Source organism: Pseudopedobacter beijingensis, from assembly GCF_042678145.1.
Lineage (GTDB): Bacteria > Bacteroidota > Bacteroidia > Sphingobacteriales > Sphingobacteriaceae > Pseudopedobacter > Pseudopedobacter beijingensis.
This window is the reverse complement of sequence record NZ_JBHUDG010000020.1, coordinates 1-230686: the sequence shown is the minus strand read 5'-3', so window position 1 is coordinate 230686 and position 230686 is coordinate 1. Positions and strand designations below refer to the sequence as shown.

The 230686-nt window shown below is 35.4% G+C and carries 203 protein-coding genes, 4 tRNA genes and 1 pseudogene; 140 read left to right on the top strand and 68 right to left on the bottom strand.

The window, feature by feature from the left end; genetic code table 11:
• Positions 1–42: 42 nt before the first annotated feature.
• The 4 genes from rpoB to ACFSAH_RS13935 all read left to right on the top strand — a co-directional run bounded on the left by rpoB (position 43) and on the right by ACFSAH_RS13935 (position 8836).
• Entirely contained in the window at positions 43–3843 is a 3801-nt protein-coding gene (gene rpoB / locus ACFSAH_RS13950) for a DNA-directed RNA polymerase subunit beta (protein WP_379663355.1), read from the top strand.
• A gap of 86 nt (positions 3844–3929) precedes the next feature.
• Positions 3930–8213: a DNA-directed RNA polymerase subunit beta' gene (gene rpoC, locus ACFSAH_RS13945; RefSeq protein WP_379663354.1), complete on the top strand. Its 4284-nt coding sequence runs from the start codon at positions 3930–3932 to the stop codon at positions 8211–8213.
• Between the two features lie 142 nt (positions 8214–8355).
• Positions 8356–8428, top strand: a tRNA-Thr gene (locus ACFSAH_RS13940).
• A 93-nt stretch (positions 8429–8521) separates the two neighbouring features.
• Positions 8522–8836, top strand: a complete 315-nt coding sequence (locus ACFSAH_RS13935) for a DUF3467 domain-containing protein (RefSeq protein ID WP_379663353.1) — start codon at positions 8522–8524, stop codon at positions 8834–8836.
• A 64-nt stretch (positions 8837–8900) separates the two neighbouring features.
• On the opposite strand, the gene miaA is transcribed toward ACFSAH_RS13935, so the two are convergent.
• From miaA to ACFSAH_RS13905, 6 genes are all read right to left on the bottom strand, one after another.
• Positions 8901–9809, bottom strand: a complete 909-nt coding sequence (gene miaA / locus ACFSAH_RS13930; RefSeq protein WP_379663352.1) for a tRNA (adenosine(37)-N6)-dimethylallyltransferase MiaA — start codon at positions 9807–9809, stop codon at positions 8901–8903.
• Between the two features lie 211 nt (positions 9810–10020).
• Positions 10021–10635 carry an IS1096 element passenger TnpR family protein gene (locus ACFSAH_RS13925; RefSeq protein WP_379663351.1) on the bottom strand — a complete coding sequence of 205 codons (615 nt, stop codon included), beginning with the start codon at positions 10633–10635 and terminating at the stop codon, positions 10021–10023.
• Positions 10636–10665: 30 nt separating this feature from the next.
• Positions 10666–12078, bottom strand: a complete 1413-nt coding sequence (locus ACFSAH_RS13920; RefSeq protein WP_379663350.1) for a CCA tRNA nucleotidyltransferase — start codon at positions 12076–12078, stop codon at positions 10666–10668.
• A gap of 234 nt (positions 12079–12312) precedes the next feature.
• Complete coding sequence (locus tag ACFSAH_RS13915) at positions 12313–12879, bottom strand: L-threonylcarbamoyladenylate synthase (protein ID WP_379663349.1); 567 nt, start codon at positions 12877–12879, stop codon at positions 12313–12315.
• Positions 12857–13996 carry a glycosyltransferase family 4 protein gene (locus ACFSAH_RS13910; protein ID WP_379663348.1) on the bottom strand — a complete coding sequence of 380 codons (1140 nt, stop codon included), beginning with the start codon at positions 13994–13996 and terminating at the stop codon, positions 12857–12859. The genes ACFSAH_RS13915 and ACFSAH_RS13910 overlap by 23 nt, the downstream gene beginning before the upstream one ends.
• A gap of 244 nt (positions 13997–14240) precedes the next feature.
• Positions 14241–15059 carry a 2,3,4,5-tetrahydropyridine-2,6-dicarboxylate N-succinyltransferase gene (locus tag ACFSAH_RS13905; protein ID WP_379663347.1) on the bottom strand — a complete coding sequence of 273 codons (819 nt, stop codon included), beginning with the start codon at positions 15057–15059 and terminating at the stop codon, positions 14241–14243.
• A gap of 62 nt (positions 15060–15121) precedes the next feature.
• Between ACFSAH_RS13905 and ACFSAH_RS13900 the strand changes: the two genes are divergently transcribed.
• On the top strand, positions 15122–15523 hold the full coding sequence (locus tag ACFSAH_RS13900) for an RNA-binding S4 domain-containing protein (RefSeq protein WP_379663346.1): 402 nt from the start codon (positions 15122–15124) through the stop codon (positions 15521–15523).
• A 49-nt stretch (positions 15524–15572) separates the two neighbouring features.
• Here ACFSAH_RS13900 and ACFSAH_RS13895 read toward each other — a convergent pair whose 3' ends face one another.
• From ACFSAH_RS13895 to trxA, 6 genes are all read right to left on the bottom strand, one after another.
• A complete protein-coding gene (locus tag ACFSAH_RS13895) occupies positions 15573–16043 on the bottom strand; it encodes a nucleoside deaminase (protein WP_379663345.1) in 471 nt (156 codons plus the stop codon).
• A 75-nt stretch (positions 16044–16118) separates the two neighbouring features.
• Positions 16119–16715 (bottom strand): OmpH/Skp family outer membrane protein, encoded by a 597-nt coding sequence (locus ACFSAH_RS13890; protein WP_379663344.1) that lies wholly within the window; start codon positions 16713–16715, stop codon positions 16119–16121.
• 104 nt (positions 16716–16819) lie between these two features.
• Positions 16820–18088 (bottom strand): MFS transporter, encoded by a 1269-nt coding sequence (locus ACFSAH_RS13885; protein ID WP_379663343.1) that lies wholly within the window; start codon positions 18086–18088, stop codon positions 16820–16822.
• Positions 18089–18092: 4 nt separating this feature from the next.
• Positions 18093–18317, bottom strand: coding sequence for a hypothetical protein (locus tag ACFSAH_RS13880; RefSeq protein WP_379663342.1), 225 nt, complete (start codon positions 18315–18317; stop codon positions 18093–18095).
• Positions 18318–18319: 2 nt separating this feature from the next.
• Entirely contained in the window at positions 18320–18913 is a 594-nt protein-coding gene (locus tag ACFSAH_RS13875) for a TetR/AcrR family transcriptional regulator (protein ID WP_379663341.1), read from the bottom strand.
• Between the two features lie 128 nt (positions 18914–19041).
• On the bottom strand, positions 19042–19362 hold the full coding sequence (gene trxA, locus ACFSAH_RS13870; RefSeq protein ID WP_379663340.1) for a thioredoxin: 321 nt from the start codon (positions 19360–19362) through the stop codon (positions 19042–19044).
• A 228-nt stretch (positions 19363–19590) separates the two neighbouring features.
• Here trxA and ACFSAH_RS13865 point away from each other — a divergent pair, with 228 nt between their 5' ends.
• The gene (locus tag ACFSAH_RS13865) at positions 19591–24606 is read left to right on the top strand and encodes a translocation/assembly module TamB domain-containing protein (RefSeq protein WP_379663339.1); all 5016 of its coding nucleotides are present in this window, start codon (positions 19591–19593) and stop codon (positions 24604–24606) included.
• 30 nt (positions 24607–24636) lie between these two features.
• A complete protein-coding gene (gene tamL / locus ACFSAH_RS13860) occupies positions 24637–27075 on the top strand; it encodes a translocation and assembly module lipoprotein TamL (RefSeq protein ID WP_379663338.1) in 2439 nt (812 codons plus the stop codon).
• A gap of 69 nt (positions 27076–27144) precedes the next feature.
• On the opposite strand, the gene ACFSAH_RS13855 is transcribed toward tamL, so the two are convergent.
• From ACFSAH_RS13855 to ACFSAH_RS13835, 5 genes are all read right to left on the bottom strand, one after another.
• Positions 27145–27831 carry an SMUG2 DNA glycosylase family protein gene (locus tag ACFSAH_RS13855; protein ID WP_379663337.1) on the bottom strand — a complete coding sequence of 229 codons (687 nt, stop codon included), beginning with the start codon at positions 27829–27831 and terminating at the stop codon, positions 27145–27147.
• 155 nt (positions 27832–27986) lie between these two features.
• Entirely contained in the window at positions 27987–29063 is a 1077-nt protein-coding gene (locus tag ACFSAH_RS13850) for a hypothetical protein (protein WP_379663336.1), read from the bottom strand.
• 67 nt (positions 29064–29130) lie between these two features.
• A complete protein-coding gene (locus ACFSAH_RS13845; RefSeq protein WP_379663335.1) occupies positions 29131–30024 on the bottom strand; it encodes a class I SAM-dependent methyltransferase in 894 nt (297 codons plus the stop codon).
• Positions 30025–30206: 182 nt separating this feature from the next.
• The gene (locus tag ACFSAH_RS13840) at positions 30207–30953 is read right to left on the bottom strand and encodes an ABC transporter ATP-binding protein (protein WP_379663334.1); all 747 of its coding nucleotides are present in this window, start codon (positions 30951–30953) and stop codon (positions 30207–30209) included.
• Positions 30950–31684 carry an MlaE family ABC transporter permease gene (locus ACFSAH_RS13835; protein ID WP_379663333.1) on the bottom strand — a complete coding sequence of 245 codons (735 nt, stop codon included), beginning with the start codon at positions 31682–31684 and terminating at the stop codon, positions 30950–30952. Before ACFSAH_RS13835 ends, ACFSAH_RS13840 begins: the two co-directional genes overlap by 4 nt.
• Positions 31685–31765: 81 nt before the next feature.
• Here ACFSAH_RS13835 and ACFSAH_RS13830 point away from each other — a divergent pair, with 81 nt between their 5' ends.
• From ACFSAH_RS13830 to ACFSAH_RS13820, 3 genes are all read left to right on the top strand, one after another.
• A complete protein-coding gene (locus ACFSAH_RS13830; protein ID WP_379663332.1) occupies positions 31766–32467 on the top strand; it encodes an SDR family oxidoreductase in 702 nt (233 codons plus the stop codon).
• Between the two features lie 87 nt (positions 32468–32554).
• Entirely contained in the window at positions 32555–33097 is a 543-nt protein-coding gene (locus tag ACFSAH_RS13825) for a PspC domain-containing protein (RefSeq protein ID WP_379663331.1), read from the top strand.
• An 11-nt stretch (positions 33098–33108) separates the two neighbouring features.
• The gene (locus tag ACFSAH_RS13820) at positions 33109–34056 is read left to right on the top strand and encodes a LiaF transmembrane domain-containing protein (RefSeq protein ID WP_379663330.1); all 948 of its coding nucleotides are present in this window, start codon (positions 33109–33111) and stop codon (positions 34054–34056) included.
• A 22-nt stretch (positions 34057–34078) separates the two neighbouring features.
• Here the strand turns inward: ACFSAH_RS13820 and ACFSAH_RS13815 are convergent, their stop codons facing one another.
• Entirely contained in the window at positions 34079–34861 is a 783-nt protein-coding gene (locus ACFSAH_RS13815; protein ID WP_379663329.1) for a LuxR C-terminal-related transcriptional regulator, read from the bottom strand.
• A 309-nt stretch (positions 34862–35170) separates the two neighbouring features.
• Between ACFSAH_RS13815 and ACFSAH_RS13810 the strand changes: the two genes are divergently transcribed.
• From ACFSAH_RS13810 to ACFSAH_RS13780, 7 genes are all read left to right on the top strand, one after another.
• Positions 35171–35818 (top strand): hypothetical protein, encoded by a 648-nt coding sequence (locus ACFSAH_RS13810; RefSeq protein WP_379663328.1) that lies wholly within the window; start codon positions 35171–35173, stop codon positions 35816–35818.
• A gap of 16 nt (positions 35819–35834) precedes the next feature.
• Positions 35835–36431 (top strand): hypothetical protein, encoded by a 597-nt coding sequence (locus tag ACFSAH_RS13805; RefSeq protein WP_379663327.1) that lies wholly within the window; start codon positions 35835–35837, stop codon positions 36429–36431.
• A gap of 13 nt (positions 36432–36444) precedes the next feature.
• On the top strand, positions 36445–37947 hold the full coding sequence (locus tag ACFSAH_RS13800) for a hypothetical protein (protein WP_379663326.1): 1503 nt from the start codon (positions 36445–36447) through the stop codon (positions 37945–37947).
• 34 nt (positions 37948–37981) lie between these two features.
• The gene (locus ACFSAH_RS13795; RefSeq protein WP_379663325.1) at positions 37982–38551 is read left to right on the top strand and encodes a hypothetical protein; all 570 of its coding nucleotides are present in this window, start codon (positions 37982–37984) and stop codon (positions 38549–38551) included.
• 682 nt (positions 38552–39233) lie between these two features.
• Complete coding sequence (locus ACFSAH_RS13790; RefSeq protein WP_379663324.1) at positions 39234–39989, top strand: hypothetical protein; 756 nt, start codon at positions 39234–39236, stop codon at positions 39987–39989.
• A gap of 79 nt (positions 39990–40068) precedes the next feature.
• Entirely contained in the window at positions 40069–42048 is a 1980-nt protein-coding gene (gene ispG / locus ACFSAH_RS13785) for a (E)-4-hydroxy-3-methylbut-2-enyl-diphosphate synthase (RefSeq protein WP_379663374.1), read from the top strand.
• Positions 42049–42350: 302 nt separating this feature from the next.
• On the top strand, positions 42351–42890 hold the full coding sequence (locus ACFSAH_RS13780; RefSeq protein WP_379663323.1) for a lipocalin family protein: 540 nt from the start codon (positions 42351–42353) through the stop codon (positions 42888–42890).
• An 18-nt stretch (positions 42891–42908) separates the two neighbouring features.
• Here the strand turns inward: ACFSAH_RS13780 and ACFSAH_RS13775 are convergent, their stop codons facing one another.
• From ACFSAH_RS13775 to ACFSAH_RS13750, 6 genes are all read right to left on the bottom strand, one after another.
• A complete protein-coding gene (locus tag ACFSAH_RS13775; protein WP_379663322.1) occupies positions 42909–43538 on the bottom strand; it encodes a hypothetical protein in 630 nt (209 codons plus the stop codon).
• Between the two features lie 39 nt (positions 43539–43577).
• Positions 43578–44591: a Holliday junction branch migration DNA helicase RuvB gene (gene ruvB / locus ACFSAH_RS13770; protein ID WP_379663321.1), complete on the bottom strand. Its 1014-nt coding sequence runs from the start codon at positions 44589–44591 to the stop codon at positions 43578–43580.
• 146 nt (positions 44592–44737) lie between these two features.
• Positions 44738–45460 (bottom strand): polyprenol monophosphomannose synthase, encoded by a 723-nt coding sequence (locus ACFSAH_RS13765; protein WP_379663320.1) that lies wholly within the window; start codon positions 45458–45460, stop codon positions 44738–44740.
• 91 nt (positions 45461–45551) lie between these two features.
• On the bottom strand, positions 45552–47039 hold the full coding sequence (locus ACFSAH_RS13760) for a peptide MFS transporter (protein WP_379663319.1): 1488 nt from the start codon (positions 47037–47039) through the stop codon (positions 45552–45554).
• 41 nt (positions 47040–47080) lie between these two features.
• On the bottom strand, positions 47081–48853 hold the full coding sequence (locus ACFSAH_RS13755) for a peptide MFS transporter (RefSeq protein ID WP_379663318.1): 1773 nt from the start codon (positions 48851–48853) through the stop codon (positions 47081–47083).
• A gap of 145 nt (positions 48854–48998) precedes the next feature.
• Positions 48999–49901 (bottom strand): hypothetical protein, encoded by a 903-nt coding sequence (locus ACFSAH_RS13750; RefSeq protein WP_379663317.1) that lies wholly within the window; start codon positions 49899–49901, stop codon positions 48999–49001.
• Between the two features lie 314 nt (positions 49902–50215).
• Between ACFSAH_RS13750 and ACFSAH_RS13745 the strand changes: the two genes are divergently transcribed.
• The 3 genes from ACFSAH_RS13745 to ACFSAH_RS13735 all read left to right on the top strand — a co-directional run bounded on the left by ACFSAH_RS13745 (position 50216) and on the right by ACFSAH_RS13735 (position 52480).
• Positions 50216–52225, top strand: coding sequence for an HD family phosphohydrolase (locus ACFSAH_RS13745; RefSeq protein WP_379663373.1), 2010 nt, complete (start codon positions 50216–50218; stop codon positions 52223–52225).
• A 58-nt stretch (positions 52226–52283) separates the two neighbouring features.
• A tRNA-Ser gene (locus ACFSAH_RS13740) sits at positions 52284–52370 on the top strand.
• A 36-nt stretch (positions 52371–52406) separates the two neighbouring features.
• Positions 52407–52480, top strand: a tRNA-Pro gene (locus ACFSAH_RS13735).
• 67 nt (positions 52481–52547) lie between these two features.
• Here ACFSAH_RS13735 and ACFSAH_RS13730 read toward each other — a convergent pair.
• Positions 52548–53549: an OmpA family protein gene (locus ACFSAH_RS13730; RefSeq protein WP_379663316.1), complete on the bottom strand. Its 1002-nt coding sequence runs from the start codon at positions 53547–53549 to the stop codon at positions 52548–52550.
• Between the two features lie 260 nt (positions 53550–53809).
• Here ACFSAH_RS13730 and ACFSAH_RS13725 point away from each other — a divergent pair, with 260 nt between their 5' ends.
• Together ACFSAH_RS13725 and ACFSAH_RS13720 are read left to right on the top strand one after the other, a co-directional pair.
• Positions 53810–54382, top strand: coding sequence for a TMEM175 family protein (locus ACFSAH_RS13725; RefSeq protein WP_379663315.1), 573 nt, complete (start codon positions 53810–53812; stop codon positions 54380–54382).
• 16 nt (positions 54383–54398) lie between these two features.
• A complete protein-coding gene (locus ACFSAH_RS13720) occupies positions 54399–55256 on the top strand; it encodes a tetratricopeptide repeat protein (RefSeq protein ID WP_379663314.1) in 858 nt (285 codons plus the stop codon).
• A gap of 16 nt (positions 55257–55272) precedes the next feature.
• Here the strand turns inward: ACFSAH_RS13720 and ACFSAH_RS13715 are convergent, their stop codons facing one another.
• Positions 55273–56571, bottom strand: a complete 1299-nt coding sequence (locus tag ACFSAH_RS13715; RefSeq protein WP_379663313.1) for a sensor histidine kinase — start codon at positions 56569–56571, stop codon at positions 55273–55275.
• Positions 56572–56890: 319 nt separating this feature from the next.
• Here ACFSAH_RS13715 and ACFSAH_RS13710 point away from each other — a divergent pair, with 319 nt between their 5' ends.
• On the top strand, positions 56891–57652 hold the full coding sequence (locus ACFSAH_RS13710) for a TonB-dependent receptor plug domain-containing protein (protein ID WP_379663312.1): 762 nt from the start codon (positions 56891–56893) through the stop codon (positions 57650–57652).
• Here ACFSAH_RS13710 and ACFSAH_RS13705 read toward each other — a convergent pair.
• Entirely contained in the window at positions 57602–58582 is a 981-nt protein-coding gene (locus ACFSAH_RS13705) for a glycoside hydrolase family 3 protein (protein ID WP_379663311.1), read from the bottom strand. The two genes, ACFSAH_RS13710 and ACFSAH_RS13705, sit on opposite strands and share 51 nt — an antisense overlap.
• A 422-nt stretch (positions 58583–59004) precedes the next feature.
• Between ACFSAH_RS13705 and kduD the strand changes: the two genes are divergently transcribed.
• The 18 genes from kduD to ACFSAH_RS13615 all read left to right on the top strand — a co-directional run bounded on the left by kduD (position 59005) and on the right by ACFSAH_RS13615 (position 84178).
• Complete coding sequence (gene kduD, locus ACFSAH_RS13700) at positions 59005–59775, top strand: 2-dehydro-3-deoxy-D-gluconate 5-dehydrogenase KduD (RefSeq protein ID WP_379663310.1); 771 nt, start codon at positions 59005–59007, stop codon at positions 59773–59775.
• Between the two features lie 182 nt (positions 59776–59957).
• Positions 59958–60152 carry a DUF5670 family protein gene (locus ACFSAH_RS13695; protein WP_379663309.1) on the top strand — a complete coding sequence of 65 codons (195 nt, stop codon included), beginning with the start codon at positions 59958–59960 and terminating at the stop codon, positions 60150–60152.
• Positions 60121–60462, top strand: coding sequence for a phosphoribosylpyrophosphate synthetase (locus ACFSAH_RS13690; RefSeq protein WP_379663308.1), 342 nt, complete (start codon positions 60121–60123; stop codon positions 60460–60462). Before ACFSAH_RS13695 ends, ACFSAH_RS13690 begins: the two co-directional genes overlap by 32 nt.
• Positions 60463–60606: 144 nt before the next feature.
• A complete protein-coding gene (locus ACFSAH_RS13685; protein WP_379663307.1) occupies positions 60607–62007 on the top strand; it encodes a DUF4403 family protein in 1401 nt (466 codons plus the stop codon).
• Position 62008: 1 nt separating this feature from the next.
• Positions 62009–62680, top strand: coding sequence for a TatD family hydrolase (locus ACFSAH_RS13680; RefSeq protein ID WP_379663306.1), 672 nt, complete (start codon positions 62009–62011; stop codon positions 62678–62680).
• A 227-nt stretch (positions 62681–62907) separates the two neighbouring features.
• Positions 62908–64818, top strand: coding sequence for a DNA topoisomerase IV subunit B (locus ACFSAH_RS13675; protein ID WP_379663305.1), 1911 nt, complete (start codon positions 62908–62910; stop codon positions 64816–64818).
• A gap of 27 nt (positions 64819–64845) precedes the next feature.
• Positions 64846–65208 (top strand): four helix bundle protein, encoded by a 363-nt coding sequence (locus ACFSAH_RS13670; protein WP_379663304.1) that lies wholly within the window; start codon positions 64846–64848, stop codon positions 65206–65208.
• Between the two features lie 44 nt (positions 65209–65252).
• Positions 65253–67952: a DNA gyrase/topoisomerase IV subunit A gene (locus ACFSAH_RS13665; RefSeq protein ID WP_379663303.1), complete on the top strand. Its 2700-nt coding sequence runs from the start codon at positions 65253–65255 to the stop codon at positions 67950–67952.
• A 699-nt stretch (positions 67953–68651) separates the two neighbouring features.
• A complete protein-coding gene (locus ACFSAH_RS13660; RefSeq protein WP_379663302.1) occupies positions 68652–71555 on the top strand; it encodes a ligand-binding sensor domain-containing protein in 2904 nt (967 codons plus the stop codon).
• 291 nt (positions 71556–71846) lie between these two features.
• Positions 71847–74855 carry a SusC/RagA family TonB-linked outer membrane protein gene (locus ACFSAH_RS13655; RefSeq protein ID WP_379663301.1) on the top strand — a complete coding sequence of 1003 codons (3009 nt, stop codon included), beginning with the start codon at positions 71847–71849 and terminating at the stop codon, positions 74853–74855.
• A gap of 11 nt (positions 74856–74866) precedes the next feature.
• Positions 74867–76420 (top strand): RagB/SusD family nutrient uptake outer membrane protein, encoded by a 1554-nt coding sequence (locus ACFSAH_RS13650; protein WP_379663300.1) that lies wholly within the window; start codon positions 74867–74869, stop codon positions 76418–76420.
• Between the two features lie 15 nt (positions 76421–76435).
• Positions 76436–77365, top strand: a complete 930-nt coding sequence (locus ACFSAH_RS13645; RefSeq protein ID WP_379663299.1) for a LamG-like jellyroll fold domain-containing protein — start codon at positions 76436–76438, stop codon at positions 77363–77365.
• Positions 77366–77431: 66 nt separating this feature from the next.
• Complete coding sequence (locus tag ACFSAH_RS13640; RefSeq protein WP_379663298.1) at positions 77432–79072, top strand: glucoamylase family protein; 1641 nt, start codon at positions 77432–77434, stop codon at positions 79070–79072.
• Between the two features lie 61 nt (positions 79073–79133).
• A complete protein-coding gene (locus tag ACFSAH_RS13635; RefSeq protein ID WP_379663372.1) occupies positions 79134–80483 on the top strand; it encodes a glucoamylase family protein in 1350 nt (449 codons plus the stop codon).
• Positions 80484–80487: 4 nt separating this feature from the next.
• Positions 80488–82800, top strand: coding sequence for a beta-glucosidase BglX (gene bglX / locus ACFSAH_RS13630; RefSeq protein WP_379663297.1), 2313 nt, complete (start codon positions 80488–80490; stop codon positions 82798–82800).
• Positions 82801–82803: 3 nt separating this feature from the next.
• A complete protein-coding gene (locus ACFSAH_RS13625) occupies positions 82804–83592 on the top strand; it encodes a carboxylesterase family protein (protein ID WP_379663296.1) in 789 nt (262 codons plus the stop codon).
• Between the two features lie 89 nt (positions 83593–83681).
• Positions 83682–83915, top strand: coding sequence for a hypothetical protein (locus ACFSAH_RS13620; protein WP_379663295.1), 234 nt, complete (start codon positions 83682–83684; stop codon positions 83913–83915).
• The gene (locus ACFSAH_RS13615) at positions 83897–84178 is read left to right on the top strand and encodes a Txe/YoeB family addiction module toxin (protein ID WP_379663294.1); all 282 of its coding nucleotides are present in this window, start codon (positions 83897–83899) and stop codon (positions 84176–84178) included. The genes ACFSAH_RS13620 and ACFSAH_RS13615 overlap by 19 nt, the downstream gene beginning before the upstream one ends.
• A gap of 476 nt (positions 84179–84654) precedes the next feature.
• Here the strand turns inward: ACFSAH_RS13615 and msrA are convergent, their stop codons facing one another.
• A complete protein-coding gene (gene msrA, locus ACFSAH_RS13610; protein ID WP_379663293.1) occupies positions 84655–85203 on the bottom strand; it encodes a peptide-methionine (S)-S-oxide reductase MsrA in 549 nt (182 codons plus the stop codon).
• A 279-nt stretch (positions 85204–85482) separates the two neighbouring features.
• On the opposite strand from msrA, the gene ACFSAH_RS13605 reads away from it, so the two are divergent.
• The 15 genes from ACFSAH_RS13605 (at position 85483) to hxlB (ending at position 103590) form a co-directional block, all read left to right on the top strand.
• The gene (locus ACFSAH_RS13605; protein WP_379663292.1) at positions 85483–86061 is read left to right on the top strand and encodes an RNA polymerase sigma factor; all 579 of its coding nucleotides are present in this window, start codon (positions 85483–85485) and stop codon (positions 86059–86061) included.
• Between the two features lie 77 nt (positions 86062–86138).
• Complete coding sequence (locus tag ACFSAH_RS13600; protein WP_379663291.1) at positions 86139–87275, top strand: FecR family protein; 1137 nt, start codon at positions 86139–86141, stop codon at positions 87273–87275.
• Between the two features lie 137 nt (positions 87276–87412).
• Positions 87413–90760 carry a TonB-dependent receptor gene (locus ACFSAH_RS13595; protein ID WP_379663290.1) on the top strand — a complete coding sequence of 1116 codons (3348 nt, stop codon included), beginning with the start codon at positions 87413–87415 and terminating at the stop codon, positions 90758–90760.
• A 4-nt stretch (positions 90761–90764) separates the two neighbouring features.
• Positions 90765–92048: a RagB/SusD family nutrient uptake outer membrane protein gene (locus tag ACFSAH_RS13590; protein WP_379663289.1), complete on the top strand. Its 1284-nt coding sequence runs from the start codon at positions 90765–90767 to the stop codon at positions 92046–92048.
• A 16-nt stretch (positions 92049–92064) separates the two neighbouring features.
• Positions 92065–93003 carry a phosphodiester glycosidase family protein gene (locus ACFSAH_RS13585; protein WP_379663288.1) on the top strand — a complete coding sequence of 313 codons (939 nt, stop codon included), beginning with the start codon at positions 92065–92067 and terminating at the stop codon, positions 93001–93003.
• Between the two features lie 16 nt (positions 93004–93019).
• The gene (locus tag ACFSAH_RS13580; RefSeq protein ID WP_379663287.1) at positions 93020–94339 is read left to right on the top strand and encodes an IPT/TIG domain-containing protein; all 1320 of its coding nucleotides are present in this window, start codon (positions 93020–93022) and stop codon (positions 94337–94339) included.
• 196 nt (positions 94340–94535) lie between these two features.
• Positions 94536–95369, top strand: coding sequence for an endonuclease/exonuclease/phosphatase family protein (locus tag ACFSAH_RS13575; RefSeq protein WP_379663286.1), 834 nt, complete (start codon positions 94536–94538; stop codon positions 95367–95369).
• Between the two features lie 6 nt (positions 95370–95375).
• Positions 95376–97184, top strand: coding sequence for a beta-N-acetylhexosaminidase (locus ACFSAH_RS13570; RefSeq protein ID WP_379663285.1), 1809 nt, complete (start codon positions 95376–95378; stop codon positions 97182–97184).
• Positions 97185–97205: 21 nt separating this feature from the next.
• Positions 97206–98774, top strand: a complete 1569-nt coding sequence (locus ACFSAH_RS13565; protein ID WP_379663284.1) for a T9SS type A sorting domain-containing protein — start codon at positions 97206–97208, stop codon at positions 98772–98774.
• A gap of 46 nt (positions 98775–98820) precedes the next feature.
• Positions 98821–99729, top strand: a complete 909-nt coding sequence (locus tag ACFSAH_RS13560; RefSeq protein WP_379663283.1) for a glycerophosphodiester phosphodiesterase family protein — start codon at positions 98821–98823, stop codon at positions 99727–99729.
• Between the two features lie 194 nt (positions 99730–99923).
• Positions 99924–101204 carry an MFS transporter gene (locus tag ACFSAH_RS13555; protein WP_379663282.1) on the top strand — a complete coding sequence of 427 codons (1281 nt, stop codon included), beginning with the start codon at positions 99924–99926 and terminating at the stop codon, positions 101202–101204.
• Positions 101205–101378: 174 nt separating this feature from the next.
• A complete protein-coding gene (locus ACFSAH_RS13550) occupies positions 101379–101588 on the top strand; it encodes a hypothetical protein (protein WP_379663281.1) in 210 nt (69 codons plus the stop codon).
• 60 nt (positions 101589–101648) lie between these two features.
• Complete coding sequence (locus ACFSAH_RS13545; protein WP_379663280.1) at positions 101649–102080, top strand: tail fiber domain-containing protein; 432 nt, start codon at positions 101649–101651, stop codon at positions 102078–102080.
• A gap of 97 nt (positions 102081–102177) precedes the next feature.
• Positions 102178–103005 carry a formyltetrahydrofolate deformylase gene (gene purU / locus ACFSAH_RS13540; protein ID WP_379663279.1) on the top strand — a complete coding sequence of 276 codons (828 nt, stop codon included), beginning with the start codon at positions 102178–102180 and terminating at the stop codon, positions 103003–103005.
• A 3-nt stretch (positions 103006–103008) separates the two neighbouring features.
• Positions 103009–103590, top strand: coding sequence for a 6-phospho-3-hexuloisomerase (gene hxlB, locus ACFSAH_RS13535; RefSeq protein WP_379663278.1), 582 nt, complete (start codon positions 103009–103011; stop codon positions 103588–103590).
• A gap of 58 nt (positions 103591–103648) precedes the next feature.
• On the opposite strand, the gene ACFSAH_RS13530 is transcribed toward hxlB, so the two are convergent.
• Together ACFSAH_RS13530 and purN are read right to left on the bottom strand one after the other, a co-directional pair.
• A complete protein-coding gene (locus ACFSAH_RS13530; protein WP_379663277.1) occupies positions 103649–104074 on the bottom strand; it encodes a hypothetical protein in 426 nt (141 codons plus the stop codon).
• Positions 104075–104119: 45 nt separating this feature from the next.
• Positions 104120–104695 (bottom strand): phosphoribosylglycinamide formyltransferase, encoded by a 576-nt coding sequence (gene purN, locus ACFSAH_RS13525; protein WP_379663276.1) that lies wholly within the window; start codon positions 104693–104695, stop codon positions 104120–104122.
• Positions 104696–105091: 396 nt separating this feature from the next.
• Here purN and gdhA point away from each other — a divergent pair, with 396 nt between their 5' ends.
• Positions 105092–106432, top strand: a complete 1341-nt coding sequence (gdhA, locus tag ACFSAH_RS13520) for an NADP-specific glutamate dehydrogenase (protein WP_379663275.1) — start codon at positions 105092–105094, stop codon at positions 106430–106432.
• Positions 106433–106492: 60 nt separating this feature from the next.
• On the opposite strand, the gene ACFSAH_RS13515 is transcribed toward gdhA, so the two are convergent.
• Positions 106493–107200 carry a class I SAM-dependent methyltransferase gene (locus tag ACFSAH_RS13515; RefSeq protein ID WP_379663274.1) on the bottom strand — a complete coding sequence of 236 codons (708 nt, stop codon included), beginning with the start codon at positions 107198–107200 and terminating at the stop codon, positions 106493–106495.
• An 88-nt stretch (positions 107201–107288) separates the two neighbouring features.
• Between ACFSAH_RS13515 and ACFSAH_RS13510 the strand changes: the two genes are divergently transcribed.
• The 5 genes from ACFSAH_RS13510 to rpsJ all read left to right on the top strand — a co-directional run bounded on the left by ACFSAH_RS13510 (position 107289) and on the right by rpsJ (position 112230).
• Complete coding sequence (locus ACFSAH_RS13510; protein ID WP_379663273.1) at positions 107289–108170, top strand: LysR family transcriptional regulator; 882 nt, start codon at positions 107289–107291, stop codon at positions 108168–108170.
• Positions 108171–108672: 502 nt separating this feature from the next.
• Positions 108673–109086 (top strand): 30S ribosomal protein S12, encoded by a 414-nt coding sequence (rpsL, locus tag ACFSAH_RS13505; RefSeq protein ID WP_013633193.1) that lies wholly within the window; start codon positions 108673–108675, stop codon positions 109084–109086.
• Positions 109087–109105: 19 nt separating this feature from the next.
• Positions 109106–109573 carry a 30S ribosomal protein S7 gene (gene rpsG / locus ACFSAH_RS13500; RefSeq protein WP_013633192.1) on the top strand — a complete coding sequence of 156 codons (468 nt, stop codon included), beginning with the start codon at positions 109106–109108 and terminating at the stop codon, positions 109571–109573.
• Between the two features lie 110 nt (positions 109574–109683).
• Positions 109684–111795: an elongation factor G gene (fusA, locus tag ACFSAH_RS13495; RefSeq protein WP_379663371.1), complete on the top strand. Its 2112-nt coding sequence runs from the start codon at positions 109684–109686 to the stop codon at positions 111793–111795.
• 129 nt (positions 111796–111924) lie between these two features.
• A complete protein-coding gene (gene rpsJ, locus ACFSAH_RS13490; RefSeq protein ID WP_013633190.1) occupies positions 111925–112230 on the top strand; it encodes a 30S ribosomal protein S10 in 306 nt (101 codons plus the stop codon).
• Positions 112231–112263: 33 nt separating this feature from the next.
• Here rpsJ and ACFSAH_RS13485 read toward each other — a convergent pair whose 3' ends face one another.
• The gene (locus tag ACFSAH_RS13485) at positions 112264–112731 is read right to left on the bottom strand and encodes a hypothetical protein (RefSeq protein WP_379663272.1); all 468 of its coding nucleotides are present in this window, start codon (positions 112729–112731) and stop codon (positions 112264–112266) included.
• Positions 112732–112897: 166 nt separating this feature from the next.
• On the opposite strand from ACFSAH_RS13485, the gene ACFSAH_RS13480 reads away from it, so the two are divergent.
• Positions 112898–114169, top strand: coding sequence for a prephenate dehydrogenase/arogenate dehydrogenase family protein (locus tag ACFSAH_RS13480; protein ID WP_379663271.1), 1272 nt, complete (start codon positions 112898–112900; stop codon positions 114167–114169).
• Positions 114170–114672: 503 nt separating this feature from the next.
• Here the strand turns inward: ACFSAH_RS13480 and ACFSAH_RS13475 are convergent.
• Positions 114673–115269 carry a hypothetical protein gene (locus ACFSAH_RS13475; RefSeq protein ID WP_379663270.1) on the bottom strand — a complete coding sequence of 199 codons (597 nt, stop codon included), beginning with the start codon at positions 115267–115269 and terminating at the stop codon, positions 114673–114675.
• Between the two features lie 298 nt (positions 115270–115567).
• On the opposite strand from ACFSAH_RS13475, the gene rplC reads away from it, so the two are divergent.
• From rplC to rplQ, 29 genes are all read left to right on the top strand, one after another.
• Positions 115568–116185 (top strand): 50S ribosomal protein L3, encoded by a 618-nt coding sequence (gene rplC / locus ACFSAH_RS13470; RefSeq protein ID WP_379663269.1) that lies wholly within the window; start codon positions 115568–115570, stop codon positions 116183–116185.
• Position 116186: 1 nt separating this feature from the next.
• A complete protein-coding gene (gene rplD, locus ACFSAH_RS13465) occupies positions 116187–116816 on the top strand; it encodes a 50S ribosomal protein L4 (protein ID WP_379663268.1) in 630 nt (209 codons plus the stop codon).
• Position 116817: 1 nt separating this feature from the next.
• Complete coding sequence (rplW, locus tag ACFSAH_RS13460; protein WP_379663267.1) at positions 116818–117108, top strand: 50S ribosomal protein L23; 291 nt, start codon at positions 116818–116820, stop codon at positions 117106–117108.
• A gap of 8 nt (positions 117109–117116) precedes the next feature.
• Positions 117117–117941: a 50S ribosomal protein L2 gene (gene rplB, locus ACFSAH_RS13455; RefSeq protein ID WP_379663266.1), complete on the top strand. Its 825-nt coding sequence runs from the start codon at positions 117117–117119 to the stop codon at positions 117939–117941.
• Positions 117941–118207 (top strand): 30S ribosomal protein S19, encoded by a 267-nt coding sequence (gene rpsS, locus ACFSAH_RS13450; protein ID WP_379663265.1) that lies wholly within the window; start codon positions 117941–117943, stop codon positions 118205–118207. The genes rplB and rpsS overlap by 1 nt, the downstream gene beginning before the upstream one ends.
• Before the next feature lie 7 nt (positions 118208–118214).
• The gene (gene rplV / locus ACFSAH_RS13445; RefSeq protein WP_379663264.1) at positions 118215–118577 is read left to right on the top strand and encodes a 50S ribosomal protein L22; all 363 of its coding nucleotides are present in this window, start codon (positions 118215–118217) and stop codon (positions 118575–118577) included.
• Between the two features lie 5 nt (positions 118578–118582).
• Complete coding sequence (gene rpsC / locus ACFSAH_RS13440) at positions 118583–119353, top strand: 30S ribosomal protein S3 (RefSeq protein WP_379663263.1); 771 nt, start codon at positions 118583–118585, stop codon at positions 119351–119353.
• 40 nt (positions 119354–119393) lie between these two features.
• Positions 119394–119816 (top strand): 50S ribosomal protein L16, encoded by a 423-nt coding sequence (gene rplP, locus ACFSAH_RS13435; RefSeq protein ID WP_379663262.1) that lies wholly within the window; start codon positions 119394–119396, stop codon positions 119814–119816.
• Positions 119817–119887: 71 nt separating this feature from the next.
• The gene (gene rpmC, locus ACFSAH_RS13430; protein ID WP_379663261.1) at positions 119888–120100 is read left to right on the top strand and encodes a 50S ribosomal protein L29; all 213 of its coding nucleotides are present in this window, start codon (positions 119888–119890) and stop codon (positions 120098–120100) included.
• 13 nt (positions 120101–120113) lie between these two features.
• Positions 120114–120368, top strand: coding sequence for a 30S ribosomal protein S17 (gene rpsQ, locus ACFSAH_RS13425; protein WP_379663260.1), 255 nt, complete (start codon positions 120114–120116; stop codon positions 120366–120368).
• On the top strand, positions 120368–120736 hold the full coding sequence (gene rplN, locus ACFSAH_RS13420; protein ID WP_379663259.1) for a 50S ribosomal protein L14: 369 nt from the start codon (positions 120368–120370) through the stop codon (positions 120734–120736). Before rpsQ ends, rplN begins: the two co-directional genes overlap by 1 nt.
• Before the next feature lies 1 nt (position 120737).
• The gene (gene rplX / locus ACFSAH_RS13415; protein WP_379663258.1) at positions 120738–121076 is read left to right on the top strand and encodes a 50S ribosomal protein L24; all 339 of its coding nucleotides are present in this window, start codon (positions 120738–120740) and stop codon (positions 121074–121076) included.
• Positions 121076–121633, top strand: a complete 558-nt coding sequence (gene rplE / locus ACFSAH_RS13410) for a 50S ribosomal protein L5 (RefSeq protein WP_379663257.1) — start codon at positions 121076–121078, stop codon at positions 121631–121633. The genes rplX and rplE overlap by 1 nt, the downstream gene beginning before the upstream one ends.
• Positions 121634–121635: 2 nt before the next feature.
• A complete protein-coding gene (gene rpsN / locus ACFSAH_RS13405) occupies positions 121636–121905 on the top strand; it encodes a 30S ribosomal protein S14 (RefSeq protein WP_379663256.1) in 270 nt (89 codons plus the stop codon).
• Between the two features lie 73 nt (positions 121906–121978).
• The gene (gene rpsH, locus ACFSAH_RS13400; protein WP_379663255.1) at positions 121979–122380 is read left to right on the top strand and encodes a 30S ribosomal protein S8; all 402 of its coding nucleotides are present in this window, start codon (positions 121979–121981) and stop codon (positions 122378–122380) included.
• Positions 122381–122395: 15 nt separating this feature from the next.
• On the top strand, positions 122396–122953 hold the full coding sequence (rplF, locus tag ACFSAH_RS13395) for a 50S ribosomal protein L6 (RefSeq protein ID WP_379663254.1): 558 nt from the start codon (positions 122396–122398) through the stop codon (positions 122951–122953).
• A 5-nt stretch (positions 122954–122958) separates the two neighbouring features.
• Positions 122959–123315 (top strand): 50S ribosomal protein L18, encoded by a 357-nt coding sequence (gene rplR / locus ACFSAH_RS13390; protein ID WP_379663253.1) that lies wholly within the window; start codon positions 122959–122961, stop codon positions 123313–123315.
• Between the two features lie 12 nt (positions 123316–123327).
• Positions 123328–123846 carry a 30S ribosomal protein S5 gene (gene rpsE / locus ACFSAH_RS13385; RefSeq protein ID WP_379663252.1) on the top strand — a complete coding sequence of 173 codons (519 nt, stop codon included), beginning with the start codon at positions 123328–123330 and terminating at the stop codon, positions 123844–123846.
• 4 nt (positions 123847–123850) lie between these two features.
• A complete protein-coding gene (rpmD, locus tag ACFSAH_RS13380) occupies positions 123851–124030 on the top strand; it encodes a 50S ribosomal protein L30 (protein WP_379663251.1) in 180 nt (59 codons plus the stop codon).
• 5 nt (positions 124031–124035) lie between these two features.
• Positions 124036–124482 carry a 50S ribosomal protein L15 gene (rplO, locus tag ACFSAH_RS13375; protein WP_379663250.1) on the top strand — a complete coding sequence of 149 codons (447 nt, stop codon included), beginning with the start codon at positions 124036–124038 and terminating at the stop codon, positions 124480–124482.
• 3 nt (positions 124483–124485) lie between these two features.
• A complete protein-coding gene (gene secY, locus ACFSAH_RS13370; protein ID WP_379663249.1) occupies positions 124486–125817 on the top strand; it encodes a preprotein translocase subunit SecY in 1332 nt (443 codons plus the stop codon).
• Positions 125818–125824: 7 nt separating this feature from the next.
• Positions 125825–126607 carry a type I methionyl aminopeptidase gene (gene map, locus ACFSAH_RS13365; RefSeq protein WP_379663248.1) on the top strand — a complete coding sequence of 261 codons (783 nt, stop codon included), beginning with the start codon at positions 125825–125827 and terminating at the stop codon, positions 126605–126607.
• 72 nt (positions 126608–126679) lie between these two features.
• Entirely contained in the window at positions 126680–126898 is a 219-nt protein-coding gene (gene infA / locus ACFSAH_RS13360; protein WP_013633164.1) for a translation initiation factor IF-1, read from the top strand.
• Positions 126899–126902: 4 nt separating this feature from the next.
• On the top strand, positions 126903–127019 hold the full coding sequence (rpmJ, locus tag ACFSAH_RS13355; protein WP_008506259.1) for a 50S ribosomal protein L36: 117 nt from the start codon (positions 126903–126905) through the stop codon (positions 127017–127019).
• Between the two features lie 30 nt (positions 127020–127049).
• On the top strand, positions 127050–127427 hold the full coding sequence (gene rpsM, locus ACFSAH_RS13350; RefSeq protein ID WP_379663247.1) for a 30S ribosomal protein S13: 378 nt from the start codon (positions 127050–127052) through the stop codon (positions 127425–127427).
• Positions 127428–127443: 16 nt separating this feature from the next.
• Positions 127444–127833 carry a 30S ribosomal protein S11 gene (gene rpsK, locus ACFSAH_RS13345; RefSeq protein ID WP_379663246.1) on the top strand — a complete coding sequence of 130 codons (390 nt, stop codon included), beginning with the start codon at positions 127444–127446 and terminating at the stop codon, positions 127831–127833.
• 63 nt (positions 127834–127896) lie between these two features.
• On the top strand, positions 127897–128505 hold the full coding sequence (gene rpsD, locus ACFSAH_RS13340; protein WP_379663245.1) for a 30S ribosomal protein S4: 609 nt from the start codon (positions 127897–127899) through the stop codon (positions 128503–128505).
• A 78-nt stretch (positions 128506–128583) separates the two neighbouring features.
• Complete coding sequence (locus ACFSAH_RS13335; protein WP_379663244.1) at positions 128584–129576, top strand: DNA-directed RNA polymerase subunit alpha; 993 nt, start codon at positions 128584–128586, stop codon at positions 129574–129576.
• 72 nt (positions 129577–129648) lie between these two features.
• Complete coding sequence (gene rplQ / locus ACFSAH_RS13330; protein WP_379663243.1) at positions 129649–130188, top strand: 50S ribosomal protein L17; 540 nt, start codon at positions 129649–129651, stop codon at positions 130186–130188.
• A gap of 94 nt (positions 130189–130282) precedes the next feature.
• Here the strand turns inward: rplQ and ACFSAH_RS13325 are convergent, their stop codons facing one another.
• Positions 130283–131167, bottom strand: a complete 885-nt coding sequence (locus ACFSAH_RS13325) for a 1-aminocyclopropane-1-carboxylate deaminase/D-cysteine desulfhydrase (RefSeq protein WP_379663242.1) — start codon at positions 131165–131167, stop codon at positions 130283–130285.
• 47 nt (positions 131168–131214) lie between these two features.
• Entirely contained in the window at positions 131215–132246 is a 1032-nt protein-coding gene (locus tag ACFSAH_RS13320; protein ID WP_379663241.1) for a DUF6588 family protein, read from the bottom strand.
• A 201-nt stretch (positions 132247–132447) separates the two neighbouring features.
• Between ACFSAH_RS13320 and ACFSAH_RS13315 the strand changes: the two genes are divergently transcribed.
• Positions 132448–133476, top strand: coding sequence for an RluA family pseudouridine synthase (locus ACFSAH_RS13315; RefSeq protein ID WP_379663240.1), 1029 nt, complete (start codon positions 132448–132450; stop codon positions 133474–133476).
• A gap of 24 nt (positions 133477–133500) precedes the next feature.
• Positions 133501–134346: an aminotransferase class IV gene (locus ACFSAH_RS13310; protein ID WP_379663239.1), complete on the top strand. Its 846-nt coding sequence runs from the start codon at positions 133501–133503 to the stop codon at positions 134344–134346.
• Between the two features lie 122 nt (positions 134347–134468).
• On the opposite strand, the gene fmt is transcribed toward ACFSAH_RS13310, so the two are convergent.
• The gene (gene fmt, locus ACFSAH_RS13305; RefSeq protein ID WP_379663238.1) at positions 134469–135383 is read right to left on the bottom strand and encodes a methionyl-tRNA formyltransferase; all 915 of its coding nucleotides are present in this window, start codon (positions 135381–135383) and stop codon (positions 134469–134471) included.
• 142 nt (positions 135384–135525) lie between these two features.
• Here fmt and ACFSAH_RS13300 point away from each other — a divergent pair, with 142 nt between their 5' ends.
• Positions 135526–136743, top strand: coding sequence for an ABC transporter permease (locus ACFSAH_RS13300; RefSeq protein ID WP_379663237.1), 1218 nt, complete (start codon positions 135526–135528; stop codon positions 136741–136743).
• Positions 136744–136795: 52 nt separating this feature from the next.
• Here the strand turns inward: ACFSAH_RS13300 and ACFSAH_RS13295 are convergent, their stop codons facing one another.
• The 11 genes from ACFSAH_RS13295 to sppA form a co-directional block, all read right to left on the bottom strand.
• Positions 136796–138100 (bottom strand): porin family protein, encoded by a 1305-nt coding sequence (locus tag ACFSAH_RS13295; protein WP_379663236.1) that lies wholly within the window; start codon positions 138098–138100, stop codon positions 136796–136798.
• The gene (locus ACFSAH_RS13290) at positions 138084–138650 is read right to left on the bottom strand and encodes an RNA polymerase sigma factor (RefSeq protein WP_379663235.1); all 567 of its coding nucleotides are present in this window, start codon (positions 138648–138650) and stop codon (positions 138084–138086) included. Before ACFSAH_RS13290 ends, ACFSAH_RS13295 begins: the two co-directional genes overlap by 17 nt.
• Before the next feature lie 19 nt (positions 138651–138669).
• Entirely contained in the window at positions 138670–139083 is a 414-nt protein-coding gene (locus ACFSAH_RS13285; RefSeq protein ID WP_379663234.1) for a hypothetical protein, read from the bottom strand.
• An 86-nt stretch (positions 139084–139169) separates the two neighbouring features.
• Positions 139170–139958: a nucleoside triphosphate pyrophosphohydrolase gene (gene mazG, locus ACFSAH_RS13280; RefSeq protein WP_379663233.1), complete on the bottom strand. Its 789-nt coding sequence runs from the start codon at positions 139956–139958 to the stop codon at positions 139170–139172.
• Positions 139959–139976: 18 nt separating this feature from the next.
• On the bottom strand, positions 139977–140468 hold the full coding sequence (locus tag ACFSAH_RS13275; protein WP_379663232.1) for a SixA phosphatase family protein: 492 nt from the start codon (positions 140466–140468) through the stop codon (positions 139977–139979).
• A complete protein-coding gene (locus tag ACFSAH_RS13270; RefSeq protein ID WP_379663231.1) occupies positions 140461–141456 on the bottom strand; it encodes a glycosyltransferase family 9 protein in 996 nt (331 codons plus the stop codon). Before ACFSAH_RS13270 ends, ACFSAH_RS13275 begins: the two co-directional genes overlap by 8 nt.
• Positions 141457–141471: 15 nt before the next feature.
• Complete coding sequence (gene rfaE2 / locus ACFSAH_RS13265) at positions 141472–141951, bottom strand: D-glycero-beta-D-manno-heptose 1-phosphate adenylyltransferase (RefSeq protein WP_379663230.1); 480 nt, start codon at positions 141949–141951, stop codon at positions 141472–141474.
• Entirely contained in the window at positions 141948–142505 is a 558-nt protein-coding gene (locus ACFSAH_RS13260) for a D-sedoheptulose 7-phosphate isomerase (RefSeq protein ID WP_379663229.1), read from the bottom strand. The genes rfaE2 and ACFSAH_RS13260 overlap by 4 nt, the downstream gene beginning before the upstream one ends.
• A gap of 1 nt (position 142506) precedes the next feature.
• Positions 142507–143484, bottom strand: coding sequence for a D-glycero-beta-D-manno-heptose-7-phosphate kinase (gene rfaE1 / locus ACFSAH_RS13255; protein WP_379663228.1), 978 nt, complete (start codon positions 143482–143484; stop codon positions 142507–142509).
• Positions 143481–145166: a helix-hairpin-helix domain-containing protein gene (locus tag ACFSAH_RS13250; RefSeq protein WP_379663227.1), complete on the bottom strand. Its 1686-nt coding sequence runs from the start codon at positions 145164–145166 to the stop codon at positions 143481–143483. Before ACFSAH_RS13250 ends, rfaE1 begins: the two co-directional genes overlap by 4 nt.
• Before the next feature lie 135 nt (positions 145167–145301).
• Positions 145302–147065 (bottom strand): signal peptide peptidase SppA, encoded by a 1764-nt coding sequence (gene sppA / locus ACFSAH_RS13245; RefSeq protein WP_379663226.1) that lies wholly within the window; start codon positions 147063–147065, stop codon positions 145302–145304.
• 83 nt (positions 147066–147148) lie between these two features.
• Here sppA and folK point away from each other — a divergent pair, with 83 nt between their 5' ends.
• Together folK and ACFSAH_RS13235 are read left to right on the top strand one after the other, a co-directional pair.
• Positions 147149–147634, top strand: coding sequence for a 2-amino-4-hydroxy-6-hydroxymethyldihydropteridine diphosphokinase (gene folK / locus ACFSAH_RS13240; protein ID WP_379663225.1), 486 nt, complete (start codon positions 147149–147151; stop codon positions 147632–147634).
• Positions 147635–147637: 3 nt separating this feature from the next.
• The gene (locus ACFSAH_RS13235; RefSeq protein WP_379663224.1) at positions 147638–148000 is read left to right on the top strand and encodes an Hpt domain-containing protein; all 363 of its coding nucleotides are present in this window, start codon (positions 147638–147640) and stop codon (positions 147998–148000) included.
• Between the two features lie 82 nt (positions 148001–148082).
• On the opposite strand, the gene pssA is transcribed toward ACFSAH_RS13235, so the two are convergent.
• Complete coding sequence (gene pssA / locus ACFSAH_RS13230) at positions 148083–148766, bottom strand: CDP-diacylglycerol--serine O-phosphatidyltransferase (protein ID WP_379663223.1); 684 nt, start codon at positions 148764–148766, stop codon at positions 148083–148085.
• Positions 148767–148987: 221 nt separating this feature from the next.
• A complete protein-coding gene (rho, locus tag ACFSAH_RS13225; RefSeq protein ID WP_379663222.1) occupies positions 148988–150595 on the bottom strand; it encodes a transcription termination factor Rho in 1608 nt (535 codons plus the stop codon).
• A 239-nt stretch (positions 150596–150834) separates the two neighbouring features.
• Here rho and pyrF point away from each other — a divergent pair, with 239 nt between their 5' ends.
• From pyrF to ACFSAH_RS13210, 3 genes are all read left to right on the top strand, one after another.
• Complete coding sequence (gene pyrF / locus ACFSAH_RS13220) at positions 150835–151662, top strand: orotidine-5'-phosphate decarboxylase (RefSeq protein WP_379663221.1); 828 nt, start codon at positions 150835–150837, stop codon at positions 151660–151662.
• Between the two features lie 572 nt (positions 151663–152234).
• Complete coding sequence (locus ACFSAH_RS13215) at positions 152235–153518, top strand: DUF2851 family protein (RefSeq protein ID WP_379663220.1); 1284 nt, start codon at positions 152235–152237, stop codon at positions 153516–153518.
• A gap of 3 nt (positions 153519–153521) precedes the next feature.
• The gene (locus ACFSAH_RS13210; RefSeq protein ID WP_379663219.1) at positions 153522–153743 is read left to right on the top strand and encodes a PspC domain-containing protein; all 222 of its coding nucleotides are present in this window, start codon (positions 153522–153524) and stop codon (positions 153741–153743) included.
• An 86-nt stretch (positions 153744–153829) separates the two neighbouring features.
• On the opposite strand, the gene ACFSAH_RS13205 is transcribed toward ACFSAH_RS13210, so the two are convergent.
• The 4 genes from ACFSAH_RS13205 to ychF all read right to left on the bottom strand — a co-directional run bounded on the left by ACFSAH_RS13205 (position 153830) and on the right by ychF (position 156580).
• Complete coding sequence (locus ACFSAH_RS13205; RefSeq protein ID WP_379663218.1) at positions 153830–154345, bottom strand: glutathione peroxidase; 516 nt, start codon at positions 154343–154345, stop codon at positions 153830–153832.
• Positions 154346–154357: 12 nt separating this feature from the next.
• Complete coding sequence (locus ACFSAH_RS13200) at positions 154358–155257, bottom strand: DUF72 domain-containing protein (protein WP_379663217.1); 900 nt, start codon at positions 155255–155257, stop codon at positions 154358–154360.
• Positions 155258–155379: 122 nt separating this feature from the next.
• A tRNA-Arg gene (locus ACFSAH_RS13195) sits at positions 155380–155451 on the bottom strand.
• Between the two features lie 28 nt (positions 155452–155479).
• The gene (gene ychF, locus ACFSAH_RS13190; protein WP_379663216.1) at positions 155480–156580 is read right to left on the bottom strand and encodes a redox-regulated ATPase YchF; all 1101 of its coding nucleotides are present in this window, start codon (positions 156578–156580) and stop codon (positions 155480–155482) included.
• 134 nt (positions 156581–156714) lie between these two features.
• Between ychF and ACFSAH_RS13185 the strand changes: the two genes are divergently transcribed.
• Positions 156715–157221, top strand: coding sequence for a hypothetical protein (locus ACFSAH_RS13185; protein WP_379663215.1), 507 nt, complete (start codon positions 156715–156717; stop codon positions 157219–157221).
• Between the two features lie 104 nt (positions 157222–157325).
• On the opposite strand, the gene ACFSAH_RS13180 is transcribed toward ACFSAH_RS13185, so the two are convergent.
• The 3 genes from ACFSAH_RS13180 to ACFSAH_RS13170 all read right to left on the bottom strand — a co-directional run bounded on the left by ACFSAH_RS13180 (position 157326) and on the right by ACFSAH_RS13170 (position 160006).
• Complete coding sequence (locus tag ACFSAH_RS13180; protein WP_379663214.1) at positions 157326–159158, bottom strand: UbiD family decarboxylase; 1833 nt, start codon at positions 159156–159158, stop codon at positions 157326–157328.
• A gap of 202 nt (positions 159159–159360) precedes the next feature.
• Positions 159361–159552, bottom strand: coding sequence for a cold-shock protein (locus tag ACFSAH_RS13175; RefSeq protein ID WP_379663213.1), 192 nt, complete (start codon positions 159550–159552; stop codon positions 159361–159363).
• Between the two features lie 127 nt (positions 159553–159679).
• On the bottom strand, positions 159680–160006 hold the full coding sequence (locus ACFSAH_RS13170; protein ID WP_379663212.1) for a DUF3276 family protein: 327 nt from the start codon (positions 160004–160006) through the stop codon (positions 159680–159682).
• 490 nt (positions 160007–160496) lie between these two features.
• Between ACFSAH_RS13170 and ACFSAH_RS13165 the strand changes: the two genes are divergently transcribed.
• The 13 genes and pseudogenes from ACFSAH_RS13165 to ACFSAH_RS13105 all read left to right on the top strand — a co-directional run bounded on the left by ACFSAH_RS13165 (position 160497) and on the right by ACFSAH_RS13105 (position 182682).
• On the top strand, positions 160497–161513 hold the full coding sequence (locus ACFSAH_RS13165) for a LacI family DNA-binding transcriptional regulator (protein ID WP_379663211.1): 1017 nt from the start codon (positions 160497–160499) through the stop codon (positions 161511–161513).
• Between the two features lie 86 nt (positions 161514–161599).
• Positions 161600–162490: an ROK family protein gene (locus tag ACFSAH_RS13160; protein ID WP_379663210.1), complete on the top strand. Its 891-nt coding sequence runs from the start codon at positions 161600–161602 to the stop codon at positions 162488–162490.
• A 167-nt stretch (positions 162491–162657) separates the two neighbouring features.
• Positions 162658–164502, top strand: coding sequence for an SGNH/GDSL hydrolase family protein (locus ACFSAH_RS13155; protein WP_379663209.1), 1845 nt, complete (start codon positions 162658–162660; stop codon positions 164500–164502).
• Positions 164503–164547: 45 nt separating this feature from the next.
• Positions 164548–165966 carry a glycoside hydrolase family 125 protein gene (locus ACFSAH_RS13150; RefSeq protein ID WP_379663208.1) on the top strand — a complete coding sequence of 473 codons (1419 nt, stop codon included), beginning with the start codon at positions 164548–164550 and terminating at the stop codon, positions 165964–165966.
• A 47-nt stretch (positions 165967–166013) separates the two neighbouring features.
• Positions 166014–167090: a glycoside hydrolase family 76 protein gene (locus tag ACFSAH_RS13145; protein ID WP_379663207.1), complete on the top strand. Its 1077-nt coding sequence runs from the start codon at positions 166014–166016 to the stop codon at positions 167088–167090.
• A 41-nt stretch (positions 167091–167131) separates the two neighbouring features.
• Entirely contained in the window at positions 167132–168367 is a 1236-nt protein-coding gene (locus ACFSAH_RS13140) for a sugar MFS transporter (protein WP_379663206.1), read from the top strand.
• 268 nt (positions 168368–168635) lie between these two features.
• Positions 168636–171734: a SusC/RagA family TonB-linked outer membrane protein gene (locus ACFSAH_RS13135; RefSeq protein ID WP_379663205.1), complete on the top strand. Its 3099-nt coding sequence runs from the start codon at positions 168636–168638 to the stop codon at positions 171732–171734.
• Between the two features lie 19 nt (positions 171735–171753).
• Entirely contained in the window at positions 171754–173379 is a 1626-nt protein-coding gene (locus ACFSAH_RS13130; protein ID WP_379663204.1) for a RagB/SusD family nutrient uptake outer membrane protein, read from the top strand.
• Positions 173380–173407: 28 nt separating this feature from the next.
• The gene (locus ACFSAH_RS13125) at positions 173408–174607 is read left to right on the top strand and encodes a SusE domain-containing protein (RefSeq protein WP_379663203.1); all 1200 of its coding nucleotides are present in this window, start codon (positions 173408–173410) and stop codon (positions 174605–174607) included.
• 73 nt (positions 174608–174680) lie between these two features.
• Positions 174681–175931 carry a glycoside hydrolase family 76 protein gene (locus ACFSAH_RS13120; protein ID WP_379663202.1) on the top strand — a complete coding sequence of 417 codons (1251 nt, stop codon included), beginning with the start codon at positions 174681–174683 and terminating at the stop codon, positions 175929–175931.
• A gap of 127 nt (positions 175932–176058) precedes the next feature.
• Positions 176059–178005, top strand: coding sequence for a glycoside hydrolase family 97 protein (locus tag ACFSAH_RS13115; RefSeq protein WP_379663201.1), 1947 nt, complete (start codon positions 176059–176061; stop codon positions 178003–178005).
• Between the two features lie 328 nt (positions 178006–178333).
• On the top strand, positions 178334–180211 hold the full coding sequence (locus ACFSAH_RS13110; RefSeq protein WP_379663200.1) for a T9SS type A sorting domain-containing protein: 1878 nt from the start codon (positions 178334–178336) through the stop codon (positions 180209–180211).
• 158 nt (positions 180212–180369) lie between these two features.
• Positions 180370–182682: pseudogene (locus ACFSAH_RS13105) on the top strand (GH92 family glycosyl hydrolase).
• A gap of 294 nt (positions 182683–182976) precedes the next feature.
• On the opposite strand, the gene ACFSAH_RS13100 reads toward ACFSAH_RS13105, so the two are convergent.
• Complete coding sequence (locus ACFSAH_RS13100) at positions 182977–184767, bottom strand: ABC transporter ATP-binding protein (protein WP_379663199.1); 1791 nt, start codon at positions 184765–184767, stop codon at positions 182977–182979.
• A 213-nt stretch (positions 184768–184980) separates the two neighbouring features.
• Here ACFSAH_RS13100 and ACFSAH_RS13095 point away from each other — a divergent pair, with 213 nt between their 5' ends.
• The 8 genes from ACFSAH_RS13095 to ACFSAH_RS13060 all read left to right on the top strand — a co-directional run bounded on the left by ACFSAH_RS13095 (position 184981) and on the right by ACFSAH_RS13060 (position 190902).
• Positions 184981–186069 (top strand): Glu/Leu/Phe/Val family dehydrogenase, encoded by a 1089-nt coding sequence (locus ACFSAH_RS13095; protein ID WP_379663370.1) that lies wholly within the window; start codon positions 184981–184983, stop codon positions 186067–186069.
• Between the two features lie 74 nt (positions 186070–186143).
• Positions 186144–187085: a transcription antitermination factor NusB gene (gene nusB, locus ACFSAH_RS13090; protein WP_379663198.1), complete on the top strand. Its 942-nt coding sequence runs from the start codon at positions 186144–186146 to the stop codon at positions 187083–187085.
• A 36-nt stretch (positions 187086–187121) separates the two neighbouring features.
• On the top strand, positions 187122–187553 hold the full coding sequence (locus ACFSAH_RS13085) for a DUF1573 domain-containing protein (RefSeq protein WP_379663197.1): 432 nt from the start codon (positions 187122–187124) through the stop codon (positions 187551–187553).
• A 13-nt stretch (positions 187554–187566) separates the two neighbouring features.
• The gene (gene yajC / locus ACFSAH_RS13080; RefSeq protein ID WP_379663196.1) at positions 187567–187872 is read left to right on the top strand and encodes a preprotein translocase subunit YajC; all 306 of its coding nucleotides are present in this window, start codon (positions 187567–187569) and stop codon (positions 187870–187872) included.
• Between the two features lie 93 nt (positions 187873–187965).
• Positions 187966–188913, top strand: a complete 948-nt coding sequence (locus ACFSAH_RS13075) for a YbbR-like domain-containing protein (protein ID WP_379663195.1) — start codon at positions 187966–187968, stop codon at positions 188911–188913.
• A gap of 1 nt (position 188914) precedes the next feature.
• The gene (gene coaE, locus ACFSAH_RS13070; protein WP_379663194.1) at positions 188915–189514 is read left to right on the top strand and encodes a dephospho-CoA kinase; all 600 of its coding nucleotides are present in this window, start codon (positions 188915–188917) and stop codon (positions 189512–189514) included.
• Entirely contained in the window at positions 189501–190439 is a 939-nt protein-coding gene (locus ACFSAH_RS13065) for an exonuclease (RefSeq protein WP_379663193.1), read from the top strand. Before coaE ends, ACFSAH_RS13065 begins: the two co-directional genes overlap by 14 nt.
• 13 nt (positions 190440–190452) lie before the next feature.
• A complete protein-coding gene (locus tag ACFSAH_RS13060) occupies positions 190453–190902 on the top strand; it encodes a MarR family winged helix-turn-helix transcriptional regulator (RefSeq protein WP_379663192.1) in 450 nt (149 codons plus the stop codon).
• An 89-nt stretch (positions 190903–190991) separates the two neighbouring features.
• On the opposite strand, the gene ACFSAH_RS13055 is transcribed toward ACFSAH_RS13060, so the two are convergent.
• From ACFSAH_RS13055 to ACFSAH_RS13045, 3 genes are read right to left on the bottom strand one after another with little or no spacing between them, the layout of a single operon-like run.
• Positions 190992–191705: a ZIP family metal transporter gene (locus ACFSAH_RS13055; RefSeq protein ID WP_379663191.1), complete on the bottom strand. Its 714-nt coding sequence runs from the start codon at positions 191703–191705 to the stop codon at positions 190992–190994.
• Positions 191706–191719: 14 nt separating this feature from the next.
• A complete protein-coding gene (locus tag ACFSAH_RS13050) occupies positions 191720–192304 on the bottom strand; it encodes a phosphatase PAP2 family protein (protein WP_379663190.1) in 585 nt (194 codons plus the stop codon).
• Entirely contained in the window at positions 192301–193032 is a 732-nt protein-coding gene (locus tag ACFSAH_RS13045) for an SAM-dependent methyltransferase (RefSeq protein ID WP_379663189.1), read from the bottom strand. The genes ACFSAH_RS13050 and ACFSAH_RS13045 overlap by 4 nt, the downstream gene beginning before the upstream one ends.
• Positions 193033–193157: 125 nt before the next feature.
• Between ACFSAH_RS13045 and ACFSAH_RS13040 the strand changes: the two genes are divergently transcribed.
• A complete protein-coding gene (locus ACFSAH_RS13040) occupies positions 193158–194291 on the top strand; it encodes a cysteine desulfurase family protein (protein WP_379663188.1) in 1134 nt (377 codons plus the stop codon).
• A 137-nt stretch (positions 194292–194428) separates the two neighbouring features.
• Complete coding sequence (locus ACFSAH_RS13035; RefSeq protein ID WP_379663187.1) at positions 194429–194779, top strand: L-rhamnose mutarotase; 351 nt, start codon at positions 194429–194431, stop codon at positions 194777–194779.
• Here ACFSAH_RS13035 and ACFSAH_RS13030 read toward each other — a convergent pair.
• A complete protein-coding gene (locus ACFSAH_RS13030) occupies positions 194776–195678 on the bottom strand; it encodes a helix-turn-helix domain-containing protein (RefSeq protein ID WP_379663186.1) in 903 nt (300 codons plus the stop codon). The two genes, ACFSAH_RS13035 and ACFSAH_RS13030, sit on opposite strands and share 4 nt — an antisense overlap.
• Positions 195679–195899: 221 nt before the next feature.
• Between ACFSAH_RS13030 and ACFSAH_RS13025 the strand changes: the two genes are divergently transcribed.
• The 13 genes from ACFSAH_RS13025 to ACFSAH_RS12965 all read left to right on the top strand — a co-directional run bounded on the left by ACFSAH_RS13025 (position 195900) and on the right by ACFSAH_RS12965 (position 218198).
• The gene (locus ACFSAH_RS13025; RefSeq protein WP_379663185.1) at positions 195900–196766 is read left to right on the top strand and encodes an AraC family transcriptional regulator; all 867 of its coding nucleotides are present in this window, start codon (positions 195900–195902) and stop codon (positions 196764–196766) included.
• Between the two features lie 17 nt (positions 196767–196783).
• On the top strand, positions 196784–199186 hold the full coding sequence (locus ACFSAH_RS13020) for a glycoside hydrolase family 3 N-terminal domain-containing protein (RefSeq protein WP_379663184.1): 2403 nt from the start codon (positions 196784–196786) through the stop codon (positions 199184–199186).
• 104 nt (positions 199187–199290) lie between these two features.
• Complete coding sequence (locus tag ACFSAH_RS13015) at positions 199291–200940, top strand: hypothetical protein (RefSeq protein WP_379663183.1); 1650 nt, start codon at positions 199291–199293, stop codon at positions 200938–200940.
• A gap of 12 nt (positions 200941–200952) precedes the next feature.
• Entirely contained in the window at positions 200953–202836 is a 1884-nt protein-coding gene (locus ACFSAH_RS13010) for an alpha-L-fucosidase (protein WP_379663182.1), read from the top strand.
• Positions 202837–202889: 53 nt separating this feature from the next.
• Complete coding sequence (locus ACFSAH_RS13005) at positions 202890–204095, top strand: glycoside hydrolase family 88 protein (RefSeq protein ID WP_379663181.1); 1206 nt, start codon at positions 202890–202892, stop codon at positions 204093–204095.
• 195 nt (positions 204096–204290) lie between these two features.
• Positions 204291–207443, top strand: a complete 3153-nt coding sequence (locus tag ACFSAH_RS13000; RefSeq protein WP_379663180.1) for a SusC/RagA family TonB-linked outer membrane protein — start codon at positions 204291–204293, stop codon at positions 207441–207443.
• An 11-nt stretch (positions 207444–207454) separates the two neighbouring features.
• On the top strand, positions 207455–209017 hold the full coding sequence (locus ACFSAH_RS12995) for a RagB/SusD family nutrient uptake outer membrane protein (RefSeq protein ID WP_379663179.1): 1563 nt from the start codon (positions 207455–207457) through the stop codon (positions 209015–209017).
• Between the two features lie 4 nt (positions 209018–209021).
• Positions 209022–209759, top strand: a complete 738-nt coding sequence (locus ACFSAH_RS12990) for a hypothetical protein (RefSeq protein WP_379663178.1) — start codon at positions 209022–209024, stop codon at positions 209757–209759.
• Positions 209760–209988: 229 nt separating this feature from the next.
• Positions 209989–210765, top strand: a complete 777-nt coding sequence (locus ACFSAH_RS12985; RefSeq protein WP_379663177.1) for a heparin lyase I family protein — start codon at positions 209989–209991, stop codon at positions 210763–210765.
• A 78-nt stretch (positions 210766–210843) separates the two neighbouring features.
• Positions 210844–212187, top strand: a complete 1344-nt coding sequence (locus tag ACFSAH_RS12980) for a fibronectin type III domain-containing protein (protein WP_379663176.1) — start codon at positions 210844–210846, stop codon at positions 212185–212187.
• A gap of 187 nt (positions 212188–212374) precedes the next feature.
• Entirely contained in the window at positions 212375–213904 is a 1530-nt protein-coding gene (locus ACFSAH_RS12975; RefSeq protein ID WP_379663175.1) for a polysaccharide lyase 6 family protein, read from the top strand.
• Positions 213905–214067: 163 nt separating this feature from the next.
• Positions 214068–216575: a T9SS type A sorting domain-containing protein gene (locus tag ACFSAH_RS12970; protein ID WP_379663174.1), complete on the top strand. Its 2508-nt coding sequence runs from the start codon at positions 214068–214070 to the stop codon at positions 216573–216575.
• Between the two features lie 195 nt (positions 216576–216770).
• The gene (locus ACFSAH_RS12965) at positions 216771–218198 is read left to right on the top strand and encodes an alpha-L-fucosidase (protein ID WP_379663173.1); all 1428 of its coding nucleotides are present in this window, start codon (positions 216771–216773) and stop codon (positions 218196–218198) included.
• 661 nt (positions 218199–218859) lie between these two features.
• On the opposite strand, the gene ACFSAH_RS12960 is transcribed toward ACFSAH_RS12965, so the two are convergent.
• The 5 genes from ACFSAH_RS12960 to ACFSAH_RS12940 form a co-directional block, all read right to left on the bottom strand.
• Positions 218860–219654: a hypothetical protein gene (locus ACFSAH_RS12960; protein ID WP_379663172.1), complete on the bottom strand. Its 795-nt coding sequence runs from the start codon at positions 219652–219654 to the stop codon at positions 218860–218862.
• Between the two features lie 25 nt (positions 219655–219679).
• A complete protein-coding gene (locus ACFSAH_RS12955; protein WP_379663171.1) occupies positions 219680–220252 on the bottom strand; it encodes a hypothetical protein in 573 nt (190 codons plus the stop codon).
• A gap of 36 nt (positions 220253–220288) precedes the next feature.
• Positions 220289–221080: an alpha/beta hydrolase family protein gene (locus tag ACFSAH_RS12950; RefSeq protein ID WP_379663170.1), complete on the bottom strand. Its 792-nt coding sequence runs from the start codon at positions 221078–221080 to the stop codon at positions 220289–220291.
• A gap of 168 nt (positions 221081–221248) precedes the next feature.
• The gene (locus tag ACFSAH_RS12945; RefSeq protein WP_379663169.1) at positions 221249–222157 is read right to left on the bottom strand and encodes a helix-turn-helix domain-containing protein; all 909 of its coding nucleotides are present in this window, start codon (positions 222155–222157) and stop codon (positions 221249–221251) included.
• A gap of 261 nt (positions 222158–222418) precedes the next feature.
• Positions 222419–223933, bottom strand: coding sequence for a hypothetical protein (locus tag ACFSAH_RS12940; RefSeq protein ID WP_379663168.1), 1515 nt, complete (start codon positions 223931–223933; stop codon positions 222419–222421).
• 170 nt (positions 223934–224103) lie between these two features.
• On the opposite strand from ACFSAH_RS12940, the gene ACFSAH_RS12935 reads away from it, so the two are divergent.
• Positions 224104–225891, top strand: coding sequence for an alpha-L-fucosidase (locus ACFSAH_RS12935; protein WP_379663167.1), 1788 nt, complete (start codon positions 224104–224106; stop codon positions 225889–225891).
• A gap of 316 nt (positions 225892–226207) precedes the next feature.
• Here ACFSAH_RS12935 and ACFSAH_RS12930 read toward each other — a convergent pair whose 3' ends face one another.
• Complete coding sequence (locus tag ACFSAH_RS12930) at positions 226208–226861, bottom strand: VTT domain-containing protein (protein WP_379663166.1); 654 nt, start codon at positions 226859–226861, stop codon at positions 226208–226210.
• Between the two features lie 200 nt (positions 226862–227061).
• A complete protein-coding gene (gene accD, locus ACFSAH_RS12925; protein ID WP_379663165.1) occupies positions 227062–227907 on the bottom strand; it encodes an acetyl-CoA carboxylase, carboxyltransferase subunit beta in 846 nt (281 codons plus the stop codon).
• Positions 227908–228060: 153 nt separating this feature from the next.
• Between accD and fbaA the strand changes: the two genes are divergently transcribed.
• Both fbaA and ACFSAH_RS12915 read left to right on the top strand, forming a co-directional pair.
• Complete coding sequence (gene fbaA, locus ACFSAH_RS12920) at positions 228061–229140, top strand: class II fructose-bisphosphate aldolase (protein WP_379663164.1); 1080 nt, start codon at positions 228061–228063, stop codon at positions 229138–229140.
• Positions 229141–229318: 178 nt separating this feature from the next.
• Positions 229319–230071, top strand: coding sequence for an SGNH/GDSL hydrolase family protein (locus tag ACFSAH_RS12915; protein WP_379663163.1), 753 nt, complete (start codon positions 229319–229321; stop codon positions 230069–230071).
• Positions 230072–230686: the final 615 nt, after the last annotated feature.

Below are 230686 nucleotides of genomic sequence, written 5' to 3'. Positions count from 1 at the left end.
CGATAATCGAATTTTCAGTTTTTAAACTAAAATTTTAGACCCTTGGCAAACAAAAGCAATCAAAGGATAAATTTTGCCCAAAGCAAACATGTAATTGATTATCCTGATTTTCTGGATGTGCAAATCCAATCGTTCAAGGAATTCTTTCAGTTAGAGACTACTTCTGATAACCGTCATACAGAAGGTCTATTCAAAGTATTCGCTGAAAACTTTCCGATCTCTGATTCAAGAAACATCTTTGTTTTAGAATTTTTAGATTACTTTATAGATCCACCTCGTTATGATATACAAGAGTGTATAGAGCGTGGATTAACTTATAGTGTTCCGTTAAAAGCTAAATTACGTTTATCTTGTAATGATGAAGAACATGAAGACTTTGAAACAATAGTTCAGGATGTTTACTTAGGTACTATACCTTATATGACTCCAAAAGGAACTTTTGTTATCAACGGTGCTGAGCGTGTGATTGTTTCTCAATTACATCGTTCTCCGGGAGTATTCTTTGGCGTAAGCAGGCATACCAACGGAAGTAAATTATACTCGGCCCGTGTAATTCCTTTCAAGGGTTCCTGGATTGAGTTTGCAACTGACGTGAACAACGTGATGTATGCATACATCGATCGTAAGAAAAAGTTCCCTGTTACAACTTTGTTAAGAGCTATCGGATACGATTCTGATAAAGACATCTTAGAATTGTTTGATCTGGCTGATGAAGTTAAGGTTAGCAAATCTGGTCTTAAGAAATATGTAGGCCGTAAGTTGGCTGCAAGGGTACTTAAGAAATGGGTAGAAGATTTTGTGGATGAAGATACAGGTGAAGTTGTGTCTATTGACAGAAATGAAATCATACTTGAAAGGGAAACCATTCTAGAAGATGACCATATTGATATGATAGTTGATGCTGGTGTTAAAACCTTGATCCTTTCTAAGGAAGACAGCAATAGCGGAGACTATACTATCATCTATAATACATTGCAGAAAGATACGTCTAACTCTGCAAAAGAAGCGGTAGAGCATATCTATCGTCAATTACGTAACGCAGAACCACCTGATGAAGAAACGGCAAGAGGAATTATCGACAGATTGTTCTTCTCAGACAAACGTTATGATTTAGGTGATGTTGGTCGTTACAGAATCAATAGAAAATTACAATTAGATACTCCGGACGAAACTAAAGTTTTGACTAAGGAGGATATTATTGCGATTGTTAAATATTTGATCAAATTAATCAACTCTAAAGAAGAGGTGGATGATATCGATCACTTGTCTAATCGTCGTGTTCGTACAGTGGGCGAGCAATTATACGCACAGTTTGGTGTTGGTTTATCTCGTATGGCCAGAACTATTCGTGAGCGTATGAATATCCGTGATAACGAGGTGTTTACTCCTACGGATCTGATCAATGCCCGTACATTATCTTCAGTAATTAATTCTTTCTTTGGAACTAACCAGTTATCTCAGTTTATGGATCAAACCAATCCATTAGCAGAGATTACTAACAAGCGTCGTTTATCAGCTTTAGGTCCTGGTGGTTTATCAAGAGAGAGAGCGGGTTTCGAGGTGCGTGACGTTCACTATACTCACTATGGTCGTTTATGTACTATTGAAACTCCTGAGGGACCAAATATTGGCTTGATATCTTCTCTGTGTGTACACGCTAAGATTAATAATCTTGGTTTCATTGAAACTCCTTATCGTAGAGTAGTAGACGGTAAAGTAGTTGTAAATGAGCCTGTAATATATTTAAGTGCAGAAGATGAGGATGCAAAAACTATCGCTCAGGCAAATGCACAGTATGACGATAAAGGAAACTTTATTGATGAAAAAGTTAAGGCAAGATACGAAGGTGACTTCCCGGTTATTGAGCCAGAGAAATTAGACTATATAGACGTATCTCCTAATCAGATTACTTCTATTGCAGCTTCTTTGATTCCATTCCTTGAGCATGATGATGCTAACAGGGCTTTGATGGGATCTAACATGCAACGTCAGGCGGTTCCTTTATTGAGACCGGAAGCTCCGATTGTAGGTACAGGATTAGAAGGACGCGTAGCTTCAGACTCACGTACTTTGATTAATGCAGAGGGAAGTGGTGTAGTGGAATATGTTGATGCGAATCAAATAACTATCAAATACGATAGAACTGAAGACGATGAACTAGTTTCTTTTGACGGCCGTTCAAAAACTTATGATCTTATCAAGTTTAAGAAAACCAATCAGAGCACATGCATTAACCTGAAACCTATTGTAAGAAAAGGTGAAAGGGTATCTAAAGGACAGGTTCTTTGTGAAGGATATGCTACAGAAGCGGGTGAGCTTGCATTGGGAAGAAACTTAAAAGTTGCATTCATGCCTTGGCAGGGATATAACTTTGAGGATGCTATCGTAATTTCTGAGCGTGTTGTATCTCAGGATATCTTTACTTCTATTCATATTGAAGAATTTGAATTGGAAGTGAGGGATACTAAGCGTGGAGAAGAAGAATTGACACCAGATATTCCTAACGTTTCTGAAGAGGCTACTAAAGACTTAGATGAAAACGGAATTATCAGAATTGGAGCTGAGGTAAAAGAAGGTGACATTTTGATTGGTAAGATTACGCCTAAAGGAGAGTCAGACCCTTCACCGGAAGAGAAATTATTGAGAGCTATCTTTGGTGATAAAGCCGGAGATGTTAAAGATGCTTCTTTGAAAACTCCTCCGTCTATTAATGGTGTTGTAATTGATACCAAGTTATTCTCCAGAGCGAAGAAAACTTCTAAAGCAGAGGAAAAATCTTTACTGGATAAACTTGACGCAAGACATGAGAAAGCTGTTAGAGAGCTTAGAGAAGGTTTAGTTGACAAATTGTTTAATATTGTTAACGGAAAAACTTCTCAAGGTGTTTATAATATCTATAAAGAGTTGTTGATAGCAAAAGGTGTTAAATTCACCCAAAAACTATTGATGGAGCTTGATTATAATCACATCAATCCTACAAAATGGACTACTGATGAAGATAAAAATGAGCTAATCAAAGCATTACTTCACAACTACGGAATTAAAGTAAACGAAGAACTGGGAGCTTATAGAAGAGATAAGTTTGCTATCAGTGTTGGAGATGAGCTTCCGTCAGGAATTGTTCAAATGGCAAAAGTTTACGTGGCTAAGAAACGTAAATTGAGAGTGGGAGATAAGATGGCTGGTCGTCACGGTAATAAAGGTATTGTTGCACGTATTGTACGTGACGAAGATATGCCTTTCTTAGCAGACGGAACACCGGTAGATATCGTTTTGAATCCGCTAGGGGTACCTTCTCGTATGAATCTTGGACAGATTTATGAAACTGTTTTAGGTTGGGCAGGTAAAGAACTAGGTTTGAAGTTTGCTACACCGATATTTGATGGAGCTTCTCATGAAGACGTTGAAAAATATATCAGTCAGGCAGGACTTCCGGAATCAGGAAGAACTTATTTACATGATGGTTTAACCGGAGAGCGTTTTGACCAACCTACCACAGTAGGTATCATTTACATGTTGAAATTAGGACACATGGTAGATGATAAAATGCATGCCCGTTCAATAGGACCTTACTCGTTGATTACTCAACAACCTCTGGGTGGTAAGGCTCAGTTTGGTGGTCAGCGTTTTGGTGAGATGGAGGTTTGGGCATTAGAAGCATTTGGTGCAGCAAACATCCTTCAAGAGATCTTAACGGTGAAATCCGATGACGTGGTGGGTAGAGCTAAAACTTACGAAGCCATTGTAAAAGGTGAAAACCTTCCAACTCCAGGGGTTCCAGAATCATTCAATGTATTGGTTCACGAGCTAAGAGGATTGGGATTAGATATAACATTAGACTAATAAGTTCAAGGTTTAAAGTTGAAAGTTAAAAGTGTTTTACTTTTCTTTCAACTTTGAACTTATAACTTTCAACTTAAGGAAAGAATATGTCTTACAAAAAGGATAATAAAATAAAAAGTAATTTTACCTCGATTACTATCAGTTTATCTTCTCCGGAAGCTATTCTGGAAAGATCAAGTGGTGAGGTACTGAAACCAGAAACAATCAATTACAGAACATATAAACCAGAGAGAGATGGTTTGTTCTGTGAACGTATTTTTGGTCCGGTAAAAGATTACGAATGTCACTGTGGTAAATACAAAAGAATCCGTTATAAAGGAATCGTTTGTGACCGTTGTGGTGTAGAGGTAACAGAAAAGAAAGTACGTCGTGAACGTATGGGACATATCAATTTGGTTGTTCCTGTGGCACACATTTGGTACTTCAGATCATTACCTAATAAAATAGGATATCTTTTAGGTCTTCCTACTAAGAAATTGGATTTGATTATCTACTATGAACGTTATGTAGTTATTCAGTCTGGTATTATGGAAGAGCAAGGAATTCAATATATGGATTTCCTAACTGAAGAAGAATATCTGGATGTTTTAGATAAATTACCTAAAGAAAACCAATATTTAGACGACAAAGATCCTCAGAAATTTGTGGCTAAAATGGGGGCAGAAGCTTTAGAAGATTTATTGAGACGTTTAGATTTAGATCAGTTATCTTATGACTTACGTCACCAGGCAGCTAATGAAACTTCTCAGCAACGTAAAAATGAAGCTTTAAAGCGTTTACAAGTCGTAGAAGCTTTCCGTGGATCTAGATCAAGAATAGAGAATAATCCAGAGTGGATGATTGTTAAAATCGTTCCGGTTATTCCACCAGAATTGCGTCCGTTAGTACCTTTAGAAGGTGGGCGTTTCGCGACTTCGGATTTGAACGATCTTTATCGTCGTGTGATCATACGTAATAACCGTTTGAAGAGATTGATGGAGATTAAAGCTCCAGAAGTTATCTTACGTAACGAGAAACGTATGTTACAAGAAGCAGTAGATTCTTTATTTGATAACTCGAGAAAAGTTAATGCTGTTAAAACAGAAGGTAACAGAGCTTTAAAATCATTATCAGATATTTTAAAAGGTAAACAAGGTCGTTTCCGTCAAAACTTATTAGGTAAGCGTGTTGACTATTCTGGTCGTTCGGTTATCGTGGTAGGTCCTACATTGAAACTTCATGAGTGTGGTTTACCTAAAGATATGGCAGCAGAATTGTTTAAACCATTCATCATTCGTAAGATGATCGAAAGAGGTGTGGTTAAAACTGTGAAATCTGCTAAAAAAATTGTAGATAGAAAAGACCCACTAGTATGGGATATTCTGGAGAATGTGTTAAAAGGACATCCAGTTCTTCTGAACAGGGCTCCTACGCTTCACCGTCTGGGTATTCAGGCTTTCCAACCAAAATTGGTAGAAGGTAAAGCTATCCAATTACACCCATTAGTGTGTACTGCGTTCAACGCCGACTTTGACGGTGACCAGATGGCTGTTCACGTACCGCTTGGTAATGCAGCTATTTTGGAAGCCCAAATCCTGATGTTGGCAGCGCATAATATTTTGAACCCTGCAAATGGTACTCCGGTAACAGTTCCATCCCAAGACATGGTTTTAGGTCTTTATTATATGACCAAAGGCCGTAAAACAGATGAATCTAGAGTAGTTAAAGGGGAAGGATCAGCATTTTATTCTGCAGAAGAAGTAATTATTGCTTACAATGAGAAGCAAGTAGATCTTCACGCTTTTATTAAAGTAAAAGCAAATGCAAAGGAAAAAGATGGATCTATTGTTAGCAAAATGATTGAAACTACTGTAGGACGTGTACTTTTTAATGAGGTTGTTCCTGAAGAAGTAGGATTCATCAATGAGTTATTAACGAAGAAATCTTTAAGAGATATCATTGGTTTTGTGGTTAAAGAAACTGGTATGGCAAGAGCTGCTCAGTTCCTGGACGATATCAAAACTATGGGATTCCAGTCTGCTTTCAAAGGAGGTTTGTCTTTCAACCTGAAAGATTTGAATATTCCTACAGAGAAACATACTTTACTGGAACAGGCGAGAGATGAAGTTGATGAAGTAATGACTAACTATAATATGGGTTTCATTACTAATAATGAGCGTTATAATCAGATTATCGATATCTGGACACGTATCAACAACAGATTGACATCGCATGTAATGCACCAATTAACTAATGACAACCAAGGATTTAACTCAGTTTATATGATGTTGGATTCTGGAGCGAGGGGTTCTAAAGAGCAGATTCGTCAGTTGTGTGGTATGAGGGGCTTGATGGCAAAACCTCAAAAGTCAGGATCTGGCGGTGAAATTATAGAAAACCCGATTCTTTCAAACTTTAAAGAAGGACTTTCGGTTTTAGAGTACTTTATCTCTACCCACGGTGCGCGTAAAGGTCTTGCGGATACGGCGTTGAAAACGGCGGATGCGGGTTACTTGACTCGTCGTTTGCATGACGTGGCTCAGGATATGGTTGTTAAAAATGAAGACTGTGGTACTTTAAGAGGTATCTTTACAACAGCATTAAAAGACAATGAGGACATTGTTGAGCCATTGTATGAGAGAATCTTAGGTCGTACTTCTCTACATGATGTTTACGATCCATTAAGTGGCGAATTGCTGGTAGCTGCAAATCAGGATATTACTGAAGAAGTTGCTAAAGCTATTGATGAATCTCCACTAGAAGGTATCGAGCTTCGTTCGGTATTAACTTGTGAAGCATCGAAAGGTGTTTGTGCACTTTGTTACGGACGTAACCTTGCTTCTGGTAAACGTGTTCAAATGGGAGAGGCAGTAGGCGTTATTGCTGCACAATCTATTGGTGAGCCGGGTACACAGTTAACACTTCGTACATTCCACGTCGGTGGTACTGCATCTAACATTGCTGCAGAATCTCAAATTACAGCAAAATTCGATGGTGTTATCGAATTTGAAAACATGAGATCTGTGGAGTATCAAACTGAGGATGAAAAAGTAGACGTAGTATTAGGACGTTCTGGTGAATTCAAAATTGTAGATCCGAATACGAACAGAGTGATCATGACAAATAATATCCCTTACGGATCTTACTTGTTTGTGAAAGAAGGAGACAAAGTAACTAAAGGAGATAAGATCTGTTCTTGGGATCCATATAACGCTGTAATTATCTCTGAATTCTCTGGTAAAGTAGTTTATGAATCTATCATTGAAGGTGTAACTTTCCGTGAAGAATCTGACGAACAAACAGGACACAGAGAGAAAGTGATTATTGATACCAGGGATAAAACTAAAAACCCTGTTGTTAAAATTGTTGACAATAAAGGTGGTTCTATCAGAGAGTATAATATTCCGGTAGGTGCACACGTAATTGTATCAGAAGGTGAAGAGGTATTGATGGGGGAAATTCTGGTTAAGATTCCGCGTACTACAGGTAAAACCCGAGATATTACGGGGGGTCTACCTCGTGTAACTGAATTGTTTGAGGCTAGAAATCCATCTAACCCTGCGGTTGTTACTGAAATTGATGGTGTGGTAACTTTAGGAGGTGTTAAACGTGGTAATCGTGAGGTAACTATCGAATCCAGAGATGGACAGGTTAAAAAATACCTTGTACCTTTAGCTAAACACATTCTGGTACAGGATAACGACTTTATTAAAGCGGGTATGCCATTGTCTGATGGAGCTATTTCTCCAAGTGACATTTTAGGAATTAAAGGACCGGCAGCAGTTCAGGAATACTTAGTAAATGGTATTCAGGAAGTTTACCGTCTGCAAGGGGTGAAGATTAACGATAAACACTTTGAAGTTATCGTTCACCAAATGATGCAGAAGGTAATGATTGATGATGCAGGTGATACTAAGTTCTTAGAAAAAGAGGCTGTAGACAGGTTTGATTTCTCTATTGAGAATGATAATATCTTTGATAAGATGGTTGTTGAGGATGCAGGAGATTCAAGCACATTGAGAGCTGGTCAAATTATCTCTGTAAGAAGATTACGTGATGAGAATTCTCAATTGAAACGTAAAGACCTTAAATTGGTTTCTGCGAGAGAAGCGCGTCCTGCAACTGCAAGTCCAATGCTACAAGGTATAACCAGAGCTTCATTGGGTACTAAATCATTTATCTCTGCGGCTTCCTTCCAGGAAACTACAAAAGTGTTAAATGAGGCAGCTATCGCTGGTAAACGTGATGATTTATTAGGATTGAAAGAAAACGTAATTGTTGGACACTTAATCCCTTCGGGTACTGGTTTAAGAGACTACGAAAGAATTATCGTAGGTTCTCAGGAAGAGTACGATAAATTAATGGCTTCTAAAGAAGAAGTTGACGCTTAGTCAATCTTTTGAAATATAGAAACTTATAACCCGCTTAGTAATAAGCGGGTTTTTTTGTACAGTAAATCTTTAAAAATAATTTGGCAAACACTGGAATATTCTTTAATATTGCACACCCAAAATCAGGGTAGTACATTGAAAAGCCTCCTTAGCTCAGCTGGTAGAGCAACTGACTTGTAATCAGTAGGTCATTGGTTCGATTCCGATAGGAGGCTCTTTTTTCCTTTATAAAATCCTGTTATTTCTTGTTGTCTTTAAAATAAATAGCCTTATATTAGTTTTGTTTAATAAGAATACTATTACTTTTTATGCAAGAAAAAAACGAAAATCAGCTAAATATTGAGTTGTCTGAAGAAATTGCTGAAGGGGTTTACTCCAATCTGGCAATTATTACGCATTCAAATTCGGAGTTTGTACTAGACTTTATACGAGTGATGCCAGGTATCCCTAAGGCTAAGGTTAAAAGCCGGATTATCCTTACTCCAGAACATGCTAAAAGACTTTTAAACGCCTTGCAAGACAATATCAATAAATTCGAAATAGCAAACGGTGTAATCAGGGATGGAAATGATCCCGGAACGGATTTACCATTCAATTTTGGTGGGCCTACTGCACAAGCATAGCAATTTAAATTATCGATTTTTAATGCTAAATGAAGTATTGAAAATTGAAATCTTAATTTAAATATCAGGAAGATATTGTTTTATCTATATATGAAATAATATCTTCTTTTTGGTTTGGATCAAACCAATTTATTCCTTCCACTTTTTTAAACCATGTTATTTGCCTTTTTGCATATCTTCTTGAATTCTGTTTGATCAGTTCTATGGCTCTTTCAAGACTGATCTGTCCCTCTAAATAATCAAATATTTCGCTATAACCTACCGTGTTTAAACTGTTGAGGTGTTTATAAGGGAGAAGGTTTTTAACTTCATCAACTAAACCTTCTTGTATCATCAAATCAACACGTGTATTAATACGATGATATAGTTTCTCTCTGTCTGTATTTAAACCAATAATAACCGGCTTAAAGCTTCTCTTTTTTTGTTCCCCTTTTCTGTAAGATGAGAAAGGTGTACCTGTACTGTGGTATATTTCTAAAGCCCGTATAATGCGTTGGGGGTTATTAATATCTACCTGCTGATAATATACAGGATCTATTTGCAATAGTTCCTTTTGTAGAGGTTCAATTCCCTCTTCTCTGAAGCGTTCGTTCAATGTGTTTCTTACACCTTCATTTATTTGTGGAAGTTCATCAAAACCGTTTAAAATAGCATTGATGTATAATCCCGAACCGCCAACGACAACTATGATGTTTTTATGGGTATAAATGGAGTCCAGTAGATTAGAAACTTCTTTTTCGTAACTACCTACACTAACTTCTTGATTAATGGAATGAGAGTTGATAAAATGATGTTTTACAGCGCTCAACTCGTTGACAGATGGTTTTGCAGTCCCAATAGACATTTCTTTAAAGAACTGTCGGCTATCTGCCGAAATAATTTCAGTACTATAATGTTTTGCTATATCTATTGCTAATGCTGTTTTTCCAACGGCGGTAGGACCTGCTATAATAACCAGATATTTGTCAGACATAAGATAATGATGATAATTAGGGGTAAAAATAGAAAATCAAAAATGGATATGGAGTTATATCGTATTTAAAACTAAAATATTTAAAGTGTGTTTGCGTCTTTTCCTATGAAAATAGGTGTTTTTAATACTTGTTGTTTGTATAATGTTCTTGGTTTAAAAATAGTCAGAAGGGATTATAAACAAAAAATCCGGCTGTTAACCGGATATTATTTTAGTCTTCATCGTAATCGCCCGAGTCGTAATTGTCATCATCAGAGAATTCGTTTGAAAATTCATCTTCTTCCTCTTCCTGCTCATCATCTTCTTCACGACCATTAAGTGAGCCCAATTCCTCTTCGTCTGCAATTAAAACATCTTCTTCATCAATAAAGTCTTCATCATCTTCTCCCGGATCGTCCATAGGAGATATTAATGAGTTAGTGAAGATTTTAGGAGCTTCTCCTACTGATTTAAAAACTAAAGGATATTCTTTAGTATCGTTTTCAAGGATTCTGATTAACTGTACATGAAAATCAAAGGGTTTGTCGAAATTATAGACATAATAAAACTTTTGGTGTGGATCATCTATAAAGGAGCTTAATTTAGAGTTCTCCATTAAGATTACACCTCTGTCTATTTTTCTTGGGTTGGGCATATACGCAATTTCCTCGTTTTTGATCCATTGATCATTACTTACATAAAAGGAAGATGACTTTTCAGGATCATACCCAATTGACTTGTGTAATGCCAGATGTAAGTCTTTAAATGTCTGATTAGATTTGATGTCAATTTCTCTGATTACATCATCGTAATCTTCGAAGCTTATTCTGAATCTATAAATTGCCATTTTGCAAAAGTAAATTTTATGTTCAATATTTTAACTTATTTCCTGTTCAAATTTAAGACCAATTTCTTTTCCTATTTGGAGCATAAGCTGCAATGCTTCTTCCCGGTCATTTCTAATATCACCCTCTAAAATAGCTTCTCTTATTCTATTTTTGATAATACCAACTTCTTTTCCTGCTTTAATGTTAAAGGCTGCAATAATATCGTCTCCAGTTACCGGAGGTTGCCAGTTTCGTATTTTATCTTTTTCTTCGACATCTTTAAGCTTTTGCTTAACCAGCTCAAAGTTATTTCTATATTTTTTTATTTTATACTCGTTTTTAGTAGTGATATCTGCCTGGCATAATAGCATCAGATCTTCTATATCGTCTCCTGCTTCGAATAATAATCTCCTTACTGCAGAATCTGTAACTATATCCTGCGCAAGTACAATAGGACGCAAATGTAATAAAACCAGTTTTTGGACATACTTCATTTTATCATTTAGAGGTAGTTTAAGCTCTGCAAAAATTTTAGGAACCATTTGGGCTCCTTTATCTTCGTGTCCATGGAAAGTCCAACCCTGTTTTTTATCGAATCTTTTGGTCGCCGGTTTGGCTATATCATGTAGTATGGCGGCCCATCTTAACCACAGGTCATCTGTGTTTTCAGAAAGGTTGTCCAGCACTTCTAGGGTATGGTAGAAATTGTCTTTGTGTCCTTTCCCTCCAATAACCTGAACGCCGAAGAGGTTAGCCATTTGTGGAAATATGATATGTAATAATTCTGTGTCAAACAGATATTTAAATCCTATAGATGGTTTCTTTGAGAGGATAATCTTATTGAGCTCATCCGTAATACGCTCTTTAGAAACTATCTTTATTCTCTCCTTGTTTAATGTTATGGCGTTAAGTGCAGTTTCGTGAATGTTGAAATTAAGCTGTGTTGCAAACCTTATAGCGCGCATCATGCGTAGCGGATCATCCGAAAAAGTTTCAGAAGCTTCTAAAGGTGTAATAATCAGTTTTTCTTTCAAGTCTCGCAAACCACCAAATGGATCTACCAATTGTCCATAACTTTCTTTAGATAAAGAAATGGCCATGGCATTTATGGTGAAATCTCTGCGTTTCTGATCGTCTTCTAAAGTTCCGTCTTCAACAATAGGTTTTCTTGAATCATTTCGGTATGATTCTTTTCTGGCTCCTACAAATTCTACTTCTAAATCCTGATACTTTAACATAGCCGTTCCAAAGTTTTTGAAAACGGATACGTTGGTACCAGTTTTTTTTCCAACTGCAAGTGCAAAATCGGGACCATTTCCAATAACCAATATATCTACGTCTTTTGATGGTCTTTCTAAAAAGATATCCCTTACGAAACCGCCGATAACATAAGTTTCGATGTTAAGTTTGGTGCTTAACTCTGAAATAATCCTGAATATAGGGTGTGTAAGGTGTTCTTTCATTTACGATTTATGAATTTTGCCAGAAATATTTTCTGGCAATAATGTTAGATTTTTCTAAATACTTTCCGCAGAGGAAGCGTAAAGTAAACAAATCTGTTATTCTGTTTACAAAACTAAGTTTTTTTAGGTTATAGAAGTAATTTCTTTTACCTAAACAGGTAAAGAAATCGAGTCTTATAGTACTTTTATCGTTTATTTCTGAAAATAATAATCAATCAGTAGATGTTTTTACAATTATTTCCTAATAAACATAAACTTACCCCCAGGTTCAATTTTCATTATGGTAGATGGTTTTTTCTCTGATTTGTCATCCTGTTCCAGATTCACGATATAATCTACGCCGTCTTTTATTTCCTGAGCTACTGCATCGAAGTTTTTTGGGGAAGGTACCCCACTAATATTGGCTGATGTAGAAACTATTGGTTTTCTAAATCTTTGGATCAATTGTTTGCAAAATTCATGAGTGGTAACCCGTATTCCTATGCTTCCGTCTTCGTTGATTACATTCTGTGCCAGATTTTTGGCATTGGAGTAAATGATGGTTAAAGGATTTTCTGCATATTCAATTAAATCGTATGCTACTTCCGGAATATCGTTCACATAACCCGCTAGTTTATTGTCTGTATCTAAAAGTACAATCATACTTTTAGTCTCTTCTCTTTTTTTAAGGGCATATACTTTGGCTACAGCATCTTTATTGGTGGCATCGCAACCAATGCCCCAAATAGTATCGGTGGGGTATAAAATAATACCACCGTTTTTTAATACCTCTAAAGCTTTATTGACTTCTTCTTTTAACATTTTCTAAAGTTCGTTTATATACTTCCATCAGGTTGTTTGCAATTTGGTCTTCGCTAAACTGACTAGCGTACTCAAAGCTTTTGCTAATCATTGTATTTCTGATTTCTTCAGAAAGCATGATGGTATCAATGCTTTTTGCCAGTTGTTGCTCGTCATCGGGAGATACATATATACAGTTTGGACCTCCTGCTTCTTCTAAACAAGATCCGGTAGCACCAATAGTTGGTATGCCACAGGAGATTGCTTCAAGAACGGGGATTCCGAATCCTTCAAAACGAGATGGATATACAAAAATACGAGCTAAATTGTAAATAAGTGGTAAATCGGTAAAAGGAATGTTTTCCAGAAACCTTACTTTATGCTGCAAGTTGTTTTGGTCTATATAGGAAAGCAGTTCCTCTTTGTAATTTGTGGGTTTTCCTACAAGTATTAAGGCAACATCCGCTTTAAGCATTTTTAACGCTTTTAATATTAGTAGTTGGTTTTTACGGAACTCTATGGTGCCTACGCAGAGGATAAAACACTCGGGAAGTTGATATTTATCCTGAACTTCTTTTAATTGCTTTTGCGGATAATTGGAATGAAAAACTTTGTCGCAGCCCTGATAAACGACATCTACTTTATTGTTGTCGATTCCAAAAAACTGGATAATATCCCTTTTAGTTTGCTCGCTGATAGCGATGATTCTGTCAGCGTTAATACATGCCTGTTTAAATTTATAATGATAAATAGCTCTGTCTATGGGTTTAAAATAATGCGGATATCTCAGATAAATAAGATCGTGGATAGTTACTACAGCGGGGATATTATATTGATGGATGTTTAGGGGGATTTCTCCACTAAGCCCATGAAAAATATCAATCCTATCTTTTACAAGCGTTTTGCTCACTCCCCAAATTCTCCAGATAGCACTAAATAATTTTGAAGACGGTGTTTTTATCTGAATATTTTTAGCCTTAAGGTTCAGACTCGTATTGATAGGGTTAACCTTAGGGGTGTACAGTATATATTGATGTTCAGCGAAGTTTTTGCTGAGATTTTTAACAACTGCTCGGCTATAATTTCCCAATCCCGTAAAATTTCTGAAAATGCGTTTAGCCTCAAATCCTATTTTCAACAGACATATAGTTTTACACCGAAAGTAATGTATTCGGTACGGTTTAATGTTACAGGTTAATTACAAAGAGTATGGTAATTTGCTCGGAAAGAAAGAAGAGGCTAAAAAAGGACTTGTCATCCTAAACGGAGTCGAAGGATGTCTCTCCTAAAGTCTTCGAAATAAGAAAACTCTTTGTCTTTTTAGACAGCTTCCTGTTTTACCGAAACATATCAACAAACTCTTTGTTTGTGTATAATGATTCTTAGATAGCTACGTTATGGTCTCTTAAAGCATCATTAAGTGAAGTTTTTTTATCTGTAGATTCTTTGCGTTGACCAATAATCAAAGCACAAGGAACCTGATACTCACCTGCAGGGAACTTCTTGGTATAACTGCCGGGTATAACTACCGAACGTTCTGGAACATACATTTTATGTTCCACAGGTTCTGCACCACTTACATCTATAATCTTTGTCGAAGCAGTAAGCACCACATTAGCACCTAATACAGCTTCTTTACCTACTCTTACACCTTCAACAACAATTGCTCTGGAACCAATGAAACAATCATCCTCTATAATTACGGGAGCTGCCTGTACAGGTTCTAAGACACCGCCAATACCTACACCACCACTTAAATGTACACGCTTTCCTATTTGTGCGCATGAACCAACAGTAGCCCAGGTGTCTACCATGGTGTCTTCGTCTACATAAGCCCCAATGTTTACAAAAGAAGGCATCATAATAACTCCTTTGGCAAGGTAAGCGCCATATCTGGCTAATCCATTAGGAACTACTCTTACGCCTTTTTCTTTATAGTCGGTCTTTAACTTGAGTTTATCGTTATAAACAAATGGCCCTACTTCAATTTTTTCCATTTCACGGGTAGGAAAGTATAGTATAACTGCTTTTTTTATCCATTCGTTTACAGCCCATCCGCCAAGTACGGGTTCTGCGGTACGAAGTTCTCCACGGTCTAAAAGTTGAATAACAGTTTCAATAGAATCACGGTATTCTTTGAAATTTAATAAATTCCTATCTTCCCATGATTCTTCTACAGCTTTTTTTAATTTGGCAATCATATTTAACGATTTTTGTTGCAAATTAAAGTTTTTTTGATAAAAAATATGAACTTTGAGCAATTATGGCAGAGAAATTAAGGATTGATAAATATTTATGGTCTATTCGTGTTTTCAAAACCAGATCTCTGGCTACTGAAGCTTGTAAAGCCGGTCGGGTAAAAAAAGACGGGTCTAATTTAAAACCTAGTTATGAGGTTAAGATAGGAGATGAGTATCAGGTGAGTAAGGGGATAGAAAAGAAAGTTTTGAAGGTGATAGATTTACTGCATAATCGGGTTGATGCCAAAACTGCTGTTTTGTATTATCAAGATTTAACTCCTGAAGAGGAAACTTATAAGTTTAAATCTATGTTTCATGCCCCGGTTTTGGTGAGGGATAGAGGAGCTGGTCGACCTACGAAAAAAGATAGAAGAGATATAGACAGTTTAAAACAGTCTGATTCTTTTTGGGATGATGAAGATTAATCTGTTTAGCTATTTTAAAACGTGAGATTTATACGCTCTTGTATGTCTGTTATTCTTTTATGCACTTCTCTTGCCACATTCTGAAAGCAGATAGAGCTTCCCGGTGCATGATATGTTCTGTCTTTACAGCTCTTTGTTCTGGAGTAGTACTTATTGCATGGTATAAAAAAGAATCGTCAAAACCGGATTGGGCAGCATCTTCCTTTGTAGCCGCATAATATATTTTGTCAATTTTGGCCCAGTAAATAGCTCCAAGGCACATAGGGCAGGGTTCGCAACTTGCATATATTTCGCATCCTTCTAAATTGCTTGTTTTTAGTTTTTCGCAAGCTATTCTTATAGCAGCTATTTCGGCGTGTGCGGTTGGGTCGTTAGTTGCTGTAACTGTATTAGCAGTTGCTGCAATTATTTGATTATTTCTGACTATAACAGAACCAAAAGGACTGCCTTTGCCACTATTTACATTTTCTTCAGCCAATTTAATGGCAAGCATCATAAACTCTCTTTGTTTGCTTGTCATGAGAATGATTTTTTAATGGGTAACAAAAAGGCTGTCTCTGTGGACAGCCTTAGGTTTATGTTTAGTAAATATGTTCTATTTTTTCTCCTTTTTATATTCCTCGTTTAAACCTTTGATAACATCTTTGGTGACATCAAGTTTTTCATCAGCAAAAAGGATAGCGCTATTTCCTTTAGAGTAGGTTAATACCATTTGATAACCTTTCTCTTTTGCATGTTTTTTTAGATAATCAGCTACTTTATCGTATAGTTTTTCGTTTTCTCCAGCTTCTTCATTAGCTAACGCGGCACCTGCATTTTGTTGGTATGCCTGCAACTCTTGTTGTTTTCTGGCTAATCTTTCTTCTGTTTTAGCTCTTTCGTCTGCACTCATAGATTGAGCGTTTTGCTGGTAAGCAGCAACCTCTCTTTGAAAAGCAGTTCCTTTGTTTTTTAAATCAGCTTCAGCTTTTTTAGATTTCCCTTCGAATTTTTCTTTTAATTCTTTGAAATATTCATAATTGTTCAGCAAGGAGTCAGAATTTACATAAACAATTTTATCTGTCTCTTTTTTCTCTACTTTATCAGCAACTTTTTCGGTGTTTTTCTCGGCAGCGTTATTGCAACTCACAACTGTCAACGCTAAAGCAAATGCACTTGCCGCTTTAGCAATCTTTAAAAGACTTTTATTCATTCTGTTCTCTAAATATTTAACACAAAGATATACTTTCAATAAAAGTATCCTAATAAAAAGAGGAAAACGTTTAAAATATAAATACCTTTTTTACAAAATCTATTTTATACTACCGGTGTTTCTTCTAAAGTTGGTACCTGTTGTTCGTGAGTTTTTAGGCCAACCAGTTTATCTACTCTGAACATGAGAAGAATAGATATAAAAGAAACAGCTACTACGGTATAGCCAACAATATTGTAATGTTCTAAAGGACTAAACTTAGTTTGCTGATGAACAATTAACCCCGCTATTGCAGCGGCTAAACCTCCGGCTATTTGCTGTAATGAAGCATTGATGCTCATAAAAGCTCCACGATCCTGCATGTCGGGTACTGCCGAAATTAAAGTAGACGAAGGTACCATACGGCTCATAATTCCTATCATCATACAAATATTAATTACCAAAACCAAGGCAAAAGGTGTGGCAGATAGGTTAGTATAAATGATACATATGAGCATTAGCCATATAGTAGCAATAGCGAATAATTTGAATTTGTTGAATTTATCGCTCATTTTACCAATTAAAGGCATAATAATTAAAGAGCTTAGGCCCGATGCCATAAAAAGAAAAGGAAGCTGATCGGCATTGATTTTTAAATTGTTTACCGCATATACTGTTCCGTAAGGCATCATCATAAAACCACCAATAGAAAGTATAGCTGTTGTAATAAAACCAATACGGTAGTCTTTTTTCTTTATTGTCTGAAAAAGATGGGCAATTGCATTCTTTTGGATATGCATTCCCAAGTGCGCATCAACAGGTTTTAAGCGGAGAGCAATTAAAATACCTATAATAGCGGCAAATCCGGCAATAAATAAAAATGGAGCTTCCCAACCCAGATGATTGGCAATATACAAACCAATGGGGATTCCTAATACCTGACTTGCGCCAAAACCCATTTGAACAAAGCCCATTACACGTCCTCTTTTTTCTAAAGAGAATAAGTCTGTAATAATAGCCATAGAAATAGAACCAATAACACCTCCAAATAGCCCTGTGAAAATTCTGGCAGCTACCAGGGTGTAAAAACTATTGGCTATACCACAAAAGACAGTTCCTATTATAAAGCCTGTATAGAAAAATAAAAGTAGTTTTTTTCTATCGTACTTATCAGCAAAACCAGCAGTAAGCAGACCCGAAAGACCCGCACTGAATGCATATGCAGATACAACTATTCCAAAAGAAGAAGCATCTATGTCCATAGATTTGATGAGCAGGTCGCCTAGTGGAGACATCACCATAAAATCCAGTATTACGGTAAATTGGCTAATAGCCAATATAAATATTACCAGTTTCTCATAACCGGTAAAAGGTGTATTTTTTGTTGATTGCATAAAATTAATTCAAGATTTGACAGTGAAAACCACAATCTTCTACCATAGAGATAATAAATTGATGATTACTTTCTGTAGCTACTACCCGTAGTACAAAATCTTCATCAGAAAGGTCTACTGTCCACGAGATAATGTGAGGATGTTTATCCAGTGAAGCTTGTATCCTTTCTCTTTCAGTAAGGTTAGTTACTGAGGTTTTAAATAGAAGGATATGGGTTTCGTTTAACATGTTTATTGTTTTTTGAGTGCTTTCAGCACTAATTTTAGTGTGTCGTCAAAAATTCTATCAGTAAAGGAAAAGTTTCTGCCACCAATGCTCTGGCCATCTAAATGGAACTTTATCAGGGAATAAAGCGGGCCAAAAGCAATTGCCCAATAAACTTCCAGACTTAAGTCTTCCATTTCTTCACGCTCTTTCATGTTTCTAAGAAACTTTCCGAAAATGGGGGATATCTTTTCAGTAAGATCTTTGTAGAAAGATTCGTAATAAACAGAACTACGTAATTGTTCATAAAACAATGAATTTTCAGGAAAATTTTTAATATACTCAAACCTGTTAACCCACTGTTGTCTGATTCCCTGTTCTAAGGAGCCATCAGGGTCAAATTTTTTAAGCATAGCCTCTGCCATTTTAATGGCTTGCTCGCTGGATATACTGTTTATTAAATCATCTTTATCCTTATAATAGATGTAAACCGTAGCAACAGATATTTTGCAAGCCTTAGCCAGTTTAGCAATGCTAAAACCCTCAAAACCATGTTTGCCAATCAATTCTATGGTTTTCTGTTTAACTAATGCTTGCTTTTCTGCGTCTCTGATTCTCATTTCTTTTTTTGACGGCACAAATATAAATGAATATTTATTTAGTTATAAAAAAATGTAAAAAAAAACTGCTTAAGGTTGTCAGTGATTACCTGATCCTTAAGCAGTTTTAAAGTGAATTCTGTATGAGACTAACCCAGTTGAGCGTCTAATTTAGATGCCAAAACAGATTTTGGAACAGCGCCAACTTGTTTGTCCACAATTTCTCCATTTTTGAAAACCAATAGGGTAGGGATGTTTCTGATACCAAATTTAGCAGAGATTTCTGAGTTATGGTCTACGTTAACTTTTCCTACAATAGCTTTTCCTTCATAATCCTTAGCCAATTCTTCTACAACCGGACCTACCATTCTACAAGGACCACACCATTCTGCCCAAAAATCAACTAAAACGGGTTTATCTGATTTTAATACCAATTCTTCAAAATTAGCATCGGTAATTTCTAAAGCCATAATATATAAAATTTTAAAAGTTTCTTTTTTTATCAAATATACGTTTGCAAATTGTTTGCCACAAATAGTTTATAGCAATTTTAAAATAGATGAAAATTATAGTACTTTGAAGACATAAATGGAATACATTTTGCTCCCCTACATCAAACAAGTACGGACATTCTGTGTTTTTACTATCGGGAGAAAGAAGTGCTGGTTTCATTTGAATCTTTCAACAATCTATAACATTTGAAAAAATACTTAAAAAAGACACTGAAAATATTTGCTTGGATCTTAGGTTCCATAGTAGGTTTATTGCTGCTTATTGCTATACTGATTCAAATACCTTCTATACAAAATTTACTGAAAGATAAGGTTATTAGTTACCTGGAGGCAAAAATAAAAACACCTGTACATTTAGATCGGATTTATATTGGTTTTCCCAAAAAACTTGTTCTAAAAGGGGTGTATTTCGAAAGCCTGGAAAGAGACACATTGCTCGCCGGAGAAAAATTGGCTGTTGATATTAGTATGGTAAAGCTTCTGCGAAGTGAAGTCCAAATTAACAGTATAGATCTGGAAGGTATCACCGCTAATGTCAAAAGAAATCAGGACTCTGTGTTCAATTTTGATTATATCATTAAAGCATTTGCTTCTGAACAGGAAAAAGAACCTAAACCTGAGGATACCACCTCGACGATGAAGTTCTCATTAGGTAAGATTAATCTGGATAGAATTAAGATTGGTTTTGACGATGCCATTACCAAAAACTACCTGCACTTTTATATCGGGCATTTTGATACCAGTATTAAAAAGTTTGACTTAGATGAGATGGATTTTGATATTCCGCAGGTAAAACTCGAAGAGCTGAAGCTTAACCTAAAACAGGGAATTGTGGAAGAGGCCATTCAAAAAGCAACGGTTGCTGCCAATGAGACAAGCGCAACTTCTCCTTCTCTGAAATTGAAACTTGGTGAGGTGGATCTGTCTAAAATTGCAGTATATTATGATAGTGAAGAAACTAAGCTCAATGCAGATTTATTTGTGGGGTCTTTATTTGTAAAACTGAAAGATATTGACTTAGATAAGCAGTTGGTAAACATCGATAAAATTGATTTTAAAGATACCCGGGGGAAATTACTTTTTGGAAAATTGGATAAGAAACCGGAGGTTAAGAAAGATGTTTCTGTTGAAGATTCTGTATCAACCAATAATTGGAAAGTACATGTAAATAAAGCAGATTTTGCCAATATAGATTTTAAGTTTGATGATCAAAATATAAAGCCAATTTCGAGAGGAATGGATTATATGCACCTGGATTTTAAAGAGCTCACACTTAAAGCAGAAGATTTTTATTATAGTCCGGATACCATTTCGGGAAACATTCTTGATTTAATAGCCAAAGAAAAAAGCGGACTTTTTATAGAAACCTTCAAAACAGATTTTTTCTATGGGCCTCAATCGGCTTATCTTAAGAAACTGTACCTTAAAACACCTAAAACAATTATCAAGGACGAGATTAAGCTGGCTTATCCCTCTATAGCATCACTTACCGAAAACCTCGGAGATTTAGCCCTCGACGCTTCTATTAATGGTAGCCGTTTAGGCTTTAAAGACATATTGCTGTTTGTTCCTGATCTTTACAATACCAATCCGTTCAAAGATAATCCGAATGCAGTATTGGCTATTAATAGCCGGATAAACGGTAAAATAAAAGACCTGCGTATTCCCAATTTAGAAATTAGTGGAATAGGTACAACCAGGATTGTTGCCAGTGGACATATTACTGGTATGCCTGATGTTGACAAAGCAAATTTTGATCTTAATATTAAAAATTTCCAGACATCGGGAAAAGATTTATATGGTTTTGTTCCTCCTAAAACCATTCCGGATAATATCAGTTTACCTGGGTATATTAATCTAAAAGGTATTTTTAAAGGTGGAATAAATAATTTTTTCACGAATCTGAACCTGATCAGTAGTTACGGAAATGCGAGCATAAGAGCCCGTTTTGATCAACGGGTAAAAAATAAAGAAAAATATGACGCTTTTGCCCTAACCAATGGTATTGATATAGGTAAATTCCTGAAAAATGATTCGATAGGCAAGATAGCACTACAGGCAAAAGTAGAAGGAGTTGGCCTGGATCCAAAAACAGCCAATGCCAAATTCGACGGTATTATAAATAGTGCCGTTTATAACAAGTATGTGTACAAAGATTTAAAAGCGGTAGGCGAAATTAAAAACGGGTTGTTTGATATTAAAACAGGTATGGAAGACCCTAATCTTAATTTTACCATTAAGGCAAATGGAAGCTTCAAAGAAAAATATCCTTCTGTAAAGGTAGATGCGGTACTTGATAGTGCAGATTTTAATAAACTTAACCTGTATGCCGGTAGTTTAAGGTTGCGTTTAAATATGAAAGCAAATATTGAAACAGCAGATCCCGACTACCTGAACGGTAGAATCTTCTTCGATAAAATAGTAGTTGCGCAGGAAGCAAGTAAATTTGTGTTAGATTCTATATACATAAGAGCAAAATCTACAGAGAGCAAAAATGACATCTATTTATGGACTCCTTTCATGAGTGCAAAAGTAGACGGTAAATATCAGTTTACTCAAATAGGAGAAGCGTTGTCCAATACTGTGGCCAGATATTATAATACCGACCAGAAAGCACAACGTAAGGAAACTACTCCTCAATATTTTGATTTTTCTGCAAAATTAGTTAATCACCCTTTTATAATGCAATTTCTGCCCGATCTAAAAAAACTGGACCCGGTTGTGCTTAAAGGTCATTATAATAGTAATGGAGATACTTTAACTGTCAATGGAGATATCCCTCATATCGTATACGGAGGCAACACCATTAATAACGGAACTTTAAAAGTAGCTACAAAAGATACGTCACTCCATTACAATCTCATGTTTGATGAGATAAAAACAGGTTCAATGACTTTATTAAGGACTATTTTGTCTGGTAAGGTAAAAAATAATGTGTTGGACTATTTGTTGCAAGTTCATGACCGGACAAACAAAGAGCGTTACAGACTTGGTGGTAATGTAGAAGCCACACAAAATGCCACTCTTATTAAGTTGGATCCATTAAACCTGAAATTAGATTATGATAAATGGACGATTCCGGAAGATAATGTTATAGAACTGGGTGAGAATATTTACGCCAGAAATTTCTTTCTTCATTATGGAAATCAGGGTATAAAGATAGCTTCCCATAGCGAAGAAAAAAATGCCCCTCTAGCCATCGATTTTGAGCAGTTTAAGATAGAAACCATCACTAGTATTGTTAATCAGGACTCGTTAAAAGTTGGAGGCGTAATAGATGGCGATATTCTACTCAGAAACCTGACAACCAATATGGTATTTACCTCAGATATAACCGTTCATGATTTTAACTTCAGAGGTGATACGTTAGGGAACATAGCTGTTAAAGTTGATAATGAGATAGAAGACACATTTAAAGCCAATATGTCTATAACAGGGCAGGGTAATCAGGTAAACCTGACAGGAAGTTATCTTACCGCATCTGAAACATTAGATATGGTATTGGATGTAGAAAAATTAAACCTTAAAAGTTTAGAAGGTTTATCATTTGGGAATATCTCCAATACAAAAGGGTTTCTTTCCGGAAACTTTAAAATAGGAGGTCAAACAAGTGCGCCAAGAGTTATAGGTGAATTGAAGTTTAATGATGCCGCTTTTGCAGTAACACAAACAAACTCATACTTTAAGTCATTAAATGATAAGATTATTTTTGATACAGAAGGAATAAGGTTTAATAGGTTTAAACTAACTGATAGTTTAGATAATAAACTGACTGTAAACGGGCAGGTGCTGACAAAAACTTATCAGGACTTTAAATTTAAGTTGGATATTAATGCTGCTAATTTTAAAGTGGTAAGCTCTACAGCCAAAGATAACGACCTCTTTTACGGAGATTTATTTGTAGATACCCGTTTAGCCATAAGAGGCGATCTGGATAATCCTAAGGTGGATGGCAGCCTTAAAATAGACCCACAAACCAAATTTACTATGGTATTACCTTCGTCAGATCCAAGTATTGCAGACAGAGAAGGTATAGTAGAGTTTATAGATCAGGATAATATGGATGTCCAAAATTTATTTGCTGTACCAGATACCCTGGAAAATTCAAAAATTGTAGGTATGGATATATCTGTCAATATTCAGATAGATAAAAATGCCGAATTGGTAATGATTATAGATAAGAATAATGGCGACTTTGTAAAGGTAAAAGGAGATGCGGAACTGAATGGAGGGATAGATCCATCCGGTAAAATTACTCTAACCGGGCGTTACGAACTTACTGAAGGTACCTATGAAATGAGTTTCAATTTCATAAATCGGAAGTTTGATATTCAGAAAGGAAGTTCTATTGTGTGGACGGGCGAGCCGATGTCTGCAATAGTAGATATAACCGCGGCTTATATAGCTAATACAGCCCCTTTAGACTTGCTTGAAGATCAGTTGGTAGATCTTTCTCCGGCCGTTAAAAATACTTATAAGCAAAAAGTGCCATTTCAGGTATTGCTGAATATGGATGGAGAGTTAATGCAGCCCGAAATAACTTTTGATATTAAGCTTCCCGATGGAAATTATAATGTCTCATCAGAGATTGTTTCAAACTCCCAAAGTAAACTCGAACAATTGAGACAAGAACCATCAGAATTAAATAAACAGGTTTTTGCCCTATTATTGCTCAATAGGTTTGTTGGAGAAAATCCATTTGCAAGCAGTAGCAGTGCGGTAGGAGTAAACTCTATGGTAAGGCAGAGCGTGAGTAAGTTGCTATCAGACCAGTTGAATAATTTAGCAGGTAATCTTATTCAGGGGGTAGAAGTAAATTTCGACCTGGCTTCAACAGAAGATTATAGTTCTGGAAGTATGGAAAACAGGACAGACCTTAATATTGGGGTTTCTAAACGTTTTCTGGACGACAGATTGAAAGTTACAGTGGGAAGCAACTTTGGTTTAGAAGGGACGGATCAACCCAATAGAGAAACAAATAATATAGCAGGAGATATTGCTGTAGACTATCAGCTTTCTAAAGACGGGAGGTATATGTTGCGCGCTTATCGTAAAAACCAGTACGAAGTAGCCTTGCAAGGTCAAGTGATAGAAACTGGGGTGGGATTTGTACTCACTATGGATTACAATAAATTCTGGCAGATTTTTCATCACCGAAAAGAAAGAAAAGCAATCAGAAGACAAGAAGCAAAAAAAGAGTAACAAATTATGCTCAGTACACTAAAAAAAACAATGAAGCTAAACAAATATATATACCGCATTGGCTCTGAAAGGAAGAATTCAAAAGCCTTTTATCTCTTATCTAAATGTAGATTGGAGCAAGGTTTTAGTGTAGCTTGTTTAGTGGTTTTTTTGAAAAACTTAATTCGTAGCTGTGGGGCAGGTACTATGGGAAAGATAAAAATAAGTAGCTTTTTGTGGTTAATCATCATGTTGTCCTCATGTAGTAATATTAAATACCTTCCGGAAGGAGAAAAACTTTATATAGGGGGAGAGGTAAAAGTAAAGGGAGATAGTCTGCGTAAAAAAGAAAAAAAAGCTTTACAGGAAAACTTACAGACATTAATCAGACCTAAACCCAACTCTTCTTTTTTTGGGTTGAGACCCAAACTATTCTTCTATAATATTGCAGGCGAAACTAAAAAAGAAAAAGGTATCCGTTATTGGATAAAAAATAAATTAGGAGAACCTCCGGTTTATGCCAGTAAACTTGATGTGCAATATAATGTAGATGTTTTACAAAACAGAGTAGAAAATCTGGGCTATTTTAGAGCGCATAGCGAAGGCGATACCACCAGTAAAAATAAAAAAGTAACTGCCCATTATTTAGTACAACCCGGGGTACAGTATAAAATAAGAAAAGTAGTGTTCCCTGAGGATACTACCGAATTGGCTAAAGCTATTAGGGCAGACCAGGCCCAAACATTATTGAAAGCCGGGAGACCTTATGATTTGGATGTGATAAAATCGGAAAGAGAAAGAATAGACTCAAAACTCAAAGAACGAGGGTTTTATTACTTTGCGCCAGATTATGTAATAGCCAAAGTAGATAGTACCATAGGGAAACAAGAAGTAGATATACTTTTAGAAGTTAAAAAACAAACACCAGCGAAGTCAAAAGGCGAATATTTTATCAATGATATTTATATCTATCCGGATTATTCTATTAACGGATCTTCTGTCATCAGGAATAATAATAAATATGTTACGCAATACAAAGGCTTTAAGGTAATTGATAGAAAGAATACTATAAAACCGCAGGTATTTGATCGTACTATGTTTTTTGAACCTGGTGATAAGTATAACCGAACCGATCATAATCTGTCTTTAAACCGGTTGGTGAGCTTAGGTACCTTTAAGTTTGTGAAAAACCAATTTAAAGAAACAGACTCTTTATCTAATAAGCTGGATGTTTATTATTTCCTAACCCCCAATAGAAAAAAATCTGTCCGTTTAGAACTTTTAGGAAAAACCAATTCTGCAAACTACAGGGGAACAGAGCTTAGCCTAAATTGGTTAAACAGAAATACGCTACGTGGAGCAGAACAATTAACTATAAGTGCTTTCGGAGGTTTTGAAGTTCAAATTGGCGGACAAAATAAGGGTTATAATATATATAGATATGGAGCAGATGCAACGTTGGTCTTTCCACGGTTTATTGCACCATTTAATGTAAATACATCGGGAGCTTTTATTCCCAAAACGCAAATCAATTTAGGATACGAGCACCAGAGGAGATTAAAATTGTATACTTTAAGAACTTTCAAAGGATCGTTTGGATACGTTTGGAAAGAAAATGTGTTTAAAGAACATGAGTTTAAAGTATTAGATGTAACCTATGTGAATTCCAATAATGTTACTCAAGAATATTTAAATAAAGTAGATTCCATGCCGTCTTTAGGGCGTATTATAGAAAAACAGTTGATTTTTGGTCCTACCTATTTCTTCACCTATACCAATACAACTTTAGCCAATAAACCCAATACTTTTTATTATCGGGGAGGGATAGATTTATCAGCAACTATAACCGGACTATTTATGTCCAAAAAAGATACTGCAAAAATATTTGGAGTTCCTTATAGTCAGTATGCCAAAATGGAACACGATTTCAGGTATTATATTAAGGTAGGGGCAAAAAATAAATGGGCAAATCGTGTTTTTGTAGGCGTGGGATTACCTTATGGAAACTCTAGAGAAATACCCTATATAAAACAGTTTTTCTCTGGTGGAACAAATAGTATCAGGGCATTTAGAGCAAGATCTATAGGCCCAGGGAGTTATATGGATCCCAATACTGCCCATTCATTTGTGCCGGATTATTCAGGAGATATCAAACTGGAATTAAATACAGAATATAGAGCCAAACTATTTTCTATTGTAGAAGGAGCCTTATTTGCTGATGCTGGTAACGTTTGGTTAATGAACCGCAATAGTGACAGACCAGGAGCAGAATTTACAAAAGATTTTATGGATCAGCTGGCTGTAGGTGTAGGTGCAGGTATTCGTTTTGATTTGTCTTTCCTTATTTTAAGAGGAGATTTAGCCATGCCAATAAGAAAACCATATTTACCCAAAGGAGAACGCTGGACTTTTGATCAAATTGACTTGGGAAATAAACAATGGAGAAGAGATAATTTAATATTTAACCTGGCTATAGGTTATCCGTTTTAAAAGTTTAGTAAATCTTGCCTGATTACTGGTAAGGGGAATGAAATGAGTAGAAATGGTTGAAGGGTAGCCTTATTCTGCGTAGAAAGCCTGTAAATATTTATCAATATAAAATTGTTTATCCCTCGATTTGTATTGCTGGATATAGCGTGGATGCTCTAATATCACCATCCGCTCAAAAAGCTTCTCAGATTTATTGAGTTTGTCAATAAAATCAGCATTTTTCTTGCCCAATACATAAACTTCAGAAGTATCTAACCCCAGTTTAATGTGGTTTTTTAAAGATTGGATCATGAAATCTTTAACCATAGCAAACAAATGTCTGTCATCATAGTAATTCGCATTCAGCCAATTGCCATCCTTTACTTTACGTATAATGGCTAAAGGAAAGGGAGAGTTGATATAGAATTGTTTGTAGAAACTTTCTGCACTTCCGTAAGCATTTATCATATCATACATGAAAACCGAAGAAATTTCATGCGTATGAGCTGATGTCATGGTAATACTACAAACATCTCTTAATCGTTTAGTATCAGTAAACGGAACGCCTGTTACCCCTGCTCCATTTCTGCTGGGATTAATACCAATAATAAACTTCCGTTGCCGGGAATCGTTATAATATTTGTGATAGAATTGCTGCATAACCTGCATGGTTTCCGGGTTGTCCGTATAAGGGTTAAGCACACGGAAATTGTCTGGTAGTTTTCCTGTATAATCTAAGCTGCGGTTAAATTCAATAATCTTATCGGCAAAACTCATGATAGCAAAGGTATAAAATCTGTAGGTTAAGTTTAACGGTTAAAGCAATATAATCTGATTGGTTTATATAGACTAAGCGAATTATTGAAAATAAAACAGGCGATGATTTTTAATCACCGCCTGTTTTTTAGCCTCAATTATTTATTTTTTATGCATTACTGATATTGAATATAAATCGGTTTTGGCGACAACTTCATCAGCTCTGTAGGGGTCATCAATCTGTTAGGAGCTTTCTTTAAATCGTTTTTGTAGAAAAGCTTGAATCCGGTAAACTGAACAGGCTGTTCTCTTATCCAGTGACGGTAGGTACCCTTTTTCAATTCAGGCTCACCCCATCCGTCCATATGCATTACTATTTGTACTTCCGGTACCAGTTTTATGTTTTTATAATTGGTAACCATGCCTTTTGTAAATCGGTGTATGACAAATATTTTAGCCGGAAGATTGTTCTCTTTAACCAATTTTTGTAAAAATTTGGTACAGTAATTAATATCTTCCGCATCGTAAGTTCCAATTTTTGTTCCCGGTTTATGTCCTGTTTTCATAGAGAACTCAGGATCAATCCCTAAATGAACATTTGGCATTTTTAAGTATTTTTCCAATAAAGGCAGTTCTTGTTGGATAGTACTTAAAGCTACCTGTATATCTAAAAACACAATACCATTGTGCATTTTAGCAATATTTAACGCCGAATCGATTTGTTTGTCAGGCATTCTAAAACGATATTTTCCGTCTTTTCCACCATCACCTTGGGCAACAACCGCAATATAGTGAACACCAGCTTGTACAGGAGTAGAAGGGTCTGCCTTTTCCCATGCTTTAACCTCCTGATTTAATCTTCTCCACATTTCTTTAGGTTCATATTCACCTAAAGCACCCATTTTTTTAGAATATAGGTTACCATAATAAACTACCACTCGTTTAAAAGGTAAGATTGCTCCGGGTGCAGGCACAGGTTGTTTAATAACCGGCCAAAGACCAGTAGTGTCGCCATTTGCCAGGTTTTTAACTGCCTCCCAATATTTAATTGAATCTACTGGAGCATAAGTGTTCGCAGTTGCAGCAGGTATGGTGCCTTCGTCTTCAGTTTTGTTAGCTCCTGTAGCTACCGAATCTTTAGAAGATACGCTGCCTGCCTGTTTTGTTTTGCTTTCAACACCATTGCAGGATAGTAGTATAGCACTTATTGCAAGAGAGCAAAAAGAAGTTAATAATTGATTTTTAGCAATCATATTTTAAATATTAAAAGATAGTTGTGTTAATTTAGATAGAAAAAATAAGAATACATATTTATATATACTATACCGATCTGAATTTTCCGAAAACCCCTAATGGAAGGTTTATTCCAGATGTAGCATTCAGATAAAGCTCGCCTATTTCCAGGTTTTTTACATCGGGCTTGGCTCCTTTAATCAGGTTTTCTACAATCACAGAAGAGAAACCTAAAGAATAAGTATTCAGAATAAGAAAATGTTCTTCAGGATCCAGTAGTTTAACTACATCAGTCATCATTTCTTTAATGTGGTCTTCCAGCTTCCATTTTTCACCTTTAGGGCCATGTCCGTATGCCGGAGGATCTAATATAATTCCATTATATTTTTTTCCTCTTTTGAGCTCGCGTTGTACAAACTTTAGCGCATCTTCAACAACCCATCTGATATTTTCCAGACCCGATATTTCCTGGTTTTCGTTAGCCCAGGTAACCACTTGTTTAATAGAGTCAACGTGAGTAGTATCGGCTCCTGCCGCTTTGGCAATTAAAGAAGCACCACCCGTATAAGCAAATAAATTGAGCACTTTGGGTTCAGGAGTTTTAAATTTTTTAATAGTAGAAGATATATAATCCCAATTAACAGCCTGTTCAGGGAAAATACCTACATGTTTAAATGAGGTTAAGCCCAGTCTGAATTTAATTTCGGATTCTTTGTTTTTATAAACAATATGCCATCTATCGGGTATATTAGATGACTTTTTTATCCAATCTCCGGAAGTTGCCGAACGACCTTTGAAACGGATATGGTGAAGTTTTTGCCATTCGTTTTCCGATAGCTTTTTTGACCATACTGCCTGAGGCTCCGGTCTGATCAGGATAAGATTACCAAACCTTTCCAATTTTTCAAAATCGCCACAATCTATAAGTTCGTAGTCTTTCCAGTTTTCAGGCGTTAAAGCTTGGATATTCGGCTGATGCATGTATGTTTTACTTATTTAATATAAAAGTGCGCAAAGATAATACAAAAAAATAGAGTTTTTGTTAGAGTCATTAACCCTATATTTATTGTTTTTAATGGATGTATAACGAGTTAAGATGTTGATATTTAGTAGTCAAAGTGTAACCGTAAAGGTGCACAAAGGCTGCTGTAAATATAAAAAACTTATCTTAATAGCTTTTCCATTAACGGAGATGCAAATACAAAATCGTTTAACTCCTGATTGTCTGTTTTCGTAATTTCCTGATTAGAGCCTTCCCACCATTTTTCCCCTTTGTGCAGAAACAGAATCTTTTCACCAATACCCATTACAGAATTCATATCATGGGTAACAATAATTGTAGTGATTTTGTATTCCTCAGTAATTTCCTGAATAAGTTCATCAATAAGCAGCGAAGTTCGGGGATCTAAGCCTGAGTTAGGTTCGTCACAAAACAAATATTTAGGATTCATTACAATAGCTCTGGCTATTCCTACCCTTTTTTTCATACCTCCGGAAAGCTCCGAAGGATAAAGTTTATTTTTTCCAGCCAGATCAACACGTTCTAATACTTCTGATGCTCTGTCTTTTTTTTCCCCTCTTTTTTTGTTCGTAAACATATCTAAAGGGAACATCAGGTTTTGTTCAACCGTCATAGAGTCAAAAAGAGCAGAGTTTTGAAACAGCATCCCTATTTCCTGTCTGATAGGAATACGTTCCTCCATATTCATTTCCGTAAAATTCCGATCATCATATAAAACTCGTCCCTCATTAGGTTGATGCAGGCCTACCATACATTTTAGGAGCGTGGTTTTTCCAGAGCCCGATCCACCTATAATCAGATTGGTTACTCCAGGTTCAAATTCAGCAGTAATTCCTTTAAGGACATGGTTATCCCCAAAAGATTTCTGTATATCAATTACTTCAATCATAGCATCAACTCGGTTATAACATAATCTGCGGCAAGAATAGCAATACAACTTACTACTACGGTTTTTGTTCCTGCTTTGCCCACTTCTAAAGCCCCTCCATTAACATAAAAGCCTTGGTAAGACGCTACAGAAGTAATAATAAAGCCAAAAACAAAGGCTTTTACAAAGGCAACAGCCATGGTGTAAGGAATAAAACCTTCGGTAATACCTTCAATATATTCTGAGGCACTAACCACCCCCGAAGCTACACCACCAACATATCCTCCTCCAAGAGCAAGAAAAATAGAAATAAAGACCAATAAAGGAATCATGGTAATACCTGCCAGAATTTTTGGGAGTATAAGGTATCCAGGCGCATTAATACCCATAATTTCCAGGGCATCTATCTGTTCGGTGACCCGCATGGTGCCAATTTCAGAGGAAATAGAAGAACCAATTCTACCAGCCAGAACTAAAGCACAGATAGTAGGGCTTAATTCTAAAATAGCCGAATCCCGGTTTACAGCACCTACAATAGATTTAGGTATTAGTTCGCTTACCAATTGGAAAGCAATTTGTAGGGTCATTACCGCACCCACAAATACAGATATTATAGAAATCAGAGCCAGCGAGCCCACACCAATATAAACCATCTCTTTGACGATTTCTTTCCAGTATATTGAAAGTTTTTCTGGTTTTCTGAAAACCGATTTTAAGAGTAAGATGTACTTTCCGAAGTAGCTAAAAAACATGCTAAATATTTTTGTAAAAATAAGCTTTTTTATTCATGCAATAATTAAACCTAAATTAACATATTCGAATAAAATTTTGTGATGAATATACTAATAACGGGAGCAAGTAGGGGTATGGGTAGGGCGATTGCCCGAAAAATGGCTGAAAACAGCGCTAATTTAGCTTTGTGCGCAAGAAATTATGATGAGCTTTCAGCACTTAAACAGGAATTGGAAGCGAATAATCCGGCAATAAAAGTTTTTATAGCAGTGGTAGATTGTTCAAAAAAAGAAGAATTGATGCTTTTTGCAGATAATGCTGAGCAAAATCTGGGATTTATAGATACCTTAATCAATAATGTTGGCCTCTTTAAACCGATTAACATTTTAGATGAAGAGGAGGATTACCTGAAAATGCAGATGGATGTGAACTTATTTGCACCCTACTATTTGTATAAGCGATTGGGGCAAAAAATGCGTACAATGAAACAGGGAAGCATTATAAATATATGTTCTGTGGCCAGTAAGGAGGCTATTGTAAATGCCGGATCTTATTGTGTAACAAAGGCAGCATTGCTGAGTCTAAATAATATCATGAGAGAAGAGCTTAAAACTTATGATGTAAAAGTTACGGCAATTTTACCAGGGTCTACGTTAACAAGTTCCTGGGATGGTGTACAAATACCTGCCGATGAATTTGTTAGAGAAGAAGATGTTGCAGAGGTAGTACATACTGTTTTAAGTCTTAGCAAAGGAGCTAATGTAGATGAAATAACCATAAAACCTTTGCATGGACAGATTTAGATGGGCGAGAGAAAGTATACAGAAATATCAAAGACAATGCATGTTAATAAATTTTTAAAAGTCTCTTGATATCGTAAAAAAGAAGATATGACAAAGAAATTAATAAGAAACACAAGAAATAAGGTTGTTGCGGGTGTTTCATCAGGGCTTGCCGATTATTTTCAGTTAGATGTTATTTGGGTAAGGATAGCGTTTGTGTTGGCTACTTTAGCCGGAGGAACGGGTTTGTGGATATATATTATTTTATGGATTGCCATTCCCGAAAAAAGAACACCTGTTTTTTCTTTTAAAGATGATGAACCCTTTGCATTTGATGAAAAAACAAACTTTGATGATTGGGGTACCCGTAAAAATACCGAGGCCGGTTTTAAAGGATCGTTTATAGGCGGTACTATTTTAATAGCCTTAGGGAGCTACTTTTTGCTGTATGAGTTTGATTTGATACCCTACTGGTTTTCTTTATCTAAATTGTGGCCTTTGTTTATTATTGGTATAGGTTTATTTGTGATTTATAATAGTGTGAAGAAAGAAAATAACGGAAAAGACGATAAGGAGGAAGAAGCCAACCAAAACGAGAAGCCTGAAGAGGAGTTGAAGAATGATGATAAAGAAGATACTACAAATCAATAAAAATTAAGGATATGAGAACTGGAAGAATATTTTGGGGGTTAATATTGGTTTATATAGGCAGTATTGTTTTATTAGAAAACTTTGGAGTGATCAGTTTTAGCTGGCATGTGGTATGGAAATTATGGCCAATTCTTCTGATTATTTGGGGAGCGAATATATTAGTTGCCAGAAATGATAATAGAAATGCAGGTTTGCTAACCGGAATAGTGACTTTGATAGGACTGGTTTTTATGACTGTCTTTGGGATTAAAGAGATTAAAAAGGAAGGCAGATGGGCTTATGAGGAGTCTGCTCCCGCATTATCAGATTCTGATGATTGGGAAAGCGGTACAAACAAGGTTTATAAAGAAGAATATACGCCCGAGAATAAAAAGGCTATATTATCCGTCAAAGGTGGCGCAGGTGACTTTAAACTGGAAGATACTACTGCTATTCTGATGGAAGCTTTAGTAAAAGGCCAAAGTGTCAGCAATTTATTAAAGCGGGTAGATACAGACTCTATTGTAAACCTAACTATGATCAGTCAGGAGGGCAAAAAAATGCTGATGCCAGGTGATAGGTTTCATAAAACAGATATTAAGCTTAATCCTAATCCTGTGTGGGATATTCATCTGAAGCTAGGAGCAGCAGATGTAGATTTTGATTTGAAAGCCTTTAAAATAGAAAACCTAACCTTGTCAGGTGGAGCGGCGGATATAAAGGTTAAGGTTGGTGAGCGTTCTCGTATGGTGAATATAAAGGCCGAAACAGGAGTTTCTTCTGTAGAGATTAAGGTGCCCGAAAATTCGGGATGCAGAATTGTCAATAAATCTGGATTATCATCAAAAAGTTTCGACGATTTTATCGAGATAGAAAAAGGGGTTTACCAATCAAAAAACTATAAAACAGCTCAGAAATTTGTAAATATTGTTTTAAAATCAGGGATAAGTGACCTGACTGTAAAAACTTATAAAGATTGAGAGCCTCTATAAAATAAAATTATTAAAGTATTTCCACCGCCTGGGTATTAACAAGACTTATCAGTTCCAGAAAAGACTTGCAGCTCGATTTTTTAAGGATATTTTTACGGTGTACACTTACTGTATGATGAGATATAGATAGTAAGGATGAAATTTCTTCTGTGTTTTTGCCTGCCAATACCAACTTAAATATATCTTTTTCGCGGTTAGTAAATAACAACGGAGGTAACGGCTGGTTTCCGTCAGGAAGCAGAGCGTTATGGTAAGAAGGGTTATTGTCTAAACCAATAAAAGACAGCCCTGCAGGCTTGTTGTCCGTTTTGAAATGAGTTATATCTGTATGTACTCCTAATACACGGATAACAGCCCCATTCTCATTACTTTGTATAGTAGATACCTGCTGAAGTATCCATTTATAAGATCCGTCTGCACAGCGTAATCGGTAATCGTAACTGACTTTATATTTTAAAACATCTTGGGGAGATAGTTTTGAAAAAAAATCCGTAACCTTCTGCTCATAGGCAAGAAACCGGGCTTTATCATCCGGATGTATATTACCTATAACGGTTTCTACAGAGAAATTTTCTGGCGTATATCCCATAACCGATACTATTTCCTTACTTACAAACTCTATGTCAATAGCTGCTACATTAAAAATGTAATAATAATAAGCACCTACATGGAATCTGGATAGAAGTTTTTTATATACTTCCAACTCCAAAGAAGATGCAGGGAGCATCTCTTTCTCGTGTTGAGCTATCTGGAGCCATGTTTGTTTTACTTCATCAAATTTTAATAAATCCATGGAGTTTGTAATATAAATAAGGATAAGCATAAATATAATAATAAAATGAATGCAATATAATATTGTCTTCATCCTCCATTATTTTATGCTAAATACCTAGTGGTAGGTATTTTTTGAGGAATAGCCTAGTTGTAATTTAGTATCATGGTAGAGGTTCTTTTAAAAGAACTGGATATATATTTATGTTATTAGTTTTTAAGAATTTTTACTGTTTTATGGAAAGAGATTCTGTGTTAGATCTTTTACAACAGTATGTGAAAGTGGTGATATAGAAAAAAATAGGGTTGCCATTTCTAAAATTTAAAAATAATGAAACAATTAACTACAATTTTATTGGTGCTTTTTAGCATTAATATGTGTTACTCGCAGGGTGCAAGTTTAACAAAAGAAGAAACGGTAAATTATATTAATAATAAAATTACAGAGAGTATAAATAAAATCCACCCATATAGAGTTCAGAATAATAATCTAATTATATATGAAAATCGATTTCGATTAGGATCGAATGGAAAGGTGCAATATAGTTGTGATTTTGCAAGCGATAATTCAGGGTGTTATCAGAATCAATATAAACGAGACGGGAATGTTGAGTATTATAAACGTATACTATCAGAAATAGAATTTTCACCTATACATATACAATCAATAGAGATTATGCCAACTTTAAATAATGTTGGGTTGATAAAATTGCAGTTTATATCTAATGCATTGAAGCAAATTCATTATAGTTATAGCGAGAAAAAAAATATTAGATATCCTGGAAATGGTGATGCATATAGTGACTGTTATTCTAGGGATTATGCATTTGGAAAAAGATATACTGATAAATACTTTCATTATGAAGATAGTATTTATATTCCTTATGTGAAGATAGATAAAGAAGATCAGAAAATAATAAAAGCATTTAATTATTTAATAGACTTAAGCAAAGCCGAAGATGACCCTTTTGGAAATTAATTGTAAAAATAGATTTATGAAAACGATTGTGTCCATTTTGTTGTTATTTGCCTGCATCAATCCATGTTATTCGCAAGATGCAAGTCTAACAAAAGCCGAAACAGCAAATTATATTAATAAAAAACTTAAAGAAACCATCGGTCAAAAAACAGAAGAAGGTTATGTTTTAGATTGTGAAATGAAAAGTTTAGATGACGATTTTTACCAAATTTACTATTATTTTGGTTCACATCCAGAAAAATGCAGTACCAACAACAACGATAAGTTTACGGGGGAGAAATATACATCAACCTTTAAAATTGAACACATCAAAAATATTGGATTTTCTCATGACGAACTCAATAGAATGAGTCTTTATTTTTTAGGAAGTGTGGTCAGAAAAACAAGAGTACATCTTTGGAAAATGATAGACACTAGGAATGGACAATCTATCTTAACCTGCGAAGAGTCAGGATACAATATAACAAATAAAAATAGTACAATAAGCAATCCACTTACGCAAGTAAGTAATGTTAGACTTTATTTACTGAAATCTGAGACAAATAAAGTACTTAAAGCCTTTAATCATTTAATTGCTTTGTACAAAGCAGAAGATGATCCTTTTGGGAATTAATAAAAAGTGGATAATGAAAAATATAATATCAATTTTTTTTCTCCTTGTTTATACTACTTTGTCTGCTCAAACTGTAGGTGTTTCAGAAGTAACATCGGTAGAAAATAAAGTTGATTCCTATCAAAACAACGAAGAGAAAATAAAGCAACTACGTAGTAAAATTCCTGATTTAGAAAATCAGTGGAAAGAAAATATGGCCAAATTAAGAGCCGAGATAGCTGCGTTAAATAAAGAACGGGATAACCTTATAGCCGATATGAAAGTTGGGGCAAGATGTAGTCAGTGTGGTGGATGGAAGTCAGATTTTGAAAAAAGAGGAGAAAGCTTTGAAAAGCATTTAGGGGAAGTAAAGGGATATGCAATTCCGGCGACTACTAACGAAATAGAGACCACAAGAAAATCATTTTCTGAAAAAATAGCCATAAAAAAAGTACAGCTTCAAAACCTGGAAAAAGGCGATAGAGCACTTTTAAAGCAATATGATGAAATAGAGAAAATCAAAAAAGCTAACGAAAAGTTATGTGAAGAAATTACTCAGCATAGTAAAAACTACGAGAGAAAAATAATAAATGATGCTACTGGTAAACATAATCTTTGGTTAGAAGATATTTTGGTGTCAGGTTCTAAAGCACTTGTTGCCAGTAGTCAAAAAAAGGTATTAAAGGCCAAAAAAACTTGGACCGAAAAAGAATTTGCTGAAAAAAATAAAACAGAACTCGGATTGATAAAAGAAAAAAATGAGCTACAGCAAGCTGAAAAAAAACAACAAATAGCCGAAAATAAATTACAAATCTCAAACCTTGAGGCTCAACAAAAACAACATACTGAAACCCTGCAAAATGAATTGAACGAACTTTATAAAGCAATAAAAGAAACAGAAGACAAGTTGACAAAGGCAGAAGGTAATGAGGTATTGAAAAATCAATTAGTCGAAATAAAGGAGGCATTAATTAAGCAAGTGGGCGTGCTAAAAGAAAAAATGAATAGGGACATTGAAAAATATAAACAAACTATAGGAGAGATAGAAGAAAAAAGCAAGAAACTAACCCTGGAAATTACACAGTTAATCGGAACTCTCGGTAAAGAACAAGAACAAAAGGCAAGAGAATTAGAAAAAGAACTTAATCTGAAGTTGGCTAATTTTAAAAATCTTGAGACAGACTCAGATATTGCTTACAAGCAATATACAAGCGAGTACGATGATAAATTAAAGAAATACAAGCAGAAACAAGATCTTTTTACTAAAGAAATAACATCGGAAAGCAATCGTATGTTATTAGCATCAAAAAAAATAAATTGTTCGGTGTGGAATGAGACATCAGGGAAAGTAACATTAAATTGGAATAAAAAGCTACCTTGTGTTAATATGTTTGCTTTTCCAGACGCATTGATGATAGAAGAAATTGTAGGAAAATCTACTTGCTCTAATGAATCTTTCTTCCAAAATGGAACATCTTTGTATAAATCTTTTTTTGGAAATTTAACTGCAGAAGAAAAATCGGTTCTTATAAAATAAGCAGCGACTTCTTTCAAAAATTAATTTCTAAACAATGGATTCAGAATATCGTAACCAAATCGTACAGAAAAGGGCCCAATTGCAATTACGTATCCGGTTTGATGACTTTTTTAAAACCTACGTTGAACCCTTTACAGAAATCTTAGATGAACTACTGCATGCTCAAATAAAGTATCATATTGTTTCATTACGTTTTGTACCCTCAGAATTTCAGTCTTTGTTTATGGAGAAATTCCAAAACGAACCTTTTGCAAAATACAGTTTGTCAAGAGTTGAGACCGTAATGGGAGAAAAAGTAATGGAGTCGTTGATAGATGTTTTCCCCAATAAACACTCATCTCGTTATTTTCCTGATTTATCCGTTGTAGGTTCATTTGCAGATCTAATTAGTGTATTGACAGAACTTATCCACGAACATGATGTTTATATATGCTGGATACAATATCCGTTCTTATTAGAAATAGATTTTCAGGATTTAGTACAAAAGATAAAGGAGGAAAGTTTAGATTGTTGGTTTGAAGATGCTGTTGTTTTTCCAAAAGATTATAGCTGGGTCATTGTTTATCATGCTGTTGAAGACGAATGGTTGTTTGGCAAAAGGTAAAATAGTACCAGGCAATTATTTATAATTCATAGTTTATGGATCATGGCTTATATATGATTCATAGTTTCTCATTCATTAATTTATCCCTCACAGTTCACCGTCATATTGATTCAGATAGTGGAAGTGAGAAATAATCCGTTTTTATTAATCTGCTGTTCAAGTTTACAGAGCCTTGGACTGCGCTCACGATGATGGAAAAGGAAGAGGCGGGGGTGGTACAATTAGATACAGTTCCTCCCTTACTTGGTGTCAATGCTAAATTTGGTTGTGTCACAAACTATTAGATTACATTTTGTTTGATTAACAGATGAGGCTTTTAGAAGCTTTGATGTAAGCTCTGGCACTATATTCGAATACAGTCGGATGATAGGTTTTTTTCATTATTCCACACCTTTTTTTTATCCATATATTTTATAGCTTTTTCATCCGATATGGATGAATTATACAGTTACTACTGTAAGCATTTTTAAAGAGATATTTTAGTGGGTAAATAGAGGGTTGCTAGAGGGTTCATAGAGGTAGAACTCTATAAAACCACTGTTTTATCTCTCTTTTATTTATAGTTAAATACTGTTAATATTATCCTTATAATAAACATGATCTTAAAGATGAGGGTGAGTAATCTGGAAAACTTGTTGTTTTAAAAATTTAAGTATATTTATTAATGGTATGAATATAATTTATGAGATATAGTTATTTGTTGTTAATAGCCTGTTTGTTTGCATGTAGTCAAAAAAATGAAACCAGTATCTCGTCCTGGCGATTAATCGATTATAAGGTTTCCTATTATGACACCATTACGGGGCAAAAAGTATATGAAGAAAGACCTGATATGTTAAAAGAGTATGACGGTATTATGATTGTTGACAATGAAATACAGTTTGTTAATAAGGTTTTGTCTAAAAAAGCTAACCATATAAAAATATTAGAAGACGATACTACAAAGCCTTTCCTGAGGTTGCTTTCTTATTCCGGTTACGTTCAGCAATCAGAAATATTGATTAAGTGGGAAACAGCTGTTGAACATCGCATTTCGCATTTCGAACTCTATGTCAGCCATGACGGAAAGGAGTTTGTTTTTTTAGATAAGATTCTTGCTGAGGGCGGGACTTCCCGAATGAATTATGTTTGTATTGATAAAAATCCGAAACCCGGTATAAACTATTATCAACTGTACTGCGTGGACGTTTCGGGAGAAAAAGTAGTATCTAATATAATAGCGATAAATTATTCTATAGGTAATGTGAACAAGCTTATTAATGATGGAGAAAGAATATACCTTCCTTTTGCCATAGGTGATTTTTATCCTGTAAGCGTCATTTATAAAAATGATCATGAGATGTTATGGGAAGGAATGAAAAGAGATGTCAGGTTTTATGACAGTAAGCAAGAAGTAAAAACCGGTAACAAAAAATTAGAAATGAAATTTACCAGATAACTAATTATAATTTATCTAAATACATCATTTTCTATAGAAGTCTTTCTTTAATCTTATTTTTGTGCAAACGCCAGAAGAAATGCAGAATAAAGAGTCTTTGAATCAGGTATATTGTAATTCCATAGTTCAGTACAGCAGATTTAAAACCGTAGAAGTTAAAATAGGGAATGTGTTGTTGGGAGCCGATCACCCCATCAGGTTACAATCTATGACTACGGTGGATACGATGGACACAGAGGGGTCTGTGACACAAAGTATCCGTATGATTGATGCTGGCTGTGAGCTGGTAAGAATTACGGCGCCATCTATCAAAGAAGCTAAAAATCTGGCCAATATCCGTAAAGTATTAGATGCTAAAGGTTATACCACACCTTTGGTTGCCGATATACATTTTACACCTAATGCTGCGGAAGAAGCAGCTAAACATATAGAAAAAGTACGGGTAAACCCAGGTAATTATGCCGATAAGAAAAAATTTGAGGAGATAAATTATACTCCGGAAGCTTATAAAAAAGAACTGGAGCGTATTAAATCTAAGTTTGCGCCATTAGTTCAGCTTTGTAAGGAAAACGGCAGAGCAATGCGTATAGGTACTAATCACGGTTCTTTATCGGATAGGATTATGTCTTGGTATGGCGATACACCTAAAGGGATGGTAGAGTCGGCTATGGAATTTATACGTATTTGCCGGGAGTTGGATTACCATCAATTGGTGGTTTCTATGAAATCCAGTAACCCACAAGTAATGGTACAGGCCTATCGTTTGCTGGTACATACGATGATGCAGGAGGGGATGAATTATCCCTTGCATTTGGGAGTAACGGAGGCAGGTGACGGCGAAGATGGAAGAATTAAGTCTGCCGTGGGGATTGGAACTTTGCTGGAAGATGGTTTGGGAGATACTATTCGTGTTTCTTTAACGGAGGAGCCTGAATTTGAAATTCCGGTTGCCCGGGTATTGGCACAACGTTACGAGGAGAGGGGAAAGCAACAAAGTTTAATCCGTGAAGCGAATGATGTTGAGATTCCTTCTATATTTTCACCGTTCGAATATCAAAAAAGAGAAAGTGCAGAATTAAATACTTTTATTGGTGGTCATCAGGTACCCCGGGTAATTCTGGATATTTCCAGGCAAAACCTTAAAGATCCATTTGTTTTAGCAGACGCTGGTTACGTTTATTCAGCGGTGTTGGATAAATACAATATGGGCGACCAATCTATAGATTTTGCTTACATGGGCAATCAGCTGCCCTCTTTTAGTTTTCCCGGAAATCTGAAACAACTGTACGATTATTCTACCTGGTTAAGTTTGACAGAAACTTACAATTGTCATCCTTTATTTACGTTACAGGAATATGCCGATGCGGAGGGAAGGGACCCTTCGTTGAATTTAGTACAACTTAAAAGAACCGATCTTTATACAGACGCTTTTGCGAATATCCCTTTTGATGATACGTTGGTTTTTGTACTGGAAACAGACGAGGTGCATGGTATGGCAGATCAAAGGGCGTTTTTCTTTAAATTGACGGAGATGGGGGTAAATACTCCGGTTATACTTAAAAGATCTTATCATTTTGAAGATGCCCATCAGGAAATTATTGATTTAAAAACTCAATTATATGCTGCAACAGATTTGGGCGCATTGTTGTTGGATGGTTTTGGGGATGGTGTCTGGATTGATGCCCCGCAGATTTCTTTGAAATTTAACGTTTCTACAGCATTTGGTATTTTGCAGGCAACACGCTCAAGAATATCAAAAACTGAATATATTTCTTGTCCTTCTTGTGGCAGAACACTTTTTGATTTACAGGAGACTACCCAAATGATCCGAAGCAAGACAGATCATCTTAAAGGGATTAAAATCGGGATTATGGGCTGTATAGTAAATGGACCGGGGGAAATGGCTGACGCTGATTATGGGTATGTAGGTGCCGGGCCAGATAAGATTACCTTATACAGGGGCAAAGAGGTGGTGAAAAAGAATGTGCCTTCTGCTGATGCATTAAATGAGCTGATAGAGATTATCAGGACGGATGGGGTTTGGATAGAGAAGGAGTAGAGGCGGGGGTATTTTGAGTCGTAGATTGTAAATTTTAAGCCATAAGATTCTTTATTAGGAGATAATGATGTGCATTATATTAAATGTCTGGCTTAATGTGGTGTCAAGAGTTTTTTTAGATAAATTAATAGAGATAAAAGAGATCTGAGTGAGAGCCTAATCTTATCAAAGTGATCTCATTCTTTTAATACGAAAAAATATAGGAATTTAATTTCTGCTTTATGATTTTCTGCTACTAACAAGCAATTTATCTTTTTGGTACAAAAATAGATAGAGGTTTCCCGGAAATATATATTGTATCTATGAAAACGTCAAAAATTCTATGGGTTGCTGCTTCTGTGGCATTGGTTTCTTTATACCTGACTTCATGTAGTGTTACAATTCCTGAAGGTGCACAAGCGGTTGAACCTTTTGATCAGGATAGGTATCTGGGAAAATGGTACGAAATAGCTCGTCTGGATTTTAAATTCGAAAAAAACCTTAATCAAGTCACAGCAGAATATACATTGAATCAAGATGGATCTATTAAGGTGAAAAATAGGGGGTATGATTATGTTAAGGGCAAATGGAAAGAAAGTATTGGAAAAGCAAAGCCTGTAAATTTACATGATGGTAATGGCAGGTTAAAAGTCTCCTTTTTTGGACCTTTTTACTCGGGTTATAATGTTGTAGCTGTAGCTGCTGATTATAAGTATGCTTTGGTATTTGGGAATAATTTAGATTATATGTGGATTCTTTCAAGGACTGTGACTATCCCAGAAGATATAAAAGCTGATTATTTAGACAGAGCTAAAAAGATGGGGTATAAAACAGGAAATTTAATATGGACAGAGCATAAATAATGCCCTGTCCGTAAGTATTTATATTTTTTCGCCTTTTGCCAATTTCTGCTTACGATTGTCTTGCCATAGATAATGCATTAAAGTATTTAATACTACAGCGTTCCAATCGTTATGAAGACTAAGCTGAGCTTTTTTCTTGCCATTACTCAAGCTCTGGATATTTAAGTTTCCTTTGTCCAGATAATATTTTAGGTCAGACCAGGGTGTAACTTCTGTTTTTATTTTTCCAAACCACCACGTTTTATAAGACAGCGTAACGCCATCATGATTAATGTTTGTATGACCAATATTAAAACTTTCATGGTTGTTTAAGGTGTCAATAAAACTACTGATGAGACCTTTTTTTACGTATTGCCATAAACCTGACATTACATAATAGTAAGTATGGTCTTCTTCCAGCATTTCCTGTACTTTGGAGCTGGAAAAACTGATAGATAGTGTTTTGTCATTTTTGTCCAGTATGTCTATTTTATACTCTTTACGTACTGGTTTTTTTACAGGGCCAATAAGCGATACACCATATTTTATAGCTTTTACCTCAGAACAATTGATCTTGGATTGATTGACTTCTATGGTGTCTTTGTTGATTTTGATTTTCTGATTGGATGAAGGTAGTTGAATGTCTACGTCAAAATTATGTTGTTGCATATACAGGTATATTGATGCTTTGGATTATCGTTATGAAAATTAAAATAGTGTTCCCGATTTAATTCTTCCTAAATGTTGATAAGCTGCCGGTGTAGCTTCACGCCCTCTTGAAGTTCGCATTAAATAACCTTCCTGTATTAAAAAAGGTTCGTACACTTCTTCTATTGTTCCTTCATCTTCTCCAACGGCAGTAGCAATGGTTTTTAAGCCAACGGGCCCCCCTCTAAATTTATCTATTATGGTTGTTAAGATTCTGTTGTCCATTTCATCTAAGCCATGTTCGTCTACATTTAGTGCGTTTAATGCATATCTGGCAATCTCAGTTTCAATTTCGCCATTTCCTTTGATTTGTGCAAAATCTCTTGTCCTCCTTAACAGCGCATTGGCTATCCTTGGTGTTCCCCTGCTTCTTCTTGCAATTTCGTATGCGCCTGTTTCTGTAATCGGAGTTTTTAATATATACGCAGAACGCATAACAATGGTTGTTAATAATTTTGCATCGTAGTATTGCAAACGGGAATTAATCCCGAAACGGGCTCTCAATGGGGCCGTTAAGAGACCTGAACGTGTGGTAGCACCAACTAAAGTAAAGGGATTGAGTGAGATTTGTACTGAACGGGCGTTAGGTCCGGTTTCAAGCATGATATCAATCTTGAAGTCTTCCATGGCTGAATATAAATATTCCTCAACCAAAGGACTCAAACGGTGTATTTCATCAATGAAAAGAATATCTCCGGCTTCCAGATTAGTTAGTAAACCTGCCAAGTCACCTGGTTTATCGAGTACGGGGCCACTGGTTACCTTGATGCCCACACCCATTTCATTAGCTATAATATGAGAAAGCGTAGTTTTTCCTAAACCGGGAGGGCCATGTAAAAGTACATGGTCTAAGGCTTCGCCTCTTAACTTTGCTGCTTCAACAAAAATCTTAAGGTTTTCCAGGATTTTTTCCTGTCCGGTAAAATCCTCGAATTCTTGCGGACGGAGCACTTTCTCAATCTCTTTATCTGTAAAAGACATTTTTTCACTACTCGGGTCAAGATGCTCGTTCATGGGGATGAATTTACAAATATTTATACAAAGTTGGCTGATTGAGCCAGAAAGTTCACTCAACCTTCACTACATTTTTATAACACTTATAATCTTCGGGTGTTTTTGTTTAGTAGAGCGAAGGTGACAGGTTCAGCTAATATTTTAAATTAATATTTTCTGAACCAGCTTCTTACTTTCATGTCTATGACACCTAAAAAAGCTTCTTTGAAAATCTTGGTTGACATTTTGGAGGTTCCTTCTGTGCGGTCTGTAAATATAATAGGAACTTCAACTACTTTAAAGCCATGTTTGATGGCTGTGAATTTCATTTCTATCTGAAAGGCATACCCTACAAATTTGATTTTATCAAGATTTATAGTTTGTAATACTTTTCTTCTGTAACATTTAAATCCTGCGGTAGCATCTTGTATCTCTATTCTGGTAATGAAACGTACATATACGGATGCGAAATAGGACATCAATACCCGGTTCATAGGCCAATTTACCACATTTACACCGTTGATATATCTGGATCCTATAGCTACATCGGCTCCGTTTACACAGGCTGCTTTCAGTTTAATCAAGTCTTCAGGATTGTGGGAGAAATCGGCATCCATTTCAAATATGTATTCGTAACTTTTGTTGAGTGCCCATCTAAAACCATGGATATAGGCGGTTCCTAAGCCTAACTTCCCTTTTCTTTCTTCTATAAATAGTTTACCGGGATAAACCCCCATCAGATTTTTTACGATATCAGCTGTTCCGTCCGGAGAACCATCGTCAATAATCAGCACATGAAAATCCTGCGAAAGAGAAAATACCTTATGAATGATTTTAGAAATATTTTCTTTCTCGTTATATGTGGGTATGATTACGATGCTGTCTGACACTTGGAATTTTCTTGTTTTAACAACGAAATTACGCTTAATTATTGAGGTTAAAAGTTAAAAAAATATAAAAATGACAACAACCCTGGAATCTTTATTTTACATCACCCATTAATTTTCTAACCAGAGGAGAGATTAAAATAAGTAGCAAGCCGCAAATTAAAGCATATACTGCCAATTGTTGATAACCTTGAGTGTAGCCCATCATTTTCTCTAGAAGTGATGCGTTTTCGTCAGGAGAGGACATGCCGGCACCTAATAAGCCTGCCAGATATTGCCCGTACGCGCTGGCTAAAAACCATAAACCCATCATCATTCCTCCTAAATGTTTTGGAGATAATTTTGTAATCATGGATAAACCAATGGGAGATAAACACAGTTCTCCGATAGTTACAGCAAGATAAGCGAGGGTGAAAATTTCTAAAGAGGTTTTTCCGTTGGCATCGGCAAAAAATCTTGTGGCAAAAAATACATAATAACCTACAGCCAGAAATAAAAATCCCAATCCAAATTTAATTACCGTGTTAGGTTCTTTTCCTTTTTTTGCAAAGGCTAACCACAAAAGACCTAGTAAAGGACTCAGTGTAATAACAAAGAAAGAATTGGCTCCATTGTTAATAATATTAGGGTCTATATTGAAAAACAATAGGTTTTGGTGCAGATTATTGTTGGCAAACAGGGCTAGTGAACCTCCGGCTTGTTCAAATATTGCAAAAAAGATAATGGAGAATAGGATCAAAATCATAGCAGCAAGAAGTTTCTTGCGGGCTTTATTGTCAGATTCTTTAAGAAGGTGGAATACGAAATAAAATAAGGCTATTGGGCCTATGGTGTACATGAACAGGTCTGTATACCTGGTGTTGTGCACCATAATAAATATTAAAGGTATACAGGCTAATGCACATATATAAACCAATATTTCGTAGGTGTTTTTTTTAAGCTTAGAAAAGTGTTGTAAAGGGCTGTTCCCGATAGGTTTGAGATGCTTTTTGGTAAGTAGGAATACTAAAAGCCCAACTATCATAACAATAGCTGCAGCCAGAAATGCCAGACTCCAGGAATGTTGTTTTCCTAACCATACACAAAGTGCTCCTCCAAGTAAGGCTCCTGCATTTATTCCTGAATAAAATATTCCAAAACCGGCGTCTCTCCTGGGGTCTCCGTCTTTGTATAGTTCGCCTACCATAGACGATACGTTGGGTTTAAAAAAGCCCGTTCCTATAACAGTTAAAGCAATACCGAGATAAAAAAAGTCATGTGGAGACACAGAAATTAATCCGTTTCCGGCAATCATAAGTATGGCACCGAAGATAAGTGAGCGTTTAAAACCAAGAATTTTGTCGGCGAAAATTCCACCAATAAAAGTAAAAGCATAAACAAATGCTTGTATGGCTCCGTATTTTAAATTGGCTTCTTTGTCAGATAATAACAACTGATCTACCATAAATATGGCTAAGACGCCTCGCATGCCGTAGAAGCAAAAACGTTCCCACATTTCTACCATGGCCAGATACCAGAGTTGTTTAGGATATTTACCGTCGAAATTCTGAATTTCCTGAAGGTTTTCGTTTGGTGCCGCCATTTTCTAAATAGTAGTTTTTCCTGGTATTATTGTTAGCTTAATTAATGGACGCCATGCATCAATTTTTTTAATAAAGGCGTTAGCATCATGATAAATATACCTAATGCAATTGGAATAAAGGTAAATAGCATAAAAAATGTAGACATAGAATATTGTGCTGTAATCTCGTCTATCATACCCCCCATAGTTCCGGCTAGTTTGTTGCCTATAGCGATAGCTAAATACCAGATACCAAACATAATAGCAATCATGCGTCCCGGAACAAGTTTACTGACATAAGAAAGTCCAACCGGAGAAATAAAAAGTTCGCCCATGGTATGAAAAAAGTAGGCAAAAACTAACCACATCATACTCACTGATGCTGTCTTAGCTCCCTGCGGAATAGAGCTGGCTCCGTAGGCTAATACGGCAAAGCCTATTCCTAATAAAATCATACCAATTCCGTATTTAAATGTTGCAGGTGGATTGTATTTGCTTTCCCAGATTTTAGAAACCAAGGGTGCACAGCTTATAATAAACAAGGCATTTAAAATTCCGAACCAGGTTGCGGGTACTTCTGCCTGTACATCTGCATATTGAGCTTTAAGCATAAAAATAACCAGTCCCCATACAATAATGAACGAACTTAAAAGAATAGTGTTGCCAATAGCATATTTCTTAAAAGTTTGCTGGAATAATTTAAAAAGAACAAAGGTGATAATTATTAAAGGTACAACTGTGATAAGGGTATTTGCTATGTTAAAACCTATTTTAGCATTTCCTTCCAGTATTCTTGCTGTGTAATCTTTTGCAAAAATGGTCATAGATCCTCCTGCCTGTTCAAAAGAAGCCCAAAAGAAGATAGTGATGAAAGCAAGTACAATTACGGCAATCATTTTGTCTCTAAGGACGGTTGTGTATTGCAAAATTCTCTTGATTAAAATAAAAATGAAAAGAACTAGAGCTATACATATTGAGAGGGTGTTTCCGGAAATACCTGATATAGAGAAATTAAATAGGTTGATGTCGGTAATCTTGGACATGGGATCGTTAATAATCCACGTGAGGCCAATAATAGCGATAATGGATATAACAGTAAGGTCAAAGGTAGAGAATGGATTTTTTTTGGCTTCTTCGGGTGTTTCGTTAATGGGCTTTACCTGGTCTCCATCATAAGTGGGTTTTAAACCTACATTTCCAAAAATATTTTGGGTGAAGTAGAATTGTAACATGCCTAATAACATAAAAATACCAGCTAAACCAAAGCCATAACTCCAGCCCCAATCAGGGCTTTCGCCTATATAACCGCATAAAAGCATCCCTAAAAAGGCCCCTGCGTTTACGCCCATATAGAAAATGGTGTAGGCACCATCTTTCTTTTCGGGGTGTTTTTCATAAATCTGAGCTACAATAGATGTCATATTGGGTTTAAAGAAACCATTGCCCAGTACAAGCAGGCATAAGCCCAGATACATAAATATAGGATTAAACTCGAAAGCCATAGATAAATGGCCTAAGGTCATTAATAGGGCTCCCACTATAACAGCCCAACGGTAACCTATAATTCTATCGGCTACATAGCCACCTAAAATAGGGGTCAGGTAAGCTAACGAAGTGTATGAACCATAAATAGCCAGGGCATTTTCACGTGGCCAGCCCCAACCTGCATTGTCACCCAATATAGAAGAGGTTAAGAAAAGTACCAGTAAGGCCCTCATTCCATAATAGGAAAAACGTTCCCACATTTCGGTAAAGAACAAAACAAATAGTCCCGATGGGTGTCCAAGGACATTACTCTTGAAAAAATCGGTTTCGTTAGGTCGGCTTTGCAGCATAGTAAATAAAAAATATATGTTAGTGTTATTGTATGTTTTTTCTCAATAAGAAGTATTTAACCATCAATAATAAATAAAAAATGATAATTACACTTAAAATGAAACAATCAATTTACAAAACAAAGCCGGAAAACAAAGCTTAATATCAATATTTCCGAATAGGGATACTGCTGGGAGTTATTTTAGAGGGGTCTACAAAAGAGTCGTCTTTTTCGTCAGGAAGATTTTTTAAATCAAGATCTTCCACATATATCCATTTTCCGTTTTTGTATTTGTAGCCATCGTAGGTGAGATCTGGGATATATTTGTCTTTACTGTTTTGGAATTCCTGATGTGGAGGCACCAGATGGTCGAAAGCAAAAACTTTATCGTTTTTGATGTAACGTAAAAACATGGATGCATCGCTATTGTAGGTGAATACCCTCCGAGCAAGATAAATGTTAGATTTGGGTTCTTGTTGAAATACTGGCTTACCAAATACTACACGCCCATTTTCGAAACTTAATGTTTCAATTACTTTAGAGCTGCTTTCAATGGAGTTTCCTTTCCATCCCAATAAAATATAGTAAAAAGGTTTTCCGGTTACGGGAGTTATATTGTAATAAACAGAGCCTAACCATTTACTAGAAGGTAACAGGGTTTGTTCGGTACCGTTTTCCAGTTCCTGTGTGCCGTCAATAAGAGGAATTAGTTCCAGTTTTTCGGGATTACTCATTTGTATAGCACCGTAATACCTGAAATTTCCGTTGCGACTAAAAACGAACCAGGTAAATACCCGAAACTTCCTGTCTTCTGGAGTGACGATGGATACGATATTCTGTAATCTCGAAAATTTATAATTAAAAGAGCCTTTTGTTTTTAAGGCATTTATTAAGGTTTTGATAAATTTTTCGTTAGCGGTGCTGCGGGCTGTTTCCGTGGTATCGTTAATGATTACATTTCCCAATACTTTAAGAGAGTCCTCATATTGGTACATAGATAATTCCTGAGCGCTGAGGTTAAACGGTTTTAAGAATGCTAGAAGAGTCAGAAATAAGAAAAAGCGCATGTTACTATGTGTTTATTGATCTACTTGTTGTTTGCAATTTATGAAAAAAACAGTAATAGCGCAGAAGAAGCCAGCCATATAAACTTTAAAGACTTGTGTTTGTTTTTGCTTAAGTAGTTAGTTTTAAAGTCTTATTTTTGTAAAATGAAACATTAACCACAAAGTACACAAAGAATACGGAGATGGATTTTAATTCTTTGAGAACTTGGCGCTCTTTGCGGTTTTAAAATAAAATAAATCTTGTGAACCGATTTAATAAAAATTCGCATCAGATTATATACCGGAAATATGCTTCGGTAATTAAATACATCCTGATGTTTTTCAGTGTTACCGTTATCACTATTGTCTTACCCAAACAACCCCGTTTTAAATACGAATTTGAAAGAGGAATGGTTTGGCTGCATGACGATCTGATATCGCCCTATAATTATGCAATTAAGAAAACCGATGCAGAGATAAAAAAGGATAAGGAAAGTATACTGAAATCTGTTTTACCGGTTTATAGAGTTGATGATAAAATTCAGGATGCTCAGCTTAACCAGTATCAGGCAGATTTTGAAGCTAAATGGAGAGCGGCCTCTCTTACAGAAAATGATAATAAGGAGAAAACTTTCGAATATGGTTTTAATGTATTGAGAGATATCTATGAACGCGGGATTATTGGACTCAACCAAAATTATCAAAAGAAACAAGATGGTGGAAGTTATCTGATTACTTTGTTGAAAAACAATGTGCGAAGAGAGGTAAGTACTGCAACATTGCTAACTACATCATCTGCATTGTCGCAGATTAGCGAGAAAATAGTGGCTAATAAACAGGTGCGCACAGATATCTTAATCAGTGTTATTAAAGATAGAATAACTCCAAATATTATTCTGGATGAACGTTTTACAGAAGCACTGGAAAGGCAGGCGGTGGAAAATGTATCGGTAACCCGTGGGATGGTGCAGAAAGGAGAGGTTATTATTGAAAATGGAAATACTGTTAATGAGGGTGTTTATCAAAAGTTAGAATCATTAAAGCAAGCTTATGAAGAAAATGCTAAAGTAAGAGGAAGCAGGGAACTGGTTTTTTTAGGCCAGTTTTTAGCAGTAGGATTGGTGATATTTTTATTGATGGTTTTCCTCTACCTTTTTAGAAAGGATATTTTTTATGATAACAGGCAGATATCTCTGATATTGGTGGTTATTATTGGAATGCTGGTATTTCTGTCGTGGGCTATAAAAATTAAACTACCCAGCGTATATTACATTCCCTATTGTATAGTTCCCGTCATTATAAGGATATTGTTTGATACCCGGTTGGCTTTAAATATCCATCTTTTGGTAGTGTTAATTGCCGGTTTTTTTGTTCCTAATAGCTTTGAGTTTGCATTTTTACAGATTACTGCAGGCATGGTTGCCATTTATAGTATCAAGAATCTGGTACGCAGAGAGCAATTTCTGATAAGCTCCTTATTAATATTGCTGAATTATATAGTTGCTTATTTAGGTATTTCATTAATCAGAGAAGGGACTTTTGCAGCATTGGATTGGATGAAATTTACACCGTTTATTATCAGTGTATTATTGTCGTTGCTGGCCTATCCGTTAATTTATCTTTTCGAAAAAATGTTTGGTATAACGTCTGATATTACTTTAATGGAACTGACCAATACCAATACCAGTTTGTTGAGAGAATTAGCATTTAAAGCTCCGGGAACATTTCAGCATTCTTTGCAGGTAGCTAATTTGGCAGAATCGGCTATCTTTAAAATAGGGGGAAATGCTTTGTTGGTAAGAGCAGGTGCTTTGTATCATGATATTGGTAAAATTGAGAACCCACAGTTTTTTATTGAAAATCAGATTAAAGGATTAAATCCACACGATAAGCTTTCTTATGAAGACAGTGCGCAGATTATTATCAAACATGTGCCTAATGGAGTGGAGCTGGCCCGGAGAAATAATCTTCCAGAGGTAATCATAGATTTTATCAGAACACATCATGGAAATTCGAGAGTAGATTATTTTTACCAGTCGTTTTTAAAGAATTTTCCTGAAAAATTGATTGATGAAAATATTTTTAGATATCCGGGACCTATTCCGTTTTCAAAAGAAACGGCTGTTTTAATGTTGGCCGACTCGGTGGAAGCGGCGTCCAGAAGTTTAAAAGAACCGGATGCAGAGTCTATAAATAATCTGGTAGAACGTATTATTGACTATAAATTGGAACAAAATCAATTAAATGATAGTAATATTACATTGAAAGAAATTGAAACTATTAAGTTGATTTTCAAGACAATGTTAATGGGGATATACCATGTGAGGATAGATTATCCAGAATAGTTTTAAAATTTCTTTTGAAGATATATTCCTATTGTTATATTTGCATTCCCAAACGGGAGGAGAGGTGCCTGAGAGGCCGAAAGGAACAGTTTGCTAAACTGTCGTACTGGAAACGGTACCGCGGGTTCGAATCCCGCTCTCTCCGCAAGACTTTTAAGTCTTAAAAAAGGTGATACCTAATCGGGGTGTAGCGTAGCCCGGTATCGCGCCACATTTGGGATGTGGAGGTCGTAGGTTCGAATCCTGCCACCCCGACAAAAAAAGCCACTGATTCAGTGGCTTTTTTGTTTTTAACGCTTTGACAATCTTTTATAAAGCATCCTTAATTAGTTTTTATAAGTTCCACCCGCCTGTTTTTTGCTTTGTTAGCTTCGTTGTCGTTGGCTACCAGTGGGTGTTCTGCTCCAAAACCTTGAGCGGTTAAACGTGACTTGTTAATGCCATTTGTAGTTAAAGCGTTCAGTACTGCGTTTGCACGATCTGTAGAAAGCTTTTTGTTATGTGCGGCATCGCCTGTATTATCTGTATGTCCTTCGATATTAATTGTTAACGAGCTTTCTTTCTTCAAAGCATCCGCTATTTGTTGAACAATTTCTTTTCCGTCAGCGGTAAGATTAGATTTGTCTGTATCGAAATTGATGTACAGAATAGACTTTCCTTTTTCAGAAAGATCTTTTGCAATCTCTTCCGCAGTTATTTTGGTAATGGTCTGAGTCATGGTACCTTCTTGAAGGATATTTAATTTTGCACCAAAATTGTTTGCGCTAAACTGTATAAAAATATTCCCTTGATCCTTGGTGCGAATCACGTAAAACTTAATATTTTCATCGGCATAGCCTATATCGCCTTCATCACCTTTATTAGGGTCTTGTTTGTTGTAACGTTCATATTCTTCCCTGCCTATCATACCATCAAATACTTTAACAGCACCTACAGACTGTAAATAATCTTCTATACTTTTTTCAAAATACCGTTTAGAGAATTGTTCTCCTTGCTCTTCAGTTACATTTATTTTGTAGAGTTTTCCTTCAAAAGGTGTCATAATACCATTTACTGGGAAAAAGCAGACATCGAAATTCTTCAAAAAAGGTCTGTTCATGGGTTTTAATCCTTTAGGCAAAGTGAAGTAAGGAAAACTGCCTATATCTGATGTAGTTACAGGAATGTTTTCGATATTAAAGGTCCCGCTTGCCTGGGGCTCTGTCGTACTTGTTGTCTGTGAACTGGTTATACTATCTTGATTGTTGTCTTGAGTTTGTTTCGGATTGTTGTTGCAAGCTACCAATAGCGAAGCAGCTGCAAATAATAATGTTGTTTTTTTCATTGGAATCAAAGTAAATTGGTTCCTAAGTTCAATAAAATCACCATAGAAACCAAGTTAAATTATTGTATAGCTACGTAAGTAAGGTATACTGATTATAAAAGTCTGTTTGGTAATAATATCTTTACTGTTTGGGATAAGGTGCTTCTTATGAACTCTATTCCCTTAACTTATCACGAGAGTGTTTTCTCTATCATAAAGAACCATAAATTGATTGAGAAAATTATTAGATTTAATGCTGTTTTAATATCAATAACAAACCAATGACAACAAGCCGTTTAGAAGCCTTTAGTGATGGCGTTTTAGCTATTATTATCACCATTATGGTATTAGATTTAAAAGTTCCTGTGGGTGATGGACTTTTAAGTCTGAAACCTTATATCCCTAAATTTCTTTCCTACTTTTTTTCATTTATTTATGTTGGGATTTATTGGAATAATCATCATCATTTATTTCATACAATTAAAAAGGTAAATGGAAAAATATTATGGAGCAATCTTCATTTATTGTTTTGGCTTTCTTTCTTGCCAGTAGCCACGGGGTGGATGGGCGAAAATTATAATTCGACCTTACCTACTGCAGTTTATGGTTTTGTTTTACTGATGAGTAGTGTTGCATTTATGATTATTGAGAAAGTTGCGATAAAAACAGAAGGTAAAGATTCAGATATAGCAAAAACCGTAACTTCAGGAAGTAAAGAGATCATCTCTACCATAGGTTATATATTAGGAATATTATTGGCATTTATATTACCTTTTCTCGGTATTTTTATTTACTATGTAATAGCATTGTTATGGTTAGTACCAGATAAACGCATAGAGAAATATTATAATTAGAATTATATCAAACCCTATGAAAAAAAGTATTTATTTTATTCTAATCACTATACTTTCTGGAACATTAAACTTAAATGCTCAGACTGTATTTAAATTCAATACCAAGTTTTACGATGCTATAGATAAATGGGTGGTTTTTCCTAAATCAGCTAAAGATTCATTGTATTCGTTCGGGTTCATATATTTAGATGTAGTGGCTGGACCTACATTTGAGTATGAAGGGAGAATAAACGCAAGTGGCACAGAGTTAGAAAAGTTAGTCGAAGATCCAAAGACTAAAAAATCGAGTTTTAAGTATAGACTGGGGAAAAATACCAGTGCTGTATATGTGCTATCAGAGCCGGAGTTAAAACAATTAGATTTAAAGCCAGAGCCTGACTGGCTGTCAATTTATAATTCCGCTGATAAAATAAGTTATCAGACAGCTTTAGGATCTATGTACAATGCTAATGGGAAACCTGATATAGCCCTCGGTATTTTAACGAAGGTGTATAATGAAGATAAGCAAAATGAAAAACTACTCTTTGAACTGGCCTATTCTTACAATGCGTTAAGTAGATATAATGATGCTGTAAAAGTACTATCTGCTGCTTTAAAAGTTCAACCCACTAATGGCTTGTTTTATAAAGAACTAGTATATGCTTACACAAAAGCAGATAAATTAGATGAGGCGGAGAAAACGTATAAGGATTTTATAGATAAAGCAGCCAATAATGGTTATTTATATGAAACTGCTTACAATTTGGCTTATAGTTATTTTGTAAAGGCAGATAAAAAGGGGTTTGAAAAGTGGGCTACAGAAGTCGAGAAATCAAATCAACCTCAGTTTGTGAAGAATATTCAAGCAATGAGACAAAGTTTGGAAAAACAATAAACTTAAAAACGGGGGCTTATTCAAAATGGTAGCCCAAGGGCATTTGAAGGAAAAATGTAGTACCTTTTCCATCTTCACTTTTAAACCATATTTTTCCATTTAACGCCTCGGTAAACTCTTTACACATTCTCAGGCCCAACCCTGTGCCTTTTTCATTGTTTGTACCAAAAGTAGATTTGACTGTAGAAGTAAATATTTGGTTTTGTTTGTTTTGTGGAATTCCCTTGCCATTATCCCTTATCTGTAATGTCAGAAATTGTTTGTCTAACACAGATGAAATAGTTATGTTTCCACCCGAAGGGGTAAACTTAATGGCATTGTTTAGCAGGTTACGTACAATAAGCTGATAAATGTCGTTATTGGTTTTAATGAAAGTATCTTGATGAATTTCATATTCGAAAGAAATGCCTTTATTTACAGCCAGGTTTCTGCAGATTTCAACTGTTCCGTATAAGCATTTGTTAATATCAATTGCAGCGATCGAAAAATCGAAACCCTCCATTTGTTTCTTTGTCCACAATAGCAGATTATTCAGGAAATGTTGCGTGTCATTAGTTACCTGCCTTAACTCCTTTTCCAATTCCTTTCGGCTTTCAGGATTTAAATCAGTACGTTCAAGTATATCTAAATACGTTTGTATATTGCTTAGAGGAGAATTAAAATCGTGAGAAACAATGGACAGTAACTTGTTCTTTTCTTCGTTTAGTTGTTGCAATTTTGATAAACTATTATCAGCAATACGTTTTTCGACATTATAATTGTTGATGATGTAGGTTAGGCAGGCAAAAATGAGTAGAATAGTAACAATATATGTAGAGGTGATATCTATAAAACGTGTCACCCGGTCATTATAACTGTCAATAATAAATTCTGGATGATAATATTCATAAACAATAAGCGATATTACAAGAATAATATTTCCAAGTGTCCATAGCCAATAATGTTTCTTTTGAGCGGTAGCTATAATTAAAAAATGCACTGTGATAAAAGAAAAAAGTACCGAGCCCTGTATGCCCGATGAGAAATAGTAACTGACTGCGAAAAAAATATTGAAAATAACAGCGTAAATAATCATACTGGTATTGAGCCAGTTTCTGTATCGTGATAAATAGTATAAAAAGATTTGAAGACACAATAAACCTGATGAAAGTAAAGCTAACCAGGGTAAATTGTTTAATAGGCTAAAAGGAATAGTGTAGAAAATAACAAGTATGGTAATAATACAGATGGAATGGTAAATTCTACTTTGTAGTGAAAATTGAGGTGCATCACCTATCAAATAATTCCAAATACCTGATATTCTTTTTTTTATCATTCTATAAACTCTGATATGCAGTTTAAGCCTAGTGTGTATTACATACCTGTAAAAAGTGCCGAAAGATAAGCATTATCAAAATGAAGCGATATTTACTGCAAAATAAATTGAGATAAAATTTACAATGAGAAGATGAACGTATTGCTTAATTAAAATTATCGTCCGGTAATACAGTCGTAAAGGATATAAATACCCCTTTTTAGGGAAATTTATACTACCTCTTCCAGGGGAATACTTTTAATATTTGTATAACCTAATCATACTTGCCTACAAGCTAAGTATAACAGATTAATAAAAATCAATGTAAAAAACCTATAAAATGAAGTTTATTAAAAAACCACTATTTTATTTATTATTTGTTCTGGGCTTTCTACTTTTTAAAGAAGATAGTTATGCACAATTAAAAGTGTCAGGGAAAGTTTCGGATACAGACGGAAATTCTTTACCAGGTGTTTCTATAAAAATTAAGGGGAGTCAGAAAGGTACAGTATCTGATGCTAAAGGAAGCTTTTCTCTATCTGTAAATAACTCTAATGAAATGCTGGTATTCAGTTATATTGGATTTAAACCGAAAGAGATCCCGGCAAACAGTTCGTCAATAAGTGATGTCAGATTAGACGTAGAAGAAACAAGATCACTGGATCAGGTTGTTGTTATAGGATATGGAGTCTCTAAATTGGGAGATGTAACGGGATCAATTAGTAACATAAAAGGTGATGTGTTGACCCAAACAGGAGCTAATAATGTCTCTGAGGCATTACAGGGAAGAATTGCAGGATTAAAGGTTAACAATCAGTCAGGAGAGCCCGGAGGCAGCATTAATATGCAAATCAGAGGAGCTAATTCAATAAATGCTTCAAGTTCACCATTGTTTGTAATAGACGGATTGCAAATAGATGTTAATGGCAGTGAAGTAGCTACTTCGTCTGTAGGAGGTTATACAAGTTATAACCCTTTGGCTACTTTAAATCCAAATGATATAGAATCTGTAGATGTTCTTAAAGATGCATCTGCTACTGCTATTTACGGTTCAAGGGGAGCGAATGGTGTAGTGATCATTATAAGAACTCATTACTCCTAATAAGCCAGCTTCTTTTATGGCTCTTTTAAAAGGGTAGACATGTACCATTTCAACTTCTCTAGGCGACATTTGAGGGTCAACCCTTGAGAGGCCTTCTCTTGCTCCTTTATTATTACTATAAGCAACAAAATGTTTAGCTGTAGCCGCAACCTGATAGTTGTTTTGTAAACCTTTTACCATTTGGATTCCGAGCTCTGCAACCAGATAGGGACTTTCTCCATAAACTTCCTCATAGCGTCCCCAACGTTGATCTCTACCTACATCCAGGATAGGAGCATACACATTAGTATAGCCTAATAATCTCGCTTCTTTTCCTGTTATAAGTCCTACTTTGCGTATTAAATCTCTATTCCAGGTATGTCCTAAACCTAATTGAGTAGGGAAATTGGTTGCTTTAAAACTTTCAATACCTCTGATACCTTCGTTGGTGAAATCTACTGGAATACCTAATCTTGTTTCTTCAATAAAAAAGCGTTGAACTTCATTGATAGCCCAGGCATGACGGGAGGCAGGCCAAACTAAAGGATGACTTGAAGGAGGAGCTCCCCATTGTTGAAAACCATTGAGGTGTTCATCAATTGCACCTACTCCGTCTTTCCATATTTTAGATTTCCATTCTTCGGTAGGTAAAGCATCTCCCAGAACTCGTTTATATCCATATAATGTAACCATCTGACATGTTTTTTCGTCCATGGTCATTTGGTTCAATAGATCCTCAATTCTGTCTTCTATTTTTGCTTTAGGATCCTCGTAGATGTCTTTAATGCCATTTTTATTAAAATCTATCCAGTCTTTTTTATATAAGCTTTTTTTATTGGGAATATATTTAGCAGGAATAGTTGGCGTTGTTATTTGGGCCGTTGAAATTTGTACATTCAATGCGGTGATACAAGCAGCTAGTGATAAGGATAAAGTACCGAAACTTCTCATAAATATTACTGATCTGAATTTATATTATTATTAAGTCGTAAATAATTAAGGTGTTGGCTAATCGATTTGCTATATCTTTTTAGAAGCAAAGAATTGTTGCTAAGATGCTTACAAAAGCCGATTGTAAAGGGGGGTAAATTTCCCTAAAATTGGGTATTTATGTTGTGAATCCGGACGAAATGCTTTAATACGCCTCCTCTTTTACAATAGGATAGAAGATTTTTGAATGATAAGTATCTACAAAGTAATGATTGGGCTATATTATATTTCAGCTAAGATTTCGACATAAAACACATAGGCGTTATTGGGCTTATTTGAAGTGTGCAAACGTTTTAACTGTATCAATAACAATGATAATTAGAAAAATATATTGGTAATTCTCAATAATAAACAATAAGTTTGGCTAATAAATTTTAGAAAAAATGAGTGTATTGAATTTATTTGATTTAACAGGGAAAAAAGCATTGGTAACCGGATGCAAAAGAGGTATCGGTAAAGCAATGGCTGTAGCTTTGGCAGAAGCAGGTGCTGATATCATTGGGGTTTCTGCATCATTAGAGTTGTCAGGAAGCCAGGTAGAAAAAGAAGTAACAGCATTAGGCCGTTCTTTTAAAGCCTATAAATGCGATTTCTCTAAGCGTGACGATGTTTATGCTTTTATTAATCAGGTAAAAGCAGACGGTCATCAAGTAGATATTTTAATTAATAATGCAGGAACCATCCTGAGAAAACCAGCAGCCGAGCATCCGGATGAGTACTGGGATGAAGTGATAGATGTAAATCTTAATGCCCAATTTATCATTACCAGAGAATTTGGTAAAGAGATGGTAGCCAGAGGATACGGTAAAGTTATATTCACTGCATCTTTGCTGACTTTCCAGGGAGGTATTACGGTTCCGGGTTATGCAGCAAGTAAAGGAGCTGTAGGTTCGTTAACTAAAGCTTTTGCTAACGAGTGGGCTTCTAAAGGAGTAAATGTAAATGCTATTGCTCCTGGATATATTAGTACAGACAATACAGAGGCATTAAGAGAAGATGCAGATAGAAGTGCTTCTATTCTTTCCAGGATTCCGGCAGGAAGATGGGGCGAACCAGAAGATTTTAAAGGACCTGTAGTTTTCTTAGCATCAAAAGCCGGAGATTATGTTCAGGGAACTGTACTTACGGTAGACGGGGGTTGGATGGGCAGATAATTATAAGCTCATCAAACAAAATAATAGAAAAGCGTTCAGAGACACCTGAACGCTTTTTTTATGCTCAAAAAGTTTGCAGAGTTTTTTAGGAGTTAATTATGTGACATTCTTATTGATAAATATCTAAATATTGGCATATCATTTGTTTTTAATTACCTGTTGTATATATGGTACTTATAGAAATGAGAAAATTGTTATATGCTATAGCCATATTTTTTTTTGTAGGCTGGATATTAGGACTCATTATATTTAATGAACGGACTTTGGTACATATATTACTGGTATTAGCCGTATTTACCTCCGTTCTAAATTTCCTTCTGGTAGAAGAATCAAAAGATAATAATTATGAAAAACGAAAGCCATCTAAAACATCATAGGAAAGGGTTTGATACTTTGGTAGAAGCCTTAGCCGATCTTAGCAAAAGAGGTTATTCAGGGAACCTTAAACTGCAGGGTAATGCGTTAAAAGAAGAAGAAAAAGAGTTGGTACTATATCCGGAAAACTTTAAAGTAGTAGAGAGTTATCGGTTTGAGGGAATGTCAGATCCCGATGATAACTCAGTAGCCTATGCTATAGAATCTCTAGATGGTACGTTTAAAGGGGTCTTAGTTAATGCTTATGGCGTATATTCCAATGGTATTTCTTCGGAGTTGATTAGAAAACTTGAAATTGATACATTTCATTAATATAATTTCAACCTTTAATAATGAATAAAATAAATTCAGGCGACCTTGTGTGGTAACCTGAATTTATATTTGAATTTTTACGTTTACATTTAGGATTTTTATCTTGTAAATCAACTATTTTTGCCAAATAATTTTGCATAAAATATGTTTAAAAGAATCCTGTACACACTATCCGTATTAGCGGGTGTTTTGTTGTATACATCCTGTGGTACCAATAAAAAAGTAAACGCCCTAAAACCCAACCCAGATTATTTATCTACAACTGTTGTTTACGAAAAACAGCTTTCGTTCATTAATATGCCCCTGGAAATTACCATGAACGAAATACAGGCGCAAACCAACCAGTATCTTTCAGGCATCATCTACGAAGACAAAAATATTAACGATGATAACGTAATGATGAAGGTAACTAAAGAAGCGCCCATCCGTGTTACAGAACAAAACGGGAAAGTGTTTATAGATTTTCCTCTGCGTATCAATGGAAAGTTCCGCTATGGTTTCGATAAATTTGGGATGTCTATGTATGATACCCGTGATTTTTATTTGAACGGAACAATAAAACTTGTTTCCCTCATATCATTTAAAGATTGGAAAATGACGACCCGAACAGCCATTGTAGATATCGTCTGGAAAGAAAGTCCTTCCGTAAATATTGCCGGAAAAAATGTACCCGTTACTTACGCTATTAATTCCGCAATAGGACTGTTTAAATCATATATTTCTAAAAAAGTAGACGATGCTATAGCCGAGTCATTGGATATAGAGCCCTATGTTTTAGAAGCCTTAGACGCAGTAAGCAATCCTGTTAAAATCAATGAAGAGTATAATACATGGTTTGCTTTTCAACCTCAGGAAGCCTATACCACAAGGGCCGTTATTGCCAATAAAAAAGTGACAATAGGTTTAGGAGTAAAAGCTTATTTGGAAACGGCAATAGGCAAAAAGCCCGAGAAATCTTTTGATAAGAACGCATTGGCATTAAAAGCAATAGATAAAATACCTAATCAGTTTAAAGTTAATGTAGCAGCTTATGCAACCTATGCAGATGCATCTGCAATAGTACAGAAGAACTTTGCAGGAGAGCGTTTCGAATCAGGGAAAAAATATGTGGTTGTAAATCATGTAGAGCTATGGGGTAAAGAAAATAAAATGATTGTTGCCTTGAATATGAGCGGTTCTGTAAATGGAACATTTTATCTGTCAGGCATACCAAAGTACAGCATGACTACAAAAGAAGTTTATTTAGATGAAGTTGATTTTGTGATGGATTCAAAAAATAAGCTTTTGAAAACAGCCGATTGGCTGGCTCATGGTATGATATTGAAAAAAATTACAGAAAACTGTAAATTTTCGATAGCCGACCAGTTGGCAGAAGGAGAACAATCTATGAAAGGTTATCTTAATGGATACGAACCTGTAAAAGGAGTGAAGGTAAATGGGGTATTAACCAGCCTTCAGCCAGATAAAGTAATATTAACCCCTAATGCTATTGTAGCTATGATATTGGCTAACGGAAAAGTATCAGTAAAGATAGAAGGGATGTAAAATGATATTTCCGACAGAAAAGCATTTTATCAATATTCATACGCACAGAAAACCTCACTCAGCTGATGAATGGGTGTTGCGAAATGCTTTTCATAAATTGACTCCTGAACAAATAACAAAATTGAGTTATCCGGTATCTGTAGGGATACATCCCTGGTATGTCCATGAAAAATTTGAGGAGGTAATATCTCATATAGAATCAGTATTGTCTGTTGATAATGTTTTGGCTATTGGAGAAATTGGTCTGGACAGAGCTGTAAATGTTGGATTGGAACTTCAGAAAATCGTGTTTGAACTACAGTTACAATTAGCAGTACAGTATAAAAAACCGGTAATTATCCATACTGTAAAAAGTAACCCCGACCTTATATTTTATATCAAAAAATATAAAATACCCTTCATCCTGCATCAATATAGAGGAAACGAAGTGCAAACATTGCAGTTCTTAAAATTTGATAATGTTTATTTTTCTTTTGGAAAAGATTTAGTGAGTCATCAAAAGATTCTCAATTCCTTTTCACAGATTCCATTAAACAGGATTTTTTTGGAAACCGATACCTCTCGTTTGCCTATTGAAAATATATATACTTTTTTTGCAGACTTTAAGAAAATGAAGCTATTGGACTTACAGCTACTGATGTATCAAAACCTGAAAAATGTCTTTCAGTTCTAGGATTATATTGTTATTATTTAGCTTTCATATCAAAGTATATCTTGATTAAAAAGTATTAATGAGAGAAAAGGTGCTTTTAAAAAGGCAGAATAAAGCGGTTTTTAACAAAAAACAAACAAATGTTAATAAATCCACTTTGCCTGCTTTGCTTAAAATTTTAGCTTTGTAGTAGTTGAAAAATCTACTTTGCTAAAAAAGTTAAAACTTATTTCTAAAACAAATATGGTATGGCAGAACTAAACGTGAATTATAGTGAAGATAGTATTCGTTCTCTCGACTGGAAAGAACATATCAGGCTTAGACCCGGAATGTACATCGGTAAGTTGGGCGATGGTTCCGCTTATGATGACGGTATTTATGTTCTGTTAAAAGAAATCGTAGATAACTCTATCGATGAGTTTGTGATGGGGGCAGGTAAAACCATAGATATTTCTGTTTACGACCATAAAGTGTATGTTAGAGATTATGGTCGTGGAATTCCCTTAGGCAAAGTTATAGATTGTGTAAGCAAAATAAACACCGGGGGTAAATACGACTCTAAAGCATTCCAAAAATCAGTGGGGCTAAACGGGGTAGGTACTAAAGCAGTTAATGCTTTATCTGCTTTGTTTACAGTCCAGTCGTATCGTGATGGAAAAACCAAAAAAGCAGAATTTGCAAAAGGTGAGCTGACAAACGATCAATCGGAAGTAGAAACTACACAAAGAAACGGTACATCCATACACTTTGTTCCCGATGATACCATTTTTAGAAACTATAGGTTTATTACAGATTTTGTAGAAAACATGATCTGGAACTATGTGTTTCTGAACGCAGGTTTAACCATCAATTTCAATAACCAGAAATTCTTTTCAGAAAAAGGGTTACATGATCTTTTGGTAAGAAATACAGATGCAGAAACCAATCGCTATCCCATTATTCACCTAAAAGGAGAAGATATAGAAATTGCTATGACTCACGGTCAGCAATATGGTGAAGAATATTACTCCTTTGTGAATGGCCAGCATACTACTCAAGGTGGAACGCATCAACAGGCTTTTAGGGAAGCTGTAGTAAGAACAATTCGTGAGTTTTATAAAAAAGAATTCGATGCCTCAGATGTCAGGGCATCTATTGTTGCTGCAATATCTATACGTGTTCAGGAACCCGTTTTCGAATCACAAACAAAAACAAAATTAGGATCTTTAAATGTAGGTCCGGATGGGCCAACAGTAAGAACCTTTATCAACGATTTCGTTAAGAAAGAGTTAGATGATTATTTGCATAAGCACTCAGATGTAGCAGAAGGTTTATTAAAAAGGATTCTACAGTCCGAAAGGGAGCGTAAAGACATTGCCGGAATTAAGAAACTGGCTAATGAAAGAGCGAAGAAAGCCAGTTTACATAATAGAAAGTTAAGAGATTGTAAGTGGCACTTAGATGAAGATAAACAACCGGAAGAAAACCGGAAGAAAACCACGCTTTTTATAACCGAGGGAGATTCAGCATCAGGTTCAATAACCAAAGCAAGGGACGTAAATACACAAGGCGTTTTTAGTTTAAAAGGTAAGCCATTAAATTGTTTTGGATTGACTAAAAAAGTAGTTTACGAAAATGAAGAGTTTAATCTTCTGCAACATGCATTAAACATAGAGGATGGTTTAGAAGGATTGAGGTATAATAATATTGTTATTGCTACAGATGCCGATGTGGATGGTATGCACATTCGTTTATTACTGTTGACATTTTTCTTACAGTTTTTTCCAGATCTGGTAAAAACAGGTCACGTATATATCCTGCAAACACCATTGTTTAGAGTGCGTAATAAAAAAGAAACAATCTATTGTTACAGTGATGAAGAACGTGTGCTGGCTATTAACAAATTAGGAAATAAACCAGAAATTACACGATTTAAAGGGTTAGGAGAGATCTCACCAGATGAGTTCTCTGGTTTTATAGGAGAAGATATACGTCTGGATCCGGTTATATTATCATCCGATGTAAAAATTAAAAACCTGTTGGAATATTATATGGGTAAAAATACCCCAGACAGACAAAAGCATATTGTAACCAACTTAAGAGTAGAAAAAGACGAAGCCGATATTATAGCAAAAGCAGCACTAGAAGAAGCAGAGAAAGAAGCGGAAGCGGTAGCTTAAGTTTAAATGATTAATGCTTAATGTTTAATGAAATCGAATAACTTAATTTTAGATAAATCATTTGATTTTTCATTGTTAATCATTGAATTATATAAATTAATGATTGCCCAAAAAGAATATGTTATTTCCAGGCAGTTATTGCGGAGCTCTACAAGTATTGGGGCAAATGTAAGAGAAGCAACAGCGGCTCAAACAAAAAAAGACTTTATAGCAAAGATGTCAATAGCTTCAAAAGAAGCGAGAGAAAGCGAATATTGGTTGATGTTATTGGAGAAAAGCAATATTGTTGATGTAGATTGTTTAATAGAATTAGAAAAGTCTAAAGAATTAATCAAGATTTTAACTGCAATAGTTAAAACAGCACAAACAAGTTTAAATAAGGATATTTAGGTCATTGAAAATTAAACATCAAACATTAAAAATTGTAATAGTTGATGGAAGAAAACGAAGAAATATTACACAATGTAACGCCTATAAGCGGCTTGTACGAGAATTGGTTTCTGGATTACGCATCATATGTAATTCTGGATAGGGCAGTTCCCCATATTAATGATGGACTAAAACCAGTACAACGCCGTATTCTTCACTCGTTGAAAGAAATGGACGATGGGCGTTTCAATAAAGTGGCCAATGTAATAGGTAATACCATGAAGTACCACCCTCACGGAGATGCTTCTATTGGAGAAGCTATGGTACAGATTGGACAGAAAGACCTTTTAATTGATACCCAGGGAAACTGGGGAGATCCTATTACCGGCGACTCTGCAGCTGCAGCGAGGTATATTGAAGGTAGGTTATCCAAATTTGCACTTGATGTTGTTTTCAACCCGGATACTACCGAATGGCAGCTATCTTACGATGGGAGAAACAGAGAACCTATAACCTTACCTGTAAAATTCCCTCTGTTGTTAGCACAGGGAGCAGAAGGTATTGCGGTAGGTTTAGCAACCAAGGTAATGCCACATAACTTTAACGAGCTGATAGATGCATCTGTTGAAGTGCTGCGAGGAAACAGACCAGATATACTTCCCGATTTTTATACCGGAGGCATGGCCGATTTCTCGCAATACAATGAAGGGCAACGTGGAGGAAAGATAAGGGTAAGGGCAAAAATATCAGAACTGGATAAAAAAACGCTCGTTATTACAGAGGTACCCTTTACAACCACAACCACAGGATTAATAGATAGCATTATTGCTGCTAACGATAAAGGGAAAATCAAGATCAAAAAGATAGAAGATAACACCGCTAGAAATGTGGAAATCGTTATCCATCTGTCTCCCGGTATTTCTCCTGATGTTACCATAGATGCACTTTACGCATTTACAGCCTGTGAAACCTCTATATCGCCAAATACCTGCGTCATTAAAAATGACAAACCTCATTTCATGAGTGTTAATGATATTCTGATAGAGAGCACCAATCACACCAAGGCTTTATTGAAAAAAGAGCTGGAGATAAAGTTACATGACCTGCAAGAAAAGATTTTCTTTAGTTCCCTATTGAAGATTTTTATTCAGGAAGGGATGTATAAAAATTCAAAATACGAGAACTCAACAAACTTTGAAGAAGTTATTACCGTATTGCATGAATTATTTGATCCGTTCAAGCCATCATTATACCGCGAAATATTACCAGAAGATTTCAAGAAGCTGATAGATAAACCGATGAGCAGTATTACTCGGTTCGACGTTAAAAAAGCCGACGAGCAAATGGCAGCATTGGAAAAAGAAATTACGCAGGTAAAAAAATACCTTAAGCACCTGACAGATTTTGCTATCGATTATTTTCTGCGTTTAAAAGAAAAATACGGAAAAGGAAGAGAGCGAAAAACAGAAATAAGAGCCTTTGATAGGGTAGAAGCAAGTCAGGTAGCCTTGGCCAATACCAAGTTTTATGTCAACAGAGAAGATGGATTTGTGGGGACAGGACTTAAAAAAGACGAATACTTATTTGATTGTTCCGATTTAGACGATATAGCCGTTTTTAGAGAAGACGGTAGCCTTATAGTAACCAAAGTACAAGAAAAAACCTTCGTAGGTAAAGGTATTTTACATGTCGGCGTGTTTAAGAAAAACGATGATAGAACAATTTATAATATGATCTATCGGGATGGAAAATCAGGAACAGCTTACATCAAACGTTTTGCAGTAGGCGGTGTAACACGTGATAAAGAGTATGATTTAACCAAAGGAACTAAAGGTTCTAAAGTACTTTATTTTACGGCAAACCCTAATGGCGAAGCAGAAGTAGTAAATATAGCCTTAAAGCCAATGTCTAAATTGCGTAAACTGAGTTTTGACGCAGACTTTGCAGAAATAGCCATCAAAGGGAGAGGATCGCAAGGAAATATAGTTACCAAATTTGCCATCAAGAAAGTAACTTTAAAAACTAAAGGAGTGTCAACATTAGCAGGACGTAAGATTTGGTACGATGACGTTACTAAGCGCCTGAACGAAAATGGACACGGCGAGTTTTTAGGAGAGTTTCAGGCAGAAGACAAGATATTATGTGTGTTTAATGACGGAAGTTATGAGCTGTCCACCTTTGATCTCACCAACCATTTCGATGATAAGATGATTCGTATCGAGAAATTCGATCCGGAACGTGTTTTTGCAGCTATTCAAATTGACGGAAAAACTAAAAATTATTTTGTAAAGCGGTTCAAATTCGAAGATTTGGCTATAGGCAAACGCATAAGCTTTATCAATGAAGATGCCGGTTCGCAGCTGTTGATATTAACTAAAGCCCAAAATCCTATAGTGAAGATAGAAGCCTTAAAAGGTAAAACTCAGATTTATGACGAATCGGAAATAGACTTATCAGAAGCAATAGACGTAAAAGGGATAAAAGCTCAGGGAAATCGTTTAAGTCCACATGATATTCAGAAAGTAACTTTGCTAACAACGGAAGAAGCCGACGAAGATGAAACTCAGCCAGTAGAGGACGACCAACCGGAAATAGAAGAAGGCGAAGAGCAAAGCACAGACAATGAAGAGGGCGGAGCAGAAAGCAACCAGGACGAGATAAAAACTGAAAAGCCTAAATTTATTTCAGATTTTAAGCAAACCAAAAAAGTGGATTTTGAAATAACCAATCCAGACGATATAGATGGTCAGTTAGATTTGTTTTAATATAATTATCCGAATAAATAAATTAAAAAACCTGATAGAATCAACACTATCAGGTTTTTTGTTTCTATACTCTTTTGCCCGAGAGCTTAAGTTCGACTATTATTGGTCATGTTTTCAGGTCATCCTGAATTTATTTCAGGATCTGTTAGCTTGAGCAGAGGGGGAGCTTATTAGTCTATACTTAAAAATAAGTATTAATCTAACTTTGGTTATTTAGCAAATCAACTCCGTGACATCCAATAATCCTGTATAATCCGTGATTCATACAAAAGACTATGGTAAGTACCTCTCCTTTGTTCGAAGCATCTCCAAAGGAGCTTTAAAGCATCTCTAAACGAAGGATGCATTTGGGTAATACGCTCGTCCATTGTAAACCATCTGAGTGCGACTACCATTCGTCATGTTTTTCTGTCATTTCATTCCGATATTCGGGAATCTTATACGGGGTTTAAAGACCTGTATAATGGGATGCTTCAACTCCGCTGCAAGACAAGGCTTGTGGGGTATGCTTAAAAATAAGTATTAATCGAATTCAGGTTGAGAGGTATTTAAGAACAAAATGTAGTGAACAGATGACATCCCCAACCTTTATTTTTGTTAATATCAGCATCAGTAATTATAGTATCTAAATGCGTTTTTCTTAGCATATTAGTAAAATAATTTCAGCTCCTCTGGGGAGTGCAGATAAAACCTAAAAGAATGAGAAAGTATACAATAGCCCATATTGTTCTCTTTTTGATGATGATACAGCATGTTATAGCGGTAACCGGTATCCAAAAAGTAGGCGTTCCGTATATAGAAAATTTTTCAAAAACACAGTATCAGGCGGCTAACCAAAACTGGGGGATTACACAAGACGAGAATAATGTGATATATATAGCCAATAACGAGGGGTTGGTCACTTATGATGGAGGAGCTTGGCGACATTATGAAGCGCAGAATAAGATAATCCTGAGAGCAGTAACAGCAGATGGTAAAGGCAAAATATTTACCGGAGGATTTGAAGATTTTGGTTATTGGTTTTATAATAATAAGGGAACATTGGAATATAAGAGTCTTATACCCCTATTGCCCAAAGACGTAAAACTTAGCGATGAAATATGGAAAATATATACAGATGGCGATAGGGTATTATTTCAGTCCTTTTCCAAAATATTTATCTATCACCATAACAAAATTACGCTGGTAGATGATAAAGAAACCAAAAACCAGCCTTATTTATTCCTGCATAAAGTTAACGGGAAATTTTATGCAGAAGTTATCAATGTCGGCTTATTCGAGCTAAGGGGGAATAAGTTATATCCGGTGTCAGGTTCCGAGGCACTAGGCAGTACAGGAATATTAAGTATGCTACCCTTCGAGCAGGATAAAACGCTGATAGGCACAGCCAAAAACGGTCTTTTTATTTATGACGGAAAAACCTTTGAAAAGTGGCAAAATCAGGCAGAAGACTATCTTAAAAACTTCCAGTTAAATAATGGAATCAGAGTGCTGGGCAATTATTATGCCTTTGGTACTATTTTAAAAGGAGTGGTTATTCTGGACAAATCCGGGAATATTGTACAGCAGATAAATAAAAGTAATGGGCTGCAAAATAATACAGTACTAGGTCTGTTAGAAGATAAAGAGCAAAATCTCTGGTGTGCTTTGGATAATGGTGTAGATCGGATAGAAATTAATTCCCCTTTCTATTTCTATTTAGATAAATCAGGAAGGTTCGGAACCGTTTATTCCAGTATCATTCACAATGGTTATATCTATCTGGGGACCAATCAGGGGCTGTTTTACAGTAATTGGGTAAATGACAGTCAGCAAGGGCAGAATTTTGAATTTAACCTGGTTAAAAACAGTCAGGGACAGGTGTGGGATCTTTCAGTCTTTGATAACGATCTTATTTGCGGACATAACGCAGGAACCTTTAGGGTAAATGGAACCCAGTTAGAAAAACTCTCTGCGGTAAATGGAGGCTGGTTTATTACCCGTTCAAACCTTTCCCCAGATCTGCTGATACAAGGTACTTATACCAGTCTGGTTATATATAAGAAAAACCAGCAGGGCAGATTTGAAATGCTGCATAGGGTAAGTGGCTTTTCAGGTCCTTTACGGTACGTTCAGCAAGACGATAAGGGAAATATCTGGATCAGCCATGTATATAAAGGAGTATTCAAATTAAAGCTCTCCGAAGACTATGCTAAAGTTACCTCTGTAAAAGAATATGGAACAGCAGAAGGACTCCCTAATAATTATAAAGTTAATATCTTCAATTTAAATGGGCGTATTATTTTCTCTACAGAACAGGGGTTTTATATCTATGATGAAATTAGCGACAGTTTTATTAATTACGAACAGCTTAATAGTAAATTAGGTTCGTTTTCTCACTCCAATAAAATCATAAAGGCCGAAGAAAATCAATATTGGTTTATCAGAAAAGGAAATATTTCGCTGGTTGACTTTAGAAATCCCGGAGTCCTGCATATCGATTCAAATATGTTTAGCATTTTAAAGGATCGTATGTTCAGAGATTATGAAAACGTGAATAAAATTGATAAAAATTTTTACCTGATCAGTTTAGACGAAGGCTTTGTGATTTTTAATAAATCCAATCAGGTAGGTGAAGGAGAGAAGTTACCTAAAGTAAATGTGAGACAGGTAGAAGCCATGGGAGAAAAATCCTTTACAATTTCAGATTTTGGCTCATTAGGAAAAAATATCATTATAGATAATAAAGATAAAAACATACGTATTAATTATGCATTGCCATTTTACAAGCAAGGCGATGTTAAATACCAGTATTATTTAGAAGGATATTCTTCTCAATGGTCAGAGTGGAGTAATCAACCACAAAAAGATTTTACCAATCTCCCTGCAGGAGATTATGTTTTTAAAGTCCGGGCAAAATTTAACGAACAACTGATTTCCGAAATATCAGAATTTAAGTTTACTATAGATCCGCCATTGTATGCTACAAAGCTAGCCCTTGTTTTATATCTTATACTCATTTTTGTACTGGCATTCTATCTGCGCAGACGATATCGGGAGAATTTAATCAGACATCAGCAAAAAATAGAGGAAAAGCTACAGAAAGAAAAAGAAATACAGCTTAAAGAAGAAGCTATTATTAATGAACAAAAACTAATCAAGCTTAAAAATGAGAAGCTGGAGGCCGAATTAATCAGTAAAGCCAGAGAAGCAACCAATTCGGCTATGAATATTGTTTATAAAAATGAGCTCCTGCAAAAAATTAAAGAAGAAATTTCGGAGCTGAAAGACGAGGGCGGGAAAAAACTTTCTGAAGATCAGTTAAGACGTATACAGAAAGTAATAGACGAAGGGATGAATGACGAACGGGACTGGGATATATTTGAAAAAAGTTTTAATGAAACCCATGAGAACTTTTTTCATAAATTAAAAATAAATTACCCCGACCTCGTTCCCAACGATTTAAAGCTATGCGCTTATTTGAGGATGAATATGAGCAGTAAAGAAATGGCTTCTCTGTTGAACATTACCTTAAGAGGAGTAGAAATCCGGCGATACAGATTAAGGAAGAAACTCCAGCTACCACACGATAAAAATTTAGTAGAATTCCTGATGGAATTATAACAAGTACTACACAAATACTACATCATTACCTCTCATGTGTGTTTTTCCATACAGCATCATGAGAGGTTTTTTATTGTCTGTTGATGTAGTGTTTTGAAATTCAAAATCTGTTTTATATTGTGTTCTAAGGTTGTTTTTTAGGGGTGTTATAAGATTGAATGATGTGTGATGTTTTTTGATGATGTAGTGTTGTAGAGTTTATTTATTTGTATTGGGATACTTATTGTTCTCAACTTTATGTCAACTGAAAGCCAGTTATAAATAACGCCAACTAATTAAAAACTAAAAATTATGAAAGGGAAACTACTATTATTTTTCTATCTGATTTCTGTTAGTTGTGTTTTTGGTCAGAACATAAAAATAAGCGGAACAGTAAAAGACGCTTCAGACCAGGGACCTTTAATAGGAGTTGCAGTAAATGTGAAAGGGAGCACAACAGCCACCCAAACCGATGTAAACGGTAATTTCACTATCAATGCTCCCACAAACGGGGTATTAACATTCAGCTACATTGGGTATACTACCAAAGAAGTAGCTATAAATAACCAAACAACTATGTCAGTAAGTCTATCCTCTGCAACTGCAGAATTGGAGCAGGTGGTGGTAATAGGCTACGGTACGCAAAGGAAAAGGGATTTAACGGGGACTGTTGCCAGTATAAAAGGAGAAGAAATTGAAAAAATGACCGTTACTAACCCTATAAGTGCATTACAAGGTAAAGTACCGGGTTTAACAATTTCTAACTCAGGAACACCCGGTTCTTCTCCAACTGTCAGGATTAGAGGGGTAGCCAGTACTAATGATGCAAAACCCTTATATGTAGTAGATGGTATCTTGCAAGAGAATATAGATTATCTGAATCCGGCAGATATAGAATCCATTGATCTATTAAAAGATGCATCTTCTACTGCAATTTATGGTTTACGAGGTGCAAATGGAGTAATAGCCATTACCACAAAACGAGCAGCTAAAGGAAAAAGCTTAGTAAATCTTAATAGTACAGTAGGAATACAGCATGTAGAAAAACATGTAGATGTGACGGATGCAGATGGATTTAAAAAATTGTATTCTGCAACATTAGCCAATTTGGGAGCAGCACCTTTTGACTACACAAATTATAATGCCAATACAGATTGGCAGAATGAAATTCTTAGAGATGCCTACATCAATACAAACTCCTTGAGTATTTCCAATACTGGCGAGAAAAGTACCACTTTGGTAAACATAGGTTATAATGATCAGGACGGTGTAGTTAAGTATAGCAACTTTAAAAAGTTTATTGCCCGTTTAAGTCAGGAAACAAAAGTTAATGATGCAATAAAAGTAGGGGGAGATATTACAGGCTATCATTTTAGGAACGAACCTATGAGGGTTAACCTGAATTCGGGAGTATGGGCGGCGCCAATAGTAGCTGTCAGAAGTGATAACGGATTGTTTAATACTATGCCATCTTTTCAACGAGGTCAGGTTGGGAATCCTGTATATGCGATGGAAAGGCTCAGAAATACATCTGTAGACAGAGGATATCGCGCAGCGGGAAGCTTGTTCGGAGAAATTAAATTCTTAAAAGACTTTACATGGAAATCTACGGTATATACCGACTTAAGGTTTAATAATGCAAGAAGGTATACTCCTCTACCTTATACCGTTGTGAATCTTGGTGAAGGAAATAATGCAACAGAGAATTTTTTTGACAAAAGCGCAAGAACTTCTGTAGAGCAGGAAGCTTTTGAAAGAAGAATGTTCCAACAAGACCATACACTAAATTTTGATAAAGTTTTGAACGAAGATCATAGAATTAATGCTATGGTGGGTTTTACCACAGTTAATATGTCCAGTACAACAGTCAATGGTACTAGAATAGATTCTATGTTGGTGGTTCCTAACGATCCTGATTTTTGGTATTTAAATGTTATCAATCAAGATAATATTACGAGAAATGTCGGGAAAGGAGAATTAGAATCCAGTATGGGAACCTTCGGACGTTTAAGTTATGCCTATAAAAACAAATATTTACTAAATGCAACTATTCGGAGAGATGGAAGTTCCAAGTTTGCTCCTGAGAACAGATGGGGAACTTTTGGTAGTGTTGGTTTAGGCTGGGTAGCTAGTGAAGAAGATTTTTTTAAAAATACTATCAGTAGTATCAACTTTTTAAAGTTGAGAACAGCTTGGGGTAAACTGGGAAATTCTAATGCTTTCCCTAATAATGTTTATCAACAAACCTTAGCGACTGGATCTTCAGCTGTGTTTGGAGACTATGTATATCCGGCTATAACGTATGCTTATAAACCTGATCCAAATTTGCATTGGGAAGTAATTCAGGGATTCGATATCGGTATGGATATACGGGCATTAGATAGCAGGTTAAGTGCAGAGTTGAACTATTATGACAAACAAACCACCGATCTTTTTACCAAGGTTTACTTACCGGATGATCCTTTAAAACCGTATTATACCAATATGGGGAAAGTAACCAATAAAGGGGTAGAAGTAGCATTAGGATGGAGTGATAAATTAGGCGAAGATTTTTCTTATAACATAGGAGGTAATTTTTCTTATGTAAAAAATCGGGTAGTATCTATAGGTAATGCATCCAATTTTAACTTAACAGGGAATGGTGGTGTTAATATGACTGAAACAGGCAAATCAATTGGTTATTTTTATGGTTTTAGGCAAATTGGTATTTATCAATCCACAGCAGATTTAGATAAAATACCAGCTATGCCTACCTCTTTACCCGGAGATATAGCATACGCAGATATCACAGGTGATGGTATTATAACTGCTGACGATAGAGAGTATTTAGGTACACCTTTTCCTCCTTATAGTTATGGTCTCAGTGTGTCCATTGCCTATAAAGGATTTGATGCCAGCATAGATGGGCAGGGTGTGGCAGGTAATAAAGTTTATGCGCAATGGAAAACGGCTAGTTTTACAAGAATAAATTATCCGGCAAACAGATTAAATGCCTGGACAGGGGCTGGTTCTACCAATATAGAACCTATTATAGAGTCGAGAGCCAATAATCAACTGTTTAGTACCTACTTTCTAGAAGATGGAAGTTATTTCAGACTAAGAAATATACAGATTGGTTATACCTTCGATCAAAAAATGCTAACTAAAGCAGGTATACAAAGGCTGAGACTATATATAAGTGGTCAGAATATGAAGACGTGGAGTAAGGTAAGTGGTTATACACCAGAGGCTCAACTAAGTGATATATTGGGAAGTGGCGCTGATAATGGTATATACCCTGTTCCTTCGGTGTATTCTTTTGGTTTAAATCTGACATTTTAATTAGAAAGCACATGAAAACTTATTATAGAACATTTAAGAGACCTGTTTGCATTTTATCAATGACAGTGGTCTTATCAATAACATTTGGTTGTAAAGATTTTTTAGAAACAACTAAACAAGGGGAGTATACTACGGATAATTATCCATATCCGGGAAATTCAGGACCTTATGACGAATATATATTTGGAGCTTATAATGATTTAAGGTCTTATGATTTGCATTGCAGAGGCTTCTTTTTGGCCGCTAGCGTGAGAAGCGATGATGCCGATAAAGGAAGTTCGGTAGATGATGGTGGTGCTGATGCAAAAACCATGGATAGCTTCCCTGTAGCTCCTAATAATAATGCTATAAATGAATTATGGAAAGGACATTATGCTTTAATCACTAAGTGTAATGTTGCCTTAGATCAGATAGCTAATAATAATGCTATCATAGCCACAGAAGAACAGAAAATGCAAGCGGAAGCTGAAGCTAGGTTTTTAAGGGGATATGCTTATTTTAATCTGGTAAGGTTTTTTGGAAGAGTACCCTTAATAGATAAGGTACTCCCCGCAGATCAACCAGGTGCTACACAAGTAGGACCAGCTCAGTTGTACCCTTTTATAGAAAATGATTTACAATTTGCAGCAGCTAATTTACCCCCTAGCTGGGATTCTAAATTTGCGGGACGTTTAACTAAAGGAGCGGCAAACGGTTTATTAGCAAAGGTTTACTTAACTCAACAAAAATGGGGACCAGCTATGTCGGCAGCTCACTCAGTTATGTTATCCGGACAGTATGATTTATCTATGAAATACAGCGATATATTTGGAGAAAAAGGTGAAAATGGTAAGGAATCTGTTTTTGAAGTACAGGCAACAGCATCTGCTGCTGTTCCCAGAACCAATGGCGCAGAAATTACACAGTGGCAAGGAGTAAGAGCTGGAGGAGATTGGAATTTGGGATACGGTTTTAATGTTCCCAACGCTTATTTGAGTGCAGCCTATGAACCTAATGATCCGAGAAAAGCCCGTACATTTTTGTATAGAAGTGATGCCAATAATACCTATAAAACCGTATACGGAGAAAATACAGGTACTACATGGGAAAACCCAATCTATAACCATAAGGTATATACCAATCCTGCATATAGAGCATTATACAATGATAAAGCAGGTAGGTGGATGAATATTCGTTTATTACGTTATGCTGATGTCGTTTTAATGTATGCAGAAGCTGCTAATGAGTTGGGAGGAACAGCTAATACAACAGAAGCATTAAAAGCATTGAACAGTGTGAGAGAAAGAGCAAGGAAAGAGGCAACTGTGGCAGGTACTTTACCGGATGTAACTACAACCGATCAAGATTTATTAAGAGATGCTATCAGACACGAGCGCAGAATAGAGTTAGCGATGGAATATGATCGTTTCTTTGATCTGGTTAGATGGGGGATATCAGGAACTGTATTACCAGCATCAGGAAGACCAAACTTTGTTGCTGCCAGAGATAATATATTACCAATTCCACTACCACAGATAGATTTAAGTAAAGAACCTTATAAATTAACGCAGAACCCTGTTTATTAATCCTAAAGTTTGTAAATGATGAAAATATTTAAAATAAATCAGATCAGATGGATTTTCTTTTTAGCGGTAACCATAGGGGTAAATGCTTGCCAAAAAAGTGATAATCCAAACAATCTGCCAAGTGTAAATCCGGCAGATTACGAAGGTAAAGTGGATGGTTATGATAGTTCGGACCAGATTTTTCCTAATAATTTAAAAGCATATTGGTCATTTGATGACAATACCAATGAGAAAAAAAGTAATACTGCGGTAACTCAGACAGCAAATGCAACGCTTTCCGATGGGGGGGTTAGGGGAAAAGCATTGAGTTTGAATGCAGGTTTCCTATATTTTGATAAAGCCTTTGAAGCTTTTAAAACAGATAATTTTAAAAGCTTTACCGTGAGTGTGTGGGTTCAGATATTAAATAATGGATCTAAAAAAACAATGGTTTTCCAATTGGCTCGACCAGGAATATTTAATGGGAATATTAATTTTGTTTTGGAGACCAATTTATTTCCTGCTAGTGAGATAGATCAGTTGAAAATCCATCCAACATTTACAAATCTTGCAGGGACAGGTACTCAGGATAATATAAATACCAAAAGAGATAATCCTGGAGATCCAAACTATGTTCCTTACCTGACCCCTAAAATTGGAGCAGACAAATGGACACATTTATTGCTAAGCTATGAGACTACTACGGGTATGTTTGATATTTGGGCAGATGGAGTTAAAGTAGGCGCTTATCCGGGCAGAGGAGTTGGAGCTGCTACTTTTAAATCTCATGAGCCTAACGAAGTGATTATAGGCGGTAATTACAATGTTATTCCTGGTAAAACTGTAAATGCTGATGTGAGTTTTGCACCCATGACAGGGAGAATAGATGAGATACGGATATATGATAAAGTACTACCCCAGGCTTATATCAAAGCACTTTACAACTTAGGTAAAGCAGGGAAGTAAGGTTTAAGCTACGCAAAGGAGCTATAGGACGTAAAAGTCCGGCTTCTTTGCTTTTATAAATTATTTATGAGATATTTTTTTCCGCTGTTAATATTATTAACAATTGCCTGTTCTAAGAAGGAAGTGCCTCAAATAAAAGATACTTCAGTTTCTTTTACCGTTGATGGGGAATATAATGGTACCCTATCTTACAATGTTTTGGGAATGCGGCCGATAATCGTGTTTGATTTTACAGAAGCAGTAGAAACAGAAAATCTGGATAAAGATATCGTATTGAAGAGTGATAGCGGAGAGCCTGTTAAATTGGAATTTAACGTTAGCAATGAAGGAAAGAAGATCCAGTTAAATTTACAAACCGATTTAAAATCTTTTTCTACCTATACACTAAGCATTTCAGGATCATTACCCACAAAAAAAGGAGGGAAATTAATTAATCCGCTAAGCATAACCTTAAATGCAGGAATGAGTTCAGAGGATAAATATCCTCGTATCTCAGACCAGGAGCTATTGACTTTAGTACAGACACAAACCTTCAAATACTTCTGGGGTTTCGGGCATCCGGTAAGCGGTTTAGCCAGAGAACGTAACACTTCTGGGAATTTAGTAACCAGTGGAGGAAGTGGTTTTGGAGTCATGGCAATTATTGTAGGTATAGAAAGAGGATTGATAACCAAAGAAGAAGGTTTTGCAAGAATCAGGAAAATAGTGTCGTTTCTGAAAAACGATGCACAAAAGTTTCATGGAGCCTTTTCGCACTGGCTGGACGGAACAACAGGAGCTGCACTTAAATTTAGTGAAAAAGATGACGGAGCAGATCTGGTAGAAACCTCCCTGTTGATGCAGGGCTTAATCACAGCCAAACAATACTTTAAAGCGGCATCAACAGAAGAAACACAGTTAAGGACAGATATAACCGATCTTTATAATAATGTAGAGTGGGATTTCTTTAGAAAAGACGGAGGAGATGTGTTGTATTGGCATTGGAGTCCTAATTATCAGTGGCAAATGAATTTGCCGATAAAAGGATATAACGAATGCCTGATAACCTATGTGCTGGCAGCAGGTTCCGCAACACACGGAATACCTAAATCAGTTTACGATAATGGATGGGCAGCCGGAGCCAACTTTAAAAACGGAAAAACATATTACGGAATTCAACTTCCTTTAGGAGCAGAAAAAGGAGGACCAATGTTTTTAGACCAATACTCTTTTTTGGGAATTAACCCTAAAGGCTTGTCAGACGCTTACGCTAACTACGAACAGCAAACACGGGCACACGCATTAATTAACTATAATCATTGTAAAGAAAACCCCAATAAATTTGCAGGCTATAGCGATGAATGTTGGGGGCTCACAGCCAGTGATATTAAAAATGGTTATACAGCAAGTTCCCCCACAAACGATAAAAGTTTTATAGCACCAACAGCAGCTATAGCCTCTTTGCCTTATGTTCCCGAAGAATCTATGAAGGCATTACGTTTTTTCTATTACAAATTAGGAGATAAGCTATTTAAAGAATACGGATTTGTAGACTCCTTTTCTATACAGGAAAAATGGTTTGCCAATTCTTTTTTAGCCATAGATCAAGGCCCCATTGTTATTATGATCGAGAATTATAGATCAGGTTTACTGTGGGATTTATTTATGAGCAGTCCGGAAGCAAAAAATGGACTAACAAAATTAGGGTTTCAAAGTCCTGCAATTTAAGAGAAAGTTATAAATAGACTAAGGTCTGTTAGTTTTTGAATTTAGAATATATAGAGTGATGATGAACAAGGTTTTAGGGTATTTATTATTAGGGACAATATTAATTGCAGCATGCGAACCTTCGAAAAATAATAGCAGCAATACAAAACAACTGTCAGATAAAGAGCTTCTTGATACAGTGCAAAAACAAACCTTCCAATACTTCTGGGATGGGGCAGAACCAAACTCAGGTTTAGCCCGCGAGCGTATCCATGTAGATGGAATATATCCGGAAAAAGATGAAAACGTAATCACTATTGGCGGAAGTGGTTTTGGTTTAATGTCAATACTGGTAGCCATGCACAATAAATATATTACCCCTGAAGACGGGCTGCAACACCTTCAGAAAGCACTGGGCTTTTTGGGGAGAGCCGAGCGGTTTCAGGGGGCCTGGTCACATTGGTATTTTGGTGATACAGGAAAGGTAAAAGCCTTTAGTGCCAATGACGATGGCGGTGATATTGTAGAAACAGCTTTTATGGCAGAAGCGTTAATCTGCATTCGTGAATATTATAAAAATGGTTCAGAGGCAGAAAAACAAGTCGCTCATACAGCCGATTCTTTATGGAGGGGGATTAACTGGGATTTTTACCGTAACGGTAAAGATGTACTTTATTGGCATTGGAGTAAAAATAACGGTTGGGGAATGAACCATAAAATCCAGGGTTTTGATGAATGCCTTATTACTTATATTATGGCAGCAGCATCGCCCACACATCCTATTCCAGCCAAAACTTATCATAAAGGTTGGGCAAGAGATGGAGCTATACGTACATCAGCAACCAAATACGGAATCCCTACCGTGTTAAAACACAATGCAAAAGAAGGAGAGGTAGGTCCCCTGTTTTGGTCACATTATTCCTTTCTGGGCTTAAATCCAAAAGGACTTTCAGACGCTTATGCCAATTACGAAGATGTTGTCACCAACCATACTAAAATTAATATAGCCTATGCCGAAGAAAATCCTCAAAAATATAAAGGTTACGGTGCCGATAAAGGTTGGGGCTGGACAGCCAGTTATTCAACCACAGGTTATATGGCACATCATCCGGATAATGACCCCGCAGGAGTAATATCACCAACAGCCGCAATATCATCAATAGCCTACACACCCACAGAGAGCATGAGTTTTATCCATTATCTCAGAGATAATCTGGGAGATAAAGTTTGGGGTAAATATGGCTTTTACGATGCTTATAGCGAAACAAAAGAATGGTATCCACAACGTTACTTAGCCATAGATCAAGGGCCCATTGTAGTCATGATCCAGAATTATAAAGACAGTTTTATTTGGGATTTGTTCATGAATGCAACAGATGTACAACAAGGATTAAGAAAATTGGGATTTACAAGTACATACCTAAAAAAATAAGTAGATGAAGCGTTTTTTGAGAAAGACCGTATATGCCGGGATAATAGCTTTAGCAGCATGTACACCTAAGGTAAATAAAGTAGAAAAGCAAACGCTGGCAATGTCGGCAACAGACCCTGTAATGAATAAATTTATCACCAATCTGATGTCCAAAATGACCATCGATGAAAAGATTGGACAATTAAATTTATTAACAGGAGGAGATGCCGTTACCGGAACCAAAGTAAACTCCAATATAGAACAAAAGATTAAAAATGGAGAAGTAGGAGGTTTCTTTAGTCTGGCTACCCCTCAAAAAATTCGCAAAGCACAAGAGCTAGCCGTACAAGAAACCCGATTAAAAATTCCATTGATCTTTGGAATGGACGTAATTCACGGCTATAAAACCACGTTCCCTATTCCTTTAGGGCTAGCCTGTAGCTGGGATATGGATTTGATAGAAAAAACAGCCAAAATAGCAGCACAGGAAGCCAGTGCCGATGGGTTAAACTGGACATTCTCGCCTATGGTAGATGTATCCAGAGATCCCAGATGGGGGCGCGTATCCGAAGGTAATGGAGAAGACCCCTTTCTTGGAGCAGAAATAGCCAAAGCGATGGTGAAAGGTTATCAGGGAGACGATCTGTCCAAAGCCAATACTTTAATGGCCTGCGTAAAGCACTTTGCATTATATGGCGCCTCCGAAGCAGGAAAAGATTATAATACTGTGGACATGAGCAAACATAGAATGTATAATGAATATTTATTGCCCTATAAAGCTGCGGTTGATGCCGGAGTAGGAAGCGTAATGACCTCATTTAACGAGATAGACGGCATTCCCGCAACCGCTAATAAGTGGTTGGTAACAGATCTGCTCAGAAAAGACTGGAAATTTAACGGTTTTGTAGTAACCGATTACACCGGAATAAACGAAATGGTAGACCATGGTTTTGGCAATTTACAAGAAGTTTCTGCCAAAGCATTAGAAGCCGGAGTAGATATGGATATGGTAGGCGAAGGCTTTCTAACCACCCTGAAAAAATCCTATCAGGAAGGTAAAGTATCCATTCAGGAAATAGATCGCGCTTGTCGCTTAGTATTAGAAGCTAAATATAAACTTGGTCTGTTTGAAGACCCCTTTAAATATTGTGATGAAGAACGCGCAAAAACAGAAATCTATACACCAGCCAACCTGAAATTTGCCCGTGAGGTAGCAGGAAAGAGTTTTGTACTATTGAAAAATGAAAATGTATTGCCTTTGAAAAAACAAGGAAGCATAGCCTTGATAGGGCCGTTGGCAAATACAAGAGAAAATATGCCCGGAACATGGAGCGTTTCAACAGATTTAAGCAAAGCAATTGCTGTAAAAGAAGGTCTCGAAAATGCATTGGGAACCAAAGCTAAAATATCGTATGCTATGGGAACCAATTTGTTGGACGATGAAGAATATCAGAAAAGAGCAACCATGTTTGGTCGTGAAATTCCTCGCGATAACAGAGGTAAAGATACTATGCTAAAAGAAGCACTTGAGATAGCCAGAAAATCAGATGTCATTATTGCGGTATTAGGAGAAAGCTCAGAAATGTCAGGAGAAAGTTCCAGCCGTACCGATATCAGAATACCAGAAAATCAGCAACAATTGCTGCAAGAGCTATTGAAAACAGGAAAACCAGTAGTCTTAGTTCTGTTTACCGGTAGACCCTTAGATTTGAGTTGGGAAGACAAACATGTACCCGCAATATTAAATGTATGGTTCGGAGGTTCAGAAACAGGAAACGCAATTGCAGATGTGTTGTTTGGAGACGTTAATCCGTCCGGAAAATTAAGTATGACCTTTCCGCAAAATGTAGGACAGGTACCCTTATATTACAATCATAAAAATACCGGAAGGCCTTTAGAAGGGCCATGGTTTCAAAAATTCAGGTCTAACTATCTGGACGTAACCAATGAGCCCCTTTATCCCTTTGGATATGGTTTAAGCTATAGTCCCTTCGAAATAACCCCTCCGAAATTAAATAAGACAAATTTTAAAACAGGAGACAAAATAGAAATATCAGTTACCCTAAGCAATAAAGGAAAGTACGACGGAGAAGAAGTAGTACAGTTGTATATAAGAGATATGGTAGGGAGCGTAACAAGACCGGTTAAAGAACTAAAAGGGTTTAAAAAAGTGTTTTTAAAAGCAGGAGAATCCACAAACGTAAACTTTGAAATAACAGAAGAAACACTCAAGTTTTACAACGCCAATTTAGATTTTGTAGCCGAACCGGGAGATTTTAAAGTATTTGTAGGGAATAGCTCTGTACATGTAAAAGAAGCCGGTTTCAAATTCGAATAAGTAATGAAGTTAAAGGTATTGTTAATCACTCTTTGCGTAGTTCCGCTTGCGCTATTCGCACAAGACAAAAAGCTTTTTCAAAAAGAATACTTTGTGGTTAATAAAGAGACCTTACCACTTCGAATACTTTATCCCGAAAGATTTGATAAAAACGTAAAATACCCCTTAGTGATTTTTTTACATGGAAGAGGAGAGTCTGGAAATGACAATGAAAAACAATTACTACACGGTAGCAGCCTGTTCCTTGATTCTAAAAATAGAGTAGCCTTTCCTGCCATAGTAGTTTTTCCACAATGTGCCGCTGATAGCTATTGGGCAAACGTTAAAATAAAAACCGATGAGCAAGGCAAGAGACATTTCCTCTTCAGGAAAGGAGGGAAGCCAACCAAATCAATGTCACTACTATCAAAGTATTTTGACAGCATAAAACAAGAACAATATATAGATCCAGATAGAATTTATATAATGGGGCTTTCCATGGGCGGAATGGGAACGCTGGAAATGTTACGCAGAAAACCCGATGAAATAGCCGCTGCGGTAGCAATATGTGGAGGCGATAACATTTCTAAGGTTAGAAAGTACGCACATAAAGTGAAGCTCTGGGTATTCCATGGAGAGAAAGATGATATAGTAAGCCCCATATTCTCTGAAAATATTGTAGCAGAATTAAAAAAACAAGGAGCCAATCCTCGTTTTACAATATACCCAAATGCCAACCATAATAGCTGGGATAGTGCCTTTGCTGAAAAGGATTTACTATTCTGGCTATTTAATCAGCAAAAAGGCGATTGATAATCATATCTGGCTTCTGATCAGAGTTTGTGCTTTCCCTTTTTTAAAGATTATAATTATATTCGTAATTAAAGGCAGAAAGTATTGGTATGCAAAAGATTACTATTGAAATAAAAAGTAAAAGTAAACGTGAAATGCTTCTTAAAATTCTTGATGCTGTAGGTATCCCTTATTCAGACGTAGAAAATCCCAGCTCTAGTGGTGATAAATGGTTCCTGGATTCAGAAAACATTAAAACATTGAAAAAAGGAATTGAAGATGCGAAAGAAGGTAGTGTTATCCGTATAAAGGATATCAACAATATATGGGGAAGTATTTTGTAGAGGTTTCTAAAGAGGCTAAAAAGCATCTTGCTTATCACCATAAAATGGGTAATACAACAATTTTGAGGGAAATTGAACAAATATTTGTTGAATTATCAGAAATACCATATATCGGTACCAGTCAACCCGAATTATTAAAATATAATTACTCTGGATATTGGTCGAGACGAATTAATCGTAAAGGTCAGATTATCTATAAAGTTGTCGAAGAAAAAGTTATCGTTACTATCGTTTCTGCTAAAGGCCATTATGATAAAAAGTAATAGCGGTTGCATACAAATCCCTAAATAATTCCAGCTGAATCTTATACCTAAACCGATTATTTTGGTCATCAATTAATTTATGATTATATTGATTTTCCTAAAATATTCAGTGTTTTCTACTGTAAGTTCCCATTATAAAAATCTTCCTTAAGTCCGTGAAAGTCCGTCATACTCCGCTAAAGTCCGCGATTTTGTACACTTGGTTCGAGATTGGCAGGAGATTGGCCTGACACAGATTCGAGTAAGCTTGCAGTAATGTTCGACAATTCCCGGAGATGTCCTCAGGGAATCTTCAATAATGCTAGCCTGGCTTTCGACAATTTCCGAACATTCTTCGCTTCGTGTCGAAGGTTTGTCGAAGAGTTGTGAAAGAAAACCCGGACATGTCACGAATCCTTCCCGAGCTTGTCTCGAGTTTGTCTCCTGTCTGTCTGGTCAGATGGTGGATAACCCTTTTTTGTTTGCTGATTTCTTAATTATAAGAGCTCTGGCTTAATCTTATCCTTAAACTTTTCTGCAAACTTTAATACCTTAGGTTGAATAACGGCCAGGCAGTAAGGTTGACTGCGATTATTTACGTAATAATTGTGATGGTAATCTTCTGCAACATAAAACTTACTGGCCGGACTTATTTCCGTAACTATGGCAGAATCAAAAACTTGCTCTTTATGAAGCTGATTAATCATTGCTTCTGCTTGTTGTTTCTCTTCTTCTGAGGAATAAAAAATTACAGATCTATATTGGGTGCCAATATCATTTCCCTGTCTGTTTAATGTAGTAGGATCGTGGGTTTTAAAGAAAATAAGTAATAACTCCTGAAACGAAATTATTTCCGGGTTGTAAGTGATCTGGATAACCTCAGCATGGCCGGTTTCTCCTGTACATACCTCATTGTACGTGGGATTAGCAGTTGCCCCTCCCATATAGCCGGGTTTTACTGCTGTTACACCTTTTAATGTTGTAAAGAAGACTTCAGTACACCAGAAACATCCACCACCTAAAGTTGCTGTTTTATATATCGACATGTTTTCCATGAATGCAGAGTTGTTTAAGTATTTATACAAAAATAGGAATATTGGAATAGAAGTTATTTAAACTTTTGTAATCTTGAAAGGTGTGATGGCGGGAATTTCCGGTTTTTAAACTTTCTTGAAATATAAGAAGTGAGTTTTTGTAATTCTAAGATATTTGTATCTTAGGAGACCATTATAAATATCAGTTGTAAAAAGTAAAAGTTAACTTTATGTTTACTTATATCTTCACAGCATTTAATATTAAAGATTTATTATTGCAATCAAAATAGAATGATTAATTATAGTATGCTTTCGGATGATGAGTTGGCTCGTTTATTACAGTTAGGTGATCGGGAGGCGTATACTGAAATTTATCATAGATATAAACGACAGCTTTATCTTTTTGCTTTTAAGAGATTGGGTGATAGGGAAGAGGTTAAAGATATTGTGCATGAGATTTTTCTTTCGTTATGGATCAATCATGAAAGCCTGTCCTTGAAATATTCCTTATCCACTTATTTGCATTCCGCAGTCAGAAATAAAATATTGGATATACTCTCTCGTAAAAAAGTATCGGCTAAATATGTAGAAACATTTGAAAGCTTTAAAGAAACGAATGAGGATTTTACTGATTATCCGGTAAGATATAAAGAGATGTCTGAAATTATTGAAAAGGAAATAGATGCTTTACCTCCTAAAATGAGAATGGTTTTTAATTTAAGCAGGAAGCATTATTATACTCGTAAACAGATTGCTGAAGAATTAGGTCTTTCCGAAGAAACGGTTAAAAGTCATATACAGCATGCGCTGAAAATTCTAAAGGCTAAGTTTGGGCCAATGCTGTTTTTGATATTCCTAACCCACTTTTAAAATTATTTTCATTTTCTTTTAACCCTTCATGTCATCTTGTTCGACTAACAACAAAATACCACAAATAGGTGTCGGACATGAACGAAAGCGAATTACAAGATTTATTAAAAAAATATAAAGAAAACCGTTGTACCCAAGCCGAGCAACAATTACTGGAGGACTGGGTATCGGCAACTGTTTTTCCAGAGTATCAGATTTCTGAAGAGGATCTTCAAAAAGATTTAGCAGAGATAGAAGCAAGAATACCTCTTGCCAAAAAGCAACGGTATTTATGGCCTAAAATAGCTGTGGCTGCTTCAATTATTTGTGCTGTTGCCATAGGTGTATATAACTATTATAAAACACCGGATTCAGCATCTCAGCAAATGGCAGATTATACCAATGATATTGCTCCCGGAAAAAACTCAGCGACATTGATTTTGGCCAATGGCGAAAAAATTAATCTTTCTGAAGCCCAGACCGGAAAAATAGCCAAAGAATCAGGAATAGAAATCTCCAAAACAGAAGATGGGGAATTGATTTATGAAATAAAAGGGAATAAAAGTGTTTATCAGTTAAATACACTTTCAACGGCAAATGGAGAAACTTATCAGGTGCGTTTGCCGGATGGAACTTTGGTGGTACTAAATTCGGCATCCCGTTTAACCTATAGTACAACCTTAAATGAGCAAGGGCAGCGGTATGTAGAATTAGCAGGCGAAGCCTATTTTGAAGTAGCAAAAGATCCATTACATCCCTTTATAGTTAAAACCGATCAACAGGAAGTGCGGGTGTTGGGAACTCATTTTAATATCAGTAGCTATCCCGAAGATAAAGCCATAACAACAACATTGTTAGAAGGAAAAGTTAAAGTCTTATCTAATAAACATAACATGTTTGAAATTCTTCATCCTGGGCAGCAGACATTGCTTACCAGTCAAAGTCTTCGGGTTAATAATAAGGTTGATTTAGATGAAGTGGTAGCTTGGAAAAATGGTTATTTCAAGTTTAACGGAAGTTTAGAAGAGATTATGGGGAAAATTGCTCGTTGGTATGATGTAGAGGTAGTTTATCAATTTAAACCCGATGCTAGCTTGGCTTTTGGGGCAGAAATATCTATGCAGAGAAACATATCAGCTTTATTGAAAATTATAGAATCAACAGGAAACGTGAAATTTAAAATCGAGCCAGGGGATGCCTTTGGTAAGGGAAGGAGGGTGTATGTTATGAAATAGTATTTCTACATATTTCCGATAAAGATCAGAAGTGAGTCGAAGCACTTCTGATCATAAAGTTCGGATTTACTTATCTGAATCATCAGACTAAAAATTTACTTGAGATAAAAATTTACTAACCCAAACAGTTCAAATTTATGAATTTAAAACCACATTTAATACGTGGAAGTAATACCCATGCATTATACAAAATACTACTGATTATGAAGCTGATTATAGTTTTTTTAACAGCAGCAATATTTCAGGTAAGTGCCAAGAGTTTTGCTCAAAAGATTACACTGAATAAGAAAGATGTTTCACTTAATGTGATCATTAAAGAAATCCGTAATCAAAGTGGTTACGATTTTATTTATAACCTCAATTTGCTGAAAAAAGCAAATCCTATTTCTATTAATGTGCAGAATGCTGAGTTAAAAGATGTCCTTGATTTATGTTTTAAAAATCAACCTTTTGTATATGCACTGGAAGACAAGGCAGTAATTGTAAAAGAAAAAAAGGAACTGCAGGCTAATTTGCCTGTAAATGGGACAGTGGTAGATAAAGATGGTAATCCTCTTGTAGGGGTAAGTGTTACTGTCAAAGGAGAAAGCAAAGGAACACAGACAGATGTGAACGGGAATTACACATTAGCGGTAACGTCTAACAGTACACTTATATTCTCTTATCTTGGATTTATAACGCAGGAAATAAACTACAATGGGCAAAAAACTATCGATATAGTGCTAAGGGAATCGTTACAGGCACTCAACGAAATTACTGTAATAGGTTATGGTACACAAAAAAGAAGCGATGTAACAAGTGCTATCAGCACTTTTAAAAACACAGAACTGAATGCAAGACCAGTTTTGGGACCCGACCAAATGTTGCAAGGGCGTATTCCAGGTGTGGTGATAACAGCTGCATCCGGTATTCCGGGAAGTAAAAATAGGGTGAGCATTAGAGGTGTAGGCTCACTTTCGGCAAGTAACGAACCTTTGTATGTAATAGACGGAGTTCCGGTTACGCCATCAGATGCAGATTTGGGTAATTTTGGACAAAGCATGAACGCCCTATCAGAATTAAACCCTAATGATATAGAATCTATAGATGTACTAAAAGATGCAGCAGCAGCTTCTATTTATGGGTCAAGAGCTACTAATGGCGTTATCATTATTACCACAAAATCTGGAACTAAAGGGAAATCTACCATTTCTGTAAATGCTTATACCGGAATACAGAATCTGACCAGATTGGATAATTTGAAAATGGCCGATCCGGATTTATATGTAGAAGTTGTTAATGAGGCTATTGACAACTATAATATCCAAAATAGTTTTACCATGGGTGATGGTAAATTTGTTGCGCCAATAACCAATCCATACCCAAATAGGCCAGCAACAGATTGGTTAGATTTAATTACCAGAACAGCTATAGCCAGTAACCTAAATGTGTCTATTGCAGGGGGAACAGATAAATCTAAATATTATGTTTCTGGAGGATACTTAGATCAGGAAGGTGTTTTTATTGGCAATCGCTTTAAAAAATACAATGCAAAAGTAAACCTGTCTAACGAGGTAAATAAATGGTTAGATTTTGGTGTAAATACCAACTTTAGCTATTCTAATAATAACCGCGTTCCATCTGGTTACAACTTGGGAACAAACTTAATTCCTAGAGCTCTGGAACAACGTACATTTGATGTGCCCTACAAGCCAGATGGGACATATTATGTAGGTGGAACCAATGAGCTATTGAATCATAACCCGATACAGGCTATTAACGAAGAAAAGGTTTATTTAGACAATTATCGCTTATTAGCAAACGCTTTTGTAAATATTAAACTGAATAAAGAATTAACCCTAAAATCTTCTTTTGGCTCAGATTTGATTCATACGCAAGACTATGTGTATTACACTAACTCACATCCTTATGGTGCTGGAGTGGGTAAATTGTATGATGATAGGAAGTTACAAACAAATATCATTTTTGAAAATACTGCAAACTATAAAAAACAGGTAAACGATTTGAACTTGGATTTCCTATTAGGACATTCCTTTCAAAAAGTAAATAATACCTTAATAGGGGTTGAGGGACAGAATTTTCCTTCACCATCTTTTGATGTAAATGTGGTAGCAGCAGAGTATACTGAAGCTATGACCAATTTATATGCTACCAGTATGCAGTCATTCTTTGGTAGGGCAAATTTAGGTTACAAAGGCCGGTATTTGTTAAATCTTTCTTTAAGATCTGATGGATCATCTCGTTTTGCACCAGAAAATAGATACGGCTACTTTCCTGCTGCTTCTGCAGGATGGGTAATTTCTAACGAACCTTTCTGGAATATGCCTAAAAGTGATTTGAAATTAAGAACCAGTTATGGAGCAACAGGTAATATTGAAGGGGTAAATGCTTTTGCTTATCAGGCTTTGACAGGAGGTGGTTACAATTACAATAACAAAAGTGGTATTGCTATAGCTAGTTTCGGTAACCGCGATTTGACTTGGGAAAAGGCGACTCAGTTTAATGCAGGTATAGATTTAGGTTTGTTTAAAGGTATGTTGAATTTTACAGTAGATTACTTTGTTAAGAATACCAACAACCTTTTGTATAGTAAACCGATAGAGGGAACTTCGGGTTTTACAAGTATCATCAGCAATATTGGTTCTATGCGCAATCACGGATTGGAATTTGCTATTAACGGAACTGCCAATATAGGTCCGATTTTATGGAAGTCTGATTTTAACATAGCGTTCATTAAAAACAAACTAACTTCTTTAATAGATGATGAGCCTTTGTTAATAGGCAGAACACATGTGCTTAAGGTTGGTGAAGAAGTAGGAAGTTTTTATATCTACAAGCAATTAGGTGTTTATCAGGATGATAGTGAAGTACCACAAGCGCAATACGATTTAGGAATTAGGGCTGGTGATGTGAAATATGAAGATGTGAATAGAGATGGGAAGATTGATGTAAATGACCGTCAGATTTTGGGGTCTGCCAATCCAGATTTTACGGGAGGTTTCAACAATACTTTTACCTATAAGAATTTTGACCTAAGCCTTTTTATGAATTTCTCTTATGGGAATGACATCTATCAAACTTGGATAGGAGGTTATCGTTTAGGGAATGGTGCTTGGCCTATGCTGGAATCACAGGCTCAAGGCAGATGGACGGGGCCGGGAACGTCTAATACAATTCCAAGAGCTATTTGGGGCAATACAGTTAACTCGTCATCATCTTATTCAACACGGTTTATGCATGATGGGTCTTATCTCAGATTGAGGTCTTTTGCATTGGGGTATAACTTACCCCAGCAGATATTGAAAAGAGTGGGGATCAGCAAAATGAGGGTTTATGTACAAGGAGACAACCTGTTTTTAATAACGAATTATCCTTTGTTGGATCCTGAAGTAAATATTAGTTTGTCGCCAACAACTATGGGAGAGGATTTCTTACTTCCGCCTCAGCCAAGAACTATAAACTTTGGTGTTAATTTAAATTTCTAAGATCATGAGAAAATACATTTCATTACTATATATGATGCTTGCGCTGATGATTTGTTCATCATGTGAAGACAGTCTTAACTTATATCCGCATTCGCAAGTGGCAACCGAAAGCTTGAGCGAAAAAGATATAGAAGCCTTTGTAAACGGAGTTTACAATAGGGTACAAAATACACCCACCAACTCTTCTTATGTAATGTTTGACATTATTGGTGGTAATTTGGTAAGAGGCGGTGCTTCTGGTTTAGGCGGTTATCTGGAAATGATAAACGATATCCTGCAACCAGAAAATGGAAATATTGCATCGCAGTGGAACGGTTACTATGCTGCCATTTATCAGATTAATAATTTAATTGCTTCTACTGCTAATATGCAAAATGAAAGCAGAAGAGAAGAGATTTTAGGGATAGCACATTTCTTCAGAGGTTACACCTATTATAATCTGGTAACAAGATGGGGCGGAGTACCTATTATCAATAGTACAGCCACACAAAAACTTCCAAGAAATACAGAAGCAGAAGTTTGGAGTTTCATAGAAACAGAATTGCAATTAGCCATAGATAAAGCACCAATTTTTGGAGGTTATTATTACGCATCTAAAGATGCAGCAAAGGCTTTATTGGCCAGAGCAAAACTGGTTCAGGGGAGAAAAGGAGAAGCTGTTTTACTTGCTGAGGAAGTGATTACTTCTGGCAGATTCCAATTGGATGAATTTGAAAAGATCTTCAGGTCCCAACAGAATACAGAAGTTATCTTTTCTTTCTTGAACCAAACGATAGAATCAAGTATTAACCTAAGTACTTTGTTTTATACTTATGCGCACCCGGTTAGTGGAAGCTACAACTATAAGCCAACAACGGAGGTAATGAATCTATTTGATGCTACAGACAAACGCAGGGCAATCTCTGTAGATACCTATTCCGGTTTAGATGTCATCAATAAGTACCCAAGCGGACAAACAGGTTCAGATCCTATTATTGTTACCCGATTGGCAGAAATGTACCTGATAAGTGCAGAAGGACAGGGTATGGCAGGAATTGGCCGGCTAAACGAATTGAGGAACAAAAGAGGATTAAGCAGTATTAGTGTAAGTGATGAAGGTCAATACCTGGATGCAGTGTTGCTGGAACGTAGAAGAGAACTGTTAGGAGAAGGTTTCAGATGGTACGATTTGGTGAGATTGGGCCGAGCACAACAAGATATTGGTTTAAGAGCTGCACAAACGAAATTGCCAATTCCGGCAAGAGAGTTATTGCTGAATACACTTTTAGAACCTAATGATGGATATTAAGAAAATAGGTCATATTATGAAAAAGACGATAAAAAATTTACTTTATCTATTGGTATTGAATGCTGTTTTTTTTACAGCCTGCAAAGATGAAGAAACGACAAAAAAAGTTTTAGACAAAAACCTATCCGAAATAAGTAAACTATTGTTGGAAAAATCTGGTATTGTAAGCGAAGTTTACACCGATACTACCATTGTTGTAGCCAATGGAATAGAAGAAACAGAAATTCATTTCCTCAAGAAAGATGGTCTGACAACCAGAATTTTTATTCTGAAAGCAGATTTAAAAGTTCCGGGTGTAAAAGTGAAAGTAGCTACTCCTTATGATTCTCCTAGTTTTATGGGGCAAACTGTTCCTGATATGGCAAAATATATAGAAAATGCCAATACTAAAGTTTTGGGTGGTGTAAACGGTGACTTCTATGATATTGCCAATTTTTTACCAAGAGGCCCATTACACAAGAATGGTGTGGTTATTAAAGGGAACTTTACACCATCTGCAAGTTTGCCACAACAAGCCTTAAGTTTTATTGGGATTAAGAAAGATGGCAAACCTATTATTGGATATACCAATGAATATGATGCAGTAAAAGCCGATTTGCAGGAAGCCACGGGAGGTGGGGCCTTGTTGACCAGAAATGGAGAGAAAGTAGACAACTCACGTTTTGCAGTAGCATTGGATCCAAGAATTGCCATAGGTTATACCGAAGACGATATTATGTATTTTATTGTTGTTGATGGTCGTAATTTCTACAATTCCAATGGAGCAACCTATCCAGATCTTTCAGGTATTTTCTATGCGTTGGGAACGCATTCTTCTATCAATTTAGATGGAGGTGGTTCGGCAACTATGATGATCCGAAATCCGGAAGTAGATATTTTACAGGTTAGAAATAGGCCATCAGATGGAAGACCAAGGGCGGTTGCACATGCATGGATGATTGTTTCAGAAAATTAATTCCTAAAAAATTAGCATGATGAAAATGAGATTTTTTCACTTTGCCTTAGCAGGATTATTGTTAACGGCAGGTGCTTGTGATAAAAAAGAATCGGGTTATGTAGCATCTGTAACAGATGTATTGGTAACCTCTGTTTATCCTTCTTCGGGCTTAAACAAAGATATTATTGTCATTACCGGAAGAAACTTTTCTAAAGTTAAGACCGAAAATGTGGTGTCTTTTAATGGTGTACGGGCTGTTGTTTTGGAAGCTGCACCAAACAGATTAGAAGTTATTGTCCCAGATAATGCAACTACAGGCAATGTAACCATTACTGTAAAAGGGCAACAAATAGACGGTCCTAAATTTACCGTGATAGAACAAGTGTCCAATTATATAGTAAGCACTATAGCAGGATCTACCACATTTGGTTTTATAGATGGTAACGGTTTGGATGCCAGATTTAGAAATCCGGATGGATTATTGATTGATTTGAATGGAGATATCATCATCACCGACAGAACTAATCACAGTATTCGTAAAATGACTCCGGAAGGTGTTGTTAGCACTCTTGCAGGAACAGGTGTTTCTGGTTATGCCAATGGAAAGCCAGGGCAATTTAATACTCCTTGGCAAAGTACTATGGATGCTGCAGGAAATATTATTGTGATAGAAAAAGATGGTGGTAGAATCAGAAAAATTGCTCCTGATGGCACAGTAAGCTTAATTGCAGGAACAGGTTCTTTAGGTTTTACTGATGGAAATGTATCTGTCGCCAGATTTAACCATGCTTTGGATGGTGTGGTAGATAGTGAGGGAAATATTTTTGTTGCAGATAGAAATAACTATAGAATCAGAAAAATTACTCCAGCTGGTATGGTAAGTACATTTATGGGAGATGGAACTACTTCTATTTTAACCTTTCCAATAGCATTGACAATAGATAAGCAAGATAATCTGTTTGTTTCGGACGGAAACCGTATTAAGATGATCACTAAATCTGGAGTGATGACAACTATTGTAGGAAGTACAAAAGGTTATGATGATGGAACTCCGGGAGATCCTTTGACTGTGAAATTGGGAGATATTTTCGGACTCAATTTCGATAATGAAGGCAATATTTTATTGGCAGATGCTTCTAACAATAGGATAAGAAAAATAACTCCGGGTGCAGGGAATGACTGGACAAAAGCAACGGTAAGTACCATTGCAGGAAACGGAACCGCAGGCAGAGGTGATGGTTTAGGACATGCTGCAACTTTCAATCAACCTTATGATGTAGTAATGGATGCCAAAGGAGATATCTATGTGGCAGACAATATTAACAATAGTATTCGTAAGATTATTTATAAGTAATTAATCTGTTTATTAGTCAATCGCCATTAGTGAGTTTCAAAAGGATAATCTAGACTGAAAATACTTCTTGAGCTGGATTATTGCTGAATTCGATATGGCGATTGACTTAATATACTCAACCTCATTATTTATGTTTTTTCAACAGATAAATAACGTCAGGAAAAGGGTATGCCTACTTCTTTGTTTCACTTTTTTGGTGGCGGCGTATGCTTCAGGAAAACCTGATGTCAAAAAAAGTAAGAGCTTAAAGATACTTTCCTATAACATTCTGGAAGGATTGAAAGATGCAGAGAAAAAAGCATTATTTGTGAAACTGGTAGATTCTTTACAGGCAGATGTTCTTACACTGCAAGAATGTAATCATTTCACCCATGAGACTTTTCTGAAATTCGCCCAAGAGCTTTCCTATCCTTATGCCGTATTGCTTAAGGAAAGAGGTTATCCTACAGGAATTATTTCTAAATATCCTATAGAACATGTGCAACGCATAACAGAAGGTTTTTTACACGGATATCTTTCTGCAGAAATAGCAGGCTGTCAATTTGTAAATCTACATCTCAATCCTTTTATGTATGTCAAAAGAAATGCAGAGATGGAGGCAGTCATTCGACATTTAGATCAACTTCCAAAAAATAGTAAGACCATTATTATGGGAGATTTTAATAGTCTTTCTCCTCAAGACAGTAGCTATTATAATCCTAACAAACAAAAGTTGGATAAACTAATTGCTCATGAAGCCACAAGAGCACATATCCAGAATGTAAATAATGGAGGTTTTGATTACTCGGTCATCAGTCAGTTAATCAATAAAGGTTATACCGATGCCTGGAAATACAAAAACAAAAGCAGATTTGAAAAAAGTGCGCCAAGCCCAGTTGTAAAACATGATCCAGACAATGATGTACGTATAGATTATATATGGGTGAGTACTCCGTTAAAATCAAAAATCAAATCCGTCTTTATGATTAAAAATAAAGATACGGATATCATCTCGGATCACTATCCGCTAGTACTGGTTCTAAAAAAGTAAAAAAATATGAAGAAAATTAGTGTTTTGATTTGGCTATTGCTGACATCTTTAACTCAGTTAACAGCTCAAAATAATACTTCGTTAGGAATTATCCCAGCTCCTGTAAAAGTAATAATTGGAGATGGAAGTTATCCTTTATCTAGTAAGATTGGTGTTGAGTTTGTGGGGTTCAATAACACTAACAGTCTTGCAAAATTTGTCGGTCAGCTTTCCTTTATAGATCTACAGCAAAGGCCGGGCCTGAAATTGATACTGGATAAATCTTTAGCTATTAAAGAAGAGGGATATCTGCTAAGTGTTAAAAAGGATGAAATAAGTATACGCTCAACAACAGAACGTGGTGTTTTTTATGGTTTGCAAAGCTTATTACAAATTGTGAATACCAATCAGTCCAATATTCCGTTTTTGGAGATTGAAGATTATCCAAGGTTCGCTTATAGAGGAATGCATTTGGATGTTGCGAGACACCTGTTTCCAGTAAGTTTTATCAAGGAATACATAGATATGTTGGCTTATTACAAGCTAAATACCTTTCATTGGCATTTGACTGAAGACCAGGGCTGGAGGATAGAAATTAAAAAATATCCTAAGCTTACCACTATCGGAGGTTTCAGAGACCAGACCTTGATTGGTTATCTGCGTAACAATCCTAAACAATATGATAACGAGAGGTATGGTGGATTCTATACGCAGGAAGAAGTGAAGGAGGTGGTAGCTTATGCCGCATCTAAATATATTACCGTTGTACCCGAAATAGAAATGCCCGGACATGCTTTAGCTGCACTTTCTGCCTACCCTGAATTGGCTTGTGGTAAAAATCCGACTTCCTTTAAAGCAGCTTATGAATGGGGCGTTTTTGACGATGTTTTTTGTGCAGGAAAAGAACAGACCTTTAAGTTTTTACAAGATGTACTGGATGAAGTGCTGCCTTTGTTTCCATCTGAATATATCCATATAGGAGGCGATGAATGTCCGAAAACCAAATGGAAAACGTGTGAATTCTGCCAAAAAAGAATCCAGAAAGAAAAGCTGAAAGATGAACATGAGTTGCAATCTTATTTTATCCAAAGAATGGAGAAATACCTTAATAAAAAAGGTAGACAGATTATTGGGTGGGATGAGATTTTAGAGGGCGGATTGGCTCCCAATGCTACTGTGATGAGCTGGAGAGGAACCAAAGGGGGGATTGCTGCAGCAAAACTTTCGCATAAGGTAATTATGACACCCGGTCCGTATCTATATTTCGATAAACAAGAAAGTCAGTCGAGTGAAGAGCCTTTAACTATTGGTGGTCACGTTCCATTGTCTAAAGTATATGCTTACAATCCTGTCCCGGATGAATTGACCGATGATGAAAAAAAATACATTATTGGTGTACAGGCCAATGTTTGGACAGAATATCTGAAAACACCGGAAAAAGTAAGGTATATGGTTTATCCACGCATTTTCGCATTGTCGGAAATTGCCTGGACACCACTGGAGAATAAGAACTGGGAGGAATTTTCTGAAAATAGGGTTGCAACTCATCTTGGCAATTTAGATAAAAAAGGTGCTGTTTACCGTGTGCCGGAACCAATAGGAGCAAAGGATACTACTTTGCTTGGCGAAAACTTCGAGCTGAAATATAAGATACCCGTAAAGGGAGCAGCTATTTATTATACCATTAATGGAAGAATTCCTTACGACTTTGATTCCAAATATAGAGATGTTATTCGAGTGCATGTACCCAAAGGAGAAGAAAGAATATTGAAAAGTGTGGTGATTACGTCATCAGGGCGAAGAAGTGTAGTAATGACTACGATTTTAAAAAATTAACAATCATTATTTATAAAAAATATGAAAAGAATTTATTTGACTTTAATGCTTATGCTGGGGACCTATATGGTAACAAAGTCGCAAAATTATACGGTAACAACTGTTGCAGGAGCTACGACATCTGGTTTTGTAGATGGGACGGGAACTGCGGCCAGATTTAGAAATCCTGACGGAGTTTTAATCGACAAAGACGGGAATATCATTGTGACAGATCGTACCAATCATAGTATTCGTAAAATGACTCCAACTGGTGTGGTTACCACGCTTGCAGGCACAGGTATTGCAGGTTATGCAGAAGGTAAACCCGGTCAGTTTAACTTTCCCTGGCAGTCAACTATGGATGCAGCCGGAAATATCATCGTTGTTGAAAAAGACGGAGCAAGAATAAGAAAGATAGCTGCTGATGGTACGGTGAGTACAATTGCAGGAACAGGAGTTCTTGGTTTTGAAGATGGACTGGCTTCAGAAGCTAAATTTAATCAGTCTTTAGATGCCGTGGTAGATAGTGAAGGGAACATTTTTGTTGCAGATAGAGATAATAGAAGAATTAGGAAAATAGGAACAGATGGTATAGTAAGTACATTTGCAGGAGATGGAACAACCGCAATATTCACACAGCCAATTGCCCTCGCTATTGATGCACAAGATAATCTATTTGTTTCTGACGCAAACAAGATAAAATTGGTTACTAAAGCAGGTGTAGTTTCTACTATTGTAGGAAGTACAAAAGGATACGACGACGGAACGTCAGGACTTCCATTAACCGTTAAGTTAGGAGATATTTTTGGCTTAAATTTCGATAATAACGGCAATATCATATTGGCTGATGCTTCTAATCATAGAATCAGAAAAATAACTCCAGGAGAAAATAGCGATTGGACAACAGCTACAGTAACAACTATTGGAGGAACTGGTAGTACAGGAAAAATAGATGGTTTGGGAAATGTAGCAACTTTTAATCAACCTTATGATGTGGTTGTAGATGAGAGTGGAAATATATACGTGGCCGATAATTTCAACAATAGCATTAGGAAACTCGTTCCTTCTCCATTACCTGTGCAGTTAAGTTCATTTACGGCAACTGCTCATAATAGCCAAGTCAAAATACAATGGAAAACTGTTTCAGAGTCAGATAATTCTCATTTCAGAGTTTTAAGGTCATCAAATGCTCAGGATTTTACCACATTAGGGGTGGTAAGTGGAAATGGAAATTCAACTCAGGTTCTGGATTATCATTTTATAGATTATAATCCATTAATAGGTATAAATTACTATCAATTGGAACAAGTTGATTTTGATGGAAAAACGTCATTATCCAATATTGTTACTGTGAATTTTAATATCCAGGCAAAAAACAAATTAAGCGTTTACTACAGTGCTGATAAAAAGCTTGTATTGGAGTTGGATGAAAAACTAACTAAAAAAGCCTTTGTGAAAGTATTTACGATAGCGGGGCAAGAGGTGTTCTCAGCTTCAATCAATCAGGAAACAGCTAAGATATCATTACCCATTTCTCTGCAAAAAGGGATATATGTGGTTTCCTTGCAGGGGGAAAAGGATAATGATTCAGTAAAAATTATTGTAGAATAATGAAATGGTCAGTCTTTTATATATTGATTAATCCCGAAAATTAAAAATGATGTTAAAGAGATTAAGTTTTAAGGTCGTTATATTATTGCTGTATTTCAGTCCATTGGCAATTTTTGCTCAAAACCATGTAGCAGAAACACGTCAAAAACTTTACGATAAAAAAGGAAAAGAAGTATTAGTCGTGTCCCATCGGGGAGATTGGCGGTATGCACCGGAAAATTCTATCCAGGCCATAGAAAACGCCATAAAACTGGGAGTAGATGTAGTAGAACTGGATATCCAGAAAACAAGGGACGGTCAGTTGATTCTGATGCATGATAAAACTCTGGACAGAACAACTACAGGAAAGGGAAAGGTAAGCGAATGGACCTTGGATTCCATCAGAACATTAAAGTTGAAAAATGGGATCGCTATCAAAACCATTCATAAGGTGCCTACACTGGAAGAAGCGTTATTAACGGCAAAGGGAAGGATCATGATCAACTTGGATAAAGCCTATGATGTTTTTGATGAAGTTTATGCCTTGTTGGAAAAAACAGGTACCACAGATCATATCATTATGAAAGGCACTGCGCCCGTACAAAAAGTAAAAGAGCAGTTTGGAAAATATCTGGATAAGGTGATTTACATGCCTATAGTCAATTTAGATAAACCCAATGCGCAGCAAATGATAGATGATTTTCTGAAGGAAATGCAGCCCATAGCATTCGAGCTGCTCTTTGTAAAAGATAGTAATCCTTTACCCAAGCAGCTATCAAAAACCTTACAGGGAAAATCTCTGATTTGGTACAACACGCTATGGGATACCATGGCTGGTGGGCATGATGATGATATGTCTTTAAAAGATCCGGATAAAGGTTATGGATATTTGGTTAAGGAATTAAACGCAAGGATTCTACAAACTGACAGACCACAATATCTGATAGACTATCTTAAACAAATCAAAAGAAAATAACAAGATTCCAAAATAGGTTGTTCGAAAAGTTTGTCATCCCCGAAGAATTCGGGGCAGGCTCTGACGATAGGAAGGATCTAAAACTGCTTTGAATATCTTTGCAGATAGATTCCTTCTGCCGTCGGAATGACAAAAACAACGGTAGCTACTACTACTTTTCAGACAGCCCTGTTTTATAAGCAGAATGTAAATATATGTTCACAGAAGAAGGACAAAAGAAACATTATAACAGATTAAAGTGGCAGGTATTTCTGTCGGCAACTATTGGTTATGGATTATATTATGTATGTCGGTTATGCCTAAATGTTATCAAAACACCGTTAGTAAAAGCGGGTATACTTACAGAAACAGAGTTGGGAATTATAGGTTCGGCATTGTTTTTTAGCTATGCAGTTGGCAAATTCGTTAATGGTTTTTTGGCTGATAGGGTAAACATCAGGAAATTTATGGCCTTAGGTCTGCTAGCCTCGGCACTGATATGTCTGAGTCTAGGTTTTACCTCTTCTTTCATAGCCTTTACAATACTTTGGGGTTTTAATGGTTGGTTTCAGAGTATGGGAGCTCCGTCCAGTGTGGTAGCTATAACCCGGTGGTTTAGTGATAAAGAGCGAGGAAGTTTCTACGGTTTTTGGAGTACCAGCCATAATATAGGAGAGAGCATTACTTTTATAGCAATAGCTTTTATTGTAACAACTGCAGGTTGGCAATGGGGTTTTTGGGGAGCAGGTTTGTTTGGAATAATAGGGGCGATCATTGTTTTTTCTTTTCTTCACGAAAGCCCTTATAATAAGGGAATCTCTATACTGGAAAAAAAAGATTCAGAGGTCAAAAACACAGTGTCTGTAACGGGGCAGCAACTGGAAGTATTGAAAAATCCATATATCTGGATATTGGCATTGTCCAGTTCTCTTATGTATATCAGTCGTTATGCAATCAATAGTTGGGGCATTTTTTATTTGGAAAATGCTAAAGGTTTTACAATAGTAGAAGCCAGTTCTATCATATCTGTTAGTTCTGTTTGTGGTATTATAGGAACGGTATTATCGGGTGTTATTTCGGATAAATTTTTTCGGGGAACCCGAAACATACCAGCGTTAATATTTGGTATATTGAATACCATAGGTATATCACTTTTTCTGTATGCACCAGAGGAAAGAACCTGGTTGTTTATTTTGGCCATGGTGATTTTTGGTATCTCTATAGGAGTGTTGATTTGCTTTTTAGGAGGATTAATGGCTGTAGATTTAGCTCCAAAGAAAGCATCTGGGGCTGCGTTGGGTGTAATAGGTATAGCTAGTTACGTGGGAGCGGGATTACAAGATATTCTTAGCGGAAGATTGATAGAAAGTGGTAAGAGTATGGAGAAAGGCTTGATTGTTTATGATTTTAGTATGGTATCTGTTTTTTGGATTACTTCTGCTACTTTGTCTTTTGTGTTAGCAACGTTTATATGGAAAGCAGGGAGTAAAAAGTAAATCGCCGATTTAGATTTTGAAATGGAAGAGAGCAGATTTTGATATGGAGGATTTTGGAATAATTTCAAAAAAAATATCTTTGTACAAAGCTATTTATGTATGTTTCGTATTTTGAGCCTTTTTTTATGTTTTATACTTCTGAACTTTCTTTTTATTGATAGTGTTAGATTGTCTGTGCATAAGAATGTTGAAGCGAAATATGCCATGGAAGATAACGAAACAGAAGAGGACAATGATGTCAGAAGATTTTATGAAGAAGACTTTATTGTAATTTCTATGCAGCACACTTCTGTAGAAAGGAAGGTGAAGAAAGGTAACTTCTTTTTCAACAAAGAATTGACAGACGTTTATATCAGTTTACATTGCCCTCCTCCAAATTGTTAGTTTAAATTTTGAGATTTACCGATGATTAACGCATCAGTTCAAACATTTAAATTAATAACAATGCAAAAGACAATTTTAAAATTATATTCAGTATTGGTGCTTGTATTCGTATTTCAAGTAGCAAAATCTCAATCTGTTAATGAAGAAGAGCTGAAAATAGAGGTAAGTAGGATTGAAAATTCTACTGTTAAGCTGAAAAATCTACAACCAGTAACTTTTAAATATAATGTAGATAAATACAGTTATTTGAAGCTGCCTACCGGAAATCAGTATGGTTTTATGGTAGAAAATGTGGAGCAGGTTTTTCCGGCTATGGTTTACGAATCTTCGATAATTCATAAATCTAATAAAGGAAGTGCTAAAGTGGCTAAATATAAAGACTTCAATAAAGATGATTTGATTCCTGTTTTGGTTGAGGCGCTCAAAGAACAGCAGGAACAGATAGATGCCTTAAAAAAAGAGCTACAGCAACTAAAATCTAAAAAAAGTTGAAATAAATAAGCAAGGCACCTGAAAGGGTGCTTTTTTGTTTGTTTACTTTGCAATGTGTGGATTTTGTTTAATTTAGGCACTTAAAATTTTACTGACAATGGTAATAGTTATACAGTGTAAGGATAGGGTAGGCTTGGTTGCGGAGATTTCTGGGGTAATGGCAAAATTTGGTATCAATATTCTAACCATGCGTGAATTTGTAGATACTTTAGAAAGTATGTTTTTTGCGAGGTTGGTTATTGAGTCCTTTGACGATTTACCATCTTTAGAAAAAGGTTTAAGAGCTGTTTTACCTGTGGATGCAAGTGTAAAGGTAAACCCCGAACCGGAAAAGAAAATTGTAGTACTGGTTACCAAAGAATACCATTGTTTGAGTGATATTCTGGTAAGAAACCATTTTAAAACCTTAGGAGCCAGTGTAGAGGCAGTGATAGGTAATTATCCAATGCTGGGCGACCTGTGCGAACGTTTTAATGTGCCTTTTCATTATATCACGCATGAGGATAAAGAAAAAATGGATTTTGAATGTGAAATTCAAGAGCAATTAGCTTTTTATCAATTCGATTATCTGGTACTGGCAAAATATATGCGCATAATATCTCCTGAATTTGTAGCCTCTTACCCAAATCAGATCATCAATATTCACCATTCATTTTTACCGGCATTTATAGGTGCAAGCCCATATAAGAGAGCTTTTCACCGTGGTGTTAAATTAATTGGTGCTACTGCGCATTTTGTGACAAATGATTTGGATGAGGGACCTATTATAGTACAACAGACTATTCCGGTTAACCATACCTATATGGTGTCTGATATGGTTAGAGCAGGAAAAGAAATAGAAACATCTGTTTTAGCAAAAGCTTTGCATCTGGTTTTTGAAGATCGGGTTTTTGTTTTTAATAATAAGACTATTGTTTTTGAATAAACTATGGAAACAGGCAGTTCAGATAGTATAGTTGTGTTGAAAGACAATTTGAAGATGATTCTGGAAGAGCATGTTCGGTTAATCAATAATCTGGAATATGAGGAGTTGTCTTTATTATTAGATTATATTCGGCAAGCCAACAATGTCTTTGTGAAAGGTGTTGGACGTTCTGGTCTGGCATTAAGTGGTTTTGCTATGCGCTTAATTCATTTAGGGTTTCGGGCAAGTATTGTTGGAGAAATTACTGCTCCTGCAATTTCTGATGGAGATTTATTGGTTGTTGCATCCGGATCTGGAAGTACGCATTCAGTAATTAAGGCTGCTCAAAAAGCCAAAGAACAGGGCGCCAAGGTAGTCTGTTATACTACTGATGCTGGTTCTGAATTATCCAAGATTTCAGATCTGACACTTGTTTTACCTGCTGCAAGTAAATATGATTATGAACAGGAAGTTTCTAAACAGTATGCAGGCACATTGTTTGAACAAGCTTTGTTGTTGGTTTGCGATGCTGTGTTTCATACTTTATGGCAAACTAGCAAGCAGGATGCACAGATGATGTTGAAGAGACATGCCAATTTAGAGTAAACCAGAGTATTTGGTGCCCTCTTGGGTTTTAAAATTGACGCTGTCTTCTTTTGTAGCTTTAATAATTACCCAAATTATTAACAGGTTTAACAGAAACGATACTATCAACAATAAATTCACTTTTACCTCTCCAGGGTAGTGGGTTCAGGTATTCTTTATAGTGTAGTTCTAGGTAAGAACCTGCATTGCTATTTAGTTTTTCGGCAACATTTTCATCAATAACCGAAAATCTGAATTCGTTAGAACCTACACCTCCAGCAGAACCAGGTCGAAAACCAGATTGTATCAACCTCCCTTCATAAGTTTTAAATACATATCCTTTTTTTACAAAGTAGTTAAGCTGTCCGGCTTTAACCCCTTCTCCAAAAACAAAATAATATCTATAATATAAGAAGGCTGCTAAGAATAGGATAAATATAGTTGCCAGATAAAAAAAGAGCTTTCCTCTTTTGTTTTTTTGAGGCTGAGGTTTGTTGTTTTCCATCTGTTATAGAATTTCAAAAAATAACATAAAAAGGTTCGAAAAGTTTTACTTCATTTTCTTGAGTAAGTTCTCTACAACTCTAGGGAAATGAGTGTGTTCTAATTGTTGCCCTTTAAATTTAACCATTTCCAGATCATCAGTAGGTTCAATCTTAAATCTACCCTGATAAATAATCTCTCCATCATCAAAATGCTCATTAACATAATGTATGGTAATGCCAGATTCGGTTTCTTTATTGCTAAGCACACTTTTGTGTACATGGTCTCCATACATACCTTTTCCGCCATAAGCTGGTAGTAAAGATGGATGGATATTGATGATCCTGTTAGGGAAAGCTTCAATAAGATTTTTTGGAATCAACCAAAGGAAGCCGGCAAGCACAATAAGATCTATTTCCAGATTTCTCAGTAAAGAAACGATTTCATCGGTATCTCTGAATTCGCTACGGTCAAAAATATGTGTAGGTATTTCAAAATTATCAGCCCTTTGTAATACATAAGCTTCGGGATTGTTGGTTAAAACAAGGGTTACCTCTGCTTCTTCATTGTTTTTAAAATGCTCCATTATTTTCTGGGCATTAGACCCGGATCCAGAAGCAAAAATTGCTATACGTTTCTTCAAAACTCTGTTTTTTTATTCAAATATATAATTAAGGTATATAAAACGGAAATATGAGAAAACATATAAAGAAAGAACCCGAAAGAGATCGTTTTTGTTGATAGTGGATCACATATTTTGAAAAATAGACGGTAGTCAGAACAAATATTAATTGATAAAACACATGATTTCTGTAATTTTTGATTGTGAAATGTAAATAAAGCTTTGTAATTATGTGAAATGGGGTGTTGTTTTTAGAATATAATTGCGAATATGTCAATTTGGAGGCGTTTAGAAAAGTTGAATTTGATAAAATTATAATAATTGATGTTTTTTGTGATTTTTATTTGATTTTATATCTGTCTTTGTTGATAAAATCGTATTTTTAGCGCACCAAAAAATAAATAACTGTATTAAGTCATGCTTGAAACAAACGATTCTTTAAACATCATCAAGGTAAGAAATGCTGCTGAGCCTGAATTTTTGCAGGCGGTTACAGAAGTAGCTGAGTCTGTTTTACCTTACATTGAAAAACATCCTATCTACAAAAACAATAAGATATTCGAAAGAATAGCTGAGCCGGAAAGAGTTATTATGTTTAGGGTGCCTTGGATTGATGATAAAGGAGAGATTCAAGTAAACAGAGGGTATCGTATACAAATGAACAGTGCAATTGGTCCATATAAAGGAGGTTTGCGTTTTCATCCATCTGTAACTTTAAGCGTTTTAAAATTCTTAGCTTTTGAGCAGGTTTTTAAAAACAGTTTAACAGGCTTGCCAATGGGCGGAGGTAAAGGTGGTTCTGATTTTGATCCAAAAGGAAAATCAGACAACGAAGTAATGCGTTTTTGCCAAAGTTTTATGACAGAGCTTTCTCGTCATATTGGAGCTAACTTAGATGTTCCTGCCGGAGATATTGGTGTTGGTAAAAGAGAAATTGGCTATTTATTCGGTCAATATAAAAGATTACAAAACGAGTTTACTGGTGTTTTAACCGGAAAAAGTCTCGAGTGGGGTGGTAGCCAAATTAGACCGGAAGCAACGGGTTACGGTTTGGTTTATTTTGTAGAAGAGATTTTTAAAACACAAGGAAAGCAACTGTTGGGTAAAACTGTTGTTATTTCTGGTTCTGGAAACGTAGCTCAATTTGCGGCAGAAAAATGTATTCAACAAGGAGCTAAAGTGTTGACTATGTCAGATTCTGCGGGTTTTATCTATGATCCGGAAGGTATAGATTTAGCTAAATTGGCTTATATCAAAAATTTGAAAGATAATTTAAGAGGTAGAATTAAAGAATATATTTCCGAATATCCATCTGCTCAATATTTTGACGGTGAAAAACCTTGGGGTATTAAATGTGATATCGCCTTACCAAATGCAACTCAAAATGAATTGAACGGTGAGGATGCTAAGAAACTAATTGCCAACGGATGTTTCTGTGTGGCTGAAGGTGCTAATATGCCATGTACTCCGGAAGCGGTTCATGAGTTTAATAGTGCTAAAGTTTTCTATGCTCCAGGAAAAGCTGCTAATGCTGGTGGGGTTGCAGTTTCTGGTTTAGAGATGGCACAGAACTCTTTACGTTATAACTGGACAAGAGAAAAAGTTGATGCTAAATTGAAAGAAATTATGCATGACATCCATTCTATCTGTGTAAAATATGGCACAGAAGAAGATGGGCATGTGAATTACGAAAAAGGTGCTAACATAGGTGGCTTTGTTAAAGTTGCTGATGCAATGATAGCACAAGGAGTTGTATAATCAATCAACTGTACCATAAATTAAAGAAGGCTTTCCGAATTATTCCGGAAAGCCTTTTTTTTATTTAATTGCGCCAAAAGCTGCAAAGCAGGAATTTTTATGCAATATTTCTATGTGTCTGAAGCCTACTTTTTTTAAAAGATCTGTTTGAAAAGTGACTGATCTTGGACTGTCTTCTTTTGCTATATAATCAAGAACACTCTTTTTGTATTCTTTACCTCCAAGTTTTTCAAGAAATTCTCCGTAGCTTTTTTCAAATAGTTGTTGTATAAGTGGTGTATCATGTGTGATGAGGTCGCATATCCAAAAACTACCATTGGGTTTTAAGGAACGATAGATTTTATTGAATACAATATCCCAATCGTCGTCTGTTCTCAAATGATGCAAGACGGCTCCGGCCAAAACAACATCATATTCATGTTCTCTCAGTGATACTTCTAAAATATCTCCCTGTATAGTAGTGATGTGCCCTGTTGTTAATTTTTCTATTCTTTCTGTGGCTTTATTGAGCATGGGAAGGCTAAGGTCTATTAAAGTGCAATCCATATTTGGAAGCTTTTGTAGTGCTTTAACTGTGTAGTTACCGGCTCCGCAACCTATGTCTAATATTTTTTTTGCCGTTGGGATAGTTGTCTGTGCGGCATCCGTAATGAGTTCTAAACATAGTTTAGCGTCGATTACAGTTTGTTGTCCTGTGTCCAAATTCGAGAAGCGCTCAACATCATGGTCAAATCTCTCTCTGATTTCTTCTATAGTTGATTTTTTCATTGTGTGATGATTTTCTCAAACTTAAGATCTTGTGTGATACTTTAAAAATACTTATTTTGTATTATTGTGAGTCTTTTTGGGTATCAATATGGAGTTGAGACATTTGCTTTATTTTAAAACAGTAGCTGAAGAATTGCATTTTCGTAAAGCAGCAAGTAAGTTATTTGTATCGCAGCCACCTTTGAGCAGGCAGATTAAAGAATTGGAGGAGGAGCTTGGTGTAGTGCTTTTTGACCGAAATAATAAAAAGGTGAAGTTGACCGATGCAGGTATTTATTTCAAAAAACAGGTTGATGAGTTATTTGAGAGCCTATCTGAAAGTAAAAATATTGTGAGACAAATTCATGATTCGATTAGTGGAGAGTTGAGGATAGGGTATATTAGCTCTACCTTTCACGATCATCTGATAGAAGTACTGAAAGAGATGTCTACGTTTTTTCCTTACGTAAAAACAAAGCTTTATGAAATTCCGTCAATAAAGCAGCTTGCCGCCTTGGAGGCGGGCAAGCTGGATTTGGGGATTATCAGAGGACCGGTATATTCAGAGAAATTGGAAGTGAGGCATCTATTTACAGATCCCTTTGTTCTGGTAGGTTCAGATTTGTTAAGCGAGAAAGATCCTTTGGCACTAAAACAATATCTGCAAAATAAACCCTTTGTGTTTTTTAATCAGGATTATGCGCCTCATTTTTATGATAAATTATTGGAAATATGTAGTAGAATAGGCTTTGTGCCTGAAGTAGTGCATGAAGCAAATAATGTACACTCTATACTACAATTGGTTGAAAAAGGAATGGGAGTGTCTATTTTACCCGTCTCATCTATTGTACCTCATAAACATCTAAAACTATGTTTTACGCTTTTAGATATGGATTTTATTACTACAGAAGTGGTAATAGTAACCAATGGGGCTGCTGAACATACTGCTGTAAAATGGTTTGTAGATAAATATGCCGAAAGGTTTAGCTAATTGTTGCTGTAATTTAAATATACGGTATAATAAAAAGCAAAGGTCTTTCGTTATTAAAATAGAAAGACCTTTTGCTGTTTTTTTGCCAGTATTAAAACTGTTAGGTTAATTAGATGAATCTAATGCCTTTGTGTTTTGCTGTAGGCATGTTTTTGATGTTTAGATGTATGCAGTTTTTCCCAAATACTATGTCGTATATCTGACAGTAACAAGCTTGTTACTTATTAAAACTTTTTAAAGTATATATAGAGTTGAAGATTCAGATTTAAGGAAACTTCTTGTGGGTATAATATAGTTTTGAAGCAAAAGGGTGGGCTGTATTTTGATGAAATGATACCAATCGGTATGATTGTGTTTTTTGCAGTTCAACCTTTTTTGAAAAAACCTTTTGTATCCTATTGAAAATCAAAAATAAAAATATACCTTTGCATTCCTTTTTATTTAAGGCGTAAAGTCTTCTGTTAAAGGAATATTAACAAAAAAACAAAAATAGAACTATTTAATGCCAACCATTCAACAATTAGTTAGGAAAGGTAGAGTAGCTCTGGAGGACAAAAGTAAATCTCCAGCGTTGGACAACTGTCCACAGCGAAGAGGCGTATGTACACGTGTATATACTACTACCCCTAAAAAACCAAATTCGGCAATGCGTAAAGTTGCCCGTGTTCGTTTAACCAATGGAAAAGAGGTGAATGCCTATATCCCTGGAGAAGGACACAATCTGCAAGAACACTCTATCGTGTTGGTTCGCGGAGGTAGGGTAAAAGACTTACCAGGTGTTCGTTACCACATCGTACGTGGTGCGTTAGATACAGCTGGTGTTGCTGGAAGAAATCAACGTCGTTCTAAATACGGAACTAAGAGACCTAAACCAGGACAAGCGGCAGCAGCTCCAGCAAAAGGTAAAAAGAAATAATTAAACGGAGGACAAGAACATGAGAAAATCGAAACCAAAAAAGAGAATCATCCTGCCTGATCCAAAGTTTAATGACACCTTGGTTACCAGGTTTGTGAACAATATGATGTATGACGGTAAAAAATCTATCGCATACGATATTTTCTACAAAGCAATTGAAATTGTAGAAACAAAAACAAGCGAAAACGGTTTAGAGCAATGGAAAAAAGCTTTAAATAATGTAATGCCAGGAGTAGAGGTTAAATCACGTCGTGTAGGTGGTGCTAACTTCCAGGTACCTACAGAGGTAAGACCTGAGCGTAAAATTGCTTTAGGTATTAAGTGGTTAATTACTTACTCTAGAAAACGTGGTGAGAAAACCATGATGGAAAAATTAGCAGGAGAAATTATCTCTGCAGCTAAAGGAGAAGGTGCAGCAGTTAAGAAAAGAGAAGACACTCATAAGATGGCAGAAGCTAACAAAGCTTTCTCTCACTTCAGATTCTAATTTTAACTGAAATGAATTGATAAAAAGATAAGACACCGATATCAGTTATTCTAAAATTGATAATCGGTGTTTTATTTTCAGATCCAAATCTGAGATATAACAATCATAAAATGGCAAGAGATTTAAAATTCACAAGAAATATTGGTATTGCTGCTCACATCGATGCAGGTAAGACCACTACTACAGAGCGTATCCTTTTTTATTCTGGTGTAAACCATAAGTTGGGTGAAACCCACGAAGGTTCGGCTACAACAGACTGGATGGCTCAAGAGCAAGAGCGTGGTATTACAATTACTTCTGCTGCGGTTACAGTAGACTGGAACTACAGAGGTCAGAAATATCACATGAACATCATTGATACACCGGGACACGTTGACTTTACTGTAGAGGTAAATCGTTCATTACGTGTTTTAGACGGATTAGTGTTCTTGTTTTCTGCGGTTGATGGTGTTGAGCCTCAATCTGAAACTAACTGGAGACTTGCAGACAACTACAAAGTTCCACGTTTAGGTTTCGTTAATAAAATGGACCGTTCTGGTGCAGACTTCTTGAAAGTTTGTAAACAAGTTAAAGAAATGTTAGGTTCTGAGGCTGTAGCATTGCAATTGCCTATCGGTTCAGAAGATGATTTCAAAGGTGTTGTTGACTTAATCAATAACAGAGGTATTGTTTGGAATGAGTCTGATAAAGGTATGACTTTTACAGAAGTGCCTATTCCTGATGATATGTTGGATGAGGTTGCTGAATACCGTGAGAAATTATTGGAAGCAGTAGCAGGTTACGATGAGTCATTAATGGAGAAATTCTTTGAAGATCCAAACTCATTAACTGAGCGCGAAATATTGAATGCTTTACGTGCAGCAGTTTTAGATAATTCAATCGTTCCTATGGTTTGTGGTTCATCTTTCAAAAACAAAGGTGTTCAAACCATGCTTGACTTCGTGATGGAGTTATTACCTTCACCTTTAGATATTGATGCTGTTAATGGTATAGATCCACGTACAGAACAAGAAATAACTCGTAAACCAGATGCTAACGAGCCTTTCGCTGCTTTAGGTTTTAAAATTGCAACTGACCCTTTCGTAGGTCGTTTGTGTTTCATCAGAGCTTATTCTGGTAAACTAGATGCAGGTTCATACGTATTGAACACTCGTTCAGGAAACAAAGAGCGTATTTCTCGTATTTTCCAAATGCATGCTAACAAGCAAAATCCTATCCCTTTTATTGAGGCTGGTGATATTGGTGCGGTAGTAGGTTTTAAAGATATCAAAACAGGGGATACATTATGTGATGAGAAAAATCCTATTGTTTTAGAGTCAATGAAATTCCCTGAGCCGGTTATCGGTTTAGCAATTGAGCCGAAAACTCAGGCTGATGTTGATAAATTAGGTATTGCTTTAGGTAAATTAGCAGAGGAAGATCCTACTTTCGTTGTTAAAACTGACGAAGATACAGGTCAAACAGTAATTTCAGGTATGGGTGAGCTTCACTTAGATATCCTGATAGACCGTTTGAGACGTGAATTTAAAGTAGAAGTTAATCAAGGAGCTCCTCAGGTTGCTTATAAAGAGTCTATCCAAGGAACTACTGAACATAGAGAGGTTTATAAAAAACAATCTGGTGGTCGTGGTAAATTCGCAGATATCAAAGTTGTTATCTCTCCGGTAGACGAAGATTGGGATGCTACTAAGAGTCCTTTACAGTTTGTGAACGAAATCGTTGGAGGGTCTATTCCGAAAGAATATATTCCATCTGTACAAAAAGGTTTCGAGTCTTCTTTAGCAAATGGTGTATTGGCTGGTTATCCATTGTCAGGAATGAAAGTTCGTTTAATCGATGGTTCTTTCCACGCGGTTGACTCTGACTCTCTATCTTTTGAATTAGCTGCTAGAATGGCATTCCGTGAAGCTTTACCAAAATGTTCTCCAATATTAATGGAGCCTATCATGAAGGTAGAAGTGTTAACACCAGAAGAAAACATGGGTGATGTTATGGGTGACTTGAACCGTCGTCGTGGTCAAATGCAAGGATTAGACTCTAGAAATGGAGCTCAGGTAATCAAAGCATTGGTTCCGCTTTCAGAGATGTTCGGTTATGTGACTCAATTACGTACCATTACTTCAGGTAGAGCAACTTCAACAATGGAGTTTGATCACTATGAAGGTGCGCCAAGAAACATTCAGGATGAAGTTATAGCTAAAGTAAAAGGAGCTAAAGCTTAAAACTATAAGTTTAGAGTAGAAAGTTTAAAGCAGCTTTGTGCGCTTTTACTTTCTACTTTAAGTAAGTAAATAAGATAAATCCGGTTTGCGTTACAAATAGCTCTAACGTGAACCATAATTAAAAACAAAATGAGCCAAAGAATCAGAATTAAATTAAAATCTTACGATTACAATTTAGTAGATAAATCTGCTGAGAAAATCGTAAAAACTGTAAAGCCTACAGGTGCAGTAGTTAGTGGTCCAATTCCTCTTCCTACAGAGAAAAAAATCTATACTGTATTGCGTTCACCACACGTAAATAAGAAAGCAAGAGAGCAATTTCAATTGTGTTCTTACAAAAGATTGTTGGATATTTACAGTGCTTCAGCTAAAACTGTTGATGCTCTAATGAAATTAGAATTACCTTCAGGTGTTGAAGTAGAAATTAAAGTGTGATTNTTTTTTATTGAATGTGTTTTTCTAAATCTTTTAGAAAGTAAATCTAACACCTAAGCCTATATCACCTCCCCAAAAACCAGTACTAGGAGTGAGTTCCAAAGCAGGAACCCAGTCAAGAGAAATGTTGATAGGCGCACCGTTGAATTTGTAATCTAAACCTAAAACACCATTAGCGGCCAGGTAAAAATCACCATCATAACCTTTAACTTTATAAGAGCCAAGAGATGCACCACCACCATAGTACCAATTTAAGCCATTAGCACCATTGATAGGGTTATATACTTCATACAAACCAGTAACTCTAACCCAGTTGCTTCCGCTATTGCTTCTGAAATTACCAATTAATTCCAGCATGCCTTTATTATTTAATCCTGTTTTAAAACTTATACCATTAGCAGCACCAAAACGACCTCCGATAGCATTTTTGTAATCTTGCGCCGATACTTGTGATAAAGACAAGGTAAAAAGGGCAGTAAATAAAAGAAAAACTTTTTTCATAATTTGTGTTGTTTATATATGAGGTTTCCATAACAGAAACTGTGCCACTAATCTGTTTTTGAAAAGGTTTGTCAGTCTATTGTCTTTTAAAAATTGATTATCAGTGTATTAATTTTATTGTTATAAAAAATAAAGACCAATTTACTTTTTGCTATTTTTACGCAACATGAATATCGGAATTATTGGGTTGGGTGATATGGGGAAACTTTATGCCATAAAGTTTGCCGAACAGGGCCTGACTGTATATGGCTGCGATTTACCTGAAAAGCAAGAGGCTTTGCAAAAAGAATTGCAGGGGAAAAATATAACTGTTTTAAAGGACGGTAGTGAAGTGTCTAAGCTGGCAGATTTTATTTTTTATGCTGTAGAGGCTGAAAAGATAGGAGAGGTAGTTGCTGCCTGTGCATTTTTTACAAAGCCTAATGCATTGGTAACGGGTATGACTTCTGTGAAAACGCCGGAGATTGATGCTTTTGAAAAATATCTCCCTAAGGAAACATCTCTTTTAATAACGCATTCTTTGCATGGACCTGGTTTTAGAACAGAGGGACAAAAACTGATTATTGCGCCGCATCGTATTACTCCTGAGAAGTATGAAGAAGCTAAAGGGGTCTTAGCAAAGTTGGAATCAGAAATTATAGAATTGGAAGATTATCACCAGCATGATCGTATCATGGCGGATACCCAGGCATTAACCCACATGGGGTTTGAGAGTATGGGGACCGCCTGGAAGAATGCAGGCTATTATCCCTGGAATAATGGGGCATATGTTAGCGGTATTGATAATGTGAAAATTTTGACTACCCTACGAATATATAGTTATAAGTCGCATGTGTATGCCGGGTTGGCTATTTTGAACCCATACGCTCAGGAGCAGATCAGTGCTTATGCAAAATCGGAATCTGAATTATTTAAAATGATGATTCAAGAGGATGAAGAAGCATTTAGAAAAAGGATATATGCAGCAAAGAAGTTTGTTTTTCATGGACAAACTAATTTGATGTTGTTTGATGACGAGATTATGCGCGAGTTTAGTCTGGGAGATAATCAGGCTTTAGCTAAATCTAATTCTCATTTGAGTTTATTGGCTATGGTAGATGCCTGGTATTCGTTGAGAATTAATCCCTATGAGAATTTGGTGGGACAAACACCTCCTTTTAAACTGCGACTTGGTATTGTAGAGTATTTGTTTAAAAATGAAGAATTGTTAGAAGATACCATTAGGGCTGCATTGTATGATAAAAGTATTAGAGGGGATGATTTGGAATTTCATACTGCTGTTAGGGAATGGGCCTCTATTATTAAATACAAAGATATGGAAGGGTATAAAAATCATTTTAACGAAACTAAAGATTTTTTTAAAGACCTTTTGGAGCATGGAAGATTGCAGAGTGCGGAACTGATTAAAAGATTGAGTTCTGGCAAAGCGGATATCTAATATTCTTACCGAAACTTTGTAAATAAAAGTTTGTGTTAGAATGAGAAGGGTGTCATTTGAATATAAGAGGAGAAATCTGTTAGTAATAAGAGTGAGTACAGTATTTTTGTTAACTTTTGTCACTTATTCGAAAGCATTCGGCTGTATGATTTTACCAGTTTAAGATAAAATAAGTAATCTCTAAAATCAGTTGAGAGTTCTAATAACTAAAGAAGCTTCATCCTTCGTTAAGAGAAGCTTTAGAGATGTGTTAGAGATGCTTCAAGGTTTGAAGAAGTAAGGTTATCTGCTGATAGCTATGTACTATACAATAAATGTCAGTATTTAGTTTTGTAGATTATTCCAAATTATACTAAACAAGATAATCGATATTTTTTGTTAGGATAAGTATTTTAATGAGTGCAGAAAAATAAATGATTTTGACACAGATTTCTCTTTCAGCTGCTTTATTTGTTGCAATTCAACTATAATAATAGAGTAAAACTGCAATTTGTTATTGCAGCTTATCGTATATTATGTTCGGCTAGTTTATTTCTTTCGTCCTGTAGTTCTCTCGCTAATTTTTTCTCATTTTCATGAGATCGGGTTTTGAAGGTTTTATATTCCTTGCAGATTTCATCATATAAAAAAGATTTTTCTTTGGCTGTTGTTTTGGAATGTTTATTCCATATATATATAATTATGCATATTATAAGTAAAATAGCTATGATGGAAAAACAGATAATATTATATAAGGATTTGTTCATTCCAATAAATCCCAGAAAATATATCTCATCTACACTTTGTTTAGCATGTATAAGCTCTGTGTTTTTTCTCTCAAGTTCTTGTTTGAGTTTTTGTATATCAGTATTCTTCTGATTAATGGTTTTAAGCTCACTCGCAATTTTATGGTCTTTTATATTGAGGGTATCTAGACTGTTTTTCCAGAGGCTGTTGAAACTGGATTTTTTGATGACTTTGTAGTTCTGGTAATCATTAGATTGCTCAAAAACTTGTTTGAATTGGTTGTTTATGTTGTTATTAGTGATTTCCTGCCCTTTTGCAACTACTGATAAATAGAGGAAAAGTATAGACATCAGTAGGTGTTTGAATGTTCTCATTTAATAGGTTTTAAAAAGTTAACAATATATTTTTAACCTTATTAATGAGAGATTATTGTGTGGTTGGTTAGAAAAAATAAATTAAACTGAAAAGTTCTTCCAAAAAAGCAGGTTAAAAAGGGAGGAAAAAGGGTTGGATTATCCTGTTGAAAAAAAATACTATAAAAAAATAAAAATAGATAGCTAAGTGTTTGATTATTAATAATCGTTTCTTATCTTTGCCGTCCCTTTTGGGATAAGTGTGTCCACCTTGAACGAAGCCCTACTGCTTCGATGGGTGATTAATTTAAAAAAAGAAATGTCAGGAATTATTGGAAAAAAAGTAGGAATGACCAGTATTTTCGATGCAGAAGGAAAGAATATTCCTTGTACTGTAATCGAGGCTGGGCCTTGTGTTGTAACACAAGTTAAAACCGTCGAGAATGATGGCTATGCTGCTGTACAGTTGGCTTACGACGAGAAAAAGGAGAAAAACACTACGGCTCCATTGAAAGGTCATTTTGCGAAAGCGGGTACTACTCCTAAACGTAAAGTTGTGGAATTTAAGTACTTCGAAACAGAAAAGACTTTAGGTGAAGTTGTTGATGTGACTCTTTTTGGAGAAGGAGACTATGTTGATGTAGTTGGTACTTCAAAAGGTAAAGGTTTTCAGGGGGTTGTAAAACGTCATGGTTTTGCGGGTGTGGGTATGCAAACTCACGGTCAGCATAACCGTATGAGAGCGCCAGGTTCATTAGGAGCTGCTTCTTATCCTTCAAAAGTATTTAAAGGAATGAGAATGGCCGGAAGAACAGGTGGTTCAAGAGTGAAAGTCCAAAACTTGCAAATCGTTAAAGTTTTTGCTGAGCAAAATTTATTAGTAGTTAGCGGTTCTATCCCGGGAGCTAAAGGTTCGTACGTATTAATTGAGAAGTAAGATGGAAGTTAAAGTATTAAACATCTCAGGTAAAGAAACAGGTGCCAAGGTGCAACTTCCTGAGGGAATCTTTGGTATTGAGCCTAACGATCATGCTATCTACTTAGACGTGAAACAATACTTGGCTAACCAACGTCAAGGTACTCACAAAGCTAAGCAGCGTAATGAAATTGCTGGTTCGACCAGAAAATTGTACAAACAAAAAGGTACAGGTGGTGCCAGAGCTGGATCTATCAAGTCTCCATTATTCAATGGTGGAGGTAGAATTTTTGGTCCGCAACCACGTGACTATAGTTTTAAACTAAACAAAAAATTAAAAGAGCTTGCTCGTAAATCAGCTTTATCATATAAAGCTCAGAGTAACAGTGTTTTAGTTTTGGAAGATTTTAACTTTGAAACTCCTAAGACTAAGAATTTCGTAGGCTTGTTAAATGCATTGAACTTCGCTGATGAGAAAACATTAGTAGTATTGGCAGAAGGAAACCAAAACGTTTATTTATCAAGCAGAAACTTAGCTAAAACTAAAGTTGTTACAGCTGCTGATTTAAATACTTATGATGTATTAAATGCGGCAAAACTAGTATTGACAACAGGTTCTGTTAAATCATTAGAGGAGGCATTAGCAAAGTAATATGGAAATTCTAAAAAAACCAGTGCTTACAGAAAAAGCCGCTCTGTTAACTGAAAAATTGAATCGTTACACTTTTCAGTGTGATTACAGAGCTAACAAAATCCAAATTAAATCTGCTGTAGAAGCAATGTTTGGAGTAACTGTAGCTGCAGTAAATACACAAGTTGTAGTTGGTAAAAATAAAACCAGATCAACTAAAACTGGAATTGTACAAGGTAGAGTAGCTAAATACAAAAAAGCTATCGTAACCTTAAAAGAAGGCGAAACTATTGACTTTTATAGCAATATTTAAATTAAATCATGGGCTTAAGAAAATTTAAACCAGTAACTCCAGGTACCCGTTTCAGAATCGGTGCTGATTTCAGTGAAATCACTACCAGAATTCCTGAAAAATCTCTTGTTGTGAAAGCAAAGAAATCAGGTGGCCGTAACAGTGCTGGTAAAATGACTATGCGTTATGTCGGTGGGGGACACAAGCAATTGTACCGACTAATAGATTTCAAACGCGACAAGAAAGACATCCCCGCAAAAGTAGCAACAATAGAGTATGACCCAAATCGTACTGCCCGTATTGCATTGTTGCATTATGTTGATGGAGAAAAAAGATATATTATTGCTCCAGAAGGTATCCAAGTTGGACAAACTGTGATATCTGGCGATAATGCTACTCCAGAAATTGGAAATACTTTGTCATTATCAAAAATTCCTTTGGGTTCAATTATTCATAATATTGAATTGAAACCAGGAAGAGGTGGTCAGATAGCAAGAAGTGCAGGATCTTATGCACAATTGGCTGCTAGAGAAGGCAAGTATGCTACTATTAAATTACCTTCTGGTGAAACACGTTTAATCCTGGTTACTTGTACAGCAACAATCGGATCCGTATCTAATTCAGATCATGCTAATGAAGTATTAGGTAAAGCAGGAAGAAAACGCTGGTTAGGTCGCCGTCCTAGAGTTAGAGGTGTAGCTATGAACCCGGTAGATCACCCTATGGGAGGTGGTGAGGGTAGATCATCAGGTGGTCACCCACGTTCTAGAAAAGGATTGTTAGCTAAAGGCTACAAAACTCGCGACAAAAAGAAATACTCAGATCGTTTCATCGTTGAAAGGAGGAAGAAATAATGGCTCGTTCGATTAAAAAAGGACCTTATATTGACCATAACTTAGATAAGAAAGTTAATGTTATGAATGATTCAGGCAAGAGAACTGTAATCAAAACTTGGTCAAGAAGATCAATGATTTCTCCGGATTTCGTAGGTCACACATTCGCAGTACACAACGGAAATAAATTCATTCCGGTTTATGTAACCGAAAACATGGTTGGTCATAAATTAGGTGAGTTTGCTCCAACCAGAACATTTAGAGGTCACGCAGACAAGAAAAGATAATTAAGAAATGGAAGCAATAGCAAAATTAAATAATTGCCCTACTTCGCCTCGCAAAATGAGACTGGTTGTAGATTTAATCAGAGGCGAACGTGTAGAAAAGGCTTTATATATTTTAAAATTTACCAATAAAGAAGCAGCTGGTAAAGTTCATAAATTATTACTTTCTGCCATCAAAAATTGGGAATCAAAAAATGAGGGACAAAGTACAGAAGATGTTCAATTGTTCGTTAAATCTGTCTCAGTAGATGGAGGTCGTCAATTGAAACGTTTAAGACCAGCACCTCAAGGTCGTGGATATAGAATTCGTAAGCGTTCAAACCACGTTACCATAGTAGTAGATAGCAAAAACGTTAACCCTCAAACTAACTAACAGAAATGGGACAAAAAGCTAATCCAATCGGGAATAGATTAGGAATCATCAGAGGATGGGATTCTAACTGGTTCGGAGGTAACAACTACTCTGATAAATTAGTTGAGGACGAAAAGATTCGTAAATACCTTTCAGTACGTGTTGCTAAAGGTGGTGTTTCTAAAGTTGTTATCGAAAGAACTTTAAAGCGTATCACTGTAACTATCCATACTGCTCGTCCGGGTATCGTTATCGGTAAAGGAGGATCAGAAGTTGATAAGATCAAAGAAGAGCTTAAAAAGTTAACTAAGAAAGATGTTCAAATCAATATTTTTGAGATTAAACGTCCGGAATTAGATGCAAAATTAGTTGCTGACGGTGTAGCTAAGCAATTAGAGGCTCGTATCTCTTTCAGAAGAGCAATGAAAACCTCTATCGCTTCAACCATGAGAATGGGCGCTGAAGGTATCAAGATTATGTGCTCAGGCCGTTTAGGTGGTGCAGAGATGGCTCGTTCTGAACAATACAAAGAAGGTAGAATTCCATTGCATACATTCAGAGCAGATATCGATTACGCTTTAGGTGAAGCATTGACTACTTACGGTAAAATCGGTATCAAAGTATGGATCTGCAAAGGTGAAGTTTACGGTAAAAGAGATCTTTCTCCTAATATCGGCGCTAACACCGGAAAAGGTGGAAAATCTGAAGGATCATCTAACTTTGCTCCAAGAGGTGACAGAAAAGGTGGAAACAACCGTGGTGGTGGAAATCATCGTGGAGGAAAAGGAAAAAGATAATCCAGTAAACACTATCGTTTAACGATTAAAGAAAAAAGTAATGTTACAGCCAAAAAGAACGAAGTTCAGAAAAATGCAGAAGGGCAGAATGAAAGGCCTTGCCACTCGTGGCGCTGAGCTTGCATTCGGTTCATTCGGAATAAAATCAATGGAAGAGTGCTGGATAACCAGCCGCCAAATTGAAGCTGCCCGTATTGCGGTAACACGTTTTATGAAACGTGAAGGACAGGTTTGGATCCGTATCTTCCCAGACAAACCGGTTACTAAAAAACCAGCAGAGGTTCGTATGGGTAAAGGTAAAGGTGCTCCTGAATATTGGGTTGCAGTAGTAAGACCAGGTAGAATCCTTTTCGAAGCAGAAGGTGTGCCTTACGAAATTGCAAAAGAGGCATTGCGTCTAGCAGCTCAAAAGCTTCCGGTGCAAACTAAATTTGTAGTTCGTAGAGACTACGTAGAAGCATAAAACCAGTTTTTAGTTTTTTTTGTTGGCCGTTACCTAACAAAGACAACTTTAACTAATAACTAATAACAAAAATGAAATACGCAGAAATATCAGCGCTGACTAACGAGGAAATCGTTGCCAAAATTCAGGAAGGAAGAGCTACGCTTACCAAGTTGAAATTTGCTCATGCAATTTCTTCTGTAGAGAATCCTTCCAGAATAACTAAGGCTAGAAAAGAAATAGCTCGCTTAAATACAGAATTATCTAAGCGCGAGGCTAAGGCAGCTTCTGAAAGTAACTCATAATTTTAGAGTCGACATGGAAAGAAAATTAAGAAAAACAAGAATTGGGTTAGTGGTAAGCAACAAAATGGAAAAATCTGTAGTTGTTGCTGTAGAGAGAAAGGTGAAGCACCCGATTTATGGTAAGTTCGTAAAAACGACTACCAAATTTATGGCTCATGACGAGAAAAATGATTGCGGTGTAGGTGATACCGTTTTGATCATGGAGACACGTCCTCTGAGTAAGAACAAAAACTGGAGATTAGTTGAAATTTTAGAAAGGGCTAAGTAATGATACAACAGGAATCACGATTAAACGTAGCCGATAACTCCGGAGCTAAAGAAGTTTTAGTTATCCGTGTGTTAGGTGGTACCCGCAAAAGATACGCTTCAATTGGTGATAAAGTGGTGGTAAGTGTTAAAGCAGCACTTCCATCCGGAAACATCAAGAAAGGTACAGTATCTAAAGCTGTGGTAGTTAGAACGAAAAAAGAAATCAGAAGAAAAGACGGTTCTTATATTCGTTTTGACGACAACGCGGCAGTATTGTTGAACAACCAGAACGAACCGAGAGGTACTCGTATCTTTGGTCCAGTAGCAAGAGAGTTGCGTGAAAAACAATTCATGAAAATTGTATCATTAGCACCGGAGGTATTGTAAAATGGAAAAGAAGACAACAACACCTAAGTTAAAAATCCGTAAAGGGGATTTAGTAAAGGTAATTGCTGGAGACTCTAAAGGTCAGCAAGGAAAAGTTTTAGAAGTATTGGTGAAAGATAACAGAGCTATTGTTGAAGGTCTTAACATGGTTTCTAAACATACAAAACCAAGTGCATCTAACCCTAACGGTGGTATTATTAAAAAAGAAGCCCCTATTAATATTTCTAATTTGATGTTGATTGATCCTAAGTCTGGAAAACCGACGAGAGTTGGTAGAGCTAAAAACTCTGAAGGAACTTTGGTTCGTATCGCAAAAAAATCTGGGGAGGAGATTAAGTAATGACTTATACACCAAGATTAAAAAGCAAATATAAAGAGGAAATCGTATCTGCTCTTAAGGAAAAATTCCAGTACAAGAGCGTTATGCAAGTTCCTAAGCTACAAAAGATAGCTATCAACCAAGGTGTTGGTGCTGGTGTTGCTGATAAAAAAGTAGTAGAATTCGCTATTTCAGAATTAACTACAATTACTGGTCAGCAAGCGGTAGCTGCTAAATCTAAAAAGGATATTTCGAACTTTAAATTACGTAAAGGAATGCCGGTTGGTGTTCGTGTAACTTTACGTGACAATCAAATGTATGAGTTCCTTGACCGTTTGGTAGCAGTAGCTTTACCTCGTATTCGTGACTTCAAAGGTATCAATGATAAAGGCTTTGATGGACAAGGTAACTATACGTTAGGTGTATCTGAGCAAATCATATTCCCTGAGATCAATATTGATAAAATCAATAAGATCCAAGGTATGGATATCACTTTTGTAACTAGTGCACAAACAGATGTTGAGGCATTAGAGTTACTAAAACAATTCGGTTTACCATTTAAAAATCAAAGTAAATAACAATGGCTAAAGAAGGAATAAAAGCTCGCGAAGTAAAACGTCAAAGACTAGTAGCTAAATTTGCTGCAAAGCGAGAAGAGTTGAAAGCGGCCGGCGATTATGCTGCTTTAGACAAATTGCCTAAAAATGCTTCTCCAGTACGTTTACACAACCGTTGTAAATTAACTGGACGTCCGAGAGGATATATGCGTCAGTTTGGTATTTCGCGTGTAACTTTCCGCGAAATGGCCTTAGCAGGCAAGATACCAGGAGTTAAAAAAGCAAGCTGGTAATAAAATAAAAAACTAAAAGATTTTTTTGTACTTTTGCAGTCCAAAAAAATCTTTTTATTTATATATAATAAAAATGTATACAGATCCAATAGCAGATTATCTTACAAGAGTAAGGAATGCCATCAAGGCCAACCATAGGGTTGTTGAAATTCCTGCATCAAACCTCAAAAAGGAAATCACAAAAGTACTTTTTGATAAAGGTTACATCACGAACTATAAGTTTGAGGATGACAGAAATACTCAAGGTGTTATTAAAGTAGCATTAAAGTATCATCCAATTACTAAAGTTCCTGCTATTCGCACTATTACAAGAGCGAGTAAACCAGGTTTGAGAAAGTATGCAGGTGTAAGTGCGATACCACGAGTATTAAACGGTTTAGGCATTGCAATTTTGTCTACTTCAAAAGGAGTTATGACAGATAAAGAAGCCAAACAATTGAATGTTGGTGGTGAAGTTTTATGTTACGTTTATTAATAGGAGGAGATAGAAATGTCAAGAATAGGAAAAGCCCCAATTTCAATTCCTTCTGGTGTTACCATTACGGTATCTAAAGATAACCAGGTAACGGTAAAAGGACCTAAGGGACAATTAAGCCAACAAGTAGATTCAGATATTACTGTTGAACAAGAGGAGGGAACTCTTTTGGTAAAACGTCCTTCAGATCAAAAACGTCATAAAGCTTTACATGGTTTATACAGAGCTTTAATCAACAACATGGTTGTAGGTGTTACAGAAGGTTATAAAATCACTCAAGAATTAGTGGGTGTAGGTTACAGAGCTTCTAATAATGGTAACATCTTAGACCTAGTTTTAGGTTTCTCTCACCACGTAGTTTTTGCATTACCGGAAGAAGTAAAAGTAACTACTACTTCAGAAAAAGGTAAAAACCCAACAATTACGTTGGAGTCAATCGATAAACAATTGATTGGTCAGGTAGCAGCAAAGATTCGTTCATTAAGAACACCAGAGCCGTATAAAGGTAAAGGTATCAAGTTTGTTGGTGAGACATTAAGAAGAAAAGCAGGTAAATCAGCATCTAAAAAATAATTGTAATGGCAGGAAAAGTTAAATTATCTCGTAGAGATAGAATAAAAAAAGGCATCAGAAAAAGAGTTTCTGGTTCTTCAGAGCGTCCTCGTTTATCTGTTTTTAGAAGCAACAAAGGAATTTACGCTCAGATCATTGATGATAATGCTGGAAAAACATTAGTTGCTGCTTCATCATTAGAAAAAGATTTTAGCGCAAACGGCACTAAGATAGAGCAATCTAAAGAGGTAGGTAAGAAAGTTGCTGAAAAAGCGGTTGCTGCAGGAATCACCCAAGTGGTTTTTGATAGAAATGGTTATTTATATCATGGACGTATCAAGTCATTGGCTGATGGTGCGCGTGAGGGAGGTTTAATCTTTTAATTTTAGAAGCAGATGTCAACTATCAATATAAAAAGAGTAAAAGCAAACGAGATTGAATTAAAAGATCGTTTGGTGAGCATCCAGCGTGTAGCTAAAGTTACCAAAGGTGGTCGTACTTTCAGCTTTTCTGCTATTGTAGTAGTAGGAGATGAAAATGGCGTTGTTGGTTTTGGTTTAGGTAAGGCTAAAGAGGTTACTGAGGCAATTGCTAAAGGTATCGATGATGCTAAGAAAAATTTGGTTAGAGTTCCGTTGATTAACGGTACTGTACCTCACGAACAAATAGGAAAATTCTCAGGTGGTAATGTTTTGATTAAACCAGCTGCGAATGGTACCGGAGTAATTGCGGGTGGAGCAATGAGGGCTGTATTAGAGTCGGCTGGTATTACAGATGTATTAGCTAAGTCAAAAGGCTCTTCAAACCCTCACAACGTTGTTAAAGCAACGGTAGCAGCTTTGGCTCAAATGAGAGATGCTCGTACGGTAGCACACCACAGAGGTGTTTCATTAAGTAAAGTTTTTAACGGATAATACGATGGCTAAGATCAAAATAACTCAGATTAAGAGCGTGATCGATAGAAGCGAGCGCCAAAAAAGAACTATCCAGGCTTTAGGGTTGAAAAAATTGAACCACAGCGTGGAAGTTGAAGCTACTCCGGCAATCATCGGAATGGTTAAAGCAGTAAATCATTTGGTAGCAATTGAAAAAATTTAATTACCATGAATTTAAGTAACTTAAAACCTGCAGAAGGTTCAATAAAAAATAAGAAAAGAATAGGACGTGGAACAGGTTCTGGCCGTGGTGGTACTTCTACTCGCGGACATAAAGGAGCTGGATCCAGATCTGGACATTCTACAAAAGTAGGTTTTGAAGGTGGACAGATGCCTTTACAACGTCGTGTTCCAAAAGTTGGCTTTAAAAATGCTAACAGAGTAGAATACGTAGGTGTGAACCTAGATGTTCTTCAAAGCTTAGTTGAGAAGTTTAATTTATCAACAGTTGATTTTGAAACGCTTAAAGACCACGGTTTGGTATCTAAAAATGATATCGTGAAAATTTTGGGAAGAGGCGAATTAAAAGCTAAATTAGAAGTTAAAGCACATGCATTTACAGCAACTGCACAAAAAGCTATTGAAGCTGCAGGCGGTTCTGTTGTTAAATTATAATGAATGAAGAAGCTGTTCACAACTTTATCCAATATTTGGAAAATTGAGGAATTAAGAGTGCGTATTTTATACACACTCTTAATTCTTTTGGTTTATAGAGTCGGGTCTTTTATAGTATTACCCGGTGTAGATCCCAGATCTCTTGAAGGAGAAGCAAAAGAAGGATTGCTAGGATTGCTTAACATGTTTGCAGGAGGTTCTTTCTCAAGAGCGTCTATTTTTGCATTAGGTGTTATGCCGTATATCTCTGCATCTATTGTTATCCAATTATTAGGAATTGCGGTTCCTTATTTCCAGAAGTTGCAGAAGGAAGGTGAAAGCGGAAGAAAGAAGACAACTCAAATTACACGTTATTTAACCATTGCTATTACTGCTTTGCAAGCTATTGGGTATGTGAAATCTCAAATACACGATAATGCAAGGTTAATAGATGAGCCTTTGTTTACCATCTCTTCAATGGTGGTATTAACAGCAGGTACTATGTTTGTAATGTGGATGGGAGAGAAGATTACCGATAAGGGTATCGGAAATGGTATCTCTTTATTGATTATGGTGGGTATTATTGCTCAATTACCGTATGGCATTTCAGCTGAGTTTATCAGCAGAAGTACAGGACAAGGAGGCTTAATCATGTTCTTTATTGAATTTGTAGCTTTGTTTGCGGTAATTATGTTTACTGTATTGATTATTCAGGGAACCAGAAAGATACCAGTGCAGTATGCGAAAAAGATTGTAGGTAATAAACAATACGGAGGTGTAAGACAGTATATCCCATTAAAGCTAAATGCAGCTGGGGTTATGCCTATTATCTTTGCACAAGCTATTATGTTTATTCCGTCTACTATCGGGCAATTTTTTCCAAGTGCACAATCATCGGTATTGGCCTCTTTTAGTGATTATACTTCATTAGCTTATAACTTAACGTTTGCAATATTAATCATCCTGTTTACCTTCTTTTATACGGCAATTACCATCAACCCAAATCAAATGGCTGATGATATGAAAAAGAATGGTGGATTTATTCCGGGAGTAAAACCAGGAAAAACAACAGCTGATTATATAGATGCTATCATTTCAAGGATAACTTTACCAGGATCTGTTTTCTTGGCAATCATTGCAATTATGCCTTCTTTGGCTATTATTTTGGGTATAAACTCTCAGTTTGCACATTTCTTCGGAGGGACATCTCTGTTGATTTTGGTTGCCGTAGTATTGGATACATTACAACAAATCGAAAGTTACCTTCTAATGCGTCATTATGATGGGTTAATGAAGACAGGTAGAATTAAAGGTCGTAGCGATGTAAGCGTTGCTTCTGCGGGCTCTGCGATTTAATTTTATTATGTCAAAAGTAATATTTAAAACTGCCGAGGAGATTGAACTAATCAGAGAGAGTTCTCTGTTAGTATCTAAAACCTTGGCAGAAATAGCAAAAGTTATTGCTCCGGGAGTTTCTACTATAAAGCTTAATAGTTTAGCTGAAGAGTTTATGAGGGACAACGGGGCAATACCTGCTTTTTTAAATTATCATGGCTTCCCATATTCATTGTGTATCTCTTTAAATGACCAGGTAGTACATGGCTTTCCAGGCAAGTACGAACTTAAAGATGGAGACATTGTTTCGGTGGATTGCGGAGTCATAAAAAACAAATTTTTCGGGGATTCTGCTTACACTTTTGCTGTTGGCGAAATTTCTGAAGAAGCTAAAAGACTGCTTCAAGTAACACAAGAATGTTTGCGCTTAGCGGTAGATAAAGCAGTAACTGGTAATAGAATAGGTGATATTGCTTATGCTTGCCAAGAACAGGCTGAATCTAATGGTTTTGGTGTGGTAAGGGAATTGGTTGGACATGGGGTAGGAAAAGAGCTTCATGAAAAACCTGAGGTTCCAAATTATGGTAAGCGCGGTTCGGGCATGAAATTACAGGAAGGAATGGTTATAGCTATAGAACCCATGATTAATTCGGGTAAGGCGGGAGTGAAGTTTTGGGATGATGGATGGACCGTTTCAACAATTGACGGAAAGTTGTCTGCTCACTTCGAACATACCGTTGCAATAGCTAAAGGAAAGCCGGATATTCTGTCAACTTTTAGTTACATTGAAGAAGTTATAAATAAAGTTTAAATTTGTAAAAAAAATTATTTAATTTTGCGTCCCGCTTTACGCGGTGTGATTTAAATAATATTTGGAAAATATATGGCTAAACAATCCTCTATAGAACAAGACGGAGTAATTAAAGAAGCATTATCTAATGCAATGTTTCGTGTTGAACTAGAGAACGGTCACGAGATCATAGCACATATTTCAGGTAAGATGAGAATGCACTATATCAAAATTCTACCTGGAGACCGTGTGAAATTGGAGATGTCTCCATATGACTTAACAAAAGGCAGAATAACTTATAGATATAAATAAGACAATGAAAGTTAGAGCATCAATCAAAAAGCGCAGCGCTGATTGCAAAATAATCCGTAGAAAAGGAAAATTATACGTGATTAACAAGAAAAATCCTAAGTATAAACAGCGTCAAGGTTAATCGTAATTTTAAACTATCAACAAATAATAAATGGCAAGGATAGCAGGTATAGATTTACCAAAAAACAAAAGAGGAGAGATCGGCCTTACTTATATTTTCGGAATTGGCAGAAAAACAGCTCAAGAGATCTTGACACAAGCTGGTATCAATTTCGATAAAAAAGTTCAAGAATGGACCGATGATGAATTAACAGCCATCCGTAACATTATTTCTGATTCTATCAAAGTTGAAGGTCAATTAAGATCAGAAGTTCAATTGAACATCAAACGTTTGATGGATATTGGTTGTTACAGAGGATTACGCCACAGAAAAGGGCTTCCATTACGTGGACAGAGGACTAAAAACAACTCACGTACTCGTAAAGGTAAGAGAAAAACTGTTGCGAATAAGAAAAAGGCTACTAAATAATAATTGATAGTAAGAAATGGCTAAGACAAAAAAAGTTACAAAAAAGCGTATAGTTGTAATTGAGCCAGTAGGCCAAGCACACATTAACGCTACTTTTAACAATATCATCATAACCATTACCAACAACCAAGGTCAGACTATCTCTTGGTCATCAGCTGGTAAACAAGGTTTTAAAGGTTCTAAGAAAAATACACCTTATGCTGCTTCGCAAGCTGCAACAGATTGCGGTAAAGTAGCTTACGATTTAGGTGTTCGTAAAGTTGAGGTTTTCGTAAAAGGTCCAGGTTCAGGTCGTGAGTCTGCTATCCGTACTTTGCAAAATGCAGGTATCGAGGTAACAACAATTAAAGATATCACTCCGCTGCCTCATAACGGATGTCGTCCTCCAAAAAGAAGAAGAGTTTAATAACAATTTTTAAAGATAAGATTCTCCTGATATAGTTGGGTAGATACTTTAAACAGATAAAAAATGGCAAGATATACAGGCCCTAAATCAAAAATTGCTCGTAAGTTCAGAGAGCCAATTTTTGGTCCAGACAAAGCATTAGAAAGAAAAAACTATCCTCCAGGTCAGCACGGACCTTCTAAAAGAAGAGGAAAGCAATCTGAATACTCTATTCAGTTAACAGAAAAGCAAAAAGTAAAATACACTTATGGTGTATTAGAGAAACAATTCTCTAACTTATTCAAAAAAGCATCTGCAAAAGGTGGTATCGCAGGTACTAACTTATTGCAATTGCTAGAAGCTCGTTTAGATAACGTAGTTTACCGTTTAGGTATTGCAACTACAAGATCTGCAGCTCGTCAATTGGTATCTCACAGACATATACTTGTGAATGGAGAATTAGTTAATATCCCTTCTTTTTCAGTAAGACCGGGTGATACTATCGAAGTTCGTGAGAGATCCAAATCTTTGGAAGTGGTAACAAACTCTGTAGCTGGACGTACTATTAACAAATACTCTTGGTTAGAGTGGGACGCTAAAAATTTAACAGGAAAATTTGTTCAATATCCTGATAGAGAGAGCATCCCTGAAAACATTAAAGAGAACTTAATCGTCGAGTTATACTCTAAATAATGATACTTTTAATTGCCAACTCTTGGGTTGGCAATTGGTTGTTTATCTAAGAATTAACGATAAAATACAAGGCAATAAATGGCAATTTTAGCATTTCAGAAACCTGATAAAGTTATTATGCAAAAATCTACGGATTTTGATGGAACGTTTGAATTTCGTCCATTAGAACCCGGATTTGGTGTTACTATAGGTAATGCTTTAAGAAGAATTTTGTTATCGTCTTTAGAAGGTTACGCGATTACCTCAGTAAGATTCTCAGGTGTATCTCACGAGTTTTCTACCATCAAAGGTGTAGCCGAAGATGTTGTAGATATCATCTTGAATCTTAAGCAAGTTCGTTTTAAAAAGACTGGCGAGTCTGGTGACTCTGAAAAAATCTTTGTAATCATCAACGGACAGGAAAGCTTCAAAGCTGGTGATATCACTAAGTTTTCGAACAATTTTGAGGTGTTAAACCCAGATTTTGTTGTTTGTAATATGGAAGCTTCTGTTACTTTAGAAATAGAACTTACAATTAACAAAGGAAGAGGTTACGTAGCAGCAGAAGAAAACAAAAATGCCGATGCAGCAGTTGGCGTTATTGCTATCGACTCTATTTATACGCCTATTAAAAATGTAAAGTATACAATTGAAAACTATCGTGTTGAACAAAAAACCGATTATGAAAAATTGTTACTTGATATTTCTACCGATGGATCTATCCATCCGGAAGATGCTTTGAAAGAGGCAGCAAAAATCTTGATTCAACACTTTATGTTATTCTCTGATGAGAATTTGGTGTTAGAATCACAAGCGAAAGAAGAAACTAAAGAAGTGGATGAGGAAGTATTGCACATGCGTAAAATCCTTAAAACTGAATTGGTAGATCTAGATCTTTCTGTTAGAGCTTTAAACTGTTTAAAAGCAGCGGATATCCGTTCTTTAGCAGATTTAGTTTCTTACGATGTGGCTGATATGTTGAAATTCAGAAACTTCGGTAAGAAATCTTTAACTGAGATTCAGGAGCTTGTAAAATCAAAAGGATTATCTTTTGGTATGAACTTGTCTAAATATAAGTTAGACGAGGAGTAATAAGAAAATGACGCATAATTCCCGGCTCGCCATAGGGGCTAGAGCTGACGGTATGCGCGAATAAATAAAACAATGAGACACGGAAAAAAAATTAATCATTTAGGACGTACAGACAGCCACAGAAAAGCAATGATGGCTAACATGTCTTCGTCTTTAATTTTACACAAACGTATTGTTACTACTTTGGCTAAAGCTAAAGCTTTACGTACTTATGTAGAGCCAATCTTAACCAAATCTAAAAACGATACAACGCATTCTCGTCGTACAGTTTTCTCTTTATTGCAAAACAAAGAGGTAGTTACTATCTTATTCCGCGAAGTTGCAGAGAAGATTGCTAACAGACCAGGTGGTTATACTCGTATCATTAAATTAGGAAATCGTCTTGGAGATAATGCTTCTATGGCTATTATCGAATTGGTAGATTTCAATACAGTATACGGTGCAGAAGCTAAAGTTGAGAAAAAAACTACTCGTAGAAGAGGTGGTAAAGCTAAAAAAGCTACTGAGACAGAAGAAGCTGTTGTAGTTGAAGAGACTCCAGTAGCAGAAGCTCCGGCAGAAGAGGTACAACCTGAAGCAGAAGATGCTGATGAAGCAAAAGAAGAAAAATAGTCTGCTTAAGATTATTTAATAACATAAAAAGCCCAATGAATTTTCATTGGGCTTTTTGTTTTAATAGAATTTATGTAAGTGAATACTAAGTTTGTTAAAATTTATCCAACATTCCTAAGATGCCAAAAATACCTCCTGTATGAACCATCAATATTTTAGAACCGGGCTTAAACAGGTCAGCATTGATAAGATCATATATTCCATAAATAACTTTACCCGTGTAAACAGGGTCTGTTAAAATACCGGTATTTTGTACGAATTGTTTGATGAATGCTATCAGTTCGGGTTTTGTTTTTGCATATCCACCAAAATGATAATTTTCATGAATAACATAGTTGATAGGTTTTTTTAGTAAACTATCTATTTCTTCTCTTAAAGCAGTAAATCCTTTTAATACCGGTATTACATGTAAAATGCTGGCTAAATTTTGTTCATTTATGCCATTTATAAGTCCGGCAGCTGTAGTTCCGGTTCCTGCAGCGCAGAAGATATAATCATATTGTTGTTGTAGTTCCTTTATGACCTCTCTACAGCCTTTTTCTGCCTCAGTACCTGCTCCGCCTTCATTGATGAAATAAGTGTCGCCTGTATTGCCAAAAGTTGTTTCATAAAGAACTTCTTTGTTTTTGTATGCTTCTCGGGAGACAAAGATTAATGTCATTCCAAATATTTTACACAAGGATAAAATCTCGTTATTTACTTCTTCTCCACGAATAAAGGCTGTGGTTTTGAAGCCAAATTTTGCACCAGCAGAAGCTAAAGCCAATATATGATTAGAATAGGTTCCACCAAAACTGACTAAGTGATTTTTACGTAGTTTGGTAGCTTTTTCAAGATTATATTTAAGTTTTCTCCATTTATTGCCAGATATAAATGGGTGGATTAAATCGTCTCTTTTTATAAACAGTTGTATTTGTTTTTCTTTTAAGAGAGGAAGATGTATTTCTTCTTCTGGGCTATATATGGTAAAGGGGAGCATTTAAAGGTAAAATTAATAGCTTATTTAGATTTTTAAAAGGTCTGTTATTATTTACCTATACCTAAACCAATACCAGCAGTAACTGCTCTATACTCGCCAATACTATAAGAACCATACAATCTCATATAAAACAGATGGAGAGCAAAACCTATATTTGCCCTCATACCGGAAATATCATTCTGTTTAATGCTTACCGGGTCGGTTAAGGTCTCTATTTTTTTACCAGCCGCCATTACTCTATATTCACCTAAAATACCAAGGTTGCTTTTTGCATTGTTGTAACCCACACTAACAAAAGGAGTAAAGAATGATAGTTTTTTGGATAGGATAGCATCAATATTATAACCATAAAATCGGGCTTCTAAACGCTGGTTAAGATTTATATTATGCTCTTCACCTACTTGTTTGTGAATGGCAATATTGTAATCGTAGTTTATCTGGTTGTAACCAACCGCAATAGCCAAATCAATAGGGATCACTTTTTCTGTTTTCCATGGAAGTAACTTAGTGATCTCTTTTTTTAACCCTATTCCCCATGAACTTACTTTTCCGTAATTATCTCCTCCAACTTTAGGAGTATATCTTAATGAAATTTCAGATTCTTTTACTAAACCAATAGTAAGCTGTACTTGTGGCGATGGCACCATGTTTATGCCTGTTCCAGGGGGAAGGTTGAAGTTTACACTGTTATCATTCTTTAACATAACAGTAGCCCCTGTTTCATTATTTCCAAAAGCAGTGGGAGTAAATGTTGTGGCGTTAAAAGCTTCAACGTTGGACAGATTTAATTTGTTGATGTCAAATGTTCTATCAGAAATTGGAACTATAGCTCCGGTAGCTTGTATTCTAAGGTCAAATCGGCCAGGAGCTTTAGCTCGCGCAGAATTAAACCAGGCACTATTCATCCCGTAACCAACTCCTCTAAAAAAAGGGTGGAGGTATGCTTGTGCGAGTTTGGCAGCATCAACTTTACCTGCTTGTACAAATTGCAATACATTGCCTTGTGCAGATGTTTTTTTGATAGATATAAAGGAAAGTATTAAAAAAAATGCAAGTTTATAAGAGTAGGTTTTTACCATGTTATCTGTTTTAGAAATTAATTCCTAAAGTAGATAGTTTTAATCAGATATGGGAAAAAATTAATTACAAACTTTAAGTTCTTCTTCAGCTTTGTCATAGTCGTAGATTTGTATTCACTAAGATTACGTTAAGAGTAGCAAAAGTGATACCACATATTAAACTTTTTTATATGAATCTTAAAATTAAAGTACTTTTGCAGTATGAACGAATTCGAAGATCACCTGGAAGCAGAAGAAAGCGATCTCTATGAGCATTTAAGAATAAAAGTAGATAAAGGCCAGTCTCTGCTCAGGATAGATAAATTTTTGATGGTTCGGGTAGAAAATGCCTCACGTAATAAAATTCAGAATGCTATAGAACAGGGAAATGTCCTTGTAAATGGACTTGCCGTGAAATCCAGTTATAAGGTAAAACCCTTTGATGATGTTTCTATTGTATTGCCACACCCGCCAAGGGATACCGAAATATATCCAGAAAATATTCCATTAAATATTATTTATGAGGATAATGACGTTGTATTAGTCAATAAAGAGGCAGGCATGGTAGTACATCCTGGTTATGGAAATTGGAATGGAACATTGGTAAATGCTTTAACCTATCATTTTACTCAGTTGCCTCAGTTACCGGGAAATGATGGCAGACCGGGATTGGTGCACCGTATAGATAAAGATACTTCGGGTATTTTGGTGATTTCGAAAAATGAGAAGTCAATGGCGTCATTGGCCAAACAGTTTTTTGATCACAGTATCAAGAGAAAATATGTGGCACTGGTGTGGGGCGATCTTGAAAACGAAGGAACAATTAGCGGGTATATAGGTCGTAGTGTTAAAGATCGTAAGGTGATGGATGTTTATAATGATGAAGAAAAGGGGAAATGGTCTGTAACACATTATAAAGTGTTGGAACGGTTTAATTATGTTACTTTGGTAGAATGTGAGTTGGAAACAGGAAGAACCCATCAAATAAGAGCTCATATGCGACATATAGGACATCCTTTATTTAACGATGCGATGTACGGAGGAGATAAAATACGAAAAGGAACAATATTTGCTAAATACAAACAGTTCATAGAAAATTGCTTTGAAATATTGCCAAGGCAGGCTTTACATGCTAAGTCGCTTGGTTTCACACACCCCAGCTCAAGAAAAGAGGTGTATTTTGAGAGTGAGCTTCCTGAAGACTTTAAAGGAGCGCTGGACAAATGGAGAGGATATATACAAAATCATTGATATAAAGAGGAGGATTAATCGTAGATGACGAAACGTTTTGTGAATTTTAATGGGGATATTTTTTTAGAGGATGATAAAGTCTTTACTCTTAAAAACAGGGCTTTCAGATATGGGGATGGTTTATTCGAAACTATAAGAATGTCTGGTGGAAAGTTGAATTTTCCTGAAATACATGCGGAAAGATTACATCGAGGAATGAAAACGCTTAAGATAGAAGGTTATTCGCACATGGATGCTTATTTTCTTAAGGAAAAAACGGAAGATTTAGCACGTAGAAATAAAATAGGGCAGAACGGAAGATTTAGATTGAGTGTTTTTAGAGACTCGGAAGGGTTGTATACACCAACAGATAATAAAAGTGCTTATGCTTTAGAGGCTACTGCTTTAGACTCACCTGTGTTTAAAATGAATAATCGTGGGTTAATTATGGATGTTTATGATGATATTCTTAAACCCATTAACAGACTGTCTAACCTAAAAACAAGTAGTGCGCTTCCTTTTGTAATGGCAGGATTATATAAACAACAACATCGATTAGATGAAGTTTTTATACTTAACCAGGCTGGCTTTTTATGCGAAAGTTTAAGCTCTAATGTGTTTCTGGTTTATAAGGGACAAATCTATACCCCTGCATTAAGTGAAGGCTGTGTAGCAGGTGTAATGCGTCAGGTAGTTATTAATCTGGCCGCAGAACATCAGCTGGATATTATAGAAGCACAAATAAACCCAGAGATATTAAATGAGGTTGAAGAAGTGTTTATTACCAATGCAATTAACGGAATACAGTGGGTGATGGGATTTAATAGAAAACGCTATTTTAATGAAGTGTCTAAAATGCTTCTGGAAAAATTGAATGGTTTTAGGGGATAAATAGTTCTCTGTAATTTCTAACTATTACTTTTCTTAAAATGAGGTATTGAGATAGGAATTTCCTGATGATTAGGGGATTTCTATCTCAATACTTTTCTGTACAAATTTAAAGGTTTTATAACTTACAATTTTATACCCCTTAAAAATTCGTCTATTTGCATTCTTTTTTTACCCTCCAGTTGAAGTTCTTTAATGGAAATAAAACCATCGCTGGTCGCAAACTTTAAATAGTGTTTGTTGTCTGTTTCGTATTCGCCAGGATTTTTATGCGGATTAGCTAATTCCTTTTCAGCTTTAAATACTTTAAGGTTTTTACCATTTAAGGTAGTAAAAGCGGTAGGGTAGGGACTCATTCCCCTGATGAGGTTAAAAATACGTTGCGTACTATCATCCCAAACTATTTCGCAATCTTCTTTATATATTTTTGGAGCATGTTTTAATATGGTATCATCAAAAGAACTTTGAGGGATTTCTTTATAATTATCGTTGGCTATAGCATCTACAGTTTTTACAAGTAATTGCGAACCAATACTCATCAATTCGTCATGCAAATCACCGGCAGTCATACCTTCGTTAATGCTAACTTTCTCAGAAAAAATAATATCACCAGTATCTATCTCGTGTTTGAGGAAAAAAGTAGTTACACCAGACTCTACCTCTCCATTGAGAATAGCCCAATTTATAGGTGCTGCGCCTCTGTATTGAGGTAAAAGTGATGCATGAAGATTTATAGTTCCTTTTGGTGGCATATCCCATACAGCTACCGGAAGCATTCTGAAAGCGACTACTACCTGTAGTTCTGCATTTAAAGATTTTAATTCGTCTAAAAATAGTTGGTCTTTAAGCTTAACGGGCTGTAATACTTTCAGGTTGTTAGCAACAGCATATTTTTTTACGGCAGATTCCGAAACCTTTTGCCCTCTTCCAGAAGGTTTATCTGGAGCGGTAACAACGCCAACAACATCATGCCCAGCTTTTACAAGCGCATCTAATGAAGCTACTGCAAAATCCGGGGTTCCCATAAATACTATTCTCATATCTGTAATTTGAATATTGGAATTATTTGTGTTTTACTTATTAATTATACCTATTGCAAGGTAGTTTTGTGGTATTTACCCTAATTTTTATATTTTGGGTAAATGGTTGCATATTTGTGTGGTAAAAATAAATAAAAAACGTTTGAATCTCGGACTCTTTATCGCAAGAAGAATTTCATTCAATTCTGAGCGCACTTTTTCTAAATTAATCGTTCGTATAGCTATAGCCGGTATTATGTTGGGGCTAAGTGTTATGTTGCTATCTATTGCAGTAATGAAAGGTTTTAAGAACGAAATCAGAGATAAAGTTAGAGGCTTTAATGGCGATATTCAAGTTCAGAAATATGACCTTAATTCATCTTATGAAAACTCCCCTATAACCATTACTACAGATACTCTACAGAATCTGAAAAAGGTTCAGAATATCAGAAACATGGTTCCCTATGCCACAAAGCCAGGAATTATCAAAACTGATAATGAGGTAGAAGGCGTAGTTTTTAAAGGGATAGGAGCGGATTATGATTGGAAATATTTTAACAAAATTATTGTAGAAGGTAAAGGGATAGATTTTAAAGCAGAAAATGCAAACCAGCAGATTATTATATCTGATAACATGGCAAAGAGGCTGCAATTGAAGGTGGGTGATAGCTTCTTAATGTATTTTGTTCAGGAATCTTTGCGCAAAAGAAAGTTTGAGATTGTAGGAATTTATAATACCGGTGTTGAAGAGATTGATAAAACTTTTGTTGTTGGAGATATTAATCTGGTCCGGAGGTTAAATAAGTGGGAAGATGGGCAGGTTGGCGGCTACGAGGTTAGGGTTAACAATTTTGATGAACTGGAGTGGACAGCGATGGATATGGGAGATTTGCTGCCTATGACAATTAAGGCTATGCCTATTACAGATATTTACACTACTATTTTTGACTGGCTATCTTTACTTGATGTAAATGCGCAAGTGGTTTTGATATTGATGCTAATTGTAGCTGTCATTAATATGATATCGGCATTACTGATTATGATCCTGGAAAGAACTACTATGATAGGTTTACTGAAAGCGTTAGGATCTTCTAATTGGGAGATAAGAAAGATTTTTCTTTATAATGCGGCTTATCTTGTAGTTATAGGTCTGATTTTAGGAAATATTTTAGGATTGGGAATAGGATATTTTCAGTTTTATACCCATTTTTTTAAACTGGATGAAGCTTCTTATTATATGAGTTTTATTCCTATTTATTTTCAATGGCAAGATATCTTGTTAATTAACGTAGGAACGGTTGCTATTTGTTTACTGGTACTTCTGATTCCTTCTATGCTGGTAAGTAATATATCGCCCATAAAATCGCTGTCATTTAAATAATGATGAAGCGTAAACTGAATTACAGATTGTTTAATAGCTTAAGGAGAAACCATTATTTAAACAGTTTTTTGTTGAGGTAGAGTTTCATGCTAACTCCGCCAGAACCAAGCTCCAGTCTTTCTTGTCCAAGACTTTTTAAAGGATATTTAACAAAGGGTTCTATAGATAAAGTTGTCACGTCTTTTAAAGGGAAACTCAGTCCCATGGAGAAATTGACGCTTCTGGCAAACTGGAAGTTTGATAAAGGACTTTTAGCATATTCTTCTGTCATTGATAGATTTTGCGTTTCTACCCCATCAAAACCATAATTTAGTACAGAAAAGTTGTTGAAATATTTTTCGTTCATTAAAGCATAAGAACTTAATCCAGAACTTACAAACCAGTTCACTTTTCTATTATTACTGCTATATTTTATGTTTAATGGAATATCCAAACCTACCAATTTGGCATTGGTAAATTGTCCGTTTATTACCGAACCTATTGTATTGGTTAATGCCATTGCATTTTGGGCATTGTCCAACGGTCTCGAGAAGTCTATGGGGTGCTCAAAAGAACTTGTTTGTCTGTTTACATTAATACCGGAATGTACTGAAAAATGTTTGGATAACTTGTATTCCGAAACAACACCAATAGCAATGTTAATCTCATCGTTAAGTCCCATTTTAGAGAAATTCATGAATGTTGAAGCATCTAAGGCAAAATTCAGATTCTTCAGTTTCATCTTTAGCTCCTGTTTATTGTTCTTTTGGGCTGTGTACGAAAAATAAGGATTTGAATTGGTAAATATCTCTGAGAATAAAGGACGTTCTGTTGGTTCTTCGAGTATCAGATTGGCGGCGTCTTTTTGTAAAGATGCTGTGGTATTGATATGCTCAATATGAATAGGGGCTAGTTTTATACTGTCTGCAAAAATAACTGTCTGCTCTGTAAGCGGTTCTATGTGGGCGAGTACATGCTCTTCTGCTTTTACATGAGTATTGGAAGTACTGTTCTCTATTATATTGTGTTTTGCTGGTGCAGTTTGCTTTACAGAACTCTTTCCTACCGCAGGTTTTTCTGCATTGGCTGTGGTTTCTATATCTGTTGAAGCTATGTCATTGTTTTTTTTGTAGAGAACAATTTCAGATGTTTCAGATAGGCGGTTTCCTTGTTCGGTGATACCATTATTCGTGAATAAGAAAAACAACAGAGAAGCGGCTATTCCACTGGGAACGCTCCACATGAAGAAGATTTTTCTTTTTTTATTGCGAACTTTTTTTTGGAAACTAAGCCAACCGTTATGAGACATGCCGTCATCATAAGCGTCAAAAGTATCTTTTATATGATCTCTTAAAACTTTATCAAACTGCTCTTTCATGATCTAAAAATCTGCTGTTCACCAATTTCCTTAACTTATCTTTTGCTCTTGATAAATAGACTCTTGAGCTGCTGGATGGTATTTCTAAAATATCTGATATTTCTTCATGCGAATATCCATCAATTTCATAAAGGTTAAACACCACTTTATGTATTTCGGGTAATAAATCTAACAGTTTGAGGATATCTTCTGCATTTATTTTTGCAATGGCATGGAAGTCTACGGGCTTTTCTTCTGCATATTCTATGTCCAGGGCATTGGAATGCTTTAAGTTTTTTCTTCTGTTATCTATAGAAGAATTGACTACAATTTGCCTGAACCAGGGTTTTATTAATCTATGATCCTCAAATGTTTTTATTGTTTTAAATAATTTAATGAAAGAATCGTTAACAGCTTCTAAGGCATCATCTCTATTAATACAGTAACGTAGGGATATACTCATAGCATAGGCATAAAAACGCTTATAAAGAGCTTCTTGAGCTTTATAGTCGTCTTTACGGCACTTATTGATCAATTCCTGATCGCTTAACCCGCTATAAGGACCCTTCATTAACGATATGTTTATATATTTACTGTCTCTTTAATATGTAAATGTACTTATAATTATTTTCTCCGTTTTTTGTTAACGTAATTTCTTGTTTATTGCTTGATAAATCAAAATCTCCGCTGAATATCAGATTCCAGTCAAAATCTGCGGTCCACATATTTTCGTCATGAAAGGTAACTTGATTGTCTTTTAATATAAAGGTACCACTGCTATGTTTCATGGGCGAATTGTCTAAAGGTTCGAACTCAAACCGACCTTTATCTAATTTCAAAGTAAAAGAAGTAGAGGTGTAATTTTGAGGAAGATTTTTAGTGTAAAAAGTTCCTTCATACGTTCTGTCTTTAGCAAGAGGATTCTCCCTGTCGCAAGCTACAAACGCCACAAACAAAAGCATTAAAGTAGCAAAAGTGTAAGATTGTAGATTGTTTAGATACATAAGTGTTGCCTTTTAAGGCAATACGTTTGCAAAAACAATTATGATACAGATGGATGAAAGAAAAAAGGATCTGCTACAAGTATGGTTTAGTGTTTTTTAGCTTCGTTCCAAAATATATCCATTTCTGCCAGTGTCATATCCTGAAGTTGCTTGCCAGATTCTTTGGCTTTTTCTTCAAGGTATTGAAAACGTTTGATGAATTTTTTATTGGTTTTTTCTAGTGCATTCTCTGGATTAATATCTATAAATCTGGCATAGTTTATCAAAGAAAATAAAACATCTCCAAATTCAGATTCTGCCTTATCCAAATCAATTTGTTCTTTATGAAACTCTTCTTTAAACTCGTTAAGTTCTTCTTCTACTTTTTCCCATACCTGTTGCCTGTTATCCCAGTCGAAACCTACTCCTCGGGCTTTTTCCTGTATTCTGGAGGCTTTGATTAAGGCAGGTAAAGAAGAAGGAACTCCACCTAATACCGATTTGTTTCCTTCTTTTAGTTTTATTTTTTCCCAGTTTTGTTTTACAGCTTCTTCTGTGTCGGCTTTGGTATCTCCATAAATATGGGGATGTCTGTTAATCAGCTTTTCGCAGATACTGTTAAGAACATCTGTGATATCAAAATCTTTTGTTTCAGAGGCTATTTTAGCGTAAAAAACAAGATGTAGCATCACATCGCCAAGCTCTTTCTTAATTTCCTGCATATCTTTATCTAAAATAGCATCAGAAAGCTCGTATGTTTCTTCTATGGTTAAATGCCTCAGCGATTCTAAGGTCTGTTTTTTATCCCATGGACATTTATCTCTTAAATCATCCATAATCTGAAGAAGACGAGAGAAAGCAGTGGTAGGTAGCTCTTGTTTTTCGAAAATATCCATAGTACAAAATTAAGAAATCTATTTTTCTGGTCTATAAACCGTTTTAACTTCTGCGGTTCCAGAACTTAGCATTTTCCAGTCGTTAAAAGGGAATTCTAAAAGCACTGTTCCTGCCGGAGGCAGGCTAATAAGTGGTTTTCCTAAAAAATAATTAATAATATCTGAAACTCCCGGATTATGCCCAACAATGGCTACAAGTTGGTGCTTATTATCTAATTCAGTAGTTAGTTTAAAAATATCTTTGTAAGAAGCTTCGTAAATCTGGTCCGTTAGAGAGATTTTATCTTCAGGTAAGCATAATACTTTGTTAATGATTTTCCATGTTTTGCGTGTTCTTTTCGCGGCGCTGCAAACTACAAAATCTGGTAAAATGTTTTCTTTTTTTAGAAAATGCCCCAGATTATCTGCTTCTGTTTCTCCTCGTTTTTCCAGCGGTCGGTCAAAGTCCGAAGATACATCTTCCGGCCATGCTGCTTTAGCATGTCTGATAATTAAAAGTTGCTTATTCATAAGATGAGATGGTATTTATGTAGTCGGAAACTTTTGCTTCATCAATTTTGTTCATGCAGTTGAAATGTTCTAACGGACATTTTTCTAAACCAAATTTAGAACAGGGACGGCAGGGGAGATCTACATCAACAATGAAAGAGTTTTTTATTTTGTAAGGATGTACTCCTAAAAGTTCCGGAGTGGTTCCTCCCCAAATAGAAGCTAAAGGTTTGTCAAAAGCTTCCGATATATGGGTTAAGCCGGTATCGAAGCCAATAACATTGCTTGCCTTAGAAACAACATATACTGATTGGTCAAGGTTGATTTTTCCGCAGGTATTGTATATTTTCTGACCTATAGCTTTTTCTATCTTTAGGGCATTTTCCTGGACGTCATTTCCTCCGAGCAGTACAATGGGATTTTGAATGTTATTGCATATTTTGATGATTTTTTCGACAGGTAACCGTTTGGTGAAATGTGTGGCACCTATAATAAATGCAGTATAACTTGCAGCGTGACTGCCGGGTACTAAATCTTCTATTTTGTAGTTGCCATTGATGTAATAATCTATAGGCTTGTTGTCGTTGATAACACCTAGCGGTTTTACAGCGGCCAGATAACGATCTACCAAATGGCGGGGATCAATAAATTTTGCAGATTTAAATTTAAGTGCCAGCCATTTTTTTATGCGTTCCTTTTTATAGGTATATGCTTTTATGCCTGTTGCTAATTTTATAATTGTAGTTCTTAAGTTGGTATGAAGATCAACGATACAATCAAAATTTTCGGCCTTGATATCACGGATGGTATCTTTTAATTTAGGTTTAAGAATATGAAGTTTATCCAAATATGGATTATTGTTGTATATATACTTAAACTGTGTTTTTGTAAGAAAATGGATTTCTGCATTGGGAATTTGCTGCTTTAGACAACGGACAACGGGTGTGGTGTATATAATATCACCCATAGAACTAAAGCGTATTACCAATATCTTTTTTTTCTTTTCCAATATGCAGATTTGGGTTTAAAAGTTCCTGATCTTATTAATGATGGATGTGCTTGAATACCCTGGAAGGAAGGTGATGGTTTTTACGCTCCCATTGTTTTCCAATACTTCTTTTGCTCCCACAATAGTATCAATTGTATAGTCGCCTCCTTTAACAAGTATATTAGGCAAAGTTTGCTTGATTAAGTTCAATGGCGTTTCTTCTTCAAAGAGAATAACTGCATCTACAAAATACATTGCTGCTAGTAGTAAAGAACGGGTTTTTTCGTCGTTAATAGGTCTATTCTCTCCCTTTAATCTTTTTACAGAGCTATCGGAATTTAAGCCAATAATAAGCTTGTTGCCTAATGCAGCTGCTTCAGAAAGATAGGTTATATGTCCAGCATGTAACAGATCAAAGCATCCGTTTGTAAAAACAACTTTTTGGCCTTTTGCCTGCCATTCGGCAGAAAGCTTTGCGGCTTCTTCCAGAGTTACTATTTTTTGTTGTACGTTCATGAGAAAAATTCGTCTACAGATTTGCAGAAAATATGTCCGATGAGGATATGCATTTCTTGTATTCTAGCCGTTCTTTTGTCAGGCACTACAATATTAAGGTCACATAAATCGTTCATTAAACCTCCGTCTCTACCACTTAATCCAATACTGATGCAATTTTGCTCTTTGGCAGTTTTTAGGGCCTCAATAATGTTTTTACTATTTCCACTGGTAGAAATAGCAATAAAAATATCTCCTGGTTTTGCATAAGCTAATATTTGCCGACTATATACCCTTTCAAAGCCATAATCATTACTTATGGCTGTTAGGGCAGAGGTATCTACCGTAAGTGCAATAGCAGGTAATGCTTCTCTTTCGACTTCAAACCTACCGGTAAATTCAGCAGCAATATGCTGTGCATCTGCTGCGCTTCCACCATTTCCGGCAATCAATATTTTATTGCCCCGGCTCAGCGTATCTTTTATCAGTTGGCATCCTTGTTCTATTTGAGGTACAAGGCTGTCAATAACTTTATTAATGGTGTTCTGATGCGATATCAATTCTTCTAAAACCATATTAACCTTTTATTGATGCAATAATTTCTTCTATACTTGTAGTAGCACTTCCAACGTGTTTTATTACTATGGCTGCTGCAAAGTTAGCTATTTCACAAGCTTCTTCTAACGAAAAACCTATAGCTAAACAGTAACTCATAGTTGCAATTACGGTATCGCCGGCGCCGGTAACATCATATACTTCTGTAGCTTTAACGGGGAGACTTTTGACAGAATCGGGTGTTAAAATAACCATTCCTTCTTCTGATAAAGTGACTACCAGATTTTCGGCCTGAGTAATTTCAAATACCTTTAGGGCAGCTTCCTTCAGTTTGTCTAAAGAATTTATGTTTTTAACAAGAGAAATTTCTGAAAGCTCTTTTCTATTGGGTTTTATGGCATACGCCAATTTATATTTAGAGTAATCTGTCCCTTTAGGATCTACAATAACTTTCTTTTGAATGCTATTACAGTATTGCAATATTTTTTGCGTAAAACTGTTGGAGAGTAACCCTTTGTTGTAATCTGAAATGATGACAATATCGGCTTCCTGAGCATATTTGTAAATTTGTGCGAGCAGATTTTCTGCTATATCATCATTAATTGGATGAGTGTCTTCTCTGTCAATTCTCGCTATTTGATGGTTTGCAGCTAAAATTCTTGTTTTAATAGTTGTGCAACGAGATGTATCTTTTAAAATATATTGGCCATCAATTTGCTTTTCTTTAAAAACATGCTGAATAAAATCTCCGTCCTGGTCATTTCCAACAACTCCCACAATAGAAACTTTGGCACCCAGCGATAGAATATTGTTGGCTACATTGGCTGCTCCACCAATAATTTTATTCTCACTTTTTACGTTAACAACGGGAACGGGTGCTTCTGGAGATAACCTATCTGCACTGCCAAATATGTAATGATCAAGCATCAGGTCTCCAATAACCAATATATTAGGCGTGTACTTTGCTGCAAGTAATTCTAATTTATTTTCTATTCTCATGCTTGAAGTTTTCTGGAATTGAAAATGCTTTCAATTTGCTCCAAATCTAAGCAATTTAAGCACATTTCTTTGGCAAGTCCACCTTTTCTTGCTACGTAAACTCCGTACTGCATGTCTAAAAAACCTTCGTTTCTGTGTGCGTCAGGGTTAATAGATAGCATGACTCCTTTTTCCAGAGCATATTGGTGCCAGCGCCAATCTAAATCTAATCGTAGTGGATTTGCATTAATTTCTATGATGACCTTATTGGCAGCACATGCGTCTATTACTTTTTTAAAATCCAGAGGATAACCACTTCGACTGAGTAACAAGCGTCCGGTAGGATGACCTAAGATGGTGGTATATGGGTTTTCTATCGCTTTTATAATTCTTTGGGTTGCTTTCTCCTCATCCATTTTTAGATTTGAATGTACGGAGGCGACTACAAAATCAAATTTCTCTAGAATTTCATCAGGATAATCCAGACTGCCATCACCTAAGATATCTGATTCTATTCCCTTGAAAATTTTGAAAGGTGCAAGTTTCAAATTTAAAGCATCAATTTCTTGGTGCTGCTGTAATACCCTTTCTATACTTAGACCATTGGCATATACGGCAGTTTTGGAGTGATCGCACATACCAAGATATTCTAATTTTAATGTGTCGCGGCAATATTTAGCCATTTCTGCTATAGAGTGTACTCCATCGCTCCACGTACTGTGGTTATGTAATGTTCCTTTAAGATCTTCGTAAGTTATCAGTTTTGGTAAACGCTTGTTTTTAGCTAACTCTATTTCATTGGTTCCCTCACGTAATTCAGGTTCTATATATTCCAGAGAAATTGATTGGTATAACTCTTCTTCTGTTTTGAAATTGCCTGGTTTAAGCATTTGTTGTATAATAGTAACATGTTTTGCATTACCTGTGGTTTCAAATAAGCGTGAACCTGCATTTTCATGCCTGCAAAAATAAATATTAACAGCAAGCTGGTTTTGATCTTTGAAAGTTATGCTGTCTTCTTGAGTAATTATATTTTCTATATTTTCTGGTTGATTAAAACTGTCCCTTAGTTTTGGGTAGTTATTGCTAATTACCAAGATATCCAAAGATTCAATAATTTCACATTTACGACGGAGATCTCCGGTTATAATAGTATTTGTAAAACTATCTAATTGCTGAAAATGCTGGTGTAACTGTTGTTGGTAATTTAAAGCATATTGTTCTATTGATGCATACAAAAATTTGCCTGAATTGGCCATTTTAAACTCAATAGCTTTTTTGATGTCTTCCTGTGTTTTAGAACCAAATCCTTTAGCTTCTATTAATCTATTCTCATTGCAAGCGTAATAAAGTTCTCCAATGTTATCAATACCCAGATCTTGCCAGATAACAATGATCTTTTTAGGGCCCAAACCTTTTATGCTTAACATATCCAGAACTCCGGTTGGAGTCATAGAAATTAATGTATTAAGTTCTTCTATACTTCCGTTTTGCAGAAGCTCCCAAATTTTGGATGCTGTGCTTTTTCCTACTCCATCTATGGTTTCCAGTTCGGACAAACTCTTGTCTCTTAATTTAAAAGGTAGTTTGTCTACTTTAAAAGAAGCATTAGCGGTAGATTTTACTTTAAATGGATTTTCGTTATGAAGCTCCATTAATTGTGACAATAGTTTTAACGTTCTGGATATTTCTTTGTTTTCCATCTTTTGGCTATAAACTGCTAAGTTAGAGATAAACGTTTATAAAATGAGTGAGTGGTTTTAAAAATAAGAAAGAGGTTGTTTCCTGAAATAAATATAGGAAACAGCCTCTTTCTTGCTGCGCTTGAGTGCTGAAGATTATTCTATCTCAAAGCTATAAGGCATTAATGCCTGTATACCACGTAAGTTTGCTACTTTGTTAAGCTGTTTGTAGTATTTGTAATTATCGCCCAGTTCTTTTTCTACAAAATAGGTTTTTATTTTATCACCTGATTTGCTTAAAAGAGAGAAAAGCCCATCTTTTTTCTCAGGATAAGCCACCACCATATAATCGTTTTCTACTTTTGCTTTTTTAGCCGCTGATTTGACGGCATCTTCAATATGTCCTATTCTGTCAACCAGTCCCAACTCAATAGCTTGTTTCCCTGTCCATACACGCCCTTGTCCAATACTGTCTACATAAGTTTGCTGTATTTTTCTGCCTTCGGCTACACGTTTTGTGAAATCATCATAAATTTTATTGACTTCGTTCTGTAATATAAAACGTTCACCATTGGTTAACGGGCGGTTAATTTGTCCAAAATCGGCATATTCTCCTGTTTTTACCCCGTCAAATGTAATTCCTAATTTGTTATTGAAGAAAGTTTTCATGTTAGGAAGAATAGCAAATACGCCGATAGATCCGGTAATTGTATTTGGTTCTGCAAAAATAGAGTCAGCGGCACAAGAAATATAATATCCCCCAGAAGCGGCGTAATCGCCCATACTTACTATTACAGGTTTTTCTTTTTTGGCTAACACGGTTTCTCTCCAGATAACATCAGAAGCCAGTGAGCTTCCTCCGGGACTATTAACGCGTAAAACAATAGCTTTTACTTTATCATCCAATCTGGCTTTTCTGATAGCTCTTGATATACCTTCAGAACCAATGGTTTCTTCATCTCCTTCGCCACCATTAATTTCACCATTGGCATATATAATAGCAATTCGGTTTTTCCCTGTTTCAGCCGGTTTAACAGTAGTAGCGTAATCTGCAACTGAAACCGTGTTCAGGTTTTTCTTTTTGTCAATCCCTGTTTTTTCTTTCAGTTCATCCAGTACTTCGTCCTTGTATTTTAGGGCGTCTACCATTTTATATTTTAAAGCATCTTCTGCCGATCTGATTCTTAAATCGTTAGCCATTTTATAAAGAGAATCCTGAGGGATATTTCTTGATTCGGATATTTTAGCAATAATTCCACTATATAAAGAATTTAGGATACTGGTCATTTGAAGTTTGTTGGCGTCGCTCATTTTATCCAGCAAAAAAGGCTCTACAGCACTTTTAAAAGTACCCACTTTTATAACCTGAGGTTCTATTTCTAATTTTTCAAGAGCACCTTTAAAGAAAACACTATTTGATGCAATACCTTTAAATTCAAGATAACCTACCGGGTTGAGGTATACTTTAGATGCAACAGAAGCCACGTAAAATGATTTTTGTGTATAAACTTCACTATAAGCAGTTATAAACTTACCCGATTTTTTGAAATCTGCCAGTGCATCACGTATTTCTTCGATAGTTGCCATGCCAGCCTGTACATTTGAAGCATCTAAGTAGATACCTTTAATGGCATTATCGTCTTTTGCATAACGTACGCTTTTTAATATATCATCCAATCCCAGAATCTTTTCTTTTTTAATAGGGCCAATTTCAAGGTCTTCTAAAGGATTTGAAGGAGATCTTTCGGTAATTGGGTAATTAAGATTTAGATATAATATTGAATTATCTTTTACTTCTACAGAACTGCTTGAACTGCTAATGATACTAGCGGTAATGATAGATATGAAAATAATGAAAACAATGATGGAGAGAAAAACTCCAAGCATAGAGGCAAAAACAAATTTGAAGAATTGTTTCATCTGAATTAATTAGTGTTTTTTTTAATTTTGTTTAATACAAATATAAGTTTAGATATTTATTAACAACAATTGTTACAGGATTAATGTTTACGACATTTTTAAGTATTGGTGCTAATTTAGGCGATAGGTTAGACTCTATTGAGAAAAGTCTGAAGCATATTGAGGAAACTATAGGTGAAATTGTTACACAATCATCTGTTTATGAAACTCAGGCATGGGGAAATACAAACCAACCTGATTTTTTGAATATAGCAATAGAAGTAAGGACTCATTTGTTACCGCAGGATTTGTTAACACAAATTGGTGTTATTGAACGAGATTTAGGAAGGAAACGTAAGGAACATTGGGGAGCAAGGACGATTGATATAGATATTTTGTTTTATGATAATTTAGTTATAAAAACACCTGATTTGACTATCCCACACCCGTTTTTGCAGGAAAGAGCCTTTGTTTTGGTTCCCTTAAATGAAATTACTTCAAAATATATACATCCAATTCTGAAAAAAAACGTACAACAGTTATATGATTTATGCGAAGATAAATCGCAGGTTGTTAAACTGATAAAATAAATTATGAGTGATATTAAAATAGACTTGTCTTATTTAGATGAGGTTGCCGGAGGAAATGCAGAATTTATCATTGAAATGATAGATATTTTTTTACAACAAACCCCTGGTTATGTAAGTGGTTTAAATGGTGCTATTGCTGAAAAAGATTGGAAAAGAATAGCGGAAATAGCACATAAAATTAAGCCTACATTAACTTTTATGGGGTTAAATGACGAACAGGTGCAGATGGCGAATATTGAACATCAGGCCAGGGAGCAGAAGGCTTATGAAGAAATTGTTGCGGTTTTTGATAAGCTGAACAGTCTTTTTCCTTCAATTTATGTTGCTTTGGAGAATAAAAAAGTAGAACTAGCAGAGAATACCTGATAATAGGCTCATACATTTTATCTGAGATTTTTGTGTTATCTCTATAAAGGGGGCTTTTGTAGCCGAAAAGGAAGCTTTAATATTAATTGGTTTCCTTTTTGAAATGTATTAAGGAAAATACTATATAAAATACAAAGACTAAAGGAATACCTGCAAAGCCTTTAAATAGCAGAAGACTAGCTATTGATAGTATTAAAAATATAAAACGGTATTTATTGGTGTTCCAGGACAAATCTTTTCCAATTTTCATGGAAAATAGTTTTAACTCGCTGACTAACAGAAGGGAGAGTGTAACTATTAAAGGTAACAAAAACCAGGTAGAATTAATAAAATTGTACTCATCTGCCAGATAAGGCAACGAAATTACCAGAAAAGTATTCATGGGTGTATTTACACCTATGAAATCCTCCGTTTGTCGGGTGTCAATATTAAACTTCGCTAATCTTAAAGCAGAAAATATAGTCACTAAAAATCCCAGGTAGGGAATAAACGAGTTGGCGTTTTCTACCTGTAATAACTGATAAAATAGAATTCCGGGAACAAAACCAAAGCTAACCACATCTGCAAGAGAATCGAGCTCTTTACCTATTTCTGATTTTACGTTTAATAATCGGGCAGCAAAACCGTCAAAAAAATCAAATATTCCAGATAGAATAACAAAGTAGGCTACTGCTTTTAGATTGCCTTCAAAAGCATATATAGCTCCTACGCAACCAGAAAACAGATTAGCACACGTTAAAAAATTAGGAATATGTTTCTTGATCATTTTTGACTGAAGTTAATTTAATTTTATGGACACTTTAGCTATTTATTGTTAATAAATAACATTTTCAAAAATAAAAGGGCTGTTTCAAAAATACAAACTTTGTCATTTGGGTATTTCGGAAAACTTATTACAAACTTTCTTAAGTATACCTGAAAGAGGTCTTTCGACTTTAGTATGACAAGTTGCTTTTGATACAGCCCCTCACAATATTGATGCAAAAATTAACTATTCATAGAAATCAAAAACTCTTCGTTGGATTTTGTTCCTTTAACCTGAGTTAATAAGAATTCCATAGCTTCCTGAGAATTCATGTCTGCTAAGTGGTTTCTTAAAATCCAAATTCTTTGAAGGGTTTCTTTGTCCAGTAACAAATCGTCTCTTCTTGTACTTGATGCTGTAATATCTATAGCAGGGAAAATACGTTTGTTCGAAAGTTTTCTGTCTAATTGAAGCTCCATATTACCAGTACCTTTGAATTCCTCAAAAATAACTTCATCCATTTTAGAACCGGTATCCGTTAATGCAGTTGCTAAAATAGTTAGAGAACCTCCGTCTTCAATATTTCTGGCCGCACCAAAGAAACGTTTAGGTTTGTGTAATGCGTTTGCATCAACACCACCCGATAATATTTTTCCGGATGCCGGAGCTACTGTATTATAAGCTCTTGCCAGACGGGTAATGGAGTCCAAAAGAATAACTACATCATGTCCACATTCCACCATTCTTTTGGCTTTTTCCAAAACAATATTGGCGATTTTAACGTGGCGTTCAGCAGGTTCGTCAAAGGTAGACGAAATTACTTCCGCTCTAACGCTTCTTGCCATGTCTGTAACCTCTTCCGGACGTTCATCAATCAAAAGGATGATTAAATAAACTTCTGGATGATTGGAAGCAATAGCATTAGCAACTTCTTTTAATAAGTTTGTTTTACCTGTTTTAGGTTGTGCTACAATTAAACCACGTTGACCTTTTCCGATAGGTGTGAATAAATCCATTATCCTGGTAGAGTAATCACCAGGTCTGGTAAATAAATTCAGACGCTCTGAAGGGAAAAGTGGAGTCAGGTAATCAAAAGGGATTCTGTCTCTTACCTCAGCAGGAACTCTGCCATTGATAGATTCAACCCTTACCAAAGGGAAATATTTTTCACCCTCTTTAGGAGGTCTAATGCTTCCTCTTATGGTATCCCCTGTTTTTAGACCAAATAATTTAATTTGGGATTGAGATACGTAAATATCGTCAGGAGAAGTTAAATAGTTGTAATCAGAAGAACGTAAAAAACCGTATCCATCAGGCATGATTTCAAGAACACCTTCATTACTGATTACATTGTCAAAGTCAAATCCTGAGTCTTGTGACTTTTTGCCATTTCCGTTACCATTTCTGTCTTTATAATTACGGTCTGTGCTTTCAACTTTAACCTCTTTGCTTTCAGTAGCTTCAGCTACAGGAGCCTCTACTTTAGTTTCTTGTTTGTCCTCAGAACTAACAGTTTTTCTTGCTCTTTTTTCTGTTTTTGGCTTTTCTTCCTCAACAGGTTCTGCAGCATCAAATAATGAAGCGGTTTCAGGAGCCTTAGGTTTTGGTTTTACCTCGGTTACTGTAGTAGTGGTTTTTATAGTACGAGCCCTTTTTTTAGGCTTTTCTTCTTCTTTAACCTCATCTACAGCTCCTGCTGATTTAGCTGCATTAATTAAATCGTGTTGTTCTTTGATTTTTTTTACTAACTCTGCTTTTCGCAAATCATCAGCGTTTTCTATGCCAAAAGTTTTTGCGATTTCACGAAGCTCTGAAACAAGCTTATCGTTCAGTTCGTTTATGTTAAACATTAAGATGAATTATTTCAAGGAAATTTTGTTTTAAGATTTACCCCTACAGTAACATAGTTCTTAAACTTTTTAAAAATATAAAATTGAATTTATTAACTGTATATTGTTAGATAAGGATAAACTGAGATTTCAGTGCAATTCTAATTATTATATTTATAAAAGACAAATTTTTTTTGAAAATATTTTTTAGGTGGTCTACTTTTTTTTGGGCAATTTTGCCACTTAATAAAAAACATCACATGAACAGGCAACAGATTATCGAGCAAATAAAGAAAAAACAATCTTTTTTGGCAATTGGTTTAGATACGGATATCAATAAAATTCCTAAGCATCTATTAAAATACGATAATCCTGTTTTGGAGTTTAATAAGCAAATTATTGAGGCAACGCAGGACTTATGCATCTCCTATAAAATTAATACCGCTTTTTACGAATGTAATGGAATAAAAGGATGGCAGGCCCTTATAGATACTTTTAAATATTTACCTCAAGATACTTTTTCTATTGCCGATGCTAAACGTGGAGATATAGGAAATACGTCTTCTATGTATGCCAAAGCTTTTTTTGATCCTGCTGCTTCAGAAATGGATTTTGATTCGGTAACCGTGGCGCCATATATGGGAGAAGATTCAGTAAAACCTTTTTTAGACTTTGAGGGGAAATGGGCTATTTTATTGGCGCTCACATCAAATTCGGGTAGTCATGACTTTCAGCAGTTGAAAGACGGAGATAAAAAGTTTTTTGAATGGGTGATAGAAAAATCAAGTCAATGGGCAAATGCCGATAAATTGATGTATGTGGTTGGAGCTACAAGAGGAGAGGGGTTTTTGGATATTAGAAAATATGCCCCAGATAATTTCCTGTTGGTTCCGGGAGTTGGAGCGCAAGGCGGGTCTTTGGAAGATGTATGCAAATACGGAATGAATAAGGATTGCGGATTAATTGTAAACTCTTCCAGAGCAATTATTTACGCTTCTGCGGGAGAAGATTTTGCAGAAAGGGCCAGAGAAGAAGCTTTGAAAGTTCAACAGCAAATGAGAAACGAGCTTCAGAAAATTCATTTTTAGTATTTATTATTTATAGGTGCTTTTTCTTGTTTAACCTGAGTGCTGGATAAAAGTTTTTTTGTTTTTAGCTAGATTCCTGTTTTTTTGAAAAACTGCTTTATCTAAGCAATTTGGGGTATTCCTATGGGTGTTAATACCTAAACAGCTTTGCTGTACAATATAAACCAGTCTAAAATAAATTTGTACAATTCATTCAGAATGAGTACACTTGAATATATAGTGGTTTCAAAATTGATTCGACAATTTGTATAGCTATAATAGGATAAGATACCCTGATTTATAACTCCACCTATTCTCCACTGTATCTGGTATTATCTTATAGTCATTCCAGTACTATTTTCCCACTCATCTTATACTGTCCAAGTTGGTCGTTTTAAAGAAGTAAATGCTTTCTTATTTTGTCATTCGGATTGCTCCTGAAAAGGTAATGCGAACTTTGAATGCTCCCGTTTTTTTAATCCCCAACTGCTCCCGTTATTTATATGCTATTTGTAGTAATATAGTGTCGAATTAGGAGGGGAGTTGTTTTTATTAAAATATTTTTTTGTGGAGAAATATTCTTATTTTTAAGAATGTTTCCCGATGAGCATACACTCCAACAATTGTGGAAGCACCAGTTGCTTCCAGAATCTGGCTTCCAGACTTTAGAGGGGGAACCTATTGAAATTATTGCTCCTGGATTGTTAAATGTAGATGCCGGTCCTGATTTTAGTGATGCAAAAATAAAAATAGGAAATACGTTATGGTGCGGTACAGTAGAAATTCATGTATGTTCTTCTGATTGGTTGAAGCACAAGCATCAACAAGATAAAGCTTATGATAATGTTATTTTACATGTAGTCTGGAAGCATGATAAAGAAATTGTGCGTTCGGACGGAACGGAGCTTCCTGTTTTGGAACTTAAAAAAGTTGTAGATAAGGATACCATTGCCAAAATAGCTTATTTAAAAGATAGTGAAGGATGGATTGCCTGCGAATCACAGATTAAACATATAGATCAATTAACAGTGGTTAATTGGATGGGCAGACTTTTGATTGAACGCCTTGAATACAAGACTAAAGATATTGAGCGCATTTATGAGTATTGCAAAGGGAGTTGGGAAGATACATTTTATATTTTAATTGCATCCAGTTTTGGTTTTAAGGTTAATAAGCAACCATTTGAAATGCTGGCCAAGCATTTGCCCCAAAATATTTTATCTAAATATAAACAATACCCATTGCAGCTTGAAGCACTTATTTTAGGTGTAGCAGGTTTTTTGGAAGCAGATTTTAAAGATGATTATCCTAATGCATTAAAGCAAGATTTTCAATTTCTGAAACAAAAACATCAAATAATACCTTTAGATGCTTTTTTATGGAAATTTCATAAAACCAGACCAGATAATTTTCCTATAATAAGATTGGTTCAGTTTACAGGATTGGTGCAAAAATCATCACATTTGTTTTCTAAGTTATTAGAAATAGAAGATGTTAGGGGGTATAGAGATTTATTTGTCGGTTTGCAAATTAATGAATATTGGCAACAGCACTACCATTTAGATAAAACACGTTCTCATAAAGTTTTGGTTAATTTAGGAAAAGCATCTATTGATAATTTACTGATTAATGCCATTGCACCGATGTTGTTCTTTTATGGGAAATTAATGGGGAATAATTATTATACCGAAAATGCTTTAAAACTATTGCAGGATACAGCTTCAGAGAAAAATCATATTATTAATGGCTTTTTAAATCTGGGAGTTAAAGCATATAGTTCGTTTGATAGTCAGGCACTTATTCATCTGAATAATTTTTATTGCAATCAAAAAAAATGCTTAAATTGCGCCATTGGAATAAAAATCTTAAAACAATAAAGTATGATCCAGCGAATATTTACCTTCTTTGAAAGATATTCTTTTGGGGTTTGCACTTACTTAGGAGAGAAATTTGATATTTCTACAACTAAGATCAGGTTGTTTTTTATTTACACATCTTTTTTAGCTGTAGGTTTCCCCTTGTTTTTTTATTTTCTGGCAGCTTTTACTTTAGATATCCGAAATTATATTAAAAAAGCCAGAATGAAATATTGGGACATCTAATGAATTAGTTGATTCTTTTTAAGGGGCTTAAAATAAAAAAATCTCTTCCGTTTAGAGAAGAGACTTATTTGTTTAGCAGGAACTTTTTAAAGATATTGAGTAATTTCTTTAGATAAAGGTGTAACCGCTGACCTGAAACGATGAATTAGCTTTCCATTTTCATCAATCAAGAATTTCTCGAAATTCCATTTAATGTCTCCCGAAAAATCAGGGTTAGCCGCAGTTGTTAAGTATTTAAATAAGGGATGCATATCGTCACCTAAAACACTAACTTTTTCGCTTAATGGAAATTTAACCCCGTAAGTTTGTTCGCAAAAATCCCTGATTTCTTTATTGCTTCCCGGTTCCTGTCCCTTAAAGTTGTTTGCAGGAAAACCAATAACTACCACCTTGTTTTTAAAAAGTTCAGATAGTTGCTGCAATTCTTCATATTGCTTAGTATATCCACATTTAGATGCTGTATTAACAATCAGAATTTTTTTACCCTTGTATTTAGATAGGTCAAGGTTTTTGCCGTTAATATCTTTCATGTTTTTGAATTGATAAATATTTGTAGCAGGGGCTACGAATAAAAGGCTGAGAATGAGAATTAAACTTTTCATTGTTATTGAGTTTTATAGTAATTTCAGTTGATCGTTATTATCATGTAGTGTTTTAGGTATTGGAATATTACAGCCTAAAGCTAGGTTTAGATTTCTGATAAAATATGCAGCCAGTAAAGGGGATTCCAGTTCAACATTTTGATGAATAAAAAAATAGAGATTCTCCAATCCTTGTTCCTTCCATTGCTGAATTCTTGAAATCCATTCATCCAGACGTTTGTAGTCGGTAGGGTGATTGGCTCCAACCCATCTTATAAAGGCAGTTTTGGAGCTTAATCTCATATGCATCATATCTCTGCGCCCAGCTGTGTCAACTAAAATGTTGGTCAGGCCTAAACTATTTAATAAATGGTAATAATTGTCGTTGATGATAGGGCTTTCAAACCATTCTTTATTTCTAACTTCTACAGCTAACGGGATAACTTTAGGGAAAGACTTTAAATAGGTTTCCAGAGACCCAAAATCTTTAGGTTTAAAGTTGTCGTGAAGCTGTAAAAATGCCATTCCTAATTTGTCTTCAAAATGAGCTATTGCATCACAAAATTCTTCGGTAGGCTGTTGGGCTCCTACTAATCTTTTGAAATGACTGACGGTATTGGGGATTTTAGGGAAAAACTTGAAGTTATCAGGTGTTTTATTACTCCACGTAATCACTTGGTCTTTTGATGGTGCTTTGTAAAAAGTTGCATTTAGCTCAATACATCCAAATTGTGTAGCATAATAAGCCAATTCATCTTTTATTCCTTTGGGATAAAAACCTTTTAAATCTTGTTTATTCCATTTGGCACAACCAATGGTAATATACAGAGGTTTTTTGTTTTTACTATTGCTAAGTAGTTTCAGCGTATCAGGATGATCGTGAGGTAGGCTGAAGTCTACTGTTTCAGGATGATCTACTTTTCCAAATTGCATTTAACAAAAATAGCTGTTTATAGGCAAAGTTGTTTATGGAAAAGAACAGACTGATGTAACTTAATGAAAGGCTTAAATATTATTACAAAGCAAGTAGAATTCTTTGTATAGAAAATAATTTGTGCATCCTACAGGAATCGAACCTGTACCATGAGAACCGGAATCTCACATTCTATCCATTAAACTAAGGATGCAAGCGGGAAAATTTCCCAAAGTTAAACTTTATACGTTAAATCTGAAATGCATGATGTCGCCATCTTCAACAACGTAATTTTTTCCTTCCACTCCTAACTTTCCAGCTTCTTTACATGCAGCCTCAGAACCTAATGTTACAAAATCGTTGTATTTGATAACCTCTGCTCTGATAAAACCTTTTTCGAAGTCGGTATGAATTACACCGGCAGCCTGCGGAGCAGTAAACCCTTTGGTAATTGTCCATGCCCTAACTTCTTGAACACCAGCTGTGAAATAAGTGTATAAGTCCAATAATTTATATGCAGCTCTTATTAATTTAGACACACCAGATTCTGTTAATCCAAGATCGTCTAAGAACATCTGACGCTCTTCGTAATCTTCCAATTCGGCAATTTCAGATTCTATTTTTGCAGATATAATCAGTACTTCTGCATTCTCGTCTTTTACCGCTTCTTTAACCAGGTCTACGTATTTGTTGCCAGAGTTTACAGAAGCTTCGTCTACATTACAAACATATAATACCGGTTTTGCTGTAAGCAAGCTTAAATCAGCAATAAAATCGAAATCTTCCTCAGAAAGAGATGCTGTTCTTACAGATTTTCCAGATTCTAAATGTTGTTTTACTACCGAAAGTACGTCGTAGGTTCTTTTAGCCTCTTTATCACCACCGGTTTTAGCCATTTTTTCAACTTTTTGGATACGTTTAACCACAGTATCCAAATCTTTTAGTTGTAGTTCTGTGTCGATAATCTCTTTATCGCGTATAGGGTCAACGGAGCCATCTACGTGAACCACATTTCCATCGTCAAAACAACGCAGAACGTGTATAATGGCATTGGTAGCTCTAATGTTTCCTAAAAATTGATTTCCTAAACCTTCACCCTTAGAAGCACCTTTTACCAGTCCCGCAATATCCACAATTTCTATGGTGTTAGGGACAATCCTTTGAGGTTTTACCAATTCAGAAAGTTTATTAAGTCTTTCATCAGGAACTGATATTACCCCAACATTGGGCTCGATGGTGCAGAACGGAAAGTTTGCCGCCTGTGCTTTTGCGTTAGATAAGCAATTAAACAAAGTAGATTTTCCGACATTGGGTAACCCAACAATTCCACACTGTAATGCCATATATGAATGTTTTTATGTACTAATATTGTTATTGAAGATTCAAAAAATTTGCGCAAAGATAATGCTTTATATTGGATATCTATCAGTCTTAATATTCTTAAAATTTTTTATATTTAGGAAAATAAAAATAAAATATGGAAGAAAACTATGAAAATTTGGGAGGCGAAGAGAATTCTGAAGAATCTCAGTTAAATACTCATGCTGATATACAGTTTGATAGCACTATCAAAGGTTATGTATCTGAAATAACCAAGTGGGGGAAACTGATGGCTATTTGTGGTTTTATTGCTGCCGGTTTTATGGTATTGGCAGGTGTACTACTACTTTTTATGGGAAGTATGCAGGCTATTGCCAGATTGTTTCCCGGATTTGGAGGCTTATTAGGAGCAATTTACATTGTTATGGGGGTTGTTTATTATTTTCCTGCTAAATATTTGTACGATTTTGTGGTTTATGCGCGTCAGGCTTTACAGTTTAATGATCAGGAATCTATCACTTATGCCTTTCTGAGGTTAAAATCTCATTATAGGTTTATTGGTATTATGATTATTGTAATGATTTGTTTGTACTTCTTGATTTTTGTGGCGGCATTTATTGGCGGAATGTCCAGTGTTATAGGTGGAGCAGGAGCACATATTTAACAGATTGTTGATTTTAGATTAGAAATATTTAAAATAAGAATGTCCGGTATCAAACGTTTGTGCCGGACATTCTTATTATTAAAGCTTTATGCTAATTATGTGTTCTATTTGATGAATCCATAGAGTGACCCACCTTTATCCCATATTCTTGAAATCTTTTTTTCGATTTCATTATCTAATTCTAGTGGAGGTGCATGATGAGGTTTAATTCTTGCATCAATAATCATAGGGCCTTTGCATCCCCAGTGTTTATTGTCAATAAAAGAATTTATTCCGTGTATGTCATTAGATGGATTGCTTCGTGTAAAAGTTACCCAAACAAAATTCTGCCAGTTTTTTGCTGTAAAAAATGCATCATCGGCAAGTATCAGTAAGGGGAAAGTTGATAAATCCTGAGTTTTTAAAGCCTCATTGAGAATGGATATTTCATGTACAGTTTGAGCTTCGCTTACATACTCATTAGCTTGTATTACCATAATTCCTGGTAGTACCAGTTGAGTTCCACTGAAGATATTGGGCAACTTAAAGTCGGAGGGAATCTCGGTACCGAGCTCTCTTTTTTTATCACTAGCAACAGTAATTGCAACCTTAGATCCAGAATTTAAATCAGAACCAGAATAGTCTAATGTATCTATCGTGGTTTTGGTGTAAAAATGTAGGTCTCTTTCTGTATCTATCCTTTCCAAAATATGTTTGAAAAAAGAAGGTACATTATGAATATCGAGATCTGGATTGTCTTCTTTAGCACAAATAAAAAGATATTTTGCCAGGCTCAGTTGGTTTGATCCTAAAATCCGATTTGCTTGAGTAAGAATTTCCTGAGGTTTCCGTTCTTTAATATATGGGGTATATCTTTCACTACCGATGGCGAATAAAAGAGGGTGTACACCTGCTTCGTCTACAGCGTTTACAGCACTTACTCCAGGGATTTCCTGCGGAATAGCCTTTCCGGAGATTTCGTGGATCAGAGCACCAAAGCTAGTGTCTTCCTGCGGGGGTCTGCCTACAACAGTAAAGCTCCATATGGCGTCTTTTTTATGATACACATTGCGTACTTTCATTAATGGGAAGGGGTGTGTAAGACTGTAATAGCCTAAATGGTCGCCAAAAGGTCCTTCTGGTTTGTTTTCATGAGGATATACCATTCCGGTAATTACAAAATCAGCATCGGCAGAAATACAAAAACCTTCATTATCATAAAAATATCTGAATCTTCTATTGCCTAAAGCGCCAGCAAAAGTAGTTTCTGTTAAACCTTCGGGAAGGGGCATGACAGCAGATAATGGATGCGACGGAGGGCCTCCAACAAAAATACTAACTTTTAAAGGTTGTCCCAATGCATTAGCTTTTGCCTGATGAATACCAATTCCTCTATGCAGCTGATAGTGAAGTCCAATTTCATGATTTTGTATATAATCATTACCATTAAGCTGAATCCTGTACATACCTATATTCGAATTCATAATGCCGGGATTTTCTATGTCTTCTGTATATACTTGAGGCATGGTGACAAAAGCCCCTCCATCCATAGGCCAGTTTACAATAGGCGGGATATCTGATATTTTAGCTTTTTCGAATGCTGAAGGTTTTACTTTCATGGGGAGGGCAGATAAAGCCGTAAGCGAAACACCGGCATATTTAAAAGGAGATTTAATCGCTTTCATTGGATCTCCCTTTAGATCTACAAGTGTTTTTATTTTATCTAACGAGTCCCTGAACATAAATTTGGAACGTTCTATTGTGCCAAATAGATTGGATACGGCTGGAAACCTGCTTCCTTTGATATTCTCGAATAATAACGCTGGTCCTTGTTGTTCGTAAACTTTTAAATGAATGGCTGCAGCTTCCAGGTACGGATCAACCTCTTCTTTTATCCTTACTAAATGACCGTTTCTTTCCAGGTCATTTACACATTCGGCTAAACTTTTATATCCCATAGATACAAATATCGTATGAATAATATTATAAAGAGTAAAATTCTATAGAGATATATGTCTGGTGTATGGCATTTTTTAATATATGTTAGGACGATATGAAAAATGCAACGATAGGAGGGATAGATACTTGACAATAAAAAAGCCATCGCTACAGGCGATGGCAAAATGATTTGTTAAATGTTAAGTTATATGATTGTTTAGCTTATGCCAATTTTACATTCACTGCATTTAATCCTTTTTTTCCTTCTTTAAGGTCAAAAGTAACTTGATCATTTTGATTAATTTCGTCTATAAGACCCGAAACGTGAACAAAGTATTCTTTGTCTGTTCCGTCTTCTTTAATAAAACCGAATCCTTTGGTTGCATTAAAGAACTTTACTGTTCCATTATTCATGATAAAAAAAATTTACTCAAACATAAGTATAAAAAATGAAAAAATAATTAGTGACTGTATGTTTTTTTTGTAAATAAAAAAGCCACGATGTACGTGGCTTTGTATTTTTTAGTAATTATTACCGATCTTATATTTCAAAAGAAAACCCGTCATCTGATTTTTGAGCAGCTTCTTCAGTAGCATATTCGTATCTTTTTTCTACTACTTCCTGATTGGCTTTAATGTACTCAACAGTTTCAGCTAAGCCTTCTGCGAATTTTTCGAAGTCTTCTTTATAAAGGAAAATTTTATGCTTTACAAACACACCATCCTCTAATCTTTTTTTGCTTTCTGTTACGGTAATGTAATAGTCGTTAGATCTTGTAGATTTAACGTCAAAGAAATAAGTTCTTTTACCAGCTCTTACCTTCTTAGAAAATACCTCTTCTCTCTCTTTGTTTTCGTAATCTCCCATTGCTGTTGTTAAAGTGTTTAAGTTTTGATAGGTTAAATAAAGAAAGAAAAAACTAAAGTTCCAAATATTAATTACATGAAATTTTCAATTTTCGATAAAGTTGCTGTAAAAACTGAAAAAAAGGGGTGTTTGGGACAGTGTTTTCTATTGAAAATTTAGTATATAACATTTTTCAAAGTAGAAGACGGTTGCTTTATTAGGAAATGAAAGAGGTGTATTGAAATAGGGACAGGTTTAAAGTTGATAAATTTTAATTAACATATTTTATTTCAAAGAGTTATAAGAGATTCTCTTAAGAATGAATGTTAAGAAAGTATTGGGCAATATGAAGGGAGTAAACATTGTTTTTAAATTTGAAGGGTAGGGCTAAATTGATTTCTGTGAAATAAATTATTTAAATCACCAATTCTATTTTTATAAATGGTTATTTTGCTGTGACTGTAAAAACAATGGTGTAAAATATTATCAAACTATAACATAAATATCGAAAGTGGGTAAAAGAATTTCTATTAATAGTATTGCTAAAGATTTAGGGATATCAATTACTACGGTATCTTTTGTTTTGAATGGCAAAGCACAAGAAAAACGTATTAGTGACAAACTGGTTAAGAAAGTAATGGAATATGTGGAAAAGTCGGGATATAAACCTAATTCATTAGCAAGGAGTTTGCGTACAGGTAAATCTAATATTATCGGTTTGATCGTAGAAGATATCTCATATCCTTTTTTTTCTACTATAGCTAAAGAAATAGAGGAGAAAGCGTATAAGAACGGATATAAAATAATTTATTCAAGTACAGAGAATAATATAGATAAAACTAAAGAGCTTATTGAGATGTATAAAGATAAGCATGTTGACGGATATATAATTGTACCTCCCGAAGGAATAGAAGATGAAATTAATGCACTTTATGCAAGCGGTAAACCCGTAGTAGTATTGGATAGAACACTTAAAGATGTAGAAGTGGATAATGTTGTTGTTAATAATTATGATAGTGTTTATAAAGCAACAAAGTATTTGATTTCTAACGGGTTTAAGAATATTGCATTCGTTACTTTGAATTCTTTACAGAGCCAAATGCTGGATAGACTTTCTGGTTATGAGCAGGCAATTGTTGAGCAGGGTTTAATGCCATATATTAAAGAGGTTTCGTATATAGATAGTGAACAGGCAAAAAAGCATATTTTATCTTTCATTGAAAGAAAAGTTGATGTTTTAGATGCTATAGTTTTTGCAACAAATTATTTATGTGTGAGCGGTTTAAAAGCATTGAAGGAACTTAGGTTGCATATTCCAGATAAAATGGCGGTAGTCAGTTTTGATGATTATGAGCTTTTCGAGATGTACTCTCCTTCTATCACAAGTATTGCACAACCTACAGGGGCTATTGCAGAAAATGCAATAAATCTATTATTATCAAGATTAAAGAAACAAGGACAGGATAAAAGAAATCAAAAAGTTGTGCTGCCCACCACGTTAATAATTAGAGAATCTTCTGAAAAATAAATCGAAAAATCAAAAAAAATAAGTTTATTTGTTTTTGCTAAAACGGTTTAGTATAATTGTGTGTCAATTTGAACTTAAAATAAATAATGAAGAAGGAATTTACTGAAAAATTAATTGGGGTAGATATTGGTGGGTCTCATATTACTGTGGCGGAACTATCGAAGAGCAATATTGTAAAGGAAGAGACATTAAGAAGAGAAAAAGTTAATTCTCTTGGAGATTCGGGTTCTATTCTTACTACTTGGACAAACGTTATAAAAGATGTGATTGGTGATAGTAATCCTGATTTTGTAAAAATTGGAATAGCTATGCCTGGTCCATTTGATTATGCAGAAGGAATATCATATATAAAAGGTTTAAATAAATATGATTCTCTTTATGGTATGAATATCAAATCATTACTATCTAATTCTCTTTCTTTACCAGAATATAATATTTTATTTCGAAATGATGCTGAAGCATTTTTACATGGGGAAGTTATTGCTTTGAAAATACCATTAGAATTGAAAGTAATTGGAGTAACGCTAGGTACAGGTCTTGGATCAGCAAGAAGTGTGAATGGAAAAACGGAAGATGTTTTTAGGGCTGTTTTACCCATGAAAGATTCCATTGCAGAAGAATATATATCAACGAGGTGGTTTCAAAGAAGGTATATGGAGTTGTGTGGTAGATCTTTAAAAAACGTTGAAGCATTATTGTGCGAAAAAGATGAAGGATTAAAAAACAAGTTGTTTTTTGAATTTGGTACTCATCTCGGGCTTTTTCTTAACGATTTTGCTAAAGAAGAAAATGCGGATATTATAATAGTTGGAGGTAATATAGCTAAATGTCTGGCATCTTTTAAAGAAGTGCTGGGAAGTTGCTTAGAAAATAAAAAATTAACGATTTATCAAAGTACTTTATGGGAATATGCTGCTTTAACTGGTGCAGGAGCTATTTTTTCTGGATTTGAGTCTTTGAATTTAGTGAAAAAATAATTTGTTTTTTATTTGCTAAATCATTTTAGTTGTTATATATTTGATAATAACGAATTATTATATAACCTAAGAATCTGTGTTTTGAGCTGAAGTTGACAAGGGGGCTTGTCTGTTTTGTTGAGATAGCTAATTTAAACGTAAATCAAAATATCTTAAATAAAATTATTATGAATAAACTGATTAAAAGTATAAGTAAGGTTTGTGCTTTCTTGTTTTGTATGTTTATTACATCTATGGGGGTCTCTGCAGAGAAAGTGCTTAAAGTAGTAGTCTTGGGGTCTTCTACAGCGGAAGGTACCGGAGCTACTGCTGGTCAGGGATGGGTTGCTAGGTATACGGCTTATCTGAAAAGTATTAATGTTAATAGTGAACTGATAAATCTTGGGAAAGGGGGGTACACAACATACGAAATTATGCCAAACGGTAATTCAGTAGCCGGTAAGAGAGCCCCTGATACAGATAGAAATATCACTAAAGCTCTGCTTTATAGTCCTGATGTCATTATTGTAAATATGCCTAGTAATGATGTTGCTGCTGGTTATTTGGCTAGTGAAGTAATGGCTAACTATGCTGCTATCAAATTAATAGCTGAAACGGCAGGTGCTCAGATATTTTTTACCACTACTCAACCTAGAAATATGGGATTTGAGCAAAACCAACAGCAAATTGCCATTAAAGAGGCAACTATAGCAACTTATCCAGATAGATATATAGATTTTTGGTCAGGAATTGCTGAGCAAGACGGAACTATCAAGTCAGAATATAATTATGATGGTATTCATTTGAATGATGCCGGACATGAAATTTTATACAATAGAGTAGTGGAGACCTCAAGTATTATGACTTTTGCCAAACCTTCTGTTACTCCCGGTTCTTACTCTGAGACAGGAAGATTATTGATTGATTTTGGAGGTACAAGTACTATATCTACTGGGAATTGGAATAATGTGACAGGAGCGAGACAGGTAGGTGTAACTTATGCGGTTTCTTTAAAAAACTCAATTAATGAAAAAACCCCCTTTAAAATTTATGTGCATAAGGCTTTTAATGAAGTTAATTATGAAGGTGTAAATTCAGGAGTAAATATTTTGGATTACCCTAATTCGGCTGCAAATGATAGTTTTTTTGGGAATGGGAGAGTAGAGTTTAATGGTGTAATAGCAACGATGGCCGGAGTAACTTTGGATAATTTGGATATGGATAAATTATATTCTTTAACTTTTTTTGCAGGAAGGCGGGGTGTTGCTGATAATAGGCAAACAAAATATACAGTGAAAGGAAGAACAACACAAGAAGTGATTTTAAATACTACAAATAATACATCTACAGTATTAGTAAATAATATGGAGCCAGATAATGAAGGGAAAATAGTTATAGATGTTACCTACGGTAATGATAATAATAGTGCGAATTGGTTCTATTATTTAGGGGTTTTAGATATAGAATATAAACCCAAAACAACCCCTGTAGATTTAGTTAATTTTAACTTGTCGTCAGAAGCAGATTATGTAAATGTAAGTTGGACAACATCTTCTGAAGTTAATGATTCACATTTTGAAATATATAAATCTGGTTCTAATAATAAATTTGAGTTGATGTCGTCTGTGCCTACATCTTCGGCTTCAGGATATAATACTTATTCTTACACAGACAAAAATCCATTTACTGGTATTAATTATTATTTCTTACGTCAGGTAGATAAGGATGGAGTTTATAAGGATTACGATGTGAAATCAGTTAATTTTAATAATATAATTACTAATACTTCTTATGCATATATACAAAAAGGAACAAATAATCTTATGATTTATGGCCATGGAAATGAGGAAGATCGTGCTCAAATTGTAGAAGTGAAAGTAATTAGTATTGACGGAAGATTGTTGGCTAAAAAGAATGTCACTTTTACAGAAGGGGTAAATGATATAGAGATTACTTCATTAGAGTCTAAAGGGGTGTATGTTATTACTGTAAAAAAATCTAATAAGTTATCGACTTACAAAATCCTTTATTAATAATTTTTTATAGAAAGTTTAACTCAGTTATAAATACAGAAAGTTTTGAAACGAAGATCTTTTATTAAAAATGTAGGTTTAGCAGGAGGAGCGTTATACCTGGGAAGGCCATTATCTTATGCCTCTCTCCAAGGTTTTAAAGAGGTTAGAACCCCACTCGCTAATCGTAACTTTAGCAGTTTGGCAATAGAAAAGGCTATTAAAGAATTTTCAAAGAATGTAAAGAATAAAGAATTGGTTTGGCTTTTTAATAATTGTTTTCCAAATACGCTGGATACTACAGTAAGATTTACAGTTAAAAATGGAAAACCAGATACCTATGTAATTACAGGGGATATTGATGCAATGTGGTTGAGGGATAGTACGGCGCAAGTTTGGCCGTACCTCCCTTTTATGAATGAGGATGAAAAACTGAAACAATTGATCGCCGGAGTCATCAATCGTCAAACAGAATGTATTTTAAAAGATCCTTATGCAAATGCTTTCTATAATGATCCACTTAAACAGGGCGAATGGAAAGATGATCTGACAGATATGCAGCCTGGAATACATGAAAGAAAATGGGAAATAGATTCTCTTTGTTATGCCATAAGATTGGCTTATCATTATTGGAAAGAGACCAATGAAACAGAATGTTTCGATAAAGCTTGGAGAAATTCTATAAAAGAGATATTAAAAACATTTAAGGAGCAACAAAGGAAAAATGATCTAGGGCCATATCACTTCCAAAGAAAAACTTCATGGGCTACAGACGGTGTCCCAATGGATGGGTATGGTTATCCTGTAAAACCAGTAGGTTTGATCTGTTCAGCCTTTAGACCAAGTGATGATGCTACAGTTTTCTCTTTTTTGGTTCCTTCTAACTATTTTGCAGTAATCAGTCTTAAACAAGCATCAGAGATGATGCGAAAAATAGCTAACGATGCTAAAACTGCTGATGAGTTACATGATCTTGGAGTGGAAGTTGAAGATGCTCTGAAAAAATATGCCGTTGTAACTCATGCTAAGTTTGGAGATATATATGCATTTGAAGTAAATGGCATGGGAAGCTATAATTTAATGGATGATGCAAATATCCCTAGTTTATTGGCAATGCCATATCTAGATTCGGTTTCTGTTAACGATCCAATTTATCAAAACACGCGTAAATTCATTTTTTCTGATGATAACCCTTTCTATTATAAAGGTAAAGTTGCGGATGGAGTTGGTGGCCCGCATATTGGAAAAGATATGATTTGGCCTATGAGTCTGGTAGCAAGAGGTATAACGGCTACAGAGGAGTCTGAAATAAAACATTGTATTAAAATATTGCAAAGCACACATGGTGGAACTGGGTTTATGCATGAATCTTTTCATAAAGATAACCCTGAAAAATTTACACGTTCCTGGTTTGCCTGGGCAAACACCATTTTTGGAGAGTTTTTATGGAAAGTTTATAAAGAGAATCCAAAGTTGTTGACTTAATTAGAGGAGAATATTTTTTATATCAACCTTTTTTTAATAAATCAGTTATGATTTTCAAGGAAATTACGTTATGTGCACTTGTTCTTCTAGTGACAGGATTTGTTTCCGCACAGGAATCTAAATATATCGATCGTGTCAAAAAAATTGATCATGCTGTAAAGGTATATTTAAAGGCAAATAAAACGTCATTATATTATGAAACAACAGATAGTTCTAAAAACGAGAATAAACATTCCTGGTTGTGGCCATTATGTGCTTATCTGCAAGCCACTAATGAAATGGAAGTTTTGTTTCCGGGAAGTAATGCTATGAAATCTGCAATGAAAGCAGTTGATAAATATTGGGCTAACACAAAGCCTGTTCCTGCTTATCAAGATTATGTAAATAAAGAAAAAATCACAACTAAGTATTATGATGATAACGAGTGGGTGGCTATTACTTATTTAGATGCATATAAGCGTAATGCTAAAAAGAAATATTTAAAAGAAGCAAAGAAAATATATAATTTTATTCTTTTCGGTCTTGATTCTGTTACCGGGGGTGGGATATATTGGCGAGAGAAAGATATGACTACGAAAAACACGTGTTCCAATGGTCCAGGTATATTGGTTGCCCTAAGACTTTATCAGCAAAATCCTAAACCAGAATATTTAAAAACTGCTATAGATGTTTATAATTGGACTAAAAGTCGTTTACAATCTCCTGAAGGAATTTATTGGGATCATATTCAGATTCCGTCTTTGAAAATTAATAAAGACACTTATACTTATAATACGGGTACAATGCTACAGTCTGCAGTGATTCTATACAATATCACTAAAGATGCAAAATATCTTGAAGAAGCAAAACTGCTAGCAAAAGCAGGTAAGGCTCATTTCTTTAAGAATAAAAGATTACCAAATGAATATTGGTTTAATGCTGTAATGCTTAGGGGGTACATAGAGCTCTATAAAATTGATAAAAATACTGAATGGATAGATTTCTTTAAAATAGATGCAGATGAGATATGGGATAAAGAGCGTAATGAGCAAAATTTATTAGGCACACGTTCAGAAAAAAGATTAATAGATCAAGGTGCCATGATAGAAATTTATGCCCTTTTAGCGCAGGCAGAGCAATTGTAATAAAACAGTTATAAAAACCAAATTATAAATATAAAATAATAATGAGAGAAAGAGTTCCTTTTACAGAGAACAAGTATATGCTTACGCTTGTGTTTGTTACTTCACTATTTATGTTTTGGGGCATTGCCATTACAATGGGAGATGTGCTAAACAAACATTTTCAATCTGTTTTAAATGTGTCAAAAGCAGATTCGGGACTGGTTCAGTTTTCCATTTTTGGAGCCTATTTTATTATGAGTATTCCTGCCGGATTATTTATGAAGAGATTTGGATATAAGAATGGGGTTCTGTTAGGATTGTTTTTGTTTGCATCAGGATCGTTTCTATTTGTACCGGCAGCAGATGCAGAATCGTTTGGTTTTTTCAGAATAGCATTATTTATTTTGGGATGTGGGTTGGCTACTTTAGAGACAGTAGCTCATCCTTTTATGGCATCTTTGGGCGATCAGAGAAGTAGTGACCAACGAGTAAACTTTGCCCAGTCATTTAATGCGGTGGGAACTATGATAGGTCCTGCTTTGGGAACGTATTTTTTACTTAGGGGAAGCAGTGGAGTAATCCAAGAAGGATTGGATTCTGTTAAAAATCTTTATATCGGTATAGGTTCTGTAATTCTATTTATTGCAATTTGCTTTTACTTTGTAAGGGTTCCACCCTTGACAGACCCGCATGCAGAATCAGGAGGAATTAATGAAGATGCTATTAATGTTGATTTAGCCCCTGATAAAAAACTTTTCCAACACAGACATTTTGTATGGGCTGTAGTAGCGCAGTTTTTTAATGTTGCAGCACAAGGTGGAACCTGGGCATTTTTTATCAATTATGGTCACGAAGTAATGGGGTTTTCTGATGAAAAAGCAGGAAATTATTTGGTTGTTTTCATGGGGATGATGTTGTTAGGAAGGTTTGTGGGGACATTTTTGATGAAATATATCGCAGCAAATAAGTTACTAGCTACGTTTGCATTACTTAATATATTTATGTGCCTAATTGTAGCTCAAGGCTGGGGGTGGATTTCCTTCATTGCTTTGCTGTTTATCAATTTCTTCTTTAGTGTAATGTTTCCAACCATTTTTAGTTTGGGAATAAAAAACTTAGGAAAACATACTCAACAGGCCTCTTCATTTATTTCTATGGGTGTTGTTGGAGGGGCCGTATTCCCTTTTTTAATGGGGTTAATTGCAAATAAAGATATTGCTGCAGCATATTATTTACCAATAATATGTTATGCACTCATATTTCTGTTTGGAACAAAATTCTATAAAGTACAATATTAATAGAGTAGATGGTCAAATTTATTAAATCGAATTATAATAAGCTTATATAAATCAGTCAACAACTAATTATTAACCAATCTTAATATGAAATAATGTATAATAAAAAAAGAGTAAAGAGTTGGGCAACATGCCTATTAACAAATAATAAACATTAAATAGACACTATAGAGTTATGATAAATAAATGTCGTTCACAATCGGCAAAGTGTATTTTTATGTCATATTTATTCATAAAAAGCCCTTTGTCTCTGAGATTATTTGTGTTGTTTATGATTTTCTCATCGGGTTTTTCTAGAGCAGCAGCAAATCTTGAAAACAGACCTCAAACAACTACAGTTAATATTGCTGATAATAAAAATAGCCATCAGAACATACCTGTAAGTGGATATGTTTTAGATGTTAATAATAATCCTCTAATAGGTGTAACTGTATTAGAGCAAGGGACACAAAAAGGAACAATGACTAATGCGCAAGGATACTTTTCTATACGAGCGGAATTAGGTACAGTATTAGAGTTTTCTTACATAGGTTTTAAGAAAAATACTCTTACAATAGTTAATAGTAGCGAGATTAAAGTAATTATGGAAGAAGATAGCCGCTTAATGGATGAAGTAGTAGTAATAGGTTATGGTACAACAACACGTAAAAGTGTTATTGGATCGGTAGATCAGGTTACTTCTAAGGTAATTGAAAATCGCCCGGTGGCAAACTTAACTCAGGCATTACAAGGAACATCTCCGTCTTTAATTATTCAACAAAGAAATTTCAACCCTAATAGTGATGGAGGCTTGAATATCAATATAAGAGGTTTAACTACAATGAATAATAATAGTCCTTTAATTGTAATCGATGGATTAGTTTCTGACGATGCTAGTTTAAATAAACTAAATCCCGCAGATATCGATAATATCTCTATTTTAAAAGATGCAGGAACTGCAGCTATTTATGGGTCCAGAGCAGCAAGTGGGGTATTATTGGTGACGACGAAAAAAGGTGTGAAAAATCAAAGGCCTACTATTCATGTTGGTTCTCAGTTTGGCATGCAAGATCCGAAAATTTTGGTAACACCAGTAAAGGGGTATCAAAATGCATTATTAAAAAACCTGTCATTAACTAATTCGGGATCTACTCCTGCATTTTCACCAGGGGAGGTAAGAGATCTAGCTAACAATGAAGATAGCGAATGGGTTATGGACCAAATTATCAAGTCGGCACAACAGCAGACACATAATGTGAGTGTTTCTGGTGGTGGAGAGCACTCTACATACATGGTTTCTTCGGGTTTTTTTAAACAGGGTAGTAATTATATAGGCCCAAATTATAATATAGAAAGATATAATCTTCGCTCTAATTTGGTCTCTGAGTATGGCAGATTTAAGTTAACATCAATATTGGCTTACACCCGCAATAATTCAAAACAATCAGTAGGAGACCCTATAGGAGATGCAATGCGTATACCTACTTATTACTATTATAGGTCGCAAGCAGATAATGGAAAGTATTTACTTAATGATGTTTTAACAGAATCTAATCCTGTAGCAATTCTTAAAGACGGTGGATATGTTAAAAATGATAATGATTACATTAATTTAAATCTTGGGTTAGATTTCAGAATAATGGATGGGCTGAAATTAAGAGGGGTGTTTGGTTCCGATATATTTTCAGATCATAGCTATACTAGACGTATGGAAATTCCATATTATTTGAGGGAAGATGATTCGTTACCTAAAATGTATGCTAATGCCACCAGACCTACAGAAGATTGGAATAAAAAAGCATATTTGTTAAACTCTCAAATGTTGTTAGATTATGATAAGAGTTTTGGGAAACACCATGTAACTGGTCTTATAGGTGTTACCAATGAATCTTATACTAGCGCCTCAAATAGTATAAAATTAGAATATACAGATCCTGATTTGGGGACTCCAACCACAGGAACTGTTTATGTAACATCTAGCTCAGTTACTCCTCAAAATACAACCAAAACAAGTATAAACTCTATATTAGGTAGATTAGGTTACTCATTTGAAGATAAGTATTTTGCCGAATTTAGTTTTAGAGAAGATGGATCATCTAAATTTTCTAAAAATAATAGATGGGGGTTTTTCCCGTCAGCTTCTTTAGGATGGAGACTTACAGAGGAAGCATTTCTAACTAGTTATAAAGAAAATATTGGAGATTTAAAGTTAAGGGGGTCATACGGAATATTAGGTAATCAACGTATAAGTGATTATCAATATTGGACAGTTTATGCTGTTTACAATAATGTTTATGGTTACAATAATCAATCAGTATCTGGAGCAGGGTTTACCTACGGAAATTCAGAGTTAACATGGGAAAAAACAGCAACTTTTAATTTAGGGTTTGATGCTGCTTTTTTCAAAAATGCGTTAAGCATAAGTGCTGATTACTTTCGTAAAACCACTTCAGATATATTATTAACCCCGCTAATTCCAACGGTTTTTGGAACCACATTACCCAATTTCAATTCCGGAGAATTAAAAACAAATGGATGGGATTTAACGCTCAATTACCGCCTACATAAAGGGCGATTTAACCATAATTTTGGTTTTAATTTAGGCGATACATGGAATGAAGTAACCAAATTCGAAGGACATGAGCAAATAAAAAGGACAGAAGAATATTATACCATTATTCGAGAAGGATTACCATTCAATAGCCTGTATGGTTACAAAACAAATGGAGTATTTCAAAGCTATGAGGAAATTGCATCATCAGCAGTTCCTGTTGGATATGCTGTTCAGCCAGGAGACTTAAAGTTTATCGATCGTAATGGAGACGGAGTAATAGATTCTAAGGATCGTTATGTGATTGGAAACTCTTTTCCCAGATTTACATTTGGCTTTAACTATAATTTAAATTACAAGGGATTTGATTTAGGATTGCTAATTCAAGGAGTTGGTAAAAGAGATCAAGCCATAAGGGGAGAATTATTAGAGCCTTTCCATGCAAACTATTCTTATGTAATGTATGAACACCAATTAGATTATTGGACTCCAACTAATATTAATGCTAGATATCCAAGAATTGCAGCTTCTGGTTCTGCTTCTAATGAGAACAATTATAAAATGGGGTCTGATTTAAATGTTTTGGATGGTAAATATTTGAGATTAAAGAATATTCAATTGGGATATACTTTGCCTGTTAAAATCTCAAATAGGATGGGTATGCAAAAAACCAGGATATACGTTAATGGACAAAATTTGTTAACACTATCTAAAAACTCATTTATTGATCCGGAATCTAGCGAATTTAATTCCAATATGAGTAATGGTAGCGGAGCTAATAGTGGTAGATCATATCCATTACTTAAGTACTATGGATTTGGAATAGATTTTCAATTTTAAGACTTAAATAGAATAAGGTATGAAAAAATATATTTATAGAATTTTGCTGTTATTTCCGTTGGGAGTGTTTTTTTTATTGGTTAGCTGTAATAAATTAGATCAGTCTCCAACGAATAATTTTACAGATGACAATTTCTGGGTATCCCCAGAAAAAGCTCAATTGATTTTAAATATGGCTTATAGCCAGATGTATAGTGCAGATAAGATGTTCTCTGATGAAAATTTGGGAGATAATCTTTTCCAAGGTAGAGGTTCAACAGATCAACGAACAATTAGAAATGGACAAGCTACGCCTGCATTAGGAATATTCTCTGACACATGGTTAAATATCTATCAAGGATTAAAAACTTGTAATATTTTTCTGGATAAAATAGACTTGGTTCCTAATATGGATGCTGCAAGGAAGTCCAGGATGATTGCAGAAATACGTTTTATTAGAGCCTTTCAATTTTTTAGATTAACGAATTTTTATGGAGATGTACCTTTCTTTACGAAAGATATTTCTCTAGAAGAATCAAGGAGAATTTCGCGTACCCCTTATGCTACTGTTAGAAAATTTATTCATGACGAATTAGAAGCTATTGTAAATGATTTGCCATCTAGAAATAATTTGCCTGCTAATGAAAATGGTAGATTAACTAAGGGAGCTGCTATAGCAATGAATGCTAGGGCGTATTTGTACGAAGGGAATTATGGGCAAGTTAAATTAAACTGTGAAAAGTTAATTAACGAACAATCTGTCTATGGTAATTATTCCTTATTTAGTTCGTATGCGGGGCTATTTATGCCGCAAAATGAGAATAATGCAGAAGTAATATTGGATGTGCAGTATGTGCCTCTATTAAGAACATGGTCTAATTTAAACTATATGGCTCCAATATCTGTTGGTTCTCCATTAAATGGATCAGCCCCTACTCAATCTTTAGTAGATAATTATATTACTATTAATGGACTAGGTATTGACGCTGATCCCGATTATGATATAAATAATCCATACAACGAATCTCTTAGAGATCCACGGTTAAAAGCAACCGTAGTATATGATGGGTTTAATTGGCAAAAACCCGATGGGACTTTTACAACCATAAGAATAAAACCAGGAAGCGGAACAGTAGATGAATATAGAACTTCTAGCAGCAATGTTACTTCGACAGGATATTATACAAGAAAATACTATGATCCAACTTCCGAAGCTGCTTTTGTATCAGGGTTAAATATCATTATGCTACGTTATGCAGATGTATTATTAATGTACGCCGAAGCTAAACAAGAATTAGGGGAGATGGACCAGTCTGTTTGGAATAAAACAATAAGACCAATACGTCAGAGAGCAGGGTTTAGTTCTGGAGCTGCTTTAGATTTTCCGACTTCTTCTTCAAGTTTAAAGGATATTATCAGAAGAGAAAGAAGAAGTGAATTGGCATTAGAAGGCTTACGTTATTTTGATATTATCCGCTGGAAAGAAGGACCTAAATACTTGTCAGGATATGTTTATGGTGCCAGATTCGCTAATAATAATACAGAAAATATCCAATTGGATTATCGGGTTTTCAACGAACAAAGGGATTATTTATGGTCTTTGCCATTAGATCAAATGAATTTAAATGCCAACTTAAGACCAAATAACCCGGGATATTCTTTTTAGGCAATAATTATATTAAAATATATAAGATATGAAAAAAATAATCAATAAGGTAGTTATTTTATTATCAGTAATTGGAATAGCATCTTGTAAAAAGAGTGATATGAACTTCAAGGATGCAACAGTAACAGCTGTGAAAAGCTTGTATGAGCCTACAGATGGTAAAACTGTTTATCTTGAGAATTCACAAAATCAAACAGTTTACTTTGAATGGGAACAAGCGAAATCAGAAGATGGAGCAGCACCAGGGTATGAAGTCATTTTTGATAAAGAAAATGGTGATTTTTCACAACCAATATATCGTATAACTTCTGCTAATAATGGTTCCGCTAATTACATTGCTGTAAGCCACAGAGTATTAAATAAAGTAGCTTATTTGTCTGGTTTTGAAGTAGGTGAGATTGCTAAGTTTAAATGGGCTGTAGTTTCTTCCAGAGGAATAAATGAAGTTATTAGTTTGCAAAGTAAACTTTTACAGGTAGTTAGGTATGAGGGATTTGTAGAAATACCACAAGCACTTTTCTTAAAAGGAGAAGGATCTGAAGTTGGAGATAATGCTACTCAGGCATTAAAGTTTACTAGAAAGTCAGATGGGGTTTTTGAGATATATACTCGCTTGCAGGCAAATAAAGCATTTGATTTTATAGATGCAAAAACAGGGACCTATACCTCTTATTATTTTGATAATGAAGAATTAAAAGAAGGGACTAATAACTCTCAAGTTACAGAAGATGCGGTTTATAGAATAAAATTGGACTTTAATAAAGGTGAAAGTATAGTGGAAATTGTAGATAGATTATATCTTTTCTATCCATTAGATGGCGTTTATCACAATTTCACCTATGATAGCAAAGGAATATGGACTTTAAGTTCTAAAATAAGGGTTAAATACGTTTCTTGGGCACCAGGAGGAGAGATACGCTATAAATACAGAATGACTATCAGAAAAGCTGGAGCAAGTACCACAACTACAGAAAGTTGGGGACATAAAGAAAATGACAAACAAGAGGTAGTTACAGCAACAACAGATCGTAGCTATTTCGACTTGTTTAAAAACCCTAGTGGTGCCGATGATTTTGCCTACTCTTTTAGATATTCAAAAGAACTTATGGGAATGCCGGCAGGTAATGGAGTTTCTGAAACTTGGTGGGAAAGTGCCTCTGCAATGAATATTAAATTATTCATGAATACAGATAATTCTGCAAATTACCATCAGGAGTGGACTTATTAAATATAGTTAAGCAGTAAATTATTTGTCAATATTCCAGTGAGAAATATCTCACTGGGATTAATTAAATAAAGACATGAAGATTTTATTATATCTATCATCATTGATTTTGATAACTAACGTATCATCGTGTAAAAAAGTCAATGATGAATATTCGTATACAGATACGACTATTTCGTACAAAAAGGCAGATTGGTTAGAAGTATCAGATAAAGGTACTTTGGGTTTACTGCAATTTTGGTACCCTGTAACTAATGCTAACGGACAAGAAGGAGGTTATTTCGGACATGGATCCAATGGAGCAAATCCAGGTTTTAATTATTGGTTACAAGCCCAGGCCTTAGATGTTTTGGTTGACGCTTATAACAGAACTACATTACTTTCAGAACGAGTGTTATATAAAAACTATATAGATAAATGGTATATAGGGGTACAGGCTAAGCATAACAGTACAGGAAATGCAGATGATGTCCGAAACTTTGAAGATAATTATGTTGATGATATGGAATGGATAGGTTTGGCTGCATTAAGAGCATATCAAGCAACAGGAGACCATAAATTTTATGTTTTGACACAGCATATGTGGGAATCAATTTTCCTGGACCTCAGAGGGTATAATGAGTCGGCACCTTATTATGGCGGTATTTTTTGGTTACGTTCTGCATCAGGTAAAAATGCTTGTTCGAATGGACCAGGATCTTTACTCTGTATGAAACTTTATGAACATACAGGAGATGAAAAATATCTGACTTACGCTGAAAAAGTTTATGATTGGTTACGTAATAATTTATTTAATAGCTCTACAGGAGCAGTTTATGATAATGTTGTTATCAATGCAGAAGGAGTGGCTAACGTCCAGAAAGTAGCATTGAGTTATAATCAGGGGACATTTTTAGGGACAGCTTTGGAACTGTATAAGGTAACAGGAAGGCAAATGTATTTAGATGATGCAAAGTTATCTGCGAATTATACCATAGGTAGAAAAGTTAAACCAGAAAGTAGGGTGCTTCAAGCAGAAGGGGAAGAGCAAAACCAAGTGTTCAGAGGTATATTTATTCGTAGCTTTCTTGAGCTTACACGATATGAAAAGCTTGATGAAAAAAGCAGAAGTACTTATGTGGATGCAATGGAAAGATTTGGTCAATACATTTGGCAGGCAGGTTCTGCTACTTATAATATAGATGCAAATAATACATGTTTAATGTTTTCTAATGTATGGGATGAATCTCCTGTTAGTTACGAGTTTTCTCAGCAAATGACAGGATGTATGTTAGTTGATGCGGTAAATCAGCTTAACACAGCCGGTTTTATTAAGCAAAGTTATTAATAGAAAAAAGGTTCTCATGAAGATATCTCATAAAAGGATGGTTACAGGAGTATTAAAGCCATTTTTTAATTAATAACGGTTTAAAGTATCACAGAAATAATAACGTGGCCTTTATAAAAGATATAATATGTTTTTACTCAAAAAAATAACTCTTTTTTTATTTTATTTCGCAATAGTTTTGCATGTAAATGCTCAAACTTTAGAACTTTCGTCTCCTAACAAGAAACTAAACATATCTTTTAACATTGCAGATAAAATATATTATACTGTTTCTGCCGATAGCAAAGTGCTTTTGAAAGACAATTTTATGCTTTTAAACCTAAAAGACGAAGTATTGGGGCTAAAACCAAAGTTGTTGAATAAAAAATATAGCACAGTTAACGAAAAATTAAAACCTATAATAGCACTCAAATATTCAGAGGTAAACAATCATTACAGTAATCTGCTATTACATTTTAAAGGAAACTATGCAGTGGAATTTAGAGCTTATGATGATGGGATTGCATATCGGTTTATTTTAGATAGGAAGGGAGATATAGAGATTTTTAATGAAGAATTTTTAGTTAATCTTTCAGAAAACAGCTTGTTGCATTTACAGCAGACTCACAGTTTTAAAACAGCTTATGAAGAACCTTATACTCATTTGAAATTGAATGAATGGAAAGAGGTAAATCAAATGGCGGTTTTACCAGCATTAATAGAAACCACACATTCCTACAAAGTTTTGATTAGTGAGTCGGATGTGTTGGATTATCCGGCAATGTTTCTTAAAAAATCTGTAAATGGTATCCAATCTGTTTTTCCAAAGCAACCTTTGCAATTTGGTGATGATGGAGATCGTAGTGTTAAAATTTTAAAAGAAGCAAATTATATAGCAAAAACTAAAGGTAAAAGAAGCTTCCCCTGGAGGTATTTAGTAATAGCGAAGGAAGATAAACAGCTTATTGAAAATACCATGACTTTTAAGCTGTCCTCTCCTAATGTGATTGAAAATCCTTCTTGGATAAGCCCCGGACAAGTAAGTTGGGAATGGTGGAATGATGCTTCTCCGTATGGAGAAGATGTGAATTTTGTTTCCGGGTATAATCTTGATACTTACAAATACTATATAGACTTTGCTTCTAAATTTAGAATACCTTATATCATTATGGATGAAGGTTGGGCTCAAAGTACACGAGATCCATATACCCCTAATCCAAAAGTTGATTTACATGAACTTGTTCGCTACGGTAAAACTAAGAATGTAGATATCATTTTATGGCTCACTTGGCTAACTGTAGATAAAAACATGGCACTTTTCAAGACTTTCAACGAATGGGGTATAAAAGGAGTGAAAATAGATTTTATGGACAGAAGTGATCAATGGATGGTGAATTTTTATGAGCGTGTTGCGAAAGAGGCAGCAAAGCATAAATTGTTTGTCGATTTTCATGGCTCTTTTAAACCAGCAGGGTTGGAGTACAAATATCCTAATGTACTCTCTTACGAAGGGGTACGTGGTATGGAGCAAATGGGGGGATGCACACCGGAAAACAGTATTTATTTACCATTTATTAGAAATGCCATTGGTCCAATGGATTACACGCCAGGAGCTATGATTAGTATGCAGCCCGAGGTATATCGTTCAGAACGTCCTAACTCTGCAAGTATAGGTACCAGAGCTTATCAAATGGCATTATTTGTCATTTTCGAAAGTGGACTACAGATGTTAGCAGATAATCCTACATTATATTATCGTAACGAAGATTGCACAAAATTTATAACCAGTGTACCTACAACTTGGGATGACACAAAGGTGCTTAAAGCCAAAGTGGGAGAAATTGTAGTGGTAGCAAAACGTAAAGGAGAAAAATGGTTTATTGGAGGTATGACAGGCAATGAAGGTAGAGATGTGGAAATTGATTTAGGTTTTTTGAAGGCAGGAAAGGAATATCAGATGACTTATTTTGAGGATGGCGTTAACGCAGGTAGGCAAGCTATGGATTATAGAAAAAAAAGTAAAGGGGTAAAGGTGGGAGAGCGCATTCAAATAAAAATGGCCAGAAATGGAGGATGGGCAGCGGTTATTGAGTAGTAGCGTGTGGTTAATTAGCAGAACTTATTAACCACAATCTAAGTGTTTATAAAAGAGTATTATAGTTCATTAAATAATAAACTGTCTAATTATATGCAATACCATCATATTAGGCAGTTTTTATAGAAATAAACAGTTACAAATTTATTTAGCTATCTGATTATAGATTTTTAAACTACTGATGGGGATTTTAAAACTTCCTGTGAAATACTTTAGATGATTAGCTAAATCCTTTTTTCATATCAATAGAGCTCTAGTAGCTCAATGGAAATATATTGGAGATAACCAATTCTTTGAACAAAAAATAAACCATATAAAAACTACAATTATGAACAGAAAATCTATTTTTTATTTAGTACTTATACTAATTGTTGGTATAAATGCTCATGCTTTTCAGGCACCGGTTTCACTCTCCTTACAAGGAAGTGCAGCAGAATCTACAACTCCAATTCCAATGAAATTGGTTGGTACAGTTTACGAGCTGTATACTTCGTTAAAGACAGGTAATTATTCTTTCGCTGGCGATAATTCTATAGCACAGGCGTCAATAACGGTTACAGAGTCTTTAGCACCTTATCGTATACGTGTAAACTATAGTGGTAGTACGCCAACGGTAGAAATAAAGAAAATAACAAGAGTATCTTTATGGGCTCCATGGAATAAATTTACGATTGCTGAGTTGGCATATGTAGGTAATTCTGTTTTTAGAGCTATTGGGCTTTCGCAATACAATGATGCTTGGGGGGATAACAGATACCGTATAAAAGTGTTCTTAGAGGGAAATGTAGAAGAGACATATCAACCAGAAAATAATGTAGAAAATCCGGATGAATCTACTCCGTTATCTTATTATGATTTATATTTTGGCCCTAATGGTGATTGGCCAAGTGGTGCTAAAGAATATAAGATATTCAATAAATATAGAAATACAGGTATATTATTTGATGCAGAGGTTAGTTTTAAAACTGACGCCAATTATAGTCATAGAATTACAGATTATGTACCGAGTTTAACCATTACAGATAACCTGTCAATTTCAGGTTCAGCATTGGAATCAGGTTCAGCAACATTTAAAAAGAAGGAAAATGGTATTTTTGAATTTGTTGGAGGACTTCAGGCAGGTAGCTTTACTATTTCTGGAACTAAAGAAGGAACTCCGTATTCTTATACGCTTGATAATGGCCAAGTTATTCAGGGAAATACATCCGGGTCTCCTTCAAGCAGTTTAAAGCCTTATTATTTAAAAATCAATTTAATAAATGGCTCTTATATTTTACAAGAAGTAACAGCCGTTAATTTGTTCATGAGTTTTAGTGGGTTTTTAGGAAGTGATAGGATACAATTATTATATCAAGGGAATGGGAAATTTCAAGGATCAAAAGCAAGTTTGGTTTGGCCGGTAGCAGGTTGGGGAGAAGATAGCAGATACAAATTTAAAATGGATTTAGCTAATTCTACCTCTGTATATTGGGCTTCATCTGTATATGATAATACTACACCGCCAAATGGCGAAACTATAGGAAGCTATTATTCTGTAAATAGTGTGATTAATAATGATTACGATTATGCATTCAAATTTCAGCAAGCGACAAATAATCAACAGTTGAGTATAGCATTAGAATTTAATTCTGATGGGAATTTCTCTCATAGATATGTGACAAATGGAACATTACCGTTTACTTTAGTGGATTTTAGAGCTAATGAAGAAAATGGTAAAGTAAAATTAGTTTGGAAGACAGAGAGCGAAGAGAATTTTAGTGGATTTGAGGTAGAAAGAAGTATTGATGGTGTGTATTTCGAGACTTTAGGGAAAGTGAGATCTAATCAACAGTCTGGTTTACAACAATATTTATTATATGATCAAAATGTAGCTGATTTTTTAGTTATATATTATCGTTTAAAGATGGTTGATAACGATGGTACGACTCGATTTAGTAATGTCATAGCATTAAAAATTACAGCATTGAAAGAAAACGTATTGAAAGTTTACAATCTTTCAGACTCATATTTGCAGGTAGTGCATCCGAATGCAAATAATAATGCTCAAATAGAAATATATGGGATAGATGGAAAAATTATCAACTCTATAAAAGCAAATCAAGGCGAAGTAACATCAAGAGTTAATGTATCTAATTTAAAAAATGGAGTTTATGTGCTTAGTTATAAAGACGAAGTGCAGTTATTTAGAACAAAATTTATCAAATAAACTTCATGTTAAAAAATTGAAAATAAGTTTATCCCATTGAGGGATGTTTACTTAAATACGGGATAAATTTATTATGATTTCATAAAACATTTAATACGGCACAAAACGATGTATATACGTTTAGAAATTAGATACGAGAAAGAAACAACAAATAATATATGAATTTAATCGTTAATTTTAGAAGGGCAGTAATTTTGTTATTTGCAATTATCAATATTACGTTGTCAGTTAGTGCACAAAATCAGAAAAATCCAGTCGAATATGTCAATACATTAGTTGGTACATTGTCGAAATTTGAACTATCTACAGGCAATACTTACCCAGCAATTGCATTGCCCTGGGGAATGAATTTTTGGATGCCGCAAACCGGAAAAATGGGAGATGGTTGGGCATATACTTATACTGCGGGTAAAATTTTAGGATTTAAACAAACTCATCAGCCTAGCCCTTGGATGAACGATTATGGTCAGTTTTCAATAATGCCTATGACAGGTAAGCCAGTTTTTGATCAGGAAAAAAGAGCCAGTTGGTTTTCTCATAAATCAGAGATTGCTAAACCTCATTATTATAAAGTTTATTTGGCAGATCATGATGTAACTACAGAAATAAGTCCGACCGAAAGAGCTGCAATTTTTAGATTTACTTTTCCTGAAACAGAAAATTCTTTTGTAGCAATAGATGCATTTGATAATGGTTCGTATGTGAAAATATTGCCAGAGCAAAACAAAATCATAGGCTATACTTCCAAAAACACTGGCGGTGTGCCGGATAATTTCAAAAACTATTTCGTTATAGTGTTTGACAAACCTTTTAACTATAAAGCCGCAGTGGGTGATAATGAAATTAAGAAAGGTTTGTTAGAGGCAAAAGAAAATCATGCAGGTGCAGTTATTGGGTTTTCTACCAAAAGAGGTGAGAAAGTACATGCAAGGGTAGCATCATCTTTTATAAGTTATGAACAGGCAGAAGTTAATCTCAGAGAACTAGGAAATAGCAGTTTTGACGAGGTTGTAGAAAAAGGTAAAAACATTTGGAATAACACATTGGGTAGAATAGAAGTTGAAGATGATAATATCGACAACTTACGTACATTCTATTCTTGCCTTTATCGCTCTGTCTTATTTCCCAGAAGTTTTTACGAAATAGATAACAAAGGGCAGATTCTTCATTATAGTCCATATAATGGGGAAGTTTTACCGGGTTATATGTTTGTAGACACAGGTTTTTGGGATACCTTCAGAAGTTTATTCCCATTTCTTAACCTGATATATCCTTCTATGAATGTAAAAATGCAATAAGGTTTAGTAAATGCATATAAAGAAAGTGGATTTCTTCCTGAATGGTCTAGTCCGGGGCATAGAGATATTATGGTAGGTAATAACTCAGCATCTGTGGTTGCTGATGCTTATTTAAAAGGGTTAAGGGGATACGATATCCAGATGCTTTGGGAAGCTGTAAAACATGGAGCTAACAATGTTCATCCTACAGTTTCAGCTTCTGGACGTAAAGGATTTGAAGAGTATAATAAATACGGATATATCCCTAATGATTTAGGAATCAGTCAAAGTGTAGCTCGTTCTTTGGAATATGCTTATGATGATTGGGCAATATATAAGTTGGGTAAAGCATTGGGTAAGTCAGAGTCTGAGATAAGTATCTACGCCAAACGGGCGATGAATTATAAAAAATTTTACGACCCTAAGTATAGATTAATGAGAGGTAAAAAAGCAGACGGAACCTTCCCTCAATATTTTGATGCTACAGATTGGAGTGGAGATTTTACAGAGGGAAACAGCTGGCACTATAGTTGGTCGGTGTTTCATGATCCGCAAGGGCTTATTGATTTAATGGGGGGAAACAGAGAGTTCAATGAAATGCTTGATTCGGTGTTCGTTGTTCCTGGTTCATTAGGAATGGAGAGCCGCTCTGTAATACATGAAATGCGTGAAATGCAGGTGGTAAATATGGGACAGTATGCACATGGAAACCAACCAATCCAACATATGCCATATTTATATAATTATTCGGCAGAACCGTGGAAAGCACAGTATTGGGTAAGAGAGATAATGCAGAAATTGTATTCTGCAACACCAGATGGCTATTGTGGAGACGAAGATAATGGACAAACCTCTGCTTGGTATGTTTTTTCTGCACTTGGATTTTACACAGTTTGTCCTGGGACAGATCAATATGTTTTAGGGTCTCCTTTATTTAAATCGGTCAAGCTTAATTTAGAAAATAGCAAATCTTTTGTTATTGAGGCTGGAAATAATAATTTAAATAAACGATATGTTAATTCTGTAAAATTAGATAGTAAAATTTATACTAAGAATTATCTGACGCATAAGGATATTATAAAAGGAGGGAAGGTGAGTTTTGAAATGTCAGAAACACCAAATTTAAAAAGAGGAATTTTGTCATCCGATAGGCCTTATTCTTTTACTAATGATGTAAAAGAGAAATCTTGGTGAGGGCCACTCTAGTATATCGATTAGTAATAATATGGCTCTTATGTATCTTGAATAACAAGTGTTATTCATATATGGCTATCTATAGACAAAAGTATGTGCATTTTTCTTCCATAAAGACGATAATAAGTGGTTAAATATAAGTATGGTAATGGGATAATGTTTTGTTTAAATAACGTGAGAGTTCGGAACGATTCAATTTTCCGAACTCCCGTTATTTATGAATTAAGTGAAACAATGGATGTGTTATGTGAGGTTTCTATATAGGTACGTACAGAGAGGGGTTGGGACAGTGTTTTATGAGTTAACAACCTCTTCGTCTAGTAATTGCTTCTCGTATAGTTCAAAATACGATCCCTTTTTTGCCATTAATTGCTGATGGTTACCTTCTTCAATAATTTTACCTTCATCAAGAACCAATATTTTATCCGCATTTTTAATGGTAGATACACGATGTGCTATGATGATACTGGTTCTGCCGTCCATTATTCTGCCCAGATTTTTAAGAATAGCTTCTTCTGTTTTAGTGTCTACAGCAGATAAGCTATCATCAAAAATCAGAAGCTTAGGTTCGTTAATTATTGCTCTTGCAATAGATACGCGTTGTTTTTGTCCGCCGGAAAGTGTGATACCTCGTTCACCAATATAAGTTTCAAACTTTTGATCAAACTCCATGATATTGTTGTAAACAGAAGCATTTTTAGCTGCATTTTCAACTTTTTGCATATCAAGCAGATCCTGTCCGAAAGCAATGTTATTAGCAATAGTGTCAGAGAATAAAAAAACTTCCTGAGGAACAAAACCAGTTTGCGCTCTATAATTATAGAGGTTAATATCTTTGATATTCTTTCCATCCATAAAAATATCGCCCTCGTTTACATCATACATTCTTAATATCAGGTTCGCTAATGTAGATTTTCCAGAACCGGTTTTTCCTATAATGGCTAGTATTTCCCCAGCCTTAACTTTAAAACTTATATTATCTATGGCTTTTATACCTGTATCAGGATAGGTAAAAGTTACCTTGTTAAATTCTATGTCGCCTTTAAGATTGAGCTTATCATTATTATAATTTATAATTTCAGGTTCGGTTTTAAGAAACGCATTGATTCTTTTTTGCGAAGCTGCGGCTCTTTGTACTAAAGAAGTTACCCAGCCCAAAGACGAAACAGGAAAAGTTAACTGATTAACATATACAATAAATTCGGCAATATTCCCGGCTGTAATTTTTCCCTCCATCACATCAATACCACCCACGTAAACTGTTATAATGGTGCTTAGGCCAACCAGTAATAACATTATAGGATAAAATAAAGCTTGAATTTTAACCAAACTCATAGAGTCGTGTTTGTACGATTCACTTTCATTGGCAAAACCATTACGTATATTTTTTTCCTGAGTGTATGCTTTTATGACACGAATACCCGAAAAAGATTCTTGAACATAGGAGGATAACGTACTAAGTCTTTCCTGTATTTTCTCACTCTTAACATGGATTTTATTATGAACCCTGTAGATAATCAGTGCTAGAATAGGTAAAGGAGCTATACTTAAGATGGTTAGTTTAACATTTACGTTAACCATGGCCACTATAACCAAAATAAATAATACAACAGTATTTATGGTATACATGATTGCAGGACCAATATACATTCTTACACGGCTAACATCTTCGGTAACCCTGTTCATTAAATCTCCGGTATTATTTCTTCTGAAAAAGGCCAGATTAAGCTTTTGGTAATGATTGTATATTTCGTTTTTAAGATCGTATTCAATGTGTCGGGATGTCAAAATGATGGTTTGTCGCATGAAAAAAAGTAAAATACCTCTCACTAATGCTAGTAATAATACCAAAGCCCCAAAGAAAAGCAGACTGCTTGCGAAAATTTTATATAATATTTCCTGCCTGTCAAATTGTTGGAAAAGTTTATATAGGGCAATGTTTTCATTCACCAGATCTAGTGCTAACCTGATAATTTGAGCAGGTATTACCGCAAAAAAATTAGAGGTAATTACAAAAAACACACCCGGAATTAATTTCCATTTGTATTTGAGGAAGAACTTATTGAGGTAGGCTAAATCTTTCATTTTAAATCACGACAAAGTTAGTTTATTTCGGCTGATAAAATGCCTGAACAAAAAAACTAGTGAATAAAAATAAGGTTTTATGGACTAAGAATTCTTTAAAGAAATGTAAAAATTTACGGAAGTGAAGCGATATACGCTCAACAGATAGAATAATCTGGGTGAATTTTCAAAAAATTACATACTTTTGTGACTTATAAATTATTCAGAGATACTATGTCGTCAATCCGTTTTGAAGAAAGTTCAGTGTTCAATCAATTGGCTTCTTTTGAGCATCAACAAGTGGTTTTTTGTCATGATGAAGATACAGGGTTGAAAGCTATTATAGCCATTCACAATACAGTTTTAGGTCCGGCGTTAGGCGGGACAAGAATGTGGTCTTACGAAACAGAAGCCGAAGCTTTGTATGATGTTTTGCGACTTTCGAAAGCAATGACCTATAAAGCTGCGATTACAGGGTTGAATCTGGGAGGTGGAAAAGCTGTTATTATTGGAGATAGCCGAAACGATAAATCAGAGGTGTTGATGCGTAGATTTGGGCGTTTTATCGAAAACCTTAACGGATCTTTTATTACTACACAAGATGTTGGTACAAGCCCTAAAGATATGGAGTTTATCCGTATGGAAACTAAATATGTTACGGGTGTTCCCGAAGTTATGGGCGGGGCAGGAGATCTTTCGCCGGTAACGGCAAAAGGAGTTTATATGGGGATAAAGGCATCTATTAAAGAGATGTTTGGTACAGATTCTTTAGCAGGAAGAAGTATTGCAGTACAGGGAACCGGACATGTAGGCGAACATTTGGTTAACTTGCTAAGGGTAGAGAATGCTAAAGTTTATGTGAGCGATATTAGTGAGGAAAGAATGATTAGAGTAGCTAAGAAATATGGCGCAGAAGCTGTAAACAACAATAACTTGTTTGATATAGATTTTGACGTTTATGCACCATGTGCGTTAGGAGCTACGGTAAACTCTGAGACCATTAATAAAATGAAATGCTCTATCATTGCCGGATCTGCAAATAACCAATTAGCAGATGATAAACGTGATGGTAAATTGTTACTGGATAAAGGAATATTATTTGCACCGGATTATTTGATTAATGCAGGTGGCTTGATTAACTGTTATTCTGAGCTGGAAGGTTATTCTAAAAAAAGGACTATGCAACTGGCAGAGAAAATTTACGATGCAACTTTACAGGTGCTTAAAAAATCAAAACAGGACAATATTCCTACAAACATAGCTGCGGATATGATTGCAGAAAAAAGGATACAGGATATTAAGAAGATAAAATCTTCATTTTAAAAAAGTAAAACATTAAAAATAAATATCAAAGTAATATTACAAAGGTTTATACCATCATCGTTCTTTAAAAATTTATGTTAAATAGAAGGCATCTAAGAGTAAAAGTAATGCAAACGCTATATGCGTATTTACAATCAGAGGGAAGTGATTATAAGAAACAGGAGAAAAACTTGCTTTCTAGTGTAGACAAGGTATACGAAATGTATATCGGTTTACTGGCATTAATTAATGATGTGGTACAATATGCTGAAATAGACGCTGAAGATAGAGCTAATAAGCATTTACCATCTGCAGAAGACCTGAATCCGAATCTGAAGATATTAGATAATTTGTTTATCAAAATGCTTCTGGAGAGTGACGAGTACATACAGGCTATAAAAAAATACAAAGTTTCCTGGGATTTTGACCCTGAATTGGCGCGGTCACTTTTTGCTACATTGAAAGCTTCGCCAGAATATAAAGAATATCTGGAAACCGAAGGGCATACTCTTCATGATGATAAGGAAATCATCAAGTTTATTTTCAAAAAAGTAATTCTGAAGTCTGAGTTAGCGCAGAATGCACTTGAAGAAAAACATATTAACTGGCAGGTAGACCATGATGTTTTAAAGGCTATGATTGCCAAAACATTAAAAAACTTCGATGATGTAAACGGAGATGCCAAATTAGCCCAAATAAGTTCGAATTGGGTGGAAGATAGAGAGTTTATCATAGATCTTTTTCATAAAACTTTGGCCAATGAAGCTTCTTTTAAAGAAATGATTGCCGGGAAAACAAAAAACTGGGAAGCGGATAGGATTGCGATGATGGATACCCTGATTATGAAAATGGCGTTGGCCGAACTAATTTATTTCTCAAGTATACCGGTAAAAGTTACCATTAACGAATATCTTGAAATAGCAAAAGAATTTAGTACACCAAAAAGTAACGTGTTTATTAATGGTATTTTGGACAAGATTTTAGAAGATTTACAATCTCAGAACAAAATAAGGAAATACGGAAGGGGCTTGATATAATCTATAATCGTATATTTATCATCAAAATAAAAGTAAATGAGAAAGTATATTTTAGTTGTGGCGGGCGTAATTATCTTTAGCGCATGTAACAACAATAATCAAAAAACATCAGAACAAACTGATACAGTAACAAATAATGTTGTTGATGCAGCAGAAGCACCGGTTATTAAATTTACTAATGATGTTTATGATTTTGGGAAAATACAAGAGGGACAAAAAGTTTCTTACGATTTCGAATTCGTGAACGAAGGAAAATCCCCTTTGATTATATCAAACGCAACAGCTACTTGTGGTTGTACCGTTCCTGAAAGGCCAACAGAGCCAATTGCACCGGGCGCAAAAGGAAAAATAAGTGTTGTGTTTAACAGTGCCGGGAAATCTGGTTTACAGGATAAAGCAGTAACCATTACAGCGAATACAATACCTGCCGAAACTCAAGTTCGTTTAATAGGAGAAATAGTTAAATAATAATTTAGATAATATGTTGTTAAATTTTGTATTGCTACAAGCAGCAGCTAGCGGAATGATGAATTTTCTGCCAATGCTTTTGATTATAGTGGTTTTCTACTTTTTTATGATTAGACCACAAATGAAAAAAGCAAAAGACCATAAAAAGTTTGTTGCCGAACTTAAAAAAGGAGATAAAGTTATAACTACTGCAGGTATACATGGTAGAATTGTAGATATGAATGAAACTACTGTTGTTTTAGAAACAGAAGGCGGTGGTAAAATTCGTTTCGACAAGAACGCAGTTTCTTTAGATTCATCTAAAGGATTAAACGGATAGTTTTTTAAGATTTTTTTTAAAATGCCACTTTGTGAAATAACAAGTGGCATTTTTTATTTCACAAATATTGCGGAAATTGTACTTTTAAAGACGATGGCAATAATTAAGCTTTCATTAGGGGAACGGAAAAGAATAAGTATGTTTTTTACATGCATACTCTTAGCTTTTGGAGCATGGGTTTTTTATTCCCTTTCCATGAAGTATGATTATAGTGTAAAAACAATAGCTACTTTTAAGAGCTTACCACAGAATAAAGCTTTTTACCCTTTACAATCAGATACTGTTGTTCTGACGGTAGAAGGTACAGGTTGGCAGCTTTTATTTAATAAGTTGGGTAATTCAATATCAGAAATAAAAGTTGATTTAAGCTCTTTAGAGCGTCGTAATTTTGTAAGTATAAAAGAACAGTTAGGGCCTATTAACGAACAGTTTTTTTCTAACCAAAAGGTTATAAAAGCACAACCCGATACTTTGTTTTTTGATTTTGCAGCAAGAAAAGTAAAGCGAGTTCCTATTCGTTTAGTTTCAGATCTTACCTATAAAAAACAGTTTGGACAGTCTAAAGAAATTTTGTTGAAACCATCGCATGTAACGGTAACGGGACCGGGAGATATGTTGAAAAAGATAGACCATTGGGATACTGATACTTTTACAGCAAGGAGTATAGAGAGATCTGTATATTCGAATGTAAGCTTAAAAAAATCCATAGATGCAAACGTAAGCGTGTTTCCAAATAATGTAGAGCTTAGAATTAACGTAGAAGAATTTACAGAAAAAGAACTGGAAATTCCTATTAAAGTTGTGAATAATACAAAAGGTTACGGTGTGAAATTGGTGCCGTCCAGTGTTAAGGTGTATACCATGTCTTCACTTTCTGATTATAACAGTATATCAGATGAAACTATAACGGCAACTGTAGATCTGGCTTTATGGAAAGATAAGAATGCAATCAGGCTGCCGGTTATTATACATAATAGAAATCCGTTTGTTAAAGTAAGCAGACTGTTTCCGCAACAAGTGGATTTTATGATATCTAAATAAAATGATAAAAGTTGGAATAACAGGAGGTATTGGAACCGGAAAAACCACAGTGTCAAAGATTTTTGCTCTTTTGGGTGTCCCGGTTTATAATGCAGATATTGAAGCTAAACGTTTGATGCATGACAGTAATGAAATTAGAGAAAAGCTATTGTCAGCTTTTGGAGAAGAGGCTTATACACCAGATCAAAAACTAAACAATAAGTATATAGCACAGATTGTATTTAATAATCCGGACAAATTGAGGCAATTGAATGAAACAGTTCATCCTGTTGTGATTAATGATTTTGTTGAATGGAGCAATAGACAAAACACTTTTTATGTATTAAAAGAAGCTGCATTGCTATTTGAAAGCAAATCCTATCTTGAAAACGATTATAATTTATTGGTGTCGGCACCTGTTGAAACCAGAATAGCAAGAGTAATGAAAAGAGATGGAGTTAGTAGAGAAGAGGTTTTGGCGAGAATAAATAAGCAGATGCCCGAAGAACAAAAAGAGCAACTGGCAGATTATATTATCAAAAACGATGAAACGGAATTTTTGATCAATCAGGTTTTAAATATCCATGAAAATATATTGAAAGGCATAGATGGTAAAAAGTGATTTTCTGGAACTGAGACCAGAAGGGCTTTATTGTCCTTACGGTAAGTTTTACATAGATCCGCAGGTGGGTGTAAAAGATGCAGTGGTTTCTCATGCCCATGCAGATCATGCGGTTGCAGGAAATATCAATGTGTATTGTACGGCCTTTACGCAGTCTGTTATGCAATTACGTTATAAAAAGCAGTCTGCTCAAAGTTTTAATGTTGTTAGTTTTTTTGAGAAATTTGAGCTTAACGGTATAGAGATAACATTTTATCCTGCAGGACATATATTAGGTTCTGCGATGATACTTTTAGAACATGAAGGCATAAAATATCTGTATACAGGAGATTATAAATTACAGCCGGATGAGACTTGTGAACAGTTGGTTGTACCTCAGGCAAACGTATTAATTACAGAAAGTACCTTTGCAAACCCTAATACAAAGCATCCATCCGCAGATGAGGAAATTAAAAAACTAAATACTATAGACTCTAATATTTTATTAGGGGTATATGGTTTGGGAAAAGCCCAAAGAATAACCGCTTTAATTAATCAATATTGTCCAGAGAAAACGGTACATGTACATTATTCTATTTATCCCATACATCAGTTGTACAAACAGTTTGGGAGAGATCTGGGGAAATATGAGTTATATAATAGAAAGTCATTGAAACAAGCTGTCACCAATCAGGTTTATTTAGTGCCACCTATGACTTTTAGAAGTTACAGAGGAGCAAGGGGAGTTGCTAAGGTTTTTGCTTCTGGTTGGGATGATTTACAAAGAGGAAATGACTTATCTTTGTATATATCAGATCATGTTGATTGGGATGATATATTAACAACAGTAGATAAAGTACAGCCCAATCAGGTATGGACTTTGCATGGAGATGGCAAACAGCTTCAAGCTTATTTTAAAAATAAATTGGAAGTTGTTATTTTATAAATTATAAATAGGGATGGAATTGGAAAAGGAAATAACGACGAAAAAGTTTGAGAGTAGTTATAATAAAGCATTTGTAAATGTAATTTATACCTACGGTTGGATAAGCAATTACCTGAAAAATGAATTGGATAAATACAATCTGACTCAACAACAATTTAATGTGTTGAGGATTTTAAGAGGTCAGCAACCCCATCCAGCCACGGTAAATCTTATTAAAGAAAGAATGTTGGATAAAATGTCTGATGCTTCCAGAATAGTAGACCGTTTAGTTGCTAAAGGTTTAGTGAATCGTAAAGTATGTGAAGCAGATAGAAGAGCCGTAGATATTACCATTAGCCAACAAGGACTGGATTTGCTTTTGCAAATTAAGTTGGATGAATCTATCCAAGCTACATTAAGTCAGAATCTAACAGAAAAAGAGGCAGCACAATTAAGTGATCTTTTAGATAAAATGAGAGGTTGATGATTGGCACCTTAATAATTTTTAAAAGATTAAGGTGCCAATGATATAATCAAAAGTTATTTGCTAATCAGTTTTTTTTGCAGATAAAGTTAGTGCTGATGTAAGAAAAATCCCAGTAAAGCAATTAAAGTACCGGCAATAACCGCAAAAGTTTTTTTAATAGAAAACTTATGGTCAACGCTGGCTTCAAATAAAATTGTTGTAGAGATGTGTAGAAAAATACCAATTACAATTCCCATAATGTATTGGTAATAAGTAGTGTCTATTACACTTCCGCTTTTTAGAATAAAACTAAAAGCGTATCCCATTGGGGCCATCAATGCAAATAATATCAATAAAGCTAAAGTTTTAGGTTTGCTGACATGATTGCTTAATAATACGCTTCCCAATGCAAATGCTGCGGGAATATGGTGTATGGCAATTCCAAAAACCAAATGGTTCTGCTCTCTGGATGTCAGCGGCATTCCTTCTAAAAAAGCATGAAGGCAGAGACTAATCATAATTCCCCAAGGAAAAGCAGCACCATGATTATGGGTATGAATGTGACCATGTTCAATACCTTGCGAGAATTGTTCCAGTAAGATTTGAAGAATAAATCCGACTAAAATAAACAAGCCTACATAATGGTTGTGAGATTCGTAAACATCCGGTAGTAAGTGTAATACTGTAATGCCAAAAAGGTAAGCACCACTGAAAGAAAGTATAAGTTTTAATCTTTGGGGATTGTCTTTCTTTATAAAAAAGACAGATAATCCACCCAATAAAGCACCTGCAGTGAGTATAAAAACGAATAGGTAATTCATAAGTTTTATGTTCCTTAATTTAGATTAGATTTTTGTTCCTGAAATCCAATATATTTCATAAACAATCTGGCAAAAATATATCCTATTAATGATCCGTATAAAGCACCAACTGTTATATCTATGGGATAGTGTACACCAACATATACCTGAGCAAAAGATATGGATGCAGCCCAAATTATACCTATGGTCATAATAGGTTTCCATCTTCTATAGAAAATACCAATCAAAAATACAGCTATAGCAAAATGATCTGTAGCATGGGTTGATGGAAAACTTTTTCCAGATCCACAAGTTACTCTGGCTATCATCTGGGGTTTTACCCATTCGTCGTTGCAGGGTCTTAAACGATCGAACGTTGGTTTTAATACTTTGGCACTGGTAAAGTCAGCAAAACCTACACATGCGCTTAAAAAAAGAATAATATATAATCCTTTAATCCGGTATTTCCAGGTACAAAAAGCAATAATAAATATATATAAAGGAATCCATACATATTTGTTTCTAAGAATTGGCATCAGCCAATCAAAAAATCCGTTTGCTAAACTTTTATTGACAAAGAAAAAGATTTCCTGATCAAAGTGGATAATTTGGTCTATCATATTTTCTTACATACAAAAATAAGCCGGTCAGATTTGTTGACATCAAAATCGTTAAGATGGTAATCTCCGAAAATCAGGTCAATCTCAAGTCCTGATTGGGCAAAAAGTTTTTTGAAATCCTCTAATTTAAAATCTCTGACTTCCTCTTTAAAAGCAAACGAGTTGTTTTCGGCTTCAAAGTCTATAGTTTTAACTATTTTTCCATTGATTACACTTCTGGTAATATGAAAGTCTATACCATCAACATGTTTTACTTCTCTTTCAACCAGGTTGTTGATTATTTTCTGACTGTTCATATAATCCAATACCAGTTTTCCGTCTTTTTTTAAAGATTTAGCAAAAGCAGAAAGCGCACTGATATGCTCTTTTTCGGTATTAAAGTACCCAAAACTGGTAAAAAGATTAAGTGCGAAGTCAAAATAATTGATGAAAAGTAGTTTTCGCATATCGTGAACAAAGAAATGTAATTTCTCGTTCTCAAATTGTTTAGCATATTTAATGCTATTGAAAGATAAGTCTATTCCGGTTACGTCAAACCCTTTCTTGTTAAGATAAATGGAATGACGTCCTTTACCACAAGCAATGTCCAGCATTTTAGCATCAGTAGAGGGTTTTAACGATGCGCAAAGATTATCTATAAATAGTTCAGCCTCTTCTTTGTCTCTTTGTTTATAAAGTATATGATAATATGGCGAATTAAACCAACTTTGGAACCACTCTTTAGACATATCAAAAATTAAAATGTAAAGTGCAAATATAGTTATTTAGGAATTTTACATTGCATTTAATACTTTTCAGAAATGCAAATACATTAAATATGTAATTTTGTGACAAAATTTTAAAAATTGATTTTATGACAAGAGTATATTTAGACAATGCAGCAACTACACCGTTAGATAAAGAGGTAATGAAAACTATGCTCGATGTTATGGAAAACAATTTTGGAAATCCCTCCTCTATACATGCGCATGGCAGAGAAGTAAGGACTATTGTAGAGCGGGCAAGAAAAAGTATTGCGAATTTATTAAATACAGCTCCCGCAAATATATTTTTTACTTCGGGAGGTACCGAAGCGGATAATACAGCTATTAGAAGATCTGTTCAGGATTTGGGAATAAAACATATTATTACTTCTCCTTTGGAGCATCATGCAGTATTACACACTGCGGAAATGTTGGGGAAATACCACGATATAAAAATAAGCCACGTAAATATAGACGCAAAGGGAAATATAGATTATAACCATTTAGAGGAATTGTTAGCTGCTAATTCTAATACTTTAGTTTCTTTAATGCATGCCAACAACGAGATTGGTACATTAACAGATATTGAAAGAGTAGGCGAGTTATGTGAGCAATATGAAGCTATTTTCCATTGCGATACAGTGCAAACCATAGGACATTATAAACACGATTTAAGTAAGTTAAAAGTTCACTTTATTGCTTGTTCTGCACATAAAATCCATGGACCCAAAGGTTCGGGTTTTATTTATGTAAATCCAAAAGTAAAGATAAATCCAATGATCTATGGTGGTGCGCAGGAAAGAAATATGCGTGGTGGAACGGAAAATATTTACGGGATTGCCGGACTGGCGAAAGCATTAAGTATTGCCTATGAAAATATGGATGAACATCATCAACATATTCAAACTTTAAAAGATTATATGAAAAAACGGTTGATGGAGGAGATTGAAGGTGTAACTTTTAATGGCGAAACAGCAGCAGATAAAAGCTTGTACACTGTGTTAAATGTGTGCTTCCCCGAAATGGATATGGCAGATATGCTTTTATTTAACTTAGATATCAGTGGGGTTTCCGCATCTGGAGGAAGTGCCTGCTCATCAGGAACTAATATAGGGTCGCATGTGCTTACAGCTATAGGATCTAGTCCTGATAAGCCTTCAGTACGTTTTTCTTTTTCCAAAAACAATACTAAAGAAGAGATTGATTATGTTGTAACTAAGGTGAAAGAGATTTATAAGAGTTAACATCCTATAATATCTTTAGAAGACAGCTTATGAAAATTGCCAATTATGCTTAATAATTGGATGATTTGGCAAAATTTTTTATTCGTCTAAATGTGTTACTTGCTTAAAGTAAAAAAAGAACTTTCTAAGCATAGACGATGAAAAAATACTGTTTGGCTCTCGATTTAGTAGATGATCCGGATTTAATTAAAGAATATACAGCATGGCATGAAAGGGTATGGCCGGAGGTTTTAGATAATATTCGTTTATCAGGTGTTTTAAACATGGAAATATACCGTTATAAAACACGTTTGTTTATGATTATGGAAACCGAAGATTTGTTCTCTTTCGAAAGAAAAGAAATTTTAGACATGAGCAGCTCTAGGGTACAGGAGTGGGAAAGAATTATGTGGAAATACCAAAAAGAAATGCCTGGAGCAAAACAGGGGGAAAAGTGGGTGTTAATGGAGAAAATATTTTCCCTGACAGAGATAGAGGAAGAACATTAATTCATAGTCAGACGTTTTTTGTAATAAACCGGTGTTATATTCATTATTTTCTTGAAAGTTTTGGAAAAATGATGCCGGTCAAAAAAACCACATTCAAAAGCTATTTCGTCAATGGTTTTGTCGGTATGGTGCATAATGCTACAGGCATTTTCAATTTTAACCTTAATAACATATTGCTGAACAGATATCCCCGTACTTATTTTAAATAATCTGGAAAATGAGTTAACAGCCATACTGGCCTTTTCAGCAAGCTCTTCATTCGTGATTTTTAATTTGAAATTTTTTTCAATAGTGCGCATTGCGGAAAATACCCTATGGTCAATAGTTTCATATTTCCAGGTATCGTTTTTAAGGTGTAGTAAGGATGACGTAATTAATTGTTTGATCTGAAGACATTCGTTAAAATTAAAAACAGTATCGTCTTTACAGGATTTTTGAATGTTGGATATCATATTGTAAGTATACTCGGAACAAGGAATCAGGTTAACACCTTTCTTTGCAAAATCGAGAGGGAAACCTAAAGAAAAATGAATAAATAAATGGTCTACTTTATGATCTCTGGTAATACTTTCAATACTTTCATTGTTTCGGAATTTTCTGCCAGATATACTTTCCTCAGTGTGGTTTCGGTTTTCTTTTAATTGTGTGGCAAAAGACGTGTTTGGAGGTATTATTACAATGGAACCTTTTTTCATGTCAATAATGTGATTCTCGTAAATAATTTTTGCACCTTCTATATTGTTGTGATATATTCTCCAGAAAGGTACAGATAGATCATTACATTCCCATTCATCCAATACCCAGTACCGGCAACATAAAAGTTTAATATTTACATCATTAAATACCTGGATGATCTCTGAAGGGTCTCTTTTGGTTTTTTCGGTTACTTTTTCTTTCATGATATGTTTGTTTTGTACATATAATTGGATGATATGTATATACCAAAAATGAAATAAGATTGTGTACTTTACATTAATCAATTATAGGCAATAAAGAACAATAAATCTATAGCTTAAAATTATAGCGAAAATTTTAAAGAACCTAATTAAAATTGGGGTTTGTATTTATTTGCCTAGTTTTTAGTTGATTGGATATTGTTTAACCTTTAAAATGAATTGAAATGAAACCGCAATTGCTTAAAGTATCTATGGGTCCTGCTCAATCATTTAGTGTACGTCAGGATTTTCAGCCAGTAATGAATAATAAATGGCATTACCACCCGGAAGTTGAACTTATACATTTTAACAAGGGTTTTGGTACTCAATTTATAGGTGATAGCATTACCTGTTTTGAGCCAGGAGATATTCTTTTAATAGGCCCTAATTTACCTCATTATTGGAAGTTTGAAGAGACAATTCTTGAGGATGTTCCGGAAGAAGCAGATATTAGAGTAGCACATTTTTCAGAAAACTTCCTTGGAAACTTATTTTTGAACTTACCAGAAAATAAAGCCATTAAAGATATCCTCGAAAAATCAAAAAGAGGAATTAGGGTGATTAACGGGGATAGAAAAAAAATATCAGAATTAATGGGGCTTATGCTAGGCTCATCGGGAACAGAACGTATTATTTACCTTATACAAACTTTGTTGGAGATTGCTCGTTGCAGCCATATAGATGTTTTGTCATCATTAGGTTTCGCTTATAATAAAGAAGAGGTAGAAAGGGATAGGATAAACGATATTTATGAATATACTTATGCAAACTTCAGGAATAAGATAAACCTGGAAGAAATTTCGGATATAGCCAGAATAAGTCCGAACTCTTTTTGCAGGTATTTTAAATCACGGACACAAAAAACATACTCTCAGTTTTTAATGGAAATTAAAGTAGGTCAGGCTTGTAGGTTGCTTATAGATAATAAAATGAACATAAAACAAGTTTGTTATGAAAGTGGGTTTAATAATTTTGCCAGTTTCCATAAATGTTTCAAAAGTATAACTGGGAAGAGTCCATTAAACTATCAACGGGAATACGCTACCGTTTAAGAAAAAACAGGAAAAAGATGAATGTAATAACAAATCCTTTAAAATTATCAATATTAACCTTTTTATTATTTATAGCCGGAAAAACCTCTGCTCAAAAACAGGGAATCTATAAAAAAGACTGGATAGATTTTAATAAAAATGGAGTTAAAGATATATATGAGGATCAGAAACAGCCTGTCGAAAAGCGAGTGGAGGATTTGTTGTCTAAAATGACTGTTGAAGAAAAAACAAACCAGACAGCAACATTGTATGGTTATGGAAGGGTTTTGAAAGATGAAATGCCCACTAGTGAGTGGAAAAATGCAATTTGGAAAGATGGGATTGCCAATATAGATGAAGCATTAAATAGCTTACCAAATAATAAAAAAGCCCAGACACAATATTCATATCCGTATAGTAAGCATGCTTCTGCAATTAATACCCTGCAAAAATGGTTTATAGAAGAAACGAGATTAGGAATACCTGTTGATTTTACGAATGAAGGAATACATGGGCTTTGTCACGATAGGGCAACACCTTTTTGTGCACCCATAGGTATTGGTAGTACGTGGAACAAAGATTTGGTAAGACAAGCTGGTGAAATAGTAGGAAGAGAAGCTAAAGCATTAGGTTACACCAATGTATATACGCCTATTTTGGATTTAGCCAGAGATCCCAGGTGGGGTAGAGTAGTGGAATGTTATGGAGAAGATCCTTTTCTTGTTGGCGAGTTAGGAAAAAACATGGTGTTAGGTATGCAAAGTAAAGGGATAGCTTCTACATTAAAGCATTATGCAGTATATAGTGTGCCCAAAGGAGGAAGAGATGGGAATGCCAGAACAGATCCACATGTGGCCCCAAGAGAATTACATCAACTATATCTTTATCCGTTTAAAAAGGTGATAGAAGAGGCCCATCCTATGGGTATCATGAGTAGCTATAACGATTGGGATGGGGTACCTGTAAGCGGCAGCTACTATTTTCTGACAGAGCTATTAAGAAAAAAATACGGGTTTAACGGGTATGTAGTTTCAGATAGCGAAGCTGTAGAATTCATCGCTTCGAAACACAGAGTTGCTAAAGATTTTAAAGAAGCGTCTGTTATAGCTTTAAAAGCCGGTTTAAATGTATGGACAAATTTCAGGCAGCCAGATAATTATATAAACAATCTAAGGGCATCGGTAGGGGATGGTTCTTTAGATATGGAAACGTTAGACCAGCGGGTAAGAGAAGTGCTAACAGTAAAGTTTAGGTTAGGGCTTTTTGATAAACCCTATATAGAGAACCCTTCTGTATCCGATAAACAAGTGCAAACTCCAAGTGATAAGCAATTTGCAGATCAGATGAATAAAGAGTCTATCGTATTGTTGAAAAATACAAATAACTTTTTACCCTTAGACAGAAGTAAAAAACAAACTATTTTGGTAACCGGTCCATTGGCAACCGAGACTGGTTATATGATTAGTAGATACGGGCCATCCAATAATCCTACTATTTCGATTTTAGATGGAATTAAACAATTTAAGTCAAATGCTATAGTGGACTATGCCAAGGGATGCGAAATTGTTAATGAAGGATGGCCGGGGTCAGAAATTATAGATGCAGATATTACGGACAAAGAACAAGCAGCTATAGACGAGGCAGTTTCAAAAGCTAAAAATGCAGATGTGATTATTGCGGTAGTAGGCGAAAATGAAAAAATAGTGGGCGAGAGTCTTTCCCGGACAAGTTTGAATATTCCTGGCAGGCAGTTAAATTTGCTGAAAGCTTTGCATGGCACCGGTAAACCGGTTGTTATGATATTGGTAAATGGCAGACCGCTTACCATAAATTGGGAAAATCATTACCTGAATTCTATTCTTGAAACGTGGTTTTTGGGACCTTCTGCAGGAAAAGTTGTAGCTGAGACTGTTTTTGGAGATTACAACCCCGGAGGAAAATTACCGGTTACATTTCCAAAATCAATTGGTCAGATAGAGCTTAATTTTCCATTTAAGCCAGGTTCTCATGCTAATCAACCTTCTTCCGGAGATAACGGTTATGGAAAATCCAGAGTTAACGGTGCTTTATATCCCTTTGGTTATGGACTAAGTTATACTACTTTTTCGTATGCCGATTTAAAGCTTAACTTTTCTAATGCAGATAGTATCTCAGCAAGTTTTGTCCTAACAAATACCGGAAAAAAAGACGGCGATGAGGTAGTACAATTGTATTTTAAAGATATGATAAGTAGTATTATAACTTACGATACACAGTTAAGAGCATTTGAACGTATTCATTTAAAGGCCGGAGAAACTAAAAGTGTTACCTTAAAATTTGCCAGAAAAGATTTGGCGATTTTGGATAAAGATATGAATTGGACAGTGGAACCGGGAGATTTTGAAGTTTTGATAGGAAGTTCTTCCGAAGATATCAGATTAAAAGAAAGATTTACGCTATAAAAGCCAAAAATGTGATAATCAAAAGCCAATAAAGTTTAATATATTTTTATTTAAAAACGTTTAATTGCAAAAAAATAAAGTCTAACCAATTAATGCTTTTTTGTATGAAAAACGTATTCAATATTTTGACATTTATTTTTTTTATATGTTTTTTACAAGCATGTAAAAAAGATAAAAATAAGGAGGAAGAGGTAGTTGTTATTCCACCTAAAGAAGATTCAGGGGCAGAGGAGCCAATTTCTACGGCTTTGGTATATGTGAAAAATGATGGGAAATTAGGATACAACTTTTTTGCGAATGAAGGGGAAAGCAGTAAAATAAATCAGATTCCTGATTTTTCAATGGCCGGGTATAAAGGAGGGGGTGTTAAGCTTCCTAATGCTACAGAGGTGAAAATTACCTTAACACCAGTTGTCGGAGATAATTTAAACCAGATTCAGAATGCTATTACACAGGTTCAGGCTATGTCGGCAAACAGCGAAGGAATAAGAGGGGTTATATTGTTAAAGGCAGGCGTATATGAAGTTAGTAATACTATTAATATCACAAAAAGTGGTGTAATACTCAGAGGAGAAGGACAGGGGAATAATGGAACTATTTTAAAAGCCACTAAAAAGTCTCAGCATACACTAATAGATATATCTGGAGTAGCTGTAACAACTTCCAGAGTATTAAATAAAATTACGACACCTTATGTTGCAACAGGAAAGAAAGGGTTTAAAGTTGCTTCCAGTTCAGGAATAGCAGTAGGAGATCGCATAGCTATTTACAGAACACCTAACGAACAGTGGATAACAGATTTGGATATGGCACAGTATGGTTGGACGGCAAATAGCTATAATATAGATTTTGAAAGAAAAGTGACAGGAATAGTAGGAGATAGTCTGATTTTAAATGCACCCATTGTAGATCCAATGCAAACTAAGTATGGTGGAGGATCTATTTATAAATTGAACCCTCATCAACGTATTACTCAGGTGGGGATAGAGGACATCAGACTCTCGTCTGTATACGTTTCTGAAGAAGATGAAGAACATGGGTGGATAGCTGTAGAATTAAATAATGCAGAAAACTGTTGGGTAAAAGGAGTGACAGCTTTGTATTTTGGGTATTCAGCAGTAAGTATCAGTTCCAATTCTCACTACAATACTGTAGAAGACTGTGCTATGCTGGATCCAAAATCAGTGACAACAGGTAGTAGAAAATATTCTTTCAATTTAGAGGCCGGAGCCAGCTTTAATCTGTTTCAACGATGCTTTGCTAAAGGAGGTAGGCATGATTTTGTGACAGGTTCAAGAGTTCCAGGACCCAATGTGTTTTTAGATTGTGTTGCTATTGAAACCAACGCAGATGCTGGGCCTCATCATAGATGGGCAACAGGACTTCTGTTAGATAATATTTCCTGCGGACAATTACAGGTACAAAATAGAAAAGCCATGGGATCAGGGCATGGTTGGGCTGGTGCACAAACATTATTCTATAATTGCCGTTCTACCAAGTCTAACATTAAAGTAGAAAGTCCAAAAGGAGCCATGAATTGGGGAATTGGCTGCATAGGGCTGACAAAAAATGGGACCGGTTTTTGGGAAAGTTGGGGAGTGCCTGTGCAACCAAGAAGTATCTATTTAGCCCAGTTGAAAGATAGGCTAGGGGGCGCAGCAGTTGAAAATACAACTATTCCGGCTCAAAGAACGGGGAATATAGATCAATTATTAAAAGCCTGGGCAGGTAATGGAAAATTACAAGCGAATTAATTTTTAGAATATATGCAGATAAGAATGTTTTTGTCTTCAATAGCACTTGCAGCTATATCTCTGTCAGTTTCTGCACAAGATGCTGGAGATGAAGATCGTTTTATGAGTAATCTGACTTCAGCAACTATGGATAAAAAAGCCATAGAAGAAGCGCAAAATGGATGGTGGAAAACATCTATGATAGGTAAAGAAGAGCGTATTAAATGGTGGCGAGAAGCTAGATTTGGTATGTTTATTCACTGGGGAGTTTATTCAGAAGCTGGCGGAGAATGGAAAGGTAAAGAAGTAGGAGGCTATGCAGAACATCTGATGCGTAAAGAAAAAATCAGTCGTAAAGATTATTTGGAACTAGCATCTAAATTTAATCCCACAAAGTTTAATGCAGATGAATGGGTGAAATCAGCTAAAGCAGCAGGAATGCATTATATGATAGTTACTGCAAAGCACCATGATGGTTTTGCTATGTATCCTTCATCCGTTTCTGATTTCGATATAGCGCATCAGACCCCGTTTAAAAGAGATCCCATGGCAGAATTAGCTGCTGCATGCAAAAAGTACGGTTTAAAATTTGGCTTTTATTATTCACATGCTTTTGATTGGGAGCATCCCGATGCCCCGGGAAATGATTGGGAGTATAATAATCCTGGGGGAGACAAGAATCTGTTTGGTGGTAGAAACTGGTTTGATGCCCATCCGGAACTCATACCCAAAGTGCAAAAATATGTAAACGATAAATCAATTCCACAGATTAAAGAACTGATAAAAAAATACCATCCGGATATATTATGGTTTGATACACCTCATAAACTTCCATTTTCTGAAAATCTAAGAATACTAAAAGCAATCAGAGAAACAGATCCTAATATTGTGGTTAATGGAAGGTTAGCAAGAAACTCAAACGGAAATTTTGGAGATTATGCAAATACAGCAGATAGACCTGCAGAGTTTTTTCCAGTAATTGGAGACTGGGAAGCTATTCCCACTACCAATGAATCTTATGGTTATAGTAAGTTTGATAATAGCCATAAATCAGCCAGTCATTTTATTCAATTGCTGGCAAATGGAGTATCAAGAGGAGGAAATATCTTAATGAATATTGGTCCAAAAGGAGATGGGACTTTTGATCCTAAAGACCAGAAAATTTTAGATAGTATAGGGATATGGATGAAGAAATATGAAAGCTCTATCTATAAAACTACAGCATCGCCTCTTCCACTGCAAAGTTGGGGAGCAATAACACAAAAAGATCAATCATTATACCTACATATTTTCAATTGGCCTAAAAATAATAAGCTACTAATAGGAGGTTTACAAAGCAGCTTAAAGAAAGTTTACAACATGGCAGATGTTCATAAGAAAGCTTTGAAAATCACCACAGAGAAAGATCTAACATATATTTTATTACCTGACCAATCATTTGACCGTGTAGATGCCGTTCTGGTGGCCGAATTTACAGAACCTATAAAATCTGAGGGAATCAGGTATATAGATCAAAATATGGAAAATAGGTTATTGGCTTTTGATGCGAAGCAGCACGGGAAAGGATTCGGTTTTGGAGATGGAAAAACAAATCGTTTTTATGTACATGGTTGGAAAAGAATGGATCAAAACCTATCATGGACATTTAATAATGTAAGTACAACCAAATATAAAATGACCTTAACATATATAGCAGATAAGGATGAAGGAGGTGAGATTAATATTAAGCTAGGTAATCTGAATATCAATAAAAAAATAGATTCAGCAAAAAACTTGGGTAAACCTGTTAGCCTAGATGTAGGAGAAGTTTTGTTAACCCAAGGAACCCATACTCTGGTTATTAATCCTGTAGAGATTAAAGGAACCGAATTAATTCGGATTTTAGAAGTTGATTTAAAACCAACAAAAACAAACTAGCTTACGTAAAAGCAAGGTACATTAACGCCATATTAAACTTAAAAATTACATTGATGATGCTAAAAAGACTAAAGATTAGTTTTGGTTGGGTTTTCTTATTGTTTATGTTGGTTGGGAAATCGGAAGGAAAGGCTCAGGTAAACTTAAAAAAAGAAGTGAAGCAGGCAGAAGAACAAACTGTTTTTATGCTTAAAGATATTGATGAAATTAAGAAAACCAATGAAAGTAAAGGCTGGGTAGCCCCCAGAACGTTAGAAAATGGAGTGCTTAAACTGGTTCCATCACGGGATTGGACTAGTGGATTTTTTGCGGGAGAACTCTGGTATCTTTACGATCTGACTAAAAAAGCAAACTGGAAAATAGTGGCCGACCAATATACCCGTTTGCTTGAAAAAGAAAAAGATAATAATAAAACCCACGATATGGGGTTTAAGATATATTGTAGCTATGGAAATGCTTATCGGTTAACAGGAGACGAATATTATAAAAATGTGATTGTTCACTCGGCAAAAACGTTAGCCACAAGATATAGTCCCAAAGTAAAGGCTATAAGATCCTGGGACCATAATAGTCAAAAGTGGGCTTTTCCGGTAATCATAGACAATATGATGAATTTAGAACTCTTGTTTGAAGCAACTAAACTTACAGGAGATTCAATTTATCATAAAATAGCGGTAGATCATGCAAATACAACTCTTGAAAATCACTTCAGAAAAGACTATAGCAGTTATCATGTGATAGGCTATGACCCGGAAACAGGTAAAGTACTCCAAAGAAATACACATCAGGGATATAGTGATGAATCTGCCTGGGCCAGAGGACAAGCGTGGGCAATTTATGGTTATACTATGTGTTACAGATATACCAGTGATAAAAAATATTTACAACAGGCAGAAAATGTAGTTAATTATGTTTTTACACACAAAAATATGCCCGAAGATCTTATTCCATTTTGGGATTTTGATGCACCGGATATTCCAAACGAGCCAAGGGATGTTTCAGCAGCAACTGTTATTGCTTCAGCCCTGTTGGAATTGTCTGGTTATAGTGTACAGCAAAAGGAGTATATCAAAAAAGCAAATGTTATTTTATCTAATATAAGCAAACATTATACTTCGAAACCGGGGGGGAATCGGGGTTTTATTTTATCTTATAGTACAGGTTCCAAACCTTCTAATCTGGAAGTAAATGTTCCGTTAAGTTATGCAGATTATTATTATCTCGAAGCCTTAAATAGATACAGAATAATCAGTAAATAAGTATAAAATTTATGCTTTGCTAAAATAGCTTAATAAAACGCCAATATCTTGATGTTTTTGGCCGGAGCTATTCCCTAATTTTAACTTACCAATTAATCAATGCAGATACTGTATAATACGTCCGTTATAAAATGAAATTTTGCTATGGATGTTTTGATTGTTTGTAAGGCCAAAAAAGAACCTAATAAATATAAAATGAATAAACTAATTACGAAACAGAAATGGCTCACTCAAAAGGGCGACTTCACGAAGTTTAAAAGAGGAGTGCTGATCATGTTTTTTCTGTCCACACTGGGTGTTTTACAGTCATTTGCTCAAGTGAAAGTTTCAGGAGTGGTAAAGGAAAGTAATGGAGAACCTTTGCCGGGTGTATCTGTGAAACTAAAGGGAGGACAATTAGCTACTCAAACTAATGTTAATGGTCAGTTTAATATAACGGTACCCGGTACTGATGCTGTTTTAGTATTTAGTTACGTTGGTTTCGTTGCCAAAGAGGTTAAAGTAGGTACACAAACAAACCTCCAGATAAACTTAGTCGAAAATGCAAATGATCTGGATGAAGTAGTTGTAACGGGTTATGGACAAACAAGCGCAAAAAGAGACTTGATAGGATCTCAATCATCTGTAACCAGTAAAGATATTGAAGAAAGACAACCGGTTACTTTGTTTGATGCATTACAAGGACAGGCTTCTGGAGTTCAGGTTGTGAATGACAATGGAGACCCCATGGGGCAAGGTTCTATTCAAATTAGGGGAGCATCTTCGATTAATGCTAGTGGAGTGGGACCTCTTTATGTGATTGATGGGGTTATCAGTGAAAATGGGAATTTTGTAAATCCTCAGGATATAGAATCGATGGAGATATTAAAAGATATTGCAAGTGCGTCTATTTATGGAGCTAGAGGAGCTAATGGAGTTATTTTAATTACCACAAAAAAAGGTAAGGAAGGTAAGCCACTGGTGATGGGACAATATACTTTTACACTAGGTGAACTGGCTCATAAAATAAGAACAACATCAGCGGATGAATTGAGATATTATCGTATGATTAGAGGTGGAGGGATTAATTATGCAGGAAACGTGGATTCTGTAAACCCTTATTTGAATGCAGATAACGATTATCAGGATTTGTTATTTAGAACTTCTCAAAAACATGTAGCTAATTTGAGTTTAAGTGGAGGACAAAAAGGGATGACTTACTACGCTGGGATAAATTATACCGATAACCAAGCTTTGGTATTAAACAGCTGGATGAAAAGAGTACAATCAAAAGTGAATATTTCTTATCAACTTAGCCCAAAACTATCAATATCTAACAATCTCGCTTTTGCATACCAAACAGGTAATATTATTAATCTAGGAAATACAGCGAAACAGATTTTTGAAAGGAACCCATGGACCAGTATATATAGACCAGATGGAGAATTGGCAGGAGTAATAGAGTCAAAACGTAATCCGGTAGCTTATGCTTTGTTGGATAAAAACCTTGATAATAATTATGTCGCACAGTATAATACTCAATTAAGATATAAAATTATTGATGGTTTAAGTTTTTCAACAATGTTTACTGCAAACCTAGATAATAATAATAATAGAGAAGTAGTTCCGGCAAGAATAACTACAGATAATGTATCTGTAGGATTTGGATCTACTCAAAGAAAAGTATATTGGGAATCTCAGTCCTTATTTAATTATGAGAAAGTATTCAACAAAGTTCATAACTTTTCTGCAGTAGTAGGTTTTACTGCTGACAGAAGGAGGGTGGATAACTACAAGATTAGAATTACCAATTTGTTAAATGAAGATATATTCACTTCTAATGTTGGTGCTATAGATGTTAATCCAGCTCAAACAGCAACTTTTGCAACTGCTAATTCAAACGCATCGATTTTGGCAAGAGCTAACTATAATTACCGGGGGAAATATATGTTGCAGGGAACATACAGAAGGGATGGGTCTTCCAGGTTTGGGCCTAATAGTAAATGGGGGGATTTTTTATCCACAGGAGCAGCGTGGAGGTTTACATCTGAGAAGTTTATGGAATGGAGTAAAGGGATTATAGATGACGGTAAATTAAGATTTAGTGTAGGATCTGCAGGAAATGATGCTATCGGAGATTATATGTCTTATACAACTGTTCAATTCGGAGAGTATTATTATAACGGACAGCTTGGAGCTTCAGCAGATCGTACCTTAGGAAATAGTGCTATACAATGGGAAACCACTACGTCTGCAAATTATGGACTTGATTTATCCTTCTTAAAAGGAAGAGTGACATTCACTGCTGAATATTATAATAAAACCACTAAAGATTTATTGTATACGACAGAGCTAGGAAAAGAATCAGGAAAATACCAGGTTGTTCAGAATATAGGTAGTATCAGAAATAAAGGAGCAGAGTTTACAATATTAGGTACCCCTATAGCAAAAAAAGATTTTGTTTGGAATGTGAATGCGAATATAACATTACCAAATTCTAAGATTGTAGAGTTGGCTAATGGTACATCGTTTATCACCGGAAACAGATGGTTGGTACAAGAAGGCGGAAAAATCGGTGATTTTTATTTGTTTATTAACGAGGGGGTTTACCAGTATGATGTATCTAATGCGTATACACCAGATAATCAGAGATTAATACCTTATGACGTTGTAGTAAGTGCGGATGGTAAAACGGTAGAAAGCTTTGGTGGTTATACTTTAAATGGACAGCCTTATACGGGGCTAGTAACAAGTAAGTACTATAACGGAATTAAACTACAAGGAGGAGATACTATTTGGCAGGATACAGATAATAGCGGTTCGATTGATGATGATGATAAAGTTATTGCAGGAAACGGATTGCCAACTTTCTATTTTGGTTTAAATAATACCTTTAAATATAAGCAGTTTTCTTTAAGTTTCTTATTGAATGGTCAGTTTGGAAATAAAGTATATAATGCTGTAGCAAATAGTCAGAATAAAAATTCTTCTACTTATACACCCCCAGTTTGGGATATGGCATTAACCTCTTGGGCAAAACAAGGAGACATAACTAAATATCCTATGACATCAAGAAAAGATGAGAGAGGTAGTATGCGCGATGGGTATAACAGTTTATATCTTGAAGATGGCTCATTCATCAGATTGTCAAGTGCTAGATTTGCTTATACTTTAGATAAAAAGTTGGCTCAAAAAATAGCAGCGAAAGGCGCTACTGTTTATATTTTTGGACAAAATCTATTGACCTGGACAAATTATTCTTGGTTTGATCCTGAGTTTAGTACTAATAATCAGTTACAGCCAGGAAATGATACAGGAAAATATCCTAAAATAAGAGAGTTTGGTTTAGGTTTAAATATTAACTTTTAACAATTAAGCTAATGAAAGCGAAAATATATATAGCAGCAGTTATGGGGTGTGTGTTGATAACTTCAAGCTGTGAAAAATTCTTGACGGAGAAACCTTTGACACAGGTAGATACTAAAGATTACTATAAAAATCTTAAAGATGTAAATGCATCAATAGCTGGTATCTATGGATCATTTCAGCAGGAAATGACAGGAGAAGGAGGTACTAAGAACTTTACGGGTAAATACCATTACTGGGGTGAAGCAAGGGCTGATAATTTCGAAAATCATCCCAATTATAATGTGTCTCTTGTAAGAGAATTGGTTACTAATAACCTTACATCAGGAAATACTGCGGGGAACTGGACAGGTTTTTATAGGACAATTGGTTTGGCTAACCTAGCAATAAAGTATATACCCAGAGCAGCTCAGTTGGATAATACTATAACACCGACTTTGAGAGATAATTTTTTGGCGCAATGTTACACCATGAGAGCTGTTTGTTATTTCTATATTGTAAGGTTATGGGGGGATGCACCAATCTGGACGGAACCATATGAAGATTATATGGAGGAAAGTAGGAGGTCGCGTGAATCTAAAGATAAAATTATGGAAGAAATTATACTTCCAGATTTAAAAAATGCTTATAACCTTATTCAAAAAAACCAAACATCCGTGGTTTGGAATATTAATGAAGGGGCAATAGCTGCTATTTTAGCAGATGTTTATATGTGGAAAGCAGGTATGAACAATAACGATCAGGTCTTTTATAATGAGGCGATAAATTGGTTTCAAAATGTATTTAAAGCAAAAGCTCCGACAGGTAAAGTATATACCGGTACTACAATTACAGATTTGGAAGCAGCAACCGATTGGAGACCTAAACTTTTCTTAGATCCATCTAAATCAAAAGAATCTATATGGAGTATTCATTGGGATGTTGCAAATAATGGTTGTGCCTGTATTCCTGTTTCAATAGGAACATCCAATAATCAAATTAGAATAGATTCTGTTTTACATGCAGATTGGAAAAAAGATAAAACGGATATGCGTGTTACACTCACAATAGATACATTACAGGGTAACGGTCATTATGATAAGCTTTTAAAATATTATAATGTGCCAGCAAGCGGTTTCCCTTCAGGAACTAATGCTCCGGCAGCAACAACTTATCCTGTATATTTAGTGATGTATAGATTGGGAGATGTGTATTTGTCTTATGCAGAAGCTTTAAATAGAACAGGTGACAGACCAAATGCCTTAAAATATTTGAATTTTATTAGACAGAGAGCAGGAAAAGCTGTTTTACAGGATAGCAATCCAGTTATTGCAGGGGTAGTGGGTTTAGAAGATGAAATTATAAGAGAAAGAAGATTAGAGCTTTTTGGAGAAGGAAAACGTTGGTTTGATCTGGTTAGAACACACAGTTTAAATAAAGTATTAGATCCTGTTATTAATCTCCGGATGACAAAAATACAGGGATTCCCTTATACAGAAGGGTTTGGTACAAATGTAAACGAGAAAGCTTTGTGGCCTATTTATCGTAATAATTTAGAAGATAATAAAAAATTAGAACAGAATTCTTTTTACAGATAATATTATGAAAACGATATATAAAATATTAAATAAATTAGGAGGTTCAGTAATTGCGGTAACACTACTTTCAGGTTGTACCCTTTTTGGGTTAGATATACAGAAAGACTACAATAGAACACCGCATACGTTAGAGCCCAATCTAAATAAGACTGTTTGGCAATATCTTAAGGATAGGTCTAGTGGTAGTACGGCGGAATCTATGATTTTTTCACGAATGATGGAAGGAATAGAATATGCCGAAATAGATTCGAACGAATATAAAAAGCCAGGTCGAACTTTTATTTTGCTACATAATGATATGATTTATAGATCAAAAGCAACAGAAGTTAGTTTTTGGAATAGTGTGAAGGTAAATGGGCAGAGGGCAACTAAATGGAGTGATTATCCTAAAGAGTTTGTGAGAAATTATTTCCTTTATTTAATTGTTGAAGGAGTATACGATCATTACACTTTGTCTCCACTGGAAACGGTGAGGGCTAAAACTTTAGCACCTGCAGGTTATTTTAACTCCCTACCTCCAGGAATAACTATGCTTAATTTTGTTGCTAATACGAATCCGGAGTCACTTATGTATATTAAAATGTTGAACTCATCAGCATCAAATACATCAGATTATCCGATTCAGCTTAATGATTTTTTTAACATAAGAACCAGTAGTCTCTTAGCTACCAATGGAACAATTCATGTAGCAGGTTATATAGGTGCCAATGGACCATATTTAATCCCTGTGTTACCCTTGTAGATACTTGTTAGGAGTATTTTGAAAGGCCTGAACTGTTGTTCAGGCCTTTTTGGTATGTAGAGTTTTTTATGACATATCACTGATTGCCAAAATAGTTTATTAACAAGCTAAAATTACAGATTAATAGACTGTGTGTTGCCTTTATTTTTATGTAAGTATTTGATTGTTAGTGTGTGGTGTGCATTTAATAATCAAATAATTAACCATTTATACATCCAAATTACTAAACATGAAAAAGAACATTTTAATGATTCAGGCAGTAGCATTGTCCTTGTTAATGACCAATTGTAAAAGGGAAGCGGATTTGCCAGTAGTAGAGGAAGCAACTTTAAATACTATTACAAAAGGAAAAGTATCTACGCAATCCATTTTATTTAATGGAGACGCATCCAATGGTTCTTCCAATGTATGGAAAGCAGTGAATATTGAAGGTACAGGAGCATTAAGTACAGTCAATGATGAAACAGGTACGCTGGTATGGAAATACCTGAAACCAGCAGGTAGTCACCGTACAGAAACGCGTGGAGCAAAAGGTTTTCAGGCTCAGGAAGGGGATAATATTTATATCGGTTGGACAAGTAAATTATATATGCCTACTAACTTAAAAACGGAAGCAGTTTTTCAATGGAAATCTTACCCTACAGAAGGATCAGAACAAAATCACCCTTTGATGTTGAGAACAAAGAATGGGAAATTAGAGCTACAGCATTTTGATAAAAATCATGTAGCTACAGTACCCTGGAGTACCAATATTGCCGTAGACAGTTGGCTAAAGTTTGTGATTCGAATGAAGGTTTCGCGTAACCCAAGTGTAGGTTATATAGAGTTCTGGTACAATGGAACAAAACAAACATTTACAAATGGTAGTCAACGTTTGTATTGCCAGACACTGGATGTAGACGACTGTGATCCTAAATGGGGAGTGTATGGAGGTGATGCCTCTCAGGCAACTCATTTCGTAAAGAAAATTCGAATAGCAAGCACTTATTCAGAAGCAGCACAATAATCAAAATTAAAGTATGGGTAGTAGTAATGCTCATACTGTTTTATAAATAATTATTAACAAACTATAAATTAACGTACAATGAAAAAACTATTACTATTATCATTTGGCCTTTGTTTATTGAATTATGTGGCTAACGCACAAGCTTTTATTGAAAATTTTGAGAGTTATTCTGTTGGAAGCCTCGTAGGGCAAGGGAATTGGGTGGCAAACACAAAATACTCAGGAGTTCCAATTAAAGTAGAAGACTTCGGGGCTGCGCATGGCGGTAAAGTTGTACATATTAAACCTGGAGGCGTAGCTGGCGATGGTCCGGTAATACCATTTAATAACAGTAGTTTAAATTTGGCTACAACTGGAACAGGTACAATTTATGTGTCATTTTTAGTTCAATTTAATGCATTACCTACCGGAGCAAACGGGAATTATTTTTTTTATTTGGCTGATATGAGTTCTGATCCAAATAATACTGATGGTAGGGGTAGGTTGTATGCGAAGCCTGATCCAACAGCCTCAGGAAAATTTGCTTTTGGAGCAATAGCAAGTAGTAATGTTGTAGGTGATATAACTTATACTCCTTACATTTATGAGATTGGGAAAACTTATCTGATTATTGAGAAATATACAAAGTATACTGGGAGTGGTGGAACTTCAAAAATCGGTACTGATAACCTAAGTTTATGGATTTCCGAAACAACTATAAGTGGTGGAGAAACAAGCCCTACAGTTATAAGTGAGAAAGAAGCAGATGGAACAGCTACAGTTAGTAAAAAAGAAATTTCAGGAGTGGGTTTCAGAACAATGGAGAGTTCGTATGATATTGTTATCGATAATATTAAAGTAGATTTAAGTTGGTCTAACGTACTTTCTCCTGTTGTCCCTCTTCCCGTAAAGTTAACCTCATTTACAGGACAAAATCAAAACAACCATATCCAATTAAACTGGGCTACGGCATCAGAACAAGGTAATTCTCATTTTGAGGTATTACGTTCCGGAGATGGGAAAAACTTTAATGTTTTAACAACAGTAAGTGGAAAAGGTACCACTACACAAATCAGTAATTACAGCTATATTGATGCAAATCCACTACCGGGAACAAATTATTATCAGTTACGTCAGGTAGATTATGATGGGAAATCAGAAAATTCTGGAATAATAGCCATAAAAAACACCTTACAAATAGCAAAAATGAGTGTTTCAACTTCTTCAGATCAGGACTATATAAAACTTTTTATCATGTCAGCAGTAGATGAGGTAGCAGAAGTGCGTATTAATGGTGTTTCTGGCAATCGCATAACATCTCAGAAAACTATTTTAAAGAAAGGGGGAAATATTATACAATTACCTTTGAAAACTTTAAATGGTATTTATATGGTAGATCTTATTTCAACAACACAGCATCTCAGTACAAAATTTGTAAAGTAAAACTATAGAAGCTGGAATTAATTAGATATAGGGAATAGTTGTATGTAAAGACTGTTCAAAAGATTACAGCCCTTTTTGTAATATGTCAATATGATTGAATAAAAAGCCAACTAACCAAACTTAATTTCAATGATTAATGGCTTACTTCATATATGATTTAAATAAAAGAAATACCATGATAAAATTAATGATAAGGTCCTTTCTTGTTTTGAGCCTGTTGGGTATACATAGCTCATGTAAGAAGTCAGATAAGGGAAAAGAAGAAGATGGCGGGACGGTAGTGGTACCTCCTCCTGTAGATAACGGTGGAAATGATGATAACGGTAAGGTAATAGAATGTAAATCATGTAAGGTTATTAGTTCTGCTGCCGAATTATCCGCTTTAACTTTAACTGCGGGAGATTCTGTAATGATGAAAAAGGGCGATTGGAATAACCAAAGGCTTGTTTTTAAAGGGACTGGTACAGCGCAGAAACCAATTGTGTTGATTGCAGAGAAATTAGGGGGAGTTATTTTAAAAGGAGCCTCATCTATACAGATAGATGGGAAGTACTTAGAGGTAAATGGTCTCAATTTTAAAAATGGGGATTTAAGTGTCTCAAAATTAAATATAGTTGATTTTACCTCATCATCAGCAAACTGCAGCCTCACCAATACATCTATTGTGGACTATAATCCGGCAGATGCTACGGTAGATTACAGATGGATATCTGTCAATGGAACAAATAATCGTGTAGATCATTGCTATGTAAAAGGCAAAAAACACCAGGGGGCTACTGTAGTTATCTGGGGATCCAATGCAAATTCGGGTATTCTTTCGCACAGAATAGATCATAACTTCTTTGGCGAGCGTATTGATTTAGGGAATAATGGGGGAGAAACCATCAGGGTAGGAACAAGTGATTATTATCTGAAAGAAAGTAATGTAACTGTTGAGGATAATGTTTTCTATAAATGTAGCGGCGAGACAGAGATCATCTCTAATAAAATGAGCAAAAACATTATTAGAAACAATCTGATTTTTGAAAGTAGAGGAACTTTATGTTTACGTCATGGTAATGGAACCGAAGTTTATGGGAATTACATTATCGGCAATAATGTGTCAACCACGGGAGGCATCAGAATAGTAGGTGAAAATCACCTGGTTTACAACAATTATATACAAGGTGTTGCTACTACGGGACAAACTTGTGCCATTTCTATTTTAGATGGTGTACCAAACTCGGAACCGAGCGGTTATTTTCAGGTTAAAAATGTGAAGATAGTAGGAAATAGCATCGTGAACTGTAGTCAGGGTTTTGATATTGGTGCGGGTAAAGGAGGGAATAATAGAACTGTTCCACCAGCAGATTGTACAATTGCTAATAATTTGGTACAGAAAAAGTCAACAACCACTACTTTACTGACTTTTACAGATGCACCATCCAACTTTACCTATGCGGGGAATTTGGCATCTGCGGGCCTTTCTCTTCCTGTCGGACTAACAGGTTTTACGCTAGCAGATCTAAAGCTAGCCACAAACAGTTTTAATATTTATGAACCTCAGACCGGAAGCCCTGTTTTAAATGCATTTCAGGGGACATTTCCATTCTTTACATCTGCAGATGTTGGGGCAAATAAACTGGACGATCAGCATAAAGCTTTGTTAAAGGCTCAGGGAATAGGACCTGATTGGGTACAGGGTTTAGGTGATGTTTTAATCATAAAGGCACAATAATCAATTAATTTATATAACAGGTTTAAGTTAGCGCAAGGGGGGAATCCAGTGCAGATCCCCCTTATTTATTTGTTAAAGCCAATTATCCTGAATAGAAAGCCAATATCTTAAAGTCTATAACTGCTACTATTAGGTAGTTTCGTTTTACAATCCATTATAGACAATGAAAAATCTATTTGTAAAACTTTGCTATCTGTTATGCTTTTTATGCCCGCAATTTTCGTTAGCTCAATCTCTGCTTGTAGAAAATTTGAGCGGACCAATTACTCCGAATGAAATTCAGGCATTCAAGACCTATATGAATGCTAAGGTAAATCCCGATCCAAATAAAAATGATGGGAACATTTGGGTATATGGTAATAATGGGAAAGCCATAGAAGCTTGTGGTTTAATGTATGAAGCAACAGGTGATATCGATATCCTGAATAGGATGATACATTATTGCGATATGGCTTCGGCGGGAAGAAATGATCTGAAGCCGGAAAGTGAAGGTGGGCAAAAAATAGTGTGGACAGGTAATATAGAACCTGTATGGCCATCTGATGTTACCGAAGTACCCGCAAGGGCAGGAGTAGAGCAGGGACAGGTATTGTCGCATATGGTTTACTGTTCCTTATTGATATTACAAAATCCGGGTATTTGGAACCTCTCCATTCCCAATCAACAGGGAGCTTTAGCTCAAACCTATAAACAACGAGCACTTAAATATATACAGGAATCTAATTATGTAATGGACAGTTGGATACTTCCAAGATTTATTCGTACCAATGATAGAAACCGTTATTACTTTCCCGGAGCTCCAAATACCTATAAACCCAATGATCCGGCTCCATGGAATCAGGCATTTATGTTAACCAATGCTTTTGTCAGATTAACACAATGCCACCTTATTCTAAACGATGATCCTTCTAGAATTACATTGTATGATGATATTGTCAAACCAAATCTGGAATGGTTTTTTTCTGAAACACAGCCGAGAAAATCTAAAGAAGGAAACAATGTTAAGCTATTTCTATATGCAATAGGAGGCTCTGTAGAAGATGCAAACCATTTAGCTTATGATGTGGAAGGATTGTATATTGCTTACAAAACCGACCGTTATGGAATTAAATTTGAAGATCTGGTACCCTTTGCAAATACTTATATAGATATGGTTTTGGGGATTCCACAACCAAATGGTACTTATGCAGGAAGAATAGATGGAACGGTAGGTTCAGGAAATTCAGGTGGAGATAATTATGTCCGTGACGAATATTTCTATTTACCTACGTTCAGACCCGATCAATTTACGCGAATGGCTAATATTAATATCAGTGCCGGAAGAATAGCGTCCTATCCACAGGGGACTGCAAGATTGTTATGGCAAAAACAGCAAAGATATTTAGGTTCATTACCTAATCAGTCAAACTTACCAGAACAGGCTTACGGTCTTTTACCGGGAGATAAGAGTGTGGCTGTTTCATTGAATGTTGATTTAAAATGGACAGGATCTACCAATACCAAATCGTATAAAGTTTTTTTTGGTAGCGATAAAGGCAACTTGCAGGAGCAGGGAGAAGTGACAGATTATACTTTTAGAATAGAAAATCTGGATGAACTGACCACTTATTTTTGGAGGATAGATGCAATTAACGAACAGGGCACAATAACAGGTGAAATCAATGAATTTAAAACATTATCATTAAATATTACAGTTCCTGACCCAAATTCCAGTTATAGGATTACAGGTAACGGCGGAATTATAACTGCTCAATACGAAGGAACTGTAAACGGTACAAAGAATGAAAATTATCCAAATCTGATAGACTTAAATACGAATACAAAATATTTTATAGCGCAGAAAAAGCTTTGGGTTCAATACCAGTCTCCTACGCCTGAAATATTAAGTTTTTATGAGATAGCATCGGCCAATGATACGCCAACAAGAGATCCTAAAGACTGGATACTGTATGGTTCTAATGATGGGATAACCTGGAATATTCTGGATCAGCAAACCGATCAGGTATTTAGTGAAAGATTCGAAAAAAGATATTTTGTGGTTGATGCTACTACAGCTTATAAATACTATAAACTGGATATTACAGCAAATAGTGGAGCCTCTCAAATTCAATTTTCAGAATGGAACTTGTACAGGGTAAATACAACAGCAATTATCATGAGTTCCTTCAAAGCATATTCAACAGATTATGGAATAGATTTAGAATGGAAAGCAAACAATATTAAGGAAAATACCTTATTTCAGGTATTAAGAAGAGATAATACAGACAGTTCTTTTCAGATACTGGGAGAAATAAAAGCGACCAATGTAGATTATTATACATTTCGAGATCGGTTACCGGTTATAGGTGTAAATTATTATCTGATAAGACAGATGAATCCTGATAACCATATTTCTGACTCTGATATTGTTGCTGTAGATTACTTTACCAATAGTAAGCTGTCTTTATATGTAAAGGAAGGGATGTTGTATTTTATATCGAATGCATTGTTAGTTGAGAATATCTCTATCTCTTTATTTAATATAGACGGAAGAAAGCTGCTGGTGAAACATTTTAGTCACCCTACTGTCGGTTCAGAAGTACCTTTAGAAATAACACTTAAGCCAGGAGTATATATTTCTCAAATAAATACTGATAGCGAGGTTATTTCAAATAAAATAATAGTCCATTAAACATTATTTAACTATGGTCTATAGATCATGGACAATAAACCATTAACAAAATGCCAAAATTGCATTTAAAAATGTAATTAGCGCTGAATATTTTGTTAAATTAATTCAGTTATATTGAAGCCTGTTTAAGTACATAGATTGAAGCTTTAGAGGCTCTGTCTTTAATCTTAAACTTTTGATTTTAAACCTTAGAAGATGTTAAAAAGATTTTTCCTGATTGCATTAATCGCTATTATTGGTCATCAAAGTTTATCTGCCCAGACTTTAAGTAAGCACGAGAAAATGAAATGGTGGCGCGAAGCCAGATTTGGTATGTTTATACATTTTGGTACTTATGCCCAATGGGGTGGAGTTTATCACGGACATAATCAGGCCAGAGGTGGAGCGGAATGGATTATGAATAGAGCTAAAATCCCGGTACAGGAATATATAGATACAGCAAAGAATTTTAATCCTGTAAAGTATAATGCTGAGTTTTGGGCTAAAATGGCAAAAGATGCAGGCATGAAATATTTGATTATTACAACCAAGCATCATGATGGTTTTGCTTTGTTTGACACCAAAGTTAGTGAGTGGAATGCTCTACAAACAGCTAAATACGGTAAAGATTTAATAAAACCTTTGGCAGAAGCGTGTAAGAAATATGGGATAAAATTGGGGTTTTATTATTCGCAATCGCAGGATTGGGTAAACCCTGGAGGTGCTGCGGCAAGAAAGGTGATGTCGGAAGGTTGGCCTAATCCAGATTCAACAAAAGTAAATGCCTATACAGAAACACATCAGGGACATTGGGATCCCGCACAGGAAACCAAAACATTCGATCAGTATATCAATGATGTAGCTATTCCACAGGTCAAAGAGCTGTTAACAAATTATGGAGAGATAGCTGTGCTCTGGTGGGATACGCCTATGAAAATTAACGATGAACAGGCAACAAAATTACAAAATGTATTAAAATTGCAACCGAATATTATTACCAATGACAGGTTGAAAAGACCTAATTTCTCTGGTGATACCAAAACACCTGAGCAGAAAATTCCAGATAGAAAAGAATTGGATGGGAAAGACTGGGAAACCTGTATGACCATGAATGGTAGTTGGGGATTTAAAAGCTGGGACCATAAGTGGAAAAGTTCTGAAGCTCTGGTGAGAAACCTGATAGACATTGCATCAAAAGGGGGGAATTACCTGTTAAACATAGGTCCAAAGCCGGATGGATCATTTCCACAGGAAAGTATAGACCGTTTAAAAGATATTGGTGGCTGGATGGGTAAAAATAAAGAAGCTATTTATGCTACTAAGGCAAACCCTTTAGACGAAGTTCCATGGGGAAGGATAACCACTAAATTGAATGATAAGAAAGAGAGCGTACTCTATCTATCGGTATTTGATTTGCCGAAAAATGGAGTCTTGTCTCTACCAGATTTAAACGTTTCTGTAAAATCTGCCACTCTGTTAGCAGGGGGACAAAAGGTAGCTTTCAAAAAGGCTAAATCAGGATATGATTTTCAACTGGCTACTTTGAACGGTAAATATGCTACCGTAATAAAAGTTGTGCTGAAAGAACAGATAAAAGATAAACATTTCTCTGGAACGAATATGAAAACTGGAGAGTTGGATTAAAAGTGAGATTGAAGTGAATATATGAACCAGGGAGGAGCTTTCTTCTCTGGTTTTTTATTTTTGATGTTTATGACTCATTTGTCTGAACCACGGATGATACAAATTAAAGGATTTTACGGAGGCTGGTACACAAACAAAGGCTACAACGCAAATCGAATCCGTGGAATCTGTTAATCCTTTGTGAATTTGTGATTCTGATAAGATTCCCTGTTCTGGTTTAAGTCTTAGAGGGCGAATATAAGGAGGTTAAAGTTGACTTAAATCCTAAATAAAAACGGAGGACTTTGTCTGGCAAGTGGTAATAATATTAAGTGAAGGAATGTACACATATTTTGGGCTTTCAAAAGACATTTAAGTCATCCGTTGGAAGACTTTAAATGAGGGGGGAATGGGAGGATTTGGGGTAAATGGTGAGCGATATTGTATGAATGGGGGCTATATCAACAGTCGAAGTGTTGTCATGTCGATGAGTACAGCGAAAAGGAATCTTATTCCCAAGTACTCCTGAGATAGATCCCTCGATTTCGCTAGGAAGACAAAGTCCTCTTAATACAGCCCCATTTCTTTTCTTTAAGAGTCGCTTTTTACTAAGGATTAAGTAAAAGAGAACATAGATAGCAACACTAAAATAGATTTTATGATTATTCTTTCCATTATCTTCTTAATTATTAAGCGTATAAACTCCAATATCACCAACAGATTTATATACACTATTTGATAATACATTCACCAGTAGTAGGTCTTTGTCTTTATGTTGTCCTTTCCAACCATTACCTCTGGGAATAATAGTGAACCGATTTACAAGCTGCGCCGATCCACCATCTGACCCGTACCAGGAGGTATTGGTAGATCGGTTATAATTCCAAATGAGTTCATTAGATGTTGGGGGAGTGTCAGTTTTATATCTCCATTTAGTTTCATTGAATCGGTAATAGCCGGAACCAGACAACGCTTTGTAGGTTGAAATATGAAATATTTCATTTGTTACTCTCATTATCTGGATATGTTTAGAAGCGAAGTATTTTGATACATGAAAATTAGAAGAAGCAGGGTGGTATGAGTTCTTTACTATCATTTGCTCATTTTCATCTCGGGTTAATTCATAGCCACCAAATACTGTTTCTAGTGTTGTAATGCCGGTTTCCGCATTATAAGAAGTGATATTTGCCGGAGAGGTGATATCATTGCTTGAATGCGAATCACTTCTTACCAAAAACTTGTTGGTTGTAATATTACGTTGGACTTGTGTAATCATTAAAAGAGGTTTGTCTCCAAAGGTTGCCGCATATTCCGGTTTAGGTTGATATTCCTCTATGATTTGGTAACCCAGTAATTCATCTGCAGTAATTTCCTTAGCTATTTTTGGCAGATTGTTATTGTCATTTTTTTTACTGCATCCTATCATTCCTAAGGTAAGCGTAAAAAGTGCAAACGTTGTTTTTGTGATTGTTTTCATATTTAAATAATTTGTAGAGACAAGATTATCTTACAGGAACTAATTCCCATTGATCAAATTTGTTGTTTTGTAGTACCGCTGTTCCGGTTCCGTTTCCACTAGGGTTTCCATTCCATATTAACACTTTGCCCGCATAAGTACTGGTAACCAGATTGAATTTATTAGATGTTCCTGTAGCAGGCTTTAAGGAAAAGTTTTCTGCATTTTCGCTATTCACACTCACTACAACTGAGTTGGAAAAGTAAACATACCAATTTGGTGAATCGTATAGTTTTAATTGTACTTTCCCATTTTTAAGCTGTATAACTTCCCATTTTTGTAAATCACTTCCATTAAAATCATTCAATGCCAGTGTGGTGAATTTTTCTTTTCTAGGTAAAGTCAGTGCTTTTTGGTTACCTGTATTAATAATGTAATAAGTTCCTGTTGTGATTTTGTTAACATTAGAAATGCCACTACCTGCTGTTTTTTGTGCTGGTGTGGGTATTTTAAGTATACCCGAGTTATTGAGTGTGCTGGTTGTTTGTTGTAATTCTGCACAGGCGGTAATACCACTAATTACAGCTACAAGTATGAATAATTTGATGATATTTTTCATTTTTTATGTGAGATATTGGTGTTTAGATAATAGTTGTTAAAACCAACTGTCAATATGGTTAACTATAAAATCTTTGTATTGTGCCGATCCGGTGCAATGTCCCTGCCCGGGGATAATCAAGGTCTTGCTTTTGTCTTTCACATTTGGGTTGGTATTACTTTGGAGTCCATTTTTAAAAGCTTCTGCATCGGTACCTACGTTATTATCGGTTACATTGCTCATGAAAAGTACAGGAAATAATATAGCCGAACCTTTCCATTGGTCGCCGCCGGCACATTCCAATATAACCCCTTTAATACCTGTAATAGGAGGGATGTCATCCATTTGTCCTAGTGGGAGAATGGATCCTAATAATAAATTCCCACCACGTGATAAACCTCCAATAACCACTTTATCACGGGTGATATTGAAAGATTCGGTCTCTTGTTTAATGATTTGTTCTATATCAGCTTTAAATTGTGCCATCCATTTCTTATAAGCATCCTGTCCCGAAAATGAATTCGAACGATAAGTAGTGGTAAGGGCTACAAAACCTTTTTGAGCCAGAGCTTCACATTGTACATTCAACGTAACATCATTGTGGGAACCACCATCACCTACAGCTAGAATAACAAGGCCACGTCTTGTACTGCTTTGATTAAGTTCCTGATAAAAAACTTTATACTCAAAATTATTACCCAACCCTGCTTTTGTCCGGACTTCTGTATTGATGTCAATAGGAATTTCCTTGTCTTTTTCTGCTTTCTCTCCAGATTTTTCTTTAATGCAATTGGTGAAAAGTAATAGGCTGTATACAAGAAGTTTTAGTAAAAAGTCTTTTCTTATCATAATTGATCCTTTTAGTATATATCTCTGACTTTATCAAAACAAATAAAAGAAGGATCGAAAAAATAGCATAAAATCACAAAAGTGAATTTTATGTAGAAGGGAAAAATGATTTAGAAAAGTACTAACTGTTGGTTGTTGATTAGGATTTTGATCTAAAAAAGAATACAGCTAAGCTTTTTTCTTAATGGGTAAACAATGAAGGATCTGGTACAGAGCGGCATCTCTGTATTTTTTCATCTGTTCTTCATCATTAACGAAACCTTCGTCTACTGCTTTTTTTAAGGGATCAAATAAAGCTTCCCACTGTCTTCTGTCTTTGGGGATAGCCCCGGTAAAATGTTTAAACTCACGTATAAAATGATTCTGGTCGAAATAATCAAACTTATGCAGAATATCACGCCAGTCAGATTTTGGGTTTTTACCTAAAAAATTTTGTACAGCAGTAAAGCGGGCAACTCTACCAAATAATTTAGGGGTAACACCTATTGTTTCCGAAAAACAGTTTGTAAATCCAGTTTGTGACATACCTACTGTTTTACATAAATCTTTAATCTTTAAATTTCCAGAATGAGATGTAATTATTTTACATGCTTCTATAATTCGGTCATCAGCGTGTTTTGTTTGTTTTTGTAATTCGGCTAATAAAAAATTTTCTAAAACCTCGATGCAATATTCTACATCATCTAAATGATTTTCCAAATCAGGTATTAAGAGACTTAAGTCGGGGAAAAGATCTACAGCATGGGATGTAATATTGTGAATGGATGATTGTTCTTTACCAAAAACAGAATATGCTCCCCACGGAAAAAAATCTATATTGATAATGTGAATGTCCTCATTAGGCGTATATAATACAGGTATAGAATACTGGCCTGTAAAAGTAATCCGGTGGTTTACTATATTTTCTGAGAAATAATCTTTTACCGCATAATCTTTATTCAAAAAAAGGGTTAAAGAGGTATTGTTATCTGGTAAAAACTTTGTATTTCTTAATTCTTCTACAGTTAAAATTGCATGAGAATACATTAATACGTACTCTTTTAATTTAGGGTGGGGATTATAGAATCTTACCTGCATGGGCTTATAAGGATAGATAAATGTAGCGCCAAAAATAAATTAATATTGATAATTATCAATAATATAAATCAGCAGACATTTGTTTGCAGAGGAGTCTCTAAAATCTTTCAGCCAAAATTTAAAGCCGCTTATTCATTATCACGTAATTTAAAGTTTTGTGTGTAAATTATTGGTGTTTAGTGTGTTACTTTTTATGGTCCATTGCTCACTATTTTTTGTTCGTAGTTAAAAAGTTCATCATTCTATATTCATAGTTGATTATTATTTAATTCCCGCATCTTTTCTCTGCGCTTCAAATAACGATTGAGGCATTAACCCTCTTTGATTTAAACCTTCCCATTCCCCATCAGGTCTGCCTTCTAATCTACCTTTAAGTTTATTTCCTATAATACCAATGGCATAGTTTTTTCCGGAAGCCCATGGATTTTGTACAGCAGCACCTCTTACCTTACAGTTCCATAATACTTGTGTAATACCAGCCCAACCATGCCCACTTCCCCAATTTCCTCTGTCTTGCACATTAATATCACCATCTGTAGTAATATTATCATATAAAGTTCCTACTGCCCAACGGTGGTGCGGACCAATATCAGCATGTGTTTTTGTAGAAGAAGAATTATAAAAAACATTGGGACCCAAAACTTTTGCACCAGTTACATAGTCATGTCTTCCCTCTGTAGTTACTAGATTCATGAAAAGGTTTTGCTGGCCATCATTGTTGAAAGAATATCTTCTGCTTCCTGTTATTATAGAAATAGCATCAAAACATTTAGAGTCAGTTACAGTAATGTTTTTCGCTCCCGAGCTCAGGTTTACACAAGCATAACCAAAATGTTTAGCAGTCAGGTTTTTTGCCCATCCATTTTCTATATGATTAAATCCAACGGCTACCCATCCATGGTCTTCGTCTGTATCACTACTATAGTCAGAATCAAATAGAATGTTTTCAATACCTACTTCCGTAATGCGACCGTTATAAGTGTATTTGAAAATCTCTCCTCCACCATATTTACTGTCAAGAGCCATCATCACCGGGTTATCAATAAAAATGGTATTTCCCTGTATCTGGGTAATCTCACGTTCAAAACTTAGGTTATAGTCTTTTGCCTGCCATTGTTTGGTACCTTGTCTTTCCACAATTTTATCCATTTGAATGTCTTGTATCCATTCATCTGTTCCCGGTCTGAAAAGAATGATTCGGTCTCCATTTTTGAAACCAGAAGCATCCGTTACATCAAAAGATTTAGCTCCAGTGGCAACATATTTATCTGTAATAGATTTTCTGGAGTTTGTTACTTCATTAACACGTCCTTTTCCGGAAATTTTAACCAGTGTTCTTTGTCCCTTTCCGGAAGCAACCAGTACAGTACCATTTTCAGTATCACCCTCACCACGTAAAACAACTCCATCAGTATTTACGTTTAAAGTTCCAGAGATTCGGTATACTCCTTTTTTAATAAGCAAAGCTCCTCTAAAACCATCTTTATCTTTAGGCATAGCAGATAACTCATCTATTGCTTGCTGTAAAACAGAAAGTGCATCGCCCTCAACGGGCTGTATTGTTTTTACAACTTTTACCTGAGGGATAGCTTTATGGCCATGGTAATAACCCACCTGACTGAAATCTGGAATAATATCTCCATTTTTATCCGCATGGTACACCAGTTTTCCGGTAGGGTCTACACTAACAAATTTAGATTGCCAATGATTAGTTTGAGCAAATGCTGCTGTACCAAAAAGTGCGGCAGCTATAACAATAGATTTTTTTAGTTTCATAACAGAGTTGATCATACAATGAGCAAGTAAGTTAAAAAAAACAGAAATTTATTAAGCAAAATTGGCAAAAAGTAAAAAAGGGTAGTTTTATGTCAATAAGATTGAACCAATAGCCAAAAAGATTAAATAATATATCCTTATTGTATGGCTATATTCATCAAAAAAATAATATGAAGAAGCTAATAACTCTGGGAGCTCTGTTGGGGCTGTTGTTGAACGGTGTGTATGCGCAGGATATGGATGAGATGTGGGACAGTAGTTCTTCGGGTAAAGAGCATAAGAATATACAATGGTTTAAAGATGCCAAATTTGGAATGTTTATTCATTGGGGGCTTTATTCTAAACTAGGGGGAGAGTGGAACGGAAAAAGGTATTATGGAAGTGGTGAATGGATTATGAACCAGGCAAAAATTCCTGTTACAGAATATAAAAAAGTGGCTCAAATTTTTAATCCTGTAAAGTTTAATGGTAAAGAGTGGGCACAATTGGCAGAAGATGCAGGAATGAAATACATGGTTATTACTGCTAAACACCACGAAGGTTTTTCCATGTTTGATTCGAAGTATACCGACTTTGATATTGTAGATGCTACTCCTTATAAAAAAGATCCGATGAAATCTTTGTCTATGGAAGCTGGAAAAAGAGGGATTCAATTTGGGTTTTATTATTCCCAGTTTCAAGATTGGTATGAACCCAATGGCGGAAAAAATACATGGGACTTTAAAGAGTCGGAAAAAGATTATCAAAAATACTATAAGCAAAAGGCTATTCCACAGCTGAAAGAGTTAATGACAAATTATGGCAAACTGGGAATAATTTGGTTTGATACCCCGGGAGGACTGACCAAAAAGGAAACGGAAGATTTTGTAAACAGTTTGCGTAAATATCAGCCAGATTGTTTGTTCAGTAGCAGAGTAGGACATGGACTGGGAGATTATAAAGATTTCGGAGATTCGGAATTGCCACCTTTTACCATTAATGGACCTTGGGAATCTATTTATACTCATAACGATTCATGGGGATACATTAAACATGATATGAATTTTAAGACTCCTGTCGAGATTGTTTATCTGTTGGCAAATGCAGCAGCCAGAGGAGGAAACCTGATGCTAAACGTAGGCCCTGATGGGGAAGGGAATATTCCTGAATATACTATCAACTATCTGAAGGAGGTTGGGCAGTGGTTAAAAATAAATGGGGAAAGTATTTATGGAACAACAGCAGGCTTATTAGGTCAGCAGCCCTGGGGAGTAAGTACTTCGAAATCCGGTAAGCAATATCTGCATGTTTTGCATAAACCAATGGATGGGAAAATATTGATTCCGGATTTTAATGTGACTGTAAACAAAATTTATCTGTTAGATGGCAACAAAGCATTACATTATGAGAAAAAAGGTGAAGATTTAATCGTTAGTTTACCGGTTGGTAGTACACAAAAATCTTTAAACGATGTGATAGTAATAGATTATGTGGGACAGGCGAAGGTGTTGCAGACTTATTATGTGGTTTCAGGGAATTTTAACATAGTTGAAATACCGGCTTATTTTGCCAGGGTAAAAGGGAATGCTAACTTAAAGAGTTTGACTTATAGCCATTATTATGGGGACTGGAAACATACAAATTGTATTGTAGATTTAAAAAATACAGATGATGTTATTAGCTTTGATGTGAGGATTACAACACCCGGAACTTATAAAATAAAACTCGAATACAATAGCGGAGCCGAATCTGCGCTACAGGAAGGAGTATTGAGTGTAAATGGTTCTGATTTTCTTTTCAGGACTTTAAAAACAGGTGAATTTGACAGAAGAGCTCCTTTACCTTTGGTACAACATAGCATTGCTACCACTACGTTTAATAAAGAAGGAATTTATACTGTAAATGTGCAACCGTTAAAAAATGGTAAGGAGCTGTTTAAACTGAAATCTCTGATTTTTGAATCTGTGTCTAAGAACTAAGGGAATGTATTATTAAAAACTTGAGTTAGATTAATAGTCATAGTTTAAGGATAAACTACAAGCATTGTTATGCTGAACTCGATTCAGCATCTGTGGGGCATGTAGGTATAAACTAATAAATCCCTTCTGCTCAAGCAAACAGATCCTGAAATAAATTCAGGATGACTTAAACAATAAGAATAGATTATTATTTGGTGCTGTTTTGCAGTAACAGAAATAAAATCCCTTTCCAGATTTGATATACAATAAGCTAATCCAATAGCAGCAATATCTTGAAATGGGTTAAACCTATTTCACAACTTATTCTCTCTTACTTTTAGCTATTGGCTTTCTTTCCCTTTTTGGAATAAATGGCTCCAACAATTGGAGGTAAAGAGCTTAACAGGGTAATAAACAATACGGCCCAGCTAAAATTGTCTTTTACAGCAGGTATATTGCCAAATAAATATCCCAGCATCAGAAAGCTGCTAATCCAGGCTACTGCTCCAATAATATTGAATAAGGTATATCTGCCCATAGGCATTCTGATAACGCCAGATACAAAAGGAACAAAAGTTCTTAGAATGGCAAAGAAGCGACTGAATATAACGGCTTTACCACCATGTTTGTTGAAAAAATCCTGAGTGCTTTCGTAGTAGCTCAGTTTTAAGATTTTGTTTTCTGGTTTGAAGACTTTCGGACCGAGGCTTCTACCTAGATAATAATTGACGGTATTTCCGCTAATGGCGGCCAGTATGAGTATAAAGCCTAGTAGGAAAATATTGAGACCGGTATTACCGTTGGCTATTAAAGCGCCAGCTGCAAAAAGTAAAGGGTCGCCAGGCAAGAAAGGAGTTACCACAAATCCGGTTTCGGCAAAAATGATAATGAACAATATCAGATAAGTCCAAAATTTATAGCTTTTAATGATGTCAGCTAAATATTGATCTACATTTAGCAGAATATCAATAACGTCTTTTATAAAATCCACAATTTTTTAAGCATTAAAAAACTCAACGAAAATAGGTTAAACATTCAAATAATCCCTAGACCGAATTGCTAATAAAATGTAATAATTTTCATACAACAGAGGGAGGAAATAAATGAGGCTGTTTTATAAAACGTTCTCTTTTTCCATGTAAATACATGAAAATGTAAGTGAGTGTTCTGTAAAACAGCCTTTTAATGTTTTTAATGATGCATCATGTTAATGAAAGTAGATAGCTTTTTCTTAAGCTCTCTTCTATCTACAATAAAATCAAGGAATCCATGTTCTAAAATAAATTCAGAGGTTTGGAAACCTTTAGGAAGGTCTTTTTTGATGGTCTCTTTAATAACGCGCGGTCCGGCAAAACCAATTAAAGCTCCGGGTTCTGCAATGTTAATATCTCCAAGCATAGCATAAGATGCCGTAACCCCACCTGTAGTAGGATCGGTTAATAAGGAGATGTAAGGTATTTTAGCTTGCCCCAATAAAGCCAGTTTAGCTGAAGTTTTAGCCATCTGCATTAGAGAAAATGCAGCTTCCATCATACGGGCACCTCCTGATTTGGAAATCATCAGGAAAGGTATTTTATGTTCTATGCAATAATCAACGGATCTGGCTATTTTTTCACCTACTACAGAACCCATTGAGCCACCTATGAAATTAAAGTCCATACAGGCTACAACCAAATCTTGTTGGTCAATCTGACCATGAGCTGCTCTTATACCGTCTTTAAGCCCCGTTTTTTGGGTACTTTCTTTAATCCGTTCTTTATAAGATTTGGTGTCTACGAAATTGAGCGGATCTCCTGAAGTCAGGTTAGGGAAAAGTTCAACAAATGAGTTGTTGTCAAATAATATTTCAAAGTATTCTTTAGAGCCAATTCTAAGGTGGTGGTTGCAGTATATGCAAACATATTTGTTTTCTACCTGCTCTGAGTAGTGTAGCACTTTTTTGCAACTAGGACATTTATTCCATACGCCGTCTGGTGCTTCTTTCTTCTCGTCAGTAGAAGTTGATATTCCTTTTGTGTTTCTTTTAAACCAAGCCATTCTTTAAAAAAAGTGTGACTGCAAATAAACAAAAAATTGGTGAATAGTAGATAAGTAAGTTTTCCTAACTCAAAATTAAGCCATTATTTTACTAGAAGTCAGTCCTATTCAATAAATTTTTAATAACTTCGAAGGCAAGAAAAATGTTATAAAATGAGTTTAAAAGATTTTAAAGGTGTAATTACTGGAGATCAGGTACAAGAGTTGTTTGAAATTGCTAAAAAGCACCAGTTTGCGTTACCAGCGGTAAACGTAATAGGTACAAATTCAATCAATGCTGTTATGGAGACTGCTAAAGCAGTAAACTCTCCTGTAATTGTTCAATTATCTAATGGTGGGGCTCAGTTCTACGCTGGTAAATCTTTAGATAACAGTAAGCTTCAGGCTTGTGTTTTAGGTGCTGTTTCTGCTGCTCAACACGTTCATTTGTTGGCAGAACATTATGGAGTAGCTGTAATTTTACATACAGACCATTGTGCGAAGAAATTGTTACCATGGATAGATGGCTTACTTGATGCTGGCGAGAAATTTTATGCTCAACACGGCAAACCTTTGTTTTCTTCACACATGATTGACCTTTCTGAGGAGTCTTTGGAAGAAAACATAGAAATATGTAAAACTTACCTTGAGCGTATGAGCAAAATGGGTATGACTCTTGAGATTGAATTGGGTGTAACTGGAGGTGAAGAAGATGGTGTAGATAACACAGACGTAGACTCATCTAAACTATATACACAACCAGAGGAGGTAGCTTACGCTTACGAAGAATTAAGTAAAGTGAGCCATAGATTTACTATTGCTGCGGCGTTTGGAAATGTACACGGTGTATATAAGCCAGGTAACGTTAAATTACAACCGGTAATATTGCATAATTCGCAAGAATATATTAAAGAAAAATATAGCCTTGCTGCAGAAAAACCTATCGATTTTGTATTCCATGGAGGTTCTGGATCTTCTCAGGAAGAAATCAGAGAGGCGCTTTCTTACGGTGCTATTAAAATGAACATTGATACAGATATGCAATGGGCATTTTGGGATGGTATTTTAAATTATTATAAAGCTAAAGAGGCTTATTTGCAAGGACAAATTGGTAACCCTGAGGGTGAAGATTCTCCTAATAAAAAATACTACGACCCAAGGGTATGGTTAAGAAAAGGCGAAGATGCGTTTGTTGAGCGTTTGAAAATTGCTTTTGCTGATCTGAACTGTTTAGACGCAAACTCAAAATTATAATCAGCTTTAAAAGCTGCGATAGAGAAGCTGTCTCCAATATGTGTTTTTACATATAAGGGAGGCAGCTTTTTTGCTAATATGGTATATAAGATTGCTAAAAATGTATAGATGGGGGGTGTTGTCAAATTAATAAATTTGATTTTGTATCTTGTAACGTTAATAAACCTTAATGATAAAAATGATAAAACGAAGAGACTTTCTGAGGAATACCGCGCTGGCGGGAGCGTTAGCTATAAGTATTCCGGATATTGTGAATGCAGCCGTAAGCAAGCAAAAGAAGAATGGAGTTATAAAGATTAATAAGGATGATATTATTCTTTTTCAGGGGGATTCTATTACTGACGCAGGGAGAAAGAAAGATAGTAAAGATGTAAATACTGTTGCTAATTTAGGGAGTGGTTATGCTAATCAGGCTGCGGCAGAGTTATTGTTTAACCATGCTGGTAAAGGATTGCAAATTTACAATAAAGGGATTAGCGGAAATAAAGTATATCAGCTAGCTGAAAGATGGGATGCTGATTGTTTGAATATTAAGCCTCAGATATTAAGTATTCTGGTAGGGGTTAATGATTATTGGCATAAACATAGTGGTAAGTACGACGGAACTCTTGATACTTATAGAAATGATTATAGGGCTCTATTGCAAAGAACCAAAAGCGCATTACCTGATGTAAAGCTGATTATAGGTGAGCCGTTTGCTGTGAAAGGTGTTAAAGCAGTTGATGATACCTGGTATCCTCAATTTAATGATTACCGTAAGGTAGCAAAAGAATTGGCTGATGAATTTAATGCGGCTTTTATTCCTTATCAAAGTATATTTGATGAAGCACAGAAGTCTGCACCGGGAGTTTATTGGACTCATGATGGTGTGCACCCTTCGTTGGCGGGAGCTAAATTAATGGCCGAAGCCTGGTTAAAAACAGTGAAATAGTTTTAATTTAATACAGCAGGCTTTCTACAGGTCGGTTAATGACTTCAGGAGAGCCTGCTTCTTATCTGCCCAATAGAAATCTCTTTTCACAAAACTTGTGAAAGAAAACCTTTCTCGGGTTAAGGAAAGGACCGTATATAATAGCTTCAACTCTGTTTTTTATCTGTTATCCTGAGCTTCCCTTTTTGTGCAGTCGAAGGATCTATAAACCAGATTCATTATTTATTCCTTCCACTAGCCCAAAGGGAGCTATGTCAAAAATAAAAACGTTGTTATTTCGATGAGTACAACGAAGAGAAATTTTCTTCTTGAGTATTTCTGAAACAGATTCCTAGATTATGCATGGTAAGATAAAGTCCTTTTGATACAGCCCCGAAAGGTTTGTTGGTCTTAACTTGAAGCTAATGCGAAAACATGCTGGACGTAGGGTAATAGGAAGCTTTTAGGTAAGCGCTTCAAATAACTATCTAATACTTATGAAGAGGCTGTCTCATAAACAGGAATGTCATATTGATTTCTATGATAAAACCAAACCATTTTTATACATGGTTTGGTTTTTTATTAGGGCAAATATTCGGTGAATGATTTTGTTTCTAACTGCATTTAAGACGCTCA

What these genes read in the sequence shown, in the direction of transcription:
- rpoC (WP_379663354.1), top strand. Translation starts at nt 3,930, where the DNA reads ATGTCTTACAAAAAGGATAATAAAATAAAAAGTAATTTTACCTCGATT.
- ACFSAH_RS13935 (WP_379663353.1), top strand. Translation starts at nt 8,522, where the DNA reads ATGCAAGAAAAAAACGAAAATCAGCTAAATATTGAGTTGTCTGAAGAA.
- miaA (WP_379663352.1), bottom strand. Translation starts at nt 9,809, where the DNA reads ATGTCTGACAAATATCTGGTTATTATAGCAGGTCCTACCGCCGTTGGA.
- ACFSAH_RS13925 (WP_379663351.1), bottom strand. Translation starts at nt 10,635, where the DNA reads ATGGCAATTTATAGATTCAGAATAAGCTTCGAAGATTACGATGATGTA.
- ACFSAH_RS13920 (WP_379663350.1), bottom strand. Translation starts at nt 12,078, where the DNA reads ATGAAAGAACACCTTACACACCCTATATTCAGGATTATTTCAGAGTTA.
- ACFSAH_RS13915 (WP_379663349.1), bottom strand. Translation starts at nt 12,879, where the DNA reads ATGTTAAAAGAAGAAGTCAATAAAGCTTTAGAGGTATTAAAAAACGGT.
- ACFSAH_RS13905 (WP_379663347.1), bottom strand. Translation starts at nt 15,059, where the DNA reads ATGATTGCCAAATTAAAAAAAGCTGTAGAAGAATCATGGGAAGATAGG.
- ACFSAH_RS13900 (WP_379663346.1), top strand. Translation starts at nt 15,122, where the DNA reads ATGGCAGAGAAATTAAGGATTGATAAATATTTATGGTCTATTCGTGTT.
- ACFSAH_RS13895 (WP_379663345.1), bottom strand. Translation starts at nt 16,043, where the DNA reads ATGACAAGCAAACAAAGAGAGTTTATGATGCTTGCCATTAAATTGGCT.
- ACFSAH_RS13890 (WP_379663344.1), bottom strand. Translation starts at nt 16,715, where the DNA reads ATGAATAAAAGTCTTTTAAAGATTGCTAAAGCGGCAAGTGCATTTGCT.
- ACFSAH_RS13885 (WP_379663343.1), bottom strand. Translation starts at nt 18,088, where the DNA reads ATGCAATCAACAAAAAATACACCTTTTACCGGTTATGAGAAACTGGTA.
- ACFSAH_RS13880 (WP_379663342.1), bottom strand. Translation starts at nt 18,317, where the DNA reads ATGTTAAACGAAACCCATATCCTTCTATTTAAAACCTCAGTAACTAAC.
- ACFSAH_RS13875 (WP_379663341.1), bottom strand. Translation starts at nt 18,913, where the DNA reads ATGAGAATCAGAGACGCAGAAAAGCAAGCATTAGTTAAACAGAAAACC.
- trxA (WP_379663340.1), bottom strand. Translation starts at nt 19,362, where the DNA reads ATGGCTTTAGAAATTACCGATGCTAATTTTGAAGAATTGGTATTAAAA.
- tamL (WP_379663338.1), top strand. Translation starts at nt 24,637, where the DNA reads ATGAAGCTAAACAAATATATATACCGCATTGGCTCTGAAAGGAAGAAT.
- ACFSAH_RS13855 (WP_379663337.1), bottom strand. Translation starts at nt 27,831, where the DNA reads ATGAGTTTTGCCGATAAGATTATTGAATTTAACCGCAGCTTAGATTAT.
- ACFSAH_RS13850 (WP_379663336.1), bottom strand. Translation starts at nt 29,063, where the DNA reads ATGATTGCTAAAAATCAATTATTAACTTCTTTTTGCTCTCTTGCAATA.
- ACFSAH_RS13845 (WP_379663335.1), bottom strand. Translation starts at nt 30,024, where the DNA reads ATGCATCAGCCGAATATCCAAGCTTTAACGCCTGAAAACTGGAAAGAC.
- ACFSAH_RS13840 (WP_379663334.1), bottom strand. Translation starts at nt 30,953, where the DNA reads ATGATTGAAGTAATTGATATACAGAAATCTTTTGGGGATAACCATGTC.
- ACFSAH_RS13835 (WP_379663333.1), bottom strand. Translation starts at nt 31,684, where the DNA reads ATGTTTTTTAGCTACTTCGGAAAGTACATCTTACTCTTAAAATCGGTT.
- ACFSAH_RS13830 (WP_379663332.1), top strand. Translation starts at nt 31,766, where the DNA reads ATGAATATACTAATAACGGGAGCAAGTAGGGGTATGGGTAGGGCGATT.
- ACFSAH_RS13825 (WP_379663331.1), top strand. Translation starts at nt 32,555, where the DNA reads ATGACAAAGAAATTAATAAGAAACACAAGAAATAAGGTTGTTGCGGGT.
- ACFSAH_RS13820 (WP_379663330.1), top strand. Translation starts at nt 33,109, where the DNA reads ATGAGAACTGGAAGAATATTTTGGGGGTTAATATTGGTTTATATAGGC.
- ACFSAH_RS13815 (WP_379663329.1), bottom strand. Translation starts at nt 34,861, where the DNA reads ATGGATTTATTAAAATTTGATGAAGTAAAACAAACATGGCTCCAGATA.
- ACFSAH_RS13810 (WP_379663328.1), top strand. Translation starts at nt 35,171, where the DNA reads ATGAAACAATTAACTACAATTTTATTGGTGCTTTTTAGCATTAATATG.
- ACFSAH_RS13805 (WP_379663327.1), top strand. Translation starts at nt 35,835, where the DNA reads ATGAAAACGATTGTGTCCATTTTGTTGTTATTTGCCTGCATCAATCCA.
- ACFSAH_RS13800 (WP_379663326.1), top strand. Translation starts at nt 36,445, where the DNA reads ATGAAAAATATAATATCAATTTTTTTTCTCCTTGTTTATACTACTTTG.
- ACFSAH_RS13795 (WP_379663325.1), top strand. Translation starts at nt 37,982, where the DNA reads ATGGATTCAGAATATCGTAACCAAATCGTACAGAAAAGGGCCCAATTG.
- ACFSAH_RS13790 (WP_379663324.1), top strand. Translation starts at nt 39,234, where the DNA reads ATGAGATATAGTTATTTGTTGTTAATAGCCTGTTTGTTTGCATGTAGT.
- ispG (WP_379663374.1), top strand. Translation starts at nt 40,069, where the DNA reads ATGCAGAATAAAGAGTCTTTGAATCAGGTATATTGTAATTCCATAGTT.
- ACFSAH_RS13780 (WP_379663323.1), top strand. Translation starts at nt 42,351, where the DNA reads ATGAAAACGTCAAAAATTCTATGGGTTGCTGCTTCTGTGGCATTGGTT.
- ACFSAH_RS13775 (WP_379663322.1), bottom strand. Translation starts at nt 43,538, where the DNA reads ATGCAACAACATAATTTTGACGTAGACATTCAACTACCTTCATCCAAT.
- ruvB (WP_379663321.1), bottom strand. Translation starts at nt 44,591, where the DNA reads ATGAACGAGCATCTTGACCCGAGTAGTGAAAAAATGTCTTTTACAGAT.
- ACFSAH_RS13760 (WP_379663319.1), bottom strand. Translation starts at nt 47,039, where the DNA reads ATGGCGGCACCAAACGAAAACCTTCAGGAAATTCAGAATTTCGACGGT.
- ACFSAH_RS13755 (WP_379663318.1), bottom strand. Translation starts at nt 48,853, where the DNA reads ATGCTGCAAAGCCGACCTAACGAAACCGATTTTTTCAAGAGTAATGTC.
- ACFSAH_RS13750 (WP_379663317.1), bottom strand. Translation starts at nt 49,901, where the DNA reads ATGCGCTTTTTCTTATTTCTGACTCTTCTAGCATTCTTAAAACCGTTT.
- ACFSAH_RS13745 (WP_379663373.1), top strand. Translation starts at nt 50,216, where the DNA reads ATGTTTTTCAGTGTTACCGTTATCACTATTGTCTTACCCAAACAACCC.
- ACFSAH_RS13730 (WP_379663316.1), bottom strand. Translation starts at nt 53,549, where the DNA reads ATGAAAAAAACAACATTATTATTTGCAGCTGCTTCGCTATTGGTAGCT.
- ACFSAH_RS13725 (WP_379663315.1), top strand. Translation starts at nt 53,810, where the DNA reads ATGACAACAAGCCGTTTAGAAGCCTTTAGTGATGGCGTTTTAGCTATT.
- ACFSAH_RS13720 (WP_379663314.1), top strand. Translation starts at nt 54,399, where the DNA reads ATGAAAAAAAGTATTTATTTTATTCTAATCACTATACTTTCTGGAACA.
- ACFSAH_RS13715 (WP_379663313.1), bottom strand. Translation starts at nt 56,571, where the DNA reads ATGATAAAAAAAAGAATATCAGGTATTTGGAATTATTTGATAGGTGAT.
- ACFSAH_RS13710 (WP_379663312.1), top strand. Translation starts at nt 56,891, where the DNA reads ATGAAGTTTATTAAAAAACCACTATTTTATTTATTATTTGTTCTGGGC.
- ACFSAH_RS13705 (WP_379663311.1), bottom strand. Translation starts at nt 58,582, where the DNA reads ATGAGAAGTTTCGGTACTTTATCCTTATCACTAGCTGCTTGTATCACC.
- kduD (WP_379663310.1), top strand. Translation starts at nt 59,005, where the DNA reads ATGAGTGTATTGAATTTATTTGATTTAACAGGGAAAAAAGCATTGGTA.
- ACFSAH_RS13695 (WP_379663309.1), top strand. Translation starts at nt 59,958, where the DNA reads ATGAGAAAATTGTTATATGCTATAGCCATATTTTTTTTTGTAGGCTGG.
- ACFSAH_RS13690 (WP_379663308.1), top strand. Translation starts at nt 60,121, where the DNA reads ATGAAAAACGAAAGCCATCTAAAACATCATAGGAAAGGGTTTGATACT.
- ACFSAH_RS13685 (WP_379663307.1), top strand. Translation starts at nt 60,607, where the DNA reads ATGTTTAAAAGAATCCTGTACACACTATCCGTATTAGCGGGTGTTTTG.
- ACFSAH_RS13680 (WP_379663306.1), top strand. Translation starts at nt 62,009, where the DNA reads ATGATATTTCCGACAGAAAAGCATTTTATCAATATTCATACGCACAGA.
- ACFSAH_RS13675 (WP_379663305.1), top strand. Translation starts at nt 62,908, where the DNA reads ATGGCAGAACTAAACGTGAATTATAGTGAAGATAGTATTCGTTCTCTC.
- ACFSAH_RS13670 (WP_379663304.1), top strand. Translation starts at nt 64,846, where the DNA reads ATGAAATCGAATAACTTAATTTTAGATAAATCATTTGATTTTTCATTG.
- ACFSAH_RS13665 (WP_379663303.1), top strand. Translation starts at nt 65,253, where the DNA reads ATGGAAGAAAACGAAGAAATATTACACAATGTAACGCCTATAAGCGGC.
- ACFSAH_RS13660 (WP_379663302.1), top strand. Translation starts at nt 68,652, where the DNA reads ATGAGAAAGTATACAATAGCCCATATTGTTCTCTTTTTGATGATGATA.
- ACFSAH_RS13655 (WP_379663301.1), top strand. Translation starts at nt 71,847, where the DNA reads ATGAAAGGGAAACTACTATTATTTTTCTATCTGATTTCTGTTAGTTGT.
- ACFSAH_RS13650 (WP_379663300.1), top strand. Translation starts at nt 74,867, where the DNA reads ATGAAAACTTATTATAGAACATTTAAGAGACCTGTTTGCATTTTATCA.
- ACFSAH_RS13645 (WP_379663299.1), top strand. Translation starts at nt 76,436, where the DNA reads ATGATGAAAATATTTAAAATAAATCAGATCAGATGGATTTTCTTTTTA.
- ACFSAH_RS13640 (WP_379663298.1), top strand. Translation starts at nt 77,432, where the DNA reads ATGAGATATTTTTTTCCGCTGTTAATATTATTAACAATTGCCTGTTCT.
- ACFSAH_RS13635 (WP_379663372.1), top strand. Translation starts at nt 79,134, where the DNA reads ATGAACAAGGTTTTAGGGTATTTATTATTAGGGACAATATTAATTGCA.
- bglX (WP_379663297.1), top strand. Translation starts at nt 80,488, where the DNA reads ATGAAGCGTTTTTTGAGAAAGACCGTATATGCCGGGATAATAGCTTTA.
- ACFSAH_RS13625 (WP_379663296.1), top strand. Translation starts at nt 82,804, where the DNA reads ATGAAGTTAAAGGTATTGTTAATCACTCTTTGCGTAGTTCCGCTTGCG.
- ACFSAH_RS13620 (WP_379663295.1), top strand. Translation starts at nt 83,682, where the DNA reads ATGCAAAAGATTACTATTGAAATAAAAAGTAAAAGTAAACGTGAAATG.
- ACFSAH_RS13615 (WP_379663294.1), top strand. Translation starts at nt 83,897, where the DNA reads ATGGGGAAGTATTTTGTAGAGGTTTCTAAAGAGGCTAAAAAGCATCTT.
- msrA (WP_379663293.1), bottom strand. Translation starts at nt 85,203, where the DNA reads ATGTCGATATATAAAACAGCAACTTTAGGTGGTGGATGTTTCTGGTGT.
- ACFSAH_RS13605 (WP_379663292.1), top strand. Translation starts at nt 85,483, where the DNA reads ATGATTAATTATAGTATGCTTTCGGATGATGAGTTGGCTCGTTTATTA.
- ACFSAH_RS13600 (WP_379663291.1), top strand. Translation starts at nt 86,139, where the DNA reads ATGAACGAAAGCGAATTACAAGATTTATTAAAAAAATATAAAGAAAAC.
- ACFSAH_RS13595 (WP_379663290.1), top strand. Translation starts at nt 87,413, where the DNA reads ATGAATTTAAAACCACATTTAATACGTGGAAGTAATACCCATGCATTA.
- ACFSAH_RS13590 (WP_379663289.1), top strand. Translation starts at nt 90,765, where the DNA reads ATGAGAAAATACATTTCATTACTATATATGATGCTTGCGCTGATGATT.
- ACFSAH_RS13585 (WP_379663288.1), top strand. Translation starts at nt 92,065, where the DNA reads ATGAAAAAGACGATAAAAAATTTACTTTATCTATTGGTATTGAATGCT.
- ACFSAH_RS13580 (WP_379663287.1), top strand. Translation starts at nt 93,020, where the DNA reads ATGATGAAAATGAGATTTTTTCACTTTGCCTTAGCAGGATTATTGTTA.
- ACFSAH_RS13570 (WP_379663285.1), top strand. Translation starts at nt 95,376, where the DNA reads ATGAAGAAAATTAGTGTTTTGATTTGGCTATTGCTGACATCTTTAACT.
- ACFSAH_RS13565 (WP_379663284.1), top strand. Translation starts at nt 97,206, where the DNA reads ATGAAAAGAATTTATTTGACTTTAATGCTTATGCTGGGGACCTATATG.
- ACFSAH_RS13560 (WP_379663283.1), top strand. Translation starts at nt 98,821, where the DNA reads ATGATGTTAAAGAGATTAAGTTTTAAGGTCGTTATATTATTGCTGTAT.
- ACFSAH_RS13555 (WP_379663282.1), top strand. Translation starts at nt 99,924, where the DNA reads ATGTTCACAGAAGAAGGACAAAAGAAACATTATAACAGATTAAAGTGG.
- ACFSAH_RS13545 (WP_379663280.1), top strand. Translation starts at nt 101,649, where the DNA reads ATGCAAAAGACAATTTTAAAATTATATTCAGTATTGGTGCTTGTATTC.
- purU (WP_379663279.1), top strand. Translation starts at nt 102,178, where the DNA reads ATGGTAATAGTTATACAGTGTAAGGATAGGGTAGGCTTGGTTGCGGAG.
- hxlB (WP_379663278.1), top strand. Translation starts at nt 103,009, where the DNA reads ATGGAAACAGGCAGTTCAGATAGTATAGTTGTGTTGAAAGACAATTTG.
- ACFSAH_RS13530 (WP_379663277.1), bottom strand. Translation starts at nt 104,074, where the DNA reads ATGGAAAACAACAAACCTCAGCCTCAAAAAAACAAAAGAGGAAAGCTC.
- gdhA (WP_379663275.1), top strand. Translation starts at nt 105,092, where the DNA reads ATGCTTGAAACAAACGATTCTTTAAACATCATCAAGGTAAGAAATGCT.
- ACFSAH_RS13515 (WP_379663274.1), bottom strand. Translation starts at nt 107,200, where the DNA reads ATGAAAAAATCAACTATAGAAGAAATCAGAGAGAGATTTGACCATGAT.
- ACFSAH_RS13510 (WP_379663273.1), top strand. Translation starts at nt 107,289, where the DNA reads ATGGAGTTGAGACATTTGCTTTATTTTAAAACAGTAGCTGAAGAATTG.
- rpsL (WP_013633193.1), top strand. Translation starts at nt 108,673, where the DNA reads ATGCCAACCATTCAACAATTAGTTAGGAAAGGTAGAGTAGCTCTGGAG.
- rpsG (WP_013633192.1), top strand. Translation starts at nt 109,106, where the DNA reads ATGAGAAAATCGAAACCAAAAAAGAGAATCATCCTGCCTGATCCAAAG.
- fusA (WP_379663371.1), top strand. Translation starts at nt 109,684, where the DNA reads ATGGCAAGAGATTTAAAATTCACAAGAAATATTGGTATTGCTGCTCAC.
- rpsJ (WP_013633190.1), top strand. Translation starts at nt 111,925, where the DNA reads ATGAGCCAAAGAATCAGAATTAAATTAAAATCTTACGATTACAATTTA.
- ACFSAH_RS13485 (WP_379663272.1), bottom strand. Translation starts at nt 112,731, where the DNA reads ATGAAAAAAGTTTTTCTTTTATTTACTGCCCTTTTTACCTTGTCTTTA.
- ACFSAH_RS13480 (WP_379663271.1), top strand. Translation starts at nt 112,898, where the DNA reads ATGAATATCGGAATTATTGGGTTGGGTGATATGGGGAAACTTTATGCC.
- ACFSAH_RS13475 (WP_379663270.1), bottom strand. Translation starts at nt 115,269, where the DNA reads ATGAGAACATTCAAACACCTACTGATGTCTATACTTTTCCTCTATTTA.
- rplC (WP_379663269.1), top strand. Translation starts at nt 115,568, where the DNA reads ATGTCAGGAATTATTGGAAAAAAAGTAGGAATGACCAGTATTTTCGAT.
- rplD (WP_379663268.1), top strand. Translation starts at nt 116,187, where the DNA reads ATGGAAGTTAAAGTATTAAACATCTCAGGTAAAGAAACAGGTGCCAAG.
- rplW (WP_379663267.1), top strand. Translation starts at nt 116,818, where the DNA reads ATGGAAATTCTAAAAAAACCAGTGCTTACAGAAAAAGCCGCTCTGTTA.
- rplB (WP_379663266.1), top strand. Translation starts at nt 117,117, where the DNA reads ATGGGCTTAAGAAAATTTAAACCAGTAACTCCAGGTACCCGTTTCAGA.
- rpsS (WP_379663265.1), top strand. Translation starts at nt 117,941, where the DNA reads ATGGCTCGTTCGATTAAAAAAGGACCTTATATTGACCATAACTTAGAT.
- rplV (WP_379663264.1), top strand. Translation starts at nt 118,215, where the DNA reads ATGGAAGCAATAGCAAAATTAAATAATTGCCCTACTTCGCCTCGCAAA.
- rpsC (WP_379663263.1), top strand. Translation starts at nt 118,583, where the DNA reads ATGGGACAAAAAGCTAATCCAATCGGGAATAGATTAGGAATCATCAGA.
- rplP (WP_379663262.1), top strand. Translation starts at nt 119,394, where the DNA reads ATGTTACAGCCAAAAAGAACGAAGTTCAGAAAAATGCAGAAGGGCAGA.
- rpmC (WP_379663261.1), top strand. Translation starts at nt 119,888, where the DNA reads ATGAAATACGCAGAAATATCAGCGCTGACTAACGAGGAAATCGTTGCC.
- rpsQ (WP_379663260.1), top strand. Translation starts at nt 120,114, where the DNA reads ATGGAAAGAAAATTAAGAAAAACAAGAATTGGGTTAGTGGTAAGCAAC.
- rplN (WP_379663259.1), top strand. Translation starts at nt 120,368, where the DNA reads ATGATACAACAGGAATCACGATTAAACGTAGCCGATAACTCCGGAGCT.
- rplX (WP_379663258.1), top strand. Translation starts at nt 120,738, where the DNA reads ATGGAAAAGAAGACAACAACACCTAAGTTAAAAATCCGTAAAGGGGAT.
- rplE (WP_379663257.1), top strand. Translation starts at nt 121,076, where the DNA reads ATGACTTATACACCAAGATTAAAAAGCAAATATAAAGAGGAAATCGTA.
- rpsN (WP_379663256.1), top strand. Translation starts at nt 121,636, where the DNA reads ATGGCTAAAGAAGGAATAAAAGCTCGCGAAGTAAAACGTCAAAGACTA.
- rpsH (WP_379663255.1), top strand. Translation starts at nt 121,979, where the DNA reads ATGTATACAGATCCAATAGCAGATTATCTTACAAGAGTAAGGAATGCC.
- rplF (WP_379663254.1), top strand. Translation starts at nt 122,396, where the DNA reads ATGTCAAGAATAGGAAAAGCCCCAATTTCAATTCCTTCTGGTGTTACC.
- rplR (WP_379663253.1), top strand. Translation starts at nt 122,959, where the DNA reads ATGGCAGGAAAAGTTAAATTATCTCGTAGAGATAGAATAAAAAAAGGC.
- rpsE (WP_379663252.1), top strand. Translation starts at nt 123,328, where the DNA reads ATGTCAACTATCAATATAAAAAGAGTAAAAGCAAACGAGATTGAATTA.
- rpmD (WP_379663251.1), top strand. Translation starts at nt 123,851, where the DNA reads ATGGCTAAGATCAAAATAACTCAGATTAAGAGCGTGATCGATAGAAGC.
- rplO (WP_379663250.1), top strand. Translation starts at nt 124,036, where the DNA reads ATGAATTTAAGTAACTTAAAACCTGCAGAAGGTTCAATAAAAAATAAG.
- secY (WP_379663249.1), top strand. Translation starts at nt 124,486, where the DNA reads ATGAAGAAGCTGTTCACAACTTTATCCAATATTTGGAAAATTGAGGAA.
- map (WP_379663248.1), top strand. Translation starts at nt 125,825, where the DNA reads ATGTCAAAAGTAATATTTAAAACTGCCGAGGAGATTGAACTAATCAGA.
- infA (WP_013633164.1), top strand. Translation starts at nt 126,680, where the DNA reads ATGGCTAAACAATCCTCTATAGAACAAGACGGAGTAATTAAAGAAGCA.
- rpmJ (WP_008506259.1), top strand. Translation starts at nt 126,903, where the DNA reads ATGAAAGTTAGAGCATCAATCAAAAAGCGCAGCGCTGATTGCAAAATA.
- rpsM (WP_379663247.1), top strand. Translation starts at nt 127,050, where the DNA reads ATGGCAAGGATAGCAGGTATAGATTTACCAAAAAACAAAAGAGGAGAG.
- rpsK (WP_379663246.1), top strand. Translation starts at nt 127,444, where the DNA reads ATGGCTAAGACAAAAAAAGTTACAAAAAAGCGTATAGTTGTAATTGAG.
- rpsD (WP_379663245.1), top strand. Translation starts at nt 127,897, where the DNA reads ATGGCAAGATATACAGGCCCTAAATCAAAAATTGCTCGTAAGTTCAGA.
- ACFSAH_RS13335 (WP_379663244.1), top strand. Translation starts at nt 128,584, where the DNA reads ATGGCAATTTTAGCATTTCAGAAACCTGATAAAGTTATTATGCAAAAA.
- rplQ (WP_379663243.1), top strand. Translation starts at nt 129,649, where the DNA reads ATGAGACACGGAAAAAAAATTAATCATTTAGGACGTACAGACAGCCAC.
- ACFSAH_RS13325 (WP_379663242.1), bottom strand. Translation starts at nt 131,167, where the DNA reads ATGCTCCCCTTTACCATATATAGCCCAGAAGAAGAAATACATCTTCCT.
- ACFSAH_RS13320 (WP_379663241.1), bottom strand. Translation starts at nt 132,246, where the DNA reads ATGGTAAAAACCTACTCTTATAAACTTGCATTTTTTTTAATACTTTCC.
- ACFSAH_RS13315 (WP_379663240.1), top strand. Translation starts at nt 132,448, where the DNA reads ATGAACGAATTCGAAGATCACCTGGAAGCAGAAGAAAGCGATCTCTAT.
- ACFSAH_RS13310 (WP_379663239.1), top strand. Translation starts at nt 133,501, where the DNA reads ATGACGAAACGTTTTGTGAATTTTAATGGGGATATTTTTTTAGAGGAT.
- fmt (WP_379663238.1), bottom strand. Translation starts at nt 135,383, where the DNA reads ATGAGAATAGTATTTATGGGAACCCCGGATTTTGCAGTAGCTTCATTA.
- ACFSAH_RS13295 (WP_379663236.1), bottom strand. Translation starts at nt 138,100, where the DNA reads ATGAAAGAGCAGTTTGATAAAGTTTTAAGAGATCATATAAAAGATACT.
- ACFSAH_RS13290 (WP_379663235.1), bottom strand. Translation starts at nt 138,650, where the DNA reads ATGAAGGGTCCTTATAGCGGGTTAAGCGATCAGGAATTGATCAATAAG.
- ACFSAH_RS13285 (WP_379663234.1), bottom strand. Translation starts at nt 139,083, where the DNA reads ATGTATCTAAACAATCTACAATCTTACACTTTTGCTACTTTAATGCTT.
- mazG (WP_379663233.1), bottom strand. Translation starts at nt 139,958, where the DNA reads ATGGATATTTTCGAAAAACAAGAGCTACCTACCACTGCTTTCTCTCGT.
- ACFSAH_RS13275 (WP_379663232.1), bottom strand. Translation starts at nt 140,468, where the DNA reads ATGAATAAGCAACTTTTAATTATCAGACATGCTAAAGCAGCATGGCCG.
- rfaE2 (WP_379663230.1), bottom strand. Translation starts at nt 141,951, where the DNA reads ATGAACGTACAACAAAAAATAGTAACTCTGGAAGAAGCCGCAAAGCTT.
- ACFSAH_RS13260 (WP_379663229.1), bottom strand. Translation starts at nt 142,505, where the DNA reads ATGGTTTTAGAAGAATTGATATCGCATCAGAACACCATTAATAAAGTT.
- rfaE1 (WP_379663228.1), bottom strand. Translation starts at nt 143,484, where the DNA reads ATGAGAATAGAAAATAAATTAGAATTACTTGCAGCAAAGTACACGCCT.
- ACFSAH_RS13250 (WP_379663227.1), bottom strand. Translation starts at nt 145,166, where the DNA reads ATGGAAAACAAAGAAATATCCAGAACGTTAAAACTATTGTCACAATTA.
- sppA (WP_379663226.1), bottom strand. Translation starts at nt 147,065, where the DNA reads ATGAAACAATTCTTCAAATTTGTTTTTGCCTCTATGCTTGGAGTTTTT.
- folK (WP_379663225.1), top strand. Translation starts at nt 147,149, where the DNA reads ATGTTTACGACATTTTTAAGTATTGGTGCTAATTTAGGCGATAGGTTA.
- ACFSAH_RS13235 (WP_379663224.1), top strand. Translation starts at nt 147,638, where the DNA reads ATGAGTGATATTAAAATAGACTTGTCTTATTTAGATGAGGTTGCCGGA.
- pssA (WP_379663223.1), bottom strand. Translation starts at nt 148,766, where the DNA reads ATGATCAAGAAACATATTCCTAATTTTTTAACGTGTGCTAATCTGTTT.
- rho (WP_379663222.1), bottom strand. Translation starts at nt 150,595, where the DNA reads ATGTTTAACATAAACGAACTGAACGATAAGCTTGTTTCAGAGCTTCGT.
- pyrF (WP_379663221.1), top strand. Translation starts at nt 150,835, where the DNA reads ATGAACAGGCAACAGATTATCGAGCAAATAAAGAAAAAACAATCTTTT.
- ACFSAH_RS13215 (WP_379663220.1), top strand. Translation starts at nt 152,235, where the DNA reads ATGTTTCCCGATGAGCATACACTCCAACAATTGTGGAAGCACCAGTTG.
- ACFSAH_RS13210 (WP_379663219.1), top strand. Translation starts at nt 153,522, where the DNA reads ATGATCCAGCGAATATTTACCTTCTTTGAAAGATATTCTTTTGGGGTT.
- ACFSAH_RS13205 (WP_379663218.1), bottom strand. Translation starts at nt 154,345, where the DNA reads ATGAAAAGTTTAATTCTCATTCTCAGCCTTTTATTCGTAGCCCCTGCT.
- ACFSAH_RS13200 (WP_379663217.1), bottom strand. Translation starts at nt 155,257, where the DNA reads ATGCAATTTGGAAAAGTAGATCATCCTGAAACAGTAGACTTCAGCCTA.
- ychF (WP_379663216.1), bottom strand. Translation starts at nt 156,580, where the DNA reads ATGGCATTACAGTGTGGAATTGTTGGGTTACCCAATGTCGGAAAATCT.
- ACFSAH_RS13185 (WP_379663215.1), top strand. Translation starts at nt 156,715, where the DNA reads ATGGAAGAAAACTATGAAAATTTGGGAGGCGAAGAGAATTCTGAAGAA.
- ACFSAH_RS13180 (WP_379663214.1), bottom strand. Translation starts at nt 159,158, where the DNA reads ATGGGATATAAAAGTTTAGCCGAATGTGTAAATGACCTGGAAAGAAAC.
- ACFSAH_RS13175 (WP_379663213.1), bottom strand. Translation starts at nt 159,552, where the DNA reads ATGAATAATGGAACAGTAAAGTTCTTTAATGCAACCAAAGGATTCGGT.
- ACFSAH_RS13170 (WP_379663212.1), bottom strand. Translation starts at nt 160,006, where the DNA reads ATGGGAGATTACGAAAACAAAGAGAGAGAAGAGGTATTTTCTAAGAAG.
- ACFSAH_RS13160 (WP_379663210.1), top strand. Translation starts at nt 161,600, where the DNA reads ATGAAGAAGGAATTTACTGAAAAATTAATTGGGGTAGATATTGGTGGG.
- ACFSAH_RS13155 (WP_379663209.1), top strand. Translation starts at nt 162,658, where the DNA reads ATGAATAAACTGATTAAAAGTATAAGTAAGGTTTGTGCTTTCTTGTTT.
- ACFSAH_RS13145 (WP_379663207.1), top strand. Translation starts at nt 166,014, where the DNA reads ATGATTTTCAAGGAAATTACGTTATGTGCACTTGTTCTTCTAGTGACA.
- ACFSAH_RS13140 (WP_379663206.1), top strand. Translation starts at nt 167,132, where the DNA reads ATGAGAGAAAGAGTTCCTTTTACAGAGAACAAGTATATGCTTACGCTT.
- ACFSAH_RS13135 (WP_379663205.1), top strand. Translation starts at nt 168,636, where the DNA reads ATGATTTTCTCATCGGGTTTTTCTAGAGCAGCAGCAAATCTTGAAAAC.
- ACFSAH_RS13130 (WP_379663204.1), top strand. Translation starts at nt 171,754, where the DNA reads ATGAAAAAATATATTTATAGAATTTTGCTGTTATTTCCGTTGGGAGTG.
- ACFSAH_RS13125 (WP_379663203.1), top strand. Translation starts at nt 173,408, where the DNA reads ATGAAAAAAATAATCAATAAGGTAGTTATTTTATTATCAGTAATTGGA.
- ACFSAH_RS13120 (WP_379663202.1), top strand. Translation starts at nt 174,681, where the DNA reads ATGAAGATTTTATTATATCTATCATCATTGATTTTGATAACTAACGTA.
- ACFSAH_RS13115 (WP_379663201.1), top strand. Translation starts at nt 176,059, where the DNA reads ATGTTTTTACTCAAAAAAATAACTCTTTTTTTATTTTATTTCGCAATA.
- ACFSAH_RS13110 (WP_379663200.1), top strand. Translation starts at nt 178,334, where the DNA reads ATGAACAGAAAATCTATTTTTTATTTAGTACTTATACTAATTGTTGGT.
- ACFSAH_RS13100 (WP_379663199.1), bottom strand. Translation starts at nt 184,767, where the DNA reads ATGAAAGATTTAGCCTACCTCAATAAGTTCTTCCTCAAATACAAATGG.
- ACFSAH_RS13095 (WP_379663370.1), top strand. Translation starts at nt 184,981, where the DNA reads ATGTCGTCAATCCGTTTTGAAGAAAGTTCAGTGTTCAATCAATTGGCT.
- nusB (WP_379663198.1), top strand. Translation starts at nt 186,144, where the DNA reads ATGTTAAATAGAAGGCATCTAAGAGTAAAAGTAATGCAAACGCTATAT.
- ACFSAH_RS13085 (WP_379663197.1), top strand. Translation starts at nt 187,122, where the DNA reads ATGAGAAAGTATATTTTAGTTGTGGCGGGCGTAATTATCTTTAGCGCA.
- yajC (WP_379663196.1), top strand. Translation starts at nt 187,567, where the DNA reads ATGTTGTTAAATTTTGTATTGCTACAAGCAGCAGCTAGCGGAATGATG.
- ACFSAH_RS13075 (WP_379663195.1), top strand. Translation starts at nt 187,966, where the DNA reads ATGGCAATAATTAAGCTTTCATTAGGGGAACGGAAAAGAATAAGTATG.
- coaE (WP_379663194.1), top strand. Translation starts at nt 188,915, where the DNA reads ATGATAAAAGTTGGAATAACAGGAGGTATTGGAACCGGAAAAACCACA.
- ACFSAH_RS13065 (WP_379663193.1), top strand. Translation starts at nt 189,501, where the DNA reads ATGGTAAAAAGTGATTTTCTGGAACTGAGACCAGAAGGGCTTTATTGT.
- ACFSAH_RS13060 (WP_379663192.1), top strand. Translation starts at nt 190,453, where the DNA reads ATGGAATTGGAAAAGGAAATAACGACGAAAAAGTTTGAGAGTAGTTAT.
- ACFSAH_RS13055 (WP_379663191.1), bottom strand. Translation starts at nt 191,705, where the DNA reads ATGAATTACCTATTCGTTTTTATACTCACTGCAGGTGCTTTATTGGGT.
- ACFSAH_RS13050 (WP_379663190.1), bottom strand. Translation starts at nt 192,304, where the DNA reads ATGATAGACCAAATTATCCACTTTGATCAGGAAATCTTTTTCTTTGTC.
- ACFSAH_RS13045 (WP_379663189.1), bottom strand. Translation starts at nt 193,032, where the DNA reads ATGTCTAAAGAGTGGTTCCAAAGTTGGTTTAATTCGCCATATTATCAT.
- ACFSAH_RS13040 (WP_379663188.1), top strand. Translation starts at nt 193,158, where the DNA reads ATGACAAGAGTATATTTAGACAATGCAGCAACTACACCGTTAGATAAA.
- ACFSAH_RS13035 (WP_379663187.1), top strand. Translation starts at nt 194,429, where the DNA reads ATGAAAAAATACTGTTTGGCTCTCGATTTAGTAGATGATCCGGATTTA.
- ACFSAH_RS13030 (WP_379663186.1), bottom strand. Translation starts at nt 195,678, where the DNA reads ATGAAAGAAAAAGTAACCGAAAAAACCAAAAGAGACCCTTCAGAGATC.
- ACFSAH_RS13025 (WP_379663185.1), top strand. Translation starts at nt 195,900, where the DNA reads ATGAAACCGCAATTGCTTAAAGTATCTATGGGTCCTGCTCAATCATTT.
- ACFSAH_RS13020 (WP_379663184.1), top strand. Translation starts at nt 196,784, where the DNA reads ATGAATGTAATAACAAATCCTTTAAAATTATCAATATTAACCTTTTTA.
- ACFSAH_RS13015 (WP_379663183.1), top strand. Translation starts at nt 199,291, where the DNA reads ATGAAAAACGTATTCAATATTTTGACATTTATTTTTTTTATATGTTTT.
- ACFSAH_RS13010 (WP_379663182.1), top strand. Translation starts at nt 200,953, where the DNA reads ATGCAGATAAGAATGTTTTTGTCTTCAATAGCACTTGCAGCTATATCT.
- ACFSAH_RS13005 (WP_379663181.1), top strand. Translation starts at nt 202,890, where the DNA reads ATGATGCTAAAAAGACTAAAGATTAGTTTTGGTTGGGTTTTCTTATTG.
- ACFSAH_RS13000 (WP_379663180.1), top strand. Translation starts at nt 204,291, where the DNA reads ATGAATAAACTAATTACGAAACAGAAATGGCTCACTCAAAAGGGCGAC.
- ACFSAH_RS12995 (WP_379663179.1), top strand. Translation starts at nt 207,455, where the DNA reads ATGAAAGCGAAAATATATATAGCAGCAGTTATGGGGTGTGTGTTGATA.
- ACFSAH_RS12990 (WP_379663178.1), top strand. Translation starts at nt 209,022, where the DNA reads ATGAAAACGATATATAAAATATTAAATAAATTAGGAGGTTCAGTAATT.
- ACFSAH_RS12985 (WP_379663177.1), top strand. Translation starts at nt 209,989, where the DNA reads ATGAAAAAGAACATTTTAATGATTCAGGCAGTAGCATTGTCCTTGTTA.
- ACFSAH_RS12980 (WP_379663176.1), top strand. Translation starts at nt 210,844, where the DNA reads ATGAAAAAACTATTACTATTATCATTTGGCCTTTGTTTATTGAATTAT.
- ACFSAH_RS12975 (WP_379663175.1), top strand. Translation starts at nt 212,375, where the DNA reads ATGATAAGGTCCTTTCTTGTTTTGAGCCTGTTGGGTATACATAGCTCA.
- ACFSAH_RS12970 (WP_379663174.1), top strand. Translation starts at nt 214,068, where the DNA reads ATGAAAAATCTATTTGTAAAACTTTGCTATCTGTTATGCTTTTTATGC.
- ACFSAH_RS12965 (WP_379663173.1), top strand. Translation starts at nt 216,771, where the DNA reads ATGTTAAAAAGATTTTTCCTGATTGCATTAATCGCTATTATTGGTCAT.
- ACFSAH_RS12960 (WP_379663172.1), bottom strand. Translation starts at nt 219,654, where the DNA reads ATGAAAACAATCACAAAAACAACGTTTGCACTTTTTACGCTTACCTTA.
- ACFSAH_RS12955 (WP_379663171.1), bottom strand. Translation starts at nt 220,252, where the DNA reads ATGAAAAATATCATCAAATTATTCATACTTGTAGCTGTAATTAGTGGT.
- ACFSAH_RS12950 (WP_379663170.1), bottom strand. Translation starts at nt 221,080, where the DNA reads ATGATAAGAAAAGACTTTTTACTAAAACTTCTTGTATACAGCCTATTA.
- ACFSAH_RS12945 (WP_379663169.1), bottom strand. Translation starts at nt 222,157, where the DNA reads ATGCAGGTAAGATTCTATAATCCCCACCCTAAATTAAAAGAGTACGTA.
- ACFSAH_RS12940 (WP_379663168.1), bottom strand. Translation starts at nt 223,933, where the DNA reads ATGAAACTAAAAAAATCTATTGTTATAGCTGCCGCACTTTTTGGTACA.
- ACFSAH_RS12935 (WP_379663167.1), top strand. Translation starts at nt 224,104, where the DNA reads ATGAAGAAGCTAATAACTCTGGGAGCTCTGTTGGGGCTGTTGTTGAAC.
- accD (WP_379663165.1), bottom strand. Translation starts at nt 227,907, where the DNA reads ATGGCTTGGTTTAAAAGAAACACAAAAGGAATATCAACTTCTACTGAC.
- fbaA (WP_379663164.1), top strand. Translation starts at nt 228,061, where the DNA reads ATGAGTTTAAAAGATTTTAAAGGTGTAATTACTGGAGATCAGGTACAA.
- ACFSAH_RS12915 (WP_379663163.1), top strand. Translation starts at nt 229,319, where the DNA reads ATGATAAAACGAAGAGACTTTCTGAGGAATACCGCGCTGGCGGGAGCG.